Source organism: Pseudobacillus sp. 179-B 2D1 NHS, from assembly GCF_045370945.1.
Classification (GTDB): domain Bacteria; phylum Bacillota; class Bacilli; order Bacillales; family Domibacillaceae; genus Pseudobacillus.
The window spans coordinates 1-230,686 of the sequence record NZ_JBIQDP010000004.1 but is presented as its reverse complement, the minus strand read 5'-3'; the positions used below and the strand labels follow the sequence as shown (position 1 = coordinate 230,686).

The window sequence follows — 230,686 nt, the reverse complement described above, 5'->3', positions numbered from 1 at the left end:
TTAGCAAGCTCACTAATCCAACAATAATCTTTAGTGTAATATCTAAATACATGAATTTACCTCCTGTGGCAGGCGCGGTTGTATCCTTACCATCCCTTTCCCTATTTCATTCCCCATGAACCTTCCAATTTATCTCTTAAACCTACCGCCCTACATCCTAGCAGAAGTTTCTTCCCTTCCACTCCCACTTCCTTTAATTCTTTAGCTGCTGAAATTCCTAAACGGAAAAAGAGCGAACCTGTTATTTGAATAAACAGGTTCGCTCTTTAACTTATCGCTCTTGAATGATTGCTATTTTAAAGGCTTTGCTGCTTTCTCTTCACCAAGCCAATCAGTCAGCTCGTTAAATATATCCGCCGCATTTTGCCAGCCCAAATCGTACAACTTTGTCAATTTGCGCGGGTTGCGTTCGATGCGGCCGACTTCAAGCGGCTGCGTTGGACGAATAACAAAGGCTTTGTTCTCTTTTTGAAGCTGGTCAATATACTCAACTGTCCGATTATAATGTCTCCATCTTTCTTCGAGCGTTCTTACTACTCCTGGATAGGCGGCATACTTACGTCTTATCATAAAATTCAGGCGGGAAGGTTTTTTCATATAACCTTCATGCTGGGTAAGGATAATAACATTGCGGCTGCAGCCATCCTCTTCCGCTTTCCTGACCGGAATAGGGTCGCTCATTCCCCCATCAAGCAGCTCATACCCTTGGAAAGAAACAATGGGAGCAGCAAATGGTAACGAACTTGATGCCCTAATTGGCATTAATAACTCTTCTTTATATTCTTTTCTGCTAAAGTACACCGGCTCACCTGTATGACAATCCGTTGTACCAATAACAAATTCTGTTTCACTACGATTAAATTCATCGTAGTCAAACGGCACGATTTGGTTAGGAATAATATCAAAAACATAATCCATACCAAATAGTTCACCTTTCCTAAAGTAATTCCGCAGCGAAATATACTTTGGATCACGGATAAAACCAATATTTACCCGCTTATTTCGGCCCCACTGTTTAGAGATGTAGGACGCGGCATTACAGGCTCCAGCTGAAACCCCAATCACATAGGGAAACTCTATTTTATTCTCAAGAAAAAAGTCGAGCACACCGGCTGTATATACTCCTCGCATGCCGCCGCCTTCTAGAACGAGACCTGTCTTTGTGTGCATGTTCACCCACTCCTTTTCATACTATATTGTATCAGACTCTCTCCACTGACACGCTTGATTTGCTTAAGGAAAAGCGGATATTTTATAAGAAAAATTTTTTACGAAAACAGGTGAAAAATCTATTTTCAAATAGAAAAAATTTTTGTATGATAGATTTAGCTTTGAAACAATTTGATGAGTATTAGGGAAGGCAAATGGTGCGCCACCAGCTTCTTTAGCTGGTTCTAGTGGGTTCGATTCCCACCCCGAAATTTTTTGTGAATGCTATGAAAAATTTCGAGGGTGGATTCGGACACAACAGGACCGGAGTGCCCTCATTTGGAGGGATTAACATGTTAAAGAAGCGCGATGTACATGACAGTCATGTACTATTTGACTTAATGACGCACCCGGAAGTCTTCCCTTTTGTGCGCCAAAAAGCCCACTCCTATGAGGAATTTGTGTTTGTTACAAAGCAAACAATTGAAGCAGAGGAGAGAGGAGAATTAGTCTCCCGTACCATTACCGACGAATGGGGCAATCCGATCGGTACAATTAATTTATATGATATTCAGGATGGGTGTGGTTTTCTCGGCACATGGCTCGGCAAACCATTTCACGGAAAAGGATACAACGCTCCGGCAAAGGAAGCCTTCTTTCACGAATTATTCTTTGAACTGGATATGGAAGCCATCTTTATGCGGATTCGTAAAACAAATACCCGGTCACGCAAAGCAGCAGAAAAACTTCCTTACGCTATCCTCGCTAATGAAACTCGATCCGCGGTCTATTCCCGCATTAATGAACATGATGAAGTATTTGATCTGTTTGAAGTATCCAGGGATTTGTTTACTTTTTATACTCTGCGCCAGCAAAGCGAAGCGGCAGAAGAACAAGCGTTGGAAGCTTGATCTGTGCTGTCCCCTATCTTTCTAACTATCAGCTCCATCTTCCCTTTCCCCCACCAGCGTCCGCTGGTGGGGTTTTCATATGTGTCAGGCGGTACGATCACTTTTATGGTATAATTCTCTCATTCTATCTATAGTTGCCAAATGAAGGAGAACAAAAAATGGAACAAACGTTTACCCTTAAACAAAGAATCAAGAGGCTCATGTACATTTTAATTCCTATATTTATCACCCAATTAGGAATGTTCTCTATGAACTTCTTTGATATTATGATGTCCAGCCGATACTCTGCTGATGACTTGGCTGGCGTAGCCATTGGCTCTTCCTTATGGGTGCCTGTATACACTGGATTAAGCGGCATTCTGCTCGCCATCACGCCAATTGTCGCCCAACTGACCGGTGCTAAAAAGACCAAAGAAGTACCCTTCACAGTAATGCAAGGCATCTATGCCTCTGTTGTGCTGGCGGTCTTTGTTTTTGTGATTGGCAGCATAGCCCTGGACCCTGTTTTAAACAGGATGAGCCTTGAAGGAACTGTAAGAGAAATAGCCAAGAATTATATCATTGCTTTATCATTCGGTCTTATCCCTGTTTTTGTTTATGCAGTCCTCCGTTGTTTCATCGATGCGCTTGGCATGACAAGAACCTCCATGATCATTACGCTTGTGTCCTTGCCATTAAATGTATTTTTCAATTATGCTCTTATTTTTGGGAAGTGGGGATTGCCTGCTTTGGGAGGTGTTGGAGCTGGCTATGCATCAGCCATTACTTATTGGTTAATTATGATGATTGCTATCTTTATTATTCACCGGAAGCAGCCATTTAATCAGTTTCAAATTTTTCATTCTTTCCCTGTCATATCATTAACTAAATGGAAAGAAATTTTATTTATGGGCGTGCCGATTGGGCTATCTATCTTTTTTGAAACAAGCATCTTTTCTGCTGTTACTTTGTTGATGAGCGAATATAGCACGACAGTAATTGCCGCTCATCAAGTAGCGATCAATTTTGCCTCCCTTCTCTACATGCTTCCTCTCAGCATTTCTATGAGCCTAACGATTATTGTCGGCTATGAAGTTGGGGCTTCCAGATTGAGAAACGCCAAAATCTTCAGTTGGCTTGGAGTAGGAACGGCCGTCTGCTTCTCGCTATTATGCATCCTTTTACTTATGTTATTCCGTGAGCAGATTGCGTCTTTCTACACCAAAGACGAAGAAGTACTGAGCCTAACGATCCACTTTTTGCTATTTGCGGCTCTGTTTCAGCTATCAGATGCCATTCAAGCTCCTGTTCAGGGAGCCCTCCGTGGCTATAAAGATGTAAATACCACCTTCGTTATGACAATGATCAGTTACTGGGTGATTGGTCTGCCGCTAGGATATTATCTTGCCAATACGACCGAGCTCGAAGCATACGGCTACTGGATTGGTTTAATTTCCGGCTTGACGGCCGGCGCTTTAACACTCTCTACACGCCTGCTTATTATTCAGAGGAAGCACTCTCAAGCCGATAGCTCAATCAGTAATCTTCATGGCTGATTAAATAAAAAAAGCGTCTGTTTTGACTTTTCTATAACGAGAAACCTCTTCTTTCCGGAGGTTTCTCGTTCGCTTGCAGCCCTAAGCTTCGCTAAGAAAGTTTATTACATCCTCTGCTCTCCACCTTCCTCATCTGCTGCAAAAATCCGTTTACTCATAGGCTTAACAGCACCTCAGCTGGAGAAGTTCTTTTGGCTAAGCTTTATTATAAACCATTTTAGACTGCATTCTTCCCTCGCCATTCTTCTTTGATTTAAACGAAAAAGCGCTCTTCCTAAACTGAATCATTTCAGCGGAAGAAGCGCTCTTTTTTAAAAGGCATTCATTGTTTTATTAGGCACCTGGGGGACGATTTTCGAAATCGTAATCGACAGGCTTAGGAGCAACCCGCGAGTGCTCGAGAGCTGGTGTATCGGGTCTGGCAATTTGGTAGACAGATGCTCCAATAATTTCAGCGGTTTCTTGCAGCTTATTTTTGTCAATTTTGTCAATCGTATCTGCCGGTGTATGGTACCATGGCTCCAGCGGGGAATGAATAAATAAGGCCGCTGGAATGCCAAGTTCATGGAATGGCTGATGGTCGCTGCGCCCCAATTGTCCGTATGGCACCGATTCTCCTAAAGCCGTTCTTGACCCTGCAGCTGAAGCAAGATCTGTCACTAAGTTTTTCTTGCCATCAATCGTATACATGATTAAACCGTTAGCTTTGTTGTCACCGCCGGCATCCTTGCTTCCGATCATGTCCATTTGGAAATGCCCTACAATTCGGTCTGCTTCTTGATCACTTAAAGTACCTGCATAATGATAAGATCCTAACAATCCTTTTTCCTCCGCACCAAATGTAACGAATCGTAATTCGGTATCAATCGGCATATTGGCCATTACTCTGGCAAGCTCTAATACAGCCGATACGCCGGAGGCATCATCGTTGGCACCGGGACCGCCTGGAACAGAATCATGATGTGCACCAATCATTACAACCTGTCCGGTATCCTTGTTTTTATGCGGCTTCATTTTAGCAATCACATTGTAAGAAGTTTTCTCCTCCATGCCGGAGCCTGCTACTTTAAGATATGCGGTTTTCGAGCCTGCTTTTAATTGTTCTGCCAACTCTAAGCCTTGTGCTCTGGTAATAGAAACAACCGGAATATTCTGTCCATAATCCGCCTGACCAAATGCATTAGATGTGCCAGAATTGTTATAAAAGATTACCCCAACGGCCCCTTTTTCCAAAACATTTTGAATCTTTTCGACGAAAGCGATATCCCCGCGCTCAATGAGGGCAATTTTTCCTTTTACCGTATTCGGTACAGTGCCCGCTAGCGCTTTGCCCACATGAATCATTTCGGCCGTTACCTCGTCACTGTAAGAACCCGAAACCACGTACGGCTTTAAATTTTGCCCGCCAACTTCTAGAATTCCGCTTGCATTATTTCTGACTGCCTCATAGAATTTAAAAGGCTGCAATTCTGTCTCATAGCCATATTTTTCAAATTGGCTTTTTATGTAGTTTGCCCCTTTTAACTCTCCATCAGTACCCGCCGCCCGAGGCTGTTCCGACAATAAAGCGATCGTGTTATACATATTGTCAGCATTAATTTTTTTTATAATCTTGTTGTCAAACGCTGAAGCAGCATTTGAATTTGGTGCGTTTTTAGGAGCCTGGGCATAAGCTCCTTGAACATTTAATGCTAATCCTGCTGTTAACAGAATAGACATCACTTTTTTCTTACTCATTGAACCCCTCCTATTTTGAAGATAGACATGCTTCCAGTAAATTATCAATGATTTTACTTAGTTAGTAAACAGTTACCATTCTACAAATAAACAGAAAAATCGTAATTTTTAATTACTTTTCTCCTGTAAAAATAGATGCTGATTGATAAATAATGTTGTAAAAGCAAGAAATCCTAAGAATAGACAGGTGCTTCTTCCTAGATAGATAAACCTAAATTAATTAATAAGGACCATCGCTTTCTACTCTTAACAAACTGTCTATACAAGAAAATTTTGTTTATAAAAAGTCTTGTGTTTCGTCTACACACACTTAAAATTTGTGAAAAAGCTCTTCTTTTATATTTTTTTCAAAAAACATGAGCCGATCCAATCTATAGTATCAACTCACTTTTCCAGCACCATCCATGCAAATATAACCAATGCTCTGCTCTTTATCCAGTTCAAAATTATACACATTCAGGAGACATCCGCTTTCACAAATAAAAGCCTAACCCCAAACCCTACCAACACTATCCCTGTGGTTTTCTCAATCCAATTCTGTACGGAAGGCGCTAATAACCACTCACGAATAAAGTGGAGACAAATAACATACACAATAAACCAAATGATTGATAGCAGGGCATAGGTAGAGCCCATTAGTAACAGATCAAACGTTATACGATCAGCATTTGTTACAAACTGAGGCAGAAAAGTTAAAAAGAAAACAGCTACTTTCGGATTTAGCAAATTTGAAAAAAGCCCTTCCTGAAAAGCTGATTTATGTTTTTTTATGAGCTGCTTTTCTTGTATGTGGGTGCTTTTTTTAGGTAAAAACGCGACAATCCCTAAGTAAATCAGATAAATAGCACCGACCCATTTAACGAGATTAAATGCTATGGCAGATTGCAGTAAAAGAGCAGACAATCCTAAAGTAGCAGCAAGTGTATGACCAAGTGAACCAGCTGCAATACCAAATGCCATTTGGAAGCCAGCGTTTCTTCCCTCTGCTATGGTTCGTTTCGTAATTAAAGCCGTATCAATCCCGGGGCTTATAACAACGAATAGTGTCATAATTATAAAAGTAATCATTGTTTCCCCTCCTATTTGTCCGTCTTTACAAAGCATATTTAATTTGATTTATTCAATGAACTTTATTATTTCATTCAATAGAATAAAACAAAAGGTGCTACATGAACCAATTATTTATTGGCCAAAAAGTCAGAGCGTCGTGAAAAAAGACGGTCTTTCATTAAGGAAGTTAACAAAGCGCACAGAAAGTCCCCCTTCTATGTTAAGCCCAATTGAAAAAGCAACGCTAATCCTTCTATTTAAACAATAAAATCATTGTCCAAAGTGCAAGACGTCCCTCTGTTTACATTTTAAATGGACGAAGTCAACACAAAAGAACTAATTGCAAAGATAGGGAAGTAAAGGAAAATAATTATCGTTGGCCTTCACTACGAACTACTTTCTCCCGACTTTACAAGCCAGCTGGCTACTGCGATTGTGCGCTTATCACCAGAGAACAGCTCTTCAGAACAGTCGCTTACACATAAAGAGGAAGAAGTTGCCTATGTATTAGTGGGTCCCCTTCAATTAACATTGTCAGGAGACGAATATGAATGGCAAACTGGAGATAGTGTGGAAGTTCCAGCTCATACAGAACACCAGTGGTTGAATCAAACAAATAAAGAAACCAGTATCTTGTTTTCTGTGACACCACCCTCTTTAAAAAAAGCTGTCTTAGAAAATAAAAAAGCAAATCCACTATAAAGAGCCTCTCCATATGGATTACAGAAAGGCTCTTCTCCTTTGATCACAAGATTACAAGGCTGGTGATCGTTCTGTATTTTATTCAACCGATTATTTCCTTTATCGACCTCTATTCTGAAATAATAAGTTCTACTAAATCATTTAATAAAGGATTCACTCACTGCCCTTGAAAGCAATTCAAAATAATTTTTTCTCTTTTTATGAAACCATACATGCACATGGCTTGTTCTAGTGACTTAATGAGAGAGTCTCTTATACATGGCTATCATAATTTGCGTGATAAATTTTCCCAAGAACATCTTGTCCGCCAGTAACCGGTATCATGCTGCCGGTAATAAAATCGGCATCATCAGAGACGAGAAAAGAAACCACTCTGGCGAGATCTTCTCCTGTTCCTGGCCGGCCAACCGGAACAATAGAGCTGCTTTCACGCTTTGCGTTTGCAATTGTCTCTTCTTTCCAACGATCGGCAATATCGCCAGGACAAATCATATTAGCAGTGATTCCATTTTTTGCTTCTTCTATGGAGATTGTTCTTGTAAGAGATGCAAGGCCGGCTTTTGCCGCGGCAAAGGCTGAACGATAAATCCATCCTGGCGCCGTTTCCACCCGGTCATACCCGAATGTAATGACCCTTCCCCACGTTTTGGCACGCATGTAGGGCATCGTTAGCTTTGTTAAATAAAAGACACTGTTTAAATTCCCATTGATCATGTATTGCCATTCGTCCCAATCGTATTCATCCATCGTTTTTCGCAGAGAGACATAGGGGCCTGCATTATGTATCAAGATATCTATCCCGCCGAAAAATTCGACAGAGTGGCCAATCAATCGTTCACAGTCCTCTTTTTTTGAAACATCTCCCTGTACCGCGATAGCCTGGATATCAAACTTTTCTGATAAATCAACTGCCAATTTTTCTGCGGCTTCCTTGCTTGAACGGTAATTAATGATTATATTGCATCCGCATTCAGCAAGAATAGTTGCTGTCCACTTGCCAATTCCTCTTGAACCGCCTGTAATCAGTGCCGTTTTCCTCCCCATAACATCCTCTCCAAAAAAGTAATATATATAAATTATACTAATCATCCCCTTTGAAATATGCAAATATAACCATAAAAAAAGCACCGTGATATCACGGTGCTCCTGCTCATTTATTTTCCAATAAACATTTGTGTCCAGATGTTTCCGTTCTCTACATAGCCAACACCAATATGCGTATAATCTTTATTCAAAATATTCGCACGGTGGCCAGGGCTTTCCATCCAAGCTTTAACTACCTCTGCAGGTGTGCGTTGTCCTTTAGCAATATTTTCTCCTGCTGTGCGGTAAGTAATACCAAATTTCTTCATCATATCAAATGGAGAGCCGTATGTTGGACTAGTGTGTGAGAAATAATTTTTTGCCAGCATATCTTCTGATTTCTTTCTAGCTACTGAGCTTAACTCACTATCAGCTTTTAAAGGCTGCAATCCAGCTTTTTGGCGCTCATTATTTGTAAGATCAATTACTTGCTGTTCGAACGCACTTAATCCAGCTGTTGTTTGTGTTGGTTTTGTTGTTTGTGTTGGTTTTGTTGTTTGTGTTGGTTTTGTTGTTGGTGCTGGTTTTGCTTCTGGCTTCGTTGTTGGTGCCGGCTTTGCTTCTGGTTTTGTTGACGGCACTTGTTGTGTCGGTTGTTGTGCTGTCAGGCCATAGTTTTTCAAAATCCATTGCAAACTGATATTTCCTTGAGCTAATTGTTGATATACTTCTTTAGGAACTACTACTTGTCCAGTCTGGCATTGAACTTTCACTGTTGGCTGTGAAACTTGTGCTGCTTCTGTTTTATTTACAAATGGAGAAGCAAACAATGTTAATGAGGCTGCCAATGAAACAACTACTTTTTTGTTCATGTAAACTTCACTCCTACTTTTTCTTTTTTGACAGTAAAATCGTAACATGATTGTTTTGTAATAAGAGAGGCAATTCATAGCAAAAAAGCCAGCTCCTTTTAAAAAAAGAAAGCGGCTTCTTCTATTTATCTATTAGAAAGGCTCATCCCTGAAATACCAACGTTTGTCATTGTTTTCATGGGGAAGAATTTCTCGGAATGTTTTCCATGATGGAGGGTCCTTTTCATGAAATTGGCACGTTTTATTTTTTTAAAAAAGGGGAAAAAACAAACCTTTTTTTCAAAAAAGACATTCTCATGACAACTCCGACATTTCTTTTTCACAGAATAAAGACCACAGCAGTGATTATTTCCTTCCTCTGCTCTCCTGAAAATCTAGTAATTTTTTTCTTTGTTTACAATATTTATAAATGATTTATTATTAGAATAGATAAGTTTGTTAATTTGAGGGATGCTAAACATGGAAAATTTCGAGAATGATTTACTGTTTTCTAATGCTTTTCATCATTCCGGCATAGGAATGGCTCTTGTGGGTCTTGATGGAAAATGGTTGAAGGTTAATCATGCGATGTGTAAATTAACAGGGTACGATGAGGAGGAATTACTCCAAATTACCTTTAAAGATATTACTCATCCGGATGATTTACAAATTGATTTGACACATGTTAATGAACTGATTCGCGGAGAGAGCCGTTCTTACCAAATGGTGAAACGATATTTTCACAAGAACGGACAGGTTATTACGGTTTTATTAACTTCTTCTATCGTTTGTGATCAGGAGAATAAGCCGCTCTTCTTTATTTCTCAAATCCAAGATATTACCGAACAGAAAAAAAGTGAGACTGAACTAAAGCTGTTTGCAAAAGTATTGGAAGCGACACAGCAGGGGGTTGCTATTACAGATGCAGACGAGAAAATTATCTATGTTAACGAAGGGTTTACCAAAATTACCGGCTACAGCTTTGACGAAGTGAAAGGTCGGAGCCCCAGTATGCTCCAATCCGGGAAACACGAGAATCCCTTCTACCGTGAAATGTGGATGAATCTGCTGACAAACGGTTATTGGCAAGGTGAGATTTGCAACAAAGACAAATCCGGCCACACTTATACTGAATGGCTAAATATAAGCAACTTAACAGATGGGAAGGGAAAAACCACCCACTATGTCGCTGTCTTCTCAGATATTTCCCCATTGAAGGAAGCAGAAAATCAATTAAAAGAGATGAACAAACAATTAAATCGTCTTTCTACTTTGGACGGTTTAACAGGCATCCCAAACCGCCGAGCATTTGATGATAGATTGTCATCTGAGCGAGAAAAAGCGCTCCAATGGAATAAGCCGCTGTCCATTATCTTGCTAGATATTGATTTTTTTAAATTATATAACGACACATATGGCCATTTAAGCGGGGATGACTGCTTAAAAAAAGCGGCTGCTGCCATGGAGCGAAAAGCTGTAGAGTTTTCTGGCTTTATAGCCCGATATGGAGGAGAAGAATTTGTCGTCATCCTTACAGATACGACACTTGAAGAAAGTGGCATAGCTGCAGAAGAAATCAGAAAAAGTGTGGAAAACTTGAAAATCCCACACCTTCGCTCGCAAATCAGTGAGTATGTGACTATTAGTGCAGGCCTGGCCACCCTTCTCCCGAACAACCAAGGTTACACAGAGGAAGATTTAATTGATCTAGCCGATAGCGCCCTATATGAAGCAAAAAAAGCCGGTAGAAATCAATTAAAAATATCAACCACCATCTCTATTTGATTGTATGAGCAGGTGAATACAACACGGCCTAAATAAAAATGAGCAATAAATCTTTACAGCAAAAAAAGGACCTCTCGTATTGAAGTTCTTTTTTGCTTTTTCTCTTCTTAAGTGAATGAATTTTTTTATAGTGTGAATTTAGCACTATATGTTTTAAGTTATTAATCTTCAATTAAACTCCATCGTTTATCATTGAGCCTTTCAACTAATTCGCTTTTCTTCTTTGAAATATGAAGAACCACACTCCGCTTAGATTTTTTCCTTGTTGTTCCATCCAATTAATAAATACTACCGGGCCTGCATGCTCTTCGCCTATTGAAAAGCACCTCTGTCATTTTTATGATCCATCGATTTTTTCATTACTTCAGGCATTCCAATCGCATCAAAAAAAAGCCGGGCGCTCTCTTCATGATAGATGAAAAGAACGCCCGGTGCTTATTGAAAAGTATTTTTAGGAAGCAGCATTGGTCTGCTGCTTTTTGAGCATTTCTATCGCTTTTTCTTCCTGTGTGTCATGCTGTTGAATTTTTTCTCTTAAATCATTCATCAACTGCACAGTCGTATCACCTGATAGCACGCCCGTTTGCTTGATGTCTGCTTTTTTCTGGAATTCCTTCACTGCCTCTGCTGTTTCTTCATCGAAAAAGCCGTCAACCTTACCAGGATGATATCCAAGCGCTTCAAGCATTTTCTCAGCGTTCTTTACTTCTTCTGACAGGCTGTCAAGTTTCAGTTCATTGTCAGGACTAAGATAAGATAAGTTAGCATAATCAGGAAGTTTAACTAGAACATCAGGCTTAATTCCTTTTTTGTGAATCCAATTGCCATTCGGTGTCAGCCACTTGGCTGTTGTAAACTTCATATTTGAACCATCTTTGAAATCTTCTGCTGTTTGTACAGTCCCTTTTCCAAATGTCTTTTCCCCAATCAGAGGAACGCCAGCAGATTCTTTCATAGCCGCTGCGAAGATTTCCGAAGCACTGGCACTGCCGCTATCGACTAGAACCACTACAGGCACAGACTCTTTCTTACTATTGTCAGAAATCATTTTTTCTCGTTTACCTTGATTATCTTCTACTTGGAAAAGAACTTTTCCTTCAGGTACAAACATATTGGTCATCTCAATAGCTTGATCAAGCAGCCCACCCGGATTTTGCCGCACATCAAGAATCATGGATTTCATGCCCTTCGCTTCCATTTTCTTAATAGCATCCTTCAATTCAGCGGCTGTGTGTTCAGAAAAACTCGTGATTTGAATATGAGCAATTTTATCATCCTTCATCTCTGCATAGACCGTTTCAATCGGAATGTCATCACGTACAATGGTAATTTCCATCGGCTCTTTTGTTCCAGCACGCTGTACTTTCAATTTTACCTTTGTTCCTTTTTCACCTCTGATCAACAGAACGGCTTCCGATGAACTCATTCCCTCTAAGCTCTTGCCGTCCACTGACATAATGCGGTCATTCGGCCGGAGCCCCGCTTTCTCTGCAGGAGATCCTTTGATCGGTGAAACAATTTTGATCATGCCTTTTTCTTCTTGTATTTCTGCTCCAATCCCTTGAAAGGAGGAAGAAACACTTTCATGGAATTGGCTGGCTTCCTTTTTGTCCATATAGTCAGAATATGGATCATCAAGGGAGTCAATCATTCCATTAATAGCGCCATTCACCAGCTTATCTTTATTGACATCTTGGTAATAATTTTTTTCTAGTTTATCATAGGCCTCATACAGCTTTTCAAATTCCGGATGCGGCTTCATGCCGACCTCCGCCGCCTTTTCTCCTCCAAAAGCGAGCGCGAGCGTCGTAATGGCCGCCGTCGCGAATACGAGGAAGAATACAAGCATAACAAAATGAAATTTCTTCAACCGAATGTAAGGGGATTGATGCTTGCTGCCAGGCTGGTCAGACTTGTTTTCATCCATGATGCTCACCGCTTTCCATGCTTAATAATCATTAATTTAACTCTTATATTCTATCAGTTTTCTATTGAATTAAAAAGAAAAAACCTCTCCCGGTCAAAAGAGGAGAGATTTCAAAGGATGCCCTATTATATTTTTTGAACGTGATCAAAATATTCTTCCAGCGTCCAGCCATGCTTGTAAATCTCTTCTGCTGCCTTTATGCCAATATAGCGAAAATGCCACGGTTCATACATATATTTGGTCACATTCTCTTTTCCCTTTGGATAACGCAGAATAAATCCGTATTTATGAGCATTATTAGCAAGCCACTGTCCTTCTTTTGTTGTTTCAAACGCTTGAAGCAAATCAAATTGGACACTTTCTGCTGATATATCCATGGTAAGGCCTGTCTGATGTTCACTTTGCCCTGGTGGTGCTACAGCTTGAGCGGCTTTTTCGAAGGTGCCTACCTTCGCTATTTGGTTGTTCATGATTTCTACTTGTCGTTTATAAGAACGATAGCCAGAAACAGCAAACAAGTCAATTTGCTCCTGTTTAGCTGCTGCAAACATTTTTTCCAGCGCCCCGGCAGCTTCTTTTCTCATGTGACTTTTTTCAATATCTTGTTCACCAAACGAAAATGGCACTTTCGGCCGGACCAAATCTGGCGGTGTATAGTCTCCTGGCAAAGAAAACTCCTTATTAACGAGCACCATCATATTTTCAGGGTTTGTAATTACGGCTTTTCCGTTTACTTGTTTAATCTCATTAAAAAAAGCGGCTTCAAGCTTTAGACCGGCAGCAGCTTCCTTTTCCTGCGGCTGATCCGCCGGCTTTTCAGCCTTGTTTTTTTCCTGGGTTTCTGTCTGCTTGTCTTTTTCTGCTCCGTCCATCTGCTGGCAGCCGCTGAGCAGCAAAGCAGCCGTTAGTACCCATCCTGCTTTCTTCATTTTATCACCTTATTTTCTGCTATTATCTCTTAAAGCTCAGGCAAATGTTCAAAGGAAAACCAGCCCGTCAACAGGCTGGTGTTTTTTATTATTATCAAATGCAGTATCCTTCACCGCTCTATTGGATTTTACTCTTGAATAGCGGCTTCAAGGGCTACCTCGATCATCTCATTAAATGTTGATTGCCGCTCTGCAGCAGTCGTTTCTTCCCCTGTTAAGATGTGATCGCTCACCGTTAATACAGAAAGCGCTTTTCGATTGTATTTTGCCGCCAGTGTATAAAGAGCAGCTGTTTCCATTTCGATAGCAAGGATGCCATAATCAGCCCACTTTTGATGTTCGGCATTGTCGTTGTAGAACATGTCTGCAGTAAATACGTTGCCAACCTTTAAGTGAAGTCCTTTTTCGGTACCGGCATCAAATGCTTTTTTCAATAACTCCCAATTAGCTGTGGGGGCATAATCAACTCCATTGAATGTAAATCGATTCATTTGAGAATCAGTAGACGCACTCATAGCTAAAATAACATCTCTTACCTTGACGTCTTTTTGGATCGCCCCGCAAGTACCGACACGGATTAAATTTTGAACATTATAGCTTTGCATCAGTTCGTTTATGTAGATGGAAATAGAGGGAACGCCCATCCCAGTTCCTTGCACTGAAATTTTCTTACCTTTATATGTCCCTGTGTACCCGAACATATTTCTGACTTCATTATAACAAGCCGGACTTTCCAAAAATGTTTCTGCAATATATTTTGCCCGAAGCGGGTCACCTGGAAGAAGGACTGTTTCCGCTATTTCATTCTCTTTCGCTCCGATATGAATACTCATTGTAAACCCTCCTAAATAATCTCTCTCCGCTTTCACTATTGTAATTGTTTTTAGAAGGGTCTGCAATGAATATGAGTGCTTTCTTGTTCTACAGCAATTTAAGCATATTTAGCAATCACTTGTCTTAACTTTGCATTTAGCGCTGGAATTTCTGGGGAAGTCACTGTCATTCTAATATGGGTTTCATCCATCTCAAGCGCCTCTGCAAACAATCCGCCAATCCCTCTTGCTTTTCGATCGACTTGGATAAGCAGTTCCGCTCTTTCTTCTGTCTGGGCTAAGAACATAATTTCCAATTCATCTAGTTTGCCGCGAAAAGGCCCGCTTGTCGGCACGAATTCAAATTCTTGTACAAATGGAAAGCGGCTTCCTATTCTTCTTGGCGCCTGCTCACACTCTACCTCCCGAAGCCGAAAGCCAATTTGGCCAATCTCCTCAAGAACCGAAGCGACAAGCCTTGTTGGGCGTACTTCTATATAATCTTTATCGCTCGGATCGGCTGCATTTTTAATGTCGAGCCCCGTCGCCACCCAGACACGTGTATTGCCGTAGGTAATGGGCGTATCTATCGGGAGCTCCAATGAGAAAGGAAACGACTTTGTCTCATTCGCACCAATTTTAAATGGCTCATTCAATTTATGCTTTTTAACCGCTGCGTGATCGGTATACTTGCGGTCATCGGATTCTCGGATAAATGTTGTATATATCGTTAAGTAAATAGAATCAATTTGCTGCTCGGTGCTTCCCCCGTATATTTCTACTTGCCCTCTAATGGTTTCACCGGCTGTATAAGCTGACTTCTCAAGCTTTGTATCTACCTTAGCGCCTCCAATCCCTATACTGGCAAGCATCTTGTTGAAAAATGACATCTAAATTCCCCCTTTTCTATTTATACATTCACTTAACATACGCCATGTGGGATAAAAAGTTTCATCTTTATTTTCTTGAACCCTTCAAAAAAATAAGACTGCCTGCAAATGCCCTTCTCCACACACTAGCTGCAGGGGAGGTGTCCGGCTCTTTGCTTGCGGCAGTCTCTTATTTTTCTTCTTCCATATAGCGGTCCCACGCTTCATCAAATACCGTCATGCTTGATAAATAAAAACCATTCATTTCTAAATATCGGCTTAATTCATCGTAGTGACGAGACATTTTTGGAAAGCTGTGGTCGGTGAATGCATGATTCGCAAATGCCGCCAATTCATCTCTGGGCGGCTCTTCGCGAAATTTCATTAAATAGTGGAAAAATGACTTTCGCAAAAACCCCATCTCCTTTTTCACCAAATATAAAGGACAGGGGCACTTCATGTAAAGAAAAAATTTTTCAACTGATCACCCCTCAAAATAGATAAAGGGCTAGAGTTGATGAAGAAAAAACTTCTTCACATGGATTGCGTCAGTATTTATTTTTCTTCGAACAAGGGTAAAAGTTCGGCATAGCCTTCTTCCTTCATGTTCTCTTTTGGAATAAAACGCAAAGCAGCCGAATTGATGCAATAACGCAATCCTGCTGGTCCCGGCCCGTCAGGAAACACATGGCCAAGATGGGAATCTGCAGCTTTGCTTCTTACTTCCGTTCGTACCATATTGTGACTGAAGTCTTGCTTCTCTATAACCTCCCCATCTTCAATCGGTTTTGTAAAGCTTGGCCATCCACAGCCAGCATCGTACTTGTCCCGAGAAGAAAATAACGGCTTACCGGAAACAATATCGACATAAATGCCTTCCTCAAACGTGTTCCAATATTCGTTGCGAAAAGGCGGTTCTGTTCCATTATTTTGTGTTACTTCATACTGCATCCTGTTTAGCTTTTGCTTTAATTCTGGCTGATTATCTTTCATTTCTCTTTCCTCCCCAATGATTTCGGATAAAGGCTGCTCTTCCTGATCCTTGATGATAGGCTTCGTAATGAGACGGATTCTTTTTATAATAATATTGATGGTATTCTTCAGCTGGATAAAATGGTTTTGCCGGTAGAATCTTCACATTAATAGGAACAGGAAAACGGCCGCTTTCATTTAGCTTTTGCTTGGACTCTTCTGCAAGGCGCCGCTGCTCCTCTGTATGATAAAAAATAGCAGGCTGATAAGATTGCCCCCGGTCATAAAATTGGCCGCCAATGTCTGTTGGATCAATATTCATCCAATAAATATCAAGAAGCTGCTCATATGGAAAAACGGCCGGATCATACGTAATTTCTACCGCTTCATAATGTCCTGTCGTTTCACTGCATACCTCTTCATAAGTTGGGTTTTCTGTAACTCCTCCGGTGTATCCGGAAATGATTTTTTTAATTCCCGGCTGTTCATCAAACGGCTTCACCATACACCAAAAACAGCCTCCGGCAAAGATTGCTTTCTCTTCCATCAATTATCACCTCTTCAGAAAGTAATACCCCTTTTTATCATTTTAAATGTCTTCACAAAAAAGAGGAATTATTCAGCTCATAAAAAAGCTTGCCCCTGCATATAGGGGCAAGCTTTTTTTGCTATTGTTCTACGGGAAGCTGAAACGTAAAGCGGATATCATCCTTTTTAAGATCAATGCGATCCGCTTTAACCTTCAAATCACTCTCAAGCTTCATTTTATCTAAGGAGATATAAATTAATTCATCGTTAGGCATAATCTTTACCCAATCAGGAAATTGATACGCATCTCTTGCTGCTTTCAGCACATAGGAAACAGGTAAATTAATTCTACCCACTTTGATTCCCTTTTGCCGCAAAATCACATTGCCATTCTTTAAAGCTTCAGGTTCAAATGTTAGTTTATAGTCAATTCGCTCTGAAAATACGGCTATATCCCCATATAACTCTACTTGATCGCGCAAGTATACATTATAATCAACAAAACTTTTCTCTTTTTCTTTTTCAATAAATGTTTTTATTACTCTATTTAAATCTTCTTTATTGGACCGCACATGAAATTCAACAGCCTCCTTTGCTGGATAAGCTTTTGGCAACGGTTCATCTTTTATCGGTGAGAATAAGCCGATAACAAGGATAAAGATAATAATTACATTTAAAGCAAGCAACCCTAAAAACGCTAGTTTCCAACCTTTTTTCATTCGCTCTCCTCATTTGCGTAGATAATTTTTTTGTTCGTCAGCTCCTCAAGCTTCTGCCCGTCGATCGTTTCAAATATCCTGTTTGCTATCTGTTCATACCCTTTATCATTTGGATGAAACTGGTCATTGTACAGGAGATTTTCCTCCGTATTCTCGAAAAGATCTTCTACAGTAACAAAGCATGTTTGGTCATATTGTTCAACTACATGCTTGCTCGCCTCATTCCAATCATCTATAATAGCCGATACTTCCTTTACATCAGACAATACCTTCATAAACGGATTATAAAGACCCACTAAGACGATACCTGCATCTCTGTTTTCCTTTCTAACCGTTTGAATAACTTTATCAAGCCGCTCTTCATAAGATCCCCGCTGCTTGTCAAACGCCTTAACACTCAACTGTGTCAAGTTATCTTTAAATACCTTCATTATGTCATTTCCGCCGATTGTAATGATAACAAGGTCTGCTTTTTTCAGAGACTGTCTGACCTCTTGTTGATTTAGCCTTTTAAGCAGCTGGTCTGTGCGATTTCCTTTTACTCCGTAATTCACGAAACGGGCCTTTTTCACCTCGGCAAGCTGTTCTAGCTGCCGTTGCAAATAAGGGATATAGCCGCCGCTTTCTGTACTGTCTCCCACTCCTTCAGTTAGAGAATCGCCAATTGAAACGACGTCTAAATTTTTCGGAATTACTTCTGTTGTTTCGTTTGGAAATGTGGAGCAGCCTGTTAAACTGAACACAAAGGCCAAGAAAATGATCCACATTTTTCTCAAGTTGTTCACCCCGCAGTTTGAATTATTCATATTATAGCATATTCCTTTTTTCGAAGAAGCATTGGCTTATCTTTCTAAATAGGCTCTTGATCGATTGTATAGTATACTATGTTTGACCGTATAGCAAAAACACTGAAAAGGAGTTTATTCCCATGAAGTCGCTTTATTATTTCGCTGTTCTTGGTATTTTGCTCGTCTTGATTGCCGGCTGTTCATCAAAATCGGAAAAAGAAAAAGCCAAAGAGCCTGAGCATTCCGGCCAACACGATGCACACACTTTGCCAAATGGAGATCTGCAAGAAACTACCTCTTCCGTTAAAGAAATGCCTACCTTTTTAAATGATAAAAACGATGACATGAAAACTGTCTATTTAGCAGCTGCTCAGCATCCCGATGTGCTTGCCTCGATGCCCTGCTATTGCGGATGCGGCGATTCAGCTGGACATAAGAGCAATTTAAATTGCTTCGTCGCTGACATTTCAGAAAATAAGGTCGTCTGGGACGATCATGGCACCCGCTGTGGCGTATGCTTGGAGATTGCTGCAGAATCCATCCTTATGTCAAAAGAAGGTAAATCACTGCAGGAAATCCGTCAATATATTGATGAAAAATATAAAGAGGGCTACGCCAAGCCTACACCAACTCCAATGCCAGCATAAAAAAGTGTTCCGAAAGCATACAGCTTTCGGAACACTTTTTATGTGGCAAACGAATCACTTACTTAGCCCAATACATCACGCCAAGAGCGCCTAATCCTGTATGCGTTGAAATAATTGGAGTGGTTGTTTCAATTTCAAAATTTTCAAACCCTGTCAACTCGATTAACTTCGCTTTAAGGCGGCTAGCCAATTCATAGCCGTCGGCGTGAACGAGACCGATCTTCATTATTTTTTTTCCTTTCACTTCTTCGGCAATATGAGTAGACAAATATTTAATGACTTGGGCATGGCTTCTTACTTTTGCCACCGGACTCAATTCGCCTGTGTCAAGATTAGCAATGGGCTTTATATTTAAAAGCGACCCGATAAAGCCTTTCGCTTTGCCGATACGCCCGCCCTTTATTAAATTTTCCAGTGTATCGACGACAATATAAAGCTTCGTCTGTGAGCGGATTTCCTGTAGCTGGCAAACGATCGCCTCCATCGGTACTCCTTGTTCAGAAAGCTTGGCTGCTTCCACTACTTGAAAAGAAAGCGCTTTTGAAATATAGCCCGAATCTACCACCGTAACATCCGATTGACTCATTTCCGCTGCTTGTTCAGCAGCTCGTACCGTTCCACTCATCTTTCCTGTCATATGGATAGACAGAATCTGGCTGCCATCTTTTCCTAACTCATCATATAATTCTACAAATCGCCCAACGGAAGGCTGCGAGCTTTTTGGCAATTCATTCGCCTTCTTCATTTCTTCTAGAAATTCATCAGGTGAAATATCAATAGTATCTAGATATGTTTTTCCATCTATGAAAATCGTTAAAGGTACGATCGTAATCCCGTACTGATCCAGCACTTCCTTTTTCAAATCTACTGTTGAATCCGTTACAATCTTAATTTTATGCACGACTCCACATCCTTATCATCAATCAACCTGAGGATATTATAACGTTAAATAAGACAATTAACATCCTCTTCTTTTGACAAAAAAAAGAACGAAGAGGATCTTCGTTCTTGAAAGAAACCTGTTTTTTCTTGCAGACAGATAACGGACAGAGCTCTTTATTGACTTCCTCCGTATGAGGGCAATTGTGCCATAATTTTTTTCGCTTGCTGTTTTCCTTTTTCACTTACCATGCAGCCCCTTACCCCTCTGTTCACTTCTATCCATCCCTTTTCCCTTAATGCATTTACTATGCTTTTTACCTTGCCTTCTCCAATAGACAGACCTTTTTCCATTAATTCCTCGACAATGCGCCTTCTTCCAATACCAAATTTTTGATAAATGATTAGAAGCACATGATCTTCTTCTGAAATCGATTTCTTTACATAATAGGGCTCTTTCAGCTGCTTATCCTTTTCCCATTCAAACATAAAATAGGCCGGCAAATCCTCTAAACTAATTTTTTGTCCCGGGTTTTTCATGCTTACCATGTATTCTACGACATTCACTAGCTCTCTTACATTTCCCGGCCAAGGGTGGTGGGTTAAAAAGTCCATCGTTTCTTTGTCTACATACTCATTTACATGATACACATCCTGTTGAGAAAAGAGGTTGAAATAATGATGAACGAGAGGAAGAATATCCTCTCTTCTTTCCCGTAAAGCTACCGTTTGCAACGGCAGAACATTTAACCGGTAGTACAGGTCTTTTCTAAACGATCCATCAGTAATTTTACTTACTAGGTCTTGGTTTGTCGCGGCGATAATCCGAATGTCTACAGGTACCTGATGGTTGCCTCCGACTCTTCTTATTTCTCCTTCTTGGATTACCCTTAACAATTTCACTTGCAAATCAAGGGGCGCCTCTCCGATTTCATCCATAAAAATCGTCCCACAATTAGCCTCTTCAAATAGCCCTCTTTTCCCTCCTTTTTTCGCGCCGGTAAATGCTCCTTCTTCATAACCGAATAATTCACTCTCTAAAATAGAAGGAGAGAGCGCTGCGAAGTTCACTGGAACAAAGGGCTGATCAGAGCGTGACGATTCATTATGGATCGCTTGAGCAAGCAGCTCTTTTCCTGTGCCACTTTCCCCTTGAATAAGAATCACAGCATTTCTTCTTGCCATCCGCTTAGCCAATTGAATCATTTTATTCATCTTTTCATTGCGAGTATGCAGATGAGTGAAGTGATAGCGCGCTCTAAATTTACTGCTGTTAATTTTAGAACTGATTACCTTATCTACATACTTAAACGTGTCGTAATTTTCAAGTTCAATTAAATAACAAATGACCTCCTCTTCGTTTTCTACTTTATCTACTGATACGATATATGTATTGTTTTTTAAATGAAAAACTTCTTCCTCATAATGTGGAGCAGTACTTACATCAAATTCTGATCCAAACAAATCTTTCACATTTACATTTAGAAGGATATTCCCTTCAAAAATCCACTTCATTTTCTCATTGGAATAGGTAACATTCCCTTGTTCATCGCAAAACAGTAATGCTTTCGGAAACTTATCGAAAATAGTGGTCAAAAGGAGGTTTGAATGATCTAATTTCTGATTAATGGTTGATAGATACTTTGTTAAGTCAATGATTTCACTCACGAATTCAGAGGAAGCCAACATTCCTGCTTTTTTAAGAACATTTAATTCAGACATGATTTCAGTAATAGTAGTAATGTCAATTTGTCTGTTTCCTATGTCGATCACTTCTTGAATCTCCGGAGGCACAAACCGGCTCTCTCCAGGTGTGATTGCTATGGAACAGGAGGAATAACTCTTAATCCCTGGGTAGTAAGGGGAAAAAGTGAGTGATTGAAATCCGTGCCCCTTCAGTTGTTCAATCGTTTCATAACAACTTTCTTTCGTGTCATTGACTAATAAAATATTTGTTTTTTCTTTTAACATAAAAATCTTTTCGATGTGCCGATAGCTTAGTGCCCGTCTAGCAATGATAATCTTCTTAGCTTCCTGTACCTGTTTGGATACATGGGGCAAAATAGGTGCTCCTGTCAACAGTACAATTTTATCTTTAAAGGTTGCCTCTACTCCTTTTTCAATTGAATAACCTCGAATGATTACTTCGTCTCCTAGATAACGTTTAATTTGTTTGGTCATACTCTGCAACGTGTTATCACCTAAAGAAATAATAATCAGTTCCTTCACAGATAGCCCTCCTTCTCTACCAATCCCTCATTTACTATGACTCCCATTTTTAGCAGTTGGTCTCAGTATAAATAATAGAAGCATAATAAAAAAGAGTGAGTTCACCCCACTCTCATTCATTGTTCCTGCACAAATTGAATATGCTGCATACCTTGTTATTCAAATGCCCCTTTCTTTAATAGCTGATAATCTCTCATAAATGGGACCCCATTAACCCATACATCACGTATTTCCATATTTTCATCCATTAAGACGATATCTGCATAGCTTTGCTCTGCTATTGTCCCTCTAAATGGATACACACCTATCCCTTTTGCCGGAGTAATGGTGAACGGCTTTAATGCATCCTCCATTGAAAGCCCTTGTTCATTCACCAGTTCTTTTAAGGCCTGAATTGTGGGTTCGAACCCGGCTACTTCCAACCCTTCCAATTCACCTGTTTTATTAAATACCGGCATGCTGCCATTCGCATCAGAACTAACAGTAATTTGACTGATTGCCACACCATGATCCAGCAAATACTTGAGCGCTTGGGCAGCAGACAGTCGGCTGCCTTTTTTCTTTGTATTTATATTTGACGTAATATCTACAAGTCCCCCGCGATTGGCATATTCTATCGAAGCTTCTAACAAATCCTCACTGCGATTAATATGCGTTGGGCTAAATAAACTAATCGGCAAATCTGTTTCATACAGAATCTCATAGAGAGTATTGTAATGGTTTTTTCCCGTTCCCATATGCAAATGAATGAATCCTTTTTTGCCCGAAAGCATAGAAGCTACTCTTACGTGTGAGGCCAACCTTTTCAATTCTTCTTTTGTGACGTAAGAAGAACGGTGATCCTCAATCGCAAGCTTCAATCCTAATACTTCCTGGAAGAACATAATGTCTTCCCTCACGTCTCCGGTAAGTGTACTGGGCGGATAGCCATATCCTCCTGTTAGAATATAAGCATTCATTCCTTCTTCGTTTAAAGATTTAGCCTTAGACAATAAGCTTTTTGAATTCCGCCCTATATCATTTGTCCCCAGCAGGCCGACCACAGTAGAAATCCCATTTCTTATTAAAGATCCTAATTGAACTTCAGGTGTGCTTGAAGAGAATCCACCTTCACCGCCGCCTCCGGTAATATGAACATGACGATCGATTAGTCCTGGTATACATATCGTATGTTTCCCATTAATAATTTCAACATCTATCCCGCTTATTATAATGTCATCATCTATTTTAATAATTTTATCTCCCGCAATAAGAACGTCTTTTTCCCCTGCATACTCTGGTGAATAAACGTTTGTCTGTTTAATTACTTTCAACATTGTGTTTCCCCCTGCAACCGTTTAAATTTTATATTGAAAATCATCCTCTTTTGATGATTGTCCTTCTGTAGCAGCTTTGACTTTTTCAATTGAAAACCCAGTGTATCCATAAATAATGGCAAAAATAAACCCGACGTAACACATGACAGCCCAAGGTAAAAACTCTATGACGGGTACTCCTAAAGTGCTTGACATATACACTCCAGCTAAAGACCAAGGAACGATTGGGACTACTACAGTACCGGAGTCTTCCAACGTCCTTGAAAGATTTTTAGCATGTAATCCTCTTTCAGCATATACATTTCTAAAAAGCTCACCTGGTATTAAGATAGACAAGTATGAGCTTCCCGTTGTGACTGCAATCGTAATGCAAGACAATACTGTAGCCAAAATTAAACTGCCTGTTGACTTTGCCTTTTCATTCACTTTTTCCAATACGACTTCTAAGCATCCTACCTTACTGATTACCCCAGCAAAAGCGAAAGAACAAAAAGCAATTAAAGTGGTTCCCATCATCGAGCTCATTCCGCCACGATTGAGCAAACCTGAAACGTCTTCCGGTATTGTAGAAACATCTACCGTTCCTGACATCATACTGATGTTGAACCCGCTGACAGTTGCCAAGAAAGCATTTTCAACAGATATACCTTGAAACACAATTCCAAGAATAATAGCAGTTGTGGAAGAAGCAATCATGACTGGAATAGTTGGATATTTTAAAATAGAACCGGCTAAAACGATAATAATAGGGACCACCAATAAAACATTCCAATCAAATGTAGAGGTTAACATGGATGTCATTTCATTCAAGCCCTCTTGGTTATTTCCACCTTTTACTTCCATCATTTTACCTGCAATGAAATAAACAATTACTCCGATAATAGCGGCTGGAATAGTTGTATACATCATATGTTTTATATGTTCATACAATTTGCTTCCTGCCGCAGCTGGGGCTAAGTTTGTAGTATCGGAAAGAGGAGACAACTTATCTCCAAAATAAGCCCCAGCTACGACCGCACCCGCTGTAACCGGCAGTGAAACGCCTTGAACGAGCGCAATTCCCATCACTGCCACTCCAATCGTTCCTGCCGATCCCCACGAAGTACCGGTAAATGTTGAAACGATAGCTGCCACAAAAAAAGCAGTGATCAATAAGTAATTAGGATCGATTAATTTCAACCCATAGAAAATCATCATTGGAATCGTTCCTGAAACCATCCATGTGCCTATTAAAATACCCACAGTAATTAAAATAAGAATAGCAGACATCGATTTAGCTGTTGTTTGAACAATTCCTTCTTGCATCTCTTCCCATGAAACCCCTAAACTTTTTCCAATAAGAGCGGCGATGGCTGCGGCGATTAGAAGCAATGGCTCTGCCCTTAAATGAAACACACCGTATCCTATTCCCAGCAGCAGCAGCAAGGCGATGATAGGAGTGATGGCTAACATAAGACCGGGCTTCTTTTTCATCCTAAATTCCTCCTCTTCACTTTATCTATCTTTTATAATGCAATAATCATGCCATTAGTAAATTAATCAGAATTTACTGATATCTGCATACTATAAGCATGCTATCTCTTGTTGAAAGGGATAAAACGGGATAAGATACACCCATTGGACCGTTTCATCCCTTTCAACAAGTCCGTTTTATGCTCTGGCTTTCCAAGGCTATTTTGACAAGACAACAAAAAAGAGTTCGGAATGTTTTCATCCGAACTCTTTTTATCGAGCCGTCAAATCGAAGACGTTTTTCGATTCCACTCTTTATTAAGCTAGAAGTGAACGGTCACTTAGGAGGGCTTCGCCGCGAATTCTTTGGAATTCCGCCAGCAGCTTTTCTACCGTCAGATCCGGCTTTTCTTTTTCGTTTGCCTGGAAAATAATTTGACCTTTATCCATCATAATAAGGCGGTTGCCAAGATCTAGCGCCTGCTGCATATTGTGGGTGACCATTAGAGTTGTTAATTGAAACTTTTCAACAATTTCTTTTGTTAACTTTGTGATCAAATCTGCTCTTGCCGGGTCAAGCGCGGCTGTATGTTCATCCAAAAGTAAAATATCCGGTTTTGTAAATGTAGCCATCAACAAGGAGAGTGCCTGCCGCTCTCCGCCAGACAGCAGCCCTACCTTGGCCTGCAGGCGGTTTTCCAAACCAAGATGAAGAATTTCAAGCTGCTCACGAAAGAATTCGCGGCGCTTTTTAGTGACTCCAAATTGAAGCGATCTTGGCTTGGTTCGGTTATAGGCCAGCGCCAAATTTTCTTCAATGGTCATTGTCGGTGCTGTTCCAGCAAGTGGATTTTGAAAAACCCGGCCGATTTTTCTAGCTCGCTTATGCTCAGACATGGAAGTCATATTCGTACCATTAATATTTACTGTTCCATAATCAGGGAAAATATTTCCGGAAATGATGTTCATTAAAGTCGACTTTCCAGCTCCGTTACTTCCGATAACGGTTACGAAGTCACCTGGCTGCATTTGTAAATATAACTGATTCAGTGCAATTTTCTCATCCGGAGTACCTTCATAGAAAACTTTATAAATCTGATCTAGCTGCAGCAACCTGATCCCCTCCATTTGGCTTGGCCGAACTTAATTGTGCGGCCCGTTTTTTCTTTCTTGCTCCGGCTTTTTGCTTATCAATTAATTTAGGGACAACCAAAGCAAAGATAACAATAATAGCCGTAATCAACTTCATGTCACCTGTTTCAAGAAAATCTGCTCTTAGGGCCAATGTGACGATCAAACGATATAAAATAGCTCCGATCAATACAGCAAGTGTAGCCCTAACAATCGTTGCATTTCCGATGACAGCTTCTCCAATAATAACTGAAGCCAACCCAATAATAATCATCCCGATTCCCATTCCAACGTCACTGAATCCGTTATATTGAGCAACTAATGCTCCTGAAAAGGCAACTAATGCATTGGAAATACCTAATCCGAGAACTTTGAGCCAATCGGTGTTAGCTGAAAAGCTTCGCACCATTCCGTCATTGTCACCGACTGCCCGCAAGCTTAAGCCGATTTCTGTTTTAAGGAAGACGTCAACGATTTTCTTAATAGCAAAAGCTATGATGAACATAACAATGAGGATTCCCCAGGTAGAAGGAACATAATCAGCTAAACCAATAGAAGACAATAGACTTTGCATCATGTTGTCGAACCCTAATCCTTGCCACCAGGAAGTAATCTTGGTGATCACTGTTTCTTCCGAAAGAAGCGGCACATTCGGTTTATCCATAATGCGTAGGTTGATAGAATAAAGGGCAATCATCATTAAAATACCAGATAATAACGGATTAATTTTTCCTTTTGTATGAAGAATACCCGTCACACATCCCGCCAAAAACCCGGCTACCAATGCTCCAACGGTTGCAAGGAAAGGATTGACGCCGGAGATAATTAATACTGCGGCCGTTGCTCCTCCTGTTACAAAGCTCCCGTCAACTGTTAAATCAGGAAAGTCTAATATTCTAAAGGATAGATACACTCCCAAAGCCATAATGGCATAGATAACACCAACTTCTACTGAGCCAAATAAGGCTGTAAACATATAAATCTCCCCCTATTGGACGGATGATAAGGAGGCTTTGGCTAAGCCTCCTCATTTATTACTTTACAAATTCCGCTTCTTTTTTCCATTCGTCTTTAATTGGAATATTCATTTCTTTTGCTGCATTCTCATTAATAAGCAGCTTTAAATTTTGTGGAGGCTGTACAGCCATATCACCTGGCTTCTCTCCGTCTTTTAATATTTTCACTGCCATTTGTCCCGCTTCATAGCCAATGTCATAGTACTCAAAGCCGAAGGCCGCAAATCCGCCGCGCTTTACAGAATCAAGCTCACCAACAAATAAAGGTATATCTTTTTGGTTGGCCACTTGAACAACTGATTCAAGTGCAGATACAACCGTATTGTCCGTAATGATATAAATCATGTCAGCTTTTCCAGCAAGTGACTCGGTAGCCTGCTTTACCTCTGAAGAAGCCGATACCGTTACTGGCACCATTTTTAAACCATTTTTCTCCATGACTTTTTTCACTTCATCTACTTGGGCGACAGAGTTTTGTTCTCCCGCGTTATAAATAACACCTACACGCTTTCCTTCAAACTCTTTAGCCATAAATTCGATCGTTTTCGGGATTGCCTCTGGGTGCAAATCTGTTGTTCCTGTAAGATTTCCGCCCGGCTTTTCAGGGTCTTTTACTAAACCTGCTGCCTTCGCATCTGTAACTGAAGTGAAAACAATCGGAATATCTTTCGTCGCATTTAATGCGCCTGTAGCACTTGGAGTAGAGTTTGCGAATATTAAATCTACTTTGTCCCCGGCAAAGTTATTGGCGATGGTCTGATTGTTATTTTGATCGCCCTGAGCAATCTGCACATCATAATCTGCTTCTATCCCAGCATCTTCTAAAGCTTTCTTAAAGCCTTTGTAAGCGTTATCAAGGGATGGATGCTCAACAATTTGCGTAACGCCAATCTGGTACTTTTCCTCGCCCTTTCCTGAGGCTTCTTGTCCTTTTTCTTTGCTTTCTTCTCCGCAGCCAGCCAATAAAAGAGCACTCGCTATCCCAGCTGCCGTCATCCCTTTTATCCACTTTTTCATTCAATCTCCCCCTTTAGTCCCTATATTTCTGAAAATTTTGTACCTCTCTCTAAGATAAATTTATTATGCTTGAAAGGAAACAGAAAATCAAGTGTTTTCAGAATATTATTAAATTCGGTTTTTGGCGTTAATGCTTTTGTGCGTCATAGCATGAAAACTGAGTTTTCTCATAACTTTTATTTTTTGCATATTATCCAAAAAAAGCTTTCCTTGCATTTTTATCTGTTTTTTCTGACTATTCAAATCACCAAAATTACTATGCTTAAAAGCGGTTGTCCCTCTCCGGCAGCAAAATATAATCGTTAATCAGATTTGAAGACACCTTTGGAAAGTGACCATTTGGAAAAGACAAAAGGCCAGTCGTACTTTTCCACAAATAAATAACAGTATGGCTATGTTTTGCTCAGTCATCGCAGAGAGGTACTTTTCTTGCTTTAAAATTTAGTGCGGGAGAACTCAAATAGAAAGCAAGAGATTAGCCTCTCTTGCTTTCTTTATTTATATAGCGTTATGGTGGTTGGAGACTAGGCAAACAATGCCTTTTGCTTGTCAGCCAACAGGATCTTCCTTCTCTTTCATCCATATTTTTTATTTTAACTATAAATGAATGGAAGCCCATCCCGAAGGTTGGCTTCCAAAAAGAAACACGAATTCCTTCTATTATCTTCTTTTATAAATTCGGAAATAATATTCATAAGGATTGCGTTCGTTTTTGTCCCCTTGCTTTTCAGAAATGAGCTGCCAGTCCTCCCACTCAATGACATCAGGGAAAAATGTATCTCCTGGAAAAGAATGTTGGATAGCCGTTACATAAAGTTTATCCGCGTAAGGCATCATTTGTTCAAAGATTTCTGCCCCACCCGTGATAAATAGTTCCTCTTCATTCTTAGCTCTTTCGAACAGTTCTTCAAAAGAATGAACAACTGTGCAGCCAGCTGCTTTGTAATTTTTATCGCGGGTAATAATAATATTCTCGCGTCCCGGGAGCGGCTTGCCAATTGATTCATATGTTTTTCTGCCCATTACAATCGGATGGCCCATGGTTGTCTCTTTAAAAAACTTTAAATCCTCAGGAATTCGCCACGGTAAAGTATTATCCTTACCCATCACTCCATTTTCATCCATTGCCCAGATAAAAGAAATCACTCTCGTCACCTTCTTTTCAATTTGCCGTTGTACAGTCTTCAATAGAAAATACGGCTCATTTTACTCTTCCTCAAGTATTCTCACTTTTTCTTATGATTTGTAATCCTTGTTGGTCCAGAGCATAATGAATGCCTTGCTGTAATGTTGAGAAACAAGGCACTCCATCTATCTCATAGCCGCTCTGGGTAATTTGCATGCTCAGCTCCGGTGCTATTCCAACTAGCAGGCAACTCGTTCCCAGCAGAGAGGCTGCCTGGACAAACTTTTGCAGAAAAGATAACGTATACTCATCGACACCTTTTATCCCTGTCAAATCAAGAATGAGATAGGACGCCTGATAATTCGGCAAATTGAGCAGCGTTCTATTTAACAGCTCTTCCGCCCTGAACTCCTCATACTTTCCTACAAGAGGAATAACCAAGATCGATTCAATAACAGGAATAATAGGAGACGATATATCTTTAATAATGTCGGAAAGTATCTTTGTTCGCTCAGAAATACTCTTTTCCAATTCTCTTTGAGCTTGTTGCTCTTCTTCCTGAAACATGGCCTTAACATTTAATGTAGGCGTTATGTGAGAAGGGAAAAATTCATATTCAGTATAATCATCTCCCTCAATCTGGCTTTTTAAAATTTTGTACCAGATGTTCGCGTTAAATAGCCCACTCAACACACCAGCCCAATGCCCAGGCAGGAAAGTACCTTCCTCTTCCTTTTGCTGAGCTACATTAATTTTATACTCCCAGCTATTCTTTACTCGGACAATCGCTGTCTTTTCTTCTTCTGAAAAAGACTGAATCCCTGTGACGCCCCATCCGGCCGTCAAGTATGTATTCGGTAGTTTTTCTAAAATCGTTCCAACGTCCCCAATGGATTCCAAATAAAAGTTACTTACAATTCTCCCTGTCCTGTAGCCAGCCGTCTCCAACACAAGCTTAGCTGCCTTTTCGCCTGATATTTCTTCAATGGAATCAAGCAATGTTTTAAAAGCAGTATTCACCCAGAATAAAACGACTTCATCATTTTCAAATTTCAATGTCCCTTTTTCCAAATCCCAATCAAATAGAGAACCTTGAACATTTATCTCGTAGTTTGCCAACTTGAATGACCTCCACTATTTTTGCACGAATAATCCTGCTAGTATGTTGTTCCATCAGGCGAAAAAGAATCCGCTCATCTTATAAGGAAACATGCCCTTTCATTATAATAGTGCGATGAGGGCATTGTAAATTCAAATGGAATAGGGGACAGTAATAAAAAGCAGTGGAATGATTCACACTCCACTGCTTGCCTCCATATGTTCAAACTGCTACAGGCGCTTTAATAGGACCATGAGGATGGTAGCCGATTAACTCTATATCTTCTATAGAAAAGTCAAAAATATGTTTCACCCCAGAGTTCAACTTTAACTGCGGAAGCTCTCGCGGCTCTCTCAACAACTGCTTTTCCACCTGCTCCACATGGTTAGAGTAGATGTGCACATCAGCTCCTGTATAAATTAACTCGCCAACTTCCAACCCACACTCATGGGCAATTAAATGGGTAAGCAAGGCGTAGGAAGCAATGTTGAAAGGCAGTCCTAGGAAAACATCGTTTGAGCGCATGTTAAACATGCAGCTAAGCTTTCCATCTACCACATAAAATTGAAAAGCGTAGTGACAAGGAGGCAGCTGCTGATTTTTAAGCTCTGAGGCACTCCAGGCGTTGCAAAGCAGGCGCCGTGAATCCGGGTTTCGTTTAATTTCATCAATAATATACTGAATTTGATCGTATACTTCCCCATCTGCCCCTTCCCAGCTGCGCCACTGCTTGCCATATACACTTCCTAAATCACCAAATTTTTGAGCAAAAGCATCGTCATTCAGTACGTTCTCTTGGTAAATGGCAAGCTGCTCTTCATACATCCGCTTAAATTCTTCGTCTTTTTGGCTTCTAAGGCCAAAATCTTTCATATCCGGGCCGTCATATTCCTCAGACTCTACCCACTTTTGAAATCCCCATTCATCCCAAATATGATTATTATTTTGCAACAGATAGCGGAGATTCGTATCTCCTTTTAAAAACCACAAAAGCTCGCTGACAATGAGCCGGAAAGGAACCCGTTTTGTCGTTAGCAACGGAAAACCTTCCTGCAAGTCAAAACGCATTTGATAGCCAAATATACTAATGGTCCCTGTTCCTGTTCGATCTTCTTTTCTTCTTCCTTCTTTTAAAATATATCGGCATAAATCTAAATATTGCTGTTCATTCTTACTCATTCTGTTCACTCCTTGTTCGTCACACCGGCTGCCGTCTCTTTTTCACCTACTTCCATTGTTCCGAAATGAAAGAGAGACGTCGGCCGGATTTGTTGATGAAAGCCCAGATTGGAAAACCGGCTGGATTGATAATGGTCCTTTAATACGATTCGTTGCTTAGCCACTCGGAGTGCTTCTTGAATGGTCTCCTGTGTCAGCTCATCCTGAACAGCAAGCTTTCTCAGTCCCGCGATTCCTTCTGAAGTCAATATAGGCTTTGTAAACATTGGATCAAAGTAAACAACGTCAACCGACTGATCAGGGAGAGAGGCTAGCACCTGCTGATAAGAGCCGCTAATGACATGGATTCGCTTCATAGCCTCGCCCAACTCACGCAGCGATGATTCCCACTCGTTCAACCCATGCTTCACCATATAAGCAAGTACAGGGTTCCCCTCTATTCCCGTCACACGGCCGGATGGCCCGATTACAAAGCTTGCCGCAATGCTATCCGATGCCAGACCTAATGTGCAATCCAGCAGAGACATTCCCGGTTTTAGCCCGGAGGCCGTGATAAAAGGATCAGCCTCTCCTCTCATTAACCGTTTCACTCGAAAAGAAGCAGAATTTGGATGAAAGAAAAAAGGCTCTTCTGCATCGGACGCGTAAAATTCCAGCCGATTTTTAGCAACAATCAGACAATCTGAATCATAATCAGCCTGGAGAGAGGCAACCGATCGTTTGTTCCTTTTTACAAACGGGCAGTCCAGTTCAGCGGCTGCCCTTCTCGCTTTTTCTTCGATTTTTTTATTAGTACGTGCAGATGTCGATACAATCATCTTTTCTCCTGTAAAAAAGGATGCCCGGAGACATCCTTTGTTTATTTGCAGTATTGGTCGAATGCTTTTGTTAAATCTTGAATAATGGAACCTATATCGTTTCCTTCAATGTGTTCCCTCGGGACGAAATGAACGACTTCCTGGCCCTTTAATAATGCCATTGATGGGGAAGATGGTTCATAGCCATCAAAAAACTCACGCATTTGAGCAGTCGCTTCCCGGTCTTGTCCAGCAAATACCGTTACTAAATGCTCAGGTGCCGGCTCATGCATAGTGGCTTGTACTGCAGCAGGACGAGCAAGCCCGGCAGCACAGCCGCAAACAGAATTTACTACTACAAGTGTTGTTCCTTCTACAGTGGAAATAAATTCATTCACTTCTTCTGCTGTCGTCAACTCTTTAAACCCAGCATTCGTTAATTCAGCTCGCATCGGTGCAGCCATTTGCTTCATATATTCTTCATAAGCATTTGTCATGTTTTATCCCTCCATTAATCATTTTTCTCTTGCTTCCGTCATTTGCTTCCAAACAGACCCCTTTGCTTCCTCACCGACTTGAATGCGCTCAATCGCCATTTTAACCTGCATTTGCACTTCAAATTCCGGATCATTCTCTGCTTTCTTTAAGGCAGGCAAAGCTGTTTCATCGCCGACTTCATACAAAAACATAGCGGCCCGCCAGCGGACAATTTTACTTTTATCTTCAAGAGCCTTACACATAGCTGGAATCGCTTCTTTGAAACCAAGATCAGAAAGACAATCACCAGCCGTGCGGCGAACTGTTACCGTTGCATCATTCAGCCCCTCATATAAAAGCGGCAAAACTTGTTTGTCTTCGAGCATGCCGATATAAACAACAGCTAGACGGCGAATGGCTGGTTTGCCGTCTCTCAGAGCCAGCTGTAAGACAGGCAGATCTTCTTCAGTAGGGTCTTCCATCTGCTCAAGCCATTGATAACGCCGGCGCCAGTCTTCCTCTTCCTGCCACATAGATGTGGTGATTTTTAAGCCGCGCCGTTTTACCTCGGGTATTGCCTTGCCCTCCGCTCCGGCAGCGGCCAATCCTTCTAGACGCTCACGAGGATAGGCGGCAACAATCTCTTCCAGCGTTTCTTTTCCGACTTCATTCAAATCGCCGTAGCGAATGCCGAACTCCTCCCACTTTCTTTGAAGCACATAGTTATCATCTGTTAGCTGCGCTTTTTTGAATGCTTCCAAGAAATAATCAGGCAGCGGAAAGCGTTTTTCTTCCGTGGCAGAGGTTAGTTTCAGCTGAATAGGGATTCCTTTAAATGTTTGGATAGATGCCTGCACTTCTCCATACGCCTCTTCTGTCCCTTTCGAAGCGTTATCTCCTGAAACAGCTTCGCCGAACACTTCTCTCACTTGCGGAAGCAAGCCTTGCCAATCATATTTTCCATTGCGTTCAATCGCTAAAAAATCAGCCACATGGTAGACGCCCTTTATTCCTTCGATAGAAAGGATAGATTGAATCTCTTTTGGGGCTCCTTCTCCAGCTCCAGCTTTATAATTGTTGCTTTTGCCCGCAGGCAGTTCTTCGTCCAAAATTACTTTCATTGTATTCGGACTTGGTGTAGGTTCAATTTTTAAAATACGCAAAGTGAACGGCTCCTTTCACAATCTTTACCGCCATTCTACCATAGATAAAACAACTGGCGCTTTCTTTTGCTCACTGCGTGAATTCTGATAAATAGCTCCAGCGTTCAATGAGCTGCTCCAGCTTTTCATTGAGCTGTTCCAGTTCCATGCTTAACTGCTGAGCTTTTTCAAAATCGCTGCCCACTGCTTCCAATTCTTCGTCCGCTTGAACTATACGATCTTCTACTTTAGCAATCTCTTCTTCAATGGTTTCCCATTCCCGTTGTTCATGATAGCTTAGCTTTTTCTTTGGCTTTTCTCTGACAGGCTCAACTTTCGTCTCTTTAACGGGTGCCTCCTCTAGCTTTTCAGCCATGGCCTGTTCGGCTAAATAGTCACTATACTGACCATAGTAGGATCCGATTACACCATCGCCCTCAAAGATAAGCAGCCGATCCGCCGTCTTATCCAGGAAGTAACGGTCATGGGACACGGTGATAACGACTCCAGGAAAATCCTCCAAGTAATCTTCAAGCACAGTCAGCGTCTCTGTATCCAGATCATTTGTTGGTTCATCCAGCAGCAAGACATTTGGCTGTGTCATTAACAGTTTCAATAAATAAAGGCGTCGCTTCTCTCCGCCGGATAGCTTGTAAATCGGTGTACCATGGGCATGCATAGGAAAAAGAAAACGCTCAAGCATTTGAGCAGCAGAAATTTTTTCTCCTGTCTTTGTTGTTATAATCTCTGCGGACTCGCGGATATAAGCAATCATACGCATATTTTCGTCCATGTCTGTCCGCTCTTGTGTATAATAAGCAATCTTCACTGTTTGACCGGTTATCATTTCCCCGCAATCAAATGGCAGTTTTCCAGCGAGCAAGTTCATAAAAGTAGACTTGCCGCTTCCGTTTTTTCCAATAACGCCAAAACGGTCTCCAGGTTTTACGAGCAAGTTAAAGTCCTTCAGGATCGCTTGGCCATCAAATGATTTAGAAACATTTCTTAGCTCAAACACTTGTTTGCCGAGCCGGCTACCCTTTACCGACAAATCAACCTGCTCTTTTTTTGGCCCTTGACCGAGTGCGCCTTCTAATTGTTCAAAGCGGCCAATCCGCGCTTTTTGTTTCGTTGTTCTTGCTTTAGCGCCCCGGCGCATCCAGGCCAGCTCCCGGCGATATAAATTTCTTCGTTTGTCTTCTTCGGCAGCCTGTTGTTCCTCACGCTCTGCCTTGGCAGCAATATAATCCTGATAGTTGCCTTTATATGTATATAAACGGCCATGGTCAAGCTCGAACATTCTATTTGTCACTCTATCCAAAAAGTACCGGTCATGGGTAACAAGCAGCACGGCTCCGGAATATTTGCTTAAGTACTCTTCCAGCCAGCGGATCGTTTCATAATCTAAATGGTTCGTTGGTTCATCAAGGATTAACAAATCAGGCGTTTCAATCAATACTTGCGCAAGCGCCACCCGCTTTTTCTGCCCGCCGGACAGCTCGCTGATTTTTCGGCTAAAATCAGGGATACCCAATCTTGTTAAAATCGCTTCGGCATTTGTGTTTGCTTCCCAGGCACCTAGTGCATCCATCTGCTTTTGCAGCTCAAACAACTGCTCGGCTACCTCTTGATCCTGTGGATCCTGTTCGAGCTGTTTTAATGTGCTTTCATATTCTTTTAGCAATTGAATCACTGGTGCGTCACTTAAAAATAATTGATCCATTACAGTCAACTCCGGATTCATTTCCGGTTCCTGTTCTAAATAAGCAATCGTATAATCATTCGGGCAAACAATCTCCCCGCTGTCAGGCATGTCTTTTCCTGCGACGATTTTTAACAGACTAGATTTCCCTGTGCCATTCACACCAATCAAGCCAGCCCGTTCTTTTTCGGCAATGGAAAAAGTGATCTCGTCAAACAGCAATTTTTCTCCGTACGATTTTGACATATCTTGCACAGTAAGTGCTCTCATTTTCTTTCTCTCCCCATTTGCAAATCATTCACTGCCTTTTGTTATCATTTGCAGCGAATCAGCGATAAAGCTGATTAACTCACCAAACTCTGTCATCATCTCTTCCGTGATCATTCGTTCAAAGTAAACGTGCCACTCACACATGGTCTCTGTTTGATCAGACTCGATTCTTCTCCGTTCATAACGCCTCTCTTTTCCCCATATTTTTTCTAAAAGGCTCATATCCGCCGCTGTCAAATCTTGCTCTGTCCCGCTGTATAAAATATGCAGCGACACGCCCGGAATAGCACCGGGAAGAGGCAACAGTTCGCCCGCCAACTTTTCAAGATTTGCTTCAACGGTCAGTGACACCTTGAGTTGCTCGTTTTCTTTGAGCGAAAATGTGATCGCTGCTTCTCGACTAAGATTGGCAAGATCCATCTTATCCGTACGGTTATGAATGTGAAAAAGGCCGGCCAGATCCCGGTCATATATTTCGGCTTGTATCATGAATTTGATGTTATCAAAAGCAGTCGGATCAAACAAATCAACACCTTCTTTATTGTTGTTCAAACAAACATCCTATTCTTTCTCCATCATAAATAATGTAAAAAAGGTCAATGACTGTTTCAATTCAGCGGAAAAAGACTGTACCGCCGCTTCTGTCATGCCGCCTTTATAAACATATTCTTCTGCTATAGGCTGAAAGCCGTTTTCTCGTGCGAGCTTGACAAATTCCCAAGGCATCATTGTATTCATAATAACTGGCTGGCCGCTCAAACGATTATAGCTGTTTTCCCGCGGACCGGCTGTTGGGCCTAATATCGCTGCACAAAATTTCCCAGAAGGCTTCAGCACTCGTTTAATTTCTTTTAACACATGATAGGGATTCTCAGTCCACTCCAAAGAATTAATGGCCATTACAGCATCGAGTTCATCGTTTTGAAAAGGTAGATTGGCTAAATCACCTTGCTTAAAAGTTAGCCGCTCTGTCTCAAATTTTTGTGCAAATTCCACCATTTTATTGGACAAATCGATTCCAACTACTTCGTATCCTGCTTGGTTCAGCTTTTGACTGCCATAGCCATCTCCACAGCCTAGATCGGCCACAAGGCTGTTTTTCGGGACGTAATTGGCAAAGAAAGGACAGACTCCTTTACGGCTGCCATTTTCCCACATGTCGGCACTTTTAGCTTGCCACCCGCCTGCTCTCGCATTCCATTGGTTTTTCGCTTCTTTTTGCCACGATACATCCGCCATTTTCATCCCTCCTGCTTTCTTTCATTGTAAGGGAATAGAATAGCTTTCGGCAATATAAATGAAACCGCTCCTGAGGTCAGGGGCGGCTTCCTTTTCATTCGAACGTGAAGGATCACTTTATGAACTGATCAGCGGACTTCTTGAGAAATAACGCAACGACTCTTCTTTGATGCGGGTAAACAATTGGGGATTAACGAAAGGAATAAGCTCTTCAGCAATCCTCCAGGCATTTAACTCAATTTGAGCCAAAACTTCGACGCTTTTCGTTTCTTCCAGTCGGGCACTTAAGGAAGGCAGCTCCTGGTCTAATGCATGCCCAAGCTCATGGGCAAAAATAATCCATTCATATTCCTTCAACTGCTCCAGTGATCCAAGAAGCCTTTCGCATTGAATGGCAATGTCTTGTTTAAAGAGGGTAATCGAATGGGTAGCGGGCGAATACTTCCCTCCTACACAACGAGCTCCTGGAAACTCTTTTTTTATTTCCAGCGTTAACGTCTGATCCATCTTCTTCATTAAAGAATAAAAATTTGGTTCCCCCTGCATTTCACTCTCAACTCACTCTGCTTTTTATCTTTATTATTTTCATTTTCGCCTTTTTATGCTTCTATGTAGGTTTGAAGGCTCATTAGTTTTTTAATAATAGACGAAAAGCATCAGTTTGTATATAGGCAGTAAGAACCATTAAAAAATTGTCCCGGCAATCAGCTGAAACTTTTGCGGGACAATTTTTTATTCTAACGGTTTTTTTTGCAGAGAGTGAAGCATGTCAACTCTTTCCGGATCTTCATTAAAATAATCCACCAGATCAGCAATGCGGTCAATAGAATTCCAGCTTAAATGATGTTCAATACCTTCTACATCTTCATAAATGTGTTCTTCTTTCACGCCGATGATCCGCAAAAACTCCTCAAGCAAATCATGTCTTTCTACAAGGCGTTTGCCAATTTTCTTTCCTTTAGCAGTTAAAACCAGCCCACGGTATCTCTCGTATACTAAGTACTCATCCTTGTCCAGTTTTTGGACCATTTTTGTTACAGATGAGGGATGGACAGATAATGCTTCCGCAATATCAGACACACGGGCGTATCCTTTTTTATCTATAAGTATAAAAATTTGTTCTATGTAATCTTCCATGCTTGGTGTCGGCATCGGGACCCTCCTGAATATACTCATCCCTTTAAGTTTACTATAAGAGCGATTTGAGCACAAGCCACCGGGCTTTTCCTATTCATAGGGAACAATGAAATTTTTTGACTTTTTCCCCTTTCCCTTCCTTGACTAATTTTACTTTTTCCGGTATATTATACGTATTATAAACAGTTTTTTCTGTTTGTAATGAATATTTTGATTTGGGCACATATAGATAAGATGTGTTTCGAAGATTTAGGAGGATTCATTAATATGCAAAACGGTAAAGTAAAATGGTTTAACAATGAAAAAGGCTTTGGATTTATCGAAGTAGAAGGCGGAGACGATGTATTCGTTCACTTCACTGCAATCGAAGGCGACGGATACAAATCCTTAGAAGAAGGTCAAGAAGTTTCTTTTGAAATCGTAGAAGGAAACCGTGGACCTCAAGCAGCTAACGTTGTAAAACTATAATTGAACTCATAAAGCCGGCAAATCTTGCCGGCTTTTTATTTTTATTTAAGCAGCTGTTCTCCACATTTTCTCAGCTGTTCCCCTACTGTGCATTTAGTGATACAAAACTTATGGGCATATGCTTTCCCCTTTTCCTTTCGAAATGTCACCTTGAGCAGGCATCCATCGCAATATGTTTGTAGAATCTCCTCTACCTCTGCCATAAGCTGTTTTCTTTCCAAGTAAGTCACACCTTTCTATACAGCTTTTGCTTAAGAAATCACGGAATGGCTGCTGACGAAATTTCCCTGCAGTGCTTGGTTCGCCAGTTTGTCCGCTTCTTTATTTTGCCTTCTGTCTACCGGTTTGTAAAGCGGTGACAAATGAAGCGATTGCATCTTGTGTTCAATCCGATCAAGCCATTTATTTAATGTTTCATCAAAGCAAGGCCATTCCCCTGACAGCTGTTTCAAGACTACATGAGAATCCCCTGTAATTGTAACCGGTACTTGTTTGACGCCGATTTCTTCAAGCAGTTCAATGGCCTTATAAAGGGCTGCATATTCCGCTTCGTTATTGGACTCCAATTGGAGAAGCTTTTCATTTATCCGATAGCGCCAATCTTCTCCATTCTTTTTATAGTAAACAGCAATCCCAATGCCGGCTATTTGGTTTTCTCTGTCAAAACCGCCGTCAAAATACACTTCTACTTCACCTGGTGCCTCATCAAGCTGCTTGTTTAGTTTAGTGAATTCCTTCACTGTCCATTCATTTAAGAGCTCATCAGTAACTGTAGCATTTTTCATTCTCCCTGTTTTATTTAAATCTTCAACAATGGGCAGCACCAGGTCTTTGCTTAGCCACTCTGATTCAAATTCTGTTTTCCTGCCTTTAAATTCATATTGCCACTTAATTTTCATTTTCATATTGATCCCCGCTTTCTTCTTGACCAATTTTCATGTTTTTGTATAATGTACGTTATGCTCAAACACAAGAATAAAGACAGACATTTTTCCGCTATTTCTTTCATATCACAGGAGGTTTTGTATGTTCAATGAATGGTTTGGCTTTATATTTATTATCATTAACTTTACTATATTTTTAGCCATGTATCGACTATTTGGGCGTACAGGATTGTTTACATGGGTTGGTGTCGCCACCATACTGGCTAATCTTCAAGTAGTGAAGACTATTGAAGTGTTCGGCTTAACCGCTACCCTTGGCAACACGATGTATGGGACCGCCTTTCTGGCCACGGATTTGCTCAATGAACGCTATGGGAAAGAAGATGCAAAAAAAGCAGTGTGGCTCGGCTTTTTTACGCTAGTCATGATGACAATGATCATGCAAATGGTTCTTCTTTTTAAGCCAGGACCATCAGATTTTGCTCAGGAGCCTATGAGCCAGTTGTTTAGTTTATTGCCCCGCATTGCTGTTGGAAGTCTTGCCGCCTATTTAGTGAGCCAATTTGCCGATGTATATATCTTTTCTTATTTAAAGAAAAAGTTTCCGACAGATTCACAATTTTGGATTCGTAACAACGGCAGCACGATGATCAGCCAGCTGCTGGATACTCTTGTTTTTACGAGCATCGCCTTTCTCGGTGCTTTCCCACTAGATGTTTGGGTACAGATTTTCCTTTCAACCTGTGCTTTAAAATGGATTATAGCGTTATTGGATACCCCATTTGGCTATATCGCTAAACGTTTTCCTAAATAATCACGAATCGATGGCTGAACGAAGCTCCATTTGTCAGTCATATTTTTTATGAGCGGAAACCAGGAACTAGTGGAACGTCCCTCCTTGGGCTCGAGGTCATCAGTCGACCTGGTTATGTGGCTGAACCACGCCACTCCACCATTTCGCCTTATGCTTGTCGCCCCAGGACAGGCGGCTTCGCTTTTCTTTGTCCAGCTCCGCCTCCTTGGGGCTCGAGGTCATAAGTCGACCTGGTTATGTGGCTGAACCACGCCACTCCACCATTTCGCCTTATGCTTGTCACCCCAGGACAGGCGGCTTCGCTTTTCTTATTGCAAATTGTTTGTTTTTTCCGTAAAATTTATTGGTATGAAGCTAAACAAGGGGGGGGAATTCGATTGTTTGAAGTGTATACAGATGGAGCCAGCACTGGTTCTCCCGGCTGGGCGGGAGCGGGTGTTTTCATTAAAGAGGGCAGTCGTGTTGACCGCTATTCATTCCCTCTTGGTATAAGAGATACACATGAAGCGGAGTTTCTGGCCGTCATTCAAGCATTAAAGCTATTAAAAGAAAGACAAGCAGCGACCATTTCTTTGCGCAGCGATTCTCAGACAGTCGTTCAGGCAATTGAAAAAGAATATATACATAAAAAACTCTATCAACCGCTGCTGCAAGAAATCCTTTCACTATCAAAAGAGTTTCCGCTCTTCTTCGTCAAGTGGATCCCTAGCAAAGAAAATCGCGCGGATGGCCTTGCCCGTGAGGCAGTCAGACAAAATAAAGGTGTCGAAAAGTCATGAGATGGGCGGCTGAACTTTCCTTATTGTTTGTGGCCCTCATTTGGGGAGTGACTTTCGTCATTGTTCAACAAGCGATCGATCTGTTACCGCCTTTATTATTCAACGGTATTCGCTTTTTATGCGCTGCTCTCCTGCTTTTCCTGATAATCTTTCTTCGGAAGAAGATGGCCGGACTTACGATAAAAACATGGAAGTACGGCATTATACTCGGTATTTGTCTAGCCATCGGCTATGCTTTTCAAACGATCGGCCTTTTATATACAACAGTTTCTAAAACAGGCTTTATTACCGGCTTAAGCGTTGTGCTCGTGCCGCTTCTTTCTCTTATTCTTTTGAAAAAGAAGCCTGCACCAGGGGCGGCAATTGGTTCTGTTACCGCTGCGGGCGGTCTTTATTTGCTAACAGCTGGCGGAGCCGACGGCTGGAACATCGGTGACTTTTTTGTGTTAATCTGCGCCTTTGGGTTTGCCTTTCATATCATCTTCACCGACATATACACTCAGCTTTCTTCTGCATTGTCCTTAACAGCTGTACAAATTACCACGGTTGCTGTTTTGTGTCTTTTAGGCGGATTTATACTGGAAGACTGGCAATCTGCTTTAACCGCTGCTAATTTGCTTAACTCTTCTGTTTGGAGTGCGCTGCTCATTACTGCTTTTCTAGCGACAGCTCTTGCATTTTTTGTTCAGACTGCAGCTCAGAAACATACAACACCGACAAGGGTCGTTCTCCTCCTGGCAATGGAGCCAGTGTTTGGCGCCTTAACCGCCTTTTTCTGGATTGATGAACGGCTCACTGCAGCGGGGTTAACTGGGTGTGCCTTTATTTTCATTGGCATGCTGCTCGCAGAGATCCCTGTCCAAAAATTACTTAGCTTAAGGTCTGCTGCCAATAAATCATAAAAAACGTCCGGAGAACCCGGACGTTTTTTATGATAGCAACCCATTAGAATAGGCAAAACTCAGAGCTGTCTGCCGATCTGCTATTCCTTTTTCCTTAAACCATTCTAATAAGGATAGAAAAAAGCTGCCGTCAAATTCCTTCTGTACTTTTAATGTAAGCTCTATGCCTGCTATGACCAATAGGTCTGAAGCATTGGTGGACCTCTTGCCAAAATAAATAAAAGCAATCACCTCGTCAGAAAACCGAAATCCTTTTTCCTCCAGCTTGAGCAAATAATCTGCCAGCGTCTGTTCTTTCTCCACTTAAGTTCCCACCTTGAATGTTATGCAAACGGATCTGCTGTCTCTGCATAGGCAGCTGCAGCTTTCATTTGTGCCACATGGCGGCGTACCACTTTTAATTCTAGTTCTTCCACTGCGACCTCTGCCCCTCTTTCAATTCCTGTCCAGTCTGCTTCTTTAATATCCCAAACTAGCGGGACATGGCAATCAATTTCCGCCAGCTGCCGCGACAGTTGGAGCATGTCCACTCCCTCTGTTATCTTCTTCTGTTGTGAAGGAGTGAGCTGTTCAATATTTGAAAGAATCCCCTCAATGGTGCCAAACTCCCGTACAAGCTTAAAGGCTGTTTTTTCGCCGATTCCCTTAACACCTGGATATCCATCACTCGGATCACCCATTAGCGCCTTCACGTCAATAAATTGCTTTGGAGTAATGGCAAACTGATCTGCAAAACTCTCAGCTGTATACGTTAAATAATTTCCAAAGCCTTTTTGCAAGAGCGTTACTTCAATATTGTGGTCAAGCAGTTGCAAAAGATCTTTGTCTCCGCTTAAAATTGTCACCCGCCGTTCTTTGTGCTCTCGTTTGGCAATTGTGCCGATGCAATCATCAGCCTCGTAACCCCTTACGCCAATATTAGGTAGCAAAAAAGAGGCTGCTACTTCTTTGGCTAAGTCAAATTGCGGCTGGAGTTCAACAGGAGGTGCCTGCCGATTCGACTTATAATCAGAAAACAATTCATTTCTAAATGTTTGGCTCCCCATATCCCAGCATACAGCTGCATGGGTTGGTCTCATATATTCAATCGCTGTAAGTACGTGCTTCATAAATCCCTGAACACCATTTGTTGGCATCCCCTTGGAATTCACCATAAATTGGCCGCTTACCGCTGTTGCAAAAAAAGCGCGAAACAGCAAAGCCATGCCATCTATGAGCAGCAAATGTTCTTGTTTATTCATTTTGTCACCTCTCTCTTATTTTATCATAAGTCGCTTGTCCATTGAAAAAAACAAACAAAAACCGCTCTGTTGTGAGCAACAGAACGGCTGTTATATTTATTGCTTTTCCTTTTCTACCGGTAAATCCTCATAAGACGACCAATCGCTATAGCTTCCGGGATAGAGACGGACATCGCGGAAGCCCGCTTGCTTCAATGCAATAATATTTGGAGTAGCCGATACACCTGATCCGCAATAAACAATAACCGGTTCATTTGGGTCTAATTGTTTAAATCGTTCTTTTTGTTCTTCTGGACTTTTCCAGCATGAACCGTCAAGGCCTTCTAAAAAGAAGTAATTTACAGCAGTAGGGATATGCCCTGGCACACGGTCAAGCGGCTCTACTTTCCCCGCATAACGTTCTGGTGCCCGCGAATCAATCAAAACAGCTCCTTCTTTTTCAAGCGCCGCTCTTTTCACATCTTCGATTGAGACAGCCCAGTCATGTTGCAGACTGATTGATAAACGTCCGCTTTTAGAGGCAGGTATTTCACTCGTCATAGGGAGACCTTGCTTTTTCCATTCCGAAAAACCACCATCAAGAATATATACATGCTGATGGCCGATATAAGACATCAGCCACCAAAATCGTCCAGCAAACATGGCATCGCCATTATCATAGGCAATGATGGTTGTTTCATTTGTGATTCCGTAAGATTCTGCTGTCTTTTGAAACTCATGCAGATCAGGAAGCGGATGGCGTCCGCCATGCGCTCCTTTCTTCCCTGATAACTGTCGATCAAGATGAGCATAAAAGGCACCGGGAATATGTGCTTCATTGTATTCTTTTTCACCAGCAGCAGGATCTGCCAAATGAAAACGACAGTCCACAATACAAATATTCGAATCATTTAAGTGCTCTGCTAGCCAGTCAATCGAGCGAATATACTTCACGTTCTCCTCTCCTTTTTACTCATCATTAGAGTTACTAATCTCGTCGAGTTTCCTGTTCAATAACTTAACAACCTGGTCTTTCGGATCCCAGCAATTAAATTGATAACGGGGTTTTGTTTCATACTGCAGCCGAGCACAATAATACCGCATGCCTTTTTCTGCTTTCACTGGCTGAAAGTGACGGCAAGTAGCACAAGCATGAAAATGGTTAACAATCGCTTTTTTACGGTCGCTCAAGTTCAACGAGTATATGCTCCCATTCCTCAATATTTTCAGCTGCATTCAATACTTGCAGCCAAGCAGTGAATTGCTCTTCAACATCAGAAGCTGCTGTTTCCTTCATGATATCCATACCTTCCACCGCTTCTTCCAGCGCCCATTTGCTTAATTTTTCTTTTTCTGCTGCCAAATAGCTATCAGCAAGCTCTGACAAACGGTTATGAAGAGCTTCCTGCATCAGCTGCTTTTCATTTTTCTCAAAGAAAGACTTCGCATTTTTGAATAGAGACAAAGCATCGCCAAATGCTTCAGGCGCCATTTCCTGAAAAGCAGCAGGAAATTCAGGTGTTTCCTTTGACGGCCACTCCATCGCTGAAAATTGTAGTTGCGGCTGGATTGATTGGCAATGCAGCTTCAGCGCTTCATACTTCTCTGCGAGCAGCTTGTGAGCCTGCTTTTCAGAACGCAGGCTGGTTGCCCGCATCTCCTGGGCTAAATCATAGCCAACAGCCTCGAGCAGCTCTTTCATCGCCTCGCTTAGCGCCGGTTTAATCGGACGGCTGCCATTTAGGGATGCCGGATTAAACGACTCTTTAAAGAAATCAGAGAAGCGATAGAAGACACGCTGTTTTAAATAAAACACGAGTTCGTCCATTTCCTGTATCATACGCTTTTTAATGACTTGAGCTGTTTCATTTTTTATATAGCTGCTAATTTCATTCAACTGGCTTTCGAGCTCTTCTTTTTTCTGCTCCCGGTTTTCACGGTTTTCTTTAGCTGTTGCGATTAACTGACGAAGCTGTTCCAATCCACGATTCCATTCGGCTTCTGCAGACTGGATCGCCATTTCTGCCAAGTCACCTTCCAGAAATTGCTGGAACTCTTGTTTGAACGGGCGCAAATTCGAATAAGGATGATCAAGTTCTCCCCGTTCAATTTCCTGGATCGCCTGCAGACTGGACACACCGTGGATGCGAGGAAAACGAATGCCATATTGAAGCAGCTGCTCTTTCACATAATTGATGACATCCTCTACTTCTTCATCGCTGCTCGCTAAGTCGATGGCATTTACAATAAAGAACATTTTATCAAGCTCAAAGGCGTCTTTTACACGCCCAAGCTGAATAAGAAATTCTCTGTCAGCTTTTGAGAAAGCATGGTTATAATACGTTACAAACAAAATGGCATCTGAGTTTTTAATATACTCAAAGGCTACCCCTGTATGGCGGGCATTGATAGAATCAGCCCCTGGGGTATCGACAAGGGTAACCCCTTGGCGCGTAAACTCACAATCATAGTATAAGTCAATAGACTCGACGAAGCAGCTTTGCTTTTCATTAGCGACAAATCCCTGGAAAGCAGGAAGGTCTACAGAAAGCGTTTGACCAAGGTGGTCTTTGTATTCTTTATATCCTTCATAGAAAGCGTTCAAGAAAGATAAGTGAATGTTTTCCCGACCTTCTCCCCCATTATTTTGTAACACCCCTGGGATAGCTTTATATGCGTCATCAAGCGACTGTACGGACTGATTGAAAAATTGTAGTGATTGCTGTAAATCAATCAACATCTGCTTTTCTGTTTTTAAATGAACAGCAGCTGTACGATGCCGATTTTTCTCATCCGGCGGGTGGATACGGTTAACAGCCGCTGTTGTTGGATTTGGTGAAACCGGCAATACTTTTTCACCGAGCATGGCATTAGCAAATGAAGATTTACCGGCACTGAACGCACCGAATAACGCAATCGTATATTTTCGTTGCTCTAGACGGTCAGCTTTTTGTTTGAGTCCATCGATAAAACGTTGGAATCCAGGTATACCAGCAAGCTGTCCGCTCATTTTCTTCAATCGTTCAGCTGTCTTTCCTACAGTAGCCGCCGGTTTTTCAACAGGCGCTGAAACATTTTCTTTTATCTCTGGTTTCTTTTCAGCAGGAGCCGCAGTAAGCTCAACTGCTAAATCTTCATTAAAAACAGTTACTTTATTCTGCTGCTCAGCCCATTGATGAACGAACGCTTCATATTGTGCAGGTAGGCTTAATGGCTCCTCTGCTAACAGGCGACGAATCGCCTTCTGTCTATTATCCACTGCTGCTTCTAAGCTGGCTAACTGCTGGATGGCTTCAAGCTTCTCATGCCAAGTAGACCATCTGGCTTGCAACTCCTGCCTCTCCGCTGCAAAACGCGTTTCCATACGAGCCGCTGCTTTTTCTTTTATTTCCTCGGTTAAGCTACGTGCATTTTTTTTCAACTGGCTGGCAAGATCGTCTGTATACGTAAGAACATAATCACCAGTAGCTCTTGCCCCCGGTTTGACCGTATTAGAAATGAGCTGTTCGTCCACTGATACAGCCAGCTCCTCTGCTTCAAGCTGCAATTCATCATCATTGAGCCCACTTGATTTAAGCCAACTGCCTAATTGCTGGCGCAAATGCCATTCAAGCTGCGTTTCTGCTTTCTCCTTGAGATCGGAGAGAAAGCGTTCCAGTCTTCGTTGGCGTTCTTCTTCCGTTTTCTTTTTGCTGAACAGCATTCCCACTTTAAAACCAGGCTGTACGGCTTCTAAAAACTCTCTGGCTAACTCGCGTGTAGAAGCAGGCATTAAATATGCGTTTTGCAGTACTTTCTCCCGCTCTTCTTCCCATTGGCGAACAAGTGCTTTAGCATCACGACTATCAAGCTGCTCTTTGGCCTGCTGCTCTTTCTCAACGATCTCTGTTTCGTCCCACTGATCACCAAGCACATTTAAGAGCTGCTCCTTTTTTTCAGCCTGCGCTTCTTTCAGCCAGGCAAGATGTTCGCTGACAAGACGATTCATCATTGTTTCAGCTGATCGGAGGGCAAGCTTTTCCCTGTCAGCCATGCTTTCTTGAATCAGATCCTTCACTTCCTGAAAGTCATTGCCCGGCAGGGAACGTTCTCTTAAACTCGTAAAGAAAAATTTCTCCGGTTTTACTCCCCAAGCAGCAAAGGATGTGTATACGGATTGCTTAAACTCTTCGAACGAGAGCTCTTCTTCCCGGTGCTTATCAATCTGATTAATGATCAGGTAAAGCTTAACCCCATGTGCAAGCAGCTCTTTCGTATAAATAAAGTTCAGTTCTGACTGCACATGATTGTAATCCATTACGTAGAACACCATGTCTGCGAGGTGAAGGGCTGATTCTGTTGAAATGCGATGGGCATCATCGGTAGAGTCAACACCTGGCGTATCCATTACAGTGACTTCAGCCGGCAGATTAGATCCGCTATGACCGATTTCAATCGCTTCTACTTCCTCTCCATTTTTGCAAAATTCTTTCACTCTATCAAAGTTGTACGGCGCCTTAAAAAGCAACGGCTGCTTTTCCTTATAATAAACTTTGGCAAAGTCCTCGGGAGCATGGTGAATTTTCACGAGGTTAGCGCTTGTCGGGATAGGGCTTGACGGCAGCAAGTTCTCACCAGTCAACTCATTAATCATCGTTGACTTACCTGCTGAAAAGTGGCCGCAAAAAGCCACGATAAATTCTTCGTCATGCAGTTTTTTTAAAAATAATTTGGCTTTTCCGGCCCGCTCCTCATCCCCGGCCTGTTGAAAAATCTCAAAAAGACCGACGGTTTTAGAAATCACTTGGGGCATTGATTGCTGGATAGTTGCTACTGACATTCTGTTAAATCTCCTTATATTAAGTTTCTCAGCTATTTGCAAGTTTCTTTTATTGTAAACGATTTTCGTCAACTTTCCCATACGAAAAAAAGAAGGCCTCGATAGCCTTCTTCTAGTTTATTATTTAATTTATAATCAATTGTGCGGTGCTTGTGGTTTGCCGACGTGGCCGACTACATATTTCATTACGCCTCCATATATCACAACTGTCGCCGTTACAAACATCCAAACCATGAAAAGCACCGTCCTTTTGATTAATATTTTTTCACAAGTTGAGAATAATTTTCATCTTCAATTACATCTTAGCATGGCCGATAATGATTTTCAATTATATTTTTATTTTTTTCTGTTTTTTTAATTTTGTATACTCTCTATCGATTTCTATTTCGCTAATCAAAGTGCATGAAATCAGAGAAATTGCTTCTCATTCAGCGAGCCTTCTAGTGTGAATTTGCCCTTTAGTCGCTTCGCTTTCTCAGAAGTTGAATGACATCCTTGCATTCCCTCATACAAGGTCATGCGAGTGCATGACGGAAGGACTTTCACAACCCCCGTTCCAATTAATCATATAACATCCACACGGACCTTTATTGAAAAAAAGCTGGCGCTAGATCCTATTATTTGACCAATACTCTCATCACCTGCAATGATTAAAAGGGCTGACTATACGTACGTTGGGATAACCGCTTTTACTTCTTGCTCAGTACTTTCCAACCACATTTCTACGAGCTTCATTCCGTCAATCAGCTCAATACTTATCCCCTCCGCGTATTCTTTGGCGGCCTTGGTAAAAGAACCGATATTGATTACATATCCCCCTTTGGCTCCTTGCTTGATCATGTTGGAATGGAGTATGGCAATGGCTTCATACCCTATATCCTCCTTGCAACATTTAACTTGCCCTAAAAATAATCCTTCCTTGATCGTGTGTTCAAAGTCAACCCCAAAATCTCCGTTTGGGGGAGATACCCAGGTCGTGCCCCCTCTTGTTTTTTCGATTGCCTCCGCCACAAATAACTCAAAAGCTAACGGATCTTCCCTAATGAAAGCAGCTGAATAGTTTTCAGGCTGATCTTTATGTTCTTTTTTAAATCTTAAATAAAGACCCATTGCCAGCGTTTGTTTGATCTGTTTACTCATATCCATTTGATGGGCAATCAGGGCTGTTTGATAAGTATTTTTTCTTTTTGTTATGTGAAAATGAAGAAATGCAACGATTAAAATTATGCCCGCTATTACTTCAATAAGCAACAAACATAATCCCTCCTTAGGTCATAGTTGTCGGCATTATGTTCAATAAATATTCACTAATCATGATTTAAAAACAAGGCTCTGGCTCTGTTATACTTGAATGTTGATTTTAACTGCAGGCGGACTCTTTCCGCAGGCGGTCCGTGAGTCTCCTCGTTGTATGCACTCCTGCGAGGTCTCGCCAGGAAGCTCTTTTGCCGCTGGAGCCACCGCCTTCCTTTGCGATCAACGGTGGAAAAACAACATTTATCTTTAACAGATCCAAAAACAAAAAGACAAAAAATGAGTACCCATTAAGGTACTCAAGTAGAAATCTCTGTAGCATTCTCTTTGTTACATTCATTCACTCTTTCACTTATGCTTATCCGACCATGACAAGCTTATGGCTGTTTCGTGTAACAGCGTGCTGAAAAGGCTCGTTCTATTGAGTGATCGTTATGGCCTGACATCAGAGACAATCAACTGTTGTTTCTTATTATTCTCACTGTAAGCAGCAGTTACTCTATCCCATCCGCCACCATGTCGATACTTTTTCAGTCCTGATATATAACTGATTTTGAAATTCTTATTCCTTGATCACCCATGACATTCGAAATTCTTACGAATCTACCTTTCTGCATTCTATACACCGCTGCTTGATCAGTTGAAAAACGCCCCTTCCATTACTTTACTAAAAAGTAATGGAAGGGGCGTTACGATGTTTTAAACCCTTGGTGATGAAAAAGAATCTTGCTGAATGTACACGATATTATGAAACTTTCGATTCTGCCAGTTTAACAACCTTTTTGTTCTTGCTGCCAAGTTCGTTAAATAAGATATTCAAGAAAATGGCAGTTAGACTGCCGGCAACGATACCATTGCTCGTTAAAATTTGGACACTGGATGGCAAGCCGGCAAATAATCCCGGCACCACCGTTACTCCAAGCCCCATACCGACTGAGCAAGCAATGATTAATAAGTTTTCCTGAGAAGACATATCTGCCCGGCTCAGCATTTTAACTCCTTGGGCAACAACCATCCCAAACATGGCTACCATCGCTCCCCCTAAAACAGCGGAAGGAATAATCGTTGTAAAGGCACCAATTTTTGGCACCAAGCCAAGAATAACTAAGAAACCAGCTGTATAATAAATAATCGTTTTAGATTTCACACCGGATAACTGCATGAGACCGACGTTTTGTGAAAATGCTGTGTAAGGAAAAGCATTAAAAATAGCGCCGAGTGTATAAGCAAGACCTTCTGCACGATACCCTTTTGCTATATCTTTTTCTGATATTTCCTTGTCGCAAATATCAGAAACGGCAAAGTAAACACCTGTTGATTCTACCATGCTCACCACTGCCACAAGAATCATCGTAATAACCGATGCCCATTCGAAGGTTGGCCATTCGAAGTAAAATGGATGCACCATATGAACAACCGCCGCATCTTTTACAGGTGAAAAATCTACCTTTCCCATAAAAGCAGCGATCACTGTGCCCGCAAGCAACCCAATAAGCACTGCAATAGAACGGACAAAGCCTTTAAAAAAGCGGAATAAAGCAATAATAATAAATAAAGTAGCAAATGCTAGAATAATATTAGATGCAGAGCCAAAATCCTTGCTTCCCTGTCCACCCGCCATATTGTTCATTGCCACTGGAATAAGTGTAAGTCCAATAATGGTTACCACTGATCCTGTGACGACCGGCGGAAAAAAGCGGACGAGACGGCTAAAAAAAGAAGAGATTAACAAGACAAATATCCCTGACGCTAATACTGCTCCGTAAATCGCTGAAAGCCCGTGTTTCTCACCAATCTCTACCATCGGACCGACAGCTGTAAATGTACATCCTAAAACGACCGGCAAACCAATTCCCACAAAGCGGCCTTTCCATACTTGTAGGAAAGTCGCCACTCCACACATGAAAATATCAATAGAAACTAAATATGTGAGTTGTTCAGCTGTCATCCCCATCGAATTTCCGACAATCAACGGGATAATCACAGCGCCGGCATACATTGCTAACACATGCTGAAAGCCTAATGAAGCTGATTTTAAAACGGAAGGTTTCATACGAGTGCTCCTTCTGCAAAGGTCACTTTGCCATTTTCAAGCGACTGTACTCTGGCAAGGGACTCCACCCTTACATTCTTTTCACGGAGCAGGTTGCCGCCGTCTTGGAAAGCTTTTTCAATGACTATGCCAATGCCTGCAACAGTAGCGCCGGCTTGTTCAGCGATTTCTAATAAGCCTAAAGCGGCTTGTCCATTAGCAAGAAAATCATCAATAATTAATAGATGATCCTCATTCGTTATAAAGGACTTTGAGACAGCAATCGGATTTGTTTCTTGCTTTGTAAAGGAATAGACGTCTGCTGTATAGAGGTCCTGTGTTAATGTAAGGGATTTACGCTTTCTCGCAAAAACAACTGGTACATCGAGCACAAGACCAGCCATGACACTTGGCGCAATCCCGCTTGATTCGATCGTCAAAATCTTTGTGATCTTTTCACCAGAAAAGCGACGAACAAACTCTTCACCAATCTCCTTCATTAACTTAGGGTCAATTTGATGATTTAAAAAGGAATCCACCTTTAATACTTGATCTGAAAGTACTCTGCCTTCTCTTACAATCTTTTCTTGCAAACTCTTCACTTTGTATCCTCCTCAACTTTTTCGATCATTTGGACAGAAAAAACCCCAAAGATCATGTCATTCCTCAATTATTGAGTGAAGCAATGCCCTTTGGGGTTTGAGAAGACAGCAAGAAAGACTGCCCTTCCACTGCTCACTCATAGTCAAATGATTTACGGTCATCCGGTAGAAACTTGCAGGCCATATTCCTGCGATTATATGAGCGAATGTTGCATTTAATTGTATTCTAATTATATCAGCATAAAAAAGAATTTCAATGCTATTTACGAACATTTTTGATTTTTTCTTCTCTATTATTCGCAACTTTCAAACAAAATAGCAAACAACAACAAATTAGCTCCCATAATTATCCTTATTTTTTGATTGGATGATTTAGGGCTTGTCCCGGATGGAACGGAAAGTCATCATCCGGCTCTTCCTCTCTCTTTGCCCATTTAGAAATAAGAAGGAAAAGAGCAATGCCATAAGAGGCTAGCTGGATTCCTTTTAACATCCCTCCGGCTAGCTGTTGATCTTGAAGAGCTGTTAAATTAGGTAACAGCTGTTGGCCTTGCGTATATACAGTATAGAAAGGACTATCAGCAACCAGCAAAAAAATTCCGATCGGCAGCAACAGCAAAGAAGCGACAAACACATACATCACCCGTATAGATTCAGATAGACGGTTAATCTCGGGCAAAGGCGAAATTATGGTCCACCACATTAAAAAAGCAGCTCCTAGCATAACCACCTGAGTGATTCCTAAAAGAATCGCATGTTTTTGTAAAAAATTAAAAATTGCCGGAGCCAGATAAGCAGACAGCAGCAAATTAAATAATAAGGCCGTTACCCATGGATGAGTAAACACCTTTAACGCAAATCTCATCCGATAAGACCAGAAGAAAGACCGCAACCATTCTTTCGGCAGGCCTAAAACAAAAAGCGGCGGCACGACAAATAACATAACCATTATTTCGACAACATGGGCACTGAATAAGTCCTCTGCCGCAATGGCAGCAAACGGACTGCCCACAAAGAGATAAAACAAAATCAAGGCTGAATAAAAGTAAAATCGCTGCATCCGTTTAAAGGTATATTTGCTAGAAGAAGCTAACCTTGCATACAGAAAAGACAACAATCCTAAGACAACAAGGTAGCCGACTCCCCATAGCTGAAACCAATTAGCATCAGAAACAACTTTTCCGATCACTTGATTGTCCTCCCATTATAAAAAATAATGAAAACAAGCTAACTTATCTATATTTCCTCTATCTTAACAAAGATTCACATCTTTTCCAGACCTTCTCCTGAAATGCTTCCGTCATGCTGCTCGCTTATTTAATCATTTTTTCTTGGCGGACGTTTCCCCCAATATTGATAATAATCCGTTCGGATAAATCCATTGAACAGCTTCCGCTTTTTTGTCGCCTTCTTACCATAAAATTCCTCAAATCCTTCATGCGACGTTAACATATACACTGACCACGTATCATAACTAGCGAACGCTTGACCCATTTCCCGGTACATTGCTTCTACTTCCGGCCGGTCTCCGAGACGCTCACCATAAGGGGGATTTCCAACGATCACTCCGTACTCTTTTGATGAGGAGAAATCTTTTACATTCATTTGCTTAAATTGGATCAAATCGGCAAGTCCTGCTTCAAACGCATTTTTTTGAGCCACTTCCACCATTCGGTGATCAATATCTGAGCCTCTAATATCAAGTGGCTGATCGTAGTTTGCTACATCCTCGGCCTCAATTCTGGCATTCTCCCACACATCTTCGCCCATCCAATGCCAGTCTTCAGAAATAAATTCCCGGTTAAAGCCCGGAGCGATATTCTGGCCAATTAAAGCCGCCTCTATCGGAATGGTTCCTGAGCCGCAAAACGGATCGACAAACGGCCGATCAGGCTGCCAGTTCGTTAACTGAATCAGAGCAGCTGCTAGCGTTTCCTTTAATGGGGCACCTCCCTGGGCAATTCGGTATCCCCTTTTATGCAGGCCAGCTCCACTCGTATCAATCGTTAATGTTGCTTTATCTTTTAACAAGGATACTTCGATTTTGAACAAAGGCCCTGTCTCCTGCAGCCATGTTTGGATTTTATACTTACTTCTCAACCGTTCAACGATTGCTTTTTTGACAATGGCTTGGCAATCAGAAACACTGAATAAAGTCGATTTCACAGACTTCCCCTGTACCGGAAACTCTGCTTCTTTTGGTAAATATTGTTCCCACGGCAAAGCCTTCGTTGCTTCAAACAGCTGGTCAAACGTAGTTGCTTTGAATTCACCAACAATAATTTTCAAGCGGTCTGCCGTTCGCAGCCACATATTACAGCGGGCAATAGCTGATTCGTCTCCTTGGAAAATTACTTTTCCATTCTCTGTCCGGCACTCATAGCCAAGATTTTTCACTTCGTTTGCTACAACTGATTCCAGACCCATTGCCGCTGTAGCCATTAATGTATAGGTTGACATCTAATCACCTGCACTTATAGAGTTATGTATTGATTGCAAGAAAATATCCATATAGAACAAAAGCTCTCCATAAAGGAGAGCTTGTGAAATTATATCCCATAATAACGTTCTGTAAGCCATGTTCTGTACCATCGTACTGCAAGCGATCAGGGATGATCTTGTACTCCGGCGGTAATCATCTATCTGCGGACGTTCTAAAACATCCGCCCCTCTTATCGTTCATTTCCTTAAAGAGAGTGCCCCTACCTAAATTTGGGTTGCTCACTCGCGGGGTTTACCTCGTTCCACCTTTATAATTTCTTATAAAGCTACGTCACTGTGGCACTTTCAAGGTAATCATGCCATATCCGAAGACTTAGGCATTTTCCCTGCCGTCAATCCAGCCTGAGCCGAACTGCCCTAGCTTACTTTTTCGCTAGGCACGAACACTACGGGCATCTCAGCACCGTGTGAGCATGGACTTTCCTCTGCAGCGGAAAGGCTGCAGCGATTACCCGAACGCTATTATTGTCACCTGCACTATTATATAGGAAAATAACAATTAATGCAAGAGTCCTTTTGAATTAAGCATTATCTTATTCGTTATACAACTTATCCCCAAATACGTGCCGTTCCAAATTCGATAATCGCTTCAAAATATCAAAGTTTGTAGAGCCGGCAGCTGGCTGCGGAGTTGGAGCTGGCTGTGAGCGGCGCATCGTTGTTTCACTTTGCTTTTTCAAGCGGAGATTTTCCTGTTGAAGTTCTTCAATTGCCTGATGAAACGCTTCATAATCCTTAATGATTAAATCTAGAAACTGATCTACTTCATCTGGATTATATCCTCTCATAGAGGTTTTAAAATCTTTTTCCAAAATATCCTTTGCTGTCAGTTTCACTTTATTAGATAACATTCCCGTCATCACCTCAATATATTCCAAACCATGTTTCATTTATTTTTTCAAAAACGGACTGATTTGTCAATCTATTCAGTTGCTATTCCCAGTCTGTTTCCTTCTGCTGTTCCTCTTCTGCAACGAATTGCAAATCATAAAATGTCACTTGGCGAACATCCAATGGGTGATCCTGTTGAAAAGAACGAGCCATATCCCATAAATATTGCGGTGAACCTGGATGTTCTTCATCATAGACCGCTAACAAACCATCAGCTTTTCGCAAAAACAGCTGGTTCTTATTTCGAAATTGGGCAGGGCTTTTATAAGGCTCTTTAGAAACAGAATCCACAAAATCCGCTCTTGCTAGGATCATTTCATAATAGCTTTTGTTGTTCTCATTCCAGTTTTCGTTTTGTTGCAAAAAAGGGGTCAGTACAGCAAGCTTAACAGCAGGAAATTCCTCTTTCAATTCAAACAGCACTTCTGCCGCCCAGCATTCAACACCGAGTTGACCGCTGATCAACAGCCAATCCATCCCTTCATCAAGTAGCCGACGCAGTTCATTTTCGAGTGCTTTTTTTATGAAGAGAACTGCTGGATCATCCTGTTTGAAAATACCGAGCTCATAAGGCTTATACCCAGCCACTGTCCACACAGACATTGGAAAACCTCCTTTAGCATAACAAAAAAGCAAGGAGCTTCCTTGCTTTTTTATCTACTTAGAAGCCAAACGGCCGACGAGGGTGTCCCCCACAAAGTAATTGTTGATTGCACACATCTTGAGCAAAGGATTGAGTATGCGGATAATAGTGTTGATGTTGATACATTGATGAGTAATGTTGGCCGTATGTGTTGGATGAATAAGCGGCACAATAAATTGCTCAAACGTGCGACTTTTACAATGGATCGGCGGATGAATGACCGCCGGCAATACCGCAGGTCGGTTACAATACATTTACATAAAGTTAGAAAAGCTGTCTTTCATGTTCGTCATAAAGAAAGCAGTTAAGCCGACAACAACAAAAAATAACACAAATAAAGCGCGATACACGTTCATTCCACCCCATAAATATTTTCTCTTAGCTTTTCGTACCATTCTACATTTTACAGTCTTTTGTTGTAAGAAACAATAAACAACACGAAATAATTTTGACGAAAAAGATAAAAGACTGTCGCTTTTGTAAAATAAAAACGAAGAAAAAAATACCTACCTATTGATTTTTTGCTGAAGCCGTTTTTTTCTTTTGGCTAAATCTTCCGTCAATCGTGCTCTCGCACCGTCATGAAGAGCGTCAGCTGCTTCCGCATGATGCAATGATTGAGAAGGATTTCTTTTTTTGTGTTCATAGTATTTACTTAGCTCAATATGCGCTTCGATTCTTTCAGGTAGCGTCCCTTTACTGCACACTTTTTCCCAAAGGTCTACCGCCTGTAGCCATTTCTTCTCTTTTTTAAAATGAAAAGCTAGTGCATGGCTGGCGGAGATTTGCACTTCTTCATACTGCTCATCAATCAATTGCTGGTATGTTCCTGCTGACAATTCTTTCTCACCGACCGCTGACAGCCACTTGGCGACTTCTAGTTTTTCCCGACTTGTCTGGCTCTCTTCTGCCTGTAAGATCTGCAGACTAATGTGGGTATAGAGAGTGATGAGTGTTAGAATATCCTTTTCGTTATGCTCCATTACCTTTAATATACCCTCTGGATGTTTCCTTTCTACAAAATCAAAATAAATCATTGGAGCTAAATAGCCGGGAACATCTTCTGTGCGGCAAATGCCCAACTTCTCTCTTTCAACGTTCACAAGTTTAACGGACTCCATCGAATGCTTCCACAACCTTCTAGAAGCATGGTATAAGTCAAAGTGACCAAAGCTCGGCAGTTTTGGCACATGCTCCCGGACGAGTGTATGACGGGTTTTTACTTGTGGCCAGTCAAATGACTTGCCGTTATACGTGACCAGGGTAGTATAATCCACTCTTTCCAAAAAGCTTGAATATAACGCCACCTCATTTCCCGGGGCAGGCAAAAAATGCTGACGCACAATCACTTCCTCTTCCTGTATTCTCGCATAGCCGAGCAAAAAAATCGTATTCCCGGTTCCGCCCCCTAGACCAGTCGTTTCTGTGTCGAAAAAAAACAAATCAGAAGCGGATAGGTCTTTGGCAGACAAGGGATGCGTCCCTTCCCATTCATTCCATTTAGCGATCACTTTTTTTGCATCGGAAAATGAATGTTTGCCATGTTGGAAAGAGAGCGGATAGCGCGCTTCGCGAATGAGACACCACTGATCACCAAGAACATAAGGCTTTACACCGGCTTTTTCCCACTCCTCCTTGTAAGGCAAATCCATTTGTTGAACATCCTTCTTTTCTATAGGCTTTTCCATCTCTTCTCTAACAATATGACGCTTCATCCGCTGAAGCTTTCCCGATAATCCCATTTTACTTCTCTCCCATTGTGAGAAACATCTTCAGCAGGCGGTAGGCATCCTCTTTGGCAGAACGAAGAGCGGTATCTGTGCCGATACAAGAAGGGCAACCACTCGGACAAGGACAATGACCAATAAGCTCTGCTGCCTGCTTTACAATTTCATCTAATTGATTAAAAACTTGTTCACTGAGCCCAACCCCACCTGGGTAATGATCATAAACAAAGATAGTCGGCTTTTCATTGTGACTCGCTTTTACTTGCGGTACGATATGAATGTCCTGCGGATCGCACATCGCAAACAGCGGAATAATCGCCTTTAGCGAATGAGCGGCTCCAATCAGACCATTCTCTAAACGCTCTTCAGAAAACTCTTTTAGCTCTGTATTCAGTGACATCCACACTGCATTCGTATGCAGTTCCACCTCTGGCAAATGAATCGGTCCTGATCCGATATTTTCATGAGTATCAAATTTAATTTTCTTGAAGATGGTAGCCATCGCGTGAACAGCTACATCCCCATAGGAAAATGTGATGTGTTCTTTTTCTTGTTTTTTATCTTCTTCTAGCACTTGAAGCTGAACCGCTAAATTGGCATCCGTAAAGTAATCCACCTCTACCTCGCGAACATACGCTTTCTTTTCTTCCCAATCAAGCTCTTCCACTTGATATTGAATCCCTTGATGCAGATAAATGGCTTCATCATGCAGAAGCGTCATGGCACTGAACGTATCCATTTCTCCAATGACCTTATGGCTGCCTGTTATAGAAATATCAATAATAATGACATTTTCTTGCGAAGCAGAGCGCAAGCTAATGTTATGGGCTGGGAAAGAATCGTTCATCCAGAACCATTGGCCTTGATTTTCATGAAGCACTCTTTCTTCTGCTAAAAACTCAAGCACTTCCTCCACATCCGTCTCTCCAAACAGCTCTCCTTGCTTAAATGGCAGTTCATAAGCTGCACACTTTAAATGATCGACTAAGATTACTAGATTATCAGGGTTAATGCGAGCTGTTTCCGGCGTCCGCTTAAAAAAATAATCAGGATGATCAACGATAAACTGATCGAGCGGATCGGAGCTGGCAACCATGAGAACAAGCGATTCTCCGTGGCGGCGTCCTGCTCTTCCCGCCTGCTGCCAGGCACTGGCGATAGTCCCTGGATAACCAGTCATGACACAAACCTGTAGTTGGCCGATGTCTACTCCCAGCTCCAGTGCATTCGTACTTACTACTCCATAAATTTCTCCATTTCTTAATCCCCTCTCAATTTCACGCCGCTGTGTCGGCAAATACCCTCCTCGATAGCCTCTAATTGACTTGGCTCCGAGTTCATTTCTAACGAGCTCCTGCAAATACGTTAATAGAATCTCTACCCGCACCCGGCTTCTGGCAAAGACAATCGTTTGAATTTTATTTTTTAACATTTCGCCGGCAAGCCGACGAACTTCTAAAACAGCACTACGGCGAATGTTAAGCGGCTTATTAATGATCGGCGGATTGTAAAACACAAAATGTTTTTTGCCAGCTGGTGCTCCATTTTTATCTATTAATCTAATCTTTTTTCCAGTTAGCGTTTCGGCAAGTTCAAGCGGGTTTGCAATCGTGGCCGATGTACAAATAAAAACCGGGTCGCTTCCATAATAACGGCAAATGCGCTGCAAACGGCGCAGAACATTCGCTACATGGCTGCCGAACACCCCTCTATATATATGAAGTTCATCAATAATAATGTATTTTAAGTTCTCAAACAGCGACACCCATTTTGTATGATGCGGCAAAATAGCAGAATGAAGCATGTCAGGGTTAGTAAGAATAACTTGTCCAGCTTTTCGCACTTTTTGGCGGATGTTTGCTGGCGTATCTCCATCATATGTGTAACTGTTGATTGGCAAGCCGACTTCTTGAATTAATTCATTGATTTCGCTTTTTTGATCCTGGGCAAGCGCTTTGGTAGGAAATAGATAAAGCGCCCGGGCTTCGTCATTTTCGATTACAGATTGAAGCACCGGCAAATTATAGCAGAGTGTTTTCCCAGAGGCTGTCGGTGTTACTGCCACAAAGCTTTCACCACTCCTTGCAGCTTCATAAGCCGCTAATTGATGGGTATATAATTGCTTAATCCCTCTCTTTTTTAATGCAGCGGCAAGCTCAGGAACCATGTCAGCCGGCAGCGGAACGACCGTCGCCTCTTTTTCCGGTATCGTATGCCAATGAATAATATTTGAACGAACAGCTTCCTCCTGCCTTAGCCAGTCAATGGCTTCTTGCAATGTTTTTCTCCTGAATAGCATGCTCTCACCTCTCCTTCATTTTAGCGAACAAACGATCCATTTGGAAGAAAAAACAGCCCCTTCTTGAAAACGAACGATTTCTGCACTTCAAAAAAGACCCTGAAGGAATTATTCCTTTAGGGCCGGGGTGTTTAGGCTTTCAGCCAACCGGACATATCTTTTACAACTTTTGACAACTGCGATACGGTATTCACCATCATCCCCGCTGTATCCATCGCTTTATTAATATCAAATGTTCCATCTTTATTTTGGAAAGACTTTAGCAAAAGCTGGCTGTTACTTTTCGCTGGTGGTGTCGGCGGGATATTTTGCGGCATAGAAGAAGCGGGCGGATACATTTGATACGGTCCTTCTGGCAACTGCATTTGATAAAGTGGATGGCTCCACAATTCCCCCGGAAACTGGGAGTATCCAGAGGGAGAAGGCGTATGGCCAGGATAGGCCGGCGGTGAATGATAAGGATAATGTCCGGAATATGGATGCACCTGATCCCACGGATTCATCTTTTTTCCCCTCCCGCAACATTAGTTATAACATGCTATGTTGCACCAAAGGAAAAAGTGAATACTATTCCAGCTCTTTTAACAATTGTTGCAAAACAAAAAGTGTTGATTCCACGTAATTCCGAAAGCGCTTATAACTTGTTTCCGGAAAAAAGGCCTGTACTGAAATCAACTCTATATTCTCAACGACCGCTTTCACTTGTGGATAATGGATATGCTTAAAGTGCCTCGTTTTTAAATAAGTGGAAATTTCCTTTTCCCATTCCTCTACCTGCGAGCGGGCCTTATCAGCAAATGGTTTTACCTCTGTATAAAAATCTCCTTTTTCCTGCTGCTCTCTCGCCAGATGGTACCGATCATTAGCGCGGGTGACGGTGTCTACCAGCTGTTCTGTTAACTCTTGAAGTTTGCTCATATTCTACTCTCCTCTTCACCCTGTCATTCTTTATCTATTCTATAATTTTATAAGTTTTTCCGATAGTCTTCAAGAGAGCTCTGTGAAAGCATTATAGATTCAAAAAGATTGCACCATGCGGTAGTTAGAGGTAGTAGCCAATAGGAAATCAGCTCCCTCTTCAAGCTGTTGCATGCGTGCCATTACTAACTCTTTCTTTTTCCAGAGACGGGAATAGTGGGCTTTATGCAGAATAGTCACTCTCTTTTTTAATACATTTTCGATTTGTTCTACCTTCTCTTCAATCTCATTTAATGTACGAAGCACTTCTTCTCTTGTCATCCTTCCCACTCCTTTATCTATTCTTTTCATTCTTCCCTTGCCCAACTCTTTCTTCCCTCTCTTAACGAACTCCTTCCTACCTGACAAAACTAGGTGTCATTCGGCAAAGAAAGAAGCAACCGAACAAAAGTCTTATTTTATTCGACAAAGCTTTTATCCTCTGAAAGTACTATATTCTATGAAATGCAGATCACACGTGAAAAGGTTATAATAAAGAAGTGTGGAAAGGTTATATGAGGCGGGCAAACTGCATAACTGTACAAGAGGGTTAAAGAGTAGCGGATAATAAAACTCCGCAAACTAAACGGAGAAAGGGAAAAAATGATCCTATTTTATTACCCCGTGTATAATTTTTTCTGTTATGATATGTATTATCTTGTGAGGTGTATGCGATGACGATAAGATATCCGAACGGAAAAAAGTATGTGGCGGATACGAAAGCAACTGCAACCAGGCAGCCTCCTCTGCGGGATAGTTACAGCAATAGAGGAATGACTCTTGAAGAAGACTTAAATGAGACTAACATCTTCTATCTTGAACGTGGCCTGGCTGTTATCCATAAGAAGCCGACACCTGTGCAAATTGTTCAGGTTGATTATCCAAGAAGAAGTGCCGCAGTCATTAAGGAGGCCTACTTTAAACAGGCTTCCACTACGGATTACAACGGCGTATATCGGGGGAGATATGTCGACTTTGAGGCAAAAGAAACAAAAAATACAACCGCCTTTCCATTAAAAAACTTTCATGAACATCAAATCATTCATATGAAAAACGTGGAAAAGCAGCAAGGTATTAGTTTTGTTATTATTCGTTTTACTACAACACAGGAGGTATTTTATCTTCCAGCCAGCCGTTTGTTCGAGTATTGGGACAGAATGGAAAACGGCGGCCGAAAATCGATTACAAAAGCGGAGATGGAGAGCTCAAGCTTTTCGATTCCGACAGGCTTGCACCCCCGCATTCCTTATTTGTCTGTCATCGATCAGCTATATTTTTAGGGTCATAGATCTTAACAATCTTTATTTCCACCGAAAGCGAGGATATTGAACAAAAATGTCTGATCAATACAATTCACGTATAGAAAGAAGAAAGAAACAAAAGAAGCGTGCGCCAAAAAACACGGCGCCAACGCCAGCTGCAAAAAAACCAAAAAAGAAAAAATCATCTTTAGCTAAAAAAATATTCCTTACTTTTGCTGCCTTATTTCTTTTATGCCTGGCAGGCGGTGTAGGAACATTTGCAATGATGGTAAAAGATGCTCCAAAGCTGGACGAAGGACTGCTGCGCGATCCGATTTCATCAAAGATCTACGATATGAATGGCGATTTTGTTACATCTGTTGGTTCGGAAAAACGTGATTATGTAAAATATGAAGATGTCCCTCAATTAGTAAGAGACGCTATTCTTGCCACAGAAGATGCCCGTTTCTTTAAACATCACGGTGTGGATATTATCCGTATCGGAGGAGCGGCCATAAAAAACGTAACAAATGGCTTTGGTTCAGAGGGAGCGAGTACGATTACCCAACAAGTCGTAAAAATGTCCTTCTTGTCTCCTGACAAAACATTGAAGCGAAAAGCCCAGGAGGCTTGGCTTGCTTATCAGCTTGATAAGGAATACTCCAAAGAAGAAATTTTTGAAATGTATGTGAACAAAGTATATATGTCAGACCGCATTTTTGGCATTAAAGAAGCAGCTAATCATTATTTTGGAAAAGATTTAGATGAATTAACTTTGCCCGAAGCAGCCCTTATTGCAGGTATGCCACAAAGCCCAAATAACTACAATCCATTTGATCATCCAGACCGGGCAGAAAAGCGCCGGAATGTTGTGCTGTCTTTAATGGAGCAGCATCATAAAATTTCGAACACAGAAATGGCGAAAGCAAAGCAAGCTTCTTTATCTAGCCAGCTGGCTGAAAAAAAACCAGACACTGGAAATGCAAAGAAGTTTAATTCTTATATCGATTTGGTCATTGAAGAAGTGGAGAAAATGGGCGAATATAACCCTTACTCTGATGGATTGAAAATTTATACAACCCTTGACCCGAAAGCGCAAACCTATATGGAAAAATTGCTCGACACAGAGGAGATCATTAATTATCCGAGTGAGCAATTCCAAGCGGGGATTTCTCTGATTGATACGCAAACAGGAGAAGTTCGGGCGATTGGCGGCGGCCGTAACCAAAAAGTAGAGCGCGGCTTCAACTATGCAGTAGATTTAAAACAACGCCAGCCAGGATCAGTCATTAAGCCGCTTATTGACTATGGACCGGCTATCGAATATTTGAAATGGTCTACCTATCAGCAACTAGATGACCGTCCAGATACTTATTCGAACGGAACGCCGATTCGAAATGCCGGCGGTTCTTACATGGGACCTTTATCTATGAGAACGGCTCTCGTGTATTCCCGTAACATCCCGGCTTTGCAGACATACAAAAAAGTCGGCCATGAAAAAGCGAATGAATTTTTAAACAATGTAGGCATTCAAATTCCAAAGCAGCAATCGGAAAATGAATCTAACTCCATTGGAGCGATGAGCGGCATTTCTCCACTTGATTTATCCGGTGCTTATGCAGCTTTTGGCAATGGAGGTACCTACAATAAACCTCACACAGTGAAGAAAATTATTTTACCTGATGGTGATACAGAAGTAAGAAACGATGTCAAACCGAAAGAAGCAATGAGCGATTATACAGCTTATATGATTACCGATATGCTGAAAGATGTTGTGGATGAAGGAACGGGTCGTTTGGCGAATATTCCTGGACTTCCTTTAGCGGGTAAAACCGGGACAACAAACTACACAGCTAAAGAGAAAAGGGAGTGGAATATCCCTTCATCTGGTTCACCTGATTCCTGGTTTGTCGGCTACACAACAAACTACACAGCAGCCATCTGGACGGGATACGAAAGTAAAAAGGAATATTTATCAAAGGACAGCCAAAAGATTTCCAAAGAACTGTTTAAGCATTTAATGGAAGAAGTTTCATCGGACGAAGAAACCAAAAACTTTAAAAAACCAAACAGTGTAGTGGAGTTACCAATTAAAAAAGGATCAAACCCAGCTGAAATCGCTGGCGCAGGCACACCTGACAGCGAGAAAGTATATGAATTGTTTGTTAAAGGAGAAGAGCCTAAAAAAGTATTTAATGATTTCAAAGAGAAGGATAAAGAGAAGGATAAGGACAAAGAAAAAGAGGAAGAAACAGAAGGAAAAATTGAAAATCTAACGGCCTCTTATAACGCTTCTTCCCAAAGCATTTCTGTAAGTTGGTCGTTCGGAGGAAAAGGATCACCAAGCTTTACCGTTTCTTCTTCTACCGGAGAATCACAATCGACCGGCGGATCATCTGTCGTCTTTGGCAATGCACAACCGGGAAATTCATACAGTTTTACTGTAACAGCTACAGTCGATGGCAAAACAGTTGATACAGCCTCAACATCCATTACTGTTCCATCGGGAGAAGAGCCTCCAGTAGATGAGGATCAGGATAACCCGACACAGCCTGATGACAATAACCCAGATAATCCAGACAGTGATGATAACAATAATGGCGGAGACAATGGCAATGGTGATAGCGGTGGTGGCAATAACGGCGGCGGCAATAATGGCGGCGGCAATAACGGCGGCGGCAATAACGGCGGCGGCAATAACGGCGGCGGCAATAACGGCGGCGGCAATAACGGCGGCGGTAATAACGGCGGCGGCAATAACGGCGGCGGCAATAACGGCGGCGGCAATAACGGCGGCGGCAACAGCGGAACGCCGACTCCTCCCACAACTGAGACTCCTGGGTCAGGTGGAGGAACGCCGACTCCTCCTTCCGGAAATGGCAATACACAGCAAGATACACCAGCCACACCACCTCCTTCTGGAAACCAGAAACAAGGTACTGATGAATAATAAAATAAAAGGATGGCCTACAGGCCATCCTTTTTGTTCTTCTTTTTAATTGCTAAATATTTTGCTGTTTGTTTTTCTTGCTCGATCATCAGCTCAGATACTTGCATATATGAATGATAAGAATAAGGCCGCTTAAAGATAAATTCAAGCCGCTCCTCTACGTTCACCGGTTTGATGCTCAACTCCCTTATTCTCTGCTTCCAATCATGCAATTGTACTGGCTGGCCATTGCTCCAAAACAAATTCATCAAAAATAAGGCTATCATCGCCTTTGCTTCGTTATGTACCTCTCGATCCCGCTGCTGGAATTTACGTTCAAGCTGCTCCTTTAAACGAGGCCATTCTGCTTTAATGAGAGGCAGTCCTTTCTCTTCACTAAGCCATGGCTGTTCCGTTCCCGAAAGCTCATAGATAAAAAAAGGGGCTGAAGACAGAGAAGCTCCAACTGGCAATTCTCCCACCCCTTCATTGGGAAAGAACAGTGGGTGCTTTAACTGTTCAACAAGCTTTATACGGTCTTTTTTCATCCTAACCTTCTCTTCATCCTTTTTTGTCCCTCTCGACATAAATCAAGCAATGGACAAATTTCACATTGAGGAGACTGCGCTTTACAATGATAGCGCCCGAAAAAAATGAGTCTGTGATGAGTGACAGACCATTCGTCTTTAGGAATTTTTCTCATAAGAGTTTCTTCAACTTCTGTAACAGAGTCTTTCCATCGACAGAAACCGAGCCGTTTACTCACTCTCTCTACATGGGTATCCACGGCAATAGCAGGCACACCAAAAGCAACAGAGGCAACCACATTGGCTGTTTTTCGGCCAACACCCGGAAGCTTCACTAACTCTTCCTGTGTTCTCGGCACCTCTCCGCCCATCTCTTCAATCAGCATGCGACACAGCTTCTGAATATTTTTCGCTTTATTGCGAAACAATCCGATCGACCGAATATCTTCTTGTAGCTCTTCAAGTGGAACAGCCAAATAATCCTCTGGTGTTTTATACTTTTTAAATAAATCCTTCGTTACCTTATTAACCAAGGCATCTGTACACTGTGCGGATAACAGGACAGCAATCACCAATTCAAATGGATTATCATGGCGAAGCTCACAATGCGCTTCAGGAAACATCTCGGCAATCGTATCAAGGCAATAGCGTATTTGTGTTTTGTTCAACATGACTGTTCTCTCCTTTTACTGCTCAAGCCAATTATAGAACGGTACAGCTTTTTTGGAACGCTGTACTTGATCAGAGGGAGATTGGTTTTTCCGGAAGCGTTGTCCATATTCTCTCGCCTGTTCGAGCGTTTCAATCCCCTGTTTCTTCCATTCAAATAAAATCCGGTCAATATATCGAAAATTCATCTTTCCGGAAATAACAGCTTCTCTCAAGGCAGCCTTAATAATAACTGCATCATGATGGTCTTGGTCGATCCAAATTGCCAATGTTTCACATTCAAGTGGAGAAAGCGGACGGCCAAATTCCTTTTCAAAACAAGTATACAGATCCTGCTCTTCGCTCATGGCTTGATGCAGGGCAGATTGTCTTGATTGCTGCAGCATAAAATCAGCAAGTTTTTTCCAAAGCGGCTTTAAAGAATAGCTTTCAAAACCCAATGTATCTCCTTGTTCAATGGCAAGCATTTGCTGCTGGACAAGCTTTTTTACTAAAAGAGAACATTCTCCAGAAGAAATAGTCATATGAGCAGCAAGCTCCTCGAATGTCGGAAAATGCCGACCTTTTTGTTTGTAGGAAAAAATTTGCAGCAATAGAACAAGCTCAATTTCCGTAAGCTTCAATTTATTATAATACGCGAGTAACACTTGAGGAACGCTAACCATTCCTTCATCCATCCAATTCATTAACAACTCTTTTTGCTCCATTGCAGACACCTCACAATTAAGTATATCACGGGGAAGTTATAAAATTTAGGATTGACAAATGAGAAATTGTGATTTGCCTTTTTGATCATGATTAAACAGTAGAAAAAGGCCATCCCACTTGCTCTCCGAACCTTTGAGCCATGTTTTTATAAAATGATGGCTCAACGAGTTTGTTCTTGGCTAGCGGGATGACCTTAATAGTAATTATGGATAGAGACGGTTCAACAAACGAGGGAAAGGAATGGTTTCACGGACATGTTCCACTCCACTAATCCAAGCAACTGTCCGTTCAAGCCCTAGACCAAAGCCGGAATGAGGGACAGAACCATATTTTCGCAGTTCAAGATACCACTTATATGCTTCTGAATCAAGTTTGTGTTCCTTCAGCCGCTCACTTAATAAGTCCAAATCATGAATCCTTTCCGAACCGCCGATAATTTCTCCATATCCTTCGGGAGCAATTAAATCGGCACATAAGACTACTTCTTCCCGATCTGCATCCGGCTGCATATAAAATGGCTTAATAGAAGTCGGATAGTGAGTAATAAATACAGGTTTTTCATAACTTTCCGCAATGGCTGTTTCGTGCGGGGCCCCGAAGTCGTCCCCCCATTCAATGTCAGTAAACCCTTTTTCATGTAAAAATTCAATGGCTTTATCGTATGTAATACGCGGAAAAGGCGCTTTGACCTGTTCAAGCTTTGAAGTATCACGACCAAGCCGTTCAAGCTCCAGGCGGCAGTTTTCTAGAACCGACTGGACAACATGTGCCACGTACTCTTCTTGCACTCTTAAATTATCCTCAAAGGTATAGAAAGCCATTTCTGGCTCGATCATCCAAAATTCAATCAGGTGACGGCGAGTTTTTGACTTTTCAGCGCGGAATGTCGGTCCGAAAGAAAACACTTTTCCGAGCGCCATTGCTGCTGCTTCCATATACAACTGCCCGCTTTGGGAAAGATACGCATCTTCGTCAAAGTATTGGGTATGAAATAATTCAGACGTTCCTTCTGGAGCGCTGCCTGTTAAAATCGGCGGGTCTACTTTTACAAATCCCCGCTCGTTAAAAAACTCATATGTTGCCCGGATAATTTCATTGCGAATTTTCATAACCGCATGCTGTCGACGGGATCGGAGCCATAAATGGCGATGATCCATTAGAAATTCAGTGCCATGCTCTTTCGGTGTGATCGGATAATCTACCGCTTCAGAAATGATCTCAATTCCGTTTACTGACAACTCAAAACCAAAAGGCGACCGATTATCCTCCTGAACCACTCCCGTTACATATAAGGACGATTCCTGTGGCAGAGCTTTTGCTGCTTTAAACAGCTCTTCTCCTACTTCGCTTTTAACGGCAACCCCTTGAATGAAACCAGTTCCATCACGAAGCTGCAAAAAAGCAATTTTTCCGCTGGAACGTTTATTTGCCAGCCAAGCGCCAATCGTTACTTCTTGTCCAACGAATTGGCTTACTTCTGCTATAGTTATTTTCATATGAAATGTCCCTCCAACATATTGGCAATTCTAACCCATTCGTTTCATATTATACCTGTCTTTCTTTCGTATGTGCAAGAAATGCTTGTTAGAGCAAACTAGAAAAGCTAGGGCAAACGGTAAATATTGTTGAGCCGTATTCTCATTAACCCATGATGCTCCGCGGTACAGAACGACCGACATGTTTCATCCCTTCCCCTGACTTAAACAGAACAGGCTGTCTCTGCTTGAGACAGCCTGTTCTTCAAACTATACATATATTATTTCTTCGCTGTTGTATGGCTATTCACATACTCAGCAATGCGAGCAACAGCTTTCTCAAGTGATTCAAGAGAAGTAGCATAAGAGAGACGGATATTGTCCGGCGAGCCAAATCCACTTCCCGGGATAACCGCTACTTTCGCTTCTTCTAAGAGAGCTTTCACAAAGCCATCAACATCGTTAAAACCTGTCAGGGCAGCTGCTTCCTTCACGTTAGGGAACAGGTAGAAAGCCCCTTGTGGCTTTAGACAGCTAACACCCGGAATTTCATTCAGTTTGCGGTGAATAATATTTAGACGCTCTTCGAACGCTTTTTTCATTTCTTCTACCGGCTCTTGTGTTCCTTCATAGGCAGCAATCGAACCATATTGTGATACAGCTGTCGGATTTGAGGTTGAATGGCTTGCAAGATCCGTCATGGCTTTGATCACTTGCTCATTGCCTGCCGCATATCCAATACGCCATCCTGTCATTGAATGAGATTTTGATACACCATTAATAATGATGGTCTGCTCTTTCAATGCCGGAGAAATCTCTGCGATAGACACGTGCTTGTTTTCGCCGTACACAAGTTTTTCATAAATTTCATCTGATACAATCCAGATGTTATGCTTTAGCGCTACTTCTCCAAGCGCTTCTAATTCTTCTTTGGAATAAAGCATACCTGTCGGATTGCTAGGCGAGTTAATGATTACTGCTTTTGTTTTTGACGTAATAGCTGCGTCGAGCTGTTCCGGGGTAATTTTAAAATTGTTTTCTTCCTTGCCTTCAATGTAAACTGGCGTACCGTCAGCAAGTTTTACTTGCTCCGGATAGCTTACCCAGTATGGAGTCGGGATAATGACTTCATCTCCTTCATCCAGGATCACTTGGAACAACGTGTATAAGGCATGTTTTGCCCCTGTCGTTACAATAATTTCACTGCGCTTATAAGAGATGCCTTGATCTTTTTCAAACTTGCCGATAATGGCATCTTTTAATTCAGGCAAACCACCAGATGGTGTATATTTTGTCTGGCCTTTTTTCAATGATTCATAGGCAGCCTCGATAATATGGTCTGGTGTGTTAAAATCAGGCTCTCCAGCTCCAAGACCGATGACATCAATCCCCTGTGCTTTCATTTCCTTTGCTTTTGCTGTAATAGCTAGTGTTGTAGAAGGAGTTAACGCTTTAACCCGCTGAGCCAATTGTACGTTCACAAAAATACCTCCACTATTCTTCTATTTTATTTAGTTATGTACGATAAATAGTAAAAACAGCCTTATCTTTATCTGTTTTATCAAGCGCCAAGCCGAACATTAAGTCCTTCCGCTTTAATGTACGATTTAACGTATCAACAATCTTATATAAATCAGGCTGATTCTTGACGGTAACAGAGGATAAAACTTCAATTTTACTCTCCATGCGAATGCCTCCATTCTTTTATATTATAGCAGGAAATCAGAGCAGGTCATTAATAAATTTTGCGAAAAGTGTGAATCTCGCTCATTTTAAATCAGGGAGGGAAAAGAGTTCATATCCTTCTTTTGTAAATTTAATTATAAGCAATCCGTGCTGTTCTGTGTAATAAACATCAATCCACATTTGATAAAGTTTTTCCATTAATCTTTCATCTGGATAGCCTTCTTTTCGCTTAAATAAGACCGCTGTTTGCGGGTCAATATGAGATAGCAAGTCATGAGAAAGGCTGTTTGTTTGGCCAAATCGCGGAACTTTTATAATATTGCTATCTTTAAGGGAATGCGCCAGCAGCCTCTCTTCAGCCAATTGTGACGAAGAGGACATCCACAAGAACCGGGAATCATAGTGCTTAATGGAAAAATCGAGTCCCTCATTTTTGTCTGTACCACTGTGGAGCACAGACAATCTTATCCCCTGACTAATCTCTCGCTGGTCGCCCTCCTGCCACTGTTCATGCATAATACGGCGGCTGCGCCAGTTAGCCGGCAAAGGCCAGCCGGTAAATACCTTCTTTAACTTTCTTTTTTTCATCAACTCTTCAATAAATGATCGTCTCCAATATTTCTTCTCCGTTACAATCAATCCGGCCAGCTTCCGAATCTGAAAGTTGTTCATATATTGAAAGATTTCAGATTCGGTTCCTTTGTATCCTGTATTAATTAAAAAATGACGCCCATCTGCGGTATGCAAAAAGGCGGCTTCCCCATCCGATAATGGCAAAAACGAGAGCGCAAACTCTTCTTTTTCTAGACGCACATGGATAATAGAAGCCTCCCCATACGTAGGAGAAATAACTAACAAACATACAAAGATAAATAAGACGATTCTCATAACGGCCGCTCCTTTCACTACCGTTATGGTGCGTCATTCGCTTGCAAAATAAACACGGCTACCTTCCGGAAATCACAGCCATTTCTCAATGATTGAAATCGTCTCGCCAAGCGATGCTTCTTCTACCGGAATAGCTGGAATCGATTGTAGAAATGTTTTCCCATACGCATTTGTCTGAATGCGCCGGTCAAATACAATGATGACTCCCCGATCTGTGCTGCTGCGAATGAGCCGGCCGAACCCTTGCCGAAAGCGCAGAACCGCTTGGGGAAGAGAGTAAGCAGAAAAAGCATTTTTCCTCAATTGCGCCAGTTGTTCATTTTTTGCTTGGGTAAACGGCTCATCAGGCGGGGAAAATGGTAGTCGGACAATAATAAGACAAGATAAATCTTCTCCTGGAATGTCAATTCCCTCCCAAAAGCTGTTTGTACCAAATAAAATCGCTTTGTCAAACCTTTGGAAATTTCTTGTCAAACGGGTGCGACTTCCACTTGTAATTCCCTGGGCCAACAAAATAAAATCATCAAGAAGGCCGCTATCTTTCATTAGGTCATACGTTCTTTTCATCATGTCAAACGACGTAAACAAAACGAGCATTCTTCCTTTGGCCGCTTCAGCAACGGCTGTTAAATGATTGGCTAAAGATTCGATGTATTCTTCCTGATGGACATTTTTTACTTCCGGAACATCATTTGGAATGATCATCCGGCAATTTTGCTTAAAATCAAACGGAGATGGCAAAATGACCTCTTTATGATCAAATGCAGAAAGACCTGTCTCTTCCGCGAAAAAACGAAAAGAGCCGTTGACTGCCAGTGTTGCCGAAGTAAACACTACATGTTTTTGCTGAAGCAAGGTGTCTTGAATCATTTTGGCCGCTTCCATTGGATGAGATTTAATGACAAACGTGTTAGCGAAGGAGCGGCTATCTCCTTCCATCCAAATAACTTCATTCTCTTCCGGACGGAAAATCAACCGTAAGAGCGTAAGCTGAAGTTCCTCCCATTCTGCAATCACCTCTTTAAAGCTATCCGTCTTCACTTGTTCCGAAGCCGACATTTGTTCTCTGAATTCATCCAGCTCTCCAAGCCGGCGCTTCATCCAGGTGATAAGATTTCCCAATAACGAATCTATTCTTTCTGCACCATACTCGATATGATCCCAATAACGGAGGTTTCTCGTTTCATCAGTTATTCTCAACTGACGCCGGTGCCAGTTTCCTGACCGCTTTTTCGTATGCTGCTCAAAATACATTTGCAATACTTTGAACCATTCGTCACTTTCAAATTGAAGCTCTTGCAGCCTGCGATTGACAGACAACCGTTCGTCTTCTTTCTCTGGCTTGCCATACTTGGAAAATAGCTTTTCAATTTGATAAAATAACTCTTTCTGTTCATAGGTACCAATTTTTGAAAACAACTGTTTACACGTGAGTTGGTCAATCGCTAAGCCGAGACGATCTCTTGCTGCCCGTTCAAAATGATGCGCTTCATCAATAATTACATGACGGCATGCAGGAAAGAATGCGTTTTTTGCCATTAAATCCGCAACAAGTAAAGAATGGTTCGTAATAATAATATCTGCTTCTCTCGCCTGTTTTTTAGCGTGCAAATAAAAGTCTTTATCAAGCCAGGCTTTGCGCCCTTTATTCATGTAATCGCTATCCTGCCGAATTTCATTCCAAAATAATTCCCCGCCCGAGGAAAGATTGATTTCATCTACATCGCCCGTTTCTGTTTCAAGCAGCCACGTTAAAATTTGCATTTTAGCAAGTGTAAAGTCATAATTATCGCTCATTCCCTTGAGGCTTTGGGAAAATTTATATAAATCAATGTAATGGTTTCTGCCTTTCAATACAGTGGCCCTTATTGGAAAAGGCACCAGCTGTTGCAGCTGATAAATTTCCTTTTGCAGCAGTTGCTGCTGCAAAATCACTGTATATGTACTAACAATAACTGGTTCTTTCTCCTGTTTGCTCTGATAAACAGCCGGCAAAAGGTAACCAAGAGATTTTCCTGTGCCGGTTCCCGCCTCTACTGCTAAATGCTGTGAAGTTTGCAAGGAGCGATGGACAAGATCCATCATGTCCATTTGGCTTTCACGAAGCTCAAAATGAGGAACACCCGCAATTAATGCGGCTTTTTCCTCTACTGTTTCCGGGTAAGCAGGGGGCGTTTTTTCGATGATTCTCTGTTCAATTCTCTTTTTACGAAGAGCAAGCCCCCGATATACTTCGGTCTGTTCAGGCAGCTGCTCAATATTAGATTGCTTATCTTGAATAATCGCTTTAATTAATAAATAAATATCGCTTTTCAAGCGTATAGAGAGCTTTTCCAGCTTCTCAAGGGTTACCATTGGCAGGCTCTCAAGCTTTTCAATCATCATCAGCAGCATTTCTGCTGTTACATAAGCGTCACTGTCAGCTTGATGAGGACGATCATGATGAAGCCCTAGATTGCTGGTTAATTCCCCCAACTTGTAGCTATCTGATGTTGGCCAAACAATTCTAGCCAATTCCACCGTATCGATAGCAGGACCTGAAAAAGCACTGTATCCCGCTCGTTCAAGCTCCGACTGTAGGAATTGAAGGTCAAAAGCGACGTTATGAGCAACAAAGATTGCTCCCTCTAACAAGGGAAGAATGTCCTTGGCGGCTTCATAGAAAAACGGGGCATCTTTCACGAGATCGTCAGAAATACCTGTCAGTTCTTCAATAAACACAGGAATCGGCATTTCTGGATTAAAAAAAGAGGTGTACTGTCCAGTAATTTGCTTATTTTCAATTACGACAAAGGAAGCCTGTATAATACGGTCATTTCCTTTCGACGCATGGCCGGTCGTTTCAAAGTCGGTTACGACAAATTTAAAATCCTTCATAGTCGGTTACGCACCTTTTTCCGTTAAACTTTCTTCACCAGTTTAACATATGAATTCATGTAAGAGCCAGACAGGACAAAAATCTGTTGGGATGCTGCTCTCTCTCTGATATACCTTCTTCATTATCATGACGTTGACAACTGTACCGTCCGGACGGTACAATTAAAAGACAAAATTTTTAGAAAACGAGGCGTTGGATATGATCACTGAAAAAAAAGATACAAAAGAGCGAATTATTGAAGCAGTCTATGCCTTAGTTCAAAAACAAGGAATCGCAAAAATGACTATGGAGACAGTAGCCGAAAAAGCAGGAATTAGTAAAAGTGGATTATTTTACCATTTCCCAACGAAAGAATTATTAATTGAGGCGATGGTGAATCGGCTATTTAATCAATTTGACCACCAGCTTAACCAAGAATATGAAGCGGACCAAAAACCGGGTGGACGAACACGCTCTTATATTAAAACGACCTTTCTTATGCACGATCAGGAAGAGAATGAGTTTGTGGTCGCGTTGCTTGCTGCACTTGTAAACAATCCTGAACTGCTCAGGCCGGCTAAAGATTATTATGAACTATGGCAAAGCCAATTGGAAAATGACGAAATAGACCCGGTCATTGCTACCATCATCCGCTTAACGACCGACGGTTTGTGGTTTTCAGAACTATTTGGTTTAGCTCCTATTGATTCGGGTTTACGTCAGCGCGTTTATGAAACCCTTTCCAATTTAATAGACAAACGAGAGAAATGATTTTATCTTTTTTCTTTCATTGTTTATGTATTTCTACCGTTATTCCAAGAGGGAGTGATTAAGAGCATGCTCACTTTTGTTTCGCAAAATAAGCATATGGACAAATTGATGAAAACACTGGAAAGAATAGCACTCTTTGATACGACAGTTATTATTTATGGGGAGTCAGGAACAGGAAAGAGCTTGTTAGCAAAATATATTCATGAAAAAAGCTCCCGTGCAAAGGAAGCGTGCATCATTATTAATTGCGCTGCTCTCCCCGAGCATTTGTTAGAATCGGAACTCTTTGGCTATGCGGACGGCGCTTTCACAGGAGCCAACAAAGCAGGAAAAATCGGCTTAATCGAAGCGGCAAATCACGGTACACTCTTTCTTGACGAAATCGGAGAGCTGCCGCTTAATATCCAGGCGAAGCTGCTTCAGGTTCTTCAAGACCACGAATTCACCCCTATTGGTGAAACAGCCTCAAGAAAGGTCGATATTCGTATTATTGCAGCTACCAACCAAAACTTAAGAGAAATGGTAAGAAGAAAGAAATTTAGAGAGGATCTTTACTATAGATTAAATGTGGTGGACATAAAAGTGCCGGCGTTAAGAGAACGGATGGATGATATCGTTCCTTTAACCAATCATTTTTTGGAGAAATTCAATAAAAAATTCAATACAGAGCGCACCATCTCCAAAGACGTCTACCGTTTTTTTAATGAATATACTTGGCCTGGGAATGTAAGAGAGCTTGAAAACTTAATTGAAAAGCTCATAGTTGTCTCTGAGACTTGTATCGATATCGATCATATCCCTGATACTCTGCAAGAACAAGCCGATCATCACGCCACTGATTCCCCCTTTACATCTTTTGACCAATCACTCGAAGAATTTGAAAAGAAAATTATCATTGAGGCATACAACCGCTTTAAAAATTATAGAAAGGTAGCTGAATTTCTTAAAATTAGCCAATCGAGAGCGGCAAGATTAATTAGAAAGTACTCTGCAAGCTGTTAATTTATAACCAAGCAGAAGGAGGAGAGGCATACATTCCTCTCCTCCTTCTGCTAAAATCATTTCGCTTTCAGTAAGTCTACCTCTATCAAACCGTCACTTTATCTTTTTCCCCCATAATGCTTGTGCTGTGAAGCGGCTGTACCTTTGCCTTCGGATCAATATATACCTTCGCATTGCTTACAGCAGCGGGCGCTTCACCAAACCCGCTTGCTATTAACTTCACTTTACCTTCATACGTACAAATATCTCCTGCTGCATAAATGCCTTCCACGCTTGTCTCCATTTTTGAATTTACGACGATTGAACTCTTTTTAATTTCTAGGTCCCACTCCTTGATCGGACCAAGGGAAGACACAAATCCGTATGTGACTAACACATCATCTACGTCTAACACCCGTTCTTCACCGGTTTTTACCTCTTCCAAGACAACTTGATCAATTTGTTGTTGTCCGCGTAATCCGACTGGAACAAACGGCACGGCGACTTCAACTCTAGATTTTTTCAATAGCTCTACACTGTGTTCATGCGCACGAAACTTCTCCCTACGGTGGACAAGTGTAACCTTTTCTGCAATTGATTCCAGCATTAAGGCCCAGTCAACAGCAGAATCTCCTCCACCAAAAATAGCCACTCTTTTACCTTCGTACCGGCTTAAATCATTGATAAAGTAATGAAGATTCTCTTTCTCAAACTTATCTGCTCCCTCGATCTGCAGCTTTCTCGGCTGAAAGGCCCCATTGCCGGCCGTAATAATAATCGTTTTGGAATAATGAAGATCTTTATCTGTTACAATTTTAAATAAACCGTTCTCTAGCTTCTCAACATGCTCTACTGTTTGCTCCAGGCAAACAATAGGATGAAACACATTCATCTGCGCTATTAAATTATCAATTAATTCTTGCGCACGGACTTTTGGGAAGCCGGCAATATCATAAATAAATTTTTCTGGATACAACGCTGAAAGCTGTCCTCCTAATTGAGGAAGACTTTCAATAATCTTAACCGATGACTGACGCATCCCTGCATAGAAAGCAGTAAATAATCCGACTGGTCCGCCCCCAATAATTGTCATATCAACCATTTCATTTGTATTTTTCATTATAGCCTCCTGAGGTAAGACATTGATTAGTTTTGTTCTTGCTAATTTTTGAATATTCAGATATTAACTTCGTTTACTGCTGTATGGTTCTTACCCTCTTCAATGAGTTCAGGCTCGGACTCATCAAAATCAAACATTGGCGCTGATTTTTTAAACATTTTTGTAATGCACAGCAGGAAAATAAAGCCCGCTGTATTCCAGAACAAACCGAGTAAAAGTGCCTGTGCGTCCATACTGTACCACATAACCGAAAGAAAACCGATCCCTATTAATGGAAAGATCAAATACAAAAATGTCTCTTTTATAGACCGCCTTTTATTCTTCACATAGTAGTAAACAATGACGGATAAATTAACAAATGTAAAAGCTGTAAATGCTCCAAAACTTATCAGCGAAGCGGCCGTCACCAGGTCAAAGAATACCGCCGTTAAAGCCACTCCTCCAGAAATAATAATGTTATAAATAGGAATGCCGGAGCGAGGCGTGACGTATCCGAATATTTTCCGAGGAAGGACATTATCTCGCCCCATTGCGTACAATAAGCGCGAAATACTTAATTGTGCTGCTATTCCTCTCGATATATTACTGACGATAATGATTCCCAGAAAGATAGAGGCAAAAAGCATCCCTCCAATTTTGGGCGCTATTTCAGCTGCTGCTGCTTCGGGGTCGTGAAAAATCGATACATCCGGATAACTTGCCTGTAAGAAATAAGTAATCACCGTATACGTGATTCCTGTATAAAGTGCTAAAGCAATCATCGCCCTGGGTATCGTTTTCGTTGGGTTTATCGTTTCCTCTGCCAGCGTACTCATTGCATCAAAGCCAACAAATGAATAAGCTAAAATAGTTACCCCTGCCAAAACAGCTGAAAAAGTTAAATTAGCTGAATAGAGCGGTTCTAATGAAAATAAACTTCCTGCCTCCTCGCTGTTCATCATCCCTCCAATCAGCAAGGCAACAAAAATACCGGAGATGAGTACTTGTAATAATACGAAAAATGTACTAAACGATACAGCCACCTTAATATTAAATAAATTCGCCACACTTATTAGCAATATCGGAATAGCTACCCATAACCATTCCGGTACAGAAGGGAAATAAGCAGACATATAAATTTTTATCGCTAAGGCATAGACCATTGGAAGAAAGAGATAATCACATAAAGCAGACCATCCAACTAGAAAGCCGATGTTGGGATGAAAAGTCTTTTGGACATACGTATAGGCCGAACCCGCACTTGGAAATGCTTTTACCATCTGGACATAACTCAATACTGTAAAAATTATGGCACACATAGCGAACATATACACTAAAGGAACGTGTCCCTTAGTGGCAAGGGACGCGATTCCAAAAGTATCAAAGACGGTTGAAGGCGTTAGCAAAGCTAATCCGAGCACAAAAACATGAATAAACTTTAAGCGTCTTTTTAGTCCGACCTTTTCATTCATTAATTCTTAGACCCCCTCTAATGCCTTCAAAACTAAACCATGAAAATGATGAACCGCATGCTCGCTTATGGATGATCTTTCATGATCAATCACATAACGGCCATCCACATATCCCTTTGATCGAAGTCCGCGTTGCACGCTTTCAACTAAACTAATATCTTCGGGCGTTAATACTTCATCTTGATATTTGATATTTTCCCATCCTTCTTCCGATGGCTCCTTCGTTAAATAGTAAAATTCCAAATATTCAATGGAAGACTCTGGTCCATTCGGCTCGATATACATAATGATTAATCCCGGCTCTCCCGGCATAACGTCGATAGCCAAAGTCGGCCATAACCAATAAGAAAGATACGTTTCGATATCCTGATCATTTGTTTCACTGTCAGTATTGCAAACTAATTTCCCCTTGCTGTTGCTCGTTTGCGCCACATAATAATCTTGCGGTTCAATTTTATAACTCTTCATATCGATCAACTCGACGAATTGAGGATGGGCCACTTGGCAATGATGACATTCAAGGTAATTGTCTACTACGTTCTTCCAATTAGCCTTGATATCATATTTAATCCGATGTGACAATGTTAAACCGTCCAGCTGAGGGATATGAGCACGAATTTCCTCTTCTAATCCCGGCATCATTTCCCGCATTGGTTTAGCGTTCGGATCAAGATTAACAAAGATAAAGTTTAAAAAAGTTTCTACCCGCACAGGGGTTAAGCATGCTTCTTCAAGATCAAAATTTTTAATTTGATCAACGGCACGGCCCCGGTTAAACTGACCGTCTAAATGAAATGTCCATGCGTGATAAGGACAAGCAATGACGGATTTTTTCCCTTCTCCTTCGACCAGTTCATGCCCCCTGTGCGGACATACATTATAAAAACCTCTAATGACATGATCCTTCCCTTTAACGATCATAATATTTTGTTCAAATAGTTGAAAGGTAAAGTATTTCCCTGGGATATCTACTTTTTCTATATGCCCGGCATAAATCCAGTTTTTATAAAAGATCTTTTCCTTATCTAATTTTAATGCTTCATCACTTGTGTAATAATCCGATGGCAATGTATATGATTCCCGTGCGTCTGCTTTATAGCGATGAATCATGTTTGTACTCATGTTTTCCCCCCCAATATGTTTTACTTTTACTGGCTTGTTGAGCCCTTGCGGCATTTTCAACTAGCGCTTTCTTTTAAAAAAGAAGTGAGAAATGGATCTTGTTTGTATCTAATCCACTTCTCAACTAAAGTTTCATTAACCCGGGAACCAGCTAACCGGTTCTACATTAAGATTAATATTAATTTGTTTGATTTCCTGAAAATCTTCGAGTCCATATGTTCCAAGGCTTCGACCGATTCCACTTTGCTTGTATCCCCCCCCATGGTGCTTCCACGTAAGTAGGATGATAAGCATTTATCCATGTAATGCCGGCACGTACTTGTTTAATGACACGCAAGGCTTTTGCTCCATCATTTGAGAACACAGCCCCTGCCAAGCCAAAATCTGTTTCGTTTGCAAGCTGAATGGCTTCATCTTCACTTTTAAACTTTTGAATCGTTACAACCGGTCCGAAAATTTCTTCTTTTACAATCCGCATATCAGAAGTTACATTTGTGAAGACTGTCGGCTCAATGAAGAAGCCTTGATCTAATCCATCAGTTAGCAAGCGGCTTCCACCACAAGCAAGAGTAGCTCCCTCCTGCTTGCCGATTTCGATATAATTTAAAATAGCATTCATCTGCTGTTCACTTGCAATGGCTCCAACTTGGGAATCTTCATTCATTCCTGGACCTACTTTAATTTGCTTTGCGCGCTCTATGTAACGCTCTACAAATTGATCATAGATGCTCTCCTCGACAAGAATGCGGCTTCCTGAAGAGCATACCTGTCCAGCTCCGAAGAAAATGCCGAATAACGCGTAGTCAACTGCTGTTTCAAAATCAGCATCAGCAAAAATAATATTCGGTGATTTACCCCCAAGTTCAAGAGAAATCTTCTTTAGATTTCCAGCTGCTGCCTTCATAATTTCTCGGCCAACATTTGTGCTTCCGGTGAATGAAATCATATCTACATCATGACTTTCAGCAATTGTCTGGCCAACAACTGCCCCTCTTCCCATCACGAGATTCATCACTCCCTGTGGAACCCCCACTTCTTCAATAATCTCGACCAACTTCATCGCTGTAATAGGCGTTGCTTCTGCCGGCTTATACACGATGGTGTTACCAGCTGCAAGAGCCGGTGCTATTTTCCACACACTCATCAAAAGGGGAAAGTTCCACGGTACAATCAATCCAGCAACTCCCACTGGCTCACGAACGACCATAGCTTGAACGTTTTCAGGTACTTGGTATGTTTCTCCTTCCGGCGTTAGAATTAAGCCGGCATAATACCGGAAGCATGTAGCAGCATCAGCTACATCAAATTCTGCCTCCGCTTTCAGCTTGCCGTTATCCATGACTTCCAAGTTTACGAGCTCCTCAAACTTTTCATCAATTTTCTCTGCAATTTTATTTAAGTATTGGGCCCGTTCATGTGTCGTTAAGCCTGACCAGATACCGCTTTCAAAAGCTGCTCTGGCAGCTGCAATCGCTTCTTCTGTCTCCTCTTTTGTTGCTCTTGGCGCTCTGGCAATCACTTCTTGTGTCGCCGGATTGATCACAATATTCTCGTCTCCGTTTTTTGCTGCTTTCCATTCTCCATTGACAAACATTTTCAATTCTAATACCGATGTGTCTACTGACATATACTTTCCTCCTGCTATAATTTTTCGTCCACATTAAACATATGCAACAAGCGTGCCAATGACCGGTAGTCTATAAACCCTTTACATATCAAGTGTTCAATCTCCTTATATAGAAACACGTTCGTTCAAAATTGGCTGATTTCAACCAGAATTGACACATTTACCGCTTTCATCAGACGGCTACAGTTTTTAAAAACTTTGGCGCTGTATACTTGTTGTTGATTTCTGCTGCAGGCGGACGCTGTCCGAGAAGCTTGACAGGCACAAAAAAAGAGAGAGCAATTCCTCCCTTTACCAAAGGGAGGAATTGCTCTCAACTAATTTTAACTCTGCTTGTTAAAGCTATCTTCTGCTATAGAAAGCTCCACCTCTATGTGGACTTTCCAATTATATAATTGTACCAGCAATCTCCTCGTGAAGAAGCTGTTCAATCTCATTATTTTCCCCAGCCACCACTACTTTCGGACGGTGATCCTTTACCTTCTCCTCGGCGACCATGACATAGGAGATAATAATAACTTTATCACCCGGTTGGACAAGTCTTGCTGCCGCCCCATTTAAACAGATCACGCCGCTGTTCCGTTCACCTGGAATAATATAAGTTTCTAAACGGGCACCATTGTTATTGTTGACAATCTGCACTTTCTCATTTGCCATCATTCCAGCGGCGTCCATTAAATTTTGGTCAATCGTAATGCTGCCCACATAATTTAAGTTCGCTTCCGTTACGGTAGCCCGGTGAATTTTCCCATTCATCATTGTACGAAACATTTCAGCATTCTCCTCTAACCGTAAAAATAATGTTATCAATTAAACGCGCTTTTGAATAATTGATCGCTGCTGCCAGAATCATCTTTCCTTGCACTTCTTTTAAAGAGTTTAATTCCGGATAAGAAAGCAAGTCCACATAATCAATTGTTGCGCCAGTGTGAGTCTCTAAATAGGAAGCAGTCAAATCAATAATTTCTTTTACACTTTTTCCACCCTGTTCTGCTGCCTGTACGCCGTGCTGGAGAGCTTTTTGCAAATATGGCGCCTTTGTGCGTTCCTCTTCCGTTAAATAGACGTTGCGTGAGCTTTTTGCCAGTCCGTCCTCTTCTCTGACAGTCTCCACTCCTACAACTTCCACCGGAAAGTTTAATGACTTCACGAGACCGTCAATGACAGCAAACTGTTGGGCATCTTTCAAGCCAAAATAAGCTTTATCTGGCTCAGCTAAATGAAATAGCTTCGTGACGACCGTCACTACCCCATCAAAATGTCCTGGCCGCTTCACGCCGCACAGCTTGTCTGTTCTGTCTGTAACTGTCATAGTTATGATAGAAGGCTCCGGGTACATCTCTTCTACTTCAGGAGCAAAAAGACAGTCTACACCTGCTGAAGCGGCGAGTTGCTCATCTCGGTCTAAATCCCGCGGATAACGTTCAAAGTCTTCATTTGGTCCAAATTGCAGCGGGTTGACGAAGATGCTCATAATAATCGTGTCATTTTCCTGTTGTGCTTTATTGGCGAGAGTAAGATGCCCTTCATGAAGAAAGCCCATTGTCGGCACCAGACCAATCTGGTGTCCAGCCTGTTTTTCCGTCCGGACAAAGGCTTTTAATTCCTTAACTGTCTTAATTACTCTCATGAACGCGCTCCTCCATACAAAGCTTCCAATTCTTCTTCTTTCATCGTAAATGAATGCTCCACTCCCGGGAATATTCCACCTTTTACTTCTTTTACATAAGCAGAAACGGCCGGTATAATTTCATCATTCACATTGCTGTACGATTTAACAAATTTAGGTGTTCGGCTTACCCCATATTGAATAAGGTCATGGTAGACAAGCACTTGTCCATCCGTTTCCTTGCCTGCCCCAATTCCGATTATCGGAATAGTAAGAGCGCTTGCCACTTGAGCTGCAATCTGATAAGGGACACATTCAAGCACGGCCATAAATGCCCCTGCCTGCTCAAGCTTCTTTGCATCATCCAGCAGCTTTCGGGCTGCCTCTGCTGTTTTCCCCTGCACTTTATAACCGCCAAGAACCCCAACGGACTGCGGAGTTAGCCCTAAGTGGGCGACTGTTGGTACGCCAGCCTGCGTCAAATCCCGAACGGCCTCTACTGCCTCTTCGCCGCCCTCAATTTTTACAGCATGCGCTCCTGCTTCCTGCATAAGCGCTCTTGCTGCCCGCATCGTTTCTTCTCGGCTAATCTGATACGACATAAAAGGCAAGTCAGTAACGACAAATGTTTCTTTCGCCCCCCGCTTTACTGCCTTTGTATGATGAATCATATCGTCCAGGGTAACAGGAACGGTTGATTCATACCCAAGTACAACCATACCAAGAGAGTCTCCGACTAAAATGATGTCCGCCCCACCCTCTTCAGATAATTTAGCAGAAGGATAATCATAGGCGGTGATCATGGCAATTTTTTCACCGTTTGCTTTCATTTTGATAAAGTCACTCGTTTGCTTCATGTACGCTTCCTCCTTTTTCGATCAGAGGAGACGAAACAATCAGTAAATAAAAAGGGTCCTTCAGACAGAAGGACCCGAATAATTAGATTCGTTGTTTCGACCCTCTGTCCCTGTCCTTATGGATCAAGGCAGAACTTTTCGCTTATTTTATTATTCCAGCGGCTGACTTCAGACAAGTGCAGTTCTCTTTAAGATACTGCCCGCCTTCATTATAACAACATCTTTTTTCTTTGACTATTAGAAATTTACCTGATCATAATAGGATGAATAAGTAACTATTAAGAGAGAAGGTGAGAAGATGAAAAAATGGTTGTTGATCGCTCTCGTCCTGCTTACAGGCTGCTCTTCGCCTGAAAAAGCTCCCGAAGAAGAATCTTCCGAAAATATTCCTGCAAGCACATCAGCTGGAATAAAAGTTATCGCTAAAAAACTGGAGGTTCCATGGAACATTACTAAGTTGGATAACAGCTTCTTTATTAGCCAGCGTAAAGGTACAATTGCCGAAATTTATTCTGATGGAAAGAAAAAAGAAATGGAATTGAAGCTGGATCAACCGGTACTGCACGAAGGAGAAGGCGGCTTATTAGGCTTTGAGCTTGATCCTGCCTTTTCCAGCAACGGACGCGCTTACATCTATCATACGTACAAGGAAAAAGAAAAAATAATGAATCGAATTGTACAAATTCAAAAGAAAGGCAGCGGCTGGCAAGAGACAAAAGAACTGTTGGCCAGCATTCCCGGCGGTACGATCCACAATGGCGGACGGATCGCTCTTGGTCCTGACCATAAGCTTTACGTAACTGTAGGAGATGCCGGTGTAAAGGAGTCTGCACAAAGTAAACAGCAGCTATCCGGGAAAATTTTACGTTTAAATTTAGATGGCTCTGTTCCCCCTGACAATCCTTTTAAAGGTTCCTATATTTTTTCCTATGGACATCGCAATCCGCAAGGGATGGCCTGGAGCAAAGACGGTACCATGTATGCGACTGAACATGGGCAAAGCGCTCATGATGAAGTGAACAAAATTAGTCCAGGGAAAAATTATGGCTGGCCTCTCATTCAAGGAGACGAGAAAAGAGAAGGAATGGAATCACCTTTCATTCATTCTGGCGAGGAAACGTGGGCTCCCTCCGGTCTAGCTTATAGTAAAGGACAACTCTTTATTGCTACCCTTAGGGGAGAAAGGCTGCTTGCTTTCGATCTTAAACATCGGAAAATGACGGTTTCTTTTCAAGGCGAAGGACGCTTGAGAGATGTATATGCGAGCGATCACTATTTATATGTTGTGACAAATAATACAGATGGCCGAGGGACACCTTCTCAAGATGATGATCGACTTCTTCTTTTAAAAGAACCGCATTAATGGCAAAGGGTTATGTCTTAAATAGAAAACTGCCCGTGCTTCTGTCCAGCGGGCAGTTTTTTCTACATCATTCATCTGTCCTTGTATCGATTTCGATATCAGCGGAGTAAATATCATGGATGGTGCCGTCATCATCAAGCAGCTTCAATACACCTTCTTCTGTGATACCGAGTGCTTTGCCGTGAATCGTACCAGTCACTGTCCGCGCCGTAATTTTTTTACCGATCGACAGCGCGTGCTTTTCCCAGCGTTTTTTTATGTTAATAAATCCTTCTTTCATGTATATGTCATAATAATTTTCAAGGTTTTTTAAAATTTCCTGAACCAGCTGCGAGCGTGAGACTGCCTCTCCTTTTTCAATAGCAAGCGAGGTAGCCACTTCTTTCAATTCGTCAGGAAACTCTTTTTGATTTACGTTAATGCCGATGCCGATAATAATTGAATGAATGCGGTCAGCGTCCGCTTGCAGTTCTGTTAAAATACCGGTAATCTTCTTGCCGTTTAACAAAATATCGTTTGGCCACTTGATCTCTGGCTGCAATCCGGTCACTTCAATAATCGCTTCAACAACGGAAACTGCCGTAATCAACGTGAACTGAGGCGCTTTATAAGGCGGCAAAGACGGTTTTAATAGTACGCTCATCCAAATGCCCGTATATTTTGGAGAATGCCATGCACGTGTCATTCTTCCGCGTCCCGCTGTCTGTTCTTCTGCAATCACTACCGTACCTTCCTTAAAAGGCTCTTGTGCCAAGCGATGAGCCTCCTTCTGAGTCGAAGGGGTAGATTCCAATGCGACGATTTCTTTTCCAAGCCAGTCGGTCTGCAGGCCGATTAAAATTTCATTTTCCGTTACTTTATCCGGCTTTGTAAGAATGCGGTAGCCCTTTTTCCGTACCGCTTCCAATTCAAATCCCTCTTGGCGCAATGATTCAATGTGCTTCCAAATGGCCGTCCGCGAGCAGCCGAGGATTTCTGCAAGCGCCTGACCAGATACAAATTCTCCATCCGCTCTTGAAAACGCCTCTAATAATTGCTGTTTTACAGAAGATTGCACGCTTCAAGCCACTCCTTTATCTTTTCTTTACTGTTTTCAACTTTTCTCTCTACAACAGCCCGCTCGATCATTTCAATATAACTTTTCATCCATGGCCCACCTGTTTCATTCTTCCATTCCTTCAGCTCTTTACCGGTGATAGCTAGTTCTTTTCGAGTGTGGATCGATAGGTCGGCATGTCGATTTTTCAGCTCTTCTACTTTTGAAGGACGGCCAGCAAGAAGCGCATTGACCGCCTCAGCATCCATCGCCTGGTCTACACCGGCTTCATATAATGAAAAATCTGTCCACTCTTCTTTCTGCTGTTTGAGAGCCGTTTCGTATGTACCCGCTAAATACTTTATTTTCTTAGCTGGCATCCGCCACTTCTTCAGCCAATCACCTGGTTTATGTGGTGCAAGAAGGACGAGCAGAAGAAGCCACTTTTGGATTCCAGTTAACTTGTTAAGATCGTAGGAGAGCATCTTATTTATCCGTTGCTCCTGCCCGAGAAGCCCTGGCAAGTAGGCAATCAAGCCTCCTTCAAGCAATATCTTGATGCCAGCTGCCGCCTCTTTCCCAGCCAGTAGTTTATCCATCTCCATTAGTTTCCGTTCAACCGCAATATGCTCCAGTAGACTAGCACAGCGGCTTAGTGCTTCTTCTGTTTCGATATGCAGCTGGAAGCCAAGCTGGCTGGCAAATCGGGCGGCCCTCATCATTCGAAGGGCATCTTCTGAAAAACGCTCTTGCGCCTTGCCAACTGTTTGAATTTGCTGTGATTGTAATGCAGCCTTTCCGCCGAAAGGATCAACGATGGTTCCATGTCGATCCATAGCCATCGCATTAATAGTAAAATCCCTTCTCTTTAAATCTTCTTCCAGTGTCCGAACGAAAGATACTTTTTCCGGTCGTCGAAAATCCTTATAATCAGATTCTGTTCGAAAGGTAGTAATTTCATAACCGTCCCCCTGCCAAATCACGAGCACGGTTCCATGTTCAATGCCGACATCGACAGTTTTAGAAAAGACGCGCTTCACCTCTTCTGGCAAGGCAGCTGTGGCAATGTCAACGTCGCCAATCGGACGATTCAACAAATAATCCCTTACCGCTCCTCCTACATAGTAGGCATCGAACCCTGCTTTCTCGAGTTGGGCAAGAATCGGAGCGGCTTTCTCAAAGATTAACTCATTATTCACTATCCGCACCTGCCTGTTGGGGAAGCAAACTCATATATAGCTTTTCGTACTCGCGAACGATGCTTTCTGAATGAAAATGAGTTTGTACTGTTTGTATCGCCTGTTCACTTATCTTTTGATAAAAATTATCATCCGTTAGCAGCTGCAAAGCTTGTTTTGTCACGGACTCAATATCTCCCACTTCAGAGAGAAAACCATTTTTTCCATTTTCAATCACTTCGGGAATGCCACCAATATTTGTGCCAATGCAAGGAACTCCGCAAGCCATCGCTTCCAAAAGTACCAAACCAAAGCTTTCTTTCTCCGATAGCAATAAGACTAAATCGCTGAGCACATATAGCTCTTCTAAATTATCCTGCTTGCCGAGAAACAAAACACATTCTTCGAGGTTCAGTTCAGAAACAAGCTTGCAAACGATAGTCATTTCTGGTCCATCGCCGACCAAAAGCAACTTTGCCGGCATGTGTTCTCTAAGCCGCTTAAATACACGAACCACATCCGGCACCCTTTTCACACTGCGGAAATTAGATACATGCATAATCACCTTATCTTGAGCAGCGATTCCCAACTCTTCGCGCAGTTGCTCATTTGCCGGTCTCTTTCGATAAACTCGCTCATCAATAAAATTATAAATAGGTTGGATGTTCTTTTGAGGGTAAATTACATCCATCGTTTGAGCGATTAGCGCTTGAGACACAGCAGTCACAGCATCGGACTCTTCGATACCAAAACGAATCGCTGCTGTTAAGGAAGGATCATGTCCAAGCACAGTGATATCCGTGCCATGCAACGTTGTAACAATCTTAATATTGGAACGTGCAATTTGCCTGCCAAGAATAGCACAAACAGCATGCGGGATCGCATAGTGGACATGCAGGATATCGAGCTGCTCCCTCGTTATAATTTCTGCTATTTTATTTGCTAGTGCAATTTCATACGGCGGGTGCTGAAAAACGGAATATTGGTTGACATCCACTTGATGAAAATAAATATTCGGGTACATCCGGTTTAACCTGAACGGACGATCCGTTGTGATAAAATGGATCTCATGTCCTTTTTCTGCAAGTAGCTTTCCAAGTTCTGATGCTACTACACCCGAGCCACCGACAGTAGGGTAGCACGTAATTCCTATTTTTAATTTCATTATAAATCCCCAATCAAATCTTGATCTATTAACAGTGGGACAGTAGTTAAAAACCCTTCTGCAAATGTTCGCCCCACTTCTTTTCCCATCAGACGGTCTCTCGCTTCAACCGCCTCTATGTAACCGGTCGTTAAAGGTGTGGCGACTGATTTTTCCCCCATCTGGAACTGACTTTGATAAGTGCATAGACTTTGCTTTTTCTTATCCATAAATTCTCCTGTATCCACGCAAAAATCAGGGGTATGAAAACCGTTGATCATATAAAAATAAAGGCGCTCCGCCTTATGAGCATTTCCGTGGGCAGTCGTTTGGTATTTTTTAATTCCGGCAGAAAAAAACGCTTCCTGTACGATACGCGAACAAGCACCGTGGTCTGGATGACGGTCTTTTTCATAAGGTGCAAAAATGACTTTCGGTTGGTAACGACGGATGACCTCTGCTACTGCTTGAATCGCTTCTTGTGTTAGAAACAACCCACGATCTGGCAAGTCAAGCGTCAATCTCTCCCGAACACCTAACAGAGCAGCTGCTTTGTTTGCCTCTTCTGCTCTCGAAGCTACCGTGCCGTTAGATGACAATTCTGCTTTTGTTAAATCGCAGAAAACAACCGTTTTACCAGCCGCCGCATATTTAGCCGCTGTCCCCCCCATGCCAATTTCAATATCATCTGCATGAGCACCGAAGGCAAGAATATCTGCTTTAATTGTTTCCATAGGTCGGCCTCTTTCCTTGTAATTGATCCAAGTCGCCTCTCTGCAAGCCCTCTATTAAAATCGTTCCGGTACCTATATTAGTTGCCAGGGGAATAGCGTACACGTCACAGAGCCGGACAAGCGCTGATACATCTGGCTCATGAGGCTGGGCGGTAAGCGGATCTCTGAAAAAGAAAACTAAGTCCATTTCTCCTCTGGCAATACTCGCTCCGATTTCCTGATCCCCGCCAAGCGGACCGGACTGGAAGCAATGGATGGGCAACCCGGAAGCCTTCATGAGCCGCCGCCCTGTCGTACCCGTGGCAAACAGCTCATGCTCTGAAAATACTTTCACATGTTCTAGAAAAAATTGAATTAAATCATCCTTTTTCTCATCGTGGGCAATTAAAGCTATTTTCATAAGCGCCTCCTCAATCTAAAATATTTTCCATGCCATAGATAAGCGTTTCTACCTTTACAACAGTTTCTACGCACACTTTGACGCCTGTCATAAAAGAAGTCCGATTATATGAATCATGGCGAATGGTCAACGTTTCACCATCTGCTCCGAACAACACCTGCTGATGAGCAATCAATCCTGGCAAACGTACACTATGAAGGTGCATTCCATCCATTTCTGCTCCGCGGGCGCCTTTCATTGTTTCTTTTTCCTCAGGATGGCCCTGTTGCTTCTTTTCTCTTACTTCGGCAATCATCTGAGCTGTCTTAATTGCCGTACCCGACGGTGCATCTAATTTCTTATCATGGTGAAGCTCAATGATCTCCACATCTTGAAAATACTTGGCTGCCATTTCAGAGAATTTCATCATAAGCACTGCACCAATAGCAAAGTTTGGAGCAATAATACAGCCAAGGTTTTTTTCCTCAGTGAGTTCTTTTAACTCCTTTAATTGTTCCTCTGTAAATCCCGTAGTACCTACAACTGGCCGAATATTATGTTCTAGAGCGGTTTTTGTATGTATATATCCTGTTTCCGGTGTCGTTAAATCGATAAGCACCTCAGCTTCTACCTCACTAAAGCATTCATTGATGTCTGTAAAAATTGGCACGTCTATTCCCGAAAATCCCTCTACTTCACTTAACAGCTGTCCATTGTACTGACGATCTAAAACAGCAGCAAGTTGTAAGTTTTCTGATCTCTGTACCATATATACCGCTTCTTTCCCCATTCGCCCGCGCGGCCCTGCAATAATGACTTTAATCGTTTCCATTATTTATTCCCCCTCTTTTCTCGTCCAGCGATCTTTATCTCTCGTGTTAAACTTCTTCATGACTTGATCATGAGCTTCTTGCAGATCAATATTTAGTGAATTTGCCAGGCAAATAATGACAAACTGCAGATCACCAAGTTCTTCTGCTATGGTTTTCGCCTCTTCTGTTGATTTTTTAGGCTTTTCACCATAGTAATGGTTCACTTCCCGTGCCAGCTCTCCTAGTTCCTCAGTCAAGCGAGCCATCATAGCAAGCGGGCTAAAGTAGCCTTCTTTAAATTGACCGATGTATTCATCGACTTCCTTTTGCATCTCTTTGATCGTTTTATCCATGTCTTCCCTGCTTTCTTCCTTAATTAATTTTATGTTAGCTAATTCTTGAGTAGTTGACAATGAATTTATCGCTCTATACACCTCAGACTTTCATGTTTCTTATTGTCTGATCTCGCACAGTTATATATAATGACAGTTATCAATAACTGTCTCAATATTAATTCAAAGGTGGCTGGCGTATGATATTTGGCATGAAACTCAAAAATATTTTCTTTATCTTAATTGGCGGTGCCATTTATAGTTTTGGCCTTGTTCATTTCAACATGGAGAACAAGCTGGCAGAAGGCGGTTTTACCGGAATTACATTACTTTTATACAATTTGTTTAAAATTGATCCTTCTTATTCCAATCTAATTCTGAATGTGCCTTTATTTTTTGTTGGTTGGAAACTACTTGGCAGAATGTCATTTTTCTATACGATCATTGGAACAGTCGGTGTGTCTGTTTTTCTTTGGATTTTCCAGCGCAAGCAGCTTCCTATTCCGCTCCATGAAGACTTGTTTCTCGCTTCTTTATTTGCCGGGGTCTTTGCTGGTGTAGGGCTTGGCATTATTTTTCGCTATGGCGGAACAACAGGCGGAGTCGATATTATTGCTCGTTTGATTCATAAATACCGCAATGTTAGCATGGGAAAAACGATGTTTTTATTTGATGCTCTTGTGATTACGGCCTCTTTATTAACCTATCTAAATTACCGGGAAGCTATGTACACGCTCGTGGCTGTTTTCGTCGGGGCGCGAGTCATTGACTTTATGCAAGAAGGTGCCTATGCTGCCAGAGGAGCCATGATCATCTCTGACCATAATCAAGAAATTGCTGAGAAAATCACCAAACAGATGGAACGAGGCGTTACTATATTAAAAGGCCACGGTGCATTTACAAAGACAAACCGGGAAGTTCTCTATTGCGTAGTTGGCAAAAATGAGATTGTCCGCCTTAAAAACATTATCAACTCGGTTGATCCTCATGCTTTCGTTTCCGTTACAGTTGTGCATGATGTACTCGGTGAAGGATTTACCCTTGATGAGAACAAGCAGCCGATCCAAATATAAAAAGCAGGAGACTCACTCTCCTGCTTTTCTCTTTTTATGAAATTAATCTTCGTTCTGCTGCATACCGGTAAACATCAAGACTAGACGAACCAGTTCCAGTACAGCTACAGCGGCGGCAGCAACATACGTCATGGCTGCGGCATTTAGTACTTTGCGGGCCTCGCGCTCTTCGTCATTGCGGATAATACCTGATGAAACAATTTGATCCATCGCGCGCGAAGAAGCGTTGAACTCGACAGGCAAGGTAATCACTTGGAATAAAACAGCTGCTGCCATTAAAATAATCCCGAGTAAAAAAGCTCCTGTCATTGATGTAAAGATCCCGATCATAATGAAAATCCACGATAAGTTTGATCCAATATTTGCTACAGGTACGAGTGCATGACGGAATCGGAGAAAGGCATATCCCTCTTTATCCTGAATAGCATGACCTACCTCATGGGCTGCTACAGCAGCGGCAGCAATAGAATGTCCGTGATAGTTATTTGGAGAAAGATGAACCGTCTTTGTTAACGGATTATAGTGATCACTTAAAAAACCGCTTGTTTCCACTACTTTCACTTGGTGAAGGCCATTTTCATCTAAAATGCGCCGAGCAGACTGCGCCCCAGTTACACCAGTGGAGACAGAAACTTTGGAATATTTATTATACGTACTTTTTACTTTCATCTGCGCCCAGATTGGAACGAGAATTAGGATAAGAAAGTAAATTAGAAAGCCCATTGTTTGGTGTTACCCCCATTTGTACTAATATTTACTTCTCTTTTATTTTATCCTTTTCTAATTTTTATATCAATGATTCTGCTTCTTCCTCTCTTCTTCCTTCTGCCCTTTATATTTCTTCCAGCCTACATAAGAAAGCGTTACAATAATAATTCCCCCAGTAAAGCTGATGACCCATCCAAGAGAAGGCTGGGCAGGGTCCTCTTTTTCCATTTCCTTAAACACCATCTCTACTGCTTTTTCCAACTCTTCGATCTCACTTTCAGCAGATGCCTCTTTCAACATCTTTTCTCCATTTTGTTCCATATAACGAACGTGTTCATCAAGTATCCGAACACTCTTTTCAGAAACATCTACTTTCAAGCTGGGCTGGATGATATAGTAATTAGCCAAAAATCTATTGAGTGATTCATGAAACCCTGAGGAATCAGCTGTCATAGAAGACTTTTTTAAAGATTGCAGGGAAGACATAACAGGCTGTTCCATTTCAGTCCATAACGGCCGGTAACGAGAAACCACTGCATCGGCCACCAAGCGGAAGGTCGTAACAGTTTCCAACGTTTCTGTTTCTTTTCCTTCAGGAGAGTTAATCACATGCAATGCTTCTCCAAGAGCCGTCGATAAAACTGTCCAATCTTCCATAGGAAGTCCACTGTCTTTAAATTGAAGTTGTATAAGTTCAAGCTGGACAGCTTTTAGCTGTGCTTCTGCATCTTCATAGAGACCGGCTTTCGTAAACTCCAGAGCCTGGCCGGCTATTTGATCTAATCTAAGAAGGCGGGCATCGGCATCCTCTGCCTGACTATGAACGGGAATAATAAATAAGCAACAAATAAGAAACAAGCACTTTATTTTTTTCATTTCTCTCCCTCCTCCGCTCCTGCTGTTAATATATGCATGAACCAAGGAAACGAGAAGAGAAACTTATAGTAGACGCTCGTTTATTCCAGTTATAAAGTCCACTTCAAACGTTTTTCTCTGCTTGTTAAATACCAAGCCAGAAAAATAGAGAAGACACTCAACCAAAAAGTAAAATAGCCAATTTCTTTAATATATAGATGTAATTGCGGATATGACGGATATTGCATATAGACATAATCAATGATTTCATTATGCAAAGCCCAAAAAGCAGCTATGATTAAATGCCATGGTTTGATGCGATAAAATGGCGCATAGAGCAACCCTTGGATAGCCATTCCTAAATGTGAAGCCATCAGCATATATCCTTCCCATGGTAAATAGCCAGTCACTTTTAATACGAGTATGTTCATTACCACTGCCCATATGCCGTATTTAAACAGTGTCACAATGGCCAATGCTTGAAAAAGCCCCCATGATTTTTTCCATAAAAATCCTAGCAACACAATCGTGAAAAACAGGCTTGCTGTGGGGCTGTCCGGAACAAAGGGCCAGAAAAACCAATCTGTGCGGACTAACTGCGGCGCATACCACATATATCCGTAAATTGTGCCGACTAGATTAATGAAAAATAAAATAAGTAAAAATCTTTTGTTCGCTAAAAACCAGTATACATATTGCAAAATGGCACCATCCTGTCTTCTCTGCTAAACATATCGGAAAAATATTGTAATGATTACATTTATTATATAGAAAAAAAGATGCCCTATTCAAGATAGGACATCTTCTCTTTGTACTATTTTAAATTAGAAATAAATTCAGCCATTTTATCGAGCTCTTCATCAGTGCCTTTAAACACACCTGCAGGCATGGCCCCTTTACCTTCACGAGCAATCTTTTGGATTTCTTCAGGCTTTAATCCCGTGCCGACAAGAGATGGTGCTGCTGCACCGCCTGTCAAATTTTCTCCATGACAGTTAATACAGCCATTTTTCTGGTCAGCAAAGATTTTGTATCCTTCATCATTCTTATCGAACTCTGCTTCTTCGACAATTTTACCTTGTGCCTCTGCAGCTTCCCAGTCATGATGAACAACGGATTCCCATGTTAAGAAAACAATGGCTGATAAAGCAAGAATCATAAAGCCCGTAGCAAATGGGCGTTTAATTGGTCTGCGTTCTGGTCCTCGGTCAATGAACGGAGCAAGTAAAAGTCCTCCAAAAGCTAGTCCTGGAATAACAAAAGCTCCAATAACATTGTAAGGTCCGGAAGCATACGTGTATTTCAGTAACTGGTAAAGAAATAAAAAGTACCAGTCTGGAAGCGGAATATAACCTGTATCCGTCGGATCCGCGACACGCTCAAGCGGAGATGGATGCGCTACTGTCAAGCATAAATAACCAACTAAGAAAACGGCACCAACCATCCACTCTTTTAATAAAAAGTTCGGCCAAAAGGCTTCAGTTTTCCCCGGGTATTCCGAGTAATCTTTCGGAACATTCGGTTTGCGTACTGCCGGGATACGCGAATCACCAACGAATTTCATCCCTTTTCCACGATGCATGGCGTTCCCCTCCTTTAAAAAGATCTTTAGACATTCAATGAAATTTTAATTTTACAATGGTCCGGAGATACCTTGTCTGCGAATCATAATAAAGTGAGCTGCCATTAAGCCGAGCAACGCTGCCGGCAGGAAGAACACGTGAATCGCAAAGAAACGAGTAAGCGTCTGGGCTCCAACGATATCCGGATGACCCGCAAGCAGGGTTTTTACCTGTTCCCCAATGAATGGAGTGGAAGCGGCGATTTCTATACCTACCTTCGTTGCGAATAACGCTTTCATATCCCATGGCAATAAGTAACCCGTGAAGCCGAGACCAAGCATAACAAAGAAAATTAATACGCCCACTATCCAGTTCAGTTCACGTGGTTTTTTGTAAGCTCCTTGGAAGAACACGCGCAACGTATGTAAGAATATCATAACGATAACTAAACTCGCACCCCAGTGGTGCATACCACGCACAATCATTCCAAATGCCACTTCATTTTGAAGATAATAAACCGATTCCCAGGCATTTTTAATATCAGGCACATAATACATAGTCAAAAACATACCTGATAGAATCTGGATAACGGTTACGAAAAATGTCAATCCGCCAAAACAGTAAACGAAAGCCGAAAAGTGATGAGCCGGGTTTACGTGTTCAGGCACTTCATGATCAGCAATATCCCGCCACAAAGGCGTAATATCTAAACGCTCATCAACCCAATCATAAATTTTGTTTAGCATGAATTACGCCTCCTTTACGCAATGGTTTGTGGCTCCGGCTTGCCGAGCTGCAAGAAACCGTCTTTTACTTTCGTTGGGTACTTATCAAGCGGTCTTGTTGGTGGTGTACCAGGAATGTTTTTTCCACTCTTTTCATATAAACCACCATGACACGGACAGTAGAACTTGTTTTTGTGACCGCTTCCTTCCCAGTCAACCGTACAGCCTAAGTGTTTACATACAGGTGAAAGGGCAACGATTTCGCCTTTCTCATTCTTGTAAACCCAGGCCGTTTGTGTAACATCGGATGTGTACCATGCATCTTTTTGTTCGTAAGAGAAGTCCACACGAGTCGGTTTCGTAGACAATTCATCCACTTTCTGCTTCGTAGTATGGTATTCGCCTTTTCCACCATGCGCCAAAACTGGATCAATTGCAAAACGAACCATTGGCATCAACATGCCAGCTGCCATAAAGCCGCCAACGCCTGTCAGTGTATAGTTAAGAAATTGACGTCTTGATACAGGTTGTTTACTCATTCTTTTCCCCCCTCTATTGTAAGCTGCGTCCGCACTGGACGTATTTATAAGCGCACAAACATAAACTAGGACACCACTATGATAATCCAAACTTGGAAACAGGTCAATATCACAGCGATCGAAAATATATCAAAGTATGTGACGATTTTCTGAATTATGACAAATTTTGCTGCCATTTGTGGACGATTATATTGACAAATTGTTTTGCTTGATCCTCTATTAACGAGTATTTGTACGAATCCTCCATATGTTCAAGCGGCACGGATGGAACCCAGATTAATGAGCCACCGATCTCTTCTTCAGCCAACTTCCAGCTGCTGTCTGAAGTGAAGAATAGCTTATGTTTAAACCCACTCTTGTCCATCTCCTCAACCCAGCGATTTAACGCGGCAAGCTTTCCTTGTTCCTCCTGCTGTCTTATGTAAGTAAACGGGGGAATAAGCAAGATTCGCCCTTTAAATTGCTTCTCAAGCAGCGTAGTTAACAACTGCATAAATTCATATTGAGAAGCTGTTTCTTTCATGTCGCTTTCAAAAGAAATAGGGATGAGCGGCACGAGTGCTGTATCCACATATTCTTTTTGCTGTTGAAAGCTTTCTGTATCTCTGCCATTCCAATTCATGTCATTCACCTCTTGTTTTATAGTACCACAGTGATTCGATGAGAATCATCCTTCTTTATTCAAAAATAAAGTCTTTTGCCGCAGGCAAAAGACTATTTTAAAGCATTTAGTTGATCAGTCAACGCCAGAAATGCTGCTTTATCTCCGCTATCGAGCGCTCTATCTATGTCTTTGAGCAATCGCTCCTTCTGAAAACGATAGATTCCCTCTTTAAGAAAGTTTTCAGCAAGCACTTTATCCTTTTCCGTAATTCGTAAATTCCTTGGCATAAATGGGTTTTCTTCCATTACGGCCGCATATTGATGAGATATATTGGAAGACTTGAACTTCAATTCAATATAAATGTCCTCTTCCTTGTTCAACCGGATATCATGAAATGATTTTTCTGCATCCGTTGTCATGATGTTCTCTTTAAAAAAACGAAACGGGGCACTGTCAACACAGTGGGTAGACATGATCATTCCCCGTGGACAATATTGTGCGTCTTCTACAAAATGCACCTTTTCCATGAGCTGGTCGTGGCTCATTAAATAATTTAAAATCCATACAGATTCTCTTCTTTTTAATTGATAGTGATTTAAAAACCAGCGGATAAAATCTTTTTTCTCATGAACAGATACAGGGGCAGCCATTTTATAAATCCCTCCTCTGTAAAGATAGTCATTTAATTAATCCGAAAGTCGCTCAATGAGCAACAGCCACTCTTCATTCGCGGGATCATTCTCCAGCAGCTGACGGAATATTTGCAGTGCTTCCTTACGATTTCCTTCTTCCATTAAGAAGTATCCGTATTCTTCTAAAAAGTGTGCATGACCTTTAAAGAAATTATATGCTTCTTTATAAGCAGTTAATGCCTGACTATACTCTTCTAATTCATTGAGGGCTTTTGCCTCATCCCATAAAAGCTGTGGATCAGCCTCTCCATCTTTCTTCAGCAGTTCGGTAATTTCCAATACATCTTCATAGCGTTCCTGATGAAGAAGCAATTTATTTAAGGTAAGGGCGGCTTCTGAATACTCAGGATCTAATGCCAAGGCAGCGCGCAAAAACTGCTCTGCCTCCTCCTCTCTGCCTAACTTTAGGCTAAGCTTACCTGCAATGAGATGCAGCTCTTTGTGAAACTCGTCATGCTTAATTCCCTCCTTAGCTGCTTCTATCCCTTTTTCTAACTCCTCCTCCCGCTCATATGCTTTGGCTAAATAAAGATAAATAGAGTGATAGTCTGGGTCAAGCGCTTTTAACTCTTCAAATTTAGCGATCGCTGTTTGATAAAAGCCCGCTTGAAAAGCCGTGAAAGCGTAACCAAATAGTGTGTTAATTTCCAGATGGCCTTCAAGCGCTTTTTCATAATACTCCAAGCTCTCCTCAAAAGCTCCGCCTACGCTCAATGACTCAGCCAGGCGCTGATAAATGGAGATACCCGCTATCTCTTCTTGTCTATCTGCAAGCAGGGCTCTGTAAAGACGAATAGCTTCCAAAAACCTTCCCTGCTCCGAGTAGAACTCAGCAAGCGCAAATTGAATAACCGGTTCATCAGGCAACAGTTCATTGGCAGCTTGCAGCTTCTGTTCACTTACTTCATATAGACCTTGCATTTGGTATAGATCAGCAAGCAACAGCAGAGCTCTCGGATAGTTTTCGTCTGCTTGGTCCAGCTGCTCAAGGAGAAGCATGGCCTCTTCTTCTTTATCCATATCAACGAGCACTTCAGCAAGAAGGACGCGCAGCTCTCCTTCTTCCGGAAAGGTTTCCAGAAGCCCTTCGTACAGCTCCCGCGCTTCTTCCAGAAAGCCCAGACCATATAATTGTTCGGCCAGCGAAAATTTCTCTTCATCTGAGGAAAACGACTGGACCTTTTTAAATAGAGAAAATGCTTGTTGATTTTCCCCTTTTTCTAAACTTTCTAGCATTTGCTGTGCATAAGACATTTTCTTCGAATCCTTTCTAAAAAACAATTTACTCTTATTAGGACTATCGACAAACGTCCGACTTCTTTATTACTAGTCTGCTTGATCGATCATCCTCATCTACATCAGACTTAAGTTTTAAAGGACGGTCATTTGCCATCAATCCCAGGGTGCTTTCAATCATCCTGTTCACACCTTGTAATATTGTTATCATAGTGAAAGAAAAGCCTGACAGCAACTTTTTTATCTTCAATAGTAAATACATTCTCCAGGAAAGAGCAATTTCCTTCTTTATGCAGAAAAAGGAGCTGATAAAATCAGCTCCTTTTTGTTGGCTGCTGTGTGCGTCGCCAACTAAACACCTTGTTTTCATTACTTTTGAATGAGTTGCTTCATATCTTCAAAGAAAGAAGGATAGGAAACCGCAATAGCCTCGGGATTTTCAAGCTCAATGGCTCCTGTAGCCACTAGAGAAGCAACAGCCAGCATCATACCAATTCGGTGATCTCCATGCGATGAAACACGAGCTCCAGACAGCGAGCTCTTGCCATGAATAATCATTCCATCCTCTGTAGCTTCAATTTCCGCGCCAAGCTTCTTTAATTCATTCACAACCGTGTCAATACGATTTGTTTCTTTTACTTTCAACTCTTCTGCATCCTTGATGACAGTCTTTCCTGCTGCCTGTGTGGCAAGCAGAGCAATGATCGGAATTTCATCAATCAGCTTCGGAATTAAATCGCCGCCCACTTCAATGCTTTTTAATTGAGAAGTACGGATAGTAATCGTCCCTATCTCCTCTCCAACAGTCTCACGGGCCTCAATTTGAATATCGGCCCCCATTTGAACAAGCACATCAATAATTCCCGTTCTTGTCGGATTTAAGCCAACGTTTTCAAGAATGACTTCACTGCCGGGAACCATCGCCCCAGCAGCAAGGAAAAAGGCCGCAGATGAAATATCTCCAGGTACATATACACTTGTCCCTTTAAATGACTGGCCACCCTGCACGACAATATCATTGCCGCGGCGTGTAACTTCCCCGCCGAATTGTTTGATCATTTTTTCTGTATGATCACGGGTTGGCTGCGGCTCCGTGATCACTGTTTCTCCTTCTGTCTGGAGAGCAGCAAACAAGAGGGCAGACTTTACCTGAGCGCTCGCTACAGGCAATTCATATCGGATGGGGGACAGTTTTGAACCGTCAATTGCCAGCGGTGTAAACCGTCCATTGCTTCTGCCATTAATTTTTGCTCCCATGCTCGTTAAAGGGGCAACAACCCGATCCATTGGCCGTTTGGCGATAGACTCATCTCCAATTAATACAGAGTGAAATGGACGGCCGGCCAAAATCCCCAATAAAAGTCTCGTCGTTGTTCCAGAGTTCCCAGCATCAAGGATTTCAGAAGGCTCAATCAATCCGTTCCATCCAGTTCCATAGACAACAATTTCTTCATCGGTCTCTTCAATGTTCACACCGAGCTTTCGAAAACAGTCAATCGTCCGCAGGCAATCTTCCCCTTTCAAAAAATGCCGAATGGTTGTCTTGCCTTCAGCTAAGGCGCCAAACATAACTGAGCGATGGGAAATTGATTTATCTCCCGGTACTTCCACCCGCCCATTCAGCGGGGAATTTGTCAGCCTTAATTCCATTTCTTTCATCGAATCACCCTTCATGCTAAAAATAAGTCGTAGTTTGTCTGTTTTTCAATGCATTGCCGGGCCCGCATCCGGTCTTTTTCATTCTGAAAGCTAATCACAAGCACTCCGTACACATCTTCTCTCGTTTCCACAATCCGAATATTCGTGATGCTAATTCTCTCTTCCGCTAAGTAAGCCGTGATTTCTGATATGACTCCCGGATAATCCGGTACATCGACATACAAATCATAAAATGAAGGAATAGCTCCCATTGCTTTAGCAGGAAGATCATCCCTAAATTCTTTTGCTTCATTAAAATAATCAAATAAAAGAGGAGCACTCTCTTCTTTTAAAATATCTATGACTCTTTCCATCTCTATTTTCCAATCGCATAAAAGTGTGAGAAGCACTTCTTTATTATGTAGCGAAATATCCTTCCACATTTCCGGGCTTGATGAGGCAATCCTCGTTAAATCCCGAAACCCCCCGGCAGCAAGACGGGAAATCAAGGAGTTGCTATTATTGTATTTGCGAGCCTGGTGAACAAGAGAGGCAGCAATGATATGAGGAAAGTGACTGACAACCCCTGTAAGGTGATCATGGTCATCAGCAGAAATTTCCAATATTTTCGCTTTGGTTCCTTGCAGCCATTTTTTTAAAACGGCCACCTGCTTTTCGTTCGCTCCTTCACCTGGCGTTAGCAGGTAAAAGGCATTCTCAAATAAAAGCTCTTTTGCAGCTGTCACTCCGCTCTTATGAGAGCCCGCCATCGGATGACCGCCAACAAAGGTTATGTGGCGGCTTTCCAAAATGGCGGCACAGGACATAATTCTCTTTTTTGTACTGCCCGTATCTGTGATGATGACTTCTTCTTTTAAATCAAATTCAGCCAGCTGTCTGATCAGCCTTTCTGTCTGTAAAACGGGTACAGCCAAAATGATAAGATCCGCTTGCTCTGCCCCCTCTTGAAATGTGCCTGCCTGCCTGTCAATAATATTCAATGCTTCGGCAAGGCCTACTTCACCTTCGCGGATGTCGTATCCGATAATTTCTGCCTGGGGATGGGCTGCTTTGATCGCCTTCGCCAGCGACCCGCCGATTAAGCCCAATCCGGCAACTAATACAGTTCCTCTCATTCTTCACAAACACCTACTGTCTAATTGCGTTTTCTGCTATAAAACTCTTCATAGCTTGGATAACTCCTTCATTCTGTTCATAAGATCCGACTGTTACCCGAACAGCTCCTGGACAACCAAGGGCATTTCCGGAACGAACGATATACCCCTTTTTCATTAAATATTGGAACAGCTCATCACTGTCACATTTGAAATCAATTAAAATAAAGTTTCCTTCTGACGGATAATAGTCAAGATGTTCACTTTTACAAAATTGATAGAATTGTTCGAGGCCCTTTTTATTCTCTTCTCGGCATTTCTTTACGAAGTCCTGATCTGATAGTGCCGATAAAGCAACGCCTTCTCCAAGTGTATTAATATTAAATGGTTCGCGAACCGGCTCTAAAGCACGGATAATTTCTTCGGAGCCAAATCCATAGCCGACTCGGAAGCTCGCTAGACCGTAAATTTTAGAGAACGTTCTTAAAACGAGTACATTCGGATACTTCTTTGCAATCTCTAACGCATTATAATAATCCTCTGCCGTTACATACTCATAATAGGCTTCATCAAGCACAACGAGAACATCCTCTGGGACTTTATTTAAAAATTGCACGAGCTGGTCATTGTTAATATAAATGCCCGTTGGATTATTCGGACTGCATAACCAGACAACAGCTGTTTGTGTGTCTATCGCTGAAAGCATCGCGTCTAAGTCATGTGCGCCGTCCACAAGAGGCACTTCACGGATTTCCGCTCCTTCAATCGTAGCGTTATGCCGGTATTGCGGAAAAGTAGGAGTTGCCATAACCGTGTTTTTGCCTGGTTCTAACATCGCTCGAGAAATAATCAAAATCAGCTCGTCAGACCCATTGCCAAAAATAAGCTGCTTTTCATCTACACTAAGAAATTCGCTGAGAGCGGAGCGAAGGGCCGTTGTATAACCGTCCGGATAAAGAGCATAGGATGATCCGTAAGATTGCACCCACTCTTTCGCTTTATTGGATGAACCGAAAGGATTTTCATTTGATGCAAGCTTAACGATTTTTTCAAGACCGTACTCTTTCTTCACATCTTCAATTGAACGCCCGGGCTGATAAGCTTTCAATCCGGTAATTTGTTGTTTCCATTTCATCTTCATCACAATCCCTTCTTTTGATTACTTGCTTAATTGGCCACACTGGCTCGTTTGTTGCAGATCCGGCCGTAGCTTCACAGCTTCTTCTAAATAAATATGATTAACTTCCTGCTGCGCTGCTTTAGTATTCACGTGCATCATGACTCTAATGCACTGTGCCAAGCTGCCAGGCACGGGAATTTCATTCATGCACATGACCGGCACGTATTCCCATCCGGGCAGCCGCCTTAAAGCTCTTGCAGGAAAAGCAGCATTAATGTCATTTGTTACTGAAATAAAGACCGAACACACATCCTCGGGCTGCAAATCATTTTGCTCAACCATTTCTCTTAAAAGTACTTCCGTACAATCAATCATTTCTTTTTCAGTATTCTCTTTAACAGTCGTTGCTCCCCTAACGCCTCTGATCATACGGCAGCCTCCTCCCTCATAAAACGATCAGCTTCTTCTAATTCCGACCGGTTCATCTCTTTAATAACCGGCCGGCCCACTTCCTGCAATAAAACAAAGCGGATGCTTTCGCCAATCGTTTTTTTATCTCTTTCCATTAGTTTGTATAATTCATCAAATGACAGTTCGCTATTTAAATCCAGTGGATAGCCGAGCTCTTTAAGCCAAACCATGAACTTTTTCAAGTCAAAAGCTAAGCCTACCTTTTTCTCACTCGCGTACAGAGCAAAAACCATTCCCGCTGCTACAGCTTCTCCATGTGTAATCTGGCCATAGCCGAGTCTTGCTTCAAGTGCATGACCATATGTATGGCCAAAGTTTAAATAAGCCCTAATCCCTTGTTCTTTAACATCTTCTTTGACAATCTCTCCTTTGATTTGAATGCCTTTTTCAAGGCAATAAGCAAGAAAGTCAGAAGACAGATCTTTAAAACTATTTACCTTGATCTGCAACTCTTTTAAAAAAGCAGAATCAGCAATTAATGCATGTTTGATAATTTCAGCAAACCCTGAACGTATTTGTTGTTCAGGAAGCGTCTGAAGAAAGCGAGTATCAAAAACGACCGCTGCTGGCTGATGAAAATGACCAATCATATTTTTGCCGAGCGGATGATTGATGGCCGTTTTCCCACCTACCGCGCTATCGTGTGCCAGGATAGTTGTCGGGATTTGAACAAATGCAATTCCTCTCATATAGCTTGCTGCTACATAACCGGCTAAATCACCTGTAGCACCGCCGCCAAATGCTAAAATACACGATTTGCGATCGAGCCCTTTTTCGAGAGCGAATGTTAAACAGCTTTCAAATGACGCAAATGTTTTAGCCTGCTCACCGCTCGGGACCGTCAACCACTCATATGGCAATCCTGGTGGGAGAGCTTGCTTCAGCGTGTCCCCATGAAACGATGCGACCAGCTCATCAGCGATGATAAGCAGCTTTGTTGTTTCCTTGAGAGGACCGGCAAATAATCTGGTTAGTTGGTGCAACGCTCCTTCTCCAACATAAACAGGATAGGATTGACCCGGCGTCTCAATCATTAGTTCTCTCATAATTAGAACTCCTTTGTGTAGCGACGGAATTCATCTAATGAGGCAGATAAGGCCGACATACGGTCACTATAGAACTGGTCAACAATAGCTGAAGCCAGCTCCCAGGCAACGGCAGCTTCGGCAACAACAGCTGCTGCTGGCACAGCACAGCTATCTGAACGCTCGATACTTGCTGTGAACGGCTCTTTCGTATCGATATCTACACTCTCAAGTGGCTTGTAGAGTGTAGGGATCGGCTTCATTACCCCGCGAACAACAACCGGCATTCCTGTCGTCATTCCGCCTTCAAAGCCGCCAAGACGATTCGTTTTTCGATAGTACCCTCTCTCTTCCTGCCAAGCAATTTCATCATGCACCTCGCTTCCAAATCGCTCTGCGGCTTCAAAACCGATTCCAATCTCTACACCTTTAAAAGCATTGATGCTCATAACAGCTGCGGCTACTTTTGCATCGAGCTTTCTATCCCAATGAACATAGCTTCCTACTCCGGCTGGCATTCCTTCAGCGATTACTTCAACAACCCCACCGATTGAATCACCGTTTGCTTTCGCATCATCAATCGCTTGCATCATTTTCTTTTCTGCTTCTGGGTCAAGACAGCGAACGGGTGAGTTTTCGCTTAACTCCTGTAATTGAGATAAATTTTCAAATTTCACCTGTTCGGCTTTAATGCCGCCAATTTCGATGACATGGGAGGCGATCTCAATGCCCAGCAGCTTTAACAACTGCTTCGCTACAGCTCCTGCTGCTACCCGGACGGTCGTTTCACGGGCTGAAGAGCGTTCAAGCACATTTCTCATATCACGATGACCGTATTTCAGGCCACCGTTTAAGTCCGCATGTCCTGGACGAGGACGAGTAATTTGTCGCTTGATCTCTTCTCCTTCTGTTTCATCAAACGGTTCGCTACCCATGATTTTTGTCCAATGTTTCCAGTCGTCATTTTCGACGACAAGAGTAACTGGTGATCCGAGCGTGTATCCATGTCGGACTCCACTCTTAATTTGGGCCTGGTCTTTTTCAATTTGCATTCGGCGTCCCCGGCCATGGCCTTTTTGTCTACGGCTGAGTTCTTTGTTTATATCTTCAGCTGTAAGGGGCATTCCGGCTGGCAGCCCTTCAATAATGGTTGTTAATTGTGGTCCATGCGATTCTCCTGCTGTTAAGTATCTCATTTTACTTTCTCCCTTCAACTCGTTAAAGCGGTTATGTACTACTATAACATATTTTTTTAACTATGATTCAATTCTTAAGTATGTTTTTGAGAATTTTACCACAATTGACGGCATATTTGTCATAATTCTTTAGATTTTTCTAAATATTGATCTCCAAAAAGAAAAGGCTTTTCGCAGAAAAGCCTTACATGTTCCCTCTTAATTATTTAACTTTGCGATAGAAAAATGTGTCCTCCGCTTCAAATTGGTATTCTCCTGGATTAAAGATTTGCTCTGTACTCCCAACGAACAGCACGCCTCCCTCTCTTAATGACGCACTAAATTTTTGATACAAATGGTCTTTTGCTTCTTCAGTAAAATAGATCATCACATTACGACAGATAATTAAATCAAAATTTGAATCGAAGCGATCGGCCAGCAAATCTTGCTTCTTAAATGTAACTGTCCGTTTAATCTCCTCGCTAACTTTATAAAAGTCCCCTTCTTTTGTAAAAAATTTTTGTTTTTTCTCAATCGGGACTTCTGCCAGTGAGCGTTCAGGATATACAGCCCTTTTTGCTTTTTGAAGAACATTCACATCCAAATCTGTAGCCAAAATAGAGATTTGAGATAATGGCAAATAATTAGAGAGAACCATTGCTGTTGTATAAGGCTCCTCCCCTGTTGAACAGGCAGCGCTCCATATTTTTATTTTTTTGTTTTCTGACAGCAGCCGCGGAAAAATTTTTCTTTCAAGAACTTCCCATCTTTTAGCATTTCGATAAAACTCAGATACATTGATTGTCATCCTATCTAAAAATTCATTAAGAAGATTGGTATCTGCGTTTATTAAGTCAAAAAACTCTTTAAAGGAGCGGCAGCCCTTCTTTTCATACAAGGAAGTTAAACGCCGTTTCATTTGCGCTTCTTTATATTTACCAAGATCAATACCTGTTTTTCTTTTAATATTCATAATAAAGCTTTCATAATCACTCATTTGCCCGTCCCCCTTCTTGTCTGGTGCGGTTTGTTGATAGGCATTTATTACCGTTCTATAGTTCCTATTATAACGAAGAGAGAAACATAAGGGGGTGAATTTTTTGGAAAATTAAAGAACAATTAAAAAGCTACCGTCTTTTTGACGGCAGCTTATACCTTTCTTTTGTGAAGCGTTTCCGCTTTTCTTACTGTCCAGCTACGCCTCCTTGGCGCTCGAGGTCGTATGTCAGTCTGACTGCATGGCTGACATACGCCATTTCGTCATTCTGTCATACGCTTGTCGCCCCAAAACAGTCGGCTCCGCTTTTCTTTTATCTAGCTGCAGGCGCTAGCGCGTACGGTGATTACGACGATTCCGGGGAGTCAAAGAACGACTCCTCGGAATCACCTCCAATCCCCTATCACGCTGAATGAGCACCTTCCGCTTTTCTTTTATCCAGCTGCAACAGCCATCGGCTCGAGGTCATAAGTCAAGCCGTCCAGAAGGTTAAAGAACAACCTTCCAGACGGCTCGCCTTATGCTTGTCGCCGATAAACGGCCGTTTCCGCTTTTATTACTGTCTAGCTATGCCTTCTTGGGGCTCGAGATCGTATGCCAGCCTGACTGCATGGCTGGAAAGACGCCACTTCGTCATGCTGTCATACGCTTGTCGCCCCAGAACAGTCGGCTCCGCTTTTATTAGTAAATCCACTCGTTGATTTGTTTGTTGTAAGTTGTTAATTCTTCCTCTTTAAAGAAGATAGAGATTTCTCTCTCTGCACTTTCTGGAGAATCAGAGCCGTGGATGATGTTTTTGCCAACTGTTACTCCGAAATCGCCACGGATTGTACCAGGTGCTGCATCTTTAGGATTTGTAGAGCCCATCATTTGACGTGCTGTAGCGATTACATTCTCGCCTTCCCAAACCATAGCGAATACGGGGCTAGAAGTAATGAAGTCTACTAATTCGCCAAAGAAAGGACGCTCTTTGTGCTCTGCGTAATGTTGTTCAGCTGTTTCTTTAGAAACGCTCATTAGTTTAGCGCCGACTAATTGAAAACCTTTCTTTTCAAAACGGGCAACGATTTCACCGATTAAGCCTCTTTGAACGCCATCAGGTTTAACCATTAAATATGTTTTTTCCATTGTATTCACTCCTATAATATGTATCGTTTTTAATAACAATCCTTAAAAATAGTACCATTGATTAGACGAGTTGACAATGTTTGCACTCAAAAAACTAATATTTTCGTTTGCCGATGAATCTGGCAATATCCCGAAGTGATTTTTTTGTCCGATTAGGAGGCAGATCATCCAGTATATCTAAAGCTCGGCTTAAATACCGCTGGCTTAACGCATGTGAACGGTCGATGGCGTCACTTCGTTTAATATAACCGATAATTTCATCTATCTCTGATTTTACAGTATATTTGTTTACCTGGATGATCCTTTCCCGCAACTGCTCATCCTCTAATGCATACAGGACAGGTAGCGTCACATTTCCTTGCCAAAGATCGCTTCCAGCCGGTTTACCGAGTTCTTCTTCCGTAGCTGTCAAATCCAGTATATCGTCCGTGATTTGGAAGGCCATGCCGACATTATAGCCAAATTGGAACAGCTGCTCATGAACAGCCTTCGGGACATTGGCAGAAATGGCACCTATTTGACAACTTGCCGCGATTAATATAGCTGTCTTACGCTTAATTCTGCGCAAGTAATCCCTTAAATTCTGGTCAAAACGGTATTTGTCTTTTATTTGATTTATTTCACCGATGCATAATTCGACCATAGTGTTTGACAAAATTTGATGCGCTTCAACATTTTCAATATCTGTCATGTATTCAAGGGCTCTGGCGAAAATATAATCGCCCGTATACATAGCTACCCGATTATCCCATTCTGCTTTCACAGTTGGCTTGCCGCGTCGGAGTTCTGCATTGTCAATCACATCATCATGAACAAGTGAAGCCATATGAATTAATTCGAGAGCCACCGCTATATTCTTTACCCGATCTATATTGTATTCGCCAAATTTGGCCGCAAGCAGCACAAAAATGGGACGTATTCGTTTTCCGCCTGCTTGCAGCAAATGAAGCGATGCATCCCGCAATGAAGAAGAGGGAGAAGAGATCGCCATCTCTAATTCTTTTTCGATTAAATCAATATCCGCTTTGAGAAACGAATACAGCATAGTTAACTTCATTTTTTCCACCCAGCTTATTTACTTTTGTTTAAAACCCATATGGGTTGCCGCCACGCCACCTGTATGCGGCATATAGCTAACATTGACAAACCCCGCCTGTTCAAACATTTGCTTTAATTTTTTCATTCCGGGAAAATCACGGGCAGATTCCTGAAGCCAGGAATACTCCTGATAGCTTTTCGCGAATAACTTTCCGAATAGCGGCATGATAAAACGAAAGTAAAAGAAATACAGCTGCCGGAAACCGATCATGGTTGGCTGGGAAGTCTCTAGACACACAGCCATGCCACCCGGCTTGAGAACACGGTTCATTTCTCGAAGTACCTGCATATAATCCGGAACATTTCGAAGTCCGAATCCAATGGTCACGTAGTCAAACGTATGATCATCGAACGGAAGCTCCATAGCATTTCCTTGAATCATCTTCACTTGTTCCAAACCAGACTCTTCTACTTTTCTCTTGCCAACATTCAACATATTTTGACTGAAATCGAGCCCCACCACGTGACCCTCCGGCCCGACAGCTTGCGCAAGCGCAATTGTCCAATCCCCTGTTCCACAGCACACATCAAGGGCAGAAGCCGCTTTCGGGACATTCATCTTTTTCATCGTGGTGTTTCTCCATCGCTTATGCTGTTGAAAGCTGATTAAAGAATTCATTTGATCATAGTTAGAGGAAATCTTCTCAAACACGCGATGGACTTTTTCTTCTTTTGATTGTTGCATTCTTTAACCTTCTTCCGCATATGTTTTGTTTCCAAAGACCGCATTATACAACAAACTGTATAACTGTTCCTCAGAACTAGCAGGCCATCGATATCCTAAAGTTCTTTCCGCTTCTTTTTTGGCACGATTAATATAATAATCATACACTTGCACAATTGCCTGTCGGTTATCTAAGGAAAGCGGAGTGTTTTTTTGCGGACCATCTAAGCTTGCGATTGCTTCGGCGGTTAAAGCTTGTCCTCCGGCGAGAAAGTTCTGTCTTTCCTCCAATAGCCTTTTCGCGAACAATAAACGGGAAACCATCGGAAAAAAAGATTGAAAATGAAAAACAGTATAAAAGCGTTCGACAATTTCTGTTTCAATTTTGTATACACTTTCCATTAAAGAATCAATGGATGTATGCTCCCGCTGGTAAAGGACGATTTTATTCTCATTGATACTTTTAACAGCATCTGAGAGTGTCCGAATCATTCGGATATCTTTTAATTCCGCCAAAATTTGATAATATAATCCACTAAAATAATCTCCAGCGAGCACAGTCAGCTGTTGATCAATTGCAATTTCGTTAGATGAAGCCGTTACTTTTTCATGGGTATCGAGGGCGATTTGAATTAGGGTGGCTGTTGTAATATATTTTGTCGTCTCTTCTGACGATAGCTGCTCCATAGTAAAAGGCAGCATTAAAGTAAGCAGGCGAACTTCATCGACTTTCGGTCTCTCAATAAATTTCTTTAAATAAGGATAAGAAAGTCTCCGCTGCACTTCTTTTTCAATTATTGTTTTTCTTTTAAGCCATTCATTCATCTCGTATACCCCTTATGCTTCATTTCCGCTTTCCACTTCACCGAAACTTGTAATAATTTTAGCGCGGCCGCGAACTTTAATGGCCGAAGTATGCTCTGTGAATTGAGCAATCATGACTTCTCCTTTATCCAGCTTTTCTGAATGATGAAAGCGGGTATCGGACCCTCTCGTTAAACCGATAACGTTCACTCCATCTTCTATCGCCCGGATCATAATAAAGTCGGCCTGATTGTTCTTCATTTGATCCTCAACCTCTCTTTTGTCAGCCTTTAATTAAATTCAACAATTCTGAGCGTGAGTGCACATCATTGGCAAACTTTCCGCGCGCCGCCGTTGTAACAGTTTTAGATCCTGGCTTCTTCACTCCACGCATAGCCATACACATATGCTCCGCTTCGACTACTACCATTACACCATGCGGCTGAAGTTTTTCCATCATTGCATCGGCAACTTCAGCTGTAATGCGTTCTTGCAATTGAGGGCGTCTCGCTACTGTTTCCACTGCTCTTGCCAGTTTGCTAAGCCCTGTGACCTTTCCGTTCTTAGGAAGATAGGCAACATGTGCATGCCCAAAAAAAGGAACAAGGTGGTGCTCACATACTGAGTAAAAAGGAATATCCTTCACGAGTACGAGTTCCTCATAATCCTCTCCAAAAATAGTTTCAAAATATTCTTTTGGATCTTTATTTAAACCGGAGAAAACTTCCTCATACATTTTAGCTACCCGCTTTGGTGTATCTAACAACCCCTCACGGTCAGGATCTTCTCCAACTGCTTCCAAAATCATACGAACTGCTTCTTCAATTTGAGCGTGATTTACTTCAGCCATCCTCTACAATCCTCTCTATCAATCGTAAAATTAAAACACTCACTAAATAGTAGCATAACTGGACGAAAAGCGAAAGACGCTCGTTCGGCGTCATAGCAGATTTATAGTTCTCATGAAGGGCCGCTTACACACTCTGATAGAGAAAGCAAAGTTAGCTTAGTAACTAGAGCTATTCCATGCCAGTACACATAAGTCCATCATACCCTTTCTATCTAGACAGGCAAAGATTCTTTAGCCAAAAAAGTATCGTTAACCTTTTCCTGTTAGCGACTGCTTTAGAAGGTTCATTCCAAGCCATAAATGTCTCCACTCTCCGCTCTCCAGCAAGCAAACATGTGGACAGAGACGCTGGCTGTATATAAATATAAAAAAGAGAGACCACGAAGGCCTCTCTTGTAGCCGTTAGGCTATGTAATTATTTAACCGCATCTTTTAAAGCTTTACCTGGTTTAAATGCAGGTACTTTGCTCGCTGCGATTTCGATTTCTGCTCCAGTTTGCGGATTGCGCCCTTTGCGTGCAGAACGCTCACGTACTTCAAAGTTCCCAAAACCAATCAATTGAACTTTGTCTCCGCTTGCTAATGAGTTTTGGATGGCATCAAAAACGGCCTCAACCGCTTTAGTAGCATCTTTTTTAGATAATTCTGCTGTTTCTGCAACTTGATTAATTAAATCTGTTTTGTTCATGCCATTCACCTCCTCCCAAAGGGGGTTTCAACGAAAGTCTGTATTTTCTACCATTACTTTCATTCCTAAGCTATTTTTTCGTTTTTTATACATAAAAATGAAAAAAAGCTTTTAAATCAATGTTTTATACATTAATTCTGTTAAAAGATTATCACATAAGAAATGCCATATCAAGCAGAATCCCTTAATAATTCTCATTCTTTCTAGGTTTGGGCAAAATCACAAAAAAGACTCCCCTGCCATAAAAGGAAGTCTGCAAATAAATGCTTATAAAATAATAGCAATCATGCCACCTGAGCCCTCGTTTATAATTCTCTCCAATGTTTCTTTTAATTTATACCTAGCGTTTTCTGGCATAAGCGAAAGTTTACCCTGAATGCCTTCTCGGACAATGGAGCTTAAATTCCGGCCAAAAATATCAGAGTTCCAGATCGATAGTGGATCATCCTCGAAATCTTGCATTAAATAGCGAACAAGCTCTTCACTTTGCTTTTCGGTTCCGATAATTGGAGCAAATTCTGATTCTACATCTACTTTAATCATGTGAATAGATGGGGCTACCGCTTTTAATCTCACGCCGAATCGCGACCCCTGTCTAATAATCTCTGGCTCATCTAGACTCATATCGGTCAGCGAAGGAGCTGCCACACCATATCCTGTTTGTTTAACCATTCGTAATGCATCAGCAATTTGGTCATATTCTGTTTTAGCATTGGCAAATTCCTGCATAAGCTCGAGCAAATGATCTTTTCCGCGAACTTCCACGCCGACAATTTCTTTTAATACTCGGTCATACAGCTCATCCGGAGCAAACAAGTCAATTTCAGCTACCCCTTGCCCCATATCCATACCGGCAAGGCCCGCATTCTCAATAAATTCATATTGATCAAATTGTCCAATCACCCGATCTACATCTCGAAGGCGCTTAATGTCTTGAACTGTTTCTTTAATCGCCTCTTGGTAATGACCGCGCAGCCAGTGATTTTCTTTTAATACCATGACCCATCCTGGTAAATTCACATTTACTTCATGGACAGGGAATTCAAACAGAGCTTCACGAAGCACGCTCATTACGTCCGCTTCTCTCATGCTTTCCACTGACATCGCTACTACTGGAATATCATACTTTTCAGCAAGACTTTCACGCAAGCTCTCTGTCTCTGCATGATGAGGACGCGCCGAGTTTACAATCATAATAAATGGTTTGCCTACTTCTTTTAATTCTTCAACTAACCGCTCTTCCGCTTCTAAATAATTGGCTCTTGGTATTTCTCCAACCGTGCCATCTGTTGTAATTAACACGCCAATCGTAGAATGTTCCTGGATGACTTTTCGCGTACCGATCTCAGCCGCTTCATGGAAAGGAATCGGCTCCTCAAACCAAGGGGTGTGAATCATTCTTGGACCATTTTCGTCTTCGTACCCTTTCGCCCCTTCAATCACATACCCAACACAATCAACAAGCCTTACATTCACCGAAAGTCCTTCATCCACATTTATAGAAATTGCCTGATTGGGCACAAATTTTGGCTCTGTTGTCATAATTTGCTTGCCTGCTGCGCTTTGCGGCAGTTCATCAAGCGCTCTCGCTTTTTCCGCTTCATTGTCTATATTAGGAAGAACAAGCAGTTCCATAAATTTTTTAATGAACGTGGATTTCCCCGTACGGACCGCCCCGACGACTCCTAAATAGATATCCCCACCTGTCCGTTCAGCTATATCTTTAAAAATATCTGCTTTTTCCAAGAAATTCCCTCCCGACTTTATTGTTTGCTTTTTTTATTAGCGGTATTGTTCCTACAATAAATTGTATGATGTTGTCCTGCTTTTATATGACTGAAAATATTCCTATAAAATAAAAGAAGCCATCCTATAAGCGGATGACTTCTTTTATTTCACCATAAAAACAGGTTCATTTTTATTGTTCACGGTATACGGAAGCGAAAATGCAGGAGCAAACAGAGAATCCTTTAACAATATCGGCCGAATATCTTCTCCTTGCTTCAGCTTTTCCTGTGATTTCTTAATCGCTGCATACAAGTCACTGCTATAATCTACATAAATGTTGCCGTCACCTGAAATAACAAGCGGCAAGTTTTGTTGTGTATATGGACTAACAACATAAGGTTCCTCTTTAAAGCCAATTTTTTTAAAGTCTAACGAATAAACGTTATGCGCTATCTCTTTTTTAAACGGCGGGTATCCTTGAGAGCGAATACGTATTTGTATATCCCTGATTTGTTCTGCCATGCGCAAATCAATTAACTTAACCGTTGGATTTTCCTCAACATCTACGAGAGCATATTGAAAAATCCCGCCCGACTCGTATGCATTACCCGGAGGCTCAGCGATAAATTGCGGGATGAGCTTTTTAAAATCAATTGGATATTTTTCATATAGCGGTGTGTTTTCCTCTTTTGTTTTGATCGGTAAAATTCCGCCATTCGCCTCTTTAAATTGATCAACAGCAGACTGAACAGTCTGAACTTGCTCTCCGTACGGCATTTGATTTTCAGCCCGCCGCTCTTGAGGAAACATACACCCGCTCATAAAGACTGCTGTCAGGGTAACTACGAAAACAATGGCTAGTTTTTTCATTCGCTGATTCTCTCCTTCAATCTTCAAGCTGGACCGCTAAACACAATATACACCATAATTAATCCGCCGATAATCATACAAGCATACGCCAAAAGAGCGGAAATCGCTTTTAAAAACCCATTTTTAAATTTATAGCGGCTTACATAGATGGCGAAAACTGATACAATCATTAGTCCCATCCCTATAAAAGAGATCCACATATTCATCATGGATGCTGACATCTTCTATTGCCCCTTTCCTTGATCAATCGCTACATCTTGAATAACAAATCAGGGTAGCTCGGTACCCCCTGTCCTTTTCGTCATGATTATAACATAACCAATAAAAAATTGGACAACCTTGCCACATAAAAAAGCTAAAGCAGCTTTTGCCGCTTTAGCTATAACGACCACCAAATTACTAAGCGCTGGCTTATTCATTTTTTATTATATGACTAAGTCACGGGCTTTGATTATTTTAAATGCCCTTTCTGCTAGCTTCCTTGCTGACGATCAATAATATCAACTAAACTTTCCATTTCATTTGTTTTCATACGAGCCATCAATTCGTCTACAGCTGCTTTTGGCTCTTTTCCTTCAAATAAAATACGGTATAATGCTTCAGTAATCGGCATTTCTACTTCATATTTAAGAGAAAGTTGACGGGCTGCCCTCGTGGTGCGGACCCCTTCCACAACCATTCCCATATTATCAAGAACGTCTTGCAGCTTTTGTCCTTTTCCAAGCATATTGCCTGCACGCCAATTTCTCGAATGAACGCTTGTACATGTAACAATTAAATCGCCAATTCCTGTTAGTCCAGAAAAGGTAAGCGGATCGGCTCCCATCTTTGTGCCCAGGCGGGCGATTTCAGCAAGTCCTCTCGTAATCAAGGCCGCCTTGGCGTTATCTCCATAACCGAGACCATCAGAAATACCTGCTGCCAGAGCAATAATATTTTTTAAAGCTCCTCCAATTTCCACACCAACTATATCCGGGTTTGTATAAACACGAAAATGCTGATTCATGAAAATATCTTGAATTCTTTCTGCAGCTTCCATATTCTCAGAAGAAACTGTAACGGTTGTTGGATGACGCAGACTCACTTCTTCTGCGTGACTCGGACCGGAAAGAATAACGATATCCTTACATAATTTCTCAGGCAGTTCTTCTCTAATCATTTCCGATATGCGCATTAACGTATCCGGTTCAATTCCTTTGCTGACATGAACGATGGTAAAAGGTTCTATTCGAATCTCTTTGATGAGCTGGAGCACTTCACGAATTGCTTTTGTGGGAACAGCCAGTACAACGACATCCAACCCGCTTAATACGCTTTCCATTGAACTGGAAGCAACAATATTTTCGGGCAATTCAATGCCCGGTAAATATTGTTGGTTGGTGTGTGTTTCATTGATTTCTTTGATGCGTTCTTTGTTTTGAGTCCACAGGCGAACTTCATGACCGTTATCAGCAAGAACAATGGCGAGTGCTGTTCCCCAGCTGCCCGCCCCAATCATTGCAATGCTCTCTTTGTTTTTCATAGATACTCACCAGCTTTTTTCTTATTTTCGAGCACGTGAAATAATACGTATCGGCGTCCCTTCAAAGCCGAACGCTTCACGAATGCGGTTTTGCAAAAAGCGCTCATAAGAGAAATGCATTAGCTCTGGTTCATTAACAAAAACAACAAACGTCGGCGGCTTAACAGCTACCTGTGTTGCATAATAAATTCTCAAGCGCTTGCCTTTATCGGTCGGCGTTGGGTTCATCGCTACCGCATCCATCACCACATCATTTAGCACACTGGACTGAACGCGCATAGTATGGCTTTCACTTACTTGATTAATGACAGGCAATAACGTATGCACACGTTTTTTTGTTTTAGCTGAAAGGAAAACAATTGGTGCATAATCAAGAAATAAAAAGTGACTTCGGATTTTCCCCTCGAATTCTTTCATCGTTTTCTCATCTTTTTCAATAGCGTCCCACTTATTAACAACAATGATAACAGCTCGTCCAGCTTCGTGAGCATACCCTGCAATGTGCTTATCCTGCTCTCGGATGCCTTCTTCCGCGTTTAGCACAACAAGGACAACGTCAGAGCGTTCGATCGCACGAAGCGCGCGGAGTACACTATATTTTTCGGTTGTCTCATAAACCTTTCCTTTTTTACGCATGCCTGCTGTATCAATAATGACATACTCCTGACCTTCATACATGTAAGGTGAATCGATAGCGTCTCTCGTCGTGCCGGCAATGTCGCTGACGATGACTCGTTCTTCCCCGAGCAAGGCATTCACCAATGAAGATTTGCCGACATTCGGGCGGCCAATTAAGGAAAACTTAATGACATCCTCATCGTACTCCTCATCTTCTGCATTTGGAAAATGGCTCACTACAGCATCAAGCATGTCCCCAAGGCCAATCCCATGGGCTCCCGAAATTGGAAACGGTTCGCCAAAACCTAAAGCATAAAAATCATAGATTTGGCTTTTCATTTCTGGATTATCTACTTTATTAACAGCTAATACGATCGGCTTTTTTGACCGATACAATATTTTTGCTACTTCTTCATCTGCGGTTGTTACTCCTTCACGCCCGCTCGTTAAAAAGATAATTACGTCCGCCTCTTCGATGGCAATTTCCGCCTGCTGGCGAATCTGCTCTAAGAACGGCTCATCACCAATGTCAATCCCGCCTGTATCAATAATATTAAATTCATTATTTAGCCATTCACCTGTGCTATATATGCGATCTCTCGTTACTCCCGGAACATCCTCAACAATTGAAATCCTTTCACCGACAATTCGGTTAAAAATAGTTGACTTCCCGACGTTCGGACGGCCGACAATCGCAACAACTGGTTTCACCATTTGGTTCACCCTTTCCATACATACATTCTATCTCATTTTTAGCTTATCCATCCGTACAAATAAAACCCTTCTGACAGGAGAAGGGCTTTTCTGAACTCGTTCATTTTATCAATATTCCAGATGCCAAGCAACTATAATCCTTATTTTCAAACATAACGATTATTTATGGACAGTCAACTTCAACCTCTTTGACTGAAAGCAGACGGCTCATATCCACGGACATGAAGCCAATGAAAGGTCTCCCCCTTGATAATAAGAGGTGTTTTGTGAAGGTCTGTTATTTTTTTCGCTCCTACTGCGCACATAATTATTTTCAAATCGTCATGTAAGGTATGTAGCTCGGCTACCAAAGCCTCCAGACCGCTATCCATCAGTACACGAAGCAACGATCCGGCCATCCCGACTGCCACAGCGCCAAGCGCAAGCGACTTTGCCGCATCAAGGCTATTTTGAAGACCCCCAGAAGCCATCACATCTAGTTGGCTGGCCGCTGCTTTGCATTCGACAATAGCGGGAGCCGTCGGAATACCCCAGTTATTGAAATAATCCAGCATCTTTCCCCGCCGTTCGTTCTCTACTGCGGCAAAGTTTGTGCCTCCAAAACCACTCACATCCACTGCTGCAACAGGTAATTTTGCGAGTTTCTCCGCTGTCTCTCTTCCTAAACCAAAGCCCGTTTCCTTCACAAAGACCGGTACAGTCAACTTATCAGCAATTCTCTCAATCCGCTCAAGCGCTCCCTTGAAGCTTCGATCTCCTTCCGGCATGGTCAGCTCTTGAATCACATTCAAGTGAATTTGCAGCGCATTGGCTTCTATCATATCAACCGCTGCTTCGGCTTGCTCGACTGTTGCTTCGCTGCCAAGATTAGCAAGAATCACCCCATTGCCATAAAGCTTGCGAACAGCCGAAAATGATTGCCTCTCCTCCGGATTCTTGAGAGCGGACATTTGGGAGCCAACCGCCATCGCTATGCCTGTTTCTTTTGCCGCAAGAGCAAGCTGACTGTTAATCTTTTCAGTATCTTTCCCTCCACCGCCTGTCATCGCATTGATAAAAATCGGCGAACTTAATAAAAGTCCGCCAATTTTGGTTTGAATAGATATTTCGCTAAGCGCTGTGTCAGGAAGGCTTTGATGAACAAACTCTACATCATCCAGCCCCGTCTGCCTATTTTGGCCTGTTGAAAGCGCATACTGAATATGCTCTCGTTTTCTCTGAGCTCTCGTCACTATTTATCACCGTTTTCCTAAAAAAGCAGAAGAACGGACCCATAAAAACAGATCCGAACTTAGCTTATTCCTTATTCTCCTCTTTTTAAACCTTTCAGCTTATCACCGATCATCTCACCAAGCTGGAAGCCGGTATTTTCTTCAGGCATAGTGTACGATTCATTCTCCTGAGCAGATGGTTCTTCATCAAATGGCTTCATCGTTAAGGAAAGACGATTTTCCTCTTCATTCACATCAAGTACCTTTACTTTTACTTCCTGGCCCTCTTTTAATATTTCATGTGGAGTGCCGATGTGTTTGTTGGAGATTTGTGAAATGTGAACTAATCCTTCTACTCCTGGGAAAACTTCAACGAATGCCCCGTAAGAAACGAGACGCTTAACCGTACCGGTTAACTCTGCACCAACAGGGGCCTTTTCAGAAATGTCTGACCATGGTCCCGGTAGCGTTTCTTTAATAGATAAAGAAATTCTTTCACTGTCGCGGTCTACAGATAAAACTTTCACCTTTACTTCCTGGCCTTCCTGAATGACATCAGATGGCTTTTCAACATGCTCATGTGATAGCTGGGAAATATGAACAAGACCGTCTACGCCGCCGATATCAACGAAAGCGCCAAAATCAGTCAGACGCTGAACTTTCCCTTCAAGAACGTCGCCCGCTTGGATTTCAGAAAGCACTTTCTTTTTGTTTTCTGATTTTTCCATATCAATCACAGCTCGATGGGATAAGATTAAGCGGTTTTTCTCTTGGTCAAGCTCAACAATTTTAAAGTTCATTGTTTTCCCTTTATAATCTTCAAAGTCTTCCACATAATGATCTTCCACTAACGAAGCAGGGATAAATCCGCGAATGCCAAGATCAACAACAAGACCGCCTTTTACTACTTCCTTTACTTCCGCTTCAAACACTTCACCGTTTTCGAAGCGCTTTTGCATTTCCGCCCAAGCCTTTTCTGCATCTGCTTTTCGCTTGGAAAGAACATAAAGGTCGTCTTCTTCTTTCGTTACTTGAAGTTCGAGTTTGTCGCCTTCCTTTACCACATCTGTTGCTTTTTCGACATGAAGGCTTGAAAGTTCGCTAATTGGAATAATGCCGTCTTTTTTACTGCCTTCAATTTCAACTTGAACCTGTTTTTCTTCCACCTTTACTACAGTTGCCTGTACTTTATCGCCCACTGTATAATTGTTCACTTCTACCTGATTCATGTCCTCTGTCATATGTACTCCTCCTTAATACAGAACTGCTTACATTTATTTGATAAAATATTCTTTCTACTAACTTCTAACAATTGCCCACATTTGTCAAGCAGTATGCTTTTAATGTGCTTCCTCTTTTAAACGGCGAATATGGGCCATGATAACAGCAGTTGTTTCTTCAGCACTTGCTTTACGGCTGCGCAGATCCTCCATGTCAATCGGAGGACCGTAGACTACTTTCAGCTTGCGGAACATTCTATAGGGACCGATGATGGCACAAGGAATAACATAAGCGTTTGTGCGCAAAGCAAAGAATCCGGCTCCTGCCATTCCCTCACCGATTTCCCCTGTTTTTGAACGGGTTCCTTCCGGAAAAAGCCCAAGAACTTTTCCTTCTTTTAAAAATTTAAGTCCCTTTCGAATAGCATCTCTGTCGCTCGCTCCTCTTTTGACTGGAAACGCATTTAAGTTAGCTAACATTTTCCCGAAAATAGGAACTTTAAACAATTCTTCTTTTGCCATAAACAAAATAGGCCTTGGGGCCGTAATGCCTACTATTGGAGGATCAAGATTATCAATGTGGTTGCTGCATAGGAGCACACCGCCTTCTTTCGGAAAATGCTCCCGCCCATGTACTTCCACACGGTACAGCGGCATTAATACCGATTTTACGACTGACCTTGCGATTGTATAAAATGTTACCATGCCTGTTCTCTTTCCTTTACAATTGAAATAATCCGATCCACCACGTCTGTAATAGACAAGGAAGTTGTATCTAGTTCTATTGCATCTTCTGCTTTTTTAAGCGGAGCGGCTTCCCGTTCTGAGTCCATTTTGTCACGAAGAGTAATCTCCTCTTTTAATTTCTCTATATCTGACGGAAATCCTTTAGAAATATTTTCTAAATGTCTTCTTTTCGCCCGCTCTTCCACACTTGCTTTAAGAAAAATTTTCACTTCTGCTTCGGGAAGCACATGGGTGCCAATGTCACGTCCATCCATGACTACGCCCCCTTTTTTAGCAAACAGTTGCTGCCGCTTAACCATCTCTTCACGTACAGGGGCATGCTTGGCCACAAAAGAAACGGCGTTTGTTACTGTGCTCGTTCTGATTTCATTTGTCACATCTTGGTCGTTAATAAATACGAGCTGCCCAGCTTTCCCCGGCTTCAAATCAATCACTGACTCCTGGAGCAGTTCCAGAAGTTTTTCGGCATCCTCCAAGTCAGCATCAGCCTGGAGAGCTTTATAAGTCAGGGCTCGATACATAGCCCCGGTATCAATATAAATATAGGATAGTTTTTCAGCAATGATCTTTGCTACCGTACTTTTCCCTGCCGCAGCTGGACCGTCGATTGCTATTTGCATTTGTCTTTTCATGACGTTCACCTTCTAAACATTTTTTCTCCTTATTCTATCACATGAAGAGAGATTATTTCTCCAAAAAAAAGCCTGCCGGTTGGCAGGGAGTTACTGGATCAATCCTTTTCTTTTCATAATCAGCTGGCGTTCGAAACAGAAACGAAGCAAAATCTGCTGATCTGTCCGTGGAATATCAACAAATTCAATAGAGGCAATTGGCCGGCCTTTATCATCTATGCGAAGCCTTACAACACGCGCAGTTATTTCGAAGTAATGGTGGTCACCCGATTGCATTGGCACAGAAAGATAGACTCTTCCCTGTTGTTCATTGCTCACGTCTATCCCTTCTGGCAGAGGAACAGCGATCCCCCCCGCACTAATATCTTCTGTAGCTGCCGTAAAGGGCGCAACATTTTCTAAATAGATAGCTGCATCCACCGGTATAGGCACCCGTACAAACTTTCGTCTTTGAATACGCACATATTTTTCCAACCCGGGATCATGAAGGATTAAAAGTGGAATATCTCTTTTCGTCCGCCCTTTTACTTCCGTGTCAAATGTGTAGACTGCTGAAGAATATTTTGGGTCAATAAACTCAGCTGAAAGCTGCATGCCATCTACAAAAAAGGTAGAGCGATTTGTACCTATGTTTACGGGATAATCAATAAGTATGACTCCCTCATCAATATCTGCTACCCGGCAGCGATAATGCTCTTCCTGATCTTTTTCTCTAGAAACAAGCAGTAAATACATCCCTGTTTCAATCATCTTTATCACTCACCTAATTCCTTCTTCCTATTGGGTCCTTACACTGATTCTTTCTTCGAATTATAGTAGGTGATTAGTAAAAAAGCAATGGAAGATCGCTTGAATTGGAACTTTTATAGCAAGTTGTCATAAACTGGTTCCGATTGACGCATCTTTTCCACCTGCTCTTCTGTTCCATCTTTTGCATTAATTAAAACCCGATACGTTTCTTCACCGAGTGTGCCTAGGAATTCGTAACAGAGCACTTCCTGGTTCAGCTCATTTTTAATGACCGCAAGCCGCTTTTCCTGAATGCGGACCCTCGGGTTAATGTATGTTTCTGCTTCTTTCTCGGTCAATACCGGCTTTTCCAACTTCCTCTTATGGTGATTCGCCAAATATTCATTCGCCGTGACTCCGATCACTTGTCCGTTATCCAAAGCTACTTTCACTTTAACGGTATCAGGGTAAATCCGAACACCTTCTTGTTCACCAACGAAAGTAAACACGCCGACATTGTCATACTGAGTACTGTCATAAAGTGCTAAATCCTTCATTTGATGACGATTTAAAAAAGCGGTGGCTTTATTGTTTGCTTCATTTAAACTGATCGTAGGTTTCCCTACTTCTCTGTTGATCATGTACCAAAGTGGGTAGCCGCCTCTTCTCGTTATATCGATGTTCGCCTCTTCGCCTTTTTTATTTTTCATGTATACACTGTAAAAAGAAAAGTCCGAGCCTTTTCCGCTTTTTGTGACCTTTACATCGTTTATCTGCTTCATTTGAACATACTTTGCGGCTCGCATTTGTGCTTCTTTTTTAGTAATAGGTGCTGCTTTATTGTCCTTTAAATGATTTATATCCAGTTGGTTTGTATTGCCTGGAAGCGTACCGGTATTTGTTTCACTATAGCCCTCGGCTTTCTTTTCAACTGTTTTAAATCCATCAATAATCGTGTTATCGGTTCCTTCTTTTTCTGCAGCTAAAGCAAGTTCAACATCCATCCATCTCAAGTTGTTTTTCAGTGTCATATGCTGCACTTTTCTCAGTTCGTTTTGAATATCAGCTGATTGCTCATATAAGTTTTTCAAATGATTATATTCTTTATCAGTAAGCGGTTCTTTATCTAAATCTCTTACAGCTGTTTTATAGCTGAAATCTCCGATACTGCCAAGAAACTCTTCTGTTTTATTAAACGGCAATAGCGTTAGTGGCAGTTGTCCTACATCATTTTGTGCTTCAGATGTTAGCCGCCAGACATCTGCAAGCGCTGGAGAAAGCGACTTTCTAGAGTTCATCGCCAGAGTCGTGCCAATTTGATCATGAATCCGATCGACTCCAAAAGTCAAATCGTGAAATGCTCGCTGATAGCTGTTTTCTGCATTAATTAAAATAGCGTTCTTTTCTTTATGTTCCTGATACCCCCAGAAACCCGTCCCGACAGCAGCCAGCGATAATACAACAATAGCTAATGTACGCAGCATCGTAGTCCCCCCTTTTTATTGACAGAAAATATGTTTCCCTATTTTTTTAATTTGCGGTCTAGACCAAATCCAAGAACTTGTCGCTGTATCAGGATTAAAATAGTATAAAGCATTACTTGTCGGGTCCCATCCATTGATCGCATCTAATACGGCCTTCTTTGATGTTTCATTTGGTGTTAGCCAAATTTGTCCGTCTGCCACCGCCGTAAAGGCCCGCGGCTCAAAGATAACCCCTGACACTGTGTTCGGAAAGCTTTGGCTTTCCAAACGGTTTAGGATGACCGCTGCTACTGCCACTTGCCCTTCATAGGGTTCTCCGCGCGCTTCCCCATGCACGGCATTGGCCATTAACTGAATATCATTTTGGGAAAAACCGGGTGGGACGCTTTGAGCTGGAGCTGATGTGTTTTCTCCTGAAGAGCCCTTCCCATAATGAGTAAAGGAACGGCCTTTTGCAATCTGTGATTTTACATAGCTTTCATCATACTTAGATGCCTTTACAAGCTTATTCTTTGTGGTTCCCCCAACAAGCCCGTCGATCGGCAGTCCAAAAGCTTCCTGGAAGTTACGGACAGCCCAATAAGTTCCCCAGCCATATACGCCATCAATTTTCCCTTTGTAGTAACCAATGTATTGAAGCCTTGCTTGAAGCTCAATAACATCATCGCCGGAAGCCCCCTTTTGAATGACCTGTCCTGAAAATGCCCGAGACGTTTCCGGCATAGCCAGCAGGCTGCAGGTGAAGAGACTAATAGCCAATGAAATGATAACAGCTGTTTGTTTCACATTGAGATCCATCCTCATTTTTTTACCCTCCATCTGATAGATGATGTGTACAGCTATTTTTTGCAAGGTGCATATTTTTATACAAAAAAAGAAGCTCTTTTGAATTAAGAGCTTCTCAAATAGTCGATAGTTGGCGGTCGGCGGCACTTCAAAGGCTTTTATGCCGTCTCCTCCTCTTCCCCTTTTAGCTTCATCTCTTAAAAAATCAAACGCTTCTAAGCAGCCTGTAGGGGCGTTTCGGTATACATATAGTTTTTTTCAATTAAGAGCTTTTATTCCGCACAAGACGAAGATGGTGCTGATCAGACAAGCGGTGGGCTTGTTTCACTTTCTTTAACGCCAGCCACCAAAGAAACAACATAAATGGAATTATATAATAGAGCCAGACAGACTCAATCAATAAAATGTAATCGTACAACCCGTGTAATAAAGACGGGATTAAGAGTGAAAGCCACAGTCGCCTGTTTTCCTTGCCGTCCTGGCTAAATTTGGCCTTCCCCAGATAGAACCCCATCAATACGCCAAAAAGCGCATGACTTGAAACCGGCAACAGCGCCCGAAAAAAAGCATGCTCCACTCCATAAGCCAGCAGGTAAAGAATATTTTCTGCTGTCGCGAACCCGAGTGAGACGCTTGTCCCGTATACAATGCCATCATAGGGCTCATCAAAATCTGTATGCTGGTAAATTAGATAAAATAATATAAACCACTTTACAAATTCCTCAAGCAATCCACTCGATAAAAAAGCTGTAGCCGCACCGGAAAGAGCAATCTTCTCTTCCGCCAATACATATTGGATAAACATCACTGGGAAAGTAAGCAGCACACCCGAAATAAAAGCTTTTGCAACTGTTGTCACCGGTTCTGTTTCATATTGATCACGCAAATAAAAATAGCATAAAAGCGCCAGTCCAGGAGCTATCCCCGCCGAAAAAACCGCCAGCATCCTTTCGTCCTCTTTTCTTTCGGTTTTCTTCATCGTATCATTATTAAAAAGGATTGAACATAGATAATCCAAATTTGTACAATGGAGGTTTTTCTTTTGTCAAAAAAACGAATATTCGTCATCCATACAGGAGGAACTATTTCAATGGAGGAAGATAAGCAATCCGGTGCTGTTAAGCCAACCAGCACAAACCCGCTCTTTTCATTTGATCATTTGTTAGATGAGTCGGCGACAATCGTTTCTGCTGAACCATTTCATCTTCCTTCTCCTCACATTACTCCAAAAGAGATGCTTAAACTGAAACATTTAATTGATGAGACACTAGAGCAAGAATCTTTTGATGGAGTGGTCATTACTCATGGAACCGATACGCTGGAAGAGACCGCTTATTTTCTAGATTTAACACTTACAACCGATGTTCCAGTAGTTGTTACAGGCGCCATGCGTTCTAGCAATGAAATCGGAGCAGATGGTCTATATAATTTAATTTCATCTATCCGTGTCGCTGCTTGCAGCGAAGCAAAAGGGAAAGGTGTACTTGTTGTGTTGAACGACGAAATTCATTCGGCCGACAATGTAACAAAGACCCATACGAGCAATATTTCAACTTTTCAAAGTCCGCAATACGGACCTATTGGAATTATTACAAAAAGAAAAATTCTTTTTCATCATGAGCCGGCTCGCCGTCAGAAGTTTCCCGTGGCAGCCGTTGACAAACGCGTCGCCCTGATTAAAGCCTACGCCGGTATGGACTCGTATTTGCTGTCTGCTTTAAAAGAACTACGTTATGACGGAGTAGTGATTGAAGCGCTTGGACAAGGTAACCTGCCTCCTGATGCCGTTTCAGCAGTCAAGGAACTCATTGAGGAAAAAATCCCGGTTGTGCTCGTCTCCAGATGCTTTAATGGCATTGTCCAGGATATATATGGATATGAAGGCGGTGGTAAACAATTGAAGGAACTGGGGATCATCTTCTCAAATGGACTGAATGGCCAGAAAGCACGATTAAAACTGCTTATTGCATTAGGTTCTAAACACCCCTCCGACAATCTTGAAAAACTATTTGAATCATAAAAAACGGGCCGATAAGGCCCGTTTGGATTAATAAAAAACTATAAAAACAACTGAATCTACAAATTCGGCTGTACGTGCTTAGAGAAGGAAAAAAACCCTTACACACTCTATATGTTCTCCCTCTCGGCAATGGCTGTTGCAATTTCACCACCGTGAAAGCGACCATTTTCGATAAAGATTTCGTTAGCATTATTGCCAGCCGCAATAACTCCGGCAATAAAAATTCCTTTCACATTCGTTTCTTTTGTTTCCTCATTGTAGACTGGCCGGCCAGTCTCTCCGTCAATCTCTACACCCATTTCTCTTAAAAAATTGTGATCCGGGTGATAGCCGGTCATGGCAAAAACAAAGTCATTTTTTAATTGTTTTTCCACACCATGCTGGCGATATATAATGGCGTCTTCCGTAATTTCAATGACCTCTGCATGAAACTCCATTTTAACTTCCTCGTTCCGGACAAGTCCTTCAAATTCAGGAAGAATCCACGGCTTAATACTTTTGGAATACTCGCTGCCACGGTAAAGAACGGTCACCCGTGCCCCTGCTTTGTGAAGCTCTAAAGCGGCGTCAACAGCCGAGTTCTTGCCGCCGATGACAGCCACATCCATATCAAAATAAGGGTGGGCCTCTTTAAAATAATGAAATACTTTATCGAGCCCCTCCCCTGGAATATGCATATAATTTGGATGGTCATAATAACCTGTGGCAATAACCACATATTTTGTTTCATATGTTCCGGCCGACGTATACACCCGAAATTGCTCATCGGACAGCTTCTCCACTCTTTGAACCGTTTCAAAACGGTGAATGCGAAGTTCTTTCATTTTTACGACTTCTCGGTAATACGTCAGTGCCTGGTTGCGCTTTGGCTTCCGTTCTTCAATGATAAAAGGTACATCCCCAATAGCGAGCTTTTCACTTGAGCTGAAAAACGTTTGATGTGTCGGGTATTTGTAAATAGAATTTACGATATTGCCTTTTTCAATAACAAGCGGATCTTTGCCAATTTGCTTTAAAGCGATAGCAGCAGACAGTCCGCATGGTCCGCCGCCTATAATAATACATTCTTCCTTACGCATAATTCCACTCCTCGTTATCCGTACAACAAAATTTCCTGCTATACTTTGATGATAGGAGAAAAACGTCTAACTTTCAATGGATAGACCTTAAAGGAATCATGCTTTCTTTACAAAGTATTCATAGACCTTCCTCGTTGCCTCCAATGGAATCACAAGGATCGCATATTCTTTTAATAACTCCTCAGAGAGACTCGACATCCAGCCATATTCCAACAAAGCGGACTCAAGCGCATCATACTGGCTGTCAAAATCAAATGAGAAACAGAGGTAATAAGCATCTTTAAAATAGAAAAGCGAACTCTGCACATCTCTCACTTTTTTCTCATCATGGACCAATCCAATGACATCTTCAATATCCGCAAACTTAAATGTCAGCTCACAGCCATATTCATCCTCTGTCTCTGCCGGTGTGTCTTCTACTTTGTTTAAAAAATCGAAATGATCAATCGTTAAAATTAAAACAAGCTCATCGCCTGACATAGAATGAACCTCAATGGCAATCATTCCTTCCGTGTCAATATCCAGCTGCTCCTCGATCACATCCAGCATTTCATCAAAGATTTCGTGCCAGATGTATGAATCCTCAAGAATGTGCTTTTTCAAACAGCCTTTTTTTCTTAACTCTTCGTAAGTAATGGAAAGCATCACCTTATTATCTGATAAACGTTCTATCCTCATAGTCTGCTGCCCCCTGCTTAAGGACCTGTTTATCACATACTATGAAGGAAAACGCAGATGGTGAGTTGTTATGCTATTTTGGTAAAGACGCCCGCTTATCCTTGTTTGATTGTAATTAAATGCGTTTCTGCTTTAGCACCGAGGCGAAGCGGTACAGCACTCGTTCCATACCCATTTGAGACGAGTGTTTTCATCTTTCCGGAGTTTCCCCAGCCACCTTTTTTATAAGGGCCAACGCCGAAAAACCGAATTTGCCCTCCATGTGTATGACCGCTCAAGAACAGTGAAACTCCGTCAGCAGCAGCCAGCTTTTTCTCAAAAACCGGATTATGGCTAATCAAAATTTTGAAGGCTCTCTGGGGCACTTCACTAAAAGTGGAGGATTTACTGCTCCTGCCTTTGCTAACATCGTCTGTCCCTAGCAAATATACCGGTACATCACAATCCATACTAACCGGCAAACAAAAAGACTCATTGCGCAAAACGTGGACACTGTGCTTTTGAAACAATTTAGACAGCTCTTCAGCAGGGACTTCATAGTCATTGTTTCCCCACACAAAAAAAACAGGAGCTACCTGTTTCAGGCATTGCAAATTATGGGATATTCGCTCCAGCGGCACCCCTTTCTCTGCTAGATCCCCGCCAATAATAACAATATCCGCTTTTCCACTTACTCTTTTAAGAATGGACGGATGAATAGTCCGCCGATGAATATCCGAGATAAAAAAGATCGTTAACGGCTGCTGGCATGGATAGCATTTAAATAAAAGTACATCGGCGATTACTTCGTTTCTCAGTGCTTCTCTCCACATAAAAACGATGACACTTAATATGAGGAGAAAGACGATTAGTAAATACAACATCACTTTTCCCTTCGTTCCCTAAATAATAATAATGCAAAATAATAATCAGAATAACAGATTAAACGAAAAAAAGAAATAATGTCCCCTACTCCTCCATACATATAGATTGAAGTATAAAAAAGGAGGAAGGGAATGAACAACTGCACCTGGTACAAAACATACCGTCCGTATATAAGTCCACTGGACCCCTGTCCGCCCATAAGAGTAAAGAGATATTCCACTCCGCCCCAATTGTACGTCGGATTTCAACCGCCGGGCCTTGAACAATTCCCGGCCCACGCGGCCCTAAAAGCCGGGACACTATGGAAATGCTTTTATGATCCATACTATTCATTAAGAGAAATGAAGAAGGGGGTTAGAGAATGAAACAAAAACAACTGCCCCCTGAATACTACAGCGAGCTGGAAGAGATCCAGGCCGTCGATTTTGTCATTGTTGAATTAGTTCTCTATCTTCATACCCATCCTGACGATCTTGAAGCAATAAAGCAATATAATGAGCACGTAAAATTAAGCAAAACTCTAAAAAAAGCTTTCGAAAAAAAATACGGAGCGCTGACGAGCTTCGGATACAGCTACTCCCGTTACCCATTTGATTACAAAGGAACTCCATGGCCTTGGCAAGTGTAATAAAGATGATCGCTGAAAGGAGATTACTATGTGGGTATATGAAAAGAAGCTGCAATATCCAGTGAGAGTGAGCACATGCAACCCAAGGCTCGCCAAATACTTAATCGAACAGTACGGAGGAGCAGACGGAGAATTAGCCGCTGCCCTGCGCTATCTCAATCAACGCTACACCATCCCCGATAAGGTAGTCGGCTTGCTGACCGATATTGGAACAGAAGAGTTTGCTCATCTGGAAATGATCGCCACAATGGTGTATAAGCTGACAAAAGATGCCACACCGGACCAAATGAAGGCAGCAGGTCTTGGTGATCATTACTCAGACCATGACAAGGCGCTCTTTTACCATAATGCCGCCGGTGTCCCATGGTCAGCAAAATATATACAAGCAAAGGGCGATCCAATTGCCGACCTCTACGAGGATATCGCAGCAGAAGAAAAAGCTCGCGCTACTTATCAATGGCTGATTGATTTAAGCGACGATCCTGACCTTAACGATGGGCTCCGCTTTTTACGCGAGCGGGAGATTATCCACTCCCAGCGTTTCCGAGAAGCCGTCGAAATACTAAAAGAGGAAAGAGACCGCAAAAAAGTCTTTTAATTATTTAAAAAAGCTCCGAAGTCTCAAACTCCGGAGCTTTCCGTATTAAGATGTCTGCTTCTGCAGTCCTTTTCCATAATACATGCCTACTAAAAACAGCAGCCATAATGGACCCACATACAAAGCAATCCGCGTATCTGGCGAAAAAGCCATTAAAACGATAACCATCGCCAGAAAAGCTAGAGAAAGATAGGAGCCGATTGGCCAGAATGGAGCAGCAAACTTTAATGATTTTCGCTGTTCAGCAGATAGCCCCCTTCTAAACTGAAGCTGCGAAAGTAAAATCATGGACCATGTCCAAATAGCGCCGAATGTGGAAATGCTCGTTACCCATACAAACACTTTCTCAGGAACGAAATAATTTAAGATTACACCAATTAACAAGACACCAGCTGATACAAGAATGGCCCGAGATGGAACACCAGTTTTAGCTACTCTTTTAAAAGCAGGCGATGCTTGACCTTGATCTGCCAGGTTAAACAACATCCGCCCTGTGCTAAAAATTCCACTATTACAGCTGGAAAGAGCGGCTGTCAAAACAACAAAATTGATAATTCCCGCTGCACTTGGGATACCAATTTTTTCAAATGTTAAAACAAATGGACTGCCTGCTGTTCCGATTTCATTCCATGGGTAAATGGACATGATGACAAATAATGCACCAACATAAAAAACGAGTATGCGCCAGAACACAGTATTTACCGCCCGCGAAATAGCTTTTTCTGGATTTCTTACTTCGCCTGCCGTTACACCGAGCATTTCAATGCCGAGATAAGCGAACATGACCATTGTCATAGAGATTAAAATTCCTTTTAAGCCATTCGGGGCAAAGCCACCGTGTGCCCATAAATTACTAATGCCCGTAGCTACTCCCCCATTGCCAATTCCGAACAAAATAATACTGAGACCTACTACAATCATTAAAATAATTGCGACGATTTTAATTAAAGCAAACCAGAATTCAAACTCTCCGTAAGCTTTCACTGTAATTAAGTTTACCGCGGACATAATAACCAGTGCAGCAAGCGCCCAGATCCAATTAGGCACATCTGGATACCATAAATGCATGTATACTCCTACCGCTGTAATTTCTGCCATACATGTAACAATCCATAAAAACCAATAATTCCAACCAGTAATATAACCATAAATAGGACCTAGGTGGTCCTGTGCATATCGACTAAAAGAACCAGCAACTGGATTTTCAATAGCCATCTCTCCAAGCGCTCTCATAATCACAAACATGACAGCACCAGCCGCGATGTAAGCTAGTAAGATCGCCGGGCCAGCCATTTTGATCGTAGTAGCCGATCCCAAGAACAAACCTACTCCGATACAAGCGCCGAGCGACATTAACGTAATATGCCTCTCTTCTAAACCCCTTTTAAGTTCTTGACCCTCCATGTACACCTATCCCCTCTTAACTAAAATAAAGCGTTTTCATAAATGGATTATATCACAGTTCGACAAGATTCCTCATTTTTTTGATTTTTCTAATTACTATCCTCATGATAATGATTTTACACCTGCTAAAAATTCCCCTACCTAAAATTAGGGTAGAGGAATTTTTAGCACTTGGCCTACTCGAATGTCATTGCCATTCAATTGATTGGCTTGCCTTATTTTTTCGATTCCTTCTTGCGACTTATAATACATCATAGAGATCCTAAAAACGGTCTCTTGAGGCTTTACAGTATGATAGACCACTTTTCCTTCAGGCTGCTCCTTATGTATCGGAGCCGTTTCTTTTTTTTCTTCTACTCGTCTCTCCGGACGAGTTTCCTTTTGTACCTTTTCCTGTTCTACTTTTGGTTTCTCGTCAACCGGCTCAGCTTCTTGTTTCTCTTTTTCTTTAACCGGCGGCTCGCTTGTCTTTTCTGGAGGTGCCTCCACAGTAGAAGCTATTACCTCCTGAGCAGGCTCTGCTGATTTCTCCTCTATCTGTTTATCATTTTTGGTCGTCTTCTCCTCCCTTGCCTGCTCATCCGGCTCCTCCTCTTCTTCGGATACGTCGTATAGCGGCGTGGAAGGACTTGAACTCTCGGTCACTACAGTCGTTGAGGAGTAGTCACGATCTCTTGCATGTGTATACCAGAATAACGTAATAAAGGGCAAGGTAATAAAAAAGACGAGCAGTACTTTTAGCAACGGGTATTTCTTTTGTTTTTTCTCCTCTTTTCTTTCCATTCGTGAGGAGGTTGTTTCCTGAACAGGCGGCTCTTCCTGCTCACGTTTAACTCTTTGAATTTCTACGCGAGTCTTTTGCGCCAACTCACGATAAGGGTCTTTCGTCATAGTTCATCCCTTCTTTATGATTCATTCTTATTTTGTCTGTGGCGAATGGCTAATCCCAGCAGAAAATCAATCGTGAAATGCATCATTATGACAATTGCTAGATTGCCAGTCCACTCAAATAGCCAGCCAATGCCAAAGCTTAGAAGAATGACATTGATTGTTAAATACCACTGTGATAAATACCTCACATGAATGATAGCGAAAAGAATACTTGCCGGAATGAATCCAACTATCGTCTGGACCATTCCCCTGAAAAAAATTTCTTCAGACACTGCAACCAAAAAAGCAATTAAAAAGATTTCTGCAACAGAACGGCTCGCGAATAGCCGGTTATTGATGCCCCCGTCATCATAATACTTTTCAGGCAGCTTTTTCATTAAATATAAATCCATTGCAACCACTAACAGTCCCGCTCCTCCGCCCCAAATAACGATATCCGCGAAGGACCATTTAAACAAGCGGTAAAACTCCTTTAAATCCTCAAATACAAAACTGCCGATAATGAGTGATAACAGCAGCAAAAGAAATTGCGTTAAATAAAGAGCATGGAGCACCTCTTTATCCGTCATTTGCCGGATGAGATCAGCTTGCTTATTTCTTTTCATATGTCTATTCCCGTCACCTCTCAACTTGAAGCAAAGAACTGAGAATAGCTTGCCAATCCAGCTCCTCACGTTTTTCTGGGGAACCACGCTTGTTATATTTCTGCCAGTCTATGCCGCACAAATCACAGCAATTAGCGGGTTTACTCTCCAGCTGTTCTTCAAAATAGTTAAGGATTTCTTGCCGTCGGCATGTCTTCGCCCGTACCCACCGAAGCATCGTCAGCCGTTTTTCTTCCTTCTGCCTGAGCCGTTCCTGTCGTTTGGCCATAACATACTCAGCAATATTGGTCTGACCTTTTCGCGCTGCTTCTTGAGCATAATGACGAAGGAAACGGGCCTGCACGTCAGTCAGCTGCAAAGCCGTTATCCGCTCCTCTTCTGTCTGACCGTCAGAGGGAGATAAATAGCCGGTAATTTGGCTGTCGGAGGGAAATTCCCCTTCGGCTATCATCGAATGAAACTCTTCATCTCCCGGGGTATATAACAGAACGGAAAGCGCCCTTCCTCCGTCTCTGCCGCCTCTGCCAATCTCCTGCAAATAAGATTCAAGCTGAGCTGGAAGATGATAATGAATAACAAACCGAATGTTATCTTTATTCACTCCCATTCCAAAGGCACTGGTCGCACAAATAACATCTAGTTCATCACGCAAAAATTGCTGCTGAATCAAAATGCGGTCTTCCTGTTCCATGCCCCCGTGATAAAATGCTACTTTTCCAATACCATGCTGCCGTAACCAGCCAGCCCCCTCCTCTGTTGCCCGCTTACTTGAAAAATATACAATTCCCGGCTTCTCAAGCTCGCTAATTAGCCTTAGCAGTCTGGCTTGCTTATCAGCATGTGACGGGAGCTGTTCTACCGCCATTGCAATATTTGGTCGGTCCACGGAGAAGATCCACTCTTCCATCTGTTCGACCTTTAAGTACTGAATAATATCGCGCCTGACTTCAGCTGTGGCTGTGGCTGTCAAAGCGAGAGTTAGAGGATAGTCAAGCCGCTCTCTCACTTCACCTAACAGACGGTAATCCGGCCGAAAATCATGGCCCCATTGGGAAATGCAATGCGCTTCATCCACAACAAAAAGAGAGAGCTGTACCCTCCTCAGCGCCTTAATCACTTGCTCGCTCATCAACATTTCGGGGGATAAAAAGATAAAGCGGTAGTTCGGCAGCCGGCGGATCACTTGTTGCTTTTCTTGGAACGATAAAAATGAGTTCAAAGCAGCCACGCTTTTCTCCCCGCGCATTTTCAATTGCTCAACCTGATCTTGCATAAGTGATAACAATGGGGAAACTATAAGCACACTTCCCGGAAGCAAATACGCTGGTAGCTGATAGCATAGCGACTTTCCTGTTCCAGTTGGAAGCATAGCCAATGTGTGGTGGCCTGATAGCAAGGATTCAATTGTTTCTTTTTGGCCGGTTCTAAAAGTAGAATAACCAAACCGTTGAAATAAAACCTGGTCCATGTTCATCTTCCTTTATCCGCTATATTTAGCCAGCACAAGCCTAATTTGAAAATAAGAAACATCCGGCAGCCGCTCTTTAATCGGCTTGATTCTCTTGTTGGAAAGGACAGCAGCCGCTTTGAGCACCTGCTCTTCTGTTGCTTTATCAACAAAAGGCCGAATAGAAAAACCCGGATAATTAAAAGCCAGCTCGACCACATGATCTTCTACTGTGCTTTGCTTTAAGCGTCGATGAGTTGTAATTTCTTCAATGGACAAACCTTTTTTTAGCATATCTGCTGTTTTTTTTGTCGATTGTGTTAAAACAACCGGCTCGTATATATCTTGTATCATTGTGAATAATAGCGGAAACTGTGCAGCATGCTGAATAATGTGTTGGATCGCAAAGTGAATCAAGTTCAAAAAGCGATACCAATATTCAGCACTTTCCATGCTAAGCAGTTCTCCCGCCTGGACTGTTGTTTTACCGGTTCGCTGTTTTCCTGAAAGACGCAGCACTAAAATAAGTGGATCTTCAACCCGCTGTTCTTGCAGAAGAGTCAGCAGCTCGTGATGAAGATAGGCTGCCAAGGTTTTCTTCGACAGCTGTCTGGTTGCTAAAAATGATTTCAACCATGCTTGAATTTGTTCATCTTTCGTTATTGGAAGATAAGCATCGTCCCGGTAAATTAAATGCGAAGCGACCTGAACAGTTAAAGAGAGTCTTTTCCAAAAAATCACAGCGCAATCCTGCAAGCTCCATCCATGTAAAAACTCAAGTGGAGGCAGAGTTTCAGAGAGAACCTCCAGTCTTGTCCTTCCCGTGTTTGTCACACGTACGCGTTTTAGTTCATCCACTTCGATGAGCTGCCGGTCAGTTAAATCATGGATAATTTGCTCAAAGGCCGTTCTCTCCAAAAAGGAAGCTGTCTGAAACCATTTGTCTAAATGATATAATCGGGCATCTTGTATCGTTTGCGAAGACTTCTTTCCCTTTAACAGATGAAAAATAGATGAAGCTGTTCTTTGTCCGTTTATTTGATTAATCATCATCAATAAGATTGCTTGTAGAAAAGGCATGGCTTGCCTCCCTTTTCGTACTTTCATTTATTTTACCATGAAATTTGTCAAAATTCCTCGTATGTGGAGGAATTGCTAATGAAAGCCTTATCATTTTTTTATTAAGAAATTATGATTGAAAAGAAAACTAATCGGATATACAATGAGGGAAGAAGTTTTCAAACGAGCGTGGGTAAGCAAATGCCACATAGCTTGGATAGATCTTAGGAGGTTTTGACATGCCAAAATATACAATTGTTGATCAGGATACATGCATTGCCTGTGGCGCCTGCGGTGCTGCTGCCCCTGATATCTATGACTACGATGATGAAGGCCTTGCATTCGTAATTTTAGATGACAATGAAGGAAACACGCCAGTTCCGGAAGTATTGGAAGAAGACATGCAGGATGCTTTTGAAGGCTGCCCAACAGACTCGATCAAAGTGGCAGATGAGCCATTTGAAGGCGACCCTTTAAAACACGAATAAAACGTGCCAGTAAAAAACCGGTGAGACAAGGATCTCACCGGTTTTTTATCTTTACATCCTGAATTTACTCGCTTCAGTTTGAAGCTCTGTAGCCAATGAGGCCAGAGCTTGTGAACTTGTTGCTATTTGTTCAATGGCTGCTAGCTGTTCTTCAGTCGCTGCGCTCGAATCATGGGCTATAGTAGCAGTTTTTTCAGCAATTGCTCTTACTTGATGAGCACTCTGTGAAACAGCTTCTGTCATGGCTTCTAATTCTTCAATCGCTGCTGAAACGGTCTCTACTTTTTCCCCTACATCTGTTACAGATGACTTGATCTCCTTGAACACTTTAAGGGATGTTTGTGAAGCAGATAAGCCTTGTTCCACCTTATTGCTTCCAGCCTGAATAGATGCAGCGGCTAAACTTGTGTCCTTTTGGATTTCTTTGACCATCGCAGCAATTTCAGCCGCAGAAGTTTTTGACTGCTCAGCAAGTTTGCGCACCTCTTCTGCCACGACAGCAAAGCCTTTTCCAGCTTCCCCTGCACGCGCCGCTTCAATGGCCGCATTTAAGGCGAGCAAATTGGTCTGCTCAGAAATAGCGGTAATTAACCCGGTCACCTTCTGTATCTCAGACGCATGGTTTTCTAAAATTTTCATGTACTCTTCTGTTTCTTTTATGGACACATGAATATCTTCAATTTGATCAGATACATGCTCAGTAGCCTCTTCTCCCTGGCCAACTAACGATTCTACTACTTCAGCAGAATGAAGCATGTTTTCGTTGCTTTCGGCAATCTGTTTAATCCCCTCTGACATTTCCTCCATAGACACCACTGCCTCGCTAATAAGCTCTCGCTGCATGCTGCTTCCTTTCATATTTTCCTCCGCTGTACTTGCCATCATTTGCGAAGAAGCAGCGCTTTGTTCTGTACTAGCTGACAATTCCTGAGATTGGGCAGATAGTTGGAGAGCAGATTGATTAACCTTGCCAAGGATATTTTGCAAATCCTCTACCAGCTGATTGAAGGCCATTCCCATTTCTCCAACCTCGTCTTTATTTCTTATGCGCAGCTTGTCTACCTGCAAATTACCTGCTGTCACTTCCTTCAAGGCAGCTGTTACCTTTCTGACTGGTCTTGTAATCGATCGTGCTATGAAATAAGCAATAACGCCTCCTAAAATCGTTCCGGCTGCTACAAGCAAAATTAAAAATATTTTTGTTGCCACCACGTAACGTTTTAGTTCCGTTCTTGTTTCGTTCACCTCTTCCATCTGCACTTGTTTTAATTCCAATGCTTTATCTTTTAATGCTTCTTCCGCTTCGTTAGTCTCGGTGACATATTTATTTGTTTCAGCTTCCAGGCCCTTCTCCTGGCTTTCAAAGACTTTAGAAGTAAGTTCGTTATATCGGGCGCCCGCCTCTTCTAGTTCATTTAATATTTCCTTAGTCTTTGACTGTTTAGTTGCCTGTTTAAGTTCACTAAGTATGTTGGCAAATTCTTCTTGTTTTGACTTAATTGCGTCCAAATCCCGCTGTTCAGAAAAGGCAAAGTAAGCGAGCGAGTTGATAGACATATCTTTTTCTATGGTAATTACTTCATTCACCATTTCTATCTTTTTTACACGGTCATCAAGCAAGAACGTGTATTCCTTATCAATTTTGATAGCTGCCAGGTACCCAATAACCCCTACGATAACTAAAATCACCAAAACTGCAATAAATCCAGAGTATAACTTTTTTCCTATTGAAAAATTCACTATTTGCTCCTCCACTTCATCTTTCTTCCGTATAAATGTCTATTTTCTACGGATAATTATACCCTTTGCACTATAACATTCAAGAACTTTTTGACTGGTACACAGGTCCATGGGAGCATATAAAAAAGCTCTAAAAGTCTTTTCATCCACTTTTAGAGCTTATTATTAGTAACATTTTAAGAGACAGCTGTTTGTTTACGCATCCAAACGTAAATTCGGGAATAAATGAGCATAAAGACAGCAGCCATTAAAATTCCTTTAACAATATTAAAAGGCAGGATAGCTGAAACGACCATTTGCTTCGTCTCCGGCGCACTCATAGCTGGTGCGTTTAAGAAAAGTGTATAAGCAGGAAGAACAATATAGTAATTTAACACGCTCATCATAACTGCCATAAACACCGTTCCACCTACTAAAGCAAAAGTTAAGCCTTTTTTCGTCTCAAACTTCTTATATACATAATAAACCGGAAGAATAAAAGCAATGCCAGCAACGAAGTTGGCTAAGTGGCCGACTGGCACACCGGTCGGACTTCCAGTCATAAAAAAGTCTAAAATATTTTTCACTAGTTCTACCATAATACCAGCAAGCGGCCCAAAGATAATAGCAGCGATTAGTGCAGGAATGTCGCTGAAGTCAATCATTAAAAAGCTTGGAAACGGGGGAATTGGAAAATTCAGCAGCATGAGTAAATAAGAAAGCGTGCTCAATAACCCCACAGACGTCAACATACGGATATTCATTTTTTTCACAACAATTCTCTCCTTCTTCTCATTCATCATTCATAAGAAGAAAGGCTGCCAAATCCTTGAGGAACAACAAACCCCCAAGCTAGTAGCTTGAGGGAGAAAAGTCATACTCAAATAAACGTTCAAATCTGCACATTTTGAACGCCGGCAGACCTTCACCTTCTCCCATCCAGACTATACTGTCGGCTTTGGCTTCTCACCAAATCAACCTTGCGGCTCGCGGGCTTAGAAACGATTATTTCCATACCGCCGGTCGGGAATTTCACCCTGCCCCGAAGATGAATATAAGATTTTTCCTAGCGGCCTTCACCTGTTACAACAACAAGTAACGACCAGTAGATTTAATTAAATAATAACAATCCCCCAAAAAAAAAGCAAGGGGGGCAGCCCCTTGCTTTTGCTAATAACCTAGATTTACATACTTTGCTGCCGAGCCACACTATCTGTATGTACCCTTCCTGCTATCTCCTCCAAGTGACTATTATGGATAAGAGACTGCTTTTTCTCATTTCTTGATTGTGCAAGCCCTCCCCCGATCATCAACAAACTAACACACAAAGCCATAAGCAAAGCGATCATAAAACGTTTCATGTAGTCTTTCATGGTGCACCGCCTCCAACTTGCTTTTTTGCTGCCCTTTTAGTTGTATGACGGAAAGCGTTTCCAGTATGACTATTTTTCTGGATAAACAAGCAAAGCGGTAAATTACTTACTCTCCGGGCAGGCGAAATGAGAAAATGGTTCCTTGTCCCAATTTGCTCTGTACTTTAATGCTGCCATTATGAGCGGAGATAATATTCTTTGCAATGGAAAGGCCGAGCCCCGTTCCAGAACGGCCTCTTGTCCGGGCCTTATCCCCTTTGTAAAAGCGTTCAAACACAAAAGGCAAATCCTCTTCGCTAATTCCCGCTCCAGAATCCTGGACGGATATATGATGGCCATCTGCTTTTAACTCATAGCTCACTTTTACGAAGCCATGTTCCGGTGTATGGCGCAAAGCATTATCAATCAAGTTGGTTAAAACTTGCTCAATGCGATCAGGATCCAATTTAGTTAATATTTTTTCATTAGGAATCTGCCACGTTAAATCAATATGCTTTTCTTTGGCAATCCCTTGGAATTTATCAGTCACCCGCTGAATAAACGCTGGAAAATCCACTTCTTCTAGATTCAAAGAAATATGTCCCGCCTCCATCCGTGCCAAATCTAAAAGCTCATTGACAAGCCGGCCAATCCGCAGTGACTCATCATAAATGATTCGAGCCATTTCTCTTTTTTCGTCTTCTGTAGCAGCAATATCATCAATGATTGCCTCGCTATAGCCTTGAAGCATAGAAATCGGCGTACGAAGCTCATGAGAAACGTTCGCTACAAAATCCTTTCTTAACTTGTCAAGCCGGCGCTCTTCCGTCATATCACGAACAACAGCAACCGCTCCACGAACGTTTTTCCCATTATAAAGCGGACTAACAATAATGACATAAGAACGGCCTTGAATAGAAAACTCGCCAATTTTTTCGGTCTCTGTTTGAACCGCCTCTTTCAAGAGTTCTTCGACGAGCGAAGGCATCATTTGCTTTGGGTTTTCTTTCTCCACTTCATAATACCAATTTTGCAAAAATCGTTCTGCCGGCGGGTTAGTAATTAAGATCGTGCCGTCCCGGTTAAAGGTTATAACGCCATCAGCCATACTGCTCAAGATGCTAGCCAGTTGCTCTTTTTCCTGGTTTAACGCGTGAATATTGTGATTGAGCTGCTTTGCCATTTGATTGAACGAAGTGGCCAGCGCCCCAATTTCATCACTCGTTAAAATAGGAACCGTCGTATCGAAGTTTCCTTTCGTCAGTTCATTGGCTGCCTCTCTCATTTTACGCAAAGGAGCTGTAATTCTCGTTGACAGGAAAAAGGCAAAAATCGTCGTTAAAAAAATCGCAATGCCAGCAGCCAGCAGAATAAGCTTCGTCGTTTGATGAGAGGTTTCTTTAATGACTTCAAGAGATTGATAAATGATAACAGCGCCGCCCTGGCCCTTCTTCATTTCGAGTGGAACAGCAATAGCAATTGAGTTCTCATGGCGATTGGTCCGGCCGTCTTCATTTACCTCCAATTCTGCTTTTACTTTCTTTTTATCTGTAAATACACGAGATAATATAGGGTGATTCACTATCTCACTTCGTTTGAGTCGATTGAGGGCCGAATCATTCGGTGAATAATGAAAAGTCTCTCTGTTTTCAGCAATAATGACATGAACAGGCTCATCCACCAGCTCCCAGGCTACTTCCATTCCTGTTTTTTTGTCTTCATGTTCGGAAATTACCTTAGCGATTTTTACCGCTGTTTCTGATAATCCGCTCTCCACTTCGTTCGTATGATAATTCTCAAAGAATTCCAGCAACAAAATGGTAAGAAAGAAAAGAACAAAAGAAACGAGCAGCAAAATCGTCATCCACAGTTTCCCTACTACACTTCTCCAAAGCTTCATTCATTTACGACCTCAAATTTATAGCCTACTCCCCATACTGTCACAATCATTTTTGATGCTTTCTCTGACACTTTATTTAATTTTTCACGCAGGCGCTTTACATGTGTATCCACTGTGCGCAAGTCGCCAAAAAACTCATAATGCCATACTTCTTTTAGTAAATGCTCCCGGTCAAATACTTTGTCCGGCGATTTAGCAAGAAAATAAAGCAGTTCATACTCTTTAGGTGTTAAATTCACTTCTTCTCCATCAGCAGTAACGCGGTGTGCGTCATTATCAATGGTTAAATGCGGATAGACAATTAAATCTTTAGACTTTGTATCCGTTTGTAAATAAGAGGTTGGCGAAGATCTTCTAAGCAGTGCTTTGACCCGCAAAACAACTTCTCTCGGACTGAACGGCTTCACAATATAGTCATCCGTCCCCACTTCAAAGCCTTGGACCCGGTTTGCCTCTTCTCCTTTTGCCGTTAACATGATTACAGGCGTAGATTTCTTTTCTCGCAATTCCTTGCACACTTCAATGCCGTCTTTACCAGGCATCATAATATCCAACAGAATGCAGTCATATTCTTTATTCAACGCAAGCTCAAGAGCTGCTTCTCCGTCTTCTGCTTCATCGACTTCATAATTTTCACGCTCTAAATACATCCGAAGCAGACGACGTATCCTTTCTTCATCGTCAACGACTAAAATTTTCAGTTCATTATCCACCTAAATTCCTCCCTATATGTACAATAAAATTCCTTCTAAACTGCAATCTTGTCTTTATTATCAACTAATCAAAGCTGTTTTTCAATTCATTCGCGCCTTTATAAAAAAGCCTCCGCACAAGGCGGAGACAGTTAGGCATATGAATGAAGACCAGCAATAACCAGGTTGACAGCGACAAGGTTAAACATAATAATAACGAACCCGATTACAGCCAGCCAAGCTGACTTTTGTCCATGCCATCCTTTTGACAAGCGCAAATGCAAAAAGGCAGCATAGAACAGCCAAGTAATGAGCGCCCATACTTCTTTCGGGTCCCATCCCCAAAACCTTGTCCAAGCAATCTGCGCCCAAATCATTGCGAAGATTAAACCGCCAAGTGTGAAGACAGGAAAACCGATTAAGATAGCGCGATAACTGACCTCGTCCATTAAATCCGTGTTCACATTTTTAACGAGCGGCTTAACAAGGGCTCCAATGCGTTTTCTTGTCAGCAGGCGAATCAGGCCATACAATAATGCACCAGCAGCAAGTGACCAAATCGTCGTATTCAATTTTTTCGAATTAATAAAGGCCGGCATGTCTACAATCGGTTCAAACTTATCTTTCGTTAATAGTTTCCCCTCATTTGGACCCACAATCGCCGGTACAGTAAACGTCTCTTTAGCTACGTTGCCCTCTTTGTTAACATACTCAAATTGCGCTTCATAACCGGATAGCGTAAAGGTAGTTGTTACTGCGACAAACCCTACAACCGCAATAAGGCTATACATAATGAGTTCGAGCCAAATCGTCTGTTTGCTGCGCTTGGACTGATCAATCGTTTTCACTAAATAAACTAGTCCAGCAATAAAACTGATGGCAAGAATGCCTTCCCCGGCTGCCACAGTTGTTACGTGAATATGCAGCCATTGGCTTTGGAGAGCCGGAATGAGCGGGCTAATATCACGTGGAAACATGCTTGCATAAGCAATAATAACCAGTGCAACCGGCAAGGCAAACACGCCGAGCACAGGAAGACGATACATGAAATAAATAATGATAAAAGCGCCAACTAGCATCATTGAAAAGAATGTAATAAATTCAAATAGATTACTTACAGGCGCATGACCTGAAGCAGCCCATCGAGTAAAAAAGTAACCTAGCTGGGAAGCGAAGCCAAGCACAGCTACTGTAATACCTAATTTGCCCCAGCGGTTTTCTGCTTGTTTTTCTCCATTTTTCTTTGGACGAATGGCTCCGCCAAAGAAAAATGTCGCGATCAAATACATAATAAATGAAGCATATAGCAAATTCCCGCTCCATTGGACTAAATCGGACATAGAACGATTCCTCCTTTTAAATTAAGCTATGTCACATTCTAGTCGATTGTTGGCTCCGTGTCTTAGACTCCTCTCCCCTGCTATTTTATTGTTATAAAGGATGAGCCTTAGCCGAATAAGCCAACCTCCGAATCTACTCTTCTAAACAAATCTTTCTTATCCTTGTTGATCTTCCGGCATTGGAATAGCCGTGTCCTCAAGAACAGAATTGATTTCTCTTTTTAGCCCATGCCAGTTTTTATTCGTATGAGCAGCAACATATATTTCACCGTCTATTTGACGAATCCACAGACGGCGATGGTTCCAGTAAGCCCCCTGAATCACTCCGATCATAAAAATGGCTCCTCCTACACCAAGTATCCATAGAGTCAAGTCTTTACGCACGGTTAAAGCTGAGATGTTTCGTGTTTCAATTCCTCTGAATTCCATTTTGTAATCGGTTTTCCCTACAGGTTCAAGCGTTTGACGGATCGCTGTAAAGCTGATTTCCCCTTTCGGATGCTCAGGAGAAACCATTTTGAATAAGAAAGCCGGATTGTTCGGAAGGGGAGATTTTGTTTTTGGTTCTCCATCTGACCCTATGCCATCATAATCAGGATAGTAACCAACAATTTCGACTTTATATCCATTGCCGAGATCATATGTATCTTTTGGATTAAAGAGATCAACCTTCACTCTGCCCGCTTCTTTTTGTGTCGCTTTGTTTGTCAGGGCCAGTTCCATTGCTTTCATTTCATCTTTGCTGTAACTGTCCTGATAAAGAGCGAATTTATCGAATTTCAGCGGCTCATTCACCCTAATCTCCGCATCTTTCACCTTTACAAGCTTTGGCTTTGCCCCTGGAAGATCCCGATTTTCATCTCTGTAAAGAACCGCATCGGTCTGATAATTTTTAACGACATTCCCTGTTCGTTTGAGCGCTTCCTTGAAAACTTCCGGATCTTTCTTCTCATCGTAATTTTCAATGGTGAATTTTTCGTTTTTTAAGTAATACTCTCCCTTTGTACCCGGGATTTCAAGTGTTTCTCCTTCCCGAATCCATAGCATTGCGTCCGTATACATGCCATCTGCGGATCGAAGCATCGCTCCAATTAAAAAAATAATTAATCCGATATGGTTGACATAAGGACCCCAACGAGAAAAGCGCCCTTTTTCAGCAAGAAGGCTGCCATCTTCTTCTCGGATATGATAACGTTTGCTTTTCAATTTTTCTTTTACTTTATCAAGCTCTTCAGGCTGAAGCGCTCCTTCTTTTAAAGCAAATAAGCGCTGTTTTTTCATAAACGAACCATGCCGGGCGACGCGCTGGTTCTTTAGCGCCCGATATAACGGAATAACACGGTCCAAGCTACAAATAACGAGTGACACGCCGATTGCTGCAATTAAGCCAATAAACCAAATAGAATTATATAGATCATAAAACCCAAGCGTGTAATAGATTTTGCCGGCCGTTCCGTAGGTCTCCTCATAATAAGTTTCCGGAGACACATTGTTCGGAATAAATAGCTTTTGTGGAAAAATTGTTCCGATAGAGGAAGCAATTAACGTTAATACAATCAACCAAATACCAACCTTAACGGAAGAGAAAAAATTCCAGATCTTGTCAACAATCGTTTTATTATACGTTTGTGACCGACGGGCACTGCCTTCGTAACGCATATCATGCAGCTTTTCTTTCTGCGCTTCTTCAGTCAGTGCCCTGCCGCAGGACTCACATAAAATCGTTCCATGTGGATTTACGTGGCCACATTCACATTTTACCTTCGCCATACTCAAACTCCTTAAGTTAAGGTTTCACTTTTTCAAACAAAGCTCGCACCTGTTCTTCTTTCACTAATCCACCAATAACAATTTCTTCAACCTTTCCTTCAGGGCTAATCATAAAAGTAGCCGGAAGCGGATTAATTCCGTAAGCATCCTGAACCTCTTTTGTAGAATCAATAGCAATCGGAAAAGTCAGGCCATACTGCTTGGCGAACTTTTTCGTCTGTAACTCAGAATCACCAACATTGACGGCAAGGACTTCCACTCCCTGGGCTTTAAATTCTTTAGACAGCTTTTCCATATGAGGCATTTCTTTTTTACATGGTTCGCACCAGGTTCCCCAGAAATTCAAGAAAACGCCCTTTCCTTTATAGTCGGATAACTGCCGTTCTTTCCCCGATAAATCTGTCAAAACAAAATCAGGCGCTTTGTCGCCTTTTTGCAAGTTGCCGCGCGCTTCTTTCGTTAAATTCGAGTAAAACGTATAGCCAACCGCTACCGCAAGTACCGCTAAAATAATAGAGCGAACGATTAACCTTTTTTTCTTTTTGTTCAAGTCCTTGGGCCCTCCTTATGAAGTATAGACATGTGTTTTTCTACTTATCCTTCAATGAATGGGAAGTTTAATTGTAGTTATTCGACAAAAAAGTTTCAAAACTACCCCCATTATACCATTTTGTCTTTTTGTTGCTAAAAAGGGATTTGAAGGATATGTGACAGTTTAGTCATCTATCGCAGAGAGCCTGTCTCAGCTAGTGTACGCAGCTGTTTCACTTCATGAGTTGTCAGTTCGCGAAATTCTCCTGCATTCAACCCATTTAGATTCAAAAAAGCATAGCGTTCCCTTTTCAGCTTCTGCACCTCAAAGCCAATTGCTTCAAACATGCGCCGTACCTGACGGTTTCTCCCCTCATGTATCGTGATCTCAATCAGTGACCGCTGTTTTTTTCTATCGACGGACAGTTCCTTCACTTTTGCAGGTGCTGTCTTGCCATCTTCAAGCTGAATGCCTGTTGCTAATCTCTTAAGCAAATGACGCTGCGGAATCCCATTCAGGCGGGCTACATACGTTTTATCTATTTGGTAGCGGGGGTGAGTAAGCAAGTTAGAAAACTCTCCATCGTTCGTTACAATTAACAAACCTGATGTATCATAGTCTAAGCGGCCTACCGGAAAAATTCGCTGCTCTACAAATGGAAAGAAATCGGTTACTACTTTCCGTTGTTTGTCATCTGACACAGCGGAAATCACTCCGCGCGGTTTGTAAAATAAATAATATACTTTTCTTTCTCTCTCCACCGGAACCCCGCCGACTTCTACCCGGTCAGAAACCCCTACTTTTGTCCCTAGTTCTCTTACAACTTTTCCATTCACTTTTACTTTTCCTTCAATAATCAGCTCTTCCGCTTTCCGCCTGGAAGCGATACCGGCTTGAGCAATCACCTTTTGTAGCCGTTCCATTCTTTTCACCTCAACGTTTCAGTATGTGTCCTTATGCATTATTACACATCCATCCAAATAAGAAAAGAGCGAGGCTTCTCTTGGAATTCAGCCACAAAAAAGCGATTGTTGCAGATAGCCATGAGCCCTCTGCAACAATCGCTGTTTGATTATTTATGAAAGATAGAAACATTTGTCTATATAGCCCCTTTAAGCCGTTTGAATACATCGTCTTAAAACATCCAGGAAACAATGACGAGTGCTGCAATGAATCCTGCTACGTCAGCCCATAGCCCAACTTTTAAAGCGTCCCCCATTTTTTTGATGCCGACCGCACCAAAGTAAACAGTTAACACGTAAAAGGTTGTATCAGTGCTTCCCTGCATGACTGAAGCAAGCCGGCCGATGAAAGAATCTGGTCCATGAACAGCGATTAAATCACTAACCATGCCCAGTGCTGCATTTCCAGAAATCGGGCGAATAATAGCAAGCGGAAATACTTCCGGCGGCAAACCGATCCATAGCAAGACAGGCCTCACCCATTCTACTAAACTATCCAATGCTCCTGAAGCCCGAAAAATTCCGATCGCCACCATCATTCCAATAAGATAGGGAATAATAGAAACGGCTATATGGATGCCTTCCTTTCCCCCTTCTACGAAACTCTCATACGTGGGTACTTTTTTAAATGTGCCGTACAATAGAATAAAAGCAATCATGATTGGTATGATCCACATAGACATGAGAGAAAGCCAAGCCACTTACTTCCCCTCCCTTTTTTTTCTTCTTATATAAAAAAAACGATCAATTGCTATAGCTGCTACCGCTGAACAGGCTGTAGCTAAAATTGTGGGTGCAATAATTTCAGCAGGCGAAGCGGAATGATAGGAAAAGCGAATAGCGAGTACGGTCGTCGGAATAAGAGTAATACTTGATGTATTAATAGCGAGAAAGGTAATCATAGACCGGCTTGCTTCCGCTTTCCCGCCATTCAGCCGCTTCAGTTCCTCCATCGCCTTGATGCCGAGGGGCGTAGCGGCATTTCCAAGCCCAAAAAAATTGGCGGTCATATTAGAAAGAATGTATCCCATTGCCGGATGGCCGGACGGAATATCGGGAAAAAGCCTTTTGGCAAACGGCTCAAATAACCGGGCCAGCTTCTTTAATAAGCCAGCTTCTTCGGCTATTTTCATCAAGCCGAGCCAGAAGACGAGCACGCTAACCAGCCCGATACAAATCGTTACTGCTTCACCAGCCGATTTAAACACCGCTTCATTTACTTCTGCCATTTTTCCATTTACCGCGGCAAAGATCAGTCCAATGATTGTCAGCCCTACCCATATAAAGTTAACCATTCTTTATCCCGCCGTTCATGACCAAGGCAACCAGTCCTTCCACTTTTTCCATATTGATGTGTCCTTCTCTTGCTTTTCTGCCTTATAATAAATCGGAACTGAATCCAGCTTTTTCTTTTTCAAATATACCTCTGCTCGTCCTACTACAGCCGGCGCTTGCCCATTTTCCCATTGCTTTTTTGGTTTGAGCATCTGATAGCGAACGGCAACCTTCTTTTCTTCTTTCTTTGTCAAAGGATAGAACACCTCTCGCTTTAAATAAAGACGATCTTTATAAAACGGGTGATTTCCCGCTTTCACCTTTCCTTTTTGAAGAATAATTCTAGGATCATAATTTGCAAAGCCTTGTTCATAGAGGTAAATGTGGTCATTCCAGTCATCTGGTGCATTCAATGTGACGGCAATCAAATCCAGATCGCCCTTTGTTGCTGTCGTGACAAGCGTTCTTTTTGCTTTCTTCGTATATCCTGTTTTTCCACCTGTACAGTATTTATACTTTTCTGTTAACAAGCGATTTTTGTTATACCAAATTCTGTCCCACTCGCCTTCCGGATCGGGTGATCTATATACTTCTGTACCGGAGATTTTACGGTACTTGGCATTTTTCATAGCATATCGCGTCAATAATGCCATGTCATAAGCGGTAGAACGGTGCTTCTCACTGTCATCCAGCCCGTGGGGGTTGGCGAAGTTTGTATTTTTCATACCGATTTCCTTGGCCTTTTCATTCATTAAGTACACAAAACCTTCCACGCTTCCGCCAACATGCTCTGCAATAGCCACTGCCGCATCATTTCCTGACCGAAGCATGAGGCCGTACACTAAATCCTCAAGCGGAATTTTTTCTCCTTTTTTTAAATAAACAGAGGAACCCTCCGTGTGCACAGCCCGTTCACTTACTTTCACTTTTTCATCTAGCTTGTCCGATTCGATCGCAATGATAGCTGTCATAATCTTTGTTATGCTGGCAATGCGCATGACAGCATGAGGGTTTTTTTCATAAAGGATCCGTCCGCTTTGCTGTTCCATTAATACAGCACTCGCTGCACTCGGTCCGGCTGCTGCTGCAGAGGCCCCGGATGTCAGAAACAGCAGGAAAGCCAGGATGGCAATTGGCAGCTTTTTTTTCATCCACTCTTCTCTCCCTTGCTCATTTGTACAAATATATGCCAAATGAGCATATTTAGAATGGATAGAAAACAAAAAAAGCGGCAGCCGCCGCTTTTTTAAGATTCGTTTGCAAACACTTGCTCAAATTGTTCAAAAAACAAATCAGCTTCCTCCGGTTCAGAAGAGGCCAGCTCTTCAGAAAGCGGCGGAAGCTCCGCCAAATCCTTCATTCCAAAACAATCAAGAAACTCTTTCGTTGTGCCATATAATATCGGCCGTCCCGGCCCCTCGCTTCGCCCCGTTTCCTTAATCAGCCCTTTGACCGTAAGGGTGTGAAGGGCACTTTCTGTTTTTACTCCGCGGATTTCTTCGATTTCTGCTCGGGTGATCGGCTGCTTATAAGCAATGATCGCCAGCGTTTCAAGTGCAGCCTGGGACAGCGTCTGCGGCTGGCTGCTCTCAACCAGTTTCTTTAAATAAGGAGCATGTTCTCTTTTCGTTGCCAGCTGATAAGTGCCTGCCAATTCGATCAATCCAATGCCTCGCTCTTCATCCTTCTCATATCTTTCTTTCAGCTCTTCTATAATGCCTGCAGCTTCAAACTCTTCTACTTCAAGTACTTGAGCGAGCTGCTTTAAAGTCAGTCCACCATCACCTGCCGCAAAAAGCAAACTCTCTGTTATGCCTAGCCAATTAACAACCGTCATCGATTGCTCCTCCTTTCGCCCGGATGAACAACTCTGAAAAATTTTCTTGCTGTTCTACTATAACCTCATTTTGCTTCATCAGCTCCAAGACAGCTAGAAAACTAACCACTAGCACTTCCTTGTCTCCTGCAGTAAATAACTCACCAAACTTAAATAACTTTCCGCTTCGCTTCAGCCTGGATAAAATCTCATCCATCCTCTTTTCAATCGGAATTTCCTGTCTCGCTATGGTGGCGACATAGGGCCGCTTTAATTTTTTTCGTCGAAGGAGCTTATGGAACGCCCCGAGCATATCATACACTGTTACATTTAAATCGGCTGCTGTTGGTTCTTCGTTGCTAAAAGCCGTCAGGTCACTTGGCGCCTTTGTAAAGAACTGCCCTCGCTCCAACTCTTTGTCTTGGAGCTTCTTAGCTGCCTCTTTAAACTTCCTGTATTCCACCAGCTGCTCAACCAGTTCTTCACGGGGATCCTCTTCCCACGCTTCCTCTGTCTCTTCTTCTTCGTGAACAGGGAGAAGCGTCTTGCTTTTAATGGCAAGAAGAGTAGCGGCCATCACCAAATACTCACTCGCAAGATCGAGTTCCAGCTCTTTCATCGCATGAATAAATAGAAGGTATTGTTCCGTAATTTCTGCCATTGGAATATCATATATATCTATTTCCAGCCGCTGAATTAAATGAAGCAACAAATCAAGCGGCCCTTCAAACACTTCTGTTTTTACGTTATATTGCATTCTTCATCACCAGTTCTTTTTCAAATCCGTCAATCCATCTCCTGTTTTTAGTATAGAGGAATACTGTTTTGTGTCCAGCCATTTTTTCAATTTGATTGAAATGCTGGCAGCGTGGTAAAGTAGAAGCAGTAAGCACATCCATTTGGGAGGACGTTCATGTATTCTTTTCCGCTACCGTATTTGAGTTTTTTGGTTCATTTCCATGAAAGTCATGATTATTTTGAATGCCACGAGGTGCTTGAGGAATATTGGAAAGAAAAAACCGATCAATCACGGGACTCTGTTTGGGTCGGGCTGATTCAAACAGCCGTTTCTTTATATCATCATCGCCGCGGCAACCTGGCTGGGGCAAAAAAATTAGCTGCTAAGGCATTAAAAATTCTTAAAAAACGAAAAAGCGAACTGACCGAACTGGGGATCGACAGCGAGGCATTTATCAGCCAGTTTGAACACCGCCTGCAAGAAATAAAGGAGGAAAAAGCATTTACTGAAATGGCCATTCCCTTTGCAGACAAAGAAGTGGTTGAGCAATATCGCCGCTTCCATGCAAGCTGTGCTCCGTCCTTTTTAAAAGAAGATCCATCTTACCTGTATAACAAACATCTATTGAGGGACCGTTCCCATGTTCTTGCTGCCCGTGAACAGTCGTTAAAAGAACGGCATAAACTTCTTCCGACAACCGATCCGCCTGCTAATCCGTAAAAATCATTGGACGTGGCCGACTTAGGTGTCGCCTCCTGTAACTAAGCGACACCGTTCCAACAATACAGTAAATCGTACTTTTCCTTTTATTATTTTTTAACACAGCTAAGAAGACCCGGCGTCATTACACCGGGTCTTCTTCTTGTTCGCACTTATAAAAGAAAGCAGATGTAGACGAATTAGGTACAAGATGCTTATCGGAATAAAGGTCTTTCAACGCTTTTAGCATTTTCTTCCCAATTCCTTCCTGTCTGTAGGATGGGTTTACGCTAATATGCTGGATTTCCACTTTATCAGCTGTGATCCTAGCTCCTATTGCGCCTACAATATCTTCTTCTTTCCATAAATATAATTGCCAGTCATCTGCTGTTTCATACGATTTCATCGTCTCTTGAAGTTTTTTAATGTCTTTTTCTTCAGGCATGAACGACAGCAAACCCATAGCTATTTTTTCAAAAGCTTTTTTATAACGAATCAGCATCCCAAGTCCCTCTTCAGTTTAATTCTCAATATACATTTGCTAATTTCTCTATCTTTTCGCCATTTACTATGTTACTAAAGCTTTGGGAATTAAGCAACTTCCCTTCCATTTATTTCATAATAAAAAATGCGTAATAGCATCCCCATCCAATGGAGAACAATAGCAATATGATAAAGAGCCATACATTCTTCTTGTTCAACGTATTTCACCTCTAGTCGACGGCGGGCAGCTACTGCTTCACTGTTACATTTAACGGTAAATCTAACTTGACCAGATCCTCATAGCTTTCCCTTCTAATCACTAATTCAGCCTGGCTATTCTCTACAAACACGACCGGCGGTCTCGGAATACGATTATAATTATTCGCCATGGAATAGCCGTAAGCGCCTGTACAAAAGACTGCAAGAAGATCATTATTCGATGCTTTAGGAAGCGGTAAATCCCAGATTAGCATATCACCAGATTCACAGCACTTTCCTGCAATGGATACCGTTTCTTCTATCGGATCGTTCGCCCGATTCGCAAGTACAGCCTCGTACTTGGCATCGTATAAGGCCGGGCGAATGTTATCGCTCATTCCCCCGTCTACAGCCAGATATTTTCTGACTTCTGGGACAGATTTTTCAGACCCAATGCGATATAGAGTAATCCCTGCGTCACCGACGAGTGACCGCCCCGGCTCAATCCAAATTTCAGGCATGGCAAGACCAAGCTCAGCCGTCTTTTTCTGTACTTCTTTAATAATCTCTTCTACATACTTGGAAGGGGCAAGAGGTTCATCTTCTTCTGTATATCGAATGCCAAACCCTCCGCCAAGATTTAAAACTTTGGATTCAAATTGGAAGCGATCTTTCCACTCGGACAGCTTATTAATAATCTTATCAGCAGCCAATTTGAAGCCCGTTGTTTCAAAAATTTGTGAACCAATGTGGCAATGAAGGCCCAGCAATTCGATTCCCCTCATCTCCACTGCCCTTTTTAAGGCTTCTTCTGCTTGTCCATTATTCAAATCAAACCCAAACTTAGAATCTTCCTGTCCAGTTAAAATGTAGTCGTGAGTATGTGCTTCAATTCCAGGAGTAACACGCAACAAAATATTGACTTTCTCCCCTTTTTCATTGCAAATGGACTCCAGTAATTCCAGCTCATAAAAATTATCAACCACAATGCAGCCGATGCGGTATTCAAGCGCCATCATCAATTCTTCCCGGCTTTTATTGTTGCCGTGAAAATGAATACGTTCAGCCGGGAAGCCAGCTTTCATCGCAGTGTAAAGCTCTCCTCCGGACACTACATCCAAAGATAAGCCTTCTTGATTTGCAAGCTGCATCATACCAACAGCGGCAAAAGCCTTACTTGCATAAGCAACCTGGGCCGTCACGCCAAGCTGTTCGAATGTGTGTTTAAACCCTCGGGCTCTTTCCCGAATTAATGCCACGTCATAAATATACAGAGGGGTGCCATAGTGTTCAGCTAAGCTGACAACATCAATTCCTCCAACTTCTAAATGCCCTTCTTTATTTATACAGGCTGTTCCATATGTATGCATACCCTCACCTCGATTCTTGGAGTTTTGTTTGCCTCGCTTGTTGTTTTATCACTCGTGTAAGTTAGAAGAAATAGACAGCTGCTCTTCCGCAGACTGTCTATTAGCAAACAAATTTTAGGTTAAAAGTAATATACCATACATTTCTCCTCTCCTCAACATCGTTATTTTTGTGGAGGCTGCCGGTAAGGATCCTCCGGATGAACAATGCTGGGGCGGAGCTTCGATCCAGGGATAGCTCGTCGGATAAACACTTGAGAAAATGCTTTCGGATCAAATGGCAGCAGCGGCCACAAATAAGGCGTATTCAGAGCGCGCATACGTGCTAGGTAAATAATAATCACTGTGCAGCCAATGACGAATCCTGGCAACTTAAATATGGCTACGATAACAAGCAAAAGCATGCGGAGCAGCTTATTAGCGATACTGACTTCGTAGCTCGGTGTAGCAAAGGTACCAATCCCTGCAATGGCTACATACAAAATCACCTCAGGCACAAATAAGCCGACATCGATAGCAATTTGGCCAATAAGTACGGCAGCGATTAATCCCATGGCTGTTGATAAAGGAGTTGGTGTATGAATAGCCGCGATTCTTAGAAATTCAATCCCAATATCAGCAATGAACAACTGAAGAAAGAGCGGGATATTAGTCTTTTTATTCGGTCCGATAAACTCCATAGTCTTTGGCAGCAGATCCGGTTCAATAGAAACAAGCAGCCAGAAGGGTAATAAGAATAGGGAAAGCAGAACACCGATAAAGCGAATCCAGCGAACGAAAGTACCTACCGCTGGAGATTGCCGGTATTCTTCCGCATGCTGCATATGATGAAAGAATGTTGCTGGCAAAATAATGACGCTTGGCGATGTATCTATAAACAAAAGTACATGCCCTTCCAGTAAATGAACCGCTCCGATATCTGCCCTTTCCGTGTAACGAACAATCGGGTACGGATTATATCCTTGTTTGACGATAAACTCTTCAATGGTTTTATCAGCCATCGGAATGCCATCAATCTCAATGGCATCTAATTCCTGCTTGACGATTTTAACAAGATCAGGATCTACGACGCCTTCAATGTAAGCAACAGCAATATCTGTCTTAGAGCGCTTCCCCACCTTTGTCATTTCAAAACGGAGGCGGCCGTCTCTGATTCTTCTTCTCGTCAGAGCGGTATTAACCACAATATTCTCAACATATCCATCTCTCGAACCGCGCACGACCTTTTCCGTATCCGGCTCCTCAGGCTGACGGCCAGGATAACTGCGAACATCAACAACTAACGCCTTTTCACTGCCTTCAATTACGATCGCCATTAGCCCTGATAACACCTGGACAATGACCTCATCTACATTTTCAACTTGCTCGACCGACTCATGAGCCAGGTGATTTTCAATTGTCTCTGCAGCATACAGACTTCTTTTTTCTTTTCCATCCAGCCTTGTTAGCACAGTGAGAATCTTAATAATAGAATCTGAATCGGCTAAGCCGTTTATATAGTAAATATGCACCTGTTTCCCGAGTATCGTAAACTTTCGAACCCCGGCATCATAGCTTTCTCCGAGACCAATCTTTTCTTTCATGATTCGATCCATTTTTTCTGGATCTTTTGGGACTTTTAATTGCTGATCTATCATGTACAATCCTCCCTGCTGTCTGATCAAACCCTTTGTTGATAAACAAAGTAAAGCCAATGAAACAATGAACCAGCCACTTTCCCGAGTGCAAGGGCCATCATCAGTGCGATAATGTATTCATGAACACCGATTCTCTTTGCTAATATTGGAAAAACATTAAGCACTTCCGTTAACGCCGCGGCTAGCAAACCAATAAAAATACCGCTCAATAACCCAACGGGAACGAGCAGAAGCGCTGGCAATCCCAAAGCAACGGGCACAAAACTGATGAGTGTGCCAGCCATCACCCCTAAAATAATGGCCCATTCATAGCTTCGAATTTTCTTCCATGTTTTTGTGATTTGCATAAGGCGGGGAATAATGCCTAGAACAGTAATGAAACCTACATAACCCGCTCCTACTGCCAGCCCTCCAGCAAAGCCTATCCATGCTACGAAGAGATCACGAAGAAGAGCCATCATTCATCGTTCCTGCTTTCTTTTCTTTCATGTAAAATTACGTACTGATCTAAATCCTGCTGATAATTAAACATTTCCACCTCAAGCGGACTTGGCTCTTCATTAAATCTCTTTTTAAATAAATGATTAAAGAATAATACCATGCCAGCTCCGAGACCGATTGAATAAGGAATTTGAAAAATAAGTGGATAATCTGTCTTTTTTCCTGTAACGATCTCATATATCTTTATCTGCACGTCGCGCATGCTAACATCTTCATGAAAATTCATGATGGTAAGAGCAGCCCCGACAAAGAGCAAACACCAAACCAATAAAAAAAGCGGCAAGGAAAACCTCTTTGATAACGGCGTTGTGTCGATAATAGTCTGAGCGGGCCCAATAAATTGAATATCAATACTCGGCCAATGCTGACTTAACGTTTCTACAACTGTCATGGCATCAATAATAATAATTTGTCCATCTTCCTGTTTAATTTCGTAAATCACCGTAGATGACAGATCAGACAATAAGTTTTCCGGCGCACTCACTTCCGCAATTTCCTTTAGCTGCACTGGCAAGTCCACTTGGTGCCGGATACGGTGGCGAAGCCGGATGTAAATCGGAGCTTCCATAATTCTCCCACCCTGTTAAATAAATTGTTAGTAGTTAGTATGAGCGGAAGAGAGAGAATCATGCACAGCTTTCAGGACGAAATAAAACCGATTAGGTTAATACCTAATCGGTTTTATTCTCTCTACGTAGCATTCATCCTCTCTTTCATTTGAGAAAGAATCTTCTTTTCCAGCCTGGACACTTGGACTTGCGATATTCCGAGCCGGACGGCTACTTCTGATTGTGTCTGATCCTTATAATAGCGTAAATATACGATCAGTCTCTCCCTCTCTTCCAATTCCCTGATCGCTTCTTTCAATATGACTTGATCAAAAGGATGTTCGCTGCTTTTATCAGCCATTTGATCAAGTAAAGTAATAGGATCGCCATCGTTTTCATAAACCGTTTCATGTATAGAAGATGGTGATCGGGCCGCTTCCTGAGCCATAATGGCTTCCTCGGGAGAGATATCCAGATAACTCGCTATTTCTTGAATAGTTGGTGTTCTGCTGTGCAGTTTCAGCAGTTCCTCACGTGCCCGACGGATTTTATTACTCATTTCTTTTAAAGAGCGGCTTACTTTTACAGTACCGTCATCGCGGATAAATCGCTGGATTTCACCGATGATCATCGGCACAGCATATGTGGAAAATTTCACGTCATAACTTAAATTAAACTTGTCCACTGACTTGAGCAAGCCAATGCAGCCAATTTGAAACAGATCGTCCGGATCGTATCCCCGGTTAATAAAGCGCTGGACAACAGACCAAACGAGTCTCATGTTGCGCTCGACGATGGTATCTCTCGCTTCCTGGTTTCCTTCCTGACTTTCCTTAATCAATTGTTTCAGCTGAGCGTCTGATAAAATTTCCGTCTTTTGTTTTTTTATTTCGACATCCATAGCCGGACCCCTTAATTACACATGGCTTTTTTATTTGCAAGCTGCTTTTTTAATCGAATGATGGTGCCTGTTCCTTTATGTGAAATCACTTCAATTTCATCCATAAAGTTTTCCATAATAGTAAATCCCATACCCGACCGCTCTAGCTCAGGCTTTGTTGTAAACAAAGGCTCTCTTGCTTCTTCGATATTTTCCATGCCAACACCTTCATCACGAATAATCAGATCAACGACTCCATCTTCTAGAACTGCCGAGATATAAACCGTTCCTGCCGGATTGCCTTCATATCCGTGAATGATAGCATTTGTAACTGCTTCTGAAACAACAGTCTTAATTTCTGTAAGCTCATCCATCGTCGGATCAAGCTGAGCAACAAAAGCTGCGACTGTTACTCTTGCAAATGACTCATTTTCACTAAGTGCACTGAATTGAACATTCATCTCATTTCTCATAGCAGGCAGCCCCCAATCGTTCTAGCGCCTCTTGTTCCGATGCTTCCATCCGGACAATCTTAAACAGCCCTGACATCTCAAACAGCCTCCGAACGGCCGGGGAAATGGAACAAACAACCATCTCTCCATTTTTTTGTTTAATATGCTTGTATCGCCCTAAAATCACACCGAGACCTGAGCTATCCATAAATGTTAAATCGCCAATATTCAATATAATATGCCGTACACCTTCTTTTTCAATCGCTGCGCTTGCCTGTTCGCGTAGCGATTCAGCTGTATGATGATCTAATTCACCCGCCAGCCGCAGGCAGAGCACCTGATCGATTACTTCAAGCTCTACTGTTAAACTCATTGACAGTCCCCCTTTAACCTTGATAGAGAGCAATTCGACGATTCCGCTATGCAATCCTTCCCTCTGACAAAACTAGAATGAATTCGCTAAAAGAGCTGTTCTTTCGGCATTAAGCATCGTTTGTTTTTGAGAAATAATGGAATACCTTTTTATAGAACTGCCACCAGCTCGCTCGCTCAACGTTCTCTTTTGCGACGAGCGGCGTTTTTGAAACAACTTTTCCTTCCTGCTTAATGATTAACTTTCCAAGCTGTTCTCCTTTTTTAACCGGCGCCTGTATATCTTTCTTCAGGCTGATTTCTTTTGAAAACTTTCCTTTCTTCTCTCCTTTTTTCATCAACACCGAAATTTTATCAGCTGTTTCTAATTGTACACCTGCTTTGCTCCCTTTTGATAATGGGATGGAACTGACTACCTTTCCTTTTCCATATAAAGGAGTGACCTCATATTGATGAAATCCATAGTCGAGCATTTTAGTAATTTGAGCATTTCTATCCTTCGGAGTCGGCGCACCAAAAATAACAGCAATCACTCTCATGTTTCCCTTGGAAGCTGTAGCCGTCAGGCAATATTTGGCTTCGTTTGTAAATCCTGTTTTTAATCCATCTACACCTGGATAAAACTTGATGAGCCTGTTCGTATTTACAAGCCAGAATTTCTTTTCACTGTCTTCACGCAGATAGGCTTCGTATGTACCCGTATATTTAGTAATTCCCTCATGCTTTAGCAATTCCTTTGCCATGATGGCCATATCATACGCCGAACTATAGTGACCTTTCTCCGGCAAACCTGTAGCATTTTTAAATTTTGTTTGTTTTAGCCCCAGCTCTTTCGCTTTTTGATTCATTTTTTTCACGAACATTTCTTCGCTTCCTGCTATCCGTTCAGCCATGGCAACGGAGGCATCATTCGCAGATCCAATAGCAATGCCTTGCATCATTTCGCGTGCCGTCATCTCTTCACCCGGCTCTAAAAAAATTTGTGAGCCTCCCATTGAGGCTGCGTATTCACTAGCACGGACTTTGTCATCCCACTTTATTTTTTTATCCTCAATCGCTTCCATAATGAGCAGCATCGTCATTATTTTCGTCATTGAAGCTGGCGGGAGTGGTTTGCGGCTATTTTTCTCAAATAAGATGGCCCCTGTGTCCCGCTCTAATAAGACGGCAGACTTTGACTGTTCAGCCATATTGATTTTTTCCTCTGCAGCATGAGCCACGAAGGACGGCAAAACAGCAGAAGAAATAAATAAAATAGCGACGATTGATAGAAATATTCGCTTCATCATGTAATAACCTCCAGTGTAGTGGTAAAATTCCCATTTGATATACACCCATTTTTTCCATATTCTTTATTTTTATACAAAAAAAAGAAGCATCTCTTTAAAAGATGCTTCTTTTCAGCTAGCATATGAAACTTTGCCTGCACTAACAGGTACATGCCTACAAAAAATCCTGTCAGCCTGTTATCTCTTCATGGATCAAGATAGGCGGTGCTACTTTTTCTTTAGAAAGAAGAATACTTTTATACAGCTCTTCTTTTACCTGCACAACGTCTTCATTGTTGCTGTAAATGGTAGCAAGTGATTCTCCTGCTTTTACACTGGCGCCAATCTTCTTATTTAACATAATTCCTACAGCAAGATCAATGTCCGAATCTTTCGTGGCTCTCCCTGCTCCGAGCCACATAGCAGCTGTTCCTACGTGATCGGCGATGATTTCAGCTACCCATCCGTCCTCTTTTGCAGGCAATTCAATTTTGTATTTTGCCTGCGGCAACCGCTCAGGATGATCAGCTACTGAACTGTCGCCTCCTTGCGCTTTAATGAAGAGCTTAAACTTATCCAGTGCCTCTCCATTATTGATTAGCTTGATCAGTGTTTGTCGAGCATCCTCCAATGAATCAGCTTTTCCAGCAGCATAGACCATATGGCTGCCAAGGACTAGACAAAGCTCTGTCAAATCTTCCGGTCCTTCACCTTTTAGCGTATCTATCGCTTCTTTTACCTCCAGCGCATTGCCGATGGCATATCCTAACGGCTGGCTCATATCAGAAATAACCGCCATTGTTTTTCGCCCGACATTATTGCCAATATTCACCATGGCCTTTGCCAGTTCACGGGAGTCTTCCAAAGTTTTCATGAAAGCTCCTGCTCCAGTTTTTACATCAAGCACGATGGCATCGGCCCCAGCAGCAATTTTTTTGCTCATAATGGAGCTGGCAATGAGCGGAATGCTGTTAACAGTAGCTGTCACATCGCGCAAGGCATAAAGCTTCTTATCAGCTGGTGTCAAATTGCCGCTCTGTCCAATGATCGCTATTTTGTTTTTATTCACAAGCTCAATAAACTGCTCATTCGTAATCTCTACATGAAACCCATCAATCGCTTCAAGCTTATCAATCGTTCCTCCCGTATGACCGAGCCCCCGGCCGCTCATTTTTGCAACCGGTACACCTGCCGCCGCTACGAGCGGGCCGAGAATGAGTGTGGTCGTGTCGCCGACACCGCCTGTAGAATGCTTATCCACTTTCACTCCTTCAATAGCTTTAAGGTTGATCTGATCTCCTGATGCTACCATTGCCATTGTTAAATCTGCCCGTTCCTTTTCAGTCATGTTCTGAAAATAAACGGCCATTAACCATGCGCTTATTTGATAGTCAGGGATTGTCCCGTTCGTATAGCCTTCAACAATAAAGTTAATTTCTTCAGTCGTCAATTGCTCCCCATCGCGCTTTTTTTGAATAAGGTCGACTATTCTCATGGAATCACTCCTCACATTGATCCTACAATTTCTTTAATATAACGGAGAAAATCAGCTCGGACTCTCTCTGTCGTCTCTATTACTTCATCATGTGTAAGCGGTTGATCAAGGATGCCTGCCGCCATATTAGAAATACAGGAAATACCGAGCACTTGCATACTGCTATGGCGGGCAACAATCACTTCTGGTACAGTGGACATTCCGACAGCATCACCGCCCAGTATCCGCGCCATTCGGACTTCCGCCGGTGTTTCATACACAGGGCCAGTGTTCCCTACATACACGCCTTCTTGTACAGATAAGTTAATTTTTTCCGCTGTCTCTTTCGCAAGCTGTTGCAGCTCTTTACTGTAGGCTTCTGACATGTCAGGGAAACGGACACCAAGGCCGCTATCATTTGGTCCAATCAGCGGATTCCCCCCCATATTGTTAATATGGTCAGTAATAATCATTAAGTCCCCTGGCTGAAACGATTCATTGATGCCGCCTGCTGCATTTGTAACAATGACGGTTTCCACACCGAGCGCTTTCATGACACGCACAGGGAAAGTAACCTGTTCAAAAGAATATCCTTCATAATAATGGAAGCGTCCCTGCATGGCGATTACTTCCTTCCCGGAAAGTGTGCCGAATACGAGCCGCCCAGCATGGCCTTCTACTGTTGACAGTGGAAAATTAGGAATTTGGCTATAATCAATCTTCACTGGCCTTTCAATTTCATCAGCAAGCACACCAAGGCCGGAACCCAAAATCAAGCCAATCTTGGGATTTTTGTTGCTTTCTTTTTTTAAAAACGCAGCAGCCTGTTCTATTTTTTCTTTAACCATTCATCTCTCTCCTTATGACAAATCTTGCAAGAAGCTTTTCCCGTGACTCGGCTTATTTACCTGAAAGTTCTCGGCAATCGTTGCGCCAACATCTGCAAAGGTTTTTCTGATTGGCAGTTCTTTTCCTTCGTTCATCCGCTTGGAATACACTAACAGGGGCACATATTCTCTTGTATGATCCGTTCCATGATGAACTGGATCATTGCCATGGTCAGCTGTAATAATAAGCAAGTCATCTTCTTTCATTTGGGCAAATACTTCCGGAAGACGCGCATCGAATTCCTCGAGTGCACGGCCGTAACCTTCGGGATCACGACGATGGCCAAACAGCGCATCAAAATCAACGAGGTTAACGAAGCTAAGACCAGTAAAGTCCTTGTCAAATACACGAATAAATTGATCCATGCCATCCATGTTGGATTTAGTGCGGATCGATTCTGTCACACCCTCGCCGTCGAAAATGTCGGAAATTTTCCCGATGGCAATGACATCGTAGTTAGCATCCTTCAGTTCATTCATTACTGTGCGTCCGAAAGGTTTAAGAGCATAATCGTGGCGGTTGGATGTCCGGACAAATGCACCAGGCTGGCCGACAAATGGCCGGGCAATAATACGACCCACCATGTATTTCTCATCCAAAGTTAATTCCCTAGCAATTTCGCAAATCCGGTAAAGTTCATCCAATGGTACAATTTCTTCGTGTGCTGCTATTTGTAAAACCGAATCAGCCGAAGTATATACAATGATTGCTCCTGTTTCCATATGCTCAGGGCCCAGCTCATCTAAAATAGCGGTTCCGCTTGCCGGCTTATTGCCAATAACCTTTCTTCCTGTTTTTGCTTCCAGTTCGTCAATTAATTCTTTCGGAAACCCGTCCGGGAATACTTGAAATGGCGTTTCGATATGCAGCCCCATCATTTCCCAGTGCCCCGTCATCGTATCTTTCCCATTTGAAGCTTCTTGCATTTTTGTATAGCAAGCAAGCGGCTGCTCCATCTTTTTTAACCCCTGAATCTCTCGGATATTAGCAAGCCCTAACTTTTCCATATGAAGCAAATTTAATCCGTTCATTCTTTCCGCAATATGACCGATTGTATCCGCTCCCAAATCATTAAACTTTTCGGCGTCAGGAGCTTCGCCAATTCCCACCGAGTCCATCACAATCAAATGGATGCGTTTGTATGTAGATGCTGTCACTTCAATTCCTCCCTTATTAAGTTTTCTTACTGCCATGATACCCTATTCGCATTTGAATAATCCATCGTTTATCTGTCAGATGTCTGACGACTATCCACTTATTTAAGTTTATGAAATCATGGGTGCTTTTACAAGCAAAAAGAAACTGCTCTACCGCAGACGATATTCCTTCCGAATCCCATGGGATTCGGAAGGAATATCGTCCACTTGTAGAGCAGCTATTTTGCTGATGAATCATTACGCCCTTGGGTGGAACTGGGAATACACATCTTTCATTCTTGTTTTGCTGACATGCGTATAAATTTGCGTAGTGGAGATGTCGGCATGTCCAAGCATTTCTTGCACAGCCCGCAAATCCGCTCCATTTTCAAGTAAATGGGTCGCAAAGGAATGTCTAAGCGTATGAGGCGTCAGCTCTTTCTCAATATTTGCCTTCTTGGCAAGCGCCTTTAAAATCTTCCAGAAGCCTTGTCTTGACAAACGTTTGCCATGGTGATTTAAAAACAGTGCTTCCTCTGTATATTTTTTTGACTTCAGTGCTGGCCGTCCTGTTTGTAAATAGGCTTCCAGAACATGTATAGCTGTTTTTCCAACCGGGATAATCCGTTCTTTGTTCCCTTTACCGGTACAGCGGACAAACCCCATAGTAATATGGACATCATCCAAATTCAAAGAAGTTAATTCACTAACCCGCATACCAGTAGCATACAACAGCTCAAGCATGGCCTGGTCGCGCTTTCCAAAAGGAGTGGAAGGATCAGGAGCTTCAAGAAGCGCTTCAACTTCGGTTAAATTAAGCACTCTCGGCAGCGTCTTTTCCATTTTCGGCGGTTCTATATGGACGGAAGGATCATTCTCCACAGCTTTATCACGCAAAAGAAATTGATGAAAAGAGCGGACAGAGGCAACATGGCGGGCTATTGTTTTCGCTGATTTCCCTTCTGATTTTAAGTGGCCGAGAAATTGAACGATGTGACCTCGCGTCACCTCGTTTAAAGAAGTGAGCTGCTCTACCTTGTCCAAAAATAATAGATAATGTTTTAAATCGCGTTCATAGGCGGCAACCGTATTTTTTGCCAGCCCCTTTTCAACAATCATATAATGAATAAAATCTTGTAAATGATCTTTCATTGTCACTACTCCCCATCAAGATAAAAAAGCAGCAGCCGCTCGAGCCATTGATCAGCACTTTCATCCAATCGAAGACCTACTTTCATCGCTTCTCCTTCCGGCTCTTTATATCGGTGCTTTTCTTCATATTCATGTTGGACCCAAACAATCGCACTGTAGAATAATAATGTACAGCCCGTAAAGAAAATAAATACTTTTCCTGTCCGCCATATCGCTTTTGCTAAATCCCGTTTCACATGCGCGCCCCCCGCTTACTTGCTTTTTATACACAAGCTTATGCAGGCGGGCGAAGATTAGAACATCAGACTTTCATTTAAAATAAAAAGCCTTCCGGCAGGCGAAAGGCTTTTTATTCAGCATGCTGTGTTTCGAGTGATTCTTTGTTCATTTCTTCTGTTTCGCTTTTTTCCTGACAACGCCAGCAAATGCCATGAAAAGTTAATCGGTGATCTTTTACCTGAAATTTCCAATCATGTTCTACAACCTTCTCTACATCTTCAAGCAGATCTTCTTGAATTTCATCTACAGCTCCGCATTCGATACAGACAAGGTGATGATGGAAATGAGCCGCCCCTTCTTGACGTAAATCATAGCGGGACACGCCGTCTCCAAAATTTATTTTATCAACAACTTTCAGTTCATTCAGCAATTCCAGCGTTCGATAAACAGTTGCCAGCCCTATTTCAGGCGCCTTTTCTTTAACGAGGAGGTAGACATCTTCTGCGCTCAGATGATCTTCTTCATGTTCAAGCAGCACCCGGACAGTGGCTTCTCGCTGGGGTGTCAATTTATAACTCGCAGAATGTAATTGTTTTTTAATACGTTCGATCCGGCTTTCCATTATTTAGCCCCTCCCTCGCCGATGTATTTTTATTATAACAAACTGGCAGGAAGTTGCAAAATAAAATCATTACAATATATTTTTTAATAATGATTATCATATAGAAATCATTATTTTATCACGATTTTCATTAAAGCAGGAGAAATGTATGCCTCAATTCCTGCCGCTAAAGCAGCCATCCCAGCTGCCAGCAGAAAGAAGAGGAGGTACCTTGAGAAAAGGGTAGTAATATAGAATTGCCCAGCCTGTCTCATAAAAATTTTCTTTATCAATTGTAAGGAAAAAGCGACTGATATAGCAGCAATAAAAATAAACGCCGGGATAATAATCAAATTTTGTGGAAGAATGGTTGCCACAGCTAAAAAAAAGCCTTGCCAGTCCATTTGCTGGACGAGGAACCCGACTGAAAAGCCGATGACAATCCCTTTCATAAACAGGAAGATAAAAATTAGCGGTAAACCGATAATAGAAACACCGAATAGCCACATGCAGCCTAAGTATTTCAAGTTATGCATGAGGCTCTGTTGGAACAAATCCTCGGAATCAGCCATTTGTCCGGTAGATACTTGTCCAAAAAATTGTTGCAGATAATAAGCTAAATCTTCTTTTTGAGCGAGCGATAAACTATTTACCACAATTGCTCCAAATACTACTCCCATAAAAAACAGTACGCTGACGAATAAATAAATAGAAGCATGGGCCTGAATATGGCGGCCAATCATAATCGACGATAACTTTTTCTGCATATAAGCTCCCCCTTTTGCCATTAGTTCAATTTATGTGCAAAAAAGGGGGGATATGCTTAGATGACATGAATCGTTTGAATGATTTTTGCAGACTGCCTTACGCAGCTCTTACTCTGTCAATGCCTTTTGCAACTGTAAATATTGAATAGCATAAGCTGTTTTCGCATCCCAAATCCGCTGCTCTTCCATCAGTTGCTCTGCTTCCCCCAGCGTGACTTCCATTAATTCAACAAATTCATCTTCATCCGGCTGCAGCCGTTCTTCTTTCTGAGTCAATCCTTCTGCTAAATATAAATAAACAATCTCATCCGCGAATCCTGGCGATGTATAGAAAGACTGCAGAAGTTTCAGACTTTGACAAACGTAGCCCGTTTCTTCTTCTAATTCACGGCGGGCAGTCGCTTCAGGCCCTTCACCTTTTTCTAGCTTCCCAGCCGGAATTTCCACGATAGAACGCTCCAGTGCTTTCCTGTATTGTTCCACAAGAACAATTTTCCCCTCATTCGTTAATGCGAGTATAGCCACAGCCCCGGGATGCTTCACAATCTCTCTTTTTGCCTGCTTGCCATCCGGCAGTTGAATATTATCCACCTGCAGCTGAATAACTTTTCCTTCAAATATTATTTCTGTGTCAATGGTCTTTTCTTCAAATTTCTTCACCTTCATCACTCCTTTTATTTCCTATTCAGTTTATCATACTCAATAAGCTGAAATGAACTGGACAGATCATTTGGCGAACGCTTCTCGTTTCGCTATGATAACAGAAGAAAGGAGCTGAATGAAATGAAAAAAAACCTGCTCGGCAAGTCTGATTTGCTCGTGAGCGAACTCGCTCTGGGTTGCATGTCACTTGGAAAAGATAAACAGGCAGCTCAAACTATTATCGAAACGGCTCTGGAAGAAGGCATCAACTATTTTGACACAGCGGACTTATACGATTTTGGGCTAAATGAAACAATTGTTGGTGCTGCGCTCAAGCCGGTACGAGAGCGAGTGATCATTGCGACAAAGGTGGGAAACCGATGGGAAGAAGGCAAAGAAGGCTGGTCATGGGACCCATCAAAGACATACATAAAAGAAGCCGTGAAACATAGCCTTACTCGCCTTCAAACGGATTATATTGACCTTTACCAGCTGCATGGAGGAACAATAGACGATCCAATAGAGGAAATAATTGAAGCGTTTGAAGAGCTAAAAAAAGAGGGGCTAGTCCGTGCATACGGTATCTCTTCCATTCGTCCAAATGTTATTCGTGAATTTGCTACCCGTTCTTCTATCGATAGCGTAATGATGCAATACAGCCCGCTGGACCGCCGTCCTGAAGAACAAGCATTGCCGCTCCTTCAAGAGCATAATATTAGCATTGTTGCCCGCGGACCGCTTGCTAAAGGCTTGCTAAGCACAAGCTGGAGAGAGAAAATGGGCAAGTTTCAGGAAAGTGGCTTTCTTGATTATTCTTCAGCAGAACTTACTGATCTGTTGAATGAACTTGAGCATAAACTTTCAGATGCACGTACGTTAAACGCACTTTCTCTGCGTTATCTATTACAACATGAAGGTGTTGCTGCTGTTGTTGCAGGAGCCAGCTCTGTCAGTCAACTGAAAGAAAATGTCCGTGCGGTGAAAGAAGCTCCTCTTTCAGAAGAAGAACTCCAGCTTATCCAGCAGCTGACAAAAGCGAATCAATACGTACAACACCGATAAACAAACGGAGCGGCCACTGATGGGCCGCTCCGGACTATGAAAAAATAATTTTATTTAAACTTTTTCCAATCCATGGGGCTTTCATTTAATAATTCCTCAAAGCTCTTATTCTTCTCGCGCCGGCGCCGCTCTTCTTTTTTTTGCTGTTCGGCAGCGGCTTTTTTTTCTTCTTCTTCCACTTTTAATTTCTTTTGTTTTTCCTTCAACTGCTCAAGAATGCCCGCATTCAACGTGTCTTTCAATGTTAGCTGTTCCTCTTTTTTGTCATTTTTCTTGGTTTGATTTCTCTTTTTCATTGTTCCTGTTCTTCCTCCCCATCTTATTATTTTTATTTTACACAGGACAAGGCAACGAGTTCAAATGATCTTTCTTTTTAGAAATGGTACACTGAAAATATTAAATTTCCGAGGTGACCATAAATGAAGAAATGGATAACAGCGCTTGGCTCCAGTGCAGCGCTGACTGTTGCAGCCGGCTTTTATTTATCGAGCCGCATTTTGCACATGAGAAAGAAAAACGAAGACTTCATCTACCAACGCGAGGTGGAGGCCAAACGGCTGGATAGTAAACAATACGAGCAACTGCCAAAGGAAGCGGTATGGATTGATTCTCCTTTTGGCTACCAGCTGCGCGCTGTGTTTGTCACTCCTCATCCAGGCGGCCCATACATGATTTTCTGCCACGGTGTCACTGAAACAAAAACAAATTCTATTAAATATATGAATTTATTTCTGGAGCGGGGCTTTAACGGCATTATTTATGATCACCGTCGCCATGGAGAATCAGGCGGCCGCACAACCAGCTACGGTTATTATGAAAAAGAAGATTTGCAGGCAGTAGTTAATGAGCTTATTCGGCGAGAGGGCAACAACGTGTCCTTTGGCATTCATGGCGAATCGATGGGAGCAGCCACCTTACTTTTGTATGCTGGCCTCGTTGAAGACCGTGCAGATTTTTATATCGCAGACTGCCCTTTTTCTGATTTCCAAGCCCAGATCGCTCATCAAATGAAACGCGAGATCAAAGCAGCACCGCATCTACTCGTCCATCTCACCAATTGGGCTGTTTTAATGCGTGGCCGCTTTCGTCTGTCGGATATTTCTCCACTTAACGCAGTGAAGAATATTAGAAAGCCTATTCTCTTTATTCATAGTGAAGAGGATACTTACATTCTCCCGGATATGACGAAAGAGCTGTATGAGCAAAAGAGGGGCCCGAAGGACATTTATCTCGCTCCCAAAGGCGCTCATGCCCAATCCTATAATGAGAACCCCGAGGCTTACGCAAAAGCAATCGACCGCTTTTTAAATGTGTATTACCAAAAGAAATAGACCGTCGTTCCCGCTGCAGATAGCGGGAATGATTTGTTTTTATGAATGATTTACTATATTCATCCGTCCATTTAAAATTTCTCCCGGGCTGCTGAGCCGATAATGATTAGCACCGGACAAACCGATCGTTAACCGATCTGCATAAAATAACATTTGAGACTTTTCCACGTATACTGGCATCGCGTTTGTCTGTATTTCCACATCGCCCGCCGACACCTCAGTTGTAATCCACAATGTCGGAATGCCGTTCACTCCGCAGCCGCATCCTTCCGTGTCATAGTAAAGCTTTAAATACTTACCGCCTCCCAGTTTGTCTGAAAGCTTTCCAGCTGCCTGTTCTGTGATATGGATCTCCATTTTGATTACTCCTTTCAAAGAGAGGTGATTGATTTTTAGCCTGTTTCTTTATACTATCAAACTGAGTCAATGATAAGAGAGGGGATAATGAAATGTCAAAAGCTCAGATTAAAGTAATGGACAATGGTTCCTTTAAAGTGTCCGGGGATGTAGAACTAATTGATATGGATGGAAATGTATTTAAAACAAAGCCGGTATTTTCACTCTGTCGCTGTGGTCAATCACAGAAAATGCCTTTTTGTGATGCTTCCCACCGGGGACAGTTTGAATCCTGTGTCCGTGCGGAACAAGTATTAGAAGAAAAAGAAAAGTAAATTTTTCTCTTCTTATTATGATTAACAACACTTACTCGATCCTGACAAGGCAAAGAGTAACCTACCAGTCATAAGCAGAGCAAGCAGCGAAAGTCGGGTGTTTATTAGAGCCTGTGAGCCGCCATTGTTGGCGGCTCTTTTTTCCCCACTAATAGAGGAGTGAATTTCTTTGGAAAAAGCATTTATGAAAAAAATGATTAGACAAAGCCTATCCCAGTACTATCTTATATTGGAAGAAAATGAAGCAGAAAACGTTTATAGCCTGCTGATGGAACGCATTCAAAATCGTCGCTATGCTGAGGAGGGGGAATGGCACGAGATTATTGAGGATGAAGTGTACGCATTTATCACAAATACATAAAGGTGCCAGATGTTTTTTCAACACCTGGCGCCTAAGATCATCCTATCAACTTTCACTTGTGCCACCTTATGAACCTATAAGCGAGCACATACAAACGCGTTATTGCTCTATGTTTCGTCTCTGTTGTACTTGATGGTTGACTTTGCTGCGGGCGACCGCTTTCTGCTTCAATCAATGCTTGAAGAACAACCCCTCATTTTTAACAGCACCTATTTTTTAAAAAACGCTTTGCGGCCAAGTCTTTCTACAATCCGAGGAAACAAGGTATAAATTACACTGCCGGTGTTCATCCACCTCGGCAGATTAATTTCTCTTTTATTTGTGTTCATTGCTTTTACCACTTCACGGGCCACTTTCTCCGGCTTCAGCATCCAACGCGCTACATTTTTCGCATAGGAACCGGAGGGATCAGCTGTCGTAAAAAACTCTGTAGCGATTGGTCCCGGATTCACTGCAGTCACATGAACTCCATCGCGCGCCATTTCCATACGGAGACTGTTTGTATAACCGAGAACGGCATGCTTTGTTGCTGCATAGATGCTCGATTTAGGTGTAGCCATCTTCCCTGCCTGTGAAGCAATGTTGATAATATGGCCGCTTTTCCTAGCTTTCATATGTGGAATGACCATTTGCGTACAGGCAATCAAGCCAAGGACATTCACCTTAAACATCGCTTCCGTTTCCTCCCATCTGGCTTCATGTGCTTCGCTAAATATGCCAAAGCCTGCATTATTAATGAGAATATCGATAGCAGACACCTCTTCAAGCATTTGGGAAAAGACCTTCTCAACCTCGGCTTTTTTGCTAATGTCTACGGAGTAAATACGAACATCAGCAGAAAAAGTACGGCTCAGCGTTTCCTTCACCTCTTCCAGACGCTCCTGGCGGCGAGCCAGCAAAATAAGCCGCGCTCCTTCTGCTGCTGTCTGCTTAGCGATTTCCATCCCCAGGCCGCTCGATGCCCCCGTAATGACGACTGTCTTTCCTTGCAAGCGACTCATTGTTCTTCCCCTCCTCACAAAGGAAAATAAAACAGAACACCCTGGTCATTCTGCTCTGCGCCCGCTTCACCAATATCGAGAAGATAATCGAGCTGGCCCACCGTTTCTGACATCGTTAAAGCCGTCTCTTTTTTGTATACAGCCGGGAAAAGACGCATGCATACTTCGAATGCAGTAAGCGGCCTTTCTTGCAGCATCTCTTTTACGGACATCGCCCGCTCATGCTGACGCTCCAAACGACGAGTGATAAGCGGAACGATATTTCTCACTTCTTTCCCGTGCCCTGTGTAGACGATATCAACTGGAAAACCCATCATTTTTTTTAGTGAATGATTGTATTGAAGCTGTGGCTTTGGTCGTTCTGTTCCTGGAATCAGCGGCGGCTCCAACAACGGATTGGAAGAGATGGTCGCCAAAATATGATCGCCCGCCACCAAAGCACCATCTTTTTCCCGAAAGAAAGCGAGATGGCTTTGGGCATGGCCAGGCGTTTCGAAAATACGCCAATCCGGCAATCCCGGAAGCTGATCTCCTTCCTGCACAGCGATCGTCAGGGCACTGTTTTCGCTGCTGAATTTTAGCGGTGATTGTATTTTGCCAAACACAGCTTCTGCTTCAGGAGGCAAACCGGATTGTAAAAAAAGCTCCCGGAAAAACAGAAAATTCTCCTGTAAAAACTCGTCATCTTTCGCGAGCCACTTTTTACAGTATGGATGCCCGATAATATCAATTCCTTCAGGAAGAAAGTCAAGCAACCCAATATGATCGGGATGATGATGAGTCAAAATCACTTGTTCAACGTCCTCAACTGTATACCCCACCTCTGATAAGCCCGAGGTGAACGCTTCAAAGGAAGCCGCAGTTTTTACACCCGCATCCACCAGCGTTAAACGATCTCCTTTTATTAGAAAAACATTTACATCACCGACTGGAAAAGGTGTCGGCAATGTGATTTTTATAATATCGCCAAAGCTTTCTACATTCATAAAAGAAACACCTACCTGCATCATAATAAACATATCTTTATTTCAAAAAAATAATCTTTTTATCCATTTTAGCGTTTCAATAGTAATTTGTCATTATTTTCACACAATACCACTGGAAAATTTGACTTATTTTTTCATTATCCCTTGACAGATAAGAGTGTTTTTTGCATAATCACATATAACTCAAACTATAATAAGTTAAAAGAACATTCTAAAAATAAACGAGCGATGAAAAAGGATTAGTAAATAAAAAATGGTGTCAGAGAATGGGGCCCGCCGGCTGAGAAGCTCCATCACCCGCTTTTTTATTGAACCTGCCTTTTGAGCCTTTAGGAAAACCTAAACGCAAACCCGGCGTTATCGGGCCAGAGTGTGCGGAAATTCGTTTCTGCAAACAAAGGTGGTACCACGGAAGCAAACACCCTTTCGTCCTTTATTAGAGGACGAAAGGGTGTTTTTTATTGTTTATTGATCGACTCACTTTTATTAAAGGAGGATGTTCAGATGAAAACGACATTTATCGGTGCCGGCTCCATGGCAGAAGCAATGATTTCGGGTGCCTTATCAAGCGGTGCTTTGGCTGCTGGCGATATTTATGCGACAAACAGAGCGGATATAGACAGGCTTCAGGAACTGGAAGGCCGCTACGGCATTCATACCAGCTATGAGATAGAATCCATGCTTTCGGACAGCGGCATTGTTGTGCTAGCTATGAAACCAAAAGATGCAAGAGATGCTTTAAAAAAGATTAAAGCTTACCTATCCCCTTCCTCGTTAATCATTACATTGATGGCAGGTGTCACCACTCATTTTATCGAACAGGAGACAGGACGCCCTTGTGCAGTCGTCCGCGCCATGCCAAACACATCTGCTGCAGTTGGAAAATCCGCGACGGCGATTGCGATTAATGAGCATGTAACAGAGCAGCAAAAAACAGCGGCCCTTGCCCTTTTCTCTTCTATTGGTCTCACGAAAATAGTAAAGGAAGAACAGCTGGATGCGGTTACCGGCCTTTCGGGAAGCGGACCCGCTTATATTTACTATGTAGCCGAAGCAATGGAACAAGCAGCGGAAGCCATTGGTCTTGAAAAAGAAACTGCAAAGCCGCTCATTATTCAAACGCTGCTTGGCGCAGCTGAGATGCTTTCCGCTTCAGAAGGGAAAGCCGAACAGCTCCGCAAAGGGGTAACAAGTCCGGGAGGCACAACAGAAGCCGGCATCCGAATTCTAGAAGACAAAAAAGTAAAAGAGGCTTTTGTGAACTGTATCATTGAAGCTACTGCCCAGTCGAAACGTCTTGGTCTGCCTTATCAGAATCCTATCAAACAATAAGCTGATCATTTTCACTGTTCAAAAAGCCTTGCTATAATGGAATGTGGCACAGACCGAAGGAGGATTCCAATGGCAAGGAAATTATTTGAACCTTACACTATCAAAGATGTTACTTTAAAGAACCGGATCGTTATGTCACCTATGTGCATGTACTCCGCTGAAGAGGACGGCAAAGTCAATGATTGGCATCTCGTTCACTATCCAGCCCGGGCTGTCGGCCAGGTTGGCTTGATTATGGTGGAAGCAACCGCCGTCACGCCTGAAGGCCGGATTACCGAGCATGATCTTGGTATATGGAGCGATGATCATGTACCAGGGTTCAAGAGACTCGCTCCACTTGTGCAGGCTCATGGGGCGAAAATTGGTATTCAACTCGCTCATGCCGGACGTAAATCAGAAGTGAGAGGCGAGATTCTTGCCCCTACTGCCCTGTCATTTGATGAAACAATGAAAACACCGAAAGAAATGACGGAAAGTGACATTAAACGAACCATCCAAGCATTTGCAGATGGAGCTAGACGAGCAAAAGAAGCCGGCTTTGATGTAATTGAACTTCACGGGGCCCACGGATATTTGATCAATGAATTTCTTTCCCCGTTAACGAACCATCGGGAAGATGAGTACGGTGGAAGCCCGGAAAATCGATTCCGTTTTCTAAAAGAAGTGATTATAGCAGTCCGGGACGTTTGGAGCGGTCCGCTGTTTGTCCGCGTGTCAGCCCATGACTATCATGAAAATGGCCTGGATGCTGAGGATTACAGCGAAATCGCCAAACAGCTAAAAGACCTGGATATTGATTTAATAGATGTAAGCTCAGGAGCTGTAGTACCTGCCAAGATCAGCGTCTTTCCTGGTTACCAGGTGAAATTCGCTGAAACTATCAAACACGGAGCTGACATCCCTGTCGGTGCTGTTGGCATGATCACTTCTCCTACCCAGGCGGAAGAAATTTTGCGCAACGAACGGGCAGACTTAGTTTTTCTCGGACGCGAGCTGCTGCGTGATCCATACTGGCCTCGGCGGGCCGCAATAGAACTAAAAACAGAAATTGAAGCTCCCGTGCCATACGAACGGGGCTGGTAACAAAAAAGTCTATTTTCATTAAGTAAGCTTACTTAATGAAAATAGACTTTCTACTTTCTGATTTTATTTTAAATTAAAAACTCCATGAAATCATGCGCCAACGTGACCGGCGCAAAAATTTCTTCCGCTTCTCTTTTTAGGTTCGTTGCTTCTTCTTTTGTATATCTTGAACTAATATGATTTAAAACGAGCGCTTTGACTCCAGCCTGTTTGGCCATTTCCGCAGCCTGAACTGTTGTTGAATGAAAGTAGTCATGAGCCATCTGCGGATTTTCTGCTGAAAAAGTGGCTTCGTGAATCAGTACATCCGCTTCGTGGGCCAGAGCAACAGCCGCCGCGCAGGGTCTTGAGTCGCCAAGAATCGCAATAATTTTTCCTTTTTGCTGCGGTCCGGTATATTTACTCGGGTCAATGAGCCGGCCATCCTCTAACCTAACCGCATGCCCCAATTTAATTTCCTTATATAAAGGTCCCGGAGGTACCCCATCTTTTTTTAACTCGTCAACGAGCAGTACTCCCGGCTTATCCTTTTCTTGAAGACGATATCCATACGACTCGATTCCATGATCAAGCCGGCGAGCTGTTACTGTTAGTTGATCGTCTTCAAATACAAGCCCTTCATCTATTTCTATTATGTCTAACTCATATTGCAGTCTTGTCCCGCTTATGCCGATAGAGACCTGAATAAACTCTTTGATTCCTTTCGGTCCATAAACCGTTAGCGGCAGCTCGCCCCCCTGAAAAGAGCGACTACCAAGCAGGCCCGGCAAACCGAAGATATGATCCCCATGCAAATGGGTAATAAATATTTTTTCAATTCGTCTTGGCTTAAGAGAGGTATGTAAGATCTGGTGCTGCGTCGCTTCCCCACAGTCAAATAACCAGACGGTTCCCCTTTCGTTCAACATTCTTAATGCCAGCGAACTTACATTTCTCAATTTTCCTGGCATGCCTGCCCCAGTTCCTAAAAATAAAATGTCCATCCTGTCCACTTCCTTAAAAAAATTTAACAATAAGACAAAAAAAATACGTTAATCTGCAACAGTTAAGGGTATACAAAGTAAAATGCTGTCTACACAGAGGGAGGTTGGGCTTTTGAAAAGATTAAAATCAGCTTTCAAAACATCCGCTACTACCTTGTCTGATGGAGCAAAAGAATACCTGGGAACAGAAAGAGAGCGGATTGAGGGTGCACTCACAGCCAAACAAATCTATAAAAAGCAGGGACGAGAAGAAGTAGAGAAATGGGTCTCGATTATTCGTGAAGGAGAAATGCGCTTAAACAGCGATCTTGATTACATGTACTTAATCCCTTACATTCAATTGGCTATTCAATACAAGATTCCCTATATAGTAGTAGAAAGTGACGAACTGGAAACAAACATCGGCCTTATTATTGCTCATGCTTGCGCAGTTGACAAAGACAGCATTTGGCTAAAGGATGAAAAAAAAATCGGAAGGAACAGCCCCTCTATTACACTTAAACGGCAAATTAAACAGTTTTTCGCCATTGAGGGTGAACACTCCTAAGCAATAGCTGCCTATCCCTTTCACTCGCCCTCTAACTTACTATCTTTCTGCTTAAGGCCGGATACGGCTTTGCTGCCATCCGGCCTCTTTTTGCTTGCCCGCTGGATAATTCCTTCTCCATATTTATTTCCTAGCATTTCCATTGTCTCTGCTAATAACTCTTCTTTAGCCGCCTGCTCATATGAAAATAAATCAAGCTGTATATCTGCCTGTCTTTTCTCCACCAAATCGGACAGTGTGATACCGAGCAGGCGGACGCCGTTTCCGTTCCAATGCTTTAAAAATAAATGTTTGGCTTCCCGTAAAATATCCTCCGGGCTCTCCGTCGGTCTAGGTAGCTTTTTACTTCGGGTGATAGTCTTCCAGTCTTTATAGCGAATCATTACACTAATTGCCCCCCCTAGCACTTCCTTTCTTTGCAGGCGGACAGCTACTCTTTCAGAGAGCTGGTGGAGCACATTGAGAAGCTCCTGCTGTTTTGTCTCATCTTTTGGCAGTGTAATTGATTGCCCGACGCTTTTAAAGTCATTGGCAGCATCGGGATCCACTTTGCGTCTATCGATCCCATTGGCCCGCTCTCTTAAACGGATTCCTCTAATGCCAAGTTGGCTCTTCAACAACTGGTCGTTCCCCTTAGCTAGATCTCCAATCGTTAAAATTCCGTCAGCAGCTAGCTTATCTGCTGTTTTTTGCCCGACCCCATGCATTTCTATGACAGGAAGAGGCCATAAAATTGATGGCACCTCTCTTTTTCTTAATACAGTAATGCCAAGCGGCTTCTTCATGTTTGAAGCCATTTTAGCCAAAAACTTATTCGGAGCAATGCCGATACTGCATGGTAATAGTAAATGCTCAAGAATTTGCTGCTGAATTTCCTGAGCAATATCAAGCGGACTCCCAAGTGAATAGCTATTGGTTATATCTAAATATCCTTCATCAATAGATACAGGTTCTACGAGTGGGGTGTATCGGGAAAAAACACGGAAAATTTCCCGAGACGCCTCCCGATACCTTTCAAAATTCGGGGGGAGGATAATTAAATTTGGACATAACCGCTTTGCCTCCCGAACAGTCATCGTTGTTTTTACCCCGTATTGTCTCGCTTCATAGCTGCAGGTGACAATAATGCCCTTCCGCTCTTTTGGGTTTCCGGCAATCGCCAGCGGCTTGCCTCGCAGAGAGGGATCATCGGCGATTTCTACCGAAGCATAGAAACTATTCATATCAATATGAAAGATTACACGACCATTTTTCGGATAAAACTCTTCCAATCTCTCCACTTCCCGCTGTGATTTTAAATAAATATTCCCTCTTATTATACAACGAAAAAGATAAAAGAACATGCATTCTCCTAAAAGTGCTAGTCCTCCTCTTCGTTAGAATATTCGCGGCAACTAAATAAGAAGGAAAAACCGTTTACAAACTTTTTTTAATATTATAAACTGTGATTAAATGAGCTTCCTCTTTTCACTATTTTTGTAAACCTGAAAAACCTATCCAATTTATATGAATAAGAACTGTTTAGTCTGCTCACTTTTCCTTCCAGAATTGTTTCAGCAGTCAAATAGCCAGTCTGTACCAGCCTGCCTATTCATCAGGTTGAATACTGCTGGCTTTTATTGTACTAAAAAACAACAAGTCAACATTGAGCACTGGTTAGTCATTCTTGGATAGGTGACTGTTTACAAATAACCAATCATAGTCAGGGTCTCATACGTCCCTGCTCACTTTTGGGCCATACTACCAAAAATGGATCATGGTTTTTCCCTTCTGATTAACCAACTGTTCTCCAGTAAAATCAGAACTATCAAATAATGGGGTGAACAAAAATGGCAGTACATGAAACATTAACGAATGAATTAGCATCACTTGATAAGAAACACTTTATCCATCCTACTTCTTCGATTAAAGAGCAGCAGGAAAATGGGCCAGCTATTATTTTTAAAGAAGGAAAAGGCGTTTATTTAACGGATATTAACGGAAAAAAGTACCTGGAAGGCATGGCATCCCTTTGGAATGTCAATGTTGGTTATGGGCGGACAGAGCTTGCTGAAGTGGCGAAAGAGCAATTAGAAACTCTTCCCTTCGCTTCAAGTTTTGCTACTTTCAGTAATGAACCGGCTATCCGCCTGGCAACTAAGGTAGCAGAAATGGCGCCAGGAGATTTAAATGCTGTCTTTTTCACTTCCGGAGGGTCTGAATCGAATGATACATCATACAAGCTCGTTCGCCATTATTGGAAAATAAAAGGTCAGCCCAACAAAACAAAAATCATTTCCCGTCAACGTGCTTATCACGGAGTGGCAGTCGGTTCTACAAGCGCTACTGGCATCCAAGACTTTCACCACATGACTACTTCTCTTGCTGCGGGATTCGTTCACACTGAATCTTTTTCACCGGAAGCGCTGAGAAAGACAATTGAAGCAGAGGGAGCCGACACAATTGCTGCGTTTATTGCAGAGCCTGTTCAAGGAGCGGGAGGAGTAAATATTCCACCGGACGGTTATTTCCAAGAGATTCGCAAAATTTGTGACGAATATAATATTTTACTCATTGCCGATGAAGTTATTACTGGATTCGGCCGAACAGGAAAAATGTTTGCCTGCGAGCATTGGGACATTGTACCGGATGTTATGCTGCTTGCCAAAGGGATTTCCAGCGGCTACATTCCACTCGGTGCTGTCGTTGTTCGTGACCATATTCATCAAGACTTTATTAACCTATCCGAAGGCACTCTCCTGCATGGCTTTACGTATAGCGGTCATCCAACAGCGTGCGCGGTCGGTTTGAAAAACATTGACATTCTTGAAAGAGAAAACCTCGTGCAAAACTCAAAAGAAATGGGAGCGCTGCTTCACGAAAAATTAAAAAGGCTCCAAATAGAAACAGACATCGTTGGAGAAGTTCGTTTCCTCGGTTTGATTGGCGCCCTGGAAATCGTCAAAGACCAACAAACAAACGAACGCTTCCCGAAAAAACTTGCTCCGCAAATTATTACAGAAGCAAGAAAGCGTGGACTCATCTTACGCACAGTCACTTTTGGAGAATCAGATACAATCGTCTTCGCTCCGCCGCTCGTCATTAACGAGAAAGAAATAAATGAACTTGTCGATATTTTAAAGGATGCTATTTTAGAAGTTCAACAAGCTAATTAAGTAAAAAAGCACAGAACTATAAATAGGTTCTGTGCTTTTTTATGGCTCAGGCAGACGGTACTTTATGATTTTTCATGTACTCTTGTATCTCCTTAATCCCTTCGAGCGAAGAAACTAATATGTCCGGATCAACAATTGTTACCATGCGCTCCGAAAAAGCTGCGATTCCTGTGAAATATTTCGTCTTTTCATAAGAAGCGATTCCCAGCTGCTTTAAAGACTCTGCGGGAACATCAATAATTTCTTTTGCTTCTTTTACTAGAAAGCCCACAGACAAAGCCTCTGTTTGAACGACGAGCAGCCGTGCGTCCTCTGATTCAGCGAGAGGTCGATCGTAAAGGACCGATTCAAAGTCAATGACCGGGATTAACTCTTCCCTCGCTTTAGTGATCCCTCTCATATAAAAAGGCATATGAGGAATAGGATTAATGAATTCTACTTTTTCTATAGAAACTACTGACTGTACCGGAACCGCATATTCTTCCTGACCGCTCTCGAAAATAACCGCTTTATTTATTAATTGCACGAAAACGCCTCCTCTGGCTTTTTCTTCTAATGTACCATAAGGAGAAGGGAATAGGCAAAAAGACCAGTATAAAAATCATTATCAGATTTCTTTATTGTTCGCTATTCCTGCTGCCTGCGCGCGTTACAATCGTCTTCACGTACTTTCCGTTAACTAGTGCTTTTTAAGAGTTGCATGTTTATATTTTTAAACCGGCCTTCTGAAAGAGAAGGCCGGCTGCTCTGCAATCTTTTATTCTTCCTCAGCAGTAATTGCTACGATTGCTGTTGCCATTTCAGCGAGCTTGACAAGTTCTTCAATAGGCATTCTTTCATTTTTCGTATGAATTTCCTCATAGCCGACAGCCAGGTTTACTGTCGGAATACCAAAGCCCGCAATCACGTTGGCATCACTGCCTCCGCCGCTCGTTAACAATTTACTTGGACGGCCGATACGCTCAGCCGCTTTCTTAGCCACTTCAACAACATGGTCTCCATCGCCAAACTTAAATCCCGGATACATAACTTCTACATGCACGTCTGCCCGACCGTTCATTTCTCCCGCTGTTTGTTCAAACGCTTCCTTCATTTTGCTTACTTGTGCCTCCATCTTCTCCGGAACAAGTGAGCGTGCTTCTGCTAAAATAGAAGCATAGTCACAAACAATATTCGTTGCTTGACCTCCTTCAAAGCGGCCAATATTAGCAGTCGTTTCCTTATCAATCCGGCCGAGCGGCATTTTTGCAATCGCTTTTGCGGCAATCGTAATGGCAGATACCCCTTTCTCAGGTGCAACGCCAGCATGAGCTGTTTTCCCAAAAATCTCTGCCTTGATTTTCGCCTGTGTCGGAGCGGCTACAATAATGTTGCCTACTGTGCCGTCACTATCCAATGCATAGCCAAATTTCGCTTTCACAAGAGAAGAATCCATCGCTTTTGCCCCAACAAGGCCAGACTCTTCTCCTGCTGTAATAATAAATTGGATCATGCCGTGTCTGTAATTTTGTTCTTTTAACACTTTAATCATTTCAAGCATTGCAGCAAGTCCTGCTTTATCGTCTGCGCCAAGAATGGTTGTTCCATCTGTCACGACATATCCATTTTCAATGCGTGGCTTTACGCCGACTCCCGGAACGACCGTATCCATGTGGGATGTAAAATAAATTGGGTCTATTCCGTCCTTCGTAGCTTCAAGCGTGCAAATTAAATTGCCGGCCCCATGCCCAGTTTTAGCAGCGGAATCATCTTCATACACATGTACACCGAGTGCTTCAAACTTGCTTGTCAGCACTTTAGAAATGGCGGCTTCATTTTTCGTTTCTGAATCAATTTGAACTAGTTCAAGAAATTCATTCACTAACCGTTCTTTATTAATCATCTTATGTACCTCCCTGCTTCTTTCCATTTTCAGTATACTCCTTCCACTGGACAATTCCAAACCTTTCACATAGAAAAATCCCCGCCCGGTACATAAAGTTTCCGGACGGGGAAAAATGTTAAAGCGGAATGTTGCCGTGCTTTTTCTTCGGACGCTCCTCTTTTTTCGTTCTCATCATTTCAAGCGCTTGAATTAGCTTTATTCTTGTTTCACGTGGATCAATCACATCATCAACCATTCCGTGTGAAGCAGCGACGTATGGATTAGCAAATTTTTCCCGGTATTCTTCAATTTTTTTCGCTCGTGTTTCTTCCGGATTTTCACTGTTTGCAATCTCTTTTGCAAAGATGATATTTGCTGCCCCCTGTGGCCCCATGACGGCGATTTCTGCATTAGGCCAAGAGAACACAAGATCCGCACCTATAGACTTACTATTAAGAGCAACGTATGCCCCACCATAGGCTTTGCGTAAAATTACCGTGATTTTTGGCACAGTTGCTTCTGAATACGCATATAAAATCTTTGCCCCATGGCGAATAATGCCGCCGTGTTCCTGTTTTACCCCCGGGAAAAAGCCGGATACATCTTCAAACGTAATGAGCGGAATATTAAAGGAATCACAAAAACGGATAAACCGTGCCGCTTTGTCGGATGAATCAATATCCAGCCCTCCAGCCATAAATTTTGGCTGATTACAGACGAGGCCAACCGTTTCTCCTTTGATGCGGGCAAAACCAACGACAATGTTTTTTGCAAACTCTTTTTGCACTTCCATGAATGAGCTTTCGTCTACTACCTGTTCAATGACCTTTCTAACATCGTAAGGACGAAGCCCATCAAAAGGCACGATATCTGTTATATCTTCACGGTAATCATCCTCCGGGCAGGATTCAGCCATCGGGGGTTTTTCTTCGTTATTTTGCGGCAAATAAGTCAACAAGTTGCGAACCATCTCTAATACTTCTTCCTCAGAACTGCCGCGGAAATGGGCGTTTCCACTGATCGCATTATGTACCTTTGAGCCGCCAAGATCTTCGGAAGAAATTTTTTCTCCCGTGACGGTTTCAATAACCTTAGGCCCGGTAATAAACATCTGGCTCGTTTCGTCAACCATGAAAACAAAGTCGGTAATAGCTGGTGAATACACAGCTCCTCCTGCGCATGGCCCCATAATGACAGAAATTTGCGGAATGACGCCAGAGTAGATTGCGTTCCGATAGAAGATATGTCCGTAACCGTCCAGTGAAACGACGCCTTCTTGAATACGCGCTCCTCCCGAGTCATTCAATCCGATAAAAGGGGCTCCGTTTTTCGCTGCCAAGTCCATCACATTGGCTATCTTTTTAGCGTGCATTTCTCCAAGCGCACCGCCAAAAACGGTGAAATCCTGGGAGAATAAATAAACAGGGCGGCCATTTACTTTCCCATAGCCCGTCACTACTCCGTCGCCCGGCCCTTTCACGCCTTCTAATCCAAAATATGTACTGCGATGCTCAATAAACGGATTAATCTCAACGAATGAGTCAGGATCAACAAGCAAATCAATCCGCTCGCGAGCTGTCAGCTTGCCTTTTTCGTGCTGCTTTTCAATTCGTTCATCACCGCCGCCCAGCTCTACCTCCCGGCGTCTGTCATACAGCTCATTAATGCTCGTGAAAATATCTGGCGTTGTCATAATAATTTTCTTTCTCCTTCCGTCTTGCTCTTGTCGCAAAGCTCAAACAACACACCATGTGCCGATTTAGGATGCATGAAGGCCACTTCCGCTCCGCCAGCCCCTGGCTTTGGTGTTTCATTGATCATATGAATGCCGTTTTCTTTTATCTCCTGAATGCGCTTTTCAATATTCTCCACTTTAAAGGCCACATGATGGATGCCTTGGCCCCGCTTTTCAATAAATTTCGCCACAGCACTTTCACTGCTCATCGGTTCAAGCAATTCAAACTTCACATTTCCGGCATCTATAAAAGCGACTCTTACTTGCTCCGAAAGTACTTCCTCTGTTTTAATTAAGGTAAGTCCAAGCTGCTCGGTATAAAAACGCAACGTCTCTTCCAGCGAGCTAACTGCAATACCGATATGATCCACTCGATTCATCGTAATGGCCCCCCTTTTTGAAAAGAACTGAAACATGTGTAGTCTTCGATAAGAATCCAAAAATCCCTTCTTTTTTAATGCTTTTATCCCGTTAATCTAACTTGAGATTTTACGAAAAAACCGCTATGATAGAAACAAATAAGAGTCCTGTTCGGAATACTAAAAGGAGCGTACAAGCTTTCATGAGAAATAAAATCGTTCAAAAAGTAGTCGTTTATATTATGCTGCTAGCCATGCTCGTTTCTACCCTGTTTTTCGGATTATCTATGTTCTTATAACATAGACAAGAAGCCGGCCTACTCTATCTGAGGGGCCGGCTTTCTTTTTTGCTCAGCGGCTGTTTCTTTTTTCAACCCTTTAAAGGAGCTCTTGATCAGCAAATACTCTTCCATCTCTTTAATGAACTGAAACAATGCCGCCCTTGCCTCAAATTCCTCCCGTGTGTCCGGCAAATCCATTTGATCAATTTCAGCTTTTAAATCGTATAATTTTTTTAAGTGAAGCAATGCGGTGTTGCCAGGATGAACGCGGGTACTTAAAGCATCCATAAAGTCAGCAAGCACAAGTGCCGCCTTCACTTGATGAGAAATTGAGGTCACAATGCCTAAAACCCGCTCAATGATGTTAAACTGCTTCTCTCTCATAACAAAATAGCTGTAAAAGATGGTATCATCCCTTAACAAATGGTTCTCTACATTTTTAAAAGCGAGCATTTTTCCTTCTTTGATCAGCTTCTCTGTTTTCACAATTTCGTTTCCATCCCACATATGATCTTTATTGCGCAGATACAAAGCTATTTCGTGAAAAATAGATGTAAAATTCCGTTCAATTTCCTCCTGAAGGCTATACAGTTTTCTCTCTACGCTTGGCATATAAAGATTCATAAGCAAAGCAACGCCAATTCCGATTGAAATAATACAAAACTCGTTAAAAATAAGCTGTTTCGTTACTTGCCCGGCAGAAAAAATATGCAAGATGATGACACAGCTTGTAACAATCCCTTCTTTGATTTTAAGGGCCACAAGCGTTGGAATGAAAAATAAGAGCAAAAGCCCCATTACAGGCGCATAATAGCCAATTCCCTCAAAAAAAACGGAAGAAAAAAGCATAGCCACTGCGCACGCAAAAAAACGGCTCTGCGCAGCCTGCAGTGATTTCTTTTTTGTATTTTGAATACATAAGATCGTAATAATTCCCGCTGACACAAAGTTTTCAAGTCCCACCCATTGGGAAATCATGATAGCTGCGGTTGTGCCGACAGCTGTTTTTGCCGTCCGATACCCTATTTTAAACATAATAGTCTCCTGTGCTGAAGAATCAGTTTGTAGTGAAAGAAAACCTTGCCATAACGATGACAAGGTTTCAATATATATATTTACACTTCTTCGCAATATTTGTCAAAAGCCTCTTGAAGCTTTTGGACAACAGACATTGGGTCATGTCCTTCAATTTCATGGCGTTCCACCATTGTGCATAATTTCCCGTCTTTCAAAAGAGCAAAAGATGGAGAGGACGGCGGGTAACCGACAAAGTAGCTACGTGCTTTGGCTGTGGCCTCTTTATCCTGTCCGGCAAAGACTGTCACAAGGTGATCCGGGCGCTTATCGCTATGAATCGAGTGAGCAGCAGCTGGACGGGCAATACCGCCGGCACAGCCGCAAACGGAATTAATCATTACAAGCGTTGTTCCCTTTTTAGCAAGTGCTTCTTCTACTTCTTCCGGTGTTTGAAGCTGTGTATATCCAGCAGCTGTGATTTCCTCACGCGCTTGACGAACCACATCATTCATTAAAAAATTAAAATCTATACTCATCTCATACCACTCCTTTATCCACTTTCGTGTACCCTTATGATAAGACAACGGCGCAATGTTTTCAAATAATCTAGTATTTTTTTTATAAATATGGTTTAAAAACGCCGAACAGGGGAAGATAAATAAGGCAACTAGATCCGTACCCCTAAACTCCCTGATTTAAGGCTGATGCTCTCTGAGCATCAGCCATTTTTTGTTTTGTCTACTCCTCCTGCCGGTAAACGTTGGAAAACAAGTCGGTGACTGCTTGAGCTGGCGTTATTTCGCCTGTCATTGTTTTACCTTCCATTTCCGCCAAATTGCCAATAACATATGGATGCTGATAAAAAGTCGCTTTCAGCTGTTCTACAATAAGAGCATGTAACCATTCTTTCGTTTGCAGCTGGCGTCGTTCATCGAACGTGCCGGCTGCTTTCATTTTTTTCTCAAATTCCTGGATCACGTCCCATAATTCAGGGATGCCCTTTCGTTCAATCGAAGAGCAGGTGAATGCTTGTGATGCCCACCCTTTTGTTGCCGGCTGAAGCATATGAAGAATCTGATTAAATTCTCGTTTTGTTTTTTCAGCGAGCTGTTTATTATGACCGTCTGCCTTGTTAACGACAATAGCATCCGCTAACTCCATGATCCCTTTTTTCATTCCTTGCAGCTCATCCCCTGCGCCTGTCAAGACAATAAGCAGGAAAAAATCAACCATGCTGCGGACGATAAATTCACTTTGGCCGACACCGACCGTTTCAATCAAAATAACCTCAAAGCCGGCTGCTTCACAAAGAAGCATGGTTTCCCTCGTTTTCCGGTGCACCCCTCCAAGCGTACCGCCGGAAGGAGATGGGCGGATAAATGCATTTGGATGCCTAGCCAGCGACTCCATCCGCGTCTTGTCTCCAAGAATGCTTCCTCCCGAGATAGAGGAACTGGGATCAATTGCCAGCACAGCTGTTCTATATCCTCTCTCACAAAGCATATGACCAAATGCTTCGATGAATGTGCTTTTTCCAGCTCCAGGCACGCCGGTAATACCAATGCGAATGGATCTTCCCGTATGAGGAAGAAGCTGCTGTAACAGCTCCTGTCCATATGCATAATGGCTATTCGAATTGCTTTCGATAAAAGTAATGGCTTTGGCGAGGTCTTTTCTTTCCCCTGCAATCACTTTGGCGGCCAGCTCCTGTACATCTGGCAATTGCTCTGCTTTTTTTCGAAATCGTTTCTTTTGAGGAGAAGCGAAACCGTCATGGGAAGAGGTCACACCTTTTCTTACGTGAAGGGCCGACTCGTTGTCCGGTAAGTGCTCTTCTCTCAACATTATTCTTCCACTTCCTCGTAACCGAGCCTGCGATAAATCTCCTCGAGAATTTTTTGGGCAGAGACTGGAATAACCGTTCCGGGTCCGAAAATACCAGCTGCTCCGCTGGCCCGGAGAAACTCATAATCTTGGGCGGGAATAACACCGCCGATAAAAACAATAATCTCCTCTCTGCCCAATTTTTTCAATTCGCCAATTAAAGCTGGAAGCAAGGTTTTATGCCCCGCAGCCAATGAGCTGACACCGATGGCGTGCACATCGTTTTCTACCGCCTGCAAAGCCGTTTCCTCCGGCGTTTGGAACAATGGTCCGATATCAACATCAAATCCCAAATCAGCATAAGCAGTAGCGACGACCTTTGCCCCCCGGTCATGGCCATCCTGCCCCATTTTAGCGATCAGCAAGCGCGGTCGGCGTCCTTCCTGTTCATTAAATTCATCAGTCAGCCGCTTTACTTCAGCAATCTGTTCTTCATCGGAAAAGTGAGAGCTGTATACACCGCTTACTGATCGGATAATAGCCTGATGCCTTCCGCTTACCTGTTCAATGGCGTCAGAGATTTCTCCTAGTGTCGCCCGTACTCTCGCTGCCTCGACAGCTAGCGCAAGCAAATTCCCTTCTCCCGTTTCTGCAGCCCGGGTGAGCGCCCTTAGTGTTTCCTTTACTTTCTCTTCATTGCGGGTCGACTTCACTTGCTCTAAACGTTCAATTTGCTTCAGCCGTACCGCTGTATTGTCGATATCAAGAATATCAATTGGCTCTTCCTCGGCCAGTCTGTGTCGGTTGACTCCAATAATCACTTCTTTGCCCGAGTCAATTTGCGCCTGGCGTCTTGCAGCCGCTTCTTCGATTCGCATCTTAGGGAGCCCTGTTTCAATCGCCTTTGTCATTCCGCCAAGCTCTTCTACTTCCTCTATGTGCTGCCATGCCCTTTCCATCAATTCATGAGTGAGTGTCTCTACATAATAAGAGCCTGCCCATGGATCAATGACATTCGTAATGCCGGTCTCTTCTTGTAAATACAGCTGAGTATTACGGGCAATTCGGGCCGAGAAGTCAGTCGGCAAAGCAATCGCTTCATCCAATGCATTTGTATGCAGTGACTGAGTGTGTCCCATGGCAGCTGCATGAGCCTCAATAAGCGTTCGCGTCACATTGTTAAATGGGTCTTGCTCTGTGAGGCTCCAGCCTGAAGTTTGTGAATGGGTGCGCAAAGCCAGCGACTTCGTATTTTTTGGTGCAAACGGCTTCATTAACTGGGCCCACATCCGGCGGGCAGCCCGCATTTTAGCCACTTCCATAAAATAATTCATGCCGATTGCCCAGAAAAATGATAACCGCGGAGCAAAAGAGTCAATCTCAATGCCCGCCTGCAATCCTGTCCGCACATACTGCAACCCATCTGCAAGCGTATAGGCAAGTTCAATATCAGCCGGCGCTCCGGCTTCTTGCATATGATAGCCAGAAATACTAATGCTGTTGAATTTGGGCATATTCTCCGATGTGTACTTAAAAATATCCGCGATAATACGCATGGAAACTTCCGGCGGATAGATATACGTGTTTCTTACCATATACTCTTTTAAAATATCATTTTGAATGGTACCGGAAAGTTTTTCACAAGCTACACCTTGTTCTTCGGCAGCGACAATATAAAAAGCCATAATCGGCAGAACCGCTCCATTCATCGTCATAGATACCGACATTTGATCGAGCGGAATACCGTCGAATAAAACTTTCATATCCTCCACAGAATCAATGGCGACCCCCGCTTTTCCTACATCTCCGACGACCCTTGGATGGTTAGAATCATACCCTCTGTGAGTCGGCAAATCAAAAGCAACGGACAGCCCTTTTTGTCCCATGGCCAAATTGCGGCGGTAAAAAGCATTGCTTTCTTCCGCAGTGGAAAAGCCGGCATACTGGCGGATTGTCCACGGCCGATTTACATACATCGTCGGGTAGGGGCCGCGTGTATAGGGAGCGACGCCGGGAAAATCCTGTAAATGTTCCATCTTTTCAAGCGCCTCTTTTGTATAAAGCGGATGGAGATGGATTTGTTCATTCGTTTCAAATACCCATTCATCAAGGGACTGCTTTACTTCCTGCTCAAAAGCGGCCTTCCACTCTTGAAAAGAAAGGGATTCTTTCGTGCTCGTTGGGGTGAATCGCTGAAAATCAGGTTTACTCATATGCCGTCACTCCTTCCAAATGATCGAGCAGTTCTGTTACTTTTTCGATTAGATTCTGGCCGCTGTAAATTTGTCCGTCCAAGCCGGCCTTCTGCCATTCCGCTTTAGTCTCTTCAGGAAGCTTGCCCGCCACTTCAACTCCGACTGAAGAATTTATCTGTTTTACTGCGGCCACAAGCCGTGGGCCAAACGCGGTATAGGACTCATCTTTACCGCAAATGCAGTAATAAGATAAACCGCTTTCCTTAACGAACTGTACAGCTTCTTCAAGTGTCTCGCACTCTATGCTTCGCTGGACAGCAATGCCGCCCGCAGCTAGTATGCCCGTTACGAAATCAGCCCGCTGTTTAAAATCCTTCAGCTTCCCTAAGCAAATAAGCCCCGCCTGTGCTCCTATTCGTTCTGCTCTCTCTCTTAATCTCTCAAATGGTTCGGCGAGCCTTTGACTCTTAACTGGAATAACTTCATCACCACTGTCTTTTACATGCAATTCAGCAAGCGTTGTCTCTTCATCTATTTGGCTTCTTATATCCTGGAAGGAAGATACTGTATTTTCAGCTAAAAGCACAGCTAACTTTGGCTTTTCTATGATTTTTTGTTCATGGAGATCTGCATAAATGTTCGTTCCAATCATTGATTTTGTCCGTGTAGCAAGGTCTGCACTTCGCTTCTTAAAAATAGCAGCGAGCTCTTTTTGGATAGTACCGGCTTTCAACCCGGCAATAATCCCACCTGCCTCTTCAATAGTTACAAAATTTTCCCACGCTAATCGGCTGAGCTCTGCTGTCAGCACCTCTATATAATAAGAGCCTCCTGCAGGATCAATTACCTTTTCAAGGTGAGACTCATTTTTTAATATGAGTGGAATATTCTTCGCTATGCGCTCCCCAAGAGCAGATGGCATACCTCTGAGTTCATCAAAGGATCTAACCTGTAAATATTCCACTCCTCCGAGTACAGCTGAAAACGCTTCACTTCCCGTGCGCAGAATATTGACGTGACTGTCCAGTTTGGATAAGGTGAAAGCCGATGTTTCTGCCCCGATTGGGATTTTTATTCTGTCTTCCGTTATGCCGTACGCCTGGCAAAGGGCGGTCCAGCATTGACGAAAAGCCCGCAGCTTGGCTGTTTCCATAAAAAATTGTGAACCAATTGCGAAATGAAGAGACATGCTCTCAATTACTTCGGCCGGAGACCAGCCTTCTTTTTTCAGCCATTCAATGTAAAATACCGCTTCAGCAAGAGCAAGAGAAATTTCCTGAAAAGCATTTGCCCCCGCTTCATGATAAGGAGTGATGTCAATATGGATTGTTCTTAATTTAGGAAACGCTTTCTTTAATTCTGTTATGGCTTCTGCTTGTAGAGCGAGCAGTCGTTCATCCGGAACAAGTCCTTTTTGTGCATACAGAGAAATACTATCTGTTCCAGCTATGCCAGTTAGCTTATCAGGCTTTAACTTTAATAAGAAGGAAGCGATAGCAAGAAAGTGGTCTTTGGTGTTTATGTACAATGGATATTTCTCTAAAGGGAGGGCTGAAAATTCAGTGAACGTCATGGCAGGTATATCTTCTGCTGCAAACGCTATAGCATCTTGGCCTTCCTTAAGTGCAGCCATAAGCTTCTCCTTTAAAATGGCGCCATTATCTGCTTTAATAACATGGGCGTTTTTCCAAGGGACCTCTGCATAACCGCCTTTATAAAATCCTCTCGTATACGACGGAAAGCCTGGGTACTGCTCGACATCTAAAGTGGCAGTCTCTGCTCCGTATAAAGGCTTTAATAAAATTTGCTCATAAGTGGCCGCATGAAGAGCTGTAAATGGCTTTCCTTTCAAGGAAGCCTCTGCTGCTTTTTCCCACTCCTCCATCGTCACTTTTGGAAAACGCTGGGCTTTCATTTCTTGAATTTCCATGCAATCTCCTCTCCTTCGCCTCGCTCTAAATGTTATTTCTTAAAAATTCTAACTCTTTCTTTATCATTATTTTATCTAAACCAGCCATTTCCATCAATGAGAAGCCATTAAAAAACATCCATCTCTTTTTCTTATGGCCCATCCGTGAAAATTTTTTGATAACATGCTATGCTATCCTTACCTTCTTATTCGAAGGAAACTGAAATAGGGGAGAAAAAAATGAGAAAAATCTTCGCATGGTTGGGAGTATTGTTTTTAAGCTTAACCACGATAGCGCATGCTGACAGTGCCGTCGGCGACGTAATCGTAACTCTCGGCGAAAATTTATCACCTGCTCAAAAAGAACAAATCTTAAAAGAAATGGACGTTCCAACTGACGTCACTACTGTCACCGTATCCAACGCAGAAGAGCATAAATATTTAGGTGAGTATATACCGAAAGCACAAATTGGTTCAAAAGCCCTTTCATCCAGTAAAATTACGATGAAGGAAAAAGGATACGGAATTAATGTCCAGACGAATAATATTTCCTGGGTATCTAAAGAAATGTATACGAATGCTTTGTCTACAGCAGGTGTAAAAGATGCAGACATTTATATTACCGCTCCGTTTGAGGTATCGGGTACCGCCGCACTCACCGGATTGATTAAAGCCTATGAAACGTCTACCGGTGAAAAAATTCCGGAAGAACAAAAACAAGTCGCCAATGAAGAAATGGTTACCACAGCGAAACTCGGCGATCAAATCGGTGAAAAGCAAGCGACTGAATTGATTCAGCGCATAAAAGAAGAAGTTGCAAAGGAAAACCCGCAAACGATTCAAGAAATTAAAGTCATTATTAACAATGTATCGAACGAGCTAAATATTCAGCTGACACAGGATCAAATCGACCAGCTTTCTGCTCTGTTTGATAAAATGAAAAATCTTGATATTAATTGGGATCAGGTTAACCAGCAAATTGACAAGGCAAAAGAAAAATGGAACGAATTCAAAAACTCTGATGAAGGCAAAGGCATCCTGCAGTCTATTATTGATTTCCTGCAAGGAATCGTTGACTGGATCGCTGGTTTATTCAAATAAGCTATGAAGCTACCGGAAAAATCACCGGTAGCTTTTTTTTGAAAAAATAGCAAGAAAAGTCAAGAACCAAATCTTCTCTTCATTTATGCTGTTTATAAAGGAGGCCAGCCAATGAATTATCAACCTGTTTTGCAAGAAACCATTCGTTTTATCGAGGCGCATTTAACCGACGAACTGACAGCCGCCAAGATAGCGGACTATGCCGGTTTTTCTTTGTATCATTTTCACCGGATCTTCCAAAAAGAAACCGGCATGACAATAGCGGAATATATACGGAGCAGAAGGCTGACCCAGGCAGCGGGTTTACTTCGTTATACAGACGAACCGATCATTAGCATTGCTCTGGATTTTCATTTTGGAACACAGGAATCTTTTACAAGAGCCTTCAAGAAAATGTTCCACATGCCCCCAGGGCAATACCGCAAATTGATAGGCTCAATCTTAATCAAAAATGGAGGCGGAAACATGGACAATCATAAAGAGGCAAAAGGATGGTTTTTAAGCGGCAGTCATCCATTCCATTATGAGATGGGAACAGATACGAAAGTTGTGCATCAAGGAAATTGTTCCGGTTATTTAAAATCGGTCACTGTTCAAAATGCAGACGAATTTGCTACGATTATGCAACAATTTAAAGCAGCTAAATTTCTTGGAAAACGAGTCAAGTTATCTGCTTACATTAAAACAGAAAAAGTTGACCAATTTGCCGGCATGTGGATGAGAGTAGACAACGCGGCAGGAGATGTGCTGCAATTCGATAATATGAACAACCGGCCAATTACCGGCAGTACAGAATGGAATCTGTATTCCATTGTCCTTGATGTAACAGAAGACAGTTCAGTTATTTCCTTCGGTGTATTATTATCCGGCATCGGACACGTATGGATGGACGGATTTACATTTACAGAGGTAAGTACATCTGTTCCAACGACAAATTTGGAAGTGACAGCTGAACTGCTCGATGAACCTGCTAACTTGTCTTTTGAAGAAGGATTAATGATGGAGCAGCAACCGTGATAGCTTTTGTTACTTATTTAAAAGCAGCTATTGTAAGCCTTCTCGTTGCAGCAGTGATTTTATTCGCGAATATGATCATCTCTTATAGTATGCACGCTTTATTTAATACCGGGAAACGTGAGTGGCTTTCCACTGGAACCGGAATCATTTTTCTGCTTATTTTCTTATCAAGCTTTCTGTATCAAATACAAAAACAGCAAAAAGGAAGCTGACCGTTGGCCTTGCGCCAGCGGTCAGCTTCCCTTGCTTTTTAATAAACGGAAGTATCCGCTGAAATGTTCTCCAAAATTTCTTTTACACGCTGTAAAAAGCGGCCACAGATTAGTCCATCAAGCACACGATGATCCAATGAAAGACAAAGATTCACCATGTCACGCACAGCAATCATGCCGCCCGGCATGACAACAGGACGCTTTACAATAGACTCTACCTGCAGGATAGCTGCTTGCGGATAATTGATAATTCCCATTGATTGCACGGAACCGAATGACCCTGTATTGTTTACTGTGAAGGTTCCCCCTTGCATATCTTCCGCCTTGAGTGTGCCGGAGCGAACCTTGCCGGCCAGCTCGTGAATTTCACGGGCAATGCCTTTAATTGTTTTCTCGTCAGCCTGCTTGATCACAGGGACAAATAGAGCATCGTCTGTGGCCACGGCAATGGAAAGATTAATCTCTTTCTTTTGGATAATTTCATCGCCCGCCCACATCGAGTTTACTTGTGGAAATTCTTTTAAAGCTTGAGCAACAGCTTTCACAAAGAAAGCAAAATAAGTTAAATTAAAGCCTTCCTTCTTCTTAAACTCTTCTTTTAAAGCGTCACGGCGGACAACAAGATTTGTTACATCTACTTCCATCATCGTCCACGCATGCGGCACTTCTTGCTTAGCACGGACCATATTCGCAGCAATTGCTTTTCTAACGCCGCTCACCGGCATGCTAATATCTCCCGGCATGGAGGAAACCAATGGCTTTGCCTGTGCTTGAGCTGTTGTTTTTTCTGGGGCATCTGCTTTTGGCTGTGGAGCCATTTGCTGCGGTGCTCTCACTTCACCGGATTCTATTATTTTCAATAAGTCTTTACGCGTAATCCGTCCGCCCTTTCCGGACCCATTCACTTGCGTTAAGTCAATATTATGCTCTTGGGAAAGTTTTAAAACAGCCGGTGAATACCGGGCTTTGTTCTCCGCCTTCGTTTCTGTCTCCTCTGCCGGCTTTGACTGGACAGCGTCAGAAGCCTCCTGTAGGGATGACTCCTTCTTCTCTCCTGTCCCTTCAATATCCATCAGGCAGATGACGGCTCCGACCTCGAGCGTTTCACCTTCAGCCGCTACAAGCTCTGTCACCGTGCCTGTAAAGGAAGAAGGCACTTCCGCATTTACTTTGTCTGTCATCACTTCAGCAATTGGGTCGTATTTGTTCACATGATCCCCCGGCTGGACAAGCCATTTGCTAATGGTACCTTCAGTGACGCTTTCCCCAAGCTGGGGCATCATTACTTGTTCTATTGCCACAAAAAAACCTCCTCTCTCTATGTTCGCCTTAAAACTCGGCCAATTCCCGCATAGCTTTTTCTACTTTGTCCGGGTTCATCATGAAAAACTTCTCCATAGTCGGTGCATAAGGCATTGCTGGCACATCAGGGCCTGCCAATCGTTTAACAGGAGCGTCGAGATCAAACAGGCAGTTCTCGGCAATAATGGCCGCTACCTCACTCATTATGCTACCTTCTTTATTGTCCTCCGTGATCAACAGAACTTTTCCTGTTTTCTTTGCTGCTTCACAAATTGCTTCTTTGTCAAGTGGATAAACGGTACGAAGATCAAGTATTTCTGCTTCGATTCCATCCTTTGCTAATTTCTCTGCCGCTTGCATAGCAAAGTGGACACACAGTCCATAAGTAATGACGGTAATGTCTTCTCCCTTACGTTTAGTATCCGCTTTACCGATCGGGAGTACATAGTCCTCTGTAGGCACTTCTCCTTTAATTAACCGGTAAGCCCGCTTGTGTTCAAAGAACAAGACAGGGTCTTCATCGCGGATAGCTGCTTTCAACAAGCCTTTTACGTCATAAGGAGTGGAAGGCATAACAATCTTTAAGCCTGGCTGATTGGCAAATACTGCTTCCACTGATTGAGAGTGATACAAGGCCCCATGCACTCCGCCGCCATATGGCGCCCGAATGACAATTGGACAGCTCCAGTCATTATTCGAGCGATAGCGAATGCGGGCTGCCTCTGAGATAATTTGATTCACAGCCGGCATAATGAAATCAGCAAACTGCATTTCAGCAATGGGCCGCATACCATACATCGCTGCGCCAATGCCTACTCCCGCAATCGCCGATTCTGCAAGCGGCGTATCCATTACACGATCTTCTCCGAACCGCTCATGCAAACCGGCTGTCGCCTTGAAGACACCGCCCTTTTTTCCGACGTCTTCCCCGAGAACAAATACTCTCGGATCCCGTTCCATTTCTTCGCGCATCGCCATTGTAACCGCATCTATATAAGAAATTACCGGCATCCTTTTCTCCCCCTATTGCTTCTCCGCATATACGTAAGTCAATGCATCTTCCGGATTTGCATACGGTGCATTTTCAGCATAATCGGTCGCTTCATTGACTTCTTTCATAATGCGATCATTAATTTCTTTTTCAATTTCATCATTCAGCACACCCGTCTCTCTCAGGTAATTGCCAAACGTGATGATTGGGTCATTTGATTTTGCTCTTTCCACTTCATCCGGTGAGCGGTAAGTACGGTCATCGTCGTCTGATGAATGGGCTGTTAAACGGTAGGAGACTGTCTCGATCAACGTTGGGCCTTCTCCGCGCCGCGCCCGATCTGCCGCTTCTTTTACATATTTATATACTTCTATCGGATCATTTCCATCGATGGTAAAACCAGGCATGCCGTATCCCTGCGCCCGATCAGCAACGTTTTCACATGCCAGTTGCTTCTCTACAGGCACTGAGATCGCATATTTATTATTTTCGCACATAAAAATAACTGGCAATTTATGCACACCGGCAAAGTTGGCTCCCTCGTGAAAATCCCCCTGGTTGGAGGAACCTTCTCCAAAAGTAACGAAAGCAACGATGTCCTCTTTTTCCATCTTCCCTCCCAGGGCGATTCCAACTGCATGAGGAACTTGGGTAGTAACCGGGGAAGACCCTGTTACAATTCGATTTTTCTTTTGGCCAAAATGCCCAGGCATTTGACGGCCGGCCGAATTAGGATCTTCTGCTTTTGCAAAACCAGAAAGCATCAGGTCCTTTGCTGTCATTCCAAAGGTTAGTACGACTCCCATATCTCTATAATACGGCAGCACATAATCCTTTTGTTTATCGAGGGCAAAAGCCGCTCCTACTTGTGCCGCTTCTTGACCTTGGCAGGAAATAACGAAAGGAATTTTTCCTGAACGGTTAAGAAGCCACATCCGCTCATCAATCCTGCGGGCAAGCAGCATTGTTTCATACATTTCCAGCACTGTTGTATCACTTAATCCTATCGCAGTGTGACGATTTTCAGCCATAGCTATTTCTCTCCCTTCTTTCTATCCTTATGAATGAATGGCCTTACCTTCCACAGCAAGAGCCGCTTCCCCGATCGCTTCACTAAGCGTTGGGTGCGGATGAATCGCATGACTCACTTCCCATGAAGCTGCATCAAGTACACGGGCGAGACCCGCTTCTGAAATCATATCTGTTACATGAGGGCCAATCATATGAACGCCAAGTAAGTCATCCGTCTCTTTATCTGCCACTATTTTAACAAAGCCATCGCTTTCTCCGTAGACGAGAGCTTTTCCGATTGCACGAAAAGAAAACTTGCCAGTTTTTAACTCATATCCTTGTTCCTTCGCTTCCTGTTCTGTCAAGCCGACGCTTGCTGCTTCGGGACTGGAATAAATACATTTAGGCACCATTGTATAATCAATCGGGTCTGCTTCTTCCCCAGCTAAATGGTTAACAGCCGTTATCCCTTCATGAGAAGCCACATGAGCAAGCTGCAAGCCGCCAATAACATCTCCAATGGCATAAATATGAGACTCCTTCGTCTGGTAAAATTCGTTGACGGCTATAGTCCCTTTCTCCACTTCAATCTCTGTATTTTCAAGGCCGATGCCCTCTGTGTTTGCTTGTCGGCCAATGGACACGAGCAGTTTCTCTGCTTTGTGAGTGCTCTGTCCTTCACTCGTTTCTGCTTGAATGGTCACAGAACTATTTTGTTTTTCCACTGTTTCTGCCAGCACTTTTGCACGAGTGATTATCTCTACTCCGCGCTTTTTGAGCAAGCGCTCCATTTCCTTGGAAATTTCCATATCTTCTGTTGGTAGAATTCGATCTGCATATTCAAGAACCGTTACTTTGACTCCAAAATCAACAAGCATAGAAGCCCACTCAATGCCGATTACGCCCCCTCCGACAATAATGACTGATGCTGGAAGGCTTTCAAGCGCTAATGCATCGTCAGAAGATAAAATGGTTTCCCCATCAAAAGGAAGATCCGGCAGAGAACGCGGACGGGAGCCTGTTGCAATGATAACATTTTTAGGAATAAGCATGGGATTGTCGGTTCCGTCATTCATTTCAACCGACACCGTTCCTGGCATCGGGGAGAAGATAGATGGACCTAAAATGCGACCAAACCCTTCATATATATCAATCTTATTTTTTTTCATTAATCCTTGCACACCGCTGTAAAGCGTATCTACAATGTCCTGCTTCCGCTTTTGTACCCTTGCAAAATTTAACGTTACGCTGCCTGTTGTTACTCCAAACTCTTCACTTTTTTTGGCAGTCTTAAATACCTCTGCACTTCTCAGCAGGGCTTTAGACGGTATGCACCCTTTATGAAGGCATGTCCCTCCGAGCTTGCTTTTTTCTACAATTGCTGTTTTTAAACCAAGCTGTGCCGCACGAATCGCAGCAACATATCCGCCCGTTCCTCCGCCAAGAATAACTAAATCATATTCTTCAGCCAAATCTTCTCCTCCTCTTTCTCTGGTCCATACCTAGTATATTAATCATCCCCCGTTAAGATGAAAAGGGTCTGCTCTGCCAAAGAGAGTAAATAGCGATCCCCTTGGTAAGTGGAATATTTGCATCTTGTTTGTGGGAGTTGACTGAAAACCACAAAATAAGCAGGGATGTTTAATTGGCCTGAGATATAACAGGCCATATTTACCCCATAGTCGACTTCTTTCTTCCCATCTTCCAGGGTTGTATCCAACGATCTCGGTACACAAACGACCTGAAGCTTTGAAAGGTTCATTCCTTCTCTATCAAGTGAAGCCAGCAAATGAAGGCACAGCTCCGCCGGCGTCTTCTTTTCATATGGAAAAGCTTGTTCAAATACGGCTATTTGATTATGAAACACGCCCGCTATCACTTCTTCTTTAGATACATACATAACGAGCATGCGGAATGCTTTTGCTTGCAAGAGCACCCCTCCGCTTCTCAATTAATGTTTCCGTCTTGATAAAATGTGATGGCCATTCAATAAGAATTGATTTCTTGCCTTGCCCATTTTCTGAATGCGCTCTTCAGCCATGCGATCCGCCGCCTGGTAGGTTGGAATGTGATCACGCTTGGAAATATTAACGGTTCTTTCAATGTTATGATAAATCTGCTCAACCTTTTTCATGGCGCGCTCCCGATTGTAACCATTCAGTTCATCCGCCACATTAATTACACCGCCGGCATTAATTACATAATCAGGAGCATAAATAATGCCACGTTCATGCAGTTCGTCACCGTCTTTGTTTTCTTTTAATTGATTATTGGCAGAGCCGGCGACCACTTTTACTTTCAATTGAGGAATAGTGGATGAATTAATTACTGCTCCAAGAGCACATGGAGCAAAAATATCGGCCTCGACCCCATAAATTTCATCAGTATTCACCGCTACAGCACCAAACTCATCGACAGCCCGCTTTACTGCCTCCTTATTAATATCCGTTACAATTAGCTTGGCTCCCGCCTCATGTAAATGCCGGCATAAATGATAAGCGACATTTCCTACTCCTTGCACCGAAACAGTGAGACCTTCGAGTGAGTCTGTGCCAAAAGCCTCTTTGGCTGCTGCTTGCATACCGACAAAGCAACCATAAGCGGTAACCGGCGAAGGATTGCCAGAGGAACCGAAAGCAGGAGAGATCCCCGTGACATAATCTGTCTCCTCATGGATGATATCCATATCTTCTACTGTTGTACCAACATCTTCAGCTGTAATGTACCGACCATTTAACCCTTGGATATACCGGCCGAACGCCCGGAACATTTCTTCATTTTTATCTTTGCGGGGATCACCAATAATCACCGCTTTCCCGCCGCCCAAATTTAAGCCTGCGGCTGCATTTTTATATGTCATGCCTCGTGCCAGACGAAGAGCATCTTCAATAGCTGCTTCTTCCGATGCATAGGTCCACATTCTTGTGCCGCCAAGCGCAGGTCCTAATGTTGTATCATGTATAGCGATAATTGCTTTTAACCCCGATACCTCATCTTGGCAAAATACGAGCTGTTCATAATCATATGTTTTCATATATTTAAAAATTTCCATTGTTCATCCTCCTTATTCTAAGTCGTTAACATTCTCTGTCTGGCCTTAATAATGCAATTCTTATGCCACTAACACCTTTATGAAAACGCTTTATTTTCCAATTCGTTCTCTGCAGTTGCTTGCATACCGTGCAATTTTTTGCAGGCAATTCAATGCAACTGATACTTTTCTAGCTTGTAGTATAAATTCCTAATGGAGATTTTTAATTCTTTAGCTGCTGCCGTTTTATTTCCATTATTTTTAGCCAAGCGTGATTGGAGGATTTCTTTTTCATAGAGATCCAGCATTTCTTGCAGTGAATGCCCTTTTTGATTGCCAGCATCCCGCCACTCATCTCCTATGCTGCTCATTTCCTTTTTTCCCTCCAACAACGGCGGCAGAGCAGCTGCATCAATGAAACTGTCGCTGTAATTTAGGAAAATCATCGCTCTGCCCAAAACATTCTCTAATTCCCGCACGTTACCTGGCCAAGAATAGTTCATCAACCGTTCCATTGCTTCAGAAGTTACTCCTTCGACATTTCTTCCGTAATCCTGATTGATCTTTGCGATGAGCCGTTCACACAAAAGCGGGATATCTACCTTTCGATTGCGAAGTGGGGGAATATGTATAGGCATCCGGTTAAGCCGGTAATATAAATCTTCACGGAATGTCCCCTCCGCCATCGCTTTTTCTAAATTAACATTTGTAGCCGCAATAACCCGCACATTAACAGCGATAGATTTTGCTCCACCCACTCGAACAATCTCTTGCTCTTGCAACACACGCAAAAGTTTTGCCTGCATGTTGGCGCTTAACTCACCAATTTCATCGAGAAAAATACTTCCGTTATTTGCCTCTTCAAATAATCCCCTTTTGCCGCCGCGACGGGCACCTGAAAAAGCTCCATCTTCATAGCCAAACAGCTCGCTCTCCAATAATGATTCTGTGAGAGCTGCACAGTTAACACGGATAAATTTATTGTAGCGGCGATCACTAGCATTGTGAATGGCGTGAGCAAATAATTCTTTTCCAGTCCCAGACTCCCCTCTTAACAAAACGGTTGCCGGTGTATTCGCTCCAGCTTTCGCCTGTTCCACAGCAACTTTCATTTCTTCAGAACAGCCAATGATTTCCTCAAATGTATACTTTGCTTCCAGTGTACGAATAATTTGTCTTGCACGGTCGAGTTCTTTCGTTAACGATTGAATTTCTGTTAAATCGTGGATAACGCCTACGCTGCCTTTCAGCTTATCATCTACAAGAATAGGGGCGACATTTACAACGACTTCCTTTTTTTTAGGACCAACATACATTTTCACACCACGTACTGGCTGTTTCTTGGCAAGCACTTGCAAATGCACGCTGTCTCCCTCTGAGATATCGATGGTCGCGGGCTTTCCAATCACCTCTTTTTTACTGAGACCGGTTAATCTCGTGTACGCCGGATTAATGAGCAAACCTCTTCCTTTTTCGTCTACTACTGAAATGGCGTCATCACTAGAAAAAATAATCGCCTTAAGCATCGTTTGAATTTCCTTGAGATTAGTGATCTCCTCAGCCAGATTAACAACTTCGGTAATGTCTTTAAAAATAGAAAAAGCTCCAATGACCTTTCCTTCTGCTGTGATCATTGGGAACCGCGATGTAATAATCTTCTCATTCTCTGTCAACTTTTGTTCCCTGTTAATTTCCGCCTGTTTATGTTTTAACACTTCCGGCAAGCGGCTGTTCGGTACAATTTCCGTTACATGCTGCCCAATGGCGTTCTGCTTCCTAACCCCGAGAATACGTTCCGCACTTTTATTGAACAGGATAATCTTTTCTGTCTGGTCGATGACGATCATTCCTTCATCAATGGATTCAAAGATGACGTCATATTGATACGACTGATTTTTCAGCCGCATAATTAGTTCCTCTTTTTGTTTGAGGAGCTGAGCCAGTATATAAGCGACACTACCTGGAATCACAACAGCATTGGGATCATATTGGCGAACTGCTTCGAATATACAGCTGTCTCCGGTTACTTCAATAATGACATCGGGCTGTTTTTTCATGAATGACTGCCAATTCTGCCCTGTCGAAATCCCCATCTCCCGTGCCAAACGAATAGCCGGGGCCCCCTTATCTACATCTGCCACCGCTATTACTTTCATCATTTGGCTGTCCATCAATATTTTTAAAACTGAAAGGCCGCCTTGTCCACCGCCAATAATTAAAGCTGTTTGCATGAAGCCATCCCCCCGCTTTCTTTCAGCCTGCAAATTCTTGCATACTCTTATTTTATACCTGTAAATCCCGCTTGACAAATTTTATAGGTAGGATATGATTTTTGTGAGTAAGAGTTGAAGGAGTAAAACTAAATGATCCGACTACTGGCGTTATTGGTTTTAGTTATCCCCGGTTTCTTAGCGGGACTTGGTATAAAATTAATGAGGGATATGCTATTTGGCATACTGCAACCTCCTTTTCCGTTTCTATGGCTGCAGTTTCTGATTGGCCTCGTTCTATTTGTTGGCGGGCTGGGATTTGTTGCTGGCTTTATTTTCTACAGGGATCGAAAAAACAATAAAGTACAAAACCGATTTAAAGACAAATGAAAGCTCCTTATGTGTTTCTGCTTTTTGGCAGGTAACGCATAAGGAGCTTTTTTACACATCTAACACACTGTCTCGAATAGATAAGGCTGTTTTCGGGTCATCAGTAATCAGACCGGAGCAGCCTTCTTCAATTAGCCAGCGGATTTGCTTTTCTTTATTGACTGTATAAGGCCGAATATGAATACCATTCTCAACGGCTGAACGGATAATCTCATCTTTGACTGTGCGAATATTCGGATGAATAGCTCCCGCCCGAATAGCCTCAGCATATTTCCATGGCATGTAAAGATGGGCAGAATAAAGAGCTGCGGTCTCTAAATCCGGTGCGAGCTGGTATACATAAGTTAGCGAGTAATGGTTAAAAGAGGAAATAATCACGCGGCCTTCATAGTTAAATTGACGGATGAGCCGAATCACTTTTTCTTCCATTCCCTTGTAGGGAAACTCATTATTTTTTAACTCGATATTACAAATAAGTTCATTTTCCCTCATCCATTCAAACACATCTTCCAAAAGCGGAATGCCAATGTCATGAACGGCTTCTGGAAACTTATATTTCGCTTCTAACTGTGACAGATCTTTCCATTCCCAGTCTTTCACATAGCCTTGACCATTTGTTGTGCGGTTTAACTTCTCATCATGAATGACAGCAAGACGTCCATCTTTTGTCAGCTGAACATCTAGTTCAATGCCATCAGCTCCTGCTGCTTCTGCCGCTTTAAAAGCGGCTAGTGTGTTTTCGGGAGCTATTGCAGAAAAGCCGCGATGAGCAAAGATAGCGGTCATAGAAACACATCCTTTTTCTCTACCTTCTGCTATGTACCACGAACTTAGCAGGCGGCTTTACTTACGGGTATTATTAGCATCCTTTCGCTTTCAAGAAGCTTTATGTTCGAGACGGAGCTTATCTGCTACCATGGCAATAAATTCCGAGTTGGTTGGTTTAGCTTTTGTCATGGAGACAGTATAGCCAAACAAACTAGAGATTGAATCAATATTCCCCCGGCTCCAAGCCACTTCAATCGCATGACGAATCGCCCGCTCTACACGGCTGGCCGTTGTATTGTATTTTTTTGCAATATCTGGATAAAGAACTTTGGTAATAGACCCAAGCAGTTCAATGTCGTTATATACCATAGATATAGCTTCACGCAAATACATATACCCCTTAATATGGGCGGGCACACCGATTTCATGAATGATGCTTGTGATGCTTGCATCAAGATTAACCGCCTTTTTTGCTGGTTGTTTTAATGTTTCTTGCGACGAACGCCGCATCATCGAGTTTTCTTTACCGCTTACCTGGCGGATATGATTAAACAAACTCTCAATATCAAATGGTTTCAGCATAAAATAGGAGGCACCGAGCTCCACCGCCTTTTTCGTAACATCCTCCTGTCCAAAAGCCGTTAGCATGATTACATTAGGAACCGTTTCAAGATCAAGATCTCTCATTCTTTCCAAAACGGCCAATCCATCGACGTGAGGCATGATAATATCCAGAATGAGTACATCTGGCTTAGCGTCAGGCAGCATATCCAAACAGTCCTGTCCATTGCTCGCCCTTCCTGTGACTTCCATATCCTCCTGAGAAGAGATGTACTCTTCAAGCATATTCACAAGATCCCGGTTATCATCAACAATAGCTACTTTTATTTTAGACATAGTTAAATTCCTCCCCATCCGTTTGCTCTCTCGCAAGTGTACATTTATTCTAATAGTTTTTTCGACAAAGGGAAATGATTTCCTTTAAATTTTAATAATATATATTTTTTTCGTTGATTTTCTTTTATTTTCGACGAATTTCTTCCATTTTCATTTATAAAAAAACAAGCGGATTGCTCCGCTTGTTTAACTCGCTTCACTCTTCTCTGTTTCCGTCAAGGAAACCCCTGCCTCATTGAGCATCCATTCAATGTGAACACCGTATCCTGATGTGGGGTCATTGACAAACACATGTGTGACCGCACCAATCACTTTTCCATTTTGAATAATGGGGCTTCCGCTCATCCCTTGAACAATTCCTCCTGTTTTGTCAAGAAGCCGCTTATCTGTCACCTTTAAAACCATCCCTTTTGTTGCAGGATATTTTTGGGGGATGGTGCTCACGATTTCTATATCATACCACTCCACTTTTTCCCCGTTTATAACTGTTAAAATTTTAGCTGGTCCCTCTTTCACCTCATGAGACAAAGCAACTGGATAAGATTTCTTCACTAAATTATTGGAAATCGGCTGGTTTAAGCGTCCAAATATGCCGTATGGACTGTTTCTTTTAATGTCACCCAGCTTTTTTTGGCCGGTCGAAAACTGAGCCAGCTTTTCACCCGGGTTGCCATTGCGGCCTTTTTCAATGGACGTCACTTTTGATTTTACAATTTCTCCACCTTGAACGATAATTGGTTTTTTTGTATCTGCATCGGCAATGACATGTCCCAATGCTCCATATTTCCCTGACTCCGGTTCTACAAAAGTGAGTGTTCCAATGCCTGAGGCAGAGTCACGAATATACAAACCGATCTTAAATGATTGTTCATTTTTATCCTTTAACGGCTTTAATTCCGTATGAACAACTTTTTGATTCCTGCGTATTGTCACTTGGAGCGGTGTAGCCTCTTGACCCGCCCGTTGAACAAATGCGCTGATGTCCTGCATTTTTTCAATTTTTTTTCCGTTGATCTCCGTAATCATATCGCCAATCCGAATTCCTGCTTTTTCTCCCGGCGACTGCTTGCCGCCAACAGTTTCCACAAGATGATGGCCAACAACAAGGACACCAAATGTATTCAATTTAATGCCGATTGATTGCCCTCCTGGAATAACACGGATTTTGCTAGCTGCTGCTGCTTTTTCATTTTTCTCTGGAAAGCCTGCCAGCTGCAAAAGCTCGGCTTCATCATTAAGCGTATAGTCTGCTGCCGCTGAGGTTTTATCTTTTTCTGAATGTCCGATGCCTGCAGCATAAACGCTATTTATAAAAGAAGAAATAACGAAACATACTACAAATGAAACAAGGAGAATTCCACCAGTGATTGTATTGAATGTATACTTGTTCAAACCGTTCACTCTCCTCGCTTCTAATCAAGCCCGACTTGCCGGCTGTATCTATACTTTTTCCTTGAAGAGCGTCAATTATTACGTAAAAAGCTGCCCACAGTTGGGTGCGACTGACAATGAAAAAGAGCAAAAAAAATAAGCCTGCATAGGGCAGGCGATCAAAGTGCTTCCATTTCTACACTGATGACGTGTTTTATTTGTTTCAACTCATGATAGACATCAGTGGCGTACAGTTTCTCATTCACCAAAATTGTTAAATCCAATTGTTGGAGCGTTCCTTCTTGCACATCTTTAATCCGAACTTTATGGGCTTTCATGCCCTTCTGTTTCATTTGTTTGAGTATTTCAGTCATTTTATCATCATTATCAACGATAATTTTTACCTTTAATTGCTTTTCCGTTAAGGATTTAGGACCAATCCATTTAAATATAACCGGAAAAATTTCTACACTAATAATAATTAGACAGGTGGAAATGATGGCCTCCATCCAAAAGCCGGCCCCGCAGGCAATGCCAATCGCTCCGGCTCCCCAAACAATGGCTGCGGTAGTCAGTCCGGAAATGATATCGTTGTTCCTTCTTAAAATAACACCTGCTCCCAAAAAACCAATTCCTGATACAATTTGGGCAGCAAGCCTGAGCGGATCCATTGGTTTTTCGTAAGGAATAGCGAAATGATTGGCCGCCTCAATGGAAACATCGGTAAGCAAACAACTGGTAATTCCGATAACGACGCATGTTTTTAAACCGAGAGGCTTTTTCTTGATTTCTCTCTCCAGTCCCATGATCATGGATAAAATAGTAGCAACACCCAAATTAAACACAAAATCACTTACCGCTATAAACATATCTCCCCTTCTCCTTTGCCGACGTAACCATATCGATTGAACTTTTATATCTCTTTCCGAGATGCTCTAAACTTGTAAATGAAAAGATAGAAAAAAGCCGCAAGAGCAGCTTTTCTTTTTATTTTATTTTTAACGAGGCAGCCAGATCGAGCAGTTCTTTTGCATGTTGTTTCGTTAAATCTGTCATCTCCACTCCAGAGATCATGCGGCCAATCTCCCGGACCTTTGCTTCGTTTTTCAATGGCTCCACTAGGGTTTTCGTCCGCCCATTTTTCATCATTTTTGAAATGTATAAGTGAGTATCAGCCATAGCGGCCACCTGTGGCAAGTGGGAGATACAAAGCACTTGTGAATGGACAGCGACTTCATATATTTTCTCGCCGATAGCTTGAGCTACACGACCGCTAACTCCTGTGTCTACTTCATCGAATATGATGGAAGTGATGCCCTGGTGCTGCGAAAAAATTGTCTTCATGGCGAGCATAATCCGTGACAATTCTCCACCCGATGCTACTTTAGAAAGTGGTTTAACCGGTTCTCCCGGGTTCGTTGAAATATAAAACTCTACTTCATCAAGGCCATCTTTTTTAAAGACCTTCGGCTGGACTCCGTCTTTTCCATCTATTGTGGAGAATTGGATTTGAAACACTGTTTTATCCATGTATAGCTGCTTAAGCTCGAGATGAATGGCATCCGTCAATTTCTTGGCAGCCTTCCGTCTTAAATGGCTTAGCTGCTCTCCTTCAAGCAGCAAATCCTTCTCATACGCTGAGAGTTCATGACGCAATTTTTCAATATGCGTTTCTCTATTAGTTAACGTGTCAATTTCCTCTTCAATTTTGGCTCCATACTCTAAAATCTCCTCGATAGAGCCTCCATACTTTCTTTTCAGCTGATTGATTTCATTTAGTCTTGCTTCAATAAAGTTAAGTCGATTTGGATCAAATTCGAGACCATCCAAAGCTGAGCCTGCATGTCGAGCGGCATCTTCAAGCACATAAAAACTCTCGGATACGGCTTCGTAGGCTGATTTATATGACTCATCAATCTCAGCTGCAGCTTCCAACTGAGTCATGGCCAATCCAATCCAATCGAGTCCCTTTCCTTCACCTTGCAGGGCATTGGCGGCATTTTGAACAGATTCATACAGTTTTTCAAAATTGCTCAGCTTTCTTTTTTCCTCCATAAGTTCATCGTCTTCGTGAATCCGTAAGTCTGCTTTTTGGATTTCTGAAAGCTGAAATTGAATTAAGTCCAATCGATGAGCCATCTGTTGCTCATTTTCGCTCAACTGGCTAATAGCTTTGACCGTTTGTTCATAACGTTTGTAAACCTCCGCATAGCTATCCTTCGCCGCTAACACTTCCGTTCCGCCAAAATGGTCAAGCAGGCGTAAATGCTGGCTGGCATCCATTAACTCTTGATGTTCATGCTGGCCATGGATATCAACGAGAGCTGAACCTACCTCACGCAAAATCCCGATCGTTACAAGCTTGCCGTTGATGCGGCACACGCTTTTGCCGTTTGCAGAGATTTCACGTCGAATGACAATCGCTTCTTCTTCGACATCAATGCCGAACTCTTGCGCCTTTTCCAAACAAGGGTGATCGGGGCTGTCAATTTGAAACATTCCTTCTATTTCAGCCTTCTTTTCTCCATGACGAACAAATTCGGACGAACCACGGCCGCCTACAAGCAAGTGAACGGCATCAATAATAATCGATTTCCCGGCTCCGGTTTCACCAGTAAGCACAGTCAGCCCTTTTTCCAGCGATACATGAAGTTCTTCTATGATAGCAAAATTGCGTATGGACAGTTCCTGTAACAAAATCAGTTCACCTCAAATCAAAGCATTTCTAAAAAGCGTTCTGAAATCACAGCTGTATGCTCTGGAGCGCGGCAAATGAGCAGGCAGGTATCATCCCCACAGATAGTCCCCATGATCTCTTCCCAATCTAAATTATCAATCAATGCACCGACCGCCTGGGCATTTCCTGGAAGTGTTTTCATGATGACAAAGTGTCCAGCAGAATCAATGCTGACAAAAGAGTCTACCAGCGAACGCTTTAGCTTTTGCAGGGGATTAAATCGTTGATCCGCCGGCAAGCTGTATTTATAGCGGCCATCCATTAATGGAACTTTAACTAAGTGAAGCTCTTTAATATCCCGGGAAACGGTTGCCTGTGTAACGTTGTAACCGAGTTCTTTTAGATAATCCACTAATTCATCTTGTGTTTCTATTTCATTATTAGCAATAATTTCTCTGATTTTAATGTGACGTTGTCCTTTATTCATCGTTTACCACCTCGGGAATCGTATAAATATGCTTTAATATACAACATTCTATCTTATTTAACTTCTTATGTATAGCGAGGGAAAGCTTTCAGACAATAAGGTTTACTCGGTAAATAATGTTGGTAATGGGCCTTGCTTTTTCTCTTAATGGCCGATGGTTAATAAACAAGAAAACTGGCCGGAAATTCCTGACCAGTCTTCTCCTTCGGCTAATTATTTTTTTTTATTTGTTTCAATTCAAAGTGAGCCGCCTTAACAACTGAATCAACGGACTCCTCTAAAAAGTTCTCTCCTGTTTCAGCCTTTGCCTGTGGCCAATTTAAATGAATCAAAAACTCAATGTTGCCGTCCCCCCCGGTAATTGGGGAAAAAGAAAGGTTTTTAACATCATACCCGAGTCCGAGCGCTAAGCTGATGATCTTTTCTATTACTTCTTTATGGATAGCCGGCTCTCTGACAATTCCCTTTTTGCCAACCTGCTCTTTTCCTGCTTCAAATTGCGGTTTAATCAACGCTATTGTGTCACTTCCGGGCACAAGCAGGGTTTTCAAAACAGGAAGAATGAGCGAAAGCGAGATAAAAGATACATCAATAGTGGCAAATTCAGGAGCTCCTTTGCTAAAATCTGCCGGTGTCACATAGCGGAAGTTTGTCCGTTCCATGACGACGACTCGCTCATCTTGGCGCAGCTTCCAGGCCAACTGATTATAACCGACATCAAGTGCATAAGACAGCTTCGCCCCGTTTTGCAGGGCACAATCGGTAAACCCCCCCGTCGATGAGCCGATATCAATCATAATTTTATCTTTAATTTTTAAATCAAATACCTTTAGTGCTTTCTCCAATTTTAAACCGCCGCGGCTTACATAAGGAAGCACATTCCCCTTTATTTGCAAAGGAGCGTCTGAAGAGATCTTTTCACCTGGTTTATCAAGCCGTTCTTCATTAGAATACACAAGACCGGCCATCACAGCCCGCTTTGCTTTTTCTCTCGTCTCAATAAGCCCTCTTTCCACGAGCAGTACATCTATGCGTTCTTTCTTTGCTTTCATACTCATGCTCTTTTCTGTTTTTTTGGTGTCATTGCTGCCAGCTTGCGAACAGCTGTCTCTTCCGTCAAACCAATTTCCTCCAACAGCGCATTCACACTGCCGTGTTCAATAAAGCAATCCGGAATTCCCATGCGATCAATAACCTGTCCATAAAATCCATGATCGTGAGCAAATTCAATCACAGCGCTGCCGAAGCCCCCTTGGAGAACAGCTTCTTCGATCGTCAAAATCGGCATGTTAGCTTCGAATATACTCATTAACATTGATTCATCAAACGGTTTGATAAAACGGGCATTGACCACCTTTACTGATAGCCCTTGCTTTTCTGCCATAGCTGCCGCTTTCAACGCCATTGAGATCGTTGTGCCGAAAGTTAAAATGGCGGCATCTGTGCCTTCACGCAACACTTCCCATGAGCCGATCGGAATTTGCTTCAGCTCTTCATCCATTGCTACTCCCAGCCCATTGCCGCGTGGGAAACGCATAGCGATTGGCCCATTGTCATATTGAATGGCTGTATGAACCATATGCTGGCCTTCATTTTCATCTTTTGGCATCATCAAGACCATGTTTGGTATGTGACGCAGGAAGGCGATATCGAATACACCTTGGTGGGTTTCTCCATCTGCACCGACAAGCCCTGCTCGATCAATGCCAATAAATACATTTAAGTTCGGACGGCAAATGTCATGAACAACTTGGTCATATGCCCGCTGCAAAAAAGTAGAATAAATCGCCAGAAAAGGCTTCATCCCTTGGGTAGCCAATCCGGCAGCAACAGTGGCAGCGTGCTGTTCTGCAATTCCGACATCAAACATCCGGTCAGGAAATTCTTCCGCAAAGCCAAGCAGCTTGGAGCCAACAGGCATGGCTGGTGTAATCGCCACAATGCGTTCATCCTTGCGGGCGATTTTTCTGACAGTTTCGCTGACAAGCGCACTCCAGGCAGGCGGCTGTCCAACCGGCTTGATTAAATCGCCAGTATCAATTTTATACGGGCCGGTTCCGTGCCATGTTCCCTTTGTATCCAATTCTGCTGGGCCATACCCTTTTCCTTTTTTAGTTAAAACATGTAACAAAACTGGCCCTTCCGTTTTCTTAGCATATTGCAGGTTTTCTAATAACTCTTCATAATTGTGTCCGTCGATCGGCCCCAGATAAGTAAACCCAAGCTCTTCAAAAAACATCCCAGAAACGAGTAAATATTTCAAGCTGTCTTTTAAGCGTTCGGCTGTTTGGGCCATTTTTCCGCCAACTGCCGGAATTTTTTTCAATAAACCTTCAAGCTCGTCTTTCACCCAATTATACTTGCCGGCGGTCCGCAGTCGTCCAAGTATGCTGTGAAGAGCCCCTACATTCGGAGCGATGGACATTTCATTATCATTTAAGATGACGATCATATTCTTTTTTTCATGGCCAATATGATTCAGTGCTTCGAGAGCCATGCCGCCCGTTAATGCTCCGTCGCCAATCACAGGCACAATATAGGATTGTTCTTTCTTTAAATCTCTGGCAATCGCCATGCCCATTGCCGCCGACAAAGACGTAGAACTGTGCCCGGTCTCCCATACGTCATGCTCGCTTTCTGCCATTTTAGGAAAGCCGCATAGCCCTTTATATTGGCGGAGTGATTCAAATTGCCCAGCACGTCCAGTTAATATTTTATGAACATACGATTGGTGGCCGACATCCCATAAAATTTTGTCCTGAGGACTATTGAAGCAGCGATGCAAAGCAACGGTCAGCTCAACAACCCCAAGGTTAGGGCCGATATGGCCACCTGTTCTAGACAAATTCTCAATCAAAAATTGTCGAATATCCATGCTTAAGTCATTTAATTCATCAATCGTCAAGCCCTTTAAAAAGGCAGGACTTTTAATAGATAACAGATCCAATCGGATCACTCACTTTCATAACTGTGTCATTTCACTTTCTTTATTATAACGTGATCATTATTTTACACAACTTTTCCCTGAAAAATTGACTGATTTGCTTTTTCTTGAAATACTTTGAAAAAATAGCCGCTAACACAAAGTGTGATAACGGCAATTTGATGAAAGTAATACTATCATTATACCACACAGAACAAATCACAACAATTTTAGCCAATTTTCTTACTGATCACGTGTAGCAATTAAATCAACAAGCTCGAGCAACAAGGCCGAGTCTGTATTCGTTTGCAAAAGCGCCGCACGTGCTAATTCTGCATGCTTGGCCAATTGGTCTTTTGCCCCATCCATCGTCAACAAGGCTGGATAGGTACTTTTATGATTGGCAGAGTCACTGCCAACTCGTTTGCCAAGCTTTTCTTCCGATCCTTCCACATCTAAAATATCATCTTGGATTTGAAACGCAAGACCAATATGGAAAGCATATTGCTGAAAATGCGCCAGTTGTTCTTCATTTGCTCCCCCGAGTAAAGCACCAGCCATTACACTGTAAGCGAGTAAACGGCCTGTTTTATTCTTATGAATGTACTCCAGCTCAGCAAGTGTTAGCTCTTTTGTTTCCCCTTCAATATCAGCCATTTGGCCGCCTACCATTCCTTCGGGACCTGCTGCCTCAGCGAGCCATTCAATTAACGTTACTTTTTGCTCGTTTGAGTAACTCTCAGACTTAGCTATTATTTGAAAGGCGTACGTTAATAAGGCATCTCCTGCTAGAATAGCAGCCGCCTCTCCGAATACCTTATGGTTTGTAGGCTGTCCTCTTCGCAAGTCATCATCATCCATGCTCGGCAAATCGTCATGGATCAGCGAATATGTATGAATCATTTCAAGTGCTGCAGCAGCTGCAAGGCCGGTCCGAGGATGTTCCCCAAAGGAAGCGAGCGTAGCAAAAATTAACATGGGACGGATGCGCTTGCCCCCAGCCTGCAGCGAATAGTCCATCGCTTCTTTCAACACGGAGGGTGCTTGCAATTCAGCAATTAACTCTTTTAATTCTCTCTCTAAAACTTCTTTGTATTCCTTCATAAAAACAGACAGTGTAGCCGCCATGTTTATTCCCCCTCATCAACAGAAAAATCTTTTTCGCCATCATCTGTTATTAGTTTTGCTAATTGTTCCTCCGCCTGGCTTAAAAGCGCATGACAAAACCCGGATAATTCCATCCCTTTTTGATAGAGGCTTAATGCTTTTTCCAGCGGCACGTCTCCCTCTTCTAACTTCATAATGATAGACTCCAGCTTTTCCATCGCTTCCTCAAATGTGATCTCTTTATTTTCCATTCTCTTTCACCTCAATTGATTCAACTTGACAAATCAAACTTCCGTCAACAAGCTGCACTTTCACCTGCTCGCCGACCTGCACCTCACCGCTTGATTTTACAAGCTTGTTTTCTTCATCATAAGCGAGACTGTAGCCGCGCTCCATGATTTTCAAAGGACTCAATGCATCCAGCATGGAAAGGTGCTGGCGCAACTCTTCCTTTTTACTTCGCAAAAGCGTTCCAATCTCTCGAGAAAGAGAAGCATCCAGACGTTGGACTTGCTGCTTTGCTTCATCAATCTTTCGTTTTGGATGACTCCGCTGCAACCTTTCTGTTAAATTGCTGATTTGTGCTGCTGTATTTTTTATATACACAGATTGTCCTCTTTCAAGCCTATCTGTTAATCGGTCGAGCCGTTCCTGCTGCTGCCTATATAACGCTTGTGGATTACGAATAATATAAGCACTTCTGGCACTTTCAAATCTTTTTCTCTCACGTCTCACTTTTTCTGATATCGCCCGAATCAATCTTGTTTTCCGAACGAACACCTTCTCCAATACTTCTTCGAGATGCGGAACAGCCATTTCGGCCCCAGCCGTCGGTGTTGGCGCTCTCTTGTCAGCCGCAAAATCAGCAATCGTTACATCGGTTTCATGCCCGACGGCTGAAATCACAGGGATGGCCGAAAAATTAATTGCTCTGGCTACGTCTTCTTCATTAAAAGCCCACAACTCTTCAATGGATCCCCCGCCACGCCCGACAATCAGTACATCGGCCCGTTCATCATCGTTTGCTCGCTGAATGGCTGCTACAATGGATGGAGCGGCATTCGCTCCTTGAACGAGAGCAGGATAAATCAACATTTCTGCTACTGGATAACGACGCTTAATCGTTGTAATAATATCCCGAACAGCTGCTCCTGTCGGGGAAGTTACAATACCGATCGTTTTCGGATATGCGGGCAGCGGCCTTTTTCTATTTTCATCAAAAAGCCCCTCTTTCGCAAGCTTCGTTTTTAGTTGTTCAAAAGCTAGATATAAACTGCCGATACCGTCCGGCTGCATAGAGGTTACATAAATTTGATATTGCCCGCCCGCTTCGTAGACAGTAATATCTCCTGTGACCAGCACCTGCATGCCGTTTTCTGGCTGAAATTTCAGCGAGCGATTGGCAGACGAAAACATAACAGCTAGAATCCGTGCTTTATCATCTTTCAATGTAAAGTACATGTGCCCGCTTGAATGGCTTTTAAAGTTGGAAATCTCCCCTTTAACATAGACGTTTGTTAAATGAGGATCGGCATCAAACTTTCTCTTTATGTATTTTGTTAAGGCTTTAACAGTTAAATAACGTTCTACTTCCATTTCTCATTCCACCTTTTCGAAAAACAAATGCGCAAGCGCCTTGATGGATCTAGACAAACAAAATGTTCTTTCCTACAAAAAGTCGTTTTCTGGCTTCATGGAGGACAAGTGATTTGGATGCATAAGAAGCCAGGCATCAAAGACAGGCTCCTTAAAAAGGTATCACGGTCATCACTTGATGATTTTCACAACAGCTAAAAAGCTGCCTCCTCATTATAACATGATTAGGAGACAGCTTTTCATAGAAAGATTATTTAACAGCCTGCTTTGCTTTTTGCTTCGCTGACTGTACTGTGTTGTAAAGCAGCATGGTAATTGTCATCGGCCCTACCCCGCCTGGTACAGGCGTAATAGCACCAGCTATTTCTTTCGCACTTTCAAAGTCCACATCGCCGCATAGCTTGCCGTTTTCATCCCGGTTCATGCCGACATCAATAATGATTGCTCCCGGCTTGAAGTCATCTTTTTTCAAGAATTTTGCTTTTCCAACTGCAGCAATCACTACATCCGCCTGCTTGGTAAAAACGGACAGATCCTTTGTTCTTGAATGACAAACAGTGACCGTTGCGCTTTCTTTTAACGACAGAAGAGCTGCCGGTTTGCCGACAATATTGCTCCGGCCAACGACAACGACATGCTTGCCTTCTAAAGAAATATTCTCCCTTTCAAGCATTTTAATAATGCCATACGGAGTACATGAATAAAATGCTTCTTTGCCAATCGCCATTTTCCCTACGTTTACTGGGTGAAAACCATCTACATCTTTTTCCGGAGAGATTGCATCAATCACTTTGTCCTCGGATAGATGTGCCGGCAAAGGCAGCTGGACGAGAATTCCGTGGATAGCCGGATCTTCATTAAGCTCTGCTACCTTTTGCAAAAGCGCTTCTTCTGACAAATCTGCCGGATAGCGGTAAATCTCAGAATGAATGCCTACTTCAGCGCAAGCCTTTTCTTTGTTGCGCACATATGTATGGGAGGCTTGATCTTCCCCAACCAATATAACGGCCAATCCCGGTGTTATTCTCTTTTCCTTCAGTTCTGCAATCTCTTTCTTTAACTCAGTACGAATATCGCCTGCAATTGCTTTGCCGTCGATAATAGCTGCTGTCATTGTTCTTCTCCCTTCGCTCTCCACTAAATCATAAAGTTTCTTTTACTCTTGATAGCACACCATTAATAAATTTGCCTGATTGCTCATCACTAAATTGTTTGGCCAATTCGATGGCTTCATTAATAGTTACTTTCTCTGGTACATCATTTTCATACTTCATTTCGAATACGGCAAGCCGTAGAATGTTCCGGTCCACTCTCGCTAAGCGATCAAAGGACCATTTTTCTAAATGGGCTTTGATGATTGCATCAATTTCTTCCAGGTGCTCAAAAGTCCCTTTTACACTTTTGCTCAAATATTCATCAGCCGGCTCTTCTTCTAAAACATTCTTGATCGCTTCTTCCGGTTCTGCGCCGCTTACATCCATTTGGTAAAGTGCCTGCAGGCTCTTCTCACGTGCTGTACGTCTTTTCATGTATTTCAAGCTCCTTTATTTGGCCTTTTTCTGCATTATAAAAAGATAATAGCACATATTCAAACGAAGTCACATCTTCTTCTGAAAAAACCTGCCTATAGAAAAAACCAAAGGGGAAAAGCCCTTTGGTTTTTTGTTTACACCTCTGAAGCGAAATCGCTTTCAGTGTTTTTTGTGTCCTTTGTATCAAATTGGACACCAACTACGTGAATGTTTACTTCTTCCGCTTCTAACGCAGTCATATTCAATAATGCCTGTCGAATACCGTCTTGGATCTTTTGAGCAACCCTTGGAATAGAAACGCCAAATGCGATGACACAATATACATCGATTTTAATTCCCTCTTCCGTTAAGTCAACACGGACACCTTTCCCGTGGTTTTTCTTGCCGAGGCGCTCTACTACGCCAGATGCAAAGCTGCCGCGCATTTTTTCCACGCCTTCCACTTCCGATGCAGCAATACCAGCAATGACCTCAATCACTTCCGGTGCAATCTCAATTCTACCAAGACCGTTGTCTCCGTTGCTCATTTCTAATACTTGATTAGCTGTTTGATTGCTTTCTGCCATTTTTTACACCTCCGTCTTCATTACATCATATTTCTCGAGGAACTTTGTGTTGAATTCTCCACCAACGAATTGCTCATGCTCAAGCAATCTTAAGTGGAATGGGATAGTTGTATGAATGCCTTCAATCACAAATTCACTTAATGCTCTTTTCATGCGGGCGATAGCTTCTTCACGTGTTGCTCCATATGTGATTAATTTAGCAATCATAGAATCATAATACGGTGGAATCATATAGCCTGGATAAGCGGCTGAATCCACGCGGACACCAAAGCCTCCTGGCGGCATATAGTCTGTAATTCTTCCTGGAGAAGGCATAAAGTTTTTCTCTGGGTTTTCCGCATTTATACGGCATTCAATAGACCAGCCCGTAAATTCTACATCTTCCTGAGTGAAGGACAGCTCTTCTCCAGAGGCAATCCGGATTTGTTCTTTAATCAAGTCCACACCAGTTACCATTTCTGTCACCGGATGCTCTACTTGAATCCTGGTGTTCATCTCCATGAAATAAAACTTTCTTTCATGGTAATCATAAATAAACTCGACTGTTCCTGCTCCTGTGTACTCGACAGCTTGCGCAGCTTTAACAGCAGCAGTCCCCATTTCTTCTCGGGTCTTTTCATCCAGTGCTGGCGAAGGAGTTTCTTCCAGCAACTTTTGCATGCGGCGCTGAATCGTACAGTCACGCTCTCCCAAATGGAGAACATGCCCATGTGTATCAGCAAGCACTTGAATTTCAACATGACGAAAATCCTCAATGAACTTCTCTAAATATACTCCTGGATTTCCAAAGGCCGTAGCCGCTTCCTGCTGCGTCATATTAATGCCTTTTTTCAATTCTTCTTCATCCCGCGCTACACGAATGCCTTTTCCGCCGCCGCCTGCCGTTGCTTTGATGATGACAGGGTAGCCGATCTCAGCAGCAGTCGAAAGACCGTCTTCAATCGATTGAATAATCCCATTAGAACCCGGCACAATTGGCACTCCGGCTTTCTTCATCGTCTCACGGGCTACGTCTTTCGTTCCCATCTGTGTAATAGCTTCCGGTGACGGGCCAACGAAAACAATGTTACATTCGCGGCATAGCTCGGCAAAGTCAGCATTTTCTGCCAAAAAGCCGTAACCTGGGTGAATGGCATCGCAATTCGTCAGCTTGGCCACACTAACAATGTTTGTAAAATTTAAGTAACTGTCCTTAGAAGCCGTCGGTCCAATACAGTACGCTTCATCAGCGAGCTGGACATGGAGAGCTTCTCTATCGGCCTCGGAATAAACAGCGACTGTTTCCACGTCGAGTTCTTTGCAGGCACGGATGATCCGCACTGCGATCTCGCCGCGGTTGGCAATCAATAGTTTGTTAATCATTCCGTTCTCTCCCTTATTAAGGTTTCACTAAAAATAACGGCTGGCCATACTCGACCAGCTGGCCGTCTTTTACAAGAACCTCTACAATTTCTCCATCTACTTCCGCTTCAATTTCATTAAAGAGTTTCATTGCTTCTACGATGCATACGACTGTGTCTGCCGAAACTTTCGAGCCTGCTTTTACGTATGGGTCTGCATCTGGAGAAGGTGATTCATAGAATGTTCCTACCATAGGAGAAGTAATCTTATGTAAATTCTCGTTTGAAGCGGCTGGTTTTGGCGCTTCAGGTGTTGGTGTTTCCTGAACAGCAGCTGGTTCCACTACAGCAGGCGCAACCGGTGCCGCTTGTACAGGCGCAGCTTGCACAGGCTCTTGTACAGGTGCTGCCTGCGGTGCAACTGAATATGTAACACCTGAATTTTTCTTCATTTCTATTTTACTGCCTTCAGATTCAAATACAAACTCTTCAATTGACGATTGATCGACAAGCTTAATCAATTCTCTAATTTCCTGTACTTTCATTAATGGACACCCCTTGAAAGATTATGACTAGATACTAACATCTTACGATAATATCTAGTGGAACTTCAACTGAAAAATTAGCTGAAGCTTGTATGGTTCATTTTATCCCTTTTTTTATTAAGATGAAATAATAAATCCGGACTTTCATAAAAAAACCCTGTCAGGACAGATGACTACCTGTCCTGACAGGAATTTCCCTTAGTCGATAAAAAGTATTCGACCCTCATCTATTTAACTGGCTGGAACTCAACAGCGATCGGCTGCTGCTTGCCAAGCTCGTCCTTCGCCATGCGGATAATTTCATTTGCAGCCGCTGCTGAATGCTCATTGGACTTTACAGTGATACGAATGTTCTCTCCATCTGCCCGAACGAGCGCATCAGAATATCCTTTAGATTTAATCAATGTTTCCAGCACATTTTCCTTTGTAGCTAATTCTGTCAGCTTCTCCATTTCTTCATAAGCTGCATTTTTGTCTTCAGCAGATAAGTCCTTCGACGCTACTTTTGATGTTAGCTCTTCTTTCATCTTATTGCGGTCATCTTGCATCTCCAGACGAAGCATATCAAACGCTTCATCGCCTGCTGATTCGGTAACGATAGCTGCCTGCTTATCACCCGCTGTGCTCTTTGCTTCTTGGTCCGTCACTTTACTGCCATCTACTTTTTCTTCCGCCACTTCAGTTGTTATTTGTCCTTCCTCTACGGGTGAAGCTGTTTCCGGAGATAGCTGTTCGGGCGAAGTAATATAGTAGACCGATAGAACAACAACTAAACTTAGCATTGTCAGCAGCCAGACAGTTTGTTTTTTTAATAACATTTAAGCATCCTCCTTTGGTTTTTTCGGCATGACTGCCACACGATGGCTTGGCACATTTAACACCCTGGTTACTGATTCAATGATCCATTTTTTCACTTGAATATTTTCGGCCCCTTCCGCTACAACTAGGACGCCACGGATATCAGGTTTTTTCATTTCCTGAATGACGGGTGCTTCCCCTCCGTCTTTTTTCACCATAACTAAATTTTCGTCCCTTGTTTGGTCAGTAATGGTACGTTCCCCACCTTTCTTATCCTGTTCCTTTGTTTCCTGTGTTTTTACAGCTGTATTTTTCTCAAATACCTTTCTCTCGGATGCTTCAATAGTAACTACAACTGTAACATTGCTGACACCAGCGATTTGCTCCAAAGCAGCGGTAAGCTCCCGCTCATAGATTTTTTCAAAATCTTCCTTTGCAGGCGCTGTTTGTTCATTTCCCTCCTCCTCAGAAGAGTCTTGCGGGAGGACAGCATTTATTTCTCCCCTATCCTTCAAATCACTTAGAAGCATAAAACTAATACCGATAATGGCGGCAATTGCCATCCATTTTGCTTTGTTCGCTGTTTTCTCCTCTCCGCTTTTTTTAGATGGGATTAAGGATTGCAGCCACTTAAAGCGGCTTTTACGATCACTCAAGGCTGTCCCCCTCCTCTACCATATGAATATTCAATTGCTCCATCGGAATATTCCACTTTTTTGAGAGAAAAGAAGCTAGGTTTCTCTCTTCTTTTTGAATGGGCTCTGTTTGTTCGGAAGAGTCAATGCGAACCTCTTTTACATATTGACCTTCTGTCTCAGCTGAGAGTGAAGCCATGTATACATCAATGCGTTCAATATTTTTTGGCAAAGAATTCTCCCATTTGCTCACCTGAATATTGATATCAACAATCTGCTTATGGAATGTATGCTTTAGTTCATTTTCTACAAGCGCCTGCAGTTGCTGTTCACTCTCTTTTAAAATGAATAGCTCTTTAGAAGACTCCAAGCTGCTTTGTTTGTTGGCAACAGCTGTAGTTGCCTGTTGATTAGTTATCGTGCTCTCTGCCCACTTTGACAGCTCTTCTTCAATATTCACTGAAAGAATCTTCCACAATGGCTGCAGCATTACAAACAGTAAAAGCAATCCAATGACCACCTTTGCATATTGCTGAAAGCGATTGGACGGCATGAGCAAATCCATCACAGCAGCCAGTAACAGAAAAGCAATGACACTTTCCAGCCAGTCAGTAAAAAAAGCCATGGGCTTCGTCCCTTTCTTCAGCGAATCATCATCGTCACGTTACTAGCTGCGACGAGAATGACGATGGATAGCAAAAACATGAAAGAAACAATGACTAATGCAGCAAATACGTAAGTCATATTTTTCCCGATGATCTCAAGACACTCTGTAATCGTTTCGTCACCAAGCGGTTGCAAAACAGCACCAGCAACCTTATATACAATGACAAGAGCAAAGATCTTCAAAGCAGGGAAAGCGACAATCACCAGCAAAATTCCCGCTCCTGCAATCCCGACAGTGTTCTTTAACAGCAGGGAAGCACTCATAACCGTATCCGCCGCTTCCGTAAACATCTTTCCAACAACCGGGATAAAATTGCCGGCAAAAAACTTTGCCGTTCGAATGGCCAGCCCATCTGCTACCGCTGCGGCCGAGCCTTGAATGGAGACAATGGCCAAATATATCGCCATGAAGGCACTCAAAAGCCCAACACTCCAATGACGGAGCAAGTCAGCTAATTTGGTTGCTTTATAATGAGTAGAAAATAAACTGACGACGCTTAGCAAAGTAGAGAAAAACAATAGTGGAAGTACGACTTTTTGAATGACCAATCCGCTAATATTCATCAGAAATAACAAAAATGGATGAAATACAGTAGCTGAAATAGCTCCTCCCGTCGAGGCAAGAAGCGCCAGCAAAACCGGCATGAGTGCCAGCAAAAACTGGATCATTTGATCCACGGCATCCGTGGCGTATTCCATGGCAAGTCGAAAGCTGTTCAATGCTAAAATAAGAAGCACAATCAGCACAACACTGTAGGCTGTTTTACCTACTGTCCCCTGTTCAAAAGCATTCTGAAGAATTTGCAGAAAAACAGAGAAAACCGTTAATAGAATAAGGGTTCCGAGCAACTTTCCATTGGCATATAACTCATGAAAAACGAAGCCTAGCAGACCTTTTGCCCAAGCACCAATAGAAAAGGCTTGTCCTTCTTTAAAAAGAGCGCTCAGTGGTTGCTGTTCTGTTTCTGGCAGATATTGTCCATATGTTTTCAAGAGCTGATCCCAATAGACAGACAGCTCATCCATTCCAAGCTCCCCAAGCTGTTCCTCAGCGACTGCTCCTATATCTTTGCTCCTCTCTTCCTCCGATTCTGCTTGTGTAGAGGCAGCAGCGGAGAATAAGAGCGCCAGAAAGAGTAAAGCGATTCTTTGCCAGATCCTCACCTTTCTCACCGCCTTCCCTCGGCTATCTCTTTCCTGCCTGCCGCTGTTTGTAAATAGCCATGTAGATTGGTCGGCAAATACGAACTCAATCCTCTATCCGCCTCATCGCTTACTTGAAAATCAGGTAACCAATTAGTCAGCTAACATGCTCCGGTTGAGAACTGTCACTTATTTTCCTGGAAGCATGGTTAAAATTGTTTCAATTAAAATTGTTAAAATTGGCACAGCCATCGATAAAATAATGACCTTGCCTGCCAGCTCCATCTTGGCGGCCAATGCTTCCTGGCCGGCATCTTTTGTAATTTGAGACGCAAACTCAGCAATATAAGAGATACCAATAATTTTTAAAATCGTTTCCACATAGACAAACTCGACATCCGCCCGGGCTGCCAGCTTTTTAATCATGAGGATAATTTCCGCAATTCGATCAGCTAAAAATAAAAACAGACCGCATCCAACAAACATTACGAGTAAAAAAGCAAAAATCGGCTGCTGTTCTTGCAAGAGAAGAGCCAAAAAAACTGTCACAAGAACAACAGCAGCTACTTGGATAATTTCAATGGTTCTCCTCTCCCATCACTGAAATAAAAAAACTTCTCTAATCTTGTCAAACAATTCCTCTACGATGGAAACAATCAGAAATAAAATATAGACGAAGCCCAGCAGTGTCACCCATTGGGCATATTCTTTCTTCCCTACCTGTTCTAGAATCGTATGGAGGAATGCCACGACTAAACCGACACCGGCAATTTTAAAAATCACTTCCACCTCAATGCCCATTTTCTTCCCCCTTTCTGCTAAAACAGCAGAAGCACGATTAACAGACCGCCCATAAGACTTAAGCTTCTCATCATTTTCCCATACCTTTTTTGCTTCTCACGCGCTTCTTCTTCTTGGCGTTCTAAGTGTTTCAGTGTCACAAGAATCTGTTTTTGCTCTGTTATACGGTCATGCTTGCCTACCGTTTCTCCAAATTCTAGTAAGATAGATCTCTCACTTTCCAGCAATGCTGTATGGGGCCAAATTTTTGCCAAGCTTTTCCGCCAGGCTTCCTTGGCGTCTAATTCGGTTGATGTGAGCAGTTCACTGAATAAAGCAAACAGTTCATTTATAGGCGCTGGCAGCCGCTCGGACAATTTTCTGGCCGATTCATGCAAAGGGGTAAACCCATATACAATTTCAGCTTCCAACGATTGTAAAGCAGACCGGATTAAACGAATTTGTTTCGGCCTGTCGCTTAATTTCTTTGATTGCTCCGCGCCAATCCAAATAGAAGCAAACAATATGATCAATGCACCTGCCCACTTCATTGAACGGTCCTTGCCGGGGAAGTCAGCTCCTGGCCCAAATGATCAAGCACTTTAAATGACCGGACTCCTTTCTCGGAAGAAAGCTCGATAAACCGCTCAAATGTTCCGCTTTCTATCATAGCTTTCACAATCGGCCGGCGAATCACTTCGGCATAGCTTGAACCGTGAACAGTAGCTATTAATCTAATTCCTGCATTGATCGCTTCCGCTACAGCCTGTCCATCTTCTGCTCTCCCGATTTCATCCGCCACCAGCACATCTGGGCTCATGGAGCGAATCATCATCATCATTCCTTCCGCTTTTGGACAAGCATCGAGAATATCTGTCCGCAAGCCAATATCAAGCTGTGGAATCCCTTTTACACAGCCGGCAATTTCCGAACGCTCATCCACAATCCCTACCTTTACTGGTGCAATGTTTCTCTGCTCCATTCCTGTGGCTGCGGTTTTTGCCAAATCTCTGAGCAGAGTAGTTTTTCCCGTTTGTGGCGCTCCAATAATGAGTGTGTTTTTCCATTTCCCATCAAAAAGCCAGGGGATCAGCGGATGACAAACACCCGGTTTTTCCCTGGCAATTCTTAAATTAAAGGAAGAAAGATAGCGTAAAGCTTTTACTTTTCCCTCTTCAAGAATGACCTTTCCCGCCAGGCCAACACGGTGTCCCCCCTCAATGGTTAAATAGCCGCATCTTAATTCTTCATCAAACGCATAAAACGAATGCTGACTTAATTTATTGACGAGCGCTTGTCCTTCTTCAAGGGTAACGATGTGAGACAAATGAAAAGGGCGGCCAGCAATAATCTCGAGCGGCTTGCCGATGCGCACCCTAATTTCTTCAATTTTTCCTTTTAATTCGGATGGCATGGCATTGATTGTCTCTTTTAATGTTTGCGGCAAATAAGCATATACAGTTTCCATGAACGCTTCCTCCTTTTTCTCCTCCTTTTTATTCAATGTATGTGCCTAATTTCAAGATATGCCGACTCCGTTCTATCAAAAGAAAAAATGGCCAGAATCCCTCCGCCATTTCAACATTTCTTTATTTTTTATCTCTTTTATCATGAATGCTTATATAAAAAAGCCGCTCCCTAAAGGAGCGGCTTTCATACTATTAGGCACGAGAAATATAGCTTCCGTCATCTGTGTTAACAACAAGGACATCCCCTTCGTTAACGAAGAATGGAACTTGTACTGTTAATCCTGTTTCAACAGTTGCAGGTTTTGTTCCGCCTGAAGCGGTGTCGCCTTTAATGCCCGGCTCGGTTTCGATGACTTTTAGTTCAACCGTGTTTGGAAGATCTACTCCCAATGTTTCTGTTTGATACATCATAATGGAAACTTCCATGTTTTCTTTTAAAAACTTCAGCTCATGTTCAATTTGAGAAGCAGGCAATTCAATCTGCTCATAAGACTCATTGTCCATGAATACATGCTGGTCGCCATTTGCATATAAGTACTGCATTCTGCGGTGATCGATTTGTGCTTTTTCTACTTTTTCACCCGCACGGAATGTTTTTTCCTGAATGTTGCCGTTACGCAGGTTACGCAATTTAGAACGAACAAATGCCGCTCCTTTTCCAGGTTTAACGTGCTGGAAATCGACTACGCGCCAAAGGCCGCCGTCTACCTCAATTGTTAAACCTGTACGAAAATCGTTTACTGAAATCATGTTGTGTTTCCTCCTGTTTCCTTAAAGAATGAGTAAATCTTTTGTGGAATGCGTGAGCGTTTCATTGCCTGTTTCTGTAATCAACGTATCATCTTCAATGCGTACGCCGCCAATGCCTGGCAAATAGATGCCCGGCTCAACCGTAACGACCATTCCCGGCTCAAGAACCATATCAGAACGGAAAGAAAGCGCCGGCCCTTCGTGAACTTCAAGCCCAATGCCATGGCCGGTTGAATGGCCAAAATGCTCTCCGTACCCCTTTTGGGTAATATAATCGCGGGTAATAGCATCCGCTTCTTTGCCCGTCAGGCCTCCCTTGATCTGCTCCATCCCTTTTAACTGGGCATCCAGCACAATCTGGTAAATTTCCTTCATTTGTTCGGACGGTTCTCCGACTGCAATGGTCCGGGTAATGTCGGAAACATACCCTTCATAATAAGCCCCGTAATCCAATGTCACCATATCGCCTTTTTCAATCACCTTATCGCTTGCTACACCGTGAGGCAAAGCTGAGCGTTTGCCGGAAGCTACAATCGTATCAAAAGATGAAGAGGTTGCCCCCCATTTTCTCATGAAGAATTCCAGCTCATTTGAAACCTCCAGCTCTGTCATGCCCGGCTGGATAAATTCAATGATATGTTTAAAGGCTGCATCAGCGATATCGGCCGCTTCCTTTAATATCTTAATCTCTGAATTATCCTTAATCAAGCGCAATTTTTCAATCATTTCGCTTGTAGGGACTAATTCATCTTTAAAGAGACCTTTGAGCGTTTCATAAGTTTGGAAAGTTGTGTATGCTTTTTCAAATCCAAGGCGTTTGATTCCTTGCTTTTCAGCTTGCGCGGCTGCCTCTTCGTACAACGTTCCCTTATGCTGAACTATCTCAAATCCCTCTGCTTGTTTCCCGGCTTGCTCCATGTATCGAAAATCGGTAATAAAAATAGCTTTCTCTTCGGAAATAAGCGCTGCTCCTGCAGATCCTGTGAAGTTCGTCAGGTAACGGCGATTATAAGGACTCATCACGAGCAAACCATCAATTCCCTCTTTTTTCATCTGCATGCGCAGCTTCTCTATTTTAATCATTAGTTTCTCCCTTCCCTTAGATATGTATAAGTGCCTGTAAAGCTAGTTCATAACCGATAAACCCTAGACCGGCAATTTGCCCAGCGGCTACAGGCGCTATGACTGAATGCTCCCGGAAGGGCTCACGGCTATGAATATTGCTGATATGCACTTCGATGACCGGTACAGAAATAGACGCAACCGCATCTCTAATTGCATAACTGTAATGAGTAAAGGCCCCCGGGTTAAAGATGATGCCATCCATTTTTTCATCAGCAGCTAGATGAATTCTGTCAATTAATTCTCCTTCATGATTAGACTGAAACGCGCTGATAAATGCTCCTAACTCTTTTCCTCTAGCTATAATACGGCTTTCTAGGTCTTGCAGGGTTTCACTGCCGTAAATCTCCGGCTCTCTTTTCCCCAGCCGGTTCAAATTTGGTCCGTTCAATAAGAGGATGCTCTTCATGTAATCTCTCCGCTCCACCAATTTAGTTACATGAATATTTTAACATATTTAAAATTACAAAAACTACTTAGCCGTTTGCCTTTTTCCGCTCATTTAATCTTTTTTCTTTCAAAAGATGTTGTTCATACCCATAGGAAATCGAATAGCCGATAAATAGCCCGTAAAGGATTAACAGACAAATAGTAGTGGACAATGTATTGACGTTTAATTTTTGCCAAGAAGGAATACTAGCGAGAAGTGGATGGATAATCACAAATAAGAAAACCCAAATCGCCGCGCCAAAAAGCACGCCCGACCAGATCGTTTTACTTTTCCTCAGCAAGAAATAATACACTATGGCTAGGAGTAGTGATATTCCTGTATGGAATATCAGGCCAGATAGTACTTTCCAGAAACCGCTGTGAATTTTTGGAATATTGACATATGTAACGACCGCATTGATGTCGATCGTCATAAAATGAAAGTAAGCAGCAAATTGCGCAAGGCCACCCCATATTATCCCGCCGAACAGGCCGATCACTAATGCGTAACTTAAAGGAAACTCTGCTTTGTGCTCTTTTTCCCGCTTGTTCACCATCCTACACCTCCAAAAATGAGTTAAAGCATTATAAAAAAAGATTACTAAGTGATTCAGCTTTTATTTTTGCTTAATAAGGGATAGAATATGTATATAGAAGCTTTTTACATTTTTACATCTGTTAATAATGAAAGAGGGTATAAGATGAGTGAGCAAAAGCCAGTTTATGGCGGGCAGGCACTGGTAGAAGGCGTTATGTTTGGAGGAAAACACCATACGGTAACAGCCATTCGCCGCAAAGACCGTTCAATTGAATTCTTTCATTTGCCAAGAGCACCTAAACCTGCTTTGCAGAAGTTGAAAAAAATCCCATTTTTACGCGGCATTTTTGCGATCCTGGATTCAGCAGCGACCGGCTCTAAGCATTTAAATTTTGCACAGGAACGCTATGATTTGGATCCGGATGAAGATGGTCAAATAAATGAGGCGGCAGAACCTTCAAAATGGACGATGGTTCTTGGCGTAGCTGCTATCGGCATTCTGTCGTTTTTGTTTGGAAAATTTATCTTTACACTTGTTCCAGTCTTTCTTGCGGAACTTACCCGCCCTATTTTCTCGGGCAATTTTGCACAAATCCTAGTTGAAGGCTTTTTCAAGCTAGTTCTCCTGCTTGTTTATATTTACTTAATCTCTTTAACTCCACTCATCAAACGAGTGTTTCAATATCATGGAGCTGAGCATAAGGTAATTAATGCGTTTGAAAGCGGGCAACCACTAACAGTGAAAAACGTGCAGGCTGCCTCGCGTCTCCATTATCGCTGTGGATCAAGCTTCATTTTGTTCACTGTGATTGTTGGTATCTTCGTTTATATGCTCGTTCCGACTGATCCACTTTACGTCAGGGTATTAAACAGAATCGCTCTTATTCCGGTCGTTCTCGGCATCTCATTTGAAGTATTGCAGCTGACAAATAAACTTCGGGATATTCCTATTCTTCGCTATCTTGGCTATCCCGGCTTATGGCTTCAGCTGTTAACAACAAAAGAGCCGGAAGATGATCAAGTGGAAGTAGCAATCGCTTCATTTGAAAAATTACTAGCAATAGAAGAAAGAACGAAAAGGGGATTAAGTACAGAGGAAATTGTCTAATATGTAAATAACAGCTTATTTAACAGCTCGTTAGGAGGTGGCTTTTTTGACAATCCGGTCAGTCATTGCCTATACACTCATGGGACTCGCTGCCATTGGCTTAATTTCCATGCTGCTTTATTCACCTGGAGCTTTGGCACGGCAGCTTATTATTCTCGCGGTTACTGCTGTAGTTATTTATTTCATTTACCGTCTAGTCATTCGCAAAAGACTTGGCGGTGGTACGGAAGACAAGGCCTTTGCTAAAGCAGCAAAAGAGTCAAAGAAGAGGCTGCAAAAGCAAAAGCGCCCAAAACCTTCTTCTCCCTCAACGGTTTCCTCGAAAAAGAAAAAACCGTTTCGCCGAAAAAGAACGAAGCATTTAACGGTGATTGAAGGAAAGAAAGGCAAAAAAAATAACCGGGCATCTTCTTAACTCCCGGTTGTCAGTAACACCATCTTTTTAAAAATGCCTCTGTATATCCGCGCCCTATTTGAATGAGGGCGTCTTTTTTTTCGTCTGATAAGCTAAAATCCGTTACGGCGGTACCCTCTACCGGAATAAACACAATATTTCTTGCATGCCTTTTAGAAATATACCGCGCATCGTGGGCGTCCTTCATCGTATGAAAAATGGCACCAAATAAATCCGCTCCATTGGTTACTTGTCTCGGCATTTGCATCGTTCGTGTACTTAACTTAATCCCAAGTACAGGGCGCTTTTGCTTTTTTTCTTCATCGAACAGCCAAAGCGGAAAGTTGCTCAGCATTCCGCCGTCCAAGATGAGTGCTTTGCCATTTGGCACAGACAGTTTGACAGGCTGAAAGAAATAAGGAAGCGTACAGCTCATTCGCACCGCCCGGGCAATCGGAAAAGAATGAGGGTTAATTCTGTAGGCAGGCAAGTCATCAGGTAAAGTAAGTATCCGCCCGTTTGTAATATCAGCGGTTACAACTCGTAAGGCTCCTGGTGCCAGGTCGCCGAAGGAACGAATTCCTTTTTGCCTAAGCAAGCCATCCAGCCATTGTTCCAGCTTTTTCCCTTTGTGCAAGCCAAGTGTAAAATAAATCTTCAGCCAGCGAACAAACGGTAGATCAAATAATGTATCGTCAAGCAGATCCTCTCCCTCTACTTCTTTTATTGCCCTCTTTAACTCTGCACTCGTGTAACCCGCTGCAATCAAAGCAGCCATAATTGCTCCGGCACTCGTCCCTGCCACTCTTACGAACCGTAAGCCTTTGCTTTCGATTGCCTCGTAAGCGCCGACGAGTGCGAATCCTTTAATTCCGCCGCCAGAAAAAACGCCGTCAATTCTCATACTCCCTTCTCTCCTCTTTTATTTTCTTTTTATATGTGTAAGCGGCGAAAGCTTGGACTAGACGAAAATCTTAAAGTTCCGTTCAGAATCGATAGCTTTCTTGCCCATTCAAAATTCACTATGTATGATTTCCTATAAAGAAAGCCTCTTCTTCCTTCCAAAGGAAACAAATCACCAATAAAAAAACAACCCCTCCACAGAGTGGAGGGGTTGTTTCAAATAAATTAACTTTTTACAGGCCGCATTTCAATTGAGCGCCACAGTTCGTACATGTGTTGCAACCGCCCATTTCTTCTACTGTTCCCTTACGGCAGACTGGACATGTATTGCCGACCTCGCTACCGATAGTCACATTAGTAGAGCGAATTTCTTGAATGGTATCAACAAGCACGACATGATTCTCATGTTCTTTTGTTTTTGTTTCCTCTTGTTCATCAAAGCTGTTTTCTTCCGCTTTCAATGTCAGTACTTGTGAATCACGGCTGCCGTCTACGTATACGGTACCGCCTTTTGCCCCACCTTTATAAAGACGCTCGTACACTTTTTCCACCTGCTCGACTGTATAACCGCGCGGAGCGTTTACTGTTTTCGAAATCGAGCTGTCAATCCAACGCTGAATGACACACTGAACATCCGCATGTGCTTCCGGAGCAAGGCTCATAGCCGTTACAAACCATTCTGGCAATTTGTCTGGATCCGCCTCCGGATGACGATTTAAGTATTCTTTTACAATATCTGCCTTCACTTCAATAAACTTGCCTAAACGTCCGCTGCGATAGTACGTAAAGGAAAAGTAAGGCTCTAAACCAGTAGACACTCCCACCATCGTTCCAGTGGAACCTGTTGGGGCAACCGTTAGAAGGTGTGAGTTTCGAATACCATTTTCAAGAATAGACTCACGGACGTCTTCCGGCATTTTTTTCATATAACCTGTGTCGATAAATGCCTGACGTAAACGGTTTGTCTCTTCCTTTGTCTCTCCTTCAAGGAAAGGAAAGCTGCCTTTTTCTTTAGCCAATTCAACAGAAGTTCTATAGGCTGTTGTAGCGATCGTTTCGAATACTTTATCTACGAGCTCGTTTCCTTCTGGTGAGCCGTATTCTTTCTCACAGTAAATTAATAAGTCAGCAAGCCCCATAACGCCCAAGCCGACACGGCGCTCGCCAAGTGCTTGTTTTTTGTTTTCCTCCAAGAAGTAAGGAGTCGCATCGATCACATTATCTTGCATTCTTACTCCTGTGCGGACGGTTTCTTTCAGCTTTTCAAAATTAACTGTTTTTGTTTCTTTGTCTGCCATTTCTGCCAGGTTCACTGCCGCTAAGTTACAGACGGAAAACGGTGCGAGCGGTTGCTCTCCACATGGATTTGTCGCTACTACTTGTTGGCCATATGCCTTAGCATTCGTCATGTCGTTAGCATTATCAATAAAGAAAATGCCTGGTTCCGCGGAGTATGTTGCACAAACATTGATCAAGTTCCATAGTTCGCGAGCCTTGATCTTACGGTATGTACGCACGGCATGTCCTTGTTTCTCCCATTCGCGTACATCGCCGACTTTATGCCAATTTTCATTGTAATAGGCCATTTCTTCTTTGCTGTACGTTTCTACGGACGGGAAGCGCAATTCATATTCCGTATCTTTCTCGACTGCCTCCATGAATTCTTTCGTTAAGCAAATGGAGATGTTAGCTCCTGTTAAAAATTCAGGATTATGGACAGTATATGTTCCGCCTGTTCGTAACTTCTCTTCTGCTTCTTTAATAATTTCAGCACTGAAGCCACCATAGCCAGGGATGTTTTTATAATTTACAACGCCCTGATACATCGCTTCTTCGCGTTCAGTGAGCGGTTTGAAGTTCAACTTGTCCTTCGCCGCTTTTTTGATCTGTTCGTCTTCTGTATTTTCAAGCAAATAGCGTAAAATACGCGGATTTTGCATTTTGGAAATGATAAATTCTACAATATCTGGATGCCAGTCGGCTAACATAATCATTTGAGCACCGCGTCTCGATCCGCCCTGCTCAACAAGGTGTGTCAGTTTCGCAATGTCATCCAACCAAGAAACAGATCCGGATGATTTTCCGTTAACGCCTTTGGCAAGCGTGTTGCGCGGACGAAGGGTAGAACCGTTCGTGCCGACACCGCCGCCGCGGCTCATAATTTCCATTACTTGCTTACGATGTTCAGAAATGCCTTCGCGTGAATCAGGAACAAACGGCATAACGTAACAGTTAAAGTAAGTTACATCCGTCTGTGCTCCCGCTCCATAAAGAACACGCCCCGCTGGAATAAAGTTTAAGTTCACAAGCTCTTGATAAAATTTCTCGAACCACTCTTTTCGCTTCTCTTCAGTTTTTTCTACAGAGGCAAGACCTGTTGCGTTTCGCTTAGCAATTTGCTCGTAGTAAATTTCCAGAGGCTTTTCAATCACATCAAGAGGACGGCGAATGAGGCCTGTTTCCTGTTCTTCGGGGTCATCTAGGGCCCCACGGAATTCTTCATCGACAAGCACCTCTGCTTTTTTCTTCTGCCAGTCAATGCTAGTAATGAAGCCAATTCCCCGTGCCGGGAACTTTGGATCCTCTTTAATCGTTAACACAACAAAATCGCCTTCCGTTAACGTGACTTTCTCTGTGTCTTTAAACGAATAGCGGTCGATCATTACAAGACGTGAAACCCCTTTATGAGTGATTTTCATATCAGAGGTGACAGGATGAACTTGAGGGAAGACGCTGATGTCTTTGTTCAATCTGTCGATGTTGAGGGACATATTCTTTTGTGACGCAACAGACATAATCACAGCTCCTTTTCTTCTACATATTTCACGGTCATTCAAACATTATATACCCATGCTTTGTGACTAAAAACTAAACAAACACAATATATTGTGTTTGTTTTTCTTGATACATTACTATATATTGAGTTAAAAACATTTTTTTGTCAAGCCGAAAAACGGCTGCCTTCAGCAATAAAAACGAGGTTTCACTAAGGAAAACAGCAATATTACCGGCATAAGAAAAATTTTCAAGCTTGCTCTTTGTTCCACTTATTTTCTTTTTTTCGCAAAAAAAGAGAACAAGCCTAAAGGCTAGTTTCTCTTCCGCCTGATGATTCATCTTTTAAAATTCCATTCATCTGAAGCGTATTTTTCCTTCGCGAGCTGTTCAATATAAGCAATTTCCTCTGCAGTAAACTCATATGGCTGAAGTTCTACTCCAAGCCCTTCCTCAAATCCTTTTTTGAAGGCTGTCCCAGCCATATCATAAGTCACCTTATGGGGACTGATCGCATTGATGGCAACCGCTTTGCTTTTAAACGCCCGTTGCATCCGCTCTTTCACGCGCTCATTTGGATAGGTAAATAAGCTAAACAATTTGTCTTCATCAAGATCCAACAAAATAGACCCGTGCTGCAAGATAACACCTTTTTGCCTTGTTTGTGCACTTCCTGCTACCTTCCGGCCTTCAACTACAAGTTCATACCAGCTAGGTGCATCAAAGCAGACCGAAGAGCGCGGGTTCTTTAAACTGTTCTTCTCTTCGTCTGTCCGGGGAACAGCAAAGTAAGCCTCCAGTCCAAGATGATGGAATCCTTTTAAAATCCCCTCAGATATGACTCGGTATGCCTCTGTTACACCTGCAGGCATGTTCGGATGCTCTTCCGTCACGATCACACTGTACGTCAGTTCATGCTCATGAAGCACGCCTCTTCCGCCGGTTGGACGACGGACAAAACCGAGGCCATGCTGTTTTACCGCATCCAGATCTATTTCTTTTGTCGCTTTTTGAAAATAGCCGATTGACAACGCAGCCGGTTCCCAGCCATAAAAACGAATAACTGGCGGGATTTTTCCCTCGCTATGCCATTCCAGCAGCGCCTCATCCATTGCCATATTGAACTCTGCTGTTTGGCGTCCGGAATCAACAAATTTCCAAATCTCTTTTTCCATGATGATTGCCGCCCTTTTTATGATAAATTCACCCACTTAGTGTATCAAAAGCAGAGACAAAAACAAAGAGTTATCACTCGTTTATTTCTTTTGATTCTTCCTTTCCCCACGTTTATAATAGATAACAGTGCATGTTTACAAGGAAGGGGTGTATCCATTGCTTTATACAATAGCTGCCATTTTAGGCGCCATTATTCTGTATACTTTATATATGTATTTTTCCCGGAAAAAAGCGGTCCAATCGCTCTCGCAGGAAGAGTTCATTAAAGGTTACCGTAAAGCTCAGCTCATTGACGTCCGTGAACCGAACGAATTTGAAGCCGGCCATATTTTAGGCGCACGCAACATTCCGCTTACACAAATGAAAACGCGCATGAAAGAAATCCGCCCAGACAAGCCAGTGTATCTGTATTGCCAAAGCGGCCTGCGCAGCGGCAGAGCGGCTCAAACGTTATACAAAAAAGGCTACCGTGACCTTTATCACCTGCAAGGCGGCTTTAAAAGCTGGACTGGAAAAGTGAAAAGCAAGTAAAAAACTGCCTCAAAGAGGCAGTTTCAGTTTGTCGACAAAAGGGGTTCGGAATAGTCTTATTCCGAACCCCTTTTGATTTTTCGGTAGTTTTAAAGCCA

The 230,686-nt window shown here is 42.5% G+C and carries 238 protein-coding genes, 1 other RNA gene, 2 pseudogenes, 2 riboswitches and 1 other annotated feature (1 of these 244 cut by a window edge); of the genes and pseudogenes, 38 read left to right on the top strand and 203 right to left on the bottom strand.

Features of this window, described 5'->3' with window-relative positions:
• Both ACH0BF_RS06340 and ACH0BF_RS06335 read right to left on the bottom strand, forming a co-directional pair.
• Positions 1-52, bottom strand: the 5' end (the start) of a protein-coding gene (locus ACH0BF_RS06340) for a DUF421 domain-containing protein (RefSeq protein ID WP_340853546.1). Its footprint begins 626 nt before the window's first position; only the first 52 of its 678 coding nucleotides appear in the window; it begins with the start codon at positions 50-52; its stop codon lies off the left edge, out of view.
• Positions 53-291: 239 nt separating this feature from the next.
• Entirely contained in the window at positions 292-1,170 is an 879-nt protein-coding gene (locus tag ACH0BF_RS06335) for a patatin-like phospholipase family protein (RefSeq protein WP_340853545.1), read from the bottom strand.
• A gap of 332 nt (positions 1,171-1,502) precedes the next feature.
• Here ACH0BF_RS06335 and ACH0BF_RS06330 point away from each other — a divergent pair, with 332 nt between their 5' ends.
• On the top strand, positions 1,503-2,060 hold the full coding sequence (locus ACH0BF_RS06330; protein ID WP_120032400.1) for a GNAT family N-acetyltransferase: 558 nt from the start codon (positions 1,503-1,505) through the stop codon (positions 2,058-2,060).
• Positions 2,061-2,218: 158 nt separating this feature from the next.
• Positions 2,219-3,595 carry an MATE family efflux transporter gene (locus ACH0BF_RS06325; protein ID WP_406909077.1) on the top strand — a complete coding sequence of 459 codons (1,377 nt, stop codon included), beginning with the start codon at positions 2,219-2,221 and terminating at the stop codon, positions 3,593-3,595.
• 333 nt (positions 3,596-3,928) lie between these two features.
• Here the strand turns inward: ACH0BF_RS06325 and ACH0BF_RS06320 are convergent, their stop codons facing one another.
• Both ACH0BF_RS06320 and ACH0BF_RS06315 read right to left on the bottom strand, forming a co-directional pair.
• Positions 3,929-5,332: a M28 family peptidase gene (locus ACH0BF_RS06320; protein WP_406909075.1), complete on the bottom strand. Its 1,404-nt coding sequence runs from the start codon at positions 5,330-5,332 to the stop codon at positions 3,929-3,931.
• A 456-nt stretch (positions 5,333-5,788) separates the two neighbouring features.
• Positions 5,789-6,400 (bottom strand): LysE family translocator, encoded by a 612-nt coding sequence (locus tag ACH0BF_RS06315; protein WP_406909073.1) that lies wholly within the window; start codon positions 6,398-6,400, stop codon positions 5,789-5,791.
• A gap of 109 nt (positions 6,401-6,509) precedes the next feature.
• Between ACH0BF_RS06315 and ACH0BF_RS06310 the strand changes: the two are divergent.
• Positions 6,510-7,084 (top strand): annotated as a pseudogene (locus tag ACH0BF_RS06310) (XRE family transcriptional regulator).
• 252 nt (positions 7,085-7,336) lie between these two features.
• Here the strand turns inward: ACH0BF_RS06310 and ACH0BF_RS06305 are convergent.
• Entirely contained in the window at positions 7,337-8,128 is a 792-nt protein-coding gene (locus tag ACH0BF_RS06305; protein WP_406909071.1) for an SDR family oxidoreductase, read from the bottom strand.
• Positions 8,129-8,238: 110 nt separating this feature from the next.
• Positions 8,239-8,979, bottom strand: a complete 741-nt coding sequence (locus tag ACH0BF_RS06300) for a CAP domain-containing protein (protein ID WP_406909069.1) — start codon at positions 8,977-8,979, stop codon at positions 8,239-8,241.
• 459 nt (positions 8,980-9,438) lie between these two features.
• On the opposite strand from ACH0BF_RS06300, the gene ACH0BF_RS06295 reads away from it, so the two are divergent.
• A complete protein-coding gene (locus ACH0BF_RS06295) occupies positions 9,439-10,743 on the top strand; it encodes a GGDEF domain-containing protein (RefSeq protein ID WP_406909067.1) in 1,305 nt (434 codons plus the stop codon).
• Between the two features lie 451 nt (positions 10,744-11,194).
• On the opposite strand, the gene ACH0BF_RS06290 is transcribed toward ACH0BF_RS06295, so the two are convergent.
• The 9 genes from ACH0BF_RS06290 to ACH0BF_RS06250 form a co-directional block, all read right to left on the bottom strand.
• Complete coding sequence (locus ACH0BF_RS06290) at positions 11,195-12,670, bottom strand: lmo1851 family serine protease (RefSeq protein WP_120032416.1); 1,476 nt, start codon at positions 12,668-12,670, stop codon at positions 11,195-11,197.
• Between the two features lie 125 nt (positions 12,671-12,795).
• Positions 12,796-13,599, bottom strand: a complete 804-nt coding sequence (locus ACH0BF_RS06285) for a M15 family metallopeptidase (RefSeq protein ID WP_406909066.1) — start codon at positions 13,597-13,599, stop codon at positions 12,796-12,798.
• A 128-nt stretch (positions 13,600-13,727) separates the two neighbouring features.
• Positions 13,728-14,432 carry a purine-nucleoside phosphorylase gene (gene deoD / locus ACH0BF_RS06280; protein ID WP_120032420.1) on the bottom strand — a complete coding sequence of 235 codons (705 nt, stop codon included), beginning with the start codon at positions 14,430-14,432 and terminating at the stop codon, positions 13,728-13,730.
• A gap of 98 nt (positions 14,433-14,530) precedes the next feature.
• The gene (locus ACH0BF_RS06275; RefSeq protein ID WP_120032422.1) at positions 14,531-15,301 is read right to left on the bottom strand and encodes a sporulation protein; all 771 of its coding nucleotides are present in this window, start codon (positions 15,299-15,301) and stop codon (positions 14,531-14,533) included.
• A 169-nt stretch (positions 15,302-15,470) separates the two neighbouring features.
• A complete protein-coding gene (locus tag ACH0BF_RS06270) occupies positions 15,471-15,701 on the bottom strand; it encodes a YozE family protein (protein ID WP_120032424.1) in 231 nt (76 codons plus the stop codon).
• 134 nt (positions 15,702-15,835) lie between these two features.
• Positions 15,836-16,273: a peptide-methionine (R)-S-oxide reductase MsrB gene (gene msrB, locus ACH0BF_RS06265; RefSeq protein WP_340853533.1), complete on the bottom strand. Its 438-nt coding sequence runs from the start codon at positions 16,271-16,273 to the stop codon at positions 15,836-15,838.
• Complete coding sequence (gene msrA / locus ACH0BF_RS06260) at positions 16,263-16,799, bottom strand: peptide-methionine (S)-S-oxide reductase MsrA (protein ID WP_340853532.1); 537 nt, start codon at positions 16,797-16,799, stop codon at positions 16,263-16,265. The genes msrB and msrA overlap by 11 nt, the downstream gene beginning before the upstream one ends.
• A 121-nt stretch (positions 16,800-16,920) precedes the next feature.
• Positions 16,921-17,499 carry a YpmS family protein gene (locus ACH0BF_RS06255; RefSeq protein ID WP_120032430.1) on the bottom strand — a complete coding sequence of 193 codons (579 nt, stop codon included), beginning with the start codon at positions 17,497-17,499 and terminating at the stop codon, positions 16,921-16,923.
• The gene (locus tag ACH0BF_RS06250; protein WP_340856381.1) at positions 17,496-18,266 is read right to left on the bottom strand and encodes an SGNH/GDSL hydrolase family protein; all 771 of its coding nucleotides are present in this window, start codon (positions 18,264-18,266) and stop codon (positions 17,496-17,498) included. Before ACH0BF_RS06250 ends, ACH0BF_RS06255 begins: the two co-directional genes overlap by 4 nt.
• A 161-nt stretch (positions 18,267-18,427) precedes the next feature.
• Here ACH0BF_RS06250 and ACH0BF_RS06245 point away from each other — a divergent pair, with 161 nt between their 5' ends.
• Positions 18,428-18,934: a PCYCGC motif-containing (lipo)protein gene (locus tag ACH0BF_RS06245; protein WP_120032434.1), complete on the top strand. Its 507-nt coding sequence runs from the start codon at positions 18,428-18,430 to the stop codon at positions 18,932-18,934.
• A gap of 58 nt (positions 18,935-18,992) precedes the next feature.
• Here the strand turns inward: ACH0BF_RS06245 and ACH0BF_RS06240 are convergent, their stop codons facing one another.
• The 18 genes from ACH0BF_RS06240 to mntR form a co-directional block, all read right to left on the bottom strand.
• Complete coding sequence (locus tag ACH0BF_RS06240) at positions 18,993-19,835, bottom strand: DegV family protein (protein ID WP_406909061.1); 843 nt, start codon at positions 19,833-19,835, stop codon at positions 18,993-18,995.
• Between the two features lie 155 nt (positions 19,836-19,990).
• The gene (locus ACH0BF_RS06235) at positions 19,991-22,042 is read right to left on the bottom strand and encodes a sigma-54 interaction domain-containing protein (protein WP_340853530.1); all 2,052 of its coding nucleotides are present in this window, start codon (positions 22,040-22,042) and stop codon (positions 19,991-19,993) included.
• Positions 22,043-22,197: 155 nt separating this feature from the next.
• Positions 22,198-23,358 (bottom strand): beta-aspartyl-peptidase, encoded by a 1,161-nt coding sequence (gene iadA / locus ACH0BF_RS06230; protein WP_340853529.1) that lies wholly within the window; start codon positions 23,356-23,358, stop codon positions 22,198-22,200.
• A gap of 21 nt (positions 23,359-23,379) precedes the next feature.
• Positions 23,380-24,831 carry a Na+/H+ antiporter NhaC gene (gene nhaC / locus ACH0BF_RS06225; RefSeq protein ID WP_406909059.1) on the bottom strand — a complete coding sequence of 484 codons (1,452 nt, stop codon included), beginning with the start codon at positions 24,829-24,831 and terminating at the stop codon, positions 23,380-23,382.
• A 297-nt stretch (positions 24,832-25,128) separates the two neighbouring features.
• Positions 25,129-25,923: an ABC transporter ATP-binding protein gene (locus ACH0BF_RS06220; protein WP_120032444.1), complete on the bottom strand. Its 795-nt coding sequence runs from the start codon at positions 25,921-25,923 to the stop codon at positions 25,129-25,131.
• On the bottom strand, positions 25,898-26,917 hold the full coding sequence (locus ACH0BF_RS06215; RefSeq protein ID WP_120032446.1) for an ABC transporter permease: 1,020 nt from the start codon (positions 26,915-26,917) through the stop codon (positions 25,898-25,900). Before ACH0BF_RS06215 ends, ACH0BF_RS06220 begins: the two co-directional genes overlap by 26 nt.
• Before the next feature lie 58 nt (positions 26,918-26,975).
• On the bottom strand, positions 26,976-27,974 hold the full coding sequence (locus tag ACH0BF_RS06210) for an ABC transporter substrate-binding protein (RefSeq protein WP_120032448.1): 999 nt from the start codon (positions 27,972-27,974) through the stop codon (positions 26,976-26,978).
• Between the two features lie 660 nt (positions 27,975-28,634).
• Positions 28,635-29,120 (bottom strand): dihydrofolate reductase, encoded by a 486-nt coding sequence (locus ACH0BF_RS06205; RefSeq protein WP_120032452.1) that lies wholly within the window; start codon positions 29,118-29,120, stop codon positions 28,635-28,637.
• 70 nt (positions 29,121-29,190) lie between these two features.
• Positions 29,191-30,219, bottom strand: a complete 1,029-nt coding sequence (locus ACH0BF_RS06200) for an STAS domain-containing protein (RefSeq protein WP_120032454.1) — start codon at positions 30,217-30,219, stop codon at positions 29,191-29,193.
• A 202-nt stretch (positions 30,220-30,421) separates the two neighbouring features.
• Positions 30,422-31,378 (bottom strand): thymidylate synthase, encoded by a 957-nt coding sequence (locus ACH0BF_RS06195; protein WP_120032456.1) that lies wholly within the window; start codon positions 31,376-31,378, stop codon positions 30,422-30,424.
• Between the two features lie 5 nt (positions 31,379-31,383).
• Entirely contained in the window at positions 31,384-32,196 is an 813-nt protein-coding gene (locus ACH0BF_RS06190) for a class I SAM-dependent methyltransferase (RefSeq protein WP_406909056.1), read from the bottom strand.
• A gap of 41 nt (positions 32,197-32,237) precedes the next feature.
• The gene (locus tag ACH0BF_RS06185) at positions 32,238-32,672 is read right to left on the bottom strand and encodes a BrxA/BrxB family bacilliredoxin (RefSeq protein ID WP_120032460.1); all 435 of its coding nucleotides are present in this window, start codon (positions 32,670-32,672) and stop codon (positions 32,238-32,240) included.
• A gap of 18 nt (positions 32,673-32,690) precedes the next feature.
• On the bottom strand, positions 32,691-33,815 hold the full coding sequence (locus ACH0BF_RS06180) for a conserved virulence factor C family protein (protein ID WP_340853524.1): 1,125 nt from the start codon (positions 33,813-33,815) through the stop codon (positions 32,691-32,693).
• A 70-nt stretch (positions 33,816-33,885) separates the two neighbouring features.
• Positions 33,886-35,766, bottom strand: a complete 1,881-nt coding sequence (locus tag ACH0BF_RS06175; RefSeq protein ID WP_406909053.1) for an ABC-F family ATP-binding cassette domain-containing protein — start codon at positions 35,764-35,766, stop codon at positions 33,886-33,888.
• Positions 35,767-35,790: 24 nt separating this feature from the next.
• Positions 35,791-36,318 (bottom strand): hypothetical protein, encoded by a 528-nt coding sequence (locus tag ACH0BF_RS06170; RefSeq protein ID WP_120032466.1) that lies wholly within the window; start codon positions 36,316-36,318, stop codon positions 35,791-35,793.
• A 9-nt stretch (positions 36,319-36,327) separates the two neighbouring features.
• Entirely contained in the window at positions 36,328-37,005 is a 678-nt protein-coding gene (locus ACH0BF_RS06165) for a class I SAM-dependent methyltransferase (protein ID WP_340853520.1), read from the bottom strand.
• 117 nt (positions 37,006-37,122) lie between these two features.
• Complete coding sequence (locus tag ACH0BF_RS06160) at positions 37,123-37,551, bottom strand: hypothetical protein (protein WP_182916969.1); 429 nt, start codon at positions 37,549-37,551, stop codon at positions 37,123-37,125.
• 186 nt (positions 37,552-37,737) lie between these two features.
• Positions 37,738-38,157: a transcriptional regulator MntR gene (mntR, locus tag ACH0BF_RS06155; RefSeq protein ID WP_340853519.1), complete on the bottom strand. Its 420-nt coding sequence runs from the start codon at positions 38,155-38,157 to the stop codon at positions 37,738-37,740.
• 252 nt (positions 38,158-38,409) lie between these two features.
• Here mntR and cspD point away from each other — a divergent pair, with 252 nt between their 5' ends.
• Positions 38,410-38,610: a cold-shock protein CspD gene (gene cspD / locus ACH0BF_RS06150; RefSeq protein WP_041096853.1), complete on the top strand. Its 201-nt coding sequence runs from the start codon at positions 38,410-38,412 to the stop codon at positions 38,608-38,610.
• Between the two features lie 41 nt (positions 38,611-38,651).
• Here the strand turns inward: cspD and ACH0BF_RS06145 are convergent, their stop codons facing one another.
• Both ACH0BF_RS06145 and ACH0BF_RS06140 read right to left on the bottom strand, forming a co-directional pair.
• Positions 38,652-38,840 carry a zinc-finger domain-containing protein gene (locus tag ACH0BF_RS06145; protein ID WP_406909049.1) on the bottom strand — a complete coding sequence of 63 codons (189 nt, stop codon included), beginning with the start codon at positions 38,838-38,840 and terminating at the stop codon, positions 38,652-38,654.
• Between the two features lie 21 nt (positions 38,841-38,861).
• Positions 38,862-39,515, bottom strand: coding sequence for a reverse transcriptase-like protein (locus tag ACH0BF_RS06140; RefSeq protein WP_406909047.1), 654 nt, complete (start codon positions 39,513-39,515; stop codon positions 38,862-38,864).
• Positions 39,516-39,636: 121 nt separating this feature from the next.
• Between ACH0BF_RS06140 and ACH0BF_RS06135 the strand changes: the two genes are divergently transcribed.
• The 3 genes from ACH0BF_RS06135 (at position 39,637) to ACH0BF_RS06125 (ending at position 41,989) form a co-directional block, all read left to right on the top strand.
• Positions 39,637-40,308, top strand: a complete 672-nt coding sequence (locus ACH0BF_RS06135; RefSeq protein ID WP_120032476.1) for a queuosine precursor transporter — start codon at positions 39,637-39,639, stop codon at positions 40,306-40,308.
• Positions 40,309-40,694: 386 nt separating this feature from the next.
• A complete protein-coding gene (locus tag ACH0BF_RS06130) occupies positions 40,695-41,087 on the top strand; it encodes a reverse transcriptase-like protein (RefSeq protein WP_406909095.1) in 393 nt (130 codons plus the stop codon).
• Positions 41,084-41,989, top strand: a complete 906-nt coding sequence (locus ACH0BF_RS06125) for a DMT family transporter (protein ID WP_406909045.1) — start codon at positions 41,084-41,086, stop codon at positions 41,987-41,989. The genes ACH0BF_RS06130 and ACH0BF_RS06125 overlap by 4 nt, the downstream gene beginning before the upstream one ends.
• A 27-nt stretch (positions 41,990-42,016) precedes the next feature.
• Here ACH0BF_RS06125 and ACH0BF_RS06120 read toward each other — a convergent pair whose 3' ends face one another.
• The 13 genes from ACH0BF_RS06120 to ACH0BF_RS06060 form a co-directional block, all read right to left on the bottom strand.
• Positions 42,017-42,292: a DUF6123 family protein gene (locus tag ACH0BF_RS06120; RefSeq protein ID WP_340853515.1), complete on the bottom strand. Its 276-nt coding sequence runs from the start codon at positions 42,290-42,292 to the stop codon at positions 42,017-42,019.
• A gap of 20 nt (positions 42,293-42,312) precedes the next feature.
• The gene (locus ACH0BF_RS06115) at positions 42,313-43,230 is read right to left on the bottom strand and encodes a 5'-3' exonuclease (RefSeq protein WP_340853514.1); all 918 of its coding nucleotides are present in this window, start codon (positions 43,228-43,230) and stop codon (positions 42,313-42,315) included.
• A gap of 96 nt (positions 43,231-43,326) precedes the next feature.
• Positions 43,327-44,163 carry a sulfurtransferase gene (locus ACH0BF_RS06110; protein WP_120032486.1) on the bottom strand — a complete coding sequence of 279 codons (837 nt, stop codon included), beginning with the start codon at positions 44,161-44,163 and terminating at the stop codon, positions 43,327-43,329.
• A 15-nt stretch (positions 44,164-44,178) separates the two neighbouring features.
• Positions 44,179-44,406 (bottom strand): hypothetical protein, encoded by a 228-nt coding sequence (locus ACH0BF_RS06105; RefSeq protein ID WP_340853512.1) that lies wholly within the window; start codon positions 44,404-44,406, stop codon positions 44,179-44,181.
• Complete coding sequence (locus tag ACH0BF_RS06100; RefSeq protein ID WP_406909042.1) at positions 44,387-48,028, bottom strand: dynamin family protein; 3,642 nt, start codon at positions 48,026-48,028, stop codon at positions 44,387-44,389. The genes ACH0BF_RS06105 and ACH0BF_RS06100 overlap by 20 nt, the downstream gene beginning before the upstream one ends.
• A gap of 663 nt (positions 48,029-48,691) precedes the next feature.
• Complete coding sequence (locus ACH0BF_RS06095; RefSeq protein WP_406909040.1) at positions 48,692-49,282, bottom strand: restriction endonuclease; 591 nt, start codon at positions 49,280-49,282, stop codon at positions 48,692-48,694.
• 745 nt (positions 49,283-50,027) lie between these two features.
• A complete protein-coding gene (locus ACH0BF_RS06090) occupies positions 50,028-51,335 on the bottom strand; it encodes a nucleobase:cation symporter-2 family protein (RefSeq protein WP_120032491.1) in 1,308 nt (435 codons plus the stop codon).
• Positions 51,332-51,916, bottom strand: coding sequence for a xanthine phosphoribosyltransferase (locus tag ACH0BF_RS06085; RefSeq protein ID WP_120032493.1), 585 nt, complete (start codon positions 51,914-51,916; stop codon positions 51,332-51,334). The genes ACH0BF_RS06090 and ACH0BF_RS06085 overlap by 4 nt, the downstream gene beginning before the upstream one ends.
• Positions 51,917-52,036: 120 nt before the next feature.
• A riboswitch (purine riboswitch) is annotated at positions 52,037-52,138 on the bottom strand.
• Between the two features lie 130 nt (positions 52,139-52,268).
• The gene (locus ACH0BF_RS06080) at positions 52,269-53,105 is read right to left on the bottom strand and encodes a cytochrome c oxidase assembly protein (RefSeq protein WP_120032495.1); all 837 of its coding nucleotides are present in this window, start codon (positions 53,103-53,105) and stop codon (positions 52,269-52,271) included.
• A 128-nt stretch (positions 53,106-53,233) separates the two neighbouring features.
• Positions 53,234-54,376 (bottom strand): THUMP domain-containing class I SAM-dependent RNA methyltransferase, encoded by a 1,143-nt coding sequence (locus ACH0BF_RS06075; RefSeq protein ID WP_340853509.1) that lies wholly within the window; start codon positions 54,374-54,376, stop codon positions 53,234-53,236.
• Between the two features lie 107 nt (positions 54,377-54,483).
• An RNA gene (rnpB, locus tag ACH0BF_RS06070) (RNase P RNA component class B) lies at positions 54,484-54,878 on the bottom strand.
• 73 nt (positions 54,879-54,951) lie between these two features.
• On the bottom strand, positions 54,952-55,269 hold the full coding sequence (gene gpsB, locus ACH0BF_RS06065; protein WP_120032499.1) for a cell division regulator GpsB: 318 nt from the start codon (positions 55,267-55,269) through the stop codon (positions 54,952-54,954).
• Between the two features lie 82 nt (positions 55,270-55,351).
• Positions 55,352-55,912, bottom strand: coding sequence for an SLOG family protein (locus ACH0BF_RS06060; RefSeq protein ID WP_406909036.1), 561 nt, complete (start codon positions 55,910-55,912; stop codon positions 55,352-55,354).
• A gap of 42 nt (positions 55,913-55,954) precedes the next feature.
• On the opposite strand from ACH0BF_RS06060, the gene ACH0BF_RS25100 reads away from it, so the two are divergent.
• On the top strand, positions 55,955-56,260 hold the full coding sequence (locus ACH0BF_RS25100) for a hypothetical protein (RefSeq protein WP_462791421.1): 306 nt from the start codon (positions 55,955-55,957) through the stop codon (positions 56,258-56,260).
• A 198-nt stretch (positions 56,261-56,458) separates the two neighbouring features.
• Here the strand turns inward: ACH0BF_RS25100 and ACH0BF_RS06050 are convergent, their stop codons facing one another.
• The 5 genes from ACH0BF_RS06050 to ACH0BF_RS06030 all read right to left on the bottom strand — a co-directional run bounded on the left by ACH0BF_RS06050 (position 56,459) and on the right by ACH0BF_RS06030 (position 61,217).
• Positions 56,459-57,694, bottom strand: coding sequence for a ribonuclease H-like domain-containing protein (locus ACH0BF_RS06050; protein ID WP_406909034.1), 1,236 nt, complete (start codon positions 57,692-57,694; stop codon positions 56,459-56,461).
• 1 nt (position 57,695) lies between these two features.
• Positions 57,696-59,978, bottom strand: a complete 2,283-nt coding sequence (locus tag ACH0BF_RS06045) for a DEAD/DEAH box helicase (protein WP_406909031.1) — start codon at positions 59,976-59,978, stop codon at positions 57,696-57,698.
• A 131-nt stretch (positions 59,979-60,109) separates the two neighbouring features.
• Complete coding sequence (locus tag ACH0BF_RS06040; protein ID WP_340853506.1) at positions 60,110-60,481, bottom strand: YppG family protein; 372 nt, start codon at positions 60,479-60,481, stop codon at positions 60,110-60,112.
• Positions 60,482-60,545: 64 nt separating this feature from the next.
• Positions 60,546-60,896 (bottom strand): DUF1798 family protein, encoded by a 351-nt coding sequence (locus ACH0BF_RS06035; protein ID WP_406909029.1) that lies wholly within the window; start codon positions 60,894-60,896, stop codon positions 60,546-60,548.
• A 99-nt stretch (positions 60,897-60,995) separates the two neighbouring features.
• Positions 60,996-61,217, bottom strand: coding sequence for a hypothetical protein (locus tag ACH0BF_RS06030; RefSeq protein ID WP_120032511.1), 222 nt, complete (start codon positions 61,215-61,217; stop codon positions 60,996-60,998).
• A gap of 392 nt (positions 61,218-61,609) precedes the next feature.
• Here ACH0BF_RS06030 and recU point away from each other — a divergent pair, with 392 nt between their 5' ends.
• Together recU and ACH0BF_RS06020 are read left to right on the top strand one after the other, a co-directional pair.
• A complete protein-coding gene (recU, locus tag ACH0BF_RS06025; RefSeq protein ID WP_120032513.1) occupies positions 61,610-62,215 on the top strand; it encodes a Holliday junction resolvase RecU in 606 nt (201 codons plus the stop codon).
• A gap of 55 nt (positions 62,216-62,270) precedes the next feature.
• Positions 62,271-65,126 (top strand): transglycosylase domain-containing protein, encoded by a 2,856-nt coding sequence (locus ACH0BF_RS06020; RefSeq protein WP_406909027.1) that lies wholly within the window; start codon positions 62,271-62,273, stop codon positions 65,124-65,126.
• Between the two features lie 17 nt (positions 65,127-65,143).
• On the opposite strand, the gene ACH0BF_RS06015 is transcribed toward ACH0BF_RS06020, so the two are convergent.
• The 8 genes from ACH0BF_RS06015 to dinG form a co-directional block, all read right to left on the bottom strand.
• Complete coding sequence (locus ACH0BF_RS06015; RefSeq protein ID WP_120032517.1) at positions 65,144-65,653, bottom strand: YpoC family protein; 510 nt, start codon at positions 65,651-65,653, stop codon at positions 65,144-65,146.
• Positions 65,650-66,303 (bottom strand): endonuclease III, encoded by a 654-nt coding sequence (gene nth, locus ACH0BF_RS06010; protein ID WP_120032519.1) that lies wholly within the window; start codon positions 66,301-66,303, stop codon positions 65,650-65,652. Before nth ends, ACH0BF_RS06015 begins: the two co-directional genes overlap by 4 nt.
• A gap of 15 nt (positions 66,304-66,318) precedes the next feature.
• Entirely contained in the window at positions 66,319-67,008 is a 690-nt protein-coding gene (locus ACH0BF_RS06005; protein ID WP_120032521.1) for a DnaD domain-containing protein, read from the bottom strand.
• Between the two features lie 204 nt (positions 67,009-67,212).
• Positions 67,213-68,505 carry an asparagine--tRNA ligase gene (gene asnS, locus ACH0BF_RS06000; RefSeq protein ID WP_406909024.1) on the bottom strand — a complete coding sequence of 431 codons (1,293 nt, stop codon included), beginning with the start codon at positions 68,503-68,505 and terminating at the stop codon, positions 67,213-67,215.
• Positions 68,506-68,765: 260 nt separating this feature from the next.
• Positions 68,766-69,965: a pyridoxal phosphate-dependent aminotransferase gene (locus tag ACH0BF_RS05995; protein WP_120032525.1), complete on the bottom strand. Its 1,200-nt coding sequence runs from the start codon at positions 69,963-69,965 to the stop codon at positions 68,766-68,768.
• 34 nt (positions 69,966-69,999) lie between these two features.
• Positions 70,000-70,170, bottom strand: a complete 171-nt coding sequence (locus ACH0BF_RS05990) for a YpmA family protein (protein ID WP_120032528.1) — start codon at positions 70,168-70,170, stop codon at positions 70,000-70,002.
• Positions 70,171-70,251: 81 nt separating this feature from the next.
• Positions 70,252-71,058: a hypothetical protein gene (locus ACH0BF_RS05985; protein ID WP_340853498.1), complete on the bottom strand. Its 807-nt coding sequence runs from the start codon at positions 71,056-71,058 to the stop codon at positions 70,252-70,254.
• Between the two features lie 72 nt (positions 71,059-71,130).
• Entirely contained in the window at positions 71,131-73,935 is a 2,805-nt protein-coding gene (gene dinG / locus ACH0BF_RS05980; protein WP_406909021.1) for an ATP-dependent DNA helicase DinG, read from the bottom strand.
• 199 nt (positions 73,936-74,134) lie between these two features.
• Here dinG and ACH0BF_RS05975 point away from each other — a divergent pair, with 199 nt between their 5' ends.
• Positions 74,135-74,686, top strand: coding sequence for a TetR/AcrR family transcriptional regulator (locus ACH0BF_RS05975; RefSeq protein WP_120032534.1), 552 nt, complete (start codon positions 74,135-74,137; stop codon positions 74,684-74,686).
• Between the two features lie 66 nt (positions 74,687-74,752).
• On the top strand, positions 74,753-75,688 hold the full coding sequence (locus tag ACH0BF_RS05970) for a sigma-54 interaction domain-containing protein (RefSeq protein WP_406909019.1): 936 nt from the start codon (positions 74,753-74,755) through the stop codon (positions 75,686-75,688).
• Between the two features lie 85 nt (positions 75,689-75,773).
• Here ACH0BF_RS05970 and ACH0BF_RS05965 read toward each other — a convergent pair whose 3' ends face one another.
• The 7 genes and pseudogenes from ACH0BF_RS05965 to panB form a co-directional block, all read right to left on the bottom strand.
• A complete protein-coding gene (locus ACH0BF_RS05965; protein ID WP_406909017.1) occupies positions 75,774-76,787 on the bottom strand; it encodes an NAD(P)/FAD-dependent oxidoreductase in 1,014 nt (337 codons plus the stop codon).
• A gap of 56 nt (positions 76,788-76,843) precedes the next feature.
• The gene (locus ACH0BF_RS05960; RefSeq protein WP_406909016.1) at positions 76,844-78,238 is read right to left on the bottom strand and encodes an APC family permease; all 1,395 of its coding nucleotides are present in this window, start codon (positions 78,236-78,238) and stop codon (positions 76,844-76,846) included.
• Between the two features lie 6 nt (positions 78,239-78,244).
• The gene (locus ACH0BF_RS05955; RefSeq protein ID WP_340853494.1) at positions 78,245-79,360 is read right to left on the bottom strand and encodes an aromatic ring-hydroxylating oxygenase subunit alpha; all 1,116 of its coding nucleotides are present in this window, start codon (positions 79,358-79,360) and stop codon (positions 78,245-78,247) included.
• 135 nt (positions 79,361-79,495) lie between these two features.
• A pseudogene (locus tag ACH0BF_RS05950) lies at positions 79,496-80,987 on the bottom strand (aldehyde dehydrogenase family protein).
• A gap of 387 nt (positions 80,988-81,374) precedes the next feature.
• Positions 81,375-81,758 (bottom strand): aspartate 1-decarboxylase, encoded by a 384-nt coding sequence (gene panD / locus ACH0BF_RS05945; RefSeq protein ID WP_120032548.1) that lies wholly within the window; start codon positions 81,756-81,758, stop codon positions 81,375-81,377.
• Position 81,759: 1 nt separating this feature from the next.
• Complete coding sequence (panC, locus tag ACH0BF_RS05940) at positions 81,760-82,617, bottom strand: pantoate--beta-alanine ligase (RefSeq protein ID WP_340853490.1); 858 nt, start codon at positions 82,615-82,617, stop codon at positions 81,760-81,762.
• Positions 82,614-83,453 carry a 3-methyl-2-oxobutanoate hydroxymethyltransferase gene (gene panB, locus ACH0BF_RS05935; RefSeq protein WP_340853488.1) on the bottom strand — a complete coding sequence of 280 codons (840 nt, stop codon included), beginning with the start codon at positions 83,451-83,453 and terminating at the stop codon, positions 82,614-82,616. The genes panC and panB overlap by 4 nt, the downstream gene beginning before the upstream one ends.
• Positions 83,454-83,751: 298 nt before the next feature.
• On the opposite strand from panB, the gene ACH0BF_RS05930 reads away from it, so the two are divergent.
• Entirely contained in the window at positions 83,752-84,816 is a 1,065-nt protein-coding gene (locus ACH0BF_RS05930; protein WP_406909014.1) for a PQQ-dependent sugar dehydrogenase, read from the top strand.
• Between the two features lie 67 nt (positions 84,817-84,883).
• On the opposite strand, the gene ACH0BF_RS05925 is transcribed toward ACH0BF_RS05930, so the two are convergent.
• From ACH0BF_RS05925 to ACH0BF_RS05895, 7 genes are read right to left on the bottom strand one after another with little or no spacing between them, the layout of a single operon-like run.
• A complete protein-coding gene (locus ACH0BF_RS05925) occupies positions 84,884-85,873 on the bottom strand; it encodes a biotin--[acetyl-CoA-carboxylase] ligase (RefSeq protein WP_120032556.1) in 990 nt (329 codons plus the stop codon).
• Complete coding sequence (locus ACH0BF_RS05920; protein WP_406909012.1) at positions 85,858-87,051, bottom strand: CCA tRNA nucleotidyltransferase; 1,194 nt, start codon at positions 87,049-87,051, stop codon at positions 85,858-85,860. The genes ACH0BF_RS05925 and ACH0BF_RS05920 overlap by 16 nt, the downstream gene beginning before the upstream one ends.
• Positions 87,044-88,195, bottom strand: a complete 1,152-nt coding sequence (gene bshA / locus ACH0BF_RS05915; protein WP_340853483.1) for an N-acetyl-alpha-D-glucosaminyl L-malate synthase BshA — start codon at positions 88,193-88,195, stop codon at positions 87,044-87,046. The genes ACH0BF_RS05920 and bshA overlap by 8 nt, the downstream gene beginning before the upstream one ends.
• Positions 88,195-88,908: a bacillithiol biosynthesis deacetylase BshB1 gene (gene bshB1, locus ACH0BF_RS05910; protein ID WP_120032563.1), complete on the bottom strand. Its 714-nt coding sequence runs from the start codon at positions 88,906-88,908 to the stop codon at positions 88,195-88,197. The genes bshA and bshB1 overlap by 1 nt, the downstream gene beginning before the upstream one ends.
• Positions 88,895-89,308: a methylglyoxal synthase gene (locus ACH0BF_RS05905; RefSeq protein WP_120032565.1), complete on the bottom strand. Its 414-nt coding sequence runs from the start codon at positions 89,306-89,308 to the stop codon at positions 88,895-88,897. The genes bshB1 and ACH0BF_RS05905 overlap by 14 nt, the downstream gene beginning before the upstream one ends.
• Before the next feature lie 10 nt (positions 89,309-89,318).
• The gene (dapB, locus tag ACH0BF_RS05900) at positions 89,319-90,119 is read right to left on the bottom strand and encodes a 4-hydroxy-tetrahydrodipicolinate reductase (protein WP_120032567.1); all 801 of its coding nucleotides are present in this window, start codon (positions 90,117-90,119) and stop codon (positions 89,319-89,321) included.
• A 3-nt stretch (positions 90,120-90,122) separates the two neighbouring features.
• Positions 90,123-90,512, bottom strand: coding sequence for a nucleotide pyrophosphohydrolase (locus tag ACH0BF_RS05895; protein ID WP_406909010.1), 390 nt, complete (start codon positions 90,510-90,512; stop codon positions 90,123-90,125).
• Positions 90,513-90,631: 119 nt separating this feature from the next.
• Between ACH0BF_RS05895 and ACH0BF_RS05890 the strand changes: the two genes are divergently transcribed.
• A complete protein-coding gene (locus ACH0BF_RS05890; RefSeq protein ID WP_340853482.1) occupies positions 90,632-91,504 on the top strand; it encodes a YitT family protein in 873 nt (290 codons plus the stop codon).
• 42 nt (positions 91,505-91,546) lie between these two features.
• On the opposite strand, the gene ACH0BF_RS05885 is transcribed toward ACH0BF_RS05890, so the two are convergent.
• The 36 genes from ACH0BF_RS05885 to prsW all read right to left on the bottom strand — a co-directional run bounded on the left by ACH0BF_RS05885 (position 91,547) and on the right by prsW (position 124,405).
• Entirely contained in the window at positions 91,547-92,227 is a 681-nt protein-coding gene (locus ACH0BF_RS05885; protein WP_120032571.1) for a zinc metallopeptidase, read from the bottom strand.
• A 69-nt stretch (positions 92,228-92,296) separates the two neighbouring features.
• Positions 92,297-93,088, bottom strand: coding sequence for a sporulation protein YpjB (locus ACH0BF_RS05880; protein ID WP_340853481.1), 792 nt, complete (start codon positions 93,086-93,088; stop codon positions 92,297-92,299).
• 89 nt (positions 93,089-93,177) lie between these two features.
• Positions 93,178-93,768 carry a lipoprotein heptaprenylglyceryl N-acetyltransferase LhaT gene (gene lhaT / locus ACH0BF_RS05875; RefSeq protein WP_340853480.1) on the bottom strand — a complete coding sequence of 197 codons (591 nt, stop codon included), beginning with the start codon at positions 93,766-93,768 and terminating at the stop codon, positions 93,178-93,180.
• A gap of 113 nt (positions 93,769-93,881) precedes the next feature.
• Positions 93,882-94,649, bottom strand: coding sequence for a menaquinol-cytochrome c reductase cytochrome b/c subunit (locus ACH0BF_RS05870; protein WP_120032578.1), 768 nt, complete (start codon positions 94,647-94,649; stop codon positions 93,882-93,884).
• A 51-nt stretch (positions 94,650-94,700) separates the two neighbouring features.
• Positions 94,701-95,375 (bottom strand): menaquinol-cytochrome c reductase cytochrome b subunit, encoded by a 675-nt coding sequence (gene qcrB / locus ACH0BF_RS05865; protein WP_120032580.1) that lies wholly within the window; start codon positions 95,373-95,375, stop codon positions 94,701-94,703.
• A 14-nt stretch (positions 95,376-95,389) separates the two neighbouring features.
• A complete protein-coding gene (locus tag ACH0BF_RS05860) occupies positions 95,390-95,893 on the bottom strand; it encodes a Rieske (2Fe-2S) protein (RefSeq protein ID WP_120032582.1) in 504 nt (167 codons plus the stop codon).
• Between the two features lie 154 nt (positions 95,894-96,047).
• Positions 96,048-96,515, bottom strand: a complete 468-nt coding sequence (locus tag ACH0BF_RS05855; RefSeq protein ID WP_340853478.1) for a YpiF family protein — start codon at positions 96,513-96,515, stop codon at positions 96,048-96,050.
• Positions 96,516-96,607: 92 nt separating this feature from the next.
• The gene (locus ACH0BF_RS05850; protein ID WP_340853477.1) at positions 96,608-97,147 is read right to left on the bottom strand and encodes a ReoY family proteolytic degradation factor; all 540 of its coding nucleotides are present in this window, start codon (positions 97,145-97,147) and stop codon (positions 96,608-96,610) included.
• 36 nt (positions 97,148-97,183) lie between these two features.
• Complete coding sequence (locus ACH0BF_RS05845; protein ID WP_340853476.1) at positions 97,184-98,443, bottom strand: tetratricopeptide repeat protein; 1,260 nt, start codon at positions 98,441-98,443, stop codon at positions 97,184-97,186.
• Between the two features lie 351 nt (positions 98,444-98,794).
• Positions 98,795-100,084: a 3-phosphoshikimate 1-carboxyvinyltransferase gene (gene aroA / locus ACH0BF_RS05840; RefSeq protein WP_340853474.1), complete on the bottom strand. Its 1,290-nt coding sequence runs from the start codon at positions 100,082-100,084 to the stop codon at positions 98,795-98,797.
• Positions 100,085-100,095: 11 nt separating this feature from the next.
• On the bottom strand, positions 100,096-101,199 hold the full coding sequence (locus ACH0BF_RS05835; RefSeq protein WP_120032594.1) for a prephenate dehydrogenase: 1,104 nt from the start codon (positions 101,197-101,199) through the stop codon (positions 100,096-100,098).
• A gap of 13 nt (positions 101,200-101,212) precedes the next feature.
• Positions 101,213-102,313 carry a histidinol-phosphate transaminase gene (hisC, locus tag ACH0BF_RS05830; RefSeq protein ID WP_120037809.1) on the bottom strand — a complete coding sequence of 367 codons (1,101 nt, stop codon included), beginning with the start codon at positions 102,311-102,313 and terminating at the stop codon, positions 101,213-101,215.
• A 24-nt stretch (positions 102,314-102,337) separates the two neighbouring features.
• Positions 102,338-102,727: a chorismate mutase gene (gene aroH / locus ACH0BF_RS05825; RefSeq protein WP_340853472.1), complete on the bottom strand. Its 390-nt coding sequence runs from the start codon at positions 102,725-102,727 to the stop codon at positions 102,338-102,340.
• Positions 102,724-103,815 carry a 3-dehydroquinate synthase gene (aroB, locus tag ACH0BF_RS05820; protein ID WP_340853471.1) on the bottom strand — a complete coding sequence of 364 codons (1,092 nt, stop codon included), beginning with the start codon at positions 103,813-103,815 and terminating at the stop codon, positions 102,724-102,726. The genes aroH and aroB overlap by 4 nt, the downstream gene beginning before the upstream one ends.
• 2 nt (positions 103,816-103,817) lie before the next feature.
• The gene (gene aroC / locus ACH0BF_RS05815) at positions 103,818-104,990 is read right to left on the bottom strand and encodes a chorismate synthase (RefSeq protein ID WP_340853470.1); all 1,173 of its coding nucleotides are present in this window, start codon (positions 104,988-104,990) and stop codon (positions 103,818-103,820) included.
• Between the two features lie 202 nt (positions 104,991-105,192).
• Positions 105,193-105,966, bottom strand: a complete 774-nt coding sequence (locus ACH0BF_RS05810; protein ID WP_340853468.1) for a CheR family methyltransferase — start codon at positions 105,964-105,966, stop codon at positions 105,193-105,195.
• A 681-nt stretch (positions 105,967-106,647) separates the two neighbouring features.
• Positions 106,648-107,094: a nucleoside-diphosphate kinase gene (gene ndk, locus ACH0BF_RS05805; RefSeq protein ID WP_049662901.1), complete on the bottom strand. Its 447-nt coding sequence runs from the start codon at positions 107,092-107,094 to the stop codon at positions 106,648-106,650.
• Positions 107,095-107,188: 94 nt separating this feature from the next.
• Complete coding sequence (gene hepT, locus ACH0BF_RS05800) at positions 107,189-108,151, bottom strand: heptaprenyl diphosphate synthase component II (protein WP_120032602.1); 963 nt, start codon at positions 108,149-108,151, stop codon at positions 107,189-107,191.
• 18 nt (positions 108,152-108,169) lie between these two features.
• On the bottom strand, positions 108,170-108,877 hold the full coding sequence (locus tag ACH0BF_RS05795; RefSeq protein ID WP_120032604.1) for a demethylmenaquinone methyltransferase: 708 nt from the start codon (positions 108,875-108,877) through the stop codon (positions 108,170-108,172).
• Between the two features lie 3 nt (positions 108,878-108,880).
• The gene (locus ACH0BF_RS05790; RefSeq protein ID WP_340853467.1) at positions 108,881-109,681 is read right to left on the bottom strand and encodes a heptaprenyl diphosphate synthase component 1; all 801 of its coding nucleotides are present in this window, start codon (positions 109,679-109,681) and stop codon (positions 108,881-108,883) included.
• 12 nt (positions 109,682-109,693) lie between these two features.
• Positions 109,694-109,921, bottom strand: coding sequence for a trp RNA-binding attenuation protein MtrB (gene mtrB, locus ACH0BF_RS05785; protein WP_120032609.1), 228 nt, complete (start codon positions 109,919-109,921; stop codon positions 109,694-109,696).
• A 22-nt stretch (positions 109,922-109,943) separates the two neighbouring features.
• Positions 109,944-110,510 carry a GTP cyclohydrolase I FolE gene (folE, locus tag ACH0BF_RS05780; RefSeq protein WP_120032611.1) on the bottom strand — a complete coding sequence of 189 codons (567 nt, stop codon included), beginning with the start codon at positions 110,508-110,510 and terminating at the stop codon, positions 109,944-109,946.
• A gap of 415 nt (positions 110,511-110,925) precedes the next feature.
• Complete coding sequence (locus ACH0BF_RS05775) at positions 110,926-111,198, bottom strand: HU family DNA-binding protein (RefSeq protein ID WP_041096968.1); 273 nt, start codon at positions 111,196-111,198, stop codon at positions 110,926-110,928.
• A 267-nt stretch (positions 111,199-111,465) separates the two neighbouring features.
• Complete coding sequence (spoIVA, locus tag ACH0BF_RS05770; protein ID WP_120032613.1) at positions 111,466-112,944, bottom strand: stage IV sporulation protein A; 1,479 nt, start codon at positions 112,942-112,944, stop codon at positions 111,466-111,468.
• 144 nt (positions 112,945-113,088) lie between these two features.
• Positions 113,089-113,796, bottom strand: a complete 708-nt coding sequence (locus ACH0BF_RS05765; protein ID WP_120032615.1) for a hypothetical protein — start codon at positions 113,794-113,796, stop codon at positions 113,089-113,091.
• 23 nt (positions 113,797-113,819) lie between these two features.
• The gene (locus tag ACH0BF_RS05760; RefSeq protein ID WP_340853464.1) at positions 113,820-114,017 is read right to left on the bottom strand and encodes a DUF2768 domain-containing protein; all 198 of its coding nucleotides are present in this window, start codon (positions 114,015-114,017) and stop codon (positions 113,820-113,822) included.
• A gap of 251 nt (positions 114,018-114,268) precedes the next feature.
• A complete protein-coding gene (locus ACH0BF_RS05755) occupies positions 114,269-115,318 on the bottom strand; it encodes an NAD(P)H-dependent glycerol-3-phosphate dehydrogenase (RefSeq protein ID WP_340853463.1) in 1,050 nt (349 codons plus the stop codon).
• Positions 115,319-115,339: 21 nt separating this feature from the next.
• Positions 115,340-116,650, bottom strand: coding sequence for a ribosome biogenesis GTPase Der (gene der / locus ACH0BF_RS05750; protein ID WP_120032621.1), 1,311 nt, complete (start codon positions 116,648-116,650; stop codon positions 115,340-115,342).
• A 179-nt stretch (positions 116,651-116,829) separates the two neighbouring features.
• A complete protein-coding gene (fni, locus tag ACH0BF_RS05745; protein ID WP_406909008.1) occupies positions 116,830-117,882 on the bottom strand; it encodes a type 2 isopentenyl-diphosphate Delta-isomerase in 1,053 nt (350 codons plus the stop codon).
• A gap of 71 nt (positions 117,883-117,953) precedes the next feature.
• Entirely contained in the window at positions 117,954-119,102 is a 1,149-nt protein-coding gene (rpsA, locus tag ACH0BF_RS05740) for a 30S ribosomal protein S1 (protein WP_120032625.1), read from the bottom strand.
• 99 nt (positions 119,103-119,201) lie between these two features.
• Complete coding sequence (locus ACH0BF_RS05735) at positions 119,202-119,786, bottom strand: lysophospholipid acyltransferase family protein (RefSeq protein WP_340853459.1); 585 nt, start codon at positions 119,784-119,786, stop codon at positions 119,202-119,204.
• Positions 119,780-120,460, bottom strand: a complete 681-nt coding sequence (gene cmk, locus ACH0BF_RS05730; protein ID WP_120032629.1) for a (d)CMP kinase — start codon at positions 120,458-120,460, stop codon at positions 119,780-119,782. Before cmk ends, ACH0BF_RS05735 begins: the two co-directional genes overlap by 7 nt.
• A gap of 90 nt (positions 120,461-120,550) precedes the next feature.
• Complete coding sequence (locus ACH0BF_RS05725) at positions 120,551-121,210, bottom strand: flagellar brake protein (RefSeq protein ID WP_340853457.1); 660 nt, start codon at positions 121,208-121,210, stop codon at positions 120,551-120,553.
• Between the two features lie 113 nt (positions 121,211-121,323).
• Positions 121,324-122,673, bottom strand: a complete 1,350-nt coding sequence (ypeB, locus tag ACH0BF_RS05720) for a germination protein YpeB (RefSeq protein WP_120032635.1) — start codon at positions 122,671-122,673, stop codon at positions 121,324-121,326.
• Between the two features lie 15 nt (positions 122,674-122,688).
• Positions 122,689-123,477 carry a spore cortex-lytic enzyme gene (gene sleB, locus ACH0BF_RS05715; protein ID WP_182916971.1) on the bottom strand — a complete coding sequence of 263 codons (789 nt, stop codon included), beginning with the start codon at positions 123,475-123,477 and terminating at the stop codon, positions 122,689-122,691.
• A gap of 244 nt (positions 123,478-123,721) precedes the next feature.
• Positions 123,722-124,405 (bottom strand): glutamic-type intramembrane protease PrsW, encoded by a 684-nt coding sequence (prsW, locus tag ACH0BF_RS05710; RefSeq protein ID WP_120032637.1) that lies wholly within the window; start codon positions 124,403-124,405, stop codon positions 123,722-123,724.
• A 96-nt stretch (positions 124,406-124,501) separates the two neighbouring features.
• Here prsW and ACH0BF_RS05705 point away from each other — a divergent pair, with 96 nt between their 5' ends.
• Positions 124,502-125,479: an asparaginase gene (locus tag ACH0BF_RS05705; RefSeq protein ID WP_340853454.1), complete on the top strand. Its 978-nt coding sequence runs from the start codon at positions 124,502-124,504 to the stop codon at positions 125,477-125,479.
• A gap of 107 nt (positions 125,480-125,586) precedes the next feature.
• On the opposite strand, the gene ACH0BF_RS05700 is transcribed toward ACH0BF_RS05705, so the two are convergent.
• The 3 genes from ACH0BF_RS05700 to ACH0BF_RS05690 all read right to left on the bottom strand — a co-directional run bounded on the left by ACH0BF_RS05700 (position 125,587) and on the right by ACH0BF_RS05690 (position 128,099).
• The gene (locus ACH0BF_RS05700) at positions 125,587-126,558 is read right to left on the bottom strand and encodes a YpdA family putative bacillithiol disulfide reductase (RefSeq protein WP_120032644.1); all 972 of its coding nucleotides are present in this window, start codon (positions 126,556-126,558) and stop codon (positions 125,587-125,589) included.
• Positions 126,559-126,654: 96 nt separating this feature from the next.
• Complete coding sequence (locus ACH0BF_RS05695; protein ID WP_120032646.1) at positions 126,655-127,236, bottom strand: adaptor protein MecA; 582 nt, start codon at positions 127,234-127,236, stop codon at positions 126,655-126,657.
• A gap of 95 nt (positions 127,237-127,331) precedes the next feature.
• Complete coding sequence (locus tag ACH0BF_RS05690; protein WP_120032649.1) at positions 127,332-128,099, bottom strand: metallophosphoesterase; 768 nt, start codon at positions 128,097-128,099, stop codon at positions 127,332-127,334.
• 132 nt (positions 128,100-128,231) lie between these two features.
• Between ACH0BF_RS05690 and ACH0BF_RS05685 the strand changes: the two genes are divergently transcribed.
• From ACH0BF_RS05685 to ACH0BF_RS05675, 3 genes are read left to right on the top strand one after another with little or no spacing between them, the layout of a single operon-like run.
• Entirely contained in the window at positions 128,232-128,465 is a 234-nt protein-coding gene (locus ACH0BF_RS05685; protein WP_120032651.1) for a spore coat associated protein CotJA, read from the top strand.
• Complete coding sequence (locus tag ACH0BF_RS05680; protein WP_120032653.1) at positions 128,462-128,728, top strand: spore coat protein CotJB; 267 nt, start codon at positions 128,462-128,464, stop codon at positions 128,726-128,728. The genes ACH0BF_RS05685 and ACH0BF_RS05680 overlap by 4 nt, the downstream gene beginning before the upstream one ends.
• A gap of 28 nt (positions 128,729-128,756) precedes the next feature.
• Positions 128,757-129,326, top strand: a complete 570-nt coding sequence (locus ACH0BF_RS05675; RefSeq protein ID WP_340853452.1) for a manganese catalase family protein — start codon at positions 128,757-128,759, stop codon at positions 129,324-129,326.
• Between the two features lie 45 nt (positions 129,327-129,371).
• Here ACH0BF_RS05675 and ACH0BF_RS05670 read toward each other — a convergent pair whose 3' ends face one another.
• The 5 genes from ACH0BF_RS05670 to ACH0BF_RS05650 all read right to left on the bottom strand — a co-directional run bounded on the left by ACH0BF_RS05670 (position 129,372) and on the right by ACH0BF_RS05650 (position 134,753).
• Positions 129,372-130,730: an amino acid permease gene (locus ACH0BF_RS05670; RefSeq protein WP_406909007.1), complete on the bottom strand. Its 1,359-nt coding sequence runs from the start codon at positions 130,728-130,730 to the stop codon at positions 129,372-129,374.
• A gap of 147 nt (positions 130,731-130,877) precedes the next feature.
• The gene (locus tag ACH0BF_RS05665) at positions 130,878-131,621 is read right to left on the bottom strand and encodes a LysM peptidoglycan-binding domain-containing protein (RefSeq protein WP_340853450.1); all 744 of its coding nucleotides are present in this window, start codon (positions 131,619-131,621) and stop codon (positions 130,878-130,880) included.
• Between the two features lie 14 nt (positions 131,622-131,635).
• A complete protein-coding gene (locus tag ACH0BF_RS05660) occupies positions 131,636-132,226 on the bottom strand; it encodes a CPBP family intramembrane glutamic endopeptidase (RefSeq protein WP_340853448.1) in 591 nt (196 codons plus the stop codon).
• Positions 132,227-132,239: 13 nt separating this feature from the next.
• A complete protein-coding gene (locus tag ACH0BF_RS05655) occupies positions 132,240-133,694 on the bottom strand; it encodes a RecQ family ATP-dependent DNA helicase (RefSeq protein ID WP_340853447.1) in 1,455 nt (484 codons plus the stop codon).
• A 12-nt stretch (positions 133,695-133,706) separates the two neighbouring features.
• The gene (locus ACH0BF_RS05650; RefSeq protein WP_340853446.1) at positions 133,707-134,753 is read right to left on the bottom strand and encodes a YpbB family protein; all 1,047 of its coding nucleotides are present in this window, start codon (positions 134,751-134,753) and stop codon (positions 133,707-133,709) included.
• Between the two features lie 218 nt (positions 134,754-134,971).
• On the opposite strand from ACH0BF_RS05650, the gene ACH0BF_RS05645 reads away from it, so the two are divergent.
• Entirely contained in the window at positions 134,972-135,220 is a 249-nt protein-coding gene (locus tag ACH0BF_RS05645) for a ferredoxin (RefSeq protein ID WP_049662954.1), read from the top strand.
• 51 nt (positions 135,221-135,271) lie between these two features.
• Here ACH0BF_RS05645 and ACH0BF_RS05640 read toward each other — a convergent pair whose 3' ends face one another.
• The 14 genes from ACH0BF_RS05640 to ACH0BF_RS05575 form a co-directional block, all read right to left on the bottom strand.
• A complete protein-coding gene (locus ACH0BF_RS05640; RefSeq protein ID WP_142927212.1) occupies positions 135,272-136,960 on the bottom strand; it encodes a methyl-accepting chemotaxis protein in 1,689 nt (562 codons plus the stop codon).
• A gap of 176 nt (positions 136,961-137,136) precedes the next feature.
• Complete coding sequence (locus tag ACH0BF_RS05635) at positions 137,137-137,712, bottom strand: ECF transporter S component (RefSeq protein WP_120032674.1); 576 nt, start codon at positions 137,710-137,712, stop codon at positions 137,137-137,139.
• Positions 137,713-137,862: 150 nt separating this feature from the next.
• Positions 137,863-137,993: riboswitch (FMN riboswitch) on the bottom strand.
• A gap of 130 nt (positions 137,994-138,123) precedes the next feature.
• Positions 138,124-138,312 (bottom strand): hypothetical protein, encoded by a 189-nt coding sequence (locus ACH0BF_RS05630; RefSeq protein WP_120032677.1) that lies wholly within the window; start codon positions 138,310-138,312, stop codon positions 138,124-138,126.
• Positions 138,313-138,418: 106 nt separating this feature from the next.
• Positions 138,419-140,191 (bottom strand): ATP-binding protein, encoded by a 1,773-nt coding sequence (locus ACH0BF_RS05625; protein WP_406909006.1) that lies wholly within the window; start codon positions 140,189-140,191, stop codon positions 138,419-138,421.
• A complete protein-coding gene (locus ACH0BF_RS05620) occupies positions 140,188-140,904 on the bottom strand; it encodes a response regulator transcription factor (RefSeq protein WP_120032683.1) in 717 nt (238 codons plus the stop codon). Before ACH0BF_RS05620 ends, ACH0BF_RS05625 begins: the two co-directional genes overlap by 4 nt.
• 131 nt (positions 140,905-141,035) lie before the next feature.
• Entirely contained in the window at positions 141,036-142,223 is a 1,188-nt protein-coding gene (gene ccsB, locus ACH0BF_RS05615; protein WP_120032686.1) for a c-type cytochrome biogenesis protein CcsB, read from the bottom strand.
• Positions 142,224-142,379: 156 nt separating this feature from the next.
• Positions 142,380-143,993, bottom strand: a complete 1,614-nt coding sequence (resB, locus tag ACH0BF_RS05610; RefSeq protein ID WP_340853440.1) for a cytochrome c biogenesis protein ResB — start codon at positions 143,991-143,993, stop codon at positions 142,380-142,382.
• Positions 143,994-144,009: 16 nt separating this feature from the next.
• Positions 144,010-144,543 (bottom strand): thiol-disulfide oxidoreductase ResA, encoded by a 534-nt coding sequence (resA, locus tag ACH0BF_RS05605; RefSeq protein ID WP_120032692.1) that lies wholly within the window; start codon positions 144,541-144,543, stop codon positions 144,010-144,012.
• A gap of 173 nt (positions 144,544-144,716) precedes the next feature.
• A complete protein-coding gene (locus ACH0BF_RS05600; RefSeq protein ID WP_120032695.1) occupies positions 144,717-145,448 on the bottom strand; it encodes a pseudouridine synthase in 732 nt (243 codons plus the stop codon).
• Positions 145,449-145,660: 212 nt separating this feature from the next.
• On the bottom strand, positions 145,661-146,170 hold the full coding sequence (locus ACH0BF_RS05595; RefSeq protein WP_182917147.1) for a spore maturation protein: 510 nt from the start codon (positions 146,168-146,170) through the stop codon (positions 145,661-145,663).
• Positions 146,171-146,188: 18 nt separating this feature from the next.
• A complete protein-coding gene (locus ACH0BF_RS05590; RefSeq protein WP_120032701.1) occupies positions 146,189-146,782 on the bottom strand; it encodes a nucleoside recognition domain-containing protein in 594 nt (197 codons plus the stop codon).
• Positions 146,783-146,797: 15 nt separating this feature from the next.
• Positions 146,798-147,913 (bottom strand): D-alanyl-D-alanine carboxypeptidase family protein, encoded by a 1,116-nt coding sequence (locus ACH0BF_RS05585; RefSeq protein WP_340853438.1) that lies wholly within the window; start codon positions 147,911-147,913, stop codon positions 146,798-146,800.
• 95 nt (positions 147,914-148,008) lie between these two features.
• Positions 148,009-148,599, bottom strand: coding sequence for an SMC-Scp complex subunit ScpB (gene scpB, locus ACH0BF_RS05580; RefSeq protein ID WP_340853437.1), 591 nt, complete (start codon positions 148,597-148,599; stop codon positions 148,009-148,011).
• Positions 148,586-149,335, bottom strand: a complete 750-nt coding sequence (locus ACH0BF_RS05575) for a segregation/condensation protein A (protein ID WP_340853436.1) — start codon at positions 149,333-149,335, stop codon at positions 148,586-148,588. The genes scpB and ACH0BF_RS05575 overlap by 14 nt, the downstream gene beginning before the upstream one ends.
• A gap of 156 nt (positions 149,336-149,491) precedes the next feature.
• Here ACH0BF_RS05575 and ACH0BF_RS05570 point away from each other — a divergent pair, with 156 nt between their 5' ends.
• The gene (locus ACH0BF_RS05570) at positions 149,492-150,037 is read left to right on the top strand and encodes a DUF309 domain-containing protein (protein ID WP_340853434.1); all 546 of its coding nucleotides are present in this window, start codon (positions 149,492-149,494) and stop codon (positions 150,035-150,037) included.
• A 124-nt stretch (positions 150,038-150,161) separates the two neighbouring features.
• Here the strand turns inward: ACH0BF_RS05570 and ACH0BF_RS05565 are convergent, their stop codons facing one another.
• The 17 genes from ACH0BF_RS05565 to ACH0BF_RS05485 all read right to left on the bottom strand — a co-directional run bounded on the left by ACH0BF_RS05565 (position 150,162) and on the right by ACH0BF_RS05485 (position 164,619).
• A complete protein-coding gene (locus ACH0BF_RS05565; RefSeq protein WP_120032716.1) occupies positions 150,162-150,518 on the bottom strand; it encodes a GNAT family N-acetyltransferase in 357 nt (118 codons plus the stop codon).
• 229 nt (positions 150,519-150,747) lie between these two features.
• The gene (gene lysA, locus ACH0BF_RS05560; protein ID WP_120032719.1) at positions 150,748-152,067 is read right to left on the bottom strand and encodes a diaminopimelate decarboxylase; all 1,320 of its coding nucleotides are present in this window, start codon (positions 152,065-152,067) and stop codon (positions 150,748-150,750) included.
• 161 nt (positions 152,068-152,228) lie between these two features.
• Entirely contained in the window at positions 152,229-153,701 is a 1,473-nt protein-coding gene (locus ACH0BF_RS05555) for a spore germination protein (protein ID WP_340853431.1), read from the bottom strand.
• A 23-nt stretch (positions 153,702-153,724) separates the two neighbouring features.
• Entirely contained in the window at positions 153,725-154,159 is a 435-nt protein-coding gene (locus tag ACH0BF_RS05550; RefSeq protein ID WP_406909093.1) for a stage V sporulation protein AB, read from the bottom strand.
• Positions 154,159-154,770, bottom strand: a complete 612-nt coding sequence (locus tag ACH0BF_RS05545; RefSeq protein WP_120032726.1) for a stage V sporulation protein AA — start codon at positions 154,768-154,770, stop codon at positions 154,159-154,161. Before ACH0BF_RS05545 ends, ACH0BF_RS05550 begins: the two co-directional genes overlap by 1 nt.
• A 122-nt stretch (positions 154,771-154,892) precedes the next feature.
• A complete protein-coding gene (sigF, locus tag ACH0BF_RS05540) occupies positions 154,893-155,651 on the bottom strand; it encodes an RNA polymerase sporulation sigma factor SigF (protein ID WP_065409185.1) in 759 nt (252 codons plus the stop codon).
• A gap of 11 nt (positions 155,652-155,662) precedes the next feature.
• The gene (spoIIAB, locus tag ACH0BF_RS05535) at positions 155,663-156,103 is read right to left on the bottom strand and encodes an anti-sigma F factor (RefSeq protein WP_120032729.1); all 441 of its coding nucleotides are present in this window, start codon (positions 156,101-156,103) and stop codon (positions 155,663-155,665) included.
• The gene (gene spoIIAA / locus ACH0BF_RS05530; RefSeq protein ID WP_120032732.1) at positions 156,093-156,455 is read right to left on the bottom strand and encodes an anti-sigma F factor antagonist; all 363 of its coding nucleotides are present in this window, start codon (positions 156,453-156,455) and stop codon (positions 156,093-156,095) included. Before spoIIAA ends, spoIIAB begins: the two co-directional genes overlap by 11 nt.
• A gap of 109 nt (positions 156,456-156,564) precedes the next feature.
• Positions 156,565-157,740, bottom strand: a complete 1,176-nt coding sequence (locus ACH0BF_RS05525; protein WP_406909091.1) for a D-alanyl-D-alanine carboxypeptidase family protein — start codon at positions 157,738-157,740, stop codon at positions 156,565-156,567.
• A gap of 172 nt (positions 157,741-157,912) precedes the next feature.
• On the bottom strand, positions 157,913-159,217 hold the full coding sequence (locus ACH0BF_RS05520) for a pyrimidine-nucleoside phosphorylase (protein WP_340853426.1): 1,305 nt from the start codon (positions 159,215-159,217) through the stop codon (positions 157,913-157,915).
• Positions 159,218-159,228: 11 nt separating this feature from the next.
• Positions 159,229-160,044, bottom strand: a complete 816-nt coding sequence (locus tag ACH0BF_RS05515) for a purine-nucleoside phosphorylase (protein ID WP_340853425.1) — start codon at positions 160,042-160,044, stop codon at positions 159,229-159,231.
• A 12-nt stretch (positions 160,045-160,056) separates the two neighbouring features.
• Positions 160,057-161,277, bottom strand: a complete 1,221-nt coding sequence (gene deoB / locus ACH0BF_RS05510) for a phosphopentomutase (RefSeq protein ID WP_406909005.1) — start codon at positions 161,275-161,277, stop codon at positions 160,057-160,059.
• Positions 161,278-161,478: 201 nt separating this feature from the next.
• Positions 161,479-162,372: a site-specific tyrosine recombinase XerD gene (gene xerD / locus ACH0BF_RS05505; protein WP_340853422.1), complete on the bottom strand. Its 894-nt coding sequence runs from the start codon at positions 162,370-162,372 to the stop codon at positions 161,479-161,481.
• A 5-nt stretch (positions 162,373-162,377) separates the two neighbouring features.
• On the bottom strand, positions 162,378-162,608 hold the full coding sequence (locus tag ACH0BF_RS05500) for a YqzK family protein (protein ID WP_120032745.1): 231 nt from the start codon (positions 162,606-162,608) through the stop codon (positions 162,378-162,380).
• A 113-nt stretch (positions 162,609-162,721) separates the two neighbouring features.
• The gene (gene fur, locus ACH0BF_RS05495) at positions 162,722-163,213 is read right to left on the bottom strand and encodes a ferric iron uptake transcriptional regulator (RefSeq protein ID WP_340853420.1); all 492 of its coding nucleotides are present in this window, start codon (positions 163,211-163,213) and stop codon (positions 162,722-162,724) included.
• A 110-nt stretch (positions 163,214-163,323) separates the two neighbouring features.
• Positions 163,324-163,959, bottom strand: a complete 636-nt coding sequence (spoIIM, locus tag ACH0BF_RS05490) for a stage II sporulation protein M (protein WP_340853419.1) — start codon at positions 163,957-163,959, stop codon at positions 163,324-163,326.
• A 108-nt stretch (positions 163,960-164,067) separates the two neighbouring features.
• Positions 164,068-164,619: an NUDIX domain-containing protein gene (locus ACH0BF_RS05485; protein ID WP_406909003.1), complete on the bottom strand. Its 552-nt coding sequence runs from the start codon at positions 164,617-164,619 to the stop codon at positions 164,068-164,070.
• Positions 164,620-164,742: 123 nt separating this feature from the next.
• Between ACH0BF_RS05485 and ACH0BF_RS05480 the strand changes: the two genes are divergently transcribed.
• Positions 164,743-165,663 (top strand): aldo/keto reductase, encoded by a 921-nt coding sequence (locus ACH0BF_RS05480; RefSeq protein WP_340853418.1) that lies wholly within the window; start codon positions 164,743-164,745, stop codon positions 165,661-165,663.
• A gap of 50 nt (positions 165,664-165,713) precedes the next feature.
• Here the strand turns inward: ACH0BF_RS05480 and ACH0BF_RS05475 are convergent, their stop codons facing one another.
• Positions 165,714-165,959 carry a DUF3886 domain-containing protein gene (locus ACH0BF_RS05475; RefSeq protein WP_340853417.1) on the bottom strand — a complete coding sequence of 82 codons (246 nt, stop codon included), beginning with the start codon at positions 165,957-165,959 and terminating at the stop codon, positions 165,714-165,716.
• Positions 165,960-166,082: 123 nt separating this feature from the next.
• On the opposite strand from ACH0BF_RS05475, the gene ACH0BF_RS05470 reads away from it, so the two are divergent.
• Positions 166,083-166,994: an alpha/beta hydrolase gene (locus ACH0BF_RS05470; protein ID WP_340853416.1), complete on the top strand. Its 912-nt coding sequence runs from the start codon at positions 166,083-166,085 to the stop codon at positions 166,992-166,994.
• A 39-nt stretch (positions 166,995-167,033) separates the two neighbouring features.
• On the opposite strand, the gene ACH0BF_RS05465 is transcribed toward ACH0BF_RS05470, so the two are convergent.
• The gene (locus ACH0BF_RS05465; RefSeq protein WP_340853414.1) at positions 167,034-167,351 is read right to left on the bottom strand and encodes an iron-sulfur cluster biosynthesis family protein; all 318 of its coding nucleotides are present in this window, start codon (positions 167,349-167,351) and stop codon (positions 167,034-167,036) included.
• 92 nt (positions 167,352-167,443) lie between these two features.
• On the opposite strand from ACH0BF_RS05465, the gene ACH0BF_RS05460 reads away from it, so the two are divergent.
• Complete coding sequence (locus ACH0BF_RS05460; RefSeq protein WP_340853413.1) at positions 167,444-167,665, top strand: CDGSH iron-sulfur domain-containing protein; 222 nt, start codon at positions 167,444-167,446, stop codon at positions 167,663-167,665.
• A gap of 169 nt (positions 167,666-167,834) precedes the next feature.
• Positions 167,835-168,026 (top strand): YqzH family protein, encoded by a 192-nt coding sequence (locus tag ACH0BF_RS05455; RefSeq protein WP_120032764.1) that lies wholly within the window; start codon positions 167,835-167,837, stop codon positions 168,024-168,026.
• A gap of 209 nt (positions 168,027-168,235) precedes the next feature.
• Here the strand turns inward: ACH0BF_RS05455 and ACH0BF_RS05450 are convergent, their stop codons facing one another.
• Positions 168,236-169,027 (bottom strand): SDR family NAD(P)-dependent oxidoreductase, encoded by a 792-nt coding sequence (locus ACH0BF_RS05450; RefSeq protein WP_120032767.1) that lies wholly within the window; start codon positions 169,025-169,027, stop codon positions 168,236-168,238.
• 14 nt (positions 169,028-169,041) lie between these two features.
• Positions 169,042-170,013: an MBL fold metallo-hydrolase gene (locus ACH0BF_RS05445; RefSeq protein ID WP_340853410.1), complete on the bottom strand. Its 972-nt coding sequence runs from the start codon at positions 170,011-170,013 to the stop codon at positions 169,042-169,044.
• Positions 170,014-170,232: 219 nt separating this feature from the next.
• Positions 170,233-170,450 (top strand) — a binding site (T-box leader).
• A gap of 67 nt (positions 170,451-170,517) precedes the next feature.
• On the opposite strand from ACH0BF_RS05445, the gene proC reads away from it, so the two are divergent.
• Positions 170,518-171,345 carry a pyrroline-5-carboxylate reductase gene (gene proC, locus ACH0BF_RS05440; RefSeq protein WP_120032773.1) on the top strand — a complete coding sequence of 276 codons (828 nt, stop codon included), beginning with the start codon at positions 170,518-170,520 and terminating at the stop codon, positions 171,343-171,345.
• A gap of 69 nt (positions 171,346-171,414) precedes the next feature.
• A complete protein-coding gene (gene namA / locus ACH0BF_RS05435) occupies positions 171,415-172,428 on the top strand; it encodes an NADPH dehydrogenase NamA (protein WP_340853408.1) in 1,014 nt (337 codons plus the stop codon).
• A 68-nt stretch (positions 172,429-172,496) separates the two neighbouring features.
• Here the strand turns inward: namA and rnz are convergent, their stop codons facing one another.
• A complete protein-coding gene (rnz, locus tag ACH0BF_RS05430; RefSeq protein WP_340853406.1) occupies positions 172,497-173,411 on the bottom strand; it encodes a ribonuclease Z in 915 nt (304 codons plus the stop codon).
• A gap of 112 nt (positions 173,412-173,523) precedes the next feature.
• On the opposite strand from rnz, the gene ACH0BF_RS05425 reads away from it, so the two are divergent.
• On the top strand, positions 173,524-173,958 hold the full coding sequence (locus ACH0BF_RS05425; RefSeq protein ID WP_340853404.1) for a DUF1694 domain-containing protein: 435 nt from the start codon (positions 173,524-173,526) through the stop codon (positions 173,956-173,958).
• A gap of 20 nt (positions 173,959-173,978) precedes the next feature.
• On the opposite strand, the gene ACH0BF_RS05420 is transcribed toward ACH0BF_RS05425, so the two are convergent.
• Positions 173,979-175,229: a DNA polymerase IV gene (locus tag ACH0BF_RS05420; protein WP_340853403.1), complete on the bottom strand. Its 1,251-nt coding sequence runs from the start codon at positions 175,227-175,229 to the stop codon at positions 173,979-173,981.
• A 558-nt stretch (positions 175,230-175,787) separates the two neighbouring features.
• Between ACH0BF_RS05420 and ACH0BF_RS05415 the strand changes: the two genes are divergently transcribed.
• Positions 175,788-177,113, top strand: a complete 1,326-nt coding sequence (locus tag ACH0BF_RS05415; protein ID WP_340853402.1) for an aminotransferase family protein — start codon at positions 175,788-175,790, stop codon at positions 177,111-177,113.
• Positions 177,114-177,159: 46 nt separating this feature from the next.
• Here ACH0BF_RS05415 and ACH0BF_RS05410 read toward each other — a convergent pair whose 3' ends face one another.
• The 4 genes from ACH0BF_RS05410 to mce all read right to left on the bottom strand — a co-directional run bounded on the left by ACH0BF_RS05410 (position 177,160) and on the right by mce (position 181,092).
• Entirely contained in the window at positions 177,160-177,639 is a 480-nt protein-coding gene (locus ACH0BF_RS05410) for a chemotaxis protein CheW (protein ID WP_120032787.1), read from the bottom strand.
• A gap of 231 nt (positions 177,640-177,870) precedes the next feature.
• Positions 177,871-178,995 (bottom strand): M20/M25/M40 family metallo-hydrolase, encoded by a 1,125-nt coding sequence (locus ACH0BF_RS05405; RefSeq protein ID WP_340853399.1) that lies wholly within the window; start codon positions 178,993-178,995, stop codon positions 177,871-177,873.
• 118 nt (positions 178,996-179,113) lie between these two features.
• A complete protein-coding gene (locus ACH0BF_RS05400) occupies positions 179,114-180,670 on the bottom strand; it encodes an acyl-CoA carboxylase subunit beta (RefSeq protein WP_406909000.1) in 1,557 nt (518 codons plus the stop codon).
• Positions 180,667-181,092 carry a methylmalonyl-CoA epimerase gene (gene mce, locus ACH0BF_RS05395; RefSeq protein ID WP_340853395.1) on the bottom strand — a complete coding sequence of 142 codons (426 nt, stop codon included), beginning with the start codon at positions 181,090-181,092 and terminating at the stop codon, positions 180,667-180,669. Before mce ends, ACH0BF_RS05400 begins: the two co-directional genes overlap by 4 nt.
• A gap of 182 nt (positions 181,093-181,274) precedes the next feature.
• Here mce and prli42 point away from each other — a divergent pair, with 182 nt between their 5' ends.
• Positions 181,275-181,370 (top strand): stressosome-associated protein Prli42, encoded by a 96-nt coding sequence (gene prli42 / locus ACH0BF_RS05390; protein ID WP_182916976.1) that lies wholly within the window; start codon positions 181,275-181,277, stop codon positions 181,368-181,370.
• Between the two features lie 18 nt (positions 181,371-181,388).
• Here prli42 and ACH0BF_RS05385 read toward each other — a convergent pair whose 3' ends face one another.
• The 5 genes from ACH0BF_RS05385 to ACH0BF_RS05365 form a co-directional block, all read right to left on the bottom strand.
• The gene (locus ACH0BF_RS05385) at positions 181,389-182,387 is read right to left on the bottom strand and encodes an aromatic acid exporter family protein (RefSeq protein WP_120032799.1); all 999 of its coding nucleotides are present in this window, start codon (positions 182,385-182,387) and stop codon (positions 181,389-181,391) included.
• Positions 182,388-182,467: 80 nt separating this feature from the next.
• Entirely contained in the window at positions 182,468-182,905 is a 438-nt protein-coding gene (locus ACH0BF_RS05380; RefSeq protein ID WP_120032802.1) for a BrxA/BrxB family bacilliredoxin, read from the bottom strand.
• Between the two features lie 202 nt (positions 182,906-183,107).
• Positions 183,108-184,214, bottom strand: coding sequence for a methylmalonyl Co-A mutase-associated GTPase MeaB (gene meaB, locus ACH0BF_RS05375; protein ID WP_340853394.1), 1,107 nt, complete (start codon positions 184,212-184,214; stop codon positions 183,108-183,110).
• On the bottom strand, positions 184,214-186,406 hold the full coding sequence (gene scpA, locus ACH0BF_RS05370; RefSeq protein WP_406908997.1) for a methylmalonyl-CoA mutase: 2,193 nt from the start codon (positions 186,404-186,406) through the stop codon (positions 184,214-184,216). The genes meaB and scpA overlap by 1 nt, the downstream gene beginning before the upstream one ends.
• Complete coding sequence (locus ACH0BF_RS05365; protein ID WP_340853392.1) at positions 186,399-188,318, bottom strand: methylmalonyl-CoA mutase family protein; 1,920 nt, start codon at positions 188,316-188,318, stop codon at positions 186,399-186,401. Before ACH0BF_RS05365 ends, scpA begins: the two co-directional genes overlap by 8 nt.
• A gap of 219 nt (positions 188,319-188,537) precedes the next feature.
• Here ACH0BF_RS05365 and ACH0BF_RS05360 point away from each other — a divergent pair, with 219 nt between their 5' ends.
• The 3 genes from ACH0BF_RS05360 (at position 188,538) to ACH0BF_RS05350 (ending at position 190,627) form a co-directional block, all read left to right on the top strand.
• Complete coding sequence (locus tag ACH0BF_RS05360) at positions 188,538-189,398, top strand: DUF1002 domain-containing protein (RefSeq protein ID WP_120032815.1); 861 nt, start codon at positions 188,538-188,540, stop codon at positions 189,396-189,398.
• Positions 189,399-189,509: 111 nt separating this feature from the next.
• Entirely contained in the window at positions 189,510-190,415 is a 906-nt protein-coding gene (locus ACH0BF_RS05355; protein ID WP_340853389.1) for a helix-turn-helix domain-containing protein, read from the top strand.
• The gene (locus ACH0BF_RS05350; protein ID WP_340853388.1) at positions 190,412-190,627 is read left to right on the top strand and encodes a hypothetical protein; all 216 of its coding nucleotides are present in this window, start codon (positions 190,412-190,414) and stop codon (positions 190,625-190,627) included. The genes ACH0BF_RS05355 and ACH0BF_RS05350 overlap by 4 nt, the downstream gene beginning before the upstream one ends.
• A 38-nt stretch (positions 190,628-190,665) precedes the next feature.
• Here the strand turns inward: ACH0BF_RS05350 and ACH0BF_RS05345 are convergent, their stop codons facing one another.
• The 7 genes from ACH0BF_RS05345 to ACH0BF_RS05315 form a co-directional block, all read right to left on the bottom strand.
• Positions 190,666-191,928 (bottom strand): dihydrolipoamide acetyltransferase family protein, encoded by a 1,263-nt coding sequence (locus tag ACH0BF_RS05345; RefSeq protein ID WP_340853386.1) that lies wholly within the window; start codon positions 191,926-191,928, stop codon positions 190,666-190,668.
• Between the two features lie 28 nt (positions 191,929-191,956).
• The gene (locus tag ACH0BF_RS05340; protein ID WP_120032828.1) at positions 191,957-192,940 is read right to left on the bottom strand and encodes an alpha-ketoacid dehydrogenase subunit beta; all 984 of its coding nucleotides are present in this window, start codon (positions 192,938-192,940) and stop codon (positions 191,957-191,959) included.
• 12 nt (positions 192,941-192,952) lie between these two features.
• The gene (locus ACH0BF_RS05335) at positions 192,953-193,951 is read right to left on the bottom strand and encodes a thiamine pyrophosphate-dependent dehydrogenase E1 component subunit alpha (protein ID WP_120032831.1); all 999 of its coding nucleotides are present in this window, start codon (positions 193,949-193,951) and stop codon (positions 192,953-192,955) included.
• A gap of 27 nt (positions 193,952-193,978) precedes the next feature.
• Complete coding sequence (gene lpdA, locus ACH0BF_RS05330) at positions 193,979-195,403, bottom strand: dihydrolipoyl dehydrogenase (protein WP_120032834.1); 1,425 nt, start codon at positions 195,401-195,403, stop codon at positions 193,979-193,981.
• A 38-nt stretch (positions 195,404-195,441) separates the two neighbouring features.
• A complete protein-coding gene (locus tag ACH0BF_RS05325; RefSeq protein ID WP_340853379.1) occupies positions 195,442-195,861 on the bottom strand; it encodes a hypothetical protein in 420 nt (139 codons plus the stop codon).
• A 21-nt stretch (positions 195,862-195,882) separates the two neighbouring features.
• Positions 195,883-196,983, bottom strand: coding sequence for a branched-chain amino acid dehydrogenase (gene bcd, locus ACH0BF_RS05320; RefSeq protein ID WP_340853375.1), 1,101 nt, complete (start codon positions 196,981-196,983; stop codon positions 195,883-195,885).
• A gap of 149 nt (positions 196,984-197,132) precedes the next feature.
• Positions 197,133-199,193 carry a sigma-54 interaction domain-containing protein gene (locus tag ACH0BF_RS05315; protein WP_120032844.1) on the bottom strand — a complete coding sequence of 687 codons (2,061 nt, stop codon included), beginning with the start codon at positions 199,191-199,193 and terminating at the stop codon, positions 197,133-197,135.
• 132 nt (positions 199,194-199,325) lie between these two features.
• On the opposite strand from ACH0BF_RS05315, the gene ACH0BF_RS05310 reads away from it, so the two are divergent.
• On the top strand, positions 199,326-199,562 hold the full coding sequence (locus ACH0BF_RS05310) for a DUF2627 domain-containing protein (RefSeq protein ID WP_120032847.1): 237 nt from the start codon (positions 199,326-199,328) through the stop codon (positions 199,560-199,562).
• Positions 199,563-199,613: 51 nt separating this feature from the next.
• On the opposite strand, the gene ACH0BF_RS05305 is transcribed toward ACH0BF_RS05310, so the two are convergent.
• From ACH0BF_RS05305 to ACH0BF_RS05170, 28 genes are all read right to left on the bottom strand, one after another.
• A complete protein-coding gene (locus ACH0BF_RS05305) occupies positions 199,614-200,348 on the bottom strand; it encodes a glycerophosphodiester phosphodiesterase (protein WP_120032850.1) in 735 nt (244 codons plus the stop codon).
• A gap of 90 nt (positions 200,349-200,438) precedes the next feature.
• On the bottom strand, positions 200,439-201,227 hold the full coding sequence (gene spo0A / locus ACH0BF_RS05300; RefSeq protein WP_340853369.1) for a sporulation transcription factor Spo0A: 789 nt from the start codon (positions 201,225-201,227) through the stop codon (positions 200,439-200,441).
• Between the two features lie 186 nt (positions 201,228-201,413).
• On the bottom strand, positions 201,414-202,619 hold the full coding sequence (gene spoIVB, locus ACH0BF_RS05295; RefSeq protein WP_340853366.1) for a SpoIVB peptidase: 1,206 nt from the start codon (positions 202,617-202,619) through the stop codon (positions 201,414-201,416).
• A 158-nt stretch (positions 202,620-202,777) separates the two neighbouring features.
• Positions 202,778-203,467, bottom strand: coding sequence for an MgtC/SapB family protein (locus ACH0BF_RS05290; RefSeq protein WP_120032860.1), 690 nt, complete (start codon positions 203,465-203,467; stop codon positions 202,778-202,780).
• A gap of 118 nt (positions 203,468-203,585) precedes the next feature.
• On the bottom strand, positions 203,586-205,295 hold the full coding sequence (gene recN, locus ACH0BF_RS05285; protein ID WP_340853365.1) for a DNA repair protein RecN: 1,710 nt from the start codon (positions 205,293-205,295) through the stop codon (positions 203,586-203,588).
• Between the two features lie 17 nt (positions 205,296-205,312).
• Entirely contained in the window at positions 205,313-205,762 is a 450-nt protein-coding gene (ahrC, locus tag ACH0BF_RS05280) for a transcriptional regulator AhrC/ArgR (RefSeq protein WP_120032867.1), read from the bottom strand.
• Positions 205,763-205,971: 209 nt separating this feature from the next.
• Entirely contained in the window at positions 205,972-206,814 is an 843-nt protein-coding gene (locus tag ACH0BF_RS05275) for a TlyA family RNA methyltransferase (protein WP_340853364.1), read from the bottom strand.
• Between the two features lie 2 nt (positions 206,815-206,816).
• Entirely contained in the window at positions 206,817-208,709 is a 1,893-nt protein-coding gene (dxs, locus tag ACH0BF_RS05270; RefSeq protein WP_120032870.1) for a 1-deoxy-D-xylulose-5-phosphate synthase, read from the bottom strand.
• Between the two features lie 219 nt (positions 208,710-208,928).
• Complete coding sequence (locus ACH0BF_RS05265) at positions 208,929-209,813, bottom strand: polyprenyl synthetase family protein (protein ID WP_120032873.1); 885 nt, start codon at positions 209,811-209,813, stop codon at positions 208,929-208,931.
• Positions 209,814-209,815: 2 nt separating this feature from the next.
• Complete coding sequence (gene xseB, locus ACH0BF_RS05260; RefSeq protein ID WP_120032876.1) at positions 209,816-210,043, bottom strand: exodeoxyribonuclease VII small subunit; 228 nt, start codon at positions 210,041-210,043, stop codon at positions 209,816-209,818.
• Positions 210,033-211,388: an exodeoxyribonuclease VII large subunit gene (gene xseA, locus ACH0BF_RS05255; protein WP_406908995.1), complete on the bottom strand. Its 1,356-nt coding sequence runs from the start codon at positions 211,386-211,388 to the stop codon at positions 210,033-210,035. Before xseA ends, xseB begins: the two co-directional genes overlap by 11 nt.
• Before the next feature lie 250 nt (positions 211,389-211,638).
• Positions 211,639-212,502, bottom strand: a complete 864-nt coding sequence (folD, locus tag ACH0BF_RS05250; protein WP_406908994.1) for a bifunctional methylenetetrahydrofolate dehydrogenase/methenyltetrahydrofolate cyclohydrolase FolD — start codon at positions 212,500-212,502, stop codon at positions 211,639-211,641.
• A 28-nt stretch (positions 212,503-212,530) separates the two neighbouring features.
• Positions 212,531-212,917, bottom strand: coding sequence for a transcription antitermination factor NusB (nusB, locus tag ACH0BF_RS05245; RefSeq protein WP_120032886.1), 387 nt, complete (start codon positions 212,915-212,917; stop codon positions 212,531-212,533).
• 137 nt (positions 212,918-213,054) lie between these two features.
• Complete coding sequence (locus tag ACH0BF_RS05240; protein ID WP_340853354.1) at positions 213,055-213,486, bottom strand: Asp23/Gls24 family envelope stress response protein; 432 nt, start codon at positions 213,484-213,486, stop codon at positions 213,055-213,057.
• Between the two features lie 3 nt (positions 213,487-213,489).
• Positions 213,490-214,848 carry an acetyl-CoA carboxylase biotin carboxylase subunit gene (gene accC / locus ACH0BF_RS05235; RefSeq protein WP_406908992.1) on the bottom strand — a complete coding sequence of 453 codons (1,359 nt, stop codon included), beginning with the start codon at positions 214,846-214,848 and terminating at the stop codon, positions 213,490-213,492.
• Positions 214,849-214,864: 16 nt separating this feature from the next.
• Positions 214,865-215,371 (bottom strand): acetyl-CoA carboxylase biotin carboxyl carrier protein, encoded by a 507-nt coding sequence (gene accB, locus ACH0BF_RS05230; protein WP_120032895.1) that lies wholly within the window; start codon positions 215,369-215,371, stop codon positions 214,865-214,867.
• A gap of 227 nt (positions 215,372-215,598) precedes the next feature.
• Positions 215,599-216,189, bottom strand: coding sequence for a SpoIIIAH-like family protein (locus ACH0BF_RS05225; RefSeq protein ID WP_120032899.1), 591 nt, complete (start codon positions 216,187-216,189; stop codon positions 215,599-215,601).
• Positions 216,190-216,825, bottom strand: coding sequence for a stage III sporulation protein AG (gene spoIIIAG / locus ACH0BF_RS05220; RefSeq protein ID WP_259455578.1), 636 nt, complete (start codon positions 216,823-216,825; stop codon positions 216,190-216,192).
• The gene (gene spoIIIAF / locus ACH0BF_RS05215) at positions 216,818-217,429 is read right to left on the bottom strand and encodes a stage III sporulation protein AF (RefSeq protein WP_406908991.1); all 612 of its coding nucleotides are present in this window, start codon (positions 217,427-217,429) and stop codon (positions 216,818-216,820) included. The genes spoIIIAG and spoIIIAF overlap by 8 nt, the downstream gene beginning before the upstream one ends.
• Before the next feature lie 17 nt (positions 217,430-217,446).
• On the bottom strand, positions 217,447-218,634 hold the full coding sequence (gene spoIIIAE, locus ACH0BF_RS05210; RefSeq protein WP_120032905.1) for a stage III sporulation protein AE: 1,188 nt from the start codon (positions 218,632-218,634) through the stop codon (positions 217,447-217,449).
• A gap of 168 nt (positions 218,635-218,802) precedes the next feature.
• Positions 218,803-219,186 (bottom strand): stage III sporulation protein AD, encoded by a 384-nt coding sequence (gene spoIIIAD / locus ACH0BF_RS05205; RefSeq protein ID WP_259455784.1) that lies wholly within the window; start codon positions 219,184-219,186, stop codon positions 218,803-218,805.
• A 24-nt stretch (positions 219,187-219,210) separates the two neighbouring features.
• Positions 219,211-219,414, bottom strand: coding sequence for a stage III sporulation protein AC (spoIIIAC, locus tag ACH0BF_RS05200; RefSeq protein WP_120032911.1), 204 nt, complete (start codon positions 219,412-219,414; stop codon positions 219,211-219,213).
• A gap of 17 nt (positions 219,415-219,431) precedes the next feature.
• Positions 219,432-219,944 carry a stage III sporulation protein SpoIIIAB gene (gene spoIIIAB, locus ACH0BF_RS05195; RefSeq protein WP_120032917.1) on the bottom strand — a complete coding sequence of 171 codons (513 nt, stop codon included), beginning with the start codon at positions 219,942-219,944 and terminating at the stop codon, positions 219,432-219,434.
• Positions 219,941-220,861 carry a stage III sporulation protein AA gene (gene spoIIIAA / locus ACH0BF_RS05190; RefSeq protein WP_340853350.1) on the bottom strand — a complete coding sequence of 307 codons (921 nt, stop codon included), beginning with the start codon at positions 220,859-220,861 and terminating at the stop codon, positions 219,941-219,943. The genes spoIIIAB and spoIIIAA overlap by 4 nt, the downstream gene beginning before the upstream one ends.
• Before the next feature lie 193 nt (positions 220,862-221,054).
• Positions 221,055-221,612: an elongation factor P gene (gene efp, locus ACH0BF_RS05185; RefSeq protein WP_120032924.1), complete on the bottom strand. Its 558-nt coding sequence runs from the start codon at positions 221,610-221,612 to the stop codon at positions 221,055-221,057.
• A gap of 21 nt (positions 221,613-221,633) precedes the next feature.
• Positions 221,634-222,695: a M24 family metallopeptidase gene (locus ACH0BF_RS05180; RefSeq protein ID WP_340853348.1), complete on the bottom strand. Its 1,062-nt coding sequence runs from the start codon at positions 222,693-222,695 to the stop codon at positions 221,634-221,636.
• A gap of 16 nt (positions 222,696-222,711) precedes the next feature.
• Positions 222,712-223,143: a type II 3-dehydroquinate dehydratase gene (gene aroQ, locus ACH0BF_RS05175; protein ID WP_120032930.1), complete on the bottom strand. Its 432-nt coding sequence runs from the start codon at positions 223,141-223,143 to the stop codon at positions 222,712-222,714.
• Between the two features lie 67 nt (positions 223,144-223,210).
• Entirely contained in the window at positions 223,211-223,720 is a 510-nt protein-coding gene (locus ACH0BF_RS05170) for a YqhR family membrane protein (RefSeq protein WP_120032933.1), read from the bottom strand.
• A gap of 144 nt (positions 223,721-223,864) precedes the next feature.
• Here ACH0BF_RS05170 and ACH0BF_RS05165 point away from each other — a divergent pair, with 144 nt between their 5' ends.
• Positions 223,865-224,809, top strand: a complete 945-nt coding sequence (locus tag ACH0BF_RS05165) for a DUF1385 domain-containing protein (RefSeq protein WP_340853345.1) — start codon at positions 223,865-223,867, stop codon at positions 224,807-224,809.
• A 46-nt stretch (positions 224,810-224,855) separates the two neighbouring features.
• Positions 224,856-225,224 (top strand): SA1362 family protein, encoded by a 369-nt coding sequence (locus tag ACH0BF_RS05160; protein WP_120032936.1) that lies wholly within the window; start codon positions 224,856-224,858, stop codon positions 225,222-225,224.
• 10 nt (positions 225,225-225,234) lie between these two features.
• On the opposite strand, the gene ACH0BF_RS05155 is transcribed toward ACH0BF_RS05160, so the two are convergent.
• The 3 genes from ACH0BF_RS05155 to ACH0BF_RS05145 form a co-directional block, all read right to left on the bottom strand.
• Positions 225,235-226,107 carry a patatin-like phospholipase family protein gene (locus ACH0BF_RS05155; protein WP_340853342.1) on the bottom strand — a complete coding sequence of 291 codons (873 nt, stop codon included), beginning with the start codon at positions 226,105-226,107 and terminating at the stop codon, positions 225,235-225,237.
• Positions 226,108-226,339: 232 nt separating this feature from the next.
• A complete protein-coding gene (locus ACH0BF_RS05150) occupies positions 226,340-228,901 on the bottom strand; it encodes a vitamin B12-dependent ribonucleotide reductase (protein WP_340853340.1) in 2,562 nt (853 codons plus the stop codon).
• Positions 228,902-229,219: 318 nt separating this feature from the next.
• Positions 229,220-230,056 carry a lipoate--protein ligase family protein gene (locus ACH0BF_RS05145; protein WP_120032947.1) on the bottom strand — a complete coding sequence of 279 codons (837 nt, stop codon included), beginning with the start codon at positions 230,054-230,056 and terminating at the stop codon, positions 229,220-229,222.
• A 211-nt stretch (positions 230,057-230,267) separates the two neighbouring features.
• Here ACH0BF_RS05145 and ACH0BF_RS05140 point away from each other — a divergent pair, with 211 nt between their 5' ends.
• Complete coding sequence (locus ACH0BF_RS05140; protein WP_340856375.1) at positions 230,268-230,588, top strand: rhodanese-like domain-containing protein; 321 nt, start codon at positions 230,268-230,270, stop codon at positions 230,586-230,588.
• Positions 230,589-230,686 lie beyond the last annotated feature (98 nt).

What these genes read in the sequence shown, in the direction of transcription:
- ACH0BF_RS05985 (WP_340853498.1), bottom strand. Translation starts at nt 71,058, where the DNA reads ATGAGAATCGTCTTATTTATCTTTGTATGTTTGTTAGTTATTTCTCCT.
- cmk (WP_120032629.1), bottom strand. Translation starts at nt 120,460, where the DNA reads ATGAAAAGACAAATGCAAATAGCAATCGACGGTCCAGCTGCGGCAGGG.
- gpsB (WP_120032499.1), bottom strand. Translation starts at nt 55,269, where the DNA reads ATGTTATCTAATAAAGTGAAACTGACAGCAAAGGATATTTTGGAAAAA.
- ACH0BF_RS06160 (WP_182916969.1), bottom strand. Translation starts at nt 37,551, where the DNA reads ATGCAGGGGGAACCAAATTTTTATTCTTTAATGAAGAAGATGGATCAG.
- ACH0BF_RS05965 (WP_406909017.1), bottom strand. Translation starts at nt 76,787, where the DNA reads ATGAAAAATACAAATGAAATGGTTGATATGACAATTATTGGGGGCGGA.
- ACH0BF_RS05810 (WP_340853468.1), bottom strand. Translation starts at nt 105,966, where the DNA reads ATGAGTGATTATGAAAGCTTTATTATGAATATTAAAAGAAAAACAGGT.
- dinG (WP_406909021.1), bottom strand. Translation starts at nt 73,935, where the DNA reads ATGAAGGATTTTAAATTTGTCGTAACCGACTTTGAAACGACCGGCCAT.
- ACH0BF_RS05680 (WP_120032653.1), top strand. Translation starts at nt 128,462, where the DNA reads ATGAAACAAAAACAACTGCCCCCTGAATACTACAGCGAGCTGGAAGAG.
- spoIIIAC (WP_120032911.1), bottom strand. Translation starts at nt 219,414, where the DNA reads ATGGGCATTGAGGTGGAAGTGATTTTTAAAATTGCCGGTGTCGGTTTA.
- ACH0BF_RS05305 (WP_120032850.1), bottom strand. Translation starts at nt 200,348, where the DNA reads ATGACCGCTATCTTTGCTCATCGCGGCTTTTCTGCAATAGCTCCCGAA.
- cspD (WP_041096853.1), top strand. Translation starts at nt 38,410, where the DNA reads ATGCAAAACGGTAAAGTAAAATGGTTTAACAATGAAAAAGGCTTTGGA.
- ACH0BF_RS05145 (WP_120032947.1), bottom strand. Translation starts at nt 230,056, where the DNA reads ATGGAAAAAGAGATTTGGAAATTTGTTGATTCCGGACGCCAAACAGCA.
- ACH0BF_RS05155 (WP_340853342.1), bottom strand. Translation starts at nt 226,107, where the DNA reads ATGAGAATTGACGGCGTTTTTTCTGGCGGCGGAATTAAAGGATTCGCA.
- hepT (WP_120032602.1), bottom strand. Translation starts at nt 108,151, where the DNA reads ATGAAGTTAACTATGCTGTATTCGTTTCTCAAAGCGGATATTGATTTA.
- ACH0BF_RS05725 (WP_340853457.1), bottom strand. Translation starts at nt 121,210, where the DNA reads ATGATTGAAACAGGGATGTATTTACTGCTTGTTTCTAGAGAAAAAGAT.
- nth (WP_120032519.1), bottom strand. Translation starts at nt 66,303, where the DNA reads ATGTTGAACAAAACACAAATACGCTATTGCCTTGATACGATTGCCGAG.
- ACH0BF_RS06175 (WP_406909053.1), bottom strand. Translation starts at nt 35,766, where the DNA reads ATGAGAGCACTTACTGTGCAAGATATGTCAAAATCGTACGGAGAAAAA.
- ACH0BF_RS05335 (WP_120032831.1), bottom strand. Translation starts at nt 193,951, where the DNA reads ATGGCTGAAAATCGTCACACTGCGATAGGATTAAGTGATACAACAGTG.
- ACH0BF_RS05365 (WP_340853392.1), bottom strand. Translation starts at nt 188,318, where the DNA reads ATGGAAATTCAAGAAATGAAAGCCCAGCGTTTTCCAAAAGTGACGATG.
- spoIIAA (WP_120032732.1), bottom strand. Translation starts at nt 156,455, where the DNA reads ATGAGTTTAACAGTAGAGCTTGAAGTAATCGATCAGGTGCTCTGCCTG.
- ACH0BF_RS05170 (WP_120032933.1), bottom strand. Translation starts at nt 223,720, where the DNA reads ATGGTGAACAAGCGGGAAAAAGAGCACAAAGCAGAGTTTCCTTTAAGT.
- asnS (WP_406909024.1), bottom strand. Translation starts at nt 68,505, where the DNA reads ATGAAAATAACTATAGCAGAAGTAAGCCAATTCGTTGGACAAGAAGTA.
- ACH0BF_RS05480 (WP_340853418.1), top strand. Translation starts at nt 164,743, where the DNA reads ATGAAAAAAAACCTGCTCGGCAAGTCTGATTTGCTCGTGAGCGAACTC.
- bcd (WP_340853375.1), bottom strand. Translation starts at nt 196,983, where the DNA reads ATGGAAATTTTTAAATATATGAAAACATATGATTATGAACAGCTCGTA.
- aroB (WP_340853471.1), bottom strand. Translation starts at nt 103,815, where the DNA reads ATGAGAGAACTAATGATTGAGACGCCGGGTCAATCCTATCCTGTTTAT.
- spoIIIAB (WP_120032917.1), bottom strand. Translation starts at nt 219,944, where the DNA reads ATGAAGTGGGCAGGTGCATTGATCATATTGTTTGCTTCTATTTGGATT.
- ACH0BF_RS06030 (WP_120032511.1), bottom strand. Translation starts at nt 61,217, where the DNA reads ATGACAAGAGAAGAAGTGCTTCGTACATTAAATGAGATTGAAGAGAAG.
- scpA (WP_406908997.1), bottom strand. Translation starts at nt 186,406, where the DNA reads ATGAGTAAACCTGATTTTCAGCGATTCACCCCAACGAGCACGAAAGAA.
- ACH0BF_RS05860 (WP_120032582.1), bottom strand. Translation starts at nt 95,893, where the DNA reads ATGAGTAAACAACCTGTATCAAGACGTCAATTTCTTAACTATACACTG.
- ACH0BF_RS05240 (WP_340853354.1), bottom strand. Translation starts at nt 213,486, where the DNA reads ATGGCAGAAAGCAATCAAACAGCTAATCAAGTATTAGAAATGAGCAAC.
- bshB1 (WP_120032563.1), bottom strand. Translation starts at nt 88,908, where the DNA reads ATGGAAACAATTAAAGCAGATATTCTTGCCTTCGGTGCTCATGCAGAT.
- ACH0BF_RS06255 (WP_120032430.1), bottom strand. Translation starts at nt 17,499, where the DNA reads ATGAAAAAAGGTTGGAAACTAGCGTTTTTAGGGTTGCTTGCTTTAAAT.
- ACH0BF_RS05400 (WP_406909000.1), bottom strand. Translation starts at nt 180,670, where the DNA reads ATGACAACGCCAGATATTTTCACGAGCATTAATGAGCTGTATGACAGA.
- ACH0BF_RS05755 (WP_340853463.1), bottom strand. Translation starts at nt 115,318, where the DNA reads ATGAAAAACAAAGAGAGCATTGCAATGATTGGGGCGGGCAGCTGGGGA.
- ACH0BF_RS06215 (WP_120032446.1), bottom strand. Translation starts at nt 26,917, where the DNA reads ATGTTTACAGCCTTATTTGGCTCAGTAGAAGTTGGTGTTATCTATGCC.
- xseA (WP_406908995.1), bottom strand. Translation starts at nt 211,388, where the DNA reads ATGGAAGTAGAACGTTATTTAACTGTTAAAGCCTTAACAAAATACATA.
- msrB (WP_340853533.1), bottom strand. Translation starts at nt 16,273, where the DNA reads ATGAAAGATAATCAGCCAGAATTAAAGCAAAAGCTAAACAGGATGCAG.
- sleB (WP_182916971.1), bottom strand. Translation starts at nt 123,477, where the DNA reads ATGAGGATGGATCTCAATGTGAAACAAACAGCTGTTATCATTTCATTG.
- ACH0BF_RS05310 (WP_120032847.1), top strand. Translation starts at nt 199,326, where the DNA reads ATGATCCGACTACTGGCGTTATTGGTTTTAGTTATCCCCGGTTTCTTA.
- ACH0BF_RS05600 (WP_120032695.1), bottom strand. Translation starts at nt 145,448, where the DNA reads ATGGAACGGCTACAAAAGGTGATTGCTCAAGCCGGTATCGCTTCCAGG.
- prsW (WP_120032637.1), bottom strand. Translation starts at nt 124,405, where the DNA reads ATGCTGGCGGTTTTTTCGGCGGGGATAGCTCCTGGACTGGCGCTTTTA.
- ACH0BF_RS05890 (WP_340853482.1), top strand. Translation starts at nt 90,632, where the DNA reads ATGATATTTGGCATGAAACTCAAAAATATTTTCTTTATCTTAATTGGC.
- ACH0BF_RS06270 (WP_120032424.1), bottom strand. Translation starts at nt 15,701, where the DNA reads ATGGGGTTTTTGCGAAAGTCATTTTTCCACTATTTAATGAAATTTCGC.
- ypeB (WP_120032635.1), bottom strand. Translation starts at nt 122,673, where the DNA reads ATGCTGCGTACATTAGCTATTGTTGTATTATCGCTGGCTGCTGTCGGG.
- ACH0BF_RS05650 (WP_340853446.1), bottom strand. Translation starts at nt 134,753, where the DNA reads ATGCCTTTTCTACAAGCAATCTTATTGATGATGATTAATCAAATAAAC.
- ACH0BF_RS06015 (WP_120032517.1), bottom strand. Translation starts at nt 65,653, where the DNA reads ATGAAAAAAGACCGTATAAAGCTTGTTGAACAGTTAAAGCACCCACTG.
- ACH0BF_RS05340 (WP_120032828.1), bottom strand. Translation starts at nt 192,940, where the DNA reads ATGCCGGTAATTTCTTATATAGATGCGGTTACAATGGCGATGCGCGAA.
- proC (WP_120032773.1), top strand. Translation starts at nt 170,518, where the DNA reads ATGAAAACGACATTTATCGGTGCCGGCTCCATGGCAGAAGCAATGATT.
- xerD (WP_340853422.1), bottom strand. Translation starts at nt 162,372, where the DNA reads ATGAAAGATCATTTACAAGATTTTATTCATTATATGATTGTTGAAAAG.
- qcrB (WP_120032580.1), bottom strand. Translation starts at nt 95,375, where the DNA reads ATGCTAAACAAAATTTATGATTGGGTTGATGAGCGTTTAGATATTACG.
- ACH0BF_RS05140 (WP_340856375.1), top strand. Translation starts at nt 230,268, where the DNA reads ATGTATTTTTCCCGGAAAAAAGCGGTCCAATCGCTCTCGCAGGAAGAG.
- ACH0BF_RS05960 (WP_406909016.1), bottom strand. Translation starts at nt 78,238, where the DNA reads ATGAATGAAAAGGTCGGACTAAAAAGACGCTTAAAGTTTATTCATGTT.
- ACH0BF_RS06115 (WP_340853514.1), bottom strand. Translation starts at nt 43,230, where the DNA reads ATGAATAAACAAGAACATTTGCTGCTCATAGATGGCATGGCTTTGCTG.
- ACH0BF_RS06325 (WP_406909077.1), top strand. Translation starts at nt 2,219, where the DNA reads ATGGAACAAACGTTTACCCTTAAACAAAGAATCAAGAGGCTCATGTAC.
- ACH0BF_RS05460 (WP_340853413.1), top strand. Translation starts at nt 167,444, where the DNA reads ATGTCAAAAGCTCAGATTAAAGTAATGGACAATGGTTCCTTTAAAGTG.
- ACH0BF_RS05765 (WP_120032615.1), bottom strand. Translation starts at nt 113,796, where the DNA reads ATGAAAAAACTAGCCATTGTTTTCGTAGTTACCCTGACAGCAGTCTTT.
- meaB (WP_340853394.1), bottom strand. Translation starts at nt 184,214, where the DNA reads ATGTTGAGAGAAGAGCACTTACCGGACAACGAGTCGGCCCTTCACGTA.
- iadA (WP_340853529.1), bottom strand. Translation starts at nt 23,358, where the DNA reads ATGTTGAAAGTAATTAAACAGACAAACGTTTATTCACCAGAGTATGCA.
- ACH0BF_RS06315 (WP_406909073.1), bottom strand. Translation starts at nt 6,400, where the DNA reads ATGATTACTTTTATAATTATGACACTATTCGTTGTTATAAGCCCCGGG.
- ACH0BF_RS05265 (WP_120032873.1), bottom strand. Translation starts at nt 209,813, where the DNA reads ATGGCGGCTACACTGTCTGTTTTTATGAAGGAATACAAAGAAGTTTTA.
- ACH0BF_RS05970 (WP_406909019.1), top strand. Translation starts at nt 74,753, where the DNA reads ATGCTCACTTTTGTTTCGCAAAATAAGCATATGGACAAATTGATGAAA.
- folD (WP_406908994.1), bottom strand. Translation starts at nt 212,502, where the DNA reads ATGACAGCAGCTATTATCGACGGCAAAGCAATTGCAGGCGATATTCGT.
- ACH0BF_RS05845 (WP_340853476.1), bottom strand. Translation starts at nt 98,443, where the DNA reads ATGTCTTATGCACAGCAAATGCTAGAAAGTTTAGAAAAAGGGGAAAAT.
- ACH0BF_RS05290 (WP_120032860.1), bottom strand. Translation starts at nt 203,467, where the DNA reads ATGTTTATAGCGGTAAGTGATTTTGTGTTTAATTTGGGTGTTGCTACT.
- ACH0BF_RS05570 (WP_340853434.1), top strand. Translation starts at nt 149,492, where the DNA reads ATGTATTCTTTTCCGCTACCGTATTTGAGTTTTTTGGTTCATTTCCAT.
- efp (WP_120032924.1), bottom strand. Translation starts at nt 221,612, where the DNA reads ATGATTTCAGTAAACGATTTTCGTACAGGTTTAACAATTGAGGTAGAC.
- ACH0BF_RS05595 (WP_182917147.1), bottom strand. Translation starts at nt 146,170, where the DNA reads ATGTCTATGTGGATCATACCAATCATGATTGCTTTTATTCTATTGTAC.
- ACH0BF_RS05835 (WP_120032594.1), bottom strand. Translation starts at nt 101,199, where the DNA reads ATGAGAGGAACTGTATTAGTTGCCGGATTGGGCTTAATCGGCGGGTCG.
- ACH0BF_RS06195 (WP_120032456.1), bottom strand. Translation starts at nt 31,378, where the DNA reads ATGAGTAAGAATGAACAGCAATATTTAGATTTATGCCGATATATTTTA.
- mntR (WP_340853519.1), bottom strand. Translation starts at nt 38,157, where the DNA reads ATGCCGACACCAAGCATGGAAGATTACATAGAACAAATTTTTATACTT.
- ACH0BF_RS06210 (WP_120032448.1), bottom strand. Translation starts at nt 27,974, where the DNA reads ATGAAAAAGTGGATAAAAGGGATGACGGCAGCTGGGATAGCGAGTGCT.
- ACH0BF_RS05885 (WP_120032571.1), bottom strand. Translation starts at nt 92,227, where the DNA reads ATGGGCTTTCTAATTTACTTTCTTATCCTAATTCTCGTTCCAATCTGG.
- ACH0BF_RS06125 (WP_406909045.1), top strand. Translation starts at nt 41,084, where the DNA reads ATGAGATGGGCGGCTGAACTTTCCTTATTGTTTGTGGCCCTCATTTGG.
- msrA (WP_340853532.1), bottom strand. Translation starts at nt 16,799, where the DNA reads ATGGAAGAGAAAGCAATCTTTGCCGGAGGCTGTTTTTGGTGTATGGTG.
- ACH0BF_RS05695 (WP_120032646.1), bottom strand. Translation starts at nt 127,236, where the DNA reads ATGAGGATAGAACGTTTATCAGATAATAAGGTGATGCTTTCCATTACT.
- ACH0BF_RS05550 (WP_406909093.1), bottom strand. Translation starts at nt 154,159, where the DNA reads ATGGCTCTTCTTCGTGATCTCTTCGTAGCATGGATAGGCTTTGCTGGA.
- ACH0BF_RS05630 (WP_120032677.1), bottom strand. Translation starts at nt 138,312, where the DNA reads ATGAAAGACTACATGAAACGTTTTATGATCGCTTTGCTTATGGCTTTG.
- mtrB (WP_120032609.1), bottom strand. Translation starts at nt 109,921, where the DNA reads ATGAAGAACAATCAGGCCGACTTTATTATGATCCGGGCGATAGAAGAT.
- spoIIM (WP_340853419.1), bottom strand. Translation starts at nt 163,959, where the DNA reads ATGCAGAAAAAGTTATCGTCGATTATGATTGGCCGCCATATTCAGGCC.
- ACH0BF_RS06020 (WP_406909027.1), top strand. Translation starts at nt 62,271, where the DNA reads ATGTCTGATCAATACAATTCACGTATAGAAAGAAGAAAGAAACAAAAG.
- ACH0BF_RS05520 (WP_340853426.1), bottom strand. Translation starts at nt 159,217, where the DNA reads ATGAGAATAGTCGACCTTATTCAAAAAAAGCGCGATGGGGAGCAATTG.
- ACH0BF_RS05790 (WP_340853467.1), bottom strand. Translation starts at nt 109,681, where the DNA reads ATGAATGAATGGCTTAAAAGAAAAACAATAATTGAAAAAGAAGTGCAG.
- spo0A (WP_340853369.1), bottom strand. Translation starts at nt 201,227, where the DNA reads ATGTCTAAAATAAAAGTAGCTATTGTTGATGATAACCGGGATCTTGTG.
- ACH0BF_RS05690 (WP_120032649.1), bottom strand. Translation starts at nt 128,099, where the DNA reads ATGTTGTATTTACTAATCGTCTTTCTCCTCATATTAAGTGTCATCGTT.
- ACH0BF_RS05700 (WP_120032644.1), bottom strand. Translation starts at nt 126,558, where the DNA reads ATGCGTAAGGAAGAATGTATTATTATAGGCGGCGGACCATGCGGACTG.
- ACH0BF_RS05445 (WP_340853410.1), bottom strand. Translation starts at nt 170,013, where the DNA reads ATGAATGTAGAAAGCTTTGGCGATATTATAAAAATCACATTGCCGACA.
- spoIIIAA (WP_340853350.1), bottom strand. Translation starts at nt 220,861, where the DNA reads ATGGAAACTGTATATGCTTATTTGCCGCAAACATTAAAAGAGACAATC.
- ACH0BF_RS06275 (WP_120032422.1), bottom strand. Translation starts at nt 15,301, where the DNA reads ATGTCATTTTTCAACAAGATGCTTGCCAGTATAGGGATTGGAGGCGCT.
- ACH0BF_RS05415 (WP_340853402.1), top strand. Translation starts at nt 175,788, where the DNA reads ATGGCAGTACATGAAACATTAACGAATGAATTAGCATCACTTGATAAG.
- ACH0BF_RS05360 (WP_120032815.1), top strand. Translation starts at nt 188,538, where the DNA reads ATGAGAAAAATCTTCGCATGGTTGGGAGTATTGTTTTTAAGCTTAACC.
- ACH0BF_RS05850 (WP_340853477.1), bottom strand. Translation starts at nt 97,147, where the DNA reads ATGGCTGCCCCTGTATCTGTTCATGAGAAAAAAGATTTTATCCGCTGG.
- ACH0BF_RS05625 (WP_406909006.1), bottom strand. Translation starts at nt 140,191, where the DNA reads ATGAAGCTTTGGAGAAGTGTAGTAGGGAAACTGTGGATGACGATTTTG.
- ACH0BF_RS06075 (WP_340853509.1), bottom strand. Translation starts at nt 54,376, where the DNA reads ATGTCAACCTATACATTAATGGCTACAGCGGCAATGGGTCTGGAATCA.
- ACH0BF_RS05870 (WP_120032578.1), bottom strand. Translation starts at nt 94,649, where the DNA reads ATGCATCGTGGAAAAGGGATGAAATTCGTTGGTGATTCGCGTATCCCG.
- ACH0BF_RS05760 (WP_340853464.1), bottom strand. Translation starts at nt 114,017, where the DNA reads ATGTCAGCATCCATGATGAATATGTGGATCTCTTTTATAGGGATGGGA.
- deoD (WP_120032420.1), bottom strand. Translation starts at nt 14,432, where the DNA reads ATGAGTATTCATATCGGAGCGAAAGAGAATGAAATAGCGGAAACAGTC.
- ACH0BF_RS05470 (WP_340853416.1), top strand. Translation starts at nt 166,083, where the DNA reads ATGAAGAAATGGATAACAGCGCTTGGCTCCAGTGCAGCGCTGACTGTT.
- accC (WP_406908992.1), bottom strand. Translation starts at nt 214,848, where the DNA reads ATGATTAACAAACTATTGATTGCCAACCGCGGCGAGATCGCAGTGCGG.
- ACH0BF_RS05880 (WP_340853481.1), bottom strand. Translation starts at nt 93,088, where the DNA reads ATGAAAAAAATAAAGTGCTTGTTTCTTATTTGTTGCTTATTTATTATT.
- ACH0BF_RS05525 (WP_406909091.1), bottom strand. Translation starts at nt 157,740, where the DNA reads ATGAAGCGAATATTTCTATCAATCGTCGCTATTTTATTTATTTCTTCT.
- ACH0BF_RS06330 (WP_120032400.1), top strand. Translation starts at nt 1,503, where the DNA reads ATGTTAAAGAAGCGCGATGTACATGACAGTCATGTACTATTTGACTTA.
- ACH0BF_RS06045 (WP_406909031.1), bottom strand. Translation starts at nt 59,978, where the DNA reads ATGCTATTCAGGAGAAAAACATTGCAAGAAGCCATTGACTGGCTAAGG.
- ACH0BF_RS06140 (WP_406909047.1), bottom strand. Translation starts at nt 39,515, where the DNA reads ATGAAAATGAAAATTAAGTGGCAATATGAATTTAAAGGCAGGAAAACA.
- lysA (WP_120032719.1), bottom strand. Translation starts at nt 152,067, where the DNA reads ATGCATACATATGGAACAGCCTGTATAAATAAAGAAGGGCATTTAGAA.
- ACH0BF_RS05585 (WP_340853438.1), bottom strand. Translation starts at nt 147,913, where the DNA reads ATGAAAAAAAAGCTGCCAATTGCCATCCTGGCTTTCCTGCTGTTTCTG.
- der (WP_120032621.1), bottom strand. Translation starts at nt 116,650, where the DNA reads ATGGTGAAACCAGTTGTTGCGATTGTCGGCCGTCCGAACGTCGGGAAG.
- ACH0BF_RS06300 (WP_406909069.1), bottom strand. Translation starts at nt 8,979, where the DNA reads ATGAACAAAAAAGTAGTTGTTTCATTGGCAGCCTCATTAACATTGTTT.
- accB (WP_120032895.1), bottom strand. Translation starts at nt 215,371, where the DNA reads ATGAAAGTACAGGAAATTAGAGAATTGATTAAGCTTGTCGATCAATCG.
- ACH0BF_RS05685 (WP_120032651.1), top strand. Translation starts at nt 128,232, where the DNA reads ATGAACAACTGCACCTGGTACAAAACATACCGTCCGTATATAAGTCCA.
- ACH0BF_RS05575 (WP_340853436.1), bottom strand. Translation starts at nt 149,335, where the DNA reads ATGCAATATAACGTAAAAACAGAAGTGTTTGAAGGGCCGCTTGATTTG.
- ACH0BF_RS05450 (WP_120032767.1), bottom strand. Translation starts at nt 169,027, where the DNA reads ATGAGTCGCTTGCAAGGAAAGACAGTCGTCATTACGGGGGCATCGAGC.
- ACH0BF_RS05645 (WP_049662954.1), top strand. Translation starts at nt 134,972, where the DNA reads ATGCCAAAATATACAATTGTTGATCAGGATACATGCATTGCCTGTGGC.
- ndk (WP_049662901.1), bottom strand. Translation starts at nt 107,094, where the DNA reads ATGGAAAAAACATATTTAATGGTTAAACCTGATGGCGTTCAAAGAGGC.
- ACH0BF_RS05355 (WP_340853389.1), top strand. Translation starts at nt 189,510, where the DNA reads ATGAATTATCAACCTGTTTTGCAAGAAACCATTCGTTTTATCGAGGCG.
- ACH0BF_RS05670 (WP_406909007.1), bottom strand. Translation starts at nt 130,730, where the DNA reads ATGGAGGGTCAAGAACTTAAAAGGGGTTTAGAAGAGAGGCATATTACG.
- ACH0BF_RS05775 (WP_041096968.1), bottom strand. Translation starts at nt 111,198, where the DNA reads ATGAACAAAACAGATTTAATTAATCAAGTTGCAGAAACAGCAGAATTA.
- ACH0BF_RS05735 (WP_340853459.1), bottom strand. Translation starts at nt 119,786, where the DNA reads ATGGTAACATTTTATACAATCGCAAGGTCAGTCGTAAAATCGGTATTA.
- ACH0BF_RS05315 (WP_120032844.1), bottom strand. Translation starts at nt 199,193, where the DNA reads ATGCAAACAGCTTTAATTATTGGCGGTGGACAAGGCGGCCTTTCAGTT.
- ACH0BF_RS06285 (WP_406909066.1), bottom strand. Translation starts at nt 13,599, where the DNA reads ATGAAGAAAGCAGGATGGGTACTAACGGCTGCTTTGCTGCTCAGCGGC.
- ACH0BF_RS06245 (WP_120032434.1), top strand. Translation starts at nt 18,428, where the DNA reads ATGAAGTCGCTTTATTATTTCGCTGTTCTTGGTATTTTGCTCGTCTTG.
- ACH0BF_RS06035 (WP_406909029.1), bottom strand. Translation starts at nt 60,896, where the DNA reads ATGAGCAAACTTCAAGAGTTAACAGAACAGCTGGTAGACACCGTCACC.
- ACH0BF_RS06090 (WP_120032491.1), bottom strand. Translation starts at nt 51,335, where the DNA reads ATGAAACCTTCCGTTTTAAAATCAGCTTCATTAGGCTTTCAGCATGTG.
- ACH0BF_RS05665 (WP_340853450.1), bottom strand. Translation starts at nt 131,621, where the DNA reads ATGACGAAAGACCCTTATCGTGAGTTGGCGCAAAAGACTCGCGTAGAA.
- ACH0BF_RS06135 (WP_120032476.1), top strand. Translation starts at nt 39,637, where the DNA reads ATGTTCAATGAATGGTTTGGCTTTATATTTATTATCATTAACTTTACT.
- ccsB (WP_120032686.1), bottom strand. Translation starts at nt 142,223, where the DNA reads ATGTCCGATTTAGTCCAATGGAGCGGGAATTTGCTATATGCTTCATTT.
- ACH0BF_RS05385 (WP_120032799.1), bottom strand. Translation starts at nt 182,387, where the DNA reads ATGTTTAAAATAGGGTATCGGACGGCAAAAACAGCTGTCGGCACAACC.
- ACH0BF_RS05405 (WP_340853399.1), bottom strand. Translation starts at nt 178,995, where the DNA reads ATGATTAATAAAGAACGGTTAGTGAATGAATTTCTTGAACTAGTTCAA.
- ACH0BF_RS05660 (WP_340853448.1), bottom strand. Translation starts at nt 132,226, where the DNA reads ATGAAAAGAAATAAGCAAGCTGATCTCATCCGGCAAATGACGGATAAA.
- nusB (WP_120032886.1), bottom strand. Translation starts at nt 212,917, where the DNA reads ATGAAAAGACGTACAGCACGTGAGAAGAGCCTGCAGGCACTTTACCAA.
- namA (WP_340853408.1), top strand. Translation starts at nt 171,415, where the DNA reads ATGGCAAGGAAATTATTTGAACCTTACACTATCAAAGATGTTACTTTA.
- ACH0BF_RS05475 (WP_340853417.1), bottom strand. Translation starts at nt 165,959, where the DNA reads ATGAAAAAGAGAAATCAAACCAAGAAAAATGACAAAAAAGAGGAACAG.
- ACH0BF_RS05975 (WP_120032534.1), top strand. Translation starts at nt 74,135, where the DNA reads ATGATCACTGAAAAAAAAGATACAAAAGAGCGAATTATTGAAGCAGTC.
- ACH0BF_RS05930 (WP_406909014.1), top strand. Translation starts at nt 83,752, where the DNA reads ATGAAAAAATGGTTGTTGATCGCTCTCGTCCTGCTTACAGGCTGCTCT.
- mce (WP_340853395.1), bottom strand. Translation starts at nt 181,092, where the DNA reads ATGAATCGAGTGGATCATATCGGTATTGCAGTTAGCTCGCTGGAAGAG.
- rnz (WP_340853406.1), bottom strand. Translation starts at nt 173,411, where the DNA reads ATGGACATTTTATTTTTAGGAACTGGGGCAGGCATGCCAGGAAAATTG.
- ACH0BF_RS05180 (WP_340853348.1), bottom strand. Translation starts at nt 222,695, where the DNA reads ATGATTAAAATAGAGAAGCTGCGCATGCAGATGAAAAAAGAGGGAATT.
- resB (WP_340853440.1), bottom strand. Translation starts at nt 143,993, where the DNA reads ATGGCGAAGGTAAAATGTGAATGTGGCCACGTAAATCCACATGGAACG.
- ACH0BF_RS06060 (WP_406909036.1), bottom strand. Translation starts at nt 55,912, where the DNA reads ATGTCTGTGTGGACAGTGGCTGGGTATAAGCCTTATGAGCTCGGTATT.
- panC (WP_340853490.1), bottom strand. Translation starts at nt 82,617, where the DNA reads ATGAGAGTAATTAAGACAGTTAAGGAATTAAAAGCCTTTGTCCGGACG.
- aroQ (WP_120032930.1), bottom strand. Translation starts at nt 223,143, where the DNA reads ATGAAGAGCATCCTCTTATTGAACGGACCAAATTTGAACCGGCTGGGG.
- ACH0BF_RS05955 (WP_340853494.1), bottom strand. Translation starts at nt 79,360, where the DNA reads ATGAGTACAAACATGATTCATCGCTATAAAGCAGACGCACGGGAATCA.
- hisC (WP_120037809.1), bottom strand. Translation starts at nt 102,313, where the DNA reads ATGAAATGGAAACAACAAATTACCGGATTGAAAGCTTATCAGCCCGGG.
- ACH0BF_RS05150 (WP_340853340.1), bottom strand. Translation starts at nt 228,901, where the DNA reads ATGTCTGTTGCGTCACAAAAGAATATGTCCCTCAACATCGACAGATTG.
- ACH0BF_RS05795 (WP_120032604.1), bottom strand. Translation starts at nt 108,877, where the DNA reads ATGCAACAATCAAAAGAAGAAAAAGTCCATCGCGTGTTTGAGAAGATT.
- aroC (WP_340853470.1), bottom strand. Translation starts at nt 104,990, where the DNA reads ATGAGATACTTAACAGCAGGAGAATCGCATGGACCACAATTAACAACC.
- sigF (WP_065409185.1), bottom strand. Translation starts at nt 155,651, where the DNA reads ATGGATGTCGAAATAAAAAAACAAAAGACGGAAATTTTATCAGACGCT.
- dapB (WP_120032567.1), bottom strand. Translation starts at nt 90,119, where the DNA reads ATGGAAACGATTAAAGTCATTATTGCAGGGCCGCGCGGGCGAATGGGG.
- ACH0BF_RS05165 (WP_340853345.1), top strand. Translation starts at nt 223,865, where the DNA reads ATGAGTGAGCAAAAGCCAGTTTATGGCGGGCAGGCACTGGTAGAAGGC.
- fur (WP_340853420.1), bottom strand. Translation starts at nt 163,213, where the DNA reads ATGGAAAGCCGGATCGAACGTATTAAAAAACAATTACATTCTGCGAGT.
- ACH0BF_RS06100 (WP_406909042.1), bottom strand. Translation starts at nt 48,028, where the DNA reads ATGTCAGTAGCAACTATCCAGCAATCAATGCCCCAAGTGATTTCTAAA.
- panB (WP_340853488.1), bottom strand. Translation starts at nt 83,453, where the DNA reads ATGAAGCAAACGAGTGACTTTATCAAAATGAAAGCAAACGGTGAAAAA.
- ACH0BF_RS05380 (WP_120032802.1), bottom strand. Translation starts at nt 182,905, where the DNA reads ATGAGTATAGATTTTAATTTTTTAATGAATGATGTGGTTCGTCAAGCG.
- ACH0BF_RS06190 (WP_406909056.1), bottom strand. Translation starts at nt 32,196, where the DNA reads ATGATTGTATCGACATCTGCACGTACTAATAAAAAAATCGAAGAAAAA.
- nhaC (WP_406909059.1), bottom strand. Translation starts at nt 24,831, where the DNA reads ATGAAAAAGAAGCCCGGTCTTATGTTAGCCATCACTCCTATCATCGCC.
- scpB (WP_340853437.1), bottom strand. Translation starts at nt 148,599, where the DNA reads ATGACGGTTGTTAATTGGCTAGGCATAACAGAGAGTTTGCTTTTTGCG.
- ACH0BF_RS06165 (WP_340853520.1), bottom strand. Translation starts at nt 37,005, where the DNA reads ATGGCGGATGTATCGTGGCAAAAAGAAGCGAAAAACCAATGGAATGCG.
- ACH0BF_RS06335 (WP_340853545.1), bottom strand. Translation starts at nt 1,170, where the DNA reads ATGCACACAAAGACAGGTCTCGTTCTAGAAGGCGGCGGCATGCGAGGA.
- ACH0BF_RS06295 (WP_406909067.1), top strand. Translation starts at nt 9,439, where the DNA reads ATGGAAAATTTCGAGAATGATTTACTGTTTTCTAATGCTTTTCATCAT.
- xseB (WP_120032876.1), bottom strand. Translation starts at nt 210,043, where the DNA reads ATGGAAAATAAAGAGATCACATTTGAGGAAGCGATGGAAAAGCTGGAG.
- ahrC (WP_120032867.1), bottom strand. Translation starts at nt 205,762, where the DNA reads ATGAATAAAGGACAACGTCACATTAAAATCAGAGAAATTATTGCTAAT.
- ACH0BF_RS05675 (WP_340853452.1), top strand. Translation starts at nt 128,757, where the DNA reads ATGTGGGTATATGAAAAGAAGCTGCAATATCCAGTGAGAGTGAGCACA.
- spoIIAB (WP_120032729.1), bottom strand. Translation starts at nt 156,103, where the DNA reads ATGAGAAATGAGATGAATGTTCAATTCAGTGCACTTAGTGAAAATGAG.
- panD (WP_120032548.1), bottom strand. Translation starts at nt 81,758, where the DNA reads ATGTTTCGTACAATGATGAATGGGAAAATTCACCGGGCTACCGTAACG.
- ACH0BF_RS06305 (WP_406909071.1), bottom strand. Translation starts at nt 8,128, where the DNA reads ATGGGGAGGAAAACGGCACTGATTACAGGCGGTTCAAGAGGAATTGGC.
- rpsA (WP_120032625.1), bottom strand. Translation starts at nt 119,102, where the DNA reads ATGACAGAGGACATGAATCAGGTAGAAGTGAACAATTATACAGTGGGC.
- ACH0BF_RS06185 (WP_120032460.1), bottom strand. Translation starts at nt 32,672, where the DNA reads ATGACAAATGCTTATGAAGAATATATGAAGCAAATGGCTGCACCGATG.
- ACH0BF_RS06320 (WP_406909075.1), bottom strand. Translation starts at nt 5,332, where the DNA reads ATGAGTAAGAAAAAAGTGATGTCTATTCTGTTAACAGCAGGATTAGCA.
- ACH0BF_RS05905 (WP_120032565.1), bottom strand. Translation starts at nt 89,308, where the DNA reads ATGAAAATAGCTTTAATTGCCCACGATGAGAAAAAGGATGATTTAATT.
- ACH0BF_RS05545 (WP_120032726.1), bottom strand. Translation starts at nt 154,770, where the DNA reads ATGGAAGCTCCGATTTACATCCGGCTTCGCCACCGTATCCGGCACCAA.
- ACH0BF_RS06250 (WP_340856381.1), bottom strand. Translation starts at nt 18,266, where the DNA reads ATGTGGATCATTTTCTTGGCCTTTGTGTTCAGTTTAACAGGCTGCTCC.
- ACH0BF_RS06290 (WP_120032416.1), bottom strand. Translation starts at nt 12,670, where the DNA reads ATGGATGAAAACAAGTCTGACCAGCCTGGCAGCAAGCATCAATCCCCT.
- ACH0BF_RS05275 (WP_340853364.1), bottom strand. Translation starts at nt 206,814, where the DNA reads ATGAAAGCAAAGAAAGAACGCATAGATGTACTGCTCGTGGAAAGAGGG.
- ACH0BF_RS05225 (WP_120032899.1), bottom strand. Translation starts at nt 216,189, where the DNA reads ATGTTATTAAAAAAACAAACTGTCTGGCTGCTGACAATGCTAAGTTTA.
- spoIIIAF (WP_406908991.1), bottom strand. Translation starts at nt 217,429, where the DNA reads ATGGCTTTTTTTACTGACTGGCTGGAAAGTGTCATTGCTTTTCTGTTA.
- ACH0BF_RS05590 (WP_120032701.1), bottom strand. Translation starts at nt 146,782, where the DNA reads ATGGTTAACTTTATATGGGTAGGGCTGACAATCATTGGACTGATCTTT.
- ACH0BF_RS05515 (WP_340853425.1), bottom strand. Translation starts at nt 160,044, where the DNA reads ATGGTTAAAGAAAAAATAGAACAGGCTGCTGCGTTTTTAAAAAAAGAA.
- ACH0BF_RS05465 (WP_340853414.1), bottom strand. Translation starts at nt 167,351, where the DNA reads ATGGAGATCCATATCACAGAACAGGCAGCTGGAAAGCTTTCAGACAAA.
- ACH0BF_RS06005 (WP_120032521.1), bottom strand. Translation starts at nt 67,008, where the DNA reads ATGGAGCAAAAAGAGTTGTTAATGAATTGGATGGATGAAGGAATGGTT.
- ACH0BF_RS05555 (WP_340853431.1), bottom strand. Translation starts at nt 153,701, where the DNA reads ATGATAGATCAGCAATTAAAAGTCCCAAAAGATCCAGAAAAAATGGAT.
- ACH0BF_RS06050 (WP_406909034.1), bottom strand. Translation starts at nt 57,694, where the DNA reads ATGGGATTATCGGGAAAGCTTCAGCGGATGAAGCGTCATATTGTTAGA.
- ACH0BF_RS06040 (WP_340853506.1), bottom strand. Translation starts at nt 60,481, where the DNA reads ATGAATCCGTGGGATCAGGTGCATCCATATTCCGGACATTATCCTTAT.
- recU (WP_120032513.1), top strand. Translation starts at nt 61,610, where the DNA reads ATGACGATAAGATATCCGAACGGAAAAAAGTATGTGGCGGATACGAAA.
- aroA (WP_340853474.1), bottom strand. Translation starts at nt 100,084, where the DNA reads ATGAAAGAAATGGAATTAAGGCTGACAAATTCCCCGCTGAATGGGCGG.
- prli42 (WP_182916976.1), top strand. Translation starts at nt 181,275, where the DNA reads ATGAGAAATAAAATCGTTCAAAAAGTAGTCGTTTATATTATGCTGCTA.
- ACH0BF_RS05565 (WP_120032716.1), bottom strand. Translation starts at nt 150,518, where the DNA reads ATGCTGATTCGTTATAAAAAAGCTTTTGAAAAAATAGCTATGGGTTTG.
- ACH0BF_RS05655 (WP_340853447.1), bottom strand. Translation starts at nt 133,694, where the DNA reads ATGGACCAGGTTTTATTTCAACGGTTTGGTTATTCTACTTTTAGAACC.
- ACH0BF_RS05855 (WP_340853478.1), bottom strand. Translation starts at nt 96,515, where the DNA reads ATGAATTGGAATGGCAGAGATACAGAAAGCTTTCAACAGCAAAAAGAA.
- deoB (WP_406909005.1), bottom strand. Translation starts at nt 161,277, where the DNA reads ATGGCAGTAAGAAAACTTAATAAGGGAGGAATTGAAGTGACAGCATCT.
- folE (WP_120032611.1), bottom strand. Translation starts at nt 110,510, where the DNA reads ATGGCTGAAGTAAATCACGCTCAAATTGAAGAAGCAGTTCGTATGATT.
- aroH (WP_340853472.1), bottom strand. Translation starts at nt 102,727, where the DNA reads ATGATCAGAGGCGTTAGGGGAGCAACGACTGTTAAAGAGAATACTGAA.
- ACH0BF_RS05990 (WP_120032528.1), bottom strand. Translation starts at nt 70,170, where the DNA reads ATGGAGAGTAAAATTGAAGTTTTATCCTCTGTTACCGTCAAGAATCAG.
- bshA (WP_340853483.1), bottom strand. Translation starts at nt 88,195, where the DNA reads ATGAAATTAAAAATAGGAATTACGTGCTACCCTACTGTCGGTGGCTCG.